205 protein-coding genes, 6 pseudogenes, 1 CRISPR repeat array and 1 riboswitch (1 of these 213 only partly in view) are annotated in these 222,027 nt (G+C 74.4%); of the genes and pseudogenes, 117 read left to right on the forward strand and 94 right to left on the reverse strand.

Annotated features, from left to right (window positions below; translation table 11 throughout):
• Positions 1–124: 124 nt before the first annotated feature.
• The 8 genes from ACIRRS_RS19245 to ACIRRS_RS19280 form a co-directional block, all read right to left on the reverse strand.
• Positions 125–1,054, reverse strand: coding sequence for a DUF4436 family protein (locus ACIRRS_RS19245; protein ID WP_402972090.1), 930 nt, complete (start codon positions 1,052–1,054; stop codon positions 125–127).
• Positions 1,055–1,175: 121 nt separating this feature from the next.
• The gene (locus tag ACIRRS_RS19250) at positions 1,176–1,973 is read right to left on the reverse strand and encodes an ABC transporter ATP-binding protein (RefSeq protein ID WP_402972092.1); all 798 of its coding nucleotides are present in this window, start codon (positions 1,971–1,973) and stop codon (positions 1,176–1,178) included.
• A complete protein-coding gene (locus ACIRRS_RS19255) occupies positions 1,966–2,916 on the reverse strand; it encodes an ABC transporter ATP-binding protein (RefSeq protein WP_402972094.1) in 951 nt (316 codons plus the stop codon). The genes ACIRRS_RS19250 and ACIRRS_RS19255 overlap by 8 nt, the downstream gene beginning before the upstream one ends.
• A gap of 52 nt (positions 2,917–2,968) precedes the next feature.
• Entirely contained in the window at positions 2,969–3,841 is an 873-nt protein-coding gene (locus tag ACIRRS_RS19260; protein WP_402972096.1) for an ABC transporter permease, read from the reverse strand.
• Positions 3,838–4,815: an ABC transporter permease gene (locus ACIRRS_RS19265; protein WP_402972098.1), complete on the reverse strand. Its 978-nt coding sequence runs from the start codon at positions 4,813–4,815 to the stop codon at positions 3,838–3,840. Before ACIRRS_RS19265 ends, ACIRRS_RS19260 begins: the two co-directional genes overlap by 4 nt.
• Complete coding sequence (locus ACIRRS_RS19270) at positions 4,812–6,464, reverse strand: ABC transporter substrate-binding protein (protein ID WP_402972100.1); 1,653 nt, start codon at positions 6,462–6,464, stop codon at positions 4,812–4,814. Before ACIRRS_RS19270 ends, ACIRRS_RS19265 begins: the two co-directional genes overlap by 4 nt.
• Before the next feature lie 44 nt (positions 6,465–6,508).
• On the reverse strand, positions 6,509–7,519 hold the full coding sequence (locus ACIRRS_RS19275) for an agmatine/peptidylarginine deiminase (RefSeq protein WP_402972102.1): 1,011 nt from the start codon (positions 7,517–7,519) through the stop codon (positions 6,509–6,511).
• A gap of 157 nt (positions 7,520–7,676) precedes the next feature.
• On the reverse strand, positions 7,677–8,873 hold the full coding sequence (locus ACIRRS_RS19280) for an agmatine deiminase family protein (RefSeq protein ID WP_402972104.1): 1,197 nt from the start codon (positions 8,871–8,873) through the stop codon (positions 7,677–7,679).
• A gap of 159 nt (positions 8,874–9,032) precedes the next feature.
• Here ACIRRS_RS19280 and ACIRRS_RS19285 point away from each other — a divergent pair, with 159 nt between their 5' ends.
• The 3 genes from ACIRRS_RS19285 to ACIRRS_RS19295 all read left to right on the forward strand — a co-directional run bounded on the left by ACIRRS_RS19285 (position 9,033) and on the right by ACIRRS_RS19295 (position 12,796).
• A complete protein-coding gene (locus tag ACIRRS_RS19285; protein WP_402972106.1) occupies positions 9,033–9,668 on the forward strand; it encodes a TetR/AcrR family transcriptional regulator in 636 nt (211 codons plus the stop codon).
• Positions 9,669–9,747: 79 nt separating this feature from the next.
• On the forward strand, positions 9,748–11,445 hold the full coding sequence (locus ACIRRS_RS19290) for a serine/threonine-protein kinase (RefSeq protein WP_402972107.1): 1,698 nt from the start codon (positions 9,748–9,750) through the stop codon (positions 11,443–11,445).
• 157 nt (positions 11,446–11,602) lie between these two features.
• The gene (locus ACIRRS_RS19295; RefSeq protein ID WP_402972508.1) at positions 11,603–12,796 is read left to right on the forward strand and encodes an agmatine/peptidylarginine deiminase; all 1,194 of its coding nucleotides are present in this window, start codon (positions 11,603–11,605) and stop codon (positions 12,794–12,796) included.
• A 74-nt stretch (positions 12,797–12,870) separates the two neighbouring features.
• Here the strand turns inward: ACIRRS_RS19295 and ACIRRS_RS19300 are convergent, their stop codons facing one another.
• The 3 genes from ACIRRS_RS19300 to ACIRRS_RS19310 form a co-directional block, all read right to left on the reverse strand.
• Positions 12,871–14,385, reverse strand: a complete 1,515-nt coding sequence (locus tag ACIRRS_RS19300; RefSeq protein WP_402972109.1) for an FMN-binding glutamate synthase family protein — start codon at positions 14,383–14,385, stop codon at positions 12,871–12,873.
• A gap of 152 nt (positions 14,386–14,537) precedes the next feature.
• A complete protein-coding gene (locus ACIRRS_RS19305; RefSeq protein WP_402972111.1) occupies positions 14,538–15,965 on the reverse strand; it encodes an ATP-binding protein in 1,428 nt (475 codons plus the stop codon).
• Positions 15,958–16,638, reverse strand: a complete 681-nt coding sequence (locus tag ACIRRS_RS19310; RefSeq protein ID WP_402972113.1) for a response regulator transcription factor — start codon at positions 16,636–16,638, stop codon at positions 15,958–15,960. Before ACIRRS_RS19310 ends, ACIRRS_RS19305 begins: the two co-directional genes overlap by 8 nt.
• Positions 16,639–16,777: 139 nt before the next feature.
• Here ACIRRS_RS19310 and ACIRRS_RS19315 point away from each other — a divergent pair, with 139 nt between their 5' ends.
• Entirely contained in the window at positions 16,778–17,332 is a 555-nt protein-coding gene (locus ACIRRS_RS19315) for a hypothetical protein (protein ID WP_402972114.1), read from the forward strand.
• A gap of 34 nt (positions 17,333–17,366) precedes the next feature.
• Positions 17,367–18,149, forward strand: coding sequence for a hypothetical protein (locus tag ACIRRS_RS19320; RefSeq protein ID WP_402972116.1), 783 nt, complete (start codon positions 17,367–17,369; stop codon positions 18,147–18,149).
• 1 nt (position 18,150) lies between these two features.
• Here the strand turns inward: ACIRRS_RS19320 and ACIRRS_RS19325 are convergent, their stop codons facing one another.
• The 4 genes from ACIRRS_RS19325 to ACIRRS_RS19340 are packed head-to-tail and all read right to left on the reverse strand — an operon-like array spanning position 18,151 to position 21,765.
• Positions 18,151–18,783: a MarC family protein gene (locus tag ACIRRS_RS19325; RefSeq protein ID WP_402972118.1), complete on the reverse strand. Its 633-nt coding sequence runs from the start codon at positions 18,781–18,783 to the stop codon at positions 18,151–18,153.
• 47 nt (positions 18,784–18,830) lie between these two features.
• Positions 18,831–19,676 (reverse strand): ABC transporter ATP-binding protein, encoded by an 846-nt coding sequence (locus ACIRRS_RS19330; protein ID WP_402972120.1) that lies wholly within the window; start codon positions 19,674–19,676, stop codon positions 18,831–18,833.
• On the reverse strand, positions 19,673–20,770 hold the full coding sequence (locus tag ACIRRS_RS19335; RefSeq protein WP_402972121.1) for a FecCD family ABC transporter permease: 1,098 nt from the start codon (positions 20,768–20,770) through the stop codon (positions 19,673–19,675). The genes ACIRRS_RS19330 and ACIRRS_RS19335 overlap by 4 nt, the downstream gene beginning before the upstream one ends.
• On the reverse strand, positions 20,767–21,765 hold the full coding sequence (locus tag ACIRRS_RS19340; RefSeq protein WP_402972123.1) for a FecCD family ABC transporter permease: 999 nt from the start codon (positions 21,763–21,765) through the stop codon (positions 20,767–20,769). The genes ACIRRS_RS19335 and ACIRRS_RS19340 overlap by 4 nt, the downstream gene beginning before the upstream one ends.
• Positions 21,766–21,855: 90 nt before the next feature.
• Here ACIRRS_RS19340 and ACIRRS_RS19345 point away from each other — a divergent pair, with 90 nt between their 5' ends.
• Complete coding sequence (locus tag ACIRRS_RS19345) at positions 21,856–22,812, forward strand: ABC transporter substrate-binding protein (protein ID WP_402972124.1); 957 nt, start codon at positions 21,856–21,858, stop codon at positions 22,810–22,812.
• 277 nt (positions 22,813–23,089) lie between these two features.
• Positions 23,090–23,569 carry a hypothetical protein gene (locus ACIRRS_RS19350; RefSeq protein ID WP_402972126.1) on the forward strand — a complete coding sequence of 160 codons (480 nt, stop codon included), beginning with the start codon at positions 23,090–23,092 and terminating at the stop codon, positions 23,567–23,569.
• Between the two features lie 45 nt (positions 23,570–23,614).
• Here ACIRRS_RS19350 and ACIRRS_RS19355 read toward each other — a convergent pair whose 3' ends face one another.
• Entirely contained in the window at positions 23,615–24,403 is a 789-nt protein-coding gene (locus ACIRRS_RS19355) for a VOC family protein (RefSeq protein WP_402972128.1), read from the reverse strand.
• 90 nt (positions 24,404–24,493) lie between these two features.
• Positions 24,494–24,916, reverse strand: a complete 423-nt coding sequence (locus ACIRRS_RS19360) for a hypothetical protein (protein ID WP_402972130.1) — start codon at positions 24,914–24,916, stop codon at positions 24,494–24,496.
• Positions 24,917–24,994: 78 nt separating this feature from the next.
• Here ACIRRS_RS19360 and ACIRRS_RS19365 point away from each other — a divergent pair.
• The 8 genes and pseudogenes from ACIRRS_RS19365 to ACIRRS_RS19400 all read left to right on the forward strand — a co-directional run.
• Positions 24,995–25,624, forward strand: a pseudogene (locus tag ACIRRS_RS19365) (nucleotidyltransferase domain-containing protein); the annotation flags it as partial.
• Between the two features lie 203 nt (positions 25,625–25,827).
• On the forward strand, positions 25,828–26,352 hold the full coding sequence (locus ACIRRS_RS19370; protein WP_402972131.1) for a hypothetical protein: 525 nt from the start codon (positions 25,828–25,830) through the stop codon (positions 26,350–26,352).
• Positions 26,353–26,828: 476 nt separating this feature from the next.
• A complete protein-coding gene (locus tag ACIRRS_RS19375) occupies positions 26,829–27,704 on the forward strand; it encodes an MHYT domain-containing protein (protein WP_402972132.1) in 876 nt (291 codons plus the stop codon).
• A gap of 120 nt (positions 27,705–27,824) precedes the next feature.
• Positions 27,825–28,565: a response regulator transcription factor gene (locus ACIRRS_RS19380; protein WP_402972134.1), complete on the forward strand. Its 741-nt coding sequence runs from the start codon at positions 27,825–27,827 to the stop codon at positions 28,563–28,565.
• Between the two features lie 50 nt (positions 28,566–28,615).
• Entirely contained in the window at positions 28,616–29,938 is a 1,323-nt protein-coding gene (locus tag ACIRRS_RS19385; RefSeq protein WP_402972136.1) for a GntR family transcriptional regulator, read from the forward strand.
• Between the two features lie 79 nt (positions 29,939–30,017).
• Positions 30,018–30,677 (forward strand): TetR/AcrR family transcriptional regulator, encoded by a 660-nt coding sequence (locus tag ACIRRS_RS19390; RefSeq protein ID WP_402972138.1) that lies wholly within the window; start codon positions 30,018–30,020, stop codon positions 30,675–30,677.
• 93 nt (positions 30,678–30,770) lie between these two features.
• Positions 30,771–30,968 (forward strand): DUF1918 domain-containing protein, encoded by a 198-nt coding sequence (locus ACIRRS_RS19395; RefSeq protein WP_402972140.1) that lies wholly within the window; start codon positions 30,771–30,773, stop codon positions 30,966–30,968.
• A gap of 47 nt (positions 30,969–31,015) precedes the next feature.
• Positions 31,016–31,681 carry a DedA family protein gene (locus ACIRRS_RS19400; RefSeq protein WP_402972142.1) on the forward strand — a complete coding sequence of 222 codons (666 nt, stop codon included), beginning with the start codon at positions 31,016–31,018 and terminating at the stop codon, positions 31,679–31,681.
• 7 nt (positions 31,682–31,688) lie between these two features.
• Here ACIRRS_RS19400 and ACIRRS_RS19405 read toward each other — a convergent pair whose 3' ends face one another.
• Positions 31,689–32,432, reverse strand: coding sequence for a PIG-L deacetylase family protein (locus tag ACIRRS_RS19405; RefSeq protein ID WP_402972144.1), 744 nt, complete (start codon positions 32,430–32,432; stop codon positions 31,689–31,691).
• Between the two features lie 181 nt (positions 32,433–32,613).
• On the opposite strand from ACIRRS_RS19405, the gene ACIRRS_RS19410 reads away from it, so the two are divergent.
• The 4 genes from ACIRRS_RS19410 (at position 32,614) to ACIRRS_RS19425 (ending at position 40,089) form a co-directional block, all read left to right on the forward strand.
• Positions 32,614–36,204, forward strand: a complete 3,591-nt coding sequence (locus ACIRRS_RS19410; protein WP_402972145.1) for a protein kinase — start codon at positions 32,614–32,616, stop codon at positions 36,202–36,204.
• 89 nt (positions 36,205–36,293) lie between these two features.
• Positions 36,294–38,603: an NACHT domain-containing protein gene (locus ACIRRS_RS19415; RefSeq protein ID WP_402972147.1), complete on the forward strand. Its 2,310-nt coding sequence runs from the start codon at positions 36,294–36,296 to the stop codon at positions 38,601–38,603.
• A 57-nt stretch (positions 38,604–38,660) separates the two neighbouring features.
• Positions 38,661–39,680, forward strand: a complete 1,020-nt coding sequence (locus ACIRRS_RS19420) for an MDR family NADP-dependent oxidoreductase (RefSeq protein ID WP_402972148.1) — start codon at positions 38,661–38,663, stop codon at positions 39,678–39,680.
• A gap of 16 nt (positions 39,681–39,696) precedes the next feature.
• The gene (locus ACIRRS_RS19425) at positions 39,697–40,089 is read left to right on the forward strand and encodes a MerR family transcriptional regulator (RefSeq protein ID WP_402972152.1); all 393 of its coding nucleotides are present in this window, start codon (positions 39,697–39,699) and stop codon (positions 40,087–40,089) included.
• Between the two features lie 8 nt (positions 40,090–40,097).
• Here ACIRRS_RS19425 and ACIRRS_RS19430 read toward each other — a convergent pair whose 3' ends face one another.
• Positions 40,098–41,330: a type III PLP-dependent enzyme gene (locus ACIRRS_RS19430; RefSeq protein ID WP_402972510.1), complete on the reverse strand. Its 1,233-nt coding sequence runs from the start codon at positions 41,328–41,330 to the stop codon at positions 40,098–40,100.
• Between the two features lie 613 nt (positions 41,331–41,943).
• On the opposite strand from ACIRRS_RS19430, the gene ACIRRS_RS19435 reads away from it, so the two are divergent.
• A complete protein-coding gene (locus ACIRRS_RS19435; RefSeq protein WP_402972154.1) occupies positions 41,944–43,890 on the forward strand; it encodes an FUSC family protein in 1,947 nt (648 codons plus the stop codon).
• A gap of 24 nt (positions 43,891–43,914) precedes the next feature.
• On the opposite strand, the gene ACIRRS_RS19440 is transcribed toward ACIRRS_RS19435, so the two are convergent.
• Positions 43,915–45,318: an amidase gene (locus tag ACIRRS_RS19440; protein WP_402972156.1), complete on the reverse strand. Its 1,404-nt coding sequence runs from the start codon at positions 45,316–45,318 to the stop codon at positions 43,915–43,917.
• Between the two features lie 303 nt (positions 45,319–45,621).
• On the opposite strand from ACIRRS_RS19440, the gene ACIRRS_RS19445 reads away from it, so the two are divergent.
• On the forward strand, positions 45,622–46,974 hold the full coding sequence (locus ACIRRS_RS19445) for a cytochrome P450 (RefSeq protein WP_402972158.1): 1,353 nt from the start codon (positions 45,622–45,624) through the stop codon (positions 46,972–46,974).
• Between the two features lie 46 nt (positions 46,975–47,020).
• A complete protein-coding gene (locus ACIRRS_RS19450) occupies positions 47,021–47,755 on the forward strand; it encodes a rhomboid-like protein (RefSeq protein WP_402972160.1) in 735 nt (244 codons plus the stop codon).
• Here the strand turns inward: ACIRRS_RS19450 and ACIRRS_RS19455 are convergent.
• Complete coding sequence (locus ACIRRS_RS19455; RefSeq protein WP_402972162.1) at positions 47,752–48,327, reverse strand: DUF421 domain-containing protein; 576 nt, start codon at positions 48,325–48,327, stop codon at positions 47,752–47,754. The two genes, ACIRRS_RS19450 and ACIRRS_RS19455, sit on opposite strands and share 4 nt — an antisense overlap.
• 309 nt (positions 48,328–48,636) lie before the next feature.
• Between ACIRRS_RS19455 and ACIRRS_RS19460 the strand changes: the two genes are divergently transcribed.
• Positions 48,637–48,873, forward strand: a complete 237-nt coding sequence (locus tag ACIRRS_RS19460) for a hypothetical protein (RefSeq protein WP_402972164.1) — start codon at positions 48,637–48,639, stop codon at positions 48,871–48,873.
• A gap of 112 nt (positions 48,874–48,985) precedes the next feature.
• Here the strand turns inward: ACIRRS_RS19460 and ACIRRS_RS19465 are convergent, their stop codons facing one another.
• A complete protein-coding gene (locus ACIRRS_RS19465) occupies positions 48,986–49,792 on the reverse strand; it encodes a LysR substrate-binding domain-containing protein (RefSeq protein WP_402972166.1) in 807 nt (268 codons plus the stop codon).
• Positions 49,793–49,850: 58 nt separating this feature from the next.
• Between ACIRRS_RS19465 and ACIRRS_RS19470 the strand changes: the two genes are divergently transcribed.
• Together ACIRRS_RS19470 and ACIRRS_RS19475 are read left to right on the forward strand one after the other, a co-directional pair.
• On the forward strand, positions 49,851–50,279 hold the full coding sequence (locus tag ACIRRS_RS19470; protein WP_402972168.1) for a DUF5997 family protein: 429 nt from the start codon (positions 49,851–49,853) through the stop codon (positions 50,277–50,279).
• 309 nt (positions 50,280–50,588) lie between these two features.
• Entirely contained in the window at positions 50,589–51,326 is a 738-nt protein-coding gene (locus tag ACIRRS_RS19475; RefSeq protein ID WP_402972170.1) for a hypothetical protein, read from the forward strand.
• A gap of 11 nt (positions 51,327–51,337) precedes the next feature.
• On the opposite strand, the gene ACIRRS_RS19480 is transcribed toward ACIRRS_RS19475, so the two are convergent.
• The 8 genes from ACIRRS_RS19480 to ACIRRS_RS19515 all read right to left on the reverse strand — a co-directional run bounded on the left by ACIRRS_RS19480 (position 51,338) and on the right by ACIRRS_RS19515 (position 60,885).
• On the reverse strand, positions 51,338–52,645 hold the full coding sequence (locus tag ACIRRS_RS19480) for a nucleotide disphospho-sugar-binding domain-containing protein (protein WP_402972172.1): 1,308 nt from the start codon (positions 52,643–52,645) through the stop codon (positions 51,338–51,340).
• 76 nt (positions 52,646–52,721) lie between these two features.
• Positions 52,722–53,483, reverse strand: a complete 762-nt coding sequence (locus tag ACIRRS_RS19485) for an SDR family NAD(P)-dependent oxidoreductase (RefSeq protein ID WP_402972174.1) — start codon at positions 53,481–53,483, stop codon at positions 52,722–52,724.
• A gap of 115 nt (positions 53,484–53,598) precedes the next feature.
• Positions 53,599–54,438 carry an ammonia-dependent NAD(+) synthetase gene (gene nadE, locus ACIRRS_RS19490; protein ID WP_402972176.1) on the reverse strand — a complete coding sequence of 280 codons (840 nt, stop codon included), beginning with the start codon at positions 54,436–54,438 and terminating at the stop codon, positions 53,599–53,601.
• A gap of 63 nt (positions 54,439–54,501) precedes the next feature.
• Positions 54,502–56,460: an ATP-dependent zinc metalloprotease FtsH gene (gene ftsH / locus ACIRRS_RS19495; protein ID WP_402972178.1), complete on the reverse strand. Its 1,959-nt coding sequence runs from the start codon at positions 56,458–56,460 to the stop codon at positions 54,502–54,504.
• Positions 56,461–56,533: 73 nt separating this feature from the next.
• Positions 56,534–57,565: a hypothetical protein gene (locus ACIRRS_RS19500; RefSeq protein ID WP_402972179.1), complete on the reverse strand. Its 1,032-nt coding sequence runs from the start codon at positions 57,563–57,565 to the stop codon at positions 56,534–56,536.
• 116 nt (positions 57,566–57,681) lie between these two features.
• Positions 57,682–58,311: a disulfide bond formation protein DsbA gene (locus ACIRRS_RS19505; protein ID WP_402972181.1), complete on the reverse strand. Its 630-nt coding sequence runs from the start codon at positions 58,309–58,311 to the stop codon at positions 57,682–57,684.
• Between the two features lie 93 nt (positions 58,312–58,404).
• Complete coding sequence (locus tag ACIRRS_RS19510) at positions 58,405–60,030, reverse strand: alpha/beta hydrolase (RefSeq protein WP_402972183.1); 1,626 nt, start codon at positions 60,028–60,030, stop codon at positions 58,405–58,407.
• A gap of 195 nt (positions 60,031–60,225) precedes the next feature.
• Positions 60,226–60,885, reverse strand: a complete 660-nt coding sequence (locus ACIRRS_RS19515) for a DUF6461 domain-containing protein (protein WP_402972185.1) — start codon at positions 60,883–60,885, stop codon at positions 60,226–60,228.
• Between the two features lie 225 nt (positions 60,886–61,110).
• On the opposite strand from ACIRRS_RS19515, the gene ACIRRS_RS19520 reads away from it, so the two are divergent.
• A complete protein-coding gene (locus ACIRRS_RS19520) occupies positions 61,111–61,791 on the forward strand; it encodes a polysaccharide deacetylase family protein (RefSeq protein ID WP_402972187.1) in 681 nt (226 codons plus the stop codon).
• 119 nt (positions 61,792–61,910) lie between these two features.
• Positions 61,911–62,537, forward strand: coding sequence for a hypothetical protein (locus ACIRRS_RS19525; protein ID WP_402972189.1), 627 nt, complete (start codon positions 61,911–61,913; stop codon positions 62,535–62,537).
• Here the strand turns inward: ACIRRS_RS19525 and ACIRRS_RS19530 are convergent.
• Positions 62,528–63,964, reverse strand: a complete 1,437-nt coding sequence (locus ACIRRS_RS19530) for a purine-cytosine permease family protein (protein ID WP_402972191.1) — start codon at positions 63,962–63,964, stop codon at positions 62,528–62,530. The two genes, ACIRRS_RS19525 and ACIRRS_RS19530, sit on opposite strands and share 10 nt — an antisense overlap.
• Positions 63,965–64,035: 71 nt before the next feature.
• Between ACIRRS_RS19530 and ACIRRS_RS19535 the strand changes: the two genes are divergently transcribed.
• The 3 genes from ACIRRS_RS19535 (at position 64,036) to ACIRRS_RS19545 (ending at position 67,193) form a co-directional block, all read left to right on the forward strand.
• Complete coding sequence (locus ACIRRS_RS19535; RefSeq protein ID WP_402972193.1) at positions 64,036–64,716, forward strand: TetR/AcrR family transcriptional regulator; 681 nt, start codon at positions 64,036–64,038, stop codon at positions 64,714–64,716.
• Positions 64,717–64,743: 27 nt separating this feature from the next.
• Positions 64,744–66,369, forward strand: coding sequence for an amidohydrolase (locus tag ACIRRS_RS19540; RefSeq protein WP_402972195.1), 1,626 nt, complete (start codon positions 64,744–64,746; stop codon positions 66,367–66,369).
• Positions 66,370–66,575: 206 nt separating this feature from the next.
• Positions 66,576–67,193, forward strand: coding sequence for a DUF4328 domain-containing protein (locus ACIRRS_RS19545; RefSeq protein WP_402972197.1), 618 nt, complete (start codon positions 66,576–66,578; stop codon positions 67,191–67,193).
• On the opposite strand, the gene ACIRRS_RS19550 is transcribed toward ACIRRS_RS19545, so the two are convergent.
• Positions 67,183–68,400: an amidohydrolase gene (locus ACIRRS_RS19550; protein WP_402972199.1), complete on the reverse strand. Its 1,218-nt coding sequence runs from the start codon at positions 68,398–68,400 to the stop codon at positions 67,183–67,185. The genes ACIRRS_RS19545 and ACIRRS_RS19550 overlap by 11 nt on opposite strands.
• A 115-nt stretch (positions 68,401–68,515) precedes the next feature.
• Between ACIRRS_RS19550 and ACIRRS_RS19555 the strand changes: the two genes are divergently transcribed.
• The 3 genes from ACIRRS_RS19555 to ACIRRS_RS19565 all read left to right on the forward strand — a co-directional run bounded on the left by ACIRRS_RS19555 (position 68,516) and on the right by ACIRRS_RS19565 (position 70,382).
• Positions 68,516–69,007, forward strand: coding sequence for an HPP family protein (locus tag ACIRRS_RS19555; protein WP_402972201.1), 492 nt, complete (start codon positions 68,516–68,518; stop codon positions 69,005–69,007).
• Positions 69,008–69,149: 142 nt separating this feature from the next.
• A complete protein-coding gene (locus tag ACIRRS_RS19560) occupies positions 69,150–69,782 on the forward strand; it encodes an ankyrin repeat domain-containing protein (RefSeq protein WP_402972203.1) in 633 nt (210 codons plus the stop codon).
• Positions 69,783–69,818: 36 nt separating this feature from the next.
• Positions 69,819–70,382 (forward strand): DinB family protein, encoded by a 564-nt coding sequence (locus ACIRRS_RS19565; protein WP_402972205.1) that lies wholly within the window; start codon positions 69,819–69,821, stop codon positions 70,380–70,382.
• A gap of 33 nt (positions 70,383–70,415) precedes the next feature.
• Here the strand turns inward: ACIRRS_RS19565 and ACIRRS_RS19570 are convergent, their stop codons facing one another.
• Positions 70,416–71,177, reverse strand: coding sequence for a crotonase/enoyl-CoA hydratase family protein (locus ACIRRS_RS19570; protein ID WP_402972207.1), 762 nt, complete (start codon positions 71,175–71,177; stop codon positions 70,416–70,418).
• A 142-nt stretch (positions 71,178–71,319) separates the two neighbouring features.
• On the opposite strand from ACIRRS_RS19570, the gene ACIRRS_RS19575 reads away from it, so the two are divergent.
• Both ACIRRS_RS19575 and ACIRRS_RS19580 read left to right on the forward strand, forming a co-directional pair.
• Positions 71,320–72,654, forward strand: coding sequence for a PLP-dependent aminotransferase family protein (locus tag ACIRRS_RS19575; protein ID WP_402972209.1), 1,335 nt, complete (start codon positions 71,320–71,322; stop codon positions 72,652–72,654).
• A 417-nt stretch (positions 72,655–73,071) separates the two neighbouring features.
• The gene (locus tag ACIRRS_RS19580) at positions 73,072–73,197 is read left to right on the forward strand and encodes a hypothetical protein (protein ID WP_402972211.1); all 126 of its coding nucleotides are present in this window, start codon (positions 73,072–73,074) and stop codon (positions 73,195–73,197) included.
• Positions 73,198–73,204: 7 nt separating this feature from the next.
• Here ACIRRS_RS19580 and ACIRRS_RS19585 read toward each other — a convergent pair whose 3' ends face one another.
• The gene (locus tag ACIRRS_RS19585; RefSeq protein WP_402972213.1) at positions 73,205–73,807 is read right to left on the reverse strand and encodes a TetR family transcriptional regulator; all 603 of its coding nucleotides are present in this window, start codon (positions 73,805–73,807) and stop codon (positions 73,205–73,207) included.
• 50 nt (positions 73,808–73,857) lie between these two features.
• On the opposite strand from ACIRRS_RS19585, the gene ACIRRS_RS19590 reads away from it, so the two are divergent.
• Entirely contained in the window at positions 73,858–74,676 is an 819-nt protein-coding gene (locus tag ACIRRS_RS19590; protein ID WP_402972215.1) for a class I SAM-dependent methyltransferase, read from the forward strand.
• A 33-nt stretch (positions 74,677–74,709) separates the two neighbouring features.
• On the opposite strand, the gene ACIRRS_RS19595 is transcribed toward ACIRRS_RS19590, so the two are convergent.
• A complete protein-coding gene (locus ACIRRS_RS19595) occupies positions 74,710–75,678 on the reverse strand; it encodes a helix-turn-helix transcriptional regulator (RefSeq protein WP_402972217.1) in 969 nt (322 codons plus the stop codon).
• 99 nt (positions 75,679–75,777) lie between these two features.
• Here ACIRRS_RS19595 and ACIRRS_RS19600 point away from each other — a divergent pair, with 99 nt between their 5' ends.
• Entirely contained in the window at positions 75,778–76,311 is a 534-nt protein-coding gene (locus ACIRRS_RS19600; RefSeq protein ID WP_402972219.1) for a DinB family protein, read from the forward strand.
• Between the two features lie 26 nt (positions 76,312–76,337).
• Here ACIRRS_RS19600 and ACIRRS_RS19605 read toward each other — a convergent pair whose 3' ends face one another.
• Positions 76,338–76,565, reverse strand: coding sequence for a heavy-metal-associated domain-containing protein (locus ACIRRS_RS19605; RefSeq protein ID WP_402972221.1), 228 nt, complete (start codon positions 76,563–76,565; stop codon positions 76,338–76,340).
• Positions 76,566–76,871: 306 nt separating this feature from the next.
• Here ACIRRS_RS19605 and ACIRRS_RS19610 point away from each other — a divergent pair, with 306 nt between their 5' ends.
• Both ACIRRS_RS19610 and ACIRRS_RS19615 read left to right on the forward strand, forming a co-directional pair.
• On the forward strand, positions 76,872–77,561 hold the full coding sequence (locus tag ACIRRS_RS19610; protein WP_402972223.1) for a DUF3152 domain-containing protein: 690 nt from the start codon (positions 76,872–76,874) through the stop codon (positions 77,559–77,561).
• A 105-nt stretch (positions 77,562–77,666) separates the two neighbouring features.
• Positions 77,667–78,578, forward strand: coding sequence for a glutaminase (locus tag ACIRRS_RS19615; RefSeq protein ID WP_402972512.1), 912 nt, complete (start codon positions 77,667–77,669; stop codon positions 78,576–78,578).
• 38 nt (positions 78,579–78,616) lie between these two features.
• Here the strand turns inward: ACIRRS_RS19615 and glmS are convergent, their stop codons facing one another.
• Both glmS and ACIRRS_RS19625 read right to left on the reverse strand, forming a co-directional pair.
• The gene (glmS, locus tag ACIRRS_RS19620) at positions 78,617–80,443 is read right to left on the reverse strand and encodes a glutamine--fructose-6-phosphate transaminase (isomerizing) (protein WP_402972225.1); all 1,827 of its coding nucleotides are present in this window, start codon (positions 80,441–80,443) and stop codon (positions 78,617–78,619) included.
• 48 nt (positions 80,444–80,491) lie between these two features.
• Positions 80,492–80,767, reverse strand: coding sequence for a hypothetical protein (locus tag ACIRRS_RS19625; protein ID WP_402972227.1), 276 nt, complete (start codon positions 80,765–80,767; stop codon positions 80,492–80,494).
• Between the two features lie 213 nt (positions 80,768–80,980).
• On the opposite strand from ACIRRS_RS19625, the gene asnB reads away from it, so the two are divergent.
• From asnB to ACIRRS_RS19645, 4 genes are all read left to right on the forward strand, one after another.
• Positions 80,981–82,840 (forward strand): asparagine synthase (glutamine-hydrolyzing), encoded by a 1,860-nt coding sequence (gene asnB, locus ACIRRS_RS19630; protein ID WP_402972229.1) that lies wholly within the window; start codon positions 80,981–80,983, stop codon positions 82,838–82,840.
• Positions 82,841–83,055: 215 nt separating this feature from the next.
• Positions 83,056–84,171: a hypothetical protein gene (locus tag ACIRRS_RS19635; protein WP_402972231.1), complete on the forward strand. Its 1,116-nt coding sequence runs from the start codon at positions 83,056–83,058 to the stop codon at positions 84,169–84,171.
• 140 nt (positions 84,172–84,311) lie between these two features.
• On the forward strand, positions 84,312–85,730 hold the full coding sequence (locus ACIRRS_RS19640; RefSeq protein WP_402972233.1) for a pyridoxal phosphate-dependent decarboxylase family protein: 1,419 nt from the start codon (positions 84,312–84,314) through the stop codon (positions 85,728–85,730).
• Between the two features lie 77 nt (positions 85,731–85,807).
• Positions 85,808–86,227 carry a hypothetical protein gene (locus tag ACIRRS_RS19645; protein ID WP_402972234.1) on the forward strand — a complete coding sequence of 140 codons (420 nt, stop codon included), beginning with the start codon at positions 85,808–85,810 and terminating at the stop codon, positions 86,225–86,227.
• Positions 86,228–86,268: 41 nt separating this feature from the next.
• Here the strand turns inward: ACIRRS_RS19645 and ACIRRS_RS19650 are convergent, their stop codons facing one another.
• From ACIRRS_RS19650 to ACIRRS_RS19670, 5 genes are all read right to left on the reverse strand, one after another.
• Complete coding sequence (locus ACIRRS_RS19650) at positions 86,269–86,970, reverse strand: hypothetical protein (RefSeq protein WP_402972236.1); 702 nt, start codon at positions 86,968–86,970, stop codon at positions 86,269–86,271.
• 90 nt (positions 86,971–87,060) lie between these two features.
• Complete coding sequence (locus ACIRRS_RS19655) at positions 87,061–88,074, reverse strand: tyrosinase family protein (protein ID WP_402972238.1); 1,014 nt, start codon at positions 88,072–88,074, stop codon at positions 87,061–87,063.
• A 1-nt stretch (position 88,075) separates the two neighbouring features.
• Positions 88,076–88,435, reverse strand: coding sequence for a hypothetical protein (locus ACIRRS_RS19660; RefSeq protein WP_402972240.1), 360 nt, complete (start codon positions 88,433–88,435; stop codon positions 88,076–88,078).
• Between the two features lie 120 nt (positions 88,436–88,555).
• Positions 88,556–88,777, reverse strand: coding sequence for a hypothetical protein (locus ACIRRS_RS19665; protein WP_402972242.1), 222 nt, complete (start codon positions 88,775–88,777; stop codon positions 88,556–88,558).
• 103 nt (positions 88,778–88,880) lie between these two features.
• Complete coding sequence (locus ACIRRS_RS19670; RefSeq protein ID WP_402972244.1) at positions 88,881–92,735, reverse strand: amino acid adenylation domain-containing protein; 3,855 nt, start codon at positions 92,733–92,735, stop codon at positions 88,881–88,883.
• A 199-nt stretch (positions 92,736–92,934) separates the two neighbouring features.
• Between ACIRRS_RS19670 and ACIRRS_RS19675 the strand changes: the two genes are divergently transcribed.
• The 4 genes from ACIRRS_RS19675 to ACIRRS_RS19690 all read left to right on the forward strand — a co-directional run bounded on the left by ACIRRS_RS19675 (position 92,935) and on the right by ACIRRS_RS19690 (position 97,392).
• Entirely contained in the window at positions 92,935–93,675 is a 741-nt protein-coding gene (locus ACIRRS_RS19675; RefSeq protein WP_402972246.1) for a GNAT family N-acetyltransferase, read from the forward strand.
• 300 nt (positions 93,676–93,975) lie between these two features.
• Positions 93,976–95,238, forward strand: a complete 1,263-nt coding sequence (locus ACIRRS_RS19680; protein ID WP_402972248.1) for a MurT ligase domain-containing protein — start codon at positions 93,976–93,978, stop codon at positions 95,236–95,238.
• 46 nt (positions 95,239–95,284) lie between these two features.
• Complete coding sequence (locus ACIRRS_RS19685) at positions 95,285–96,013, forward strand: type 1 glutamine amidotransferase (protein WP_402972250.1); 729 nt, start codon at positions 95,285–95,287, stop codon at positions 96,011–96,013.
• A gap of 353 nt (positions 96,014–96,366) precedes the next feature.
• Complete coding sequence (locus tag ACIRRS_RS19690; protein ID WP_402972251.1) at positions 96,367–97,392, forward strand: 6-phosphofructokinase; 1,026 nt, start codon at positions 96,367–96,369, stop codon at positions 97,390–97,392.
• Between the two features lie 100 nt (positions 97,393–97,492).
• Here the strand turns inward: ACIRRS_RS19690 and ACIRRS_RS19695 are convergent, their stop codons facing one another.
• Positions 97,493–99,256, reverse strand: a complete 1,764-nt coding sequence (locus ACIRRS_RS19695) for a hypothetical protein (protein ID WP_402972253.1) — start codon at positions 99,254–99,256, stop codon at positions 97,493–97,495.
• Positions 99,257–99,491: 235 nt separating this feature from the next.
• On the opposite strand from ACIRRS_RS19695, the gene ACIRRS_RS19700 reads away from it, so the two are divergent.
• Complete coding sequence (locus ACIRRS_RS19700) at positions 99,492–100,904, forward strand: phospholipase A2 (RefSeq protein WP_402972254.1); 1,413 nt, start codon at positions 99,492–99,494, stop codon at positions 100,902–100,904.
• 190 nt (positions 100,905–101,094) lie between these two features.
• On the opposite strand, the gene ACIRRS_RS19705 is transcribed toward ACIRRS_RS19700, so the two are convergent.
• Positions 101,095–101,931, reverse strand: coding sequence for a helix-turn-helix transcriptional regulator (locus ACIRRS_RS19705; protein WP_402972256.1), 837 nt, complete (start codon positions 101,929–101,931; stop codon positions 101,095–101,097).
• Positions 101,932–102,048: 117 nt separating this feature from the next.
• On the opposite strand from ACIRRS_RS19705, the gene ACIRRS_RS19710 reads away from it, so the two are divergent.
• Positions 102,049–103,113 carry an aldo/keto reductase gene (locus ACIRRS_RS19710; RefSeq protein WP_402972258.1) on the forward strand — a complete coding sequence of 355 codons (1,065 nt, stop codon included), beginning with the start codon at positions 102,049–102,051 and terminating at the stop codon, positions 103,111–103,113.
• Positions 103,114–103,244: 131 nt separating this feature from the next.
• Positions 103,245–104,240 carry a 2-hydroxyacid dehydrogenase gene (locus ACIRRS_RS19715; protein ID WP_402972259.1) on the forward strand — a complete coding sequence of 332 codons (996 nt, stop codon included), beginning with the start codon at positions 103,245–103,247 and terminating at the stop codon, positions 104,238–104,240.
• 85 nt (positions 104,241–104,325) lie between these two features.
• On the opposite strand, the gene ACIRRS_RS19720 is transcribed toward ACIRRS_RS19715, so the two are convergent.
• Both ACIRRS_RS19720 and ACIRRS_RS19725 read right to left on the reverse strand, forming a co-directional pair.
• Entirely contained in the window at positions 104,326–105,624 is a 1,299-nt protein-coding gene (locus ACIRRS_RS19720; protein WP_402972261.1) for a YhgE/Pip domain-containing protein, read from the reverse strand.
• Between the two features lie 175 nt (positions 105,625–105,799).
• Complete coding sequence (locus ACIRRS_RS19725) at positions 105,800–106,645, reverse strand: hypothetical protein (RefSeq protein WP_402972263.1); 846 nt, start codon at positions 106,643–106,645, stop codon at positions 105,800–105,802.
• 330 nt (positions 106,646–106,975) lie between these two features.
• Here ACIRRS_RS19725 and ACIRRS_RS19730 point away from each other — a divergent pair, with 330 nt between their 5' ends.
• Together ACIRRS_RS19730 and ACIRRS_RS19735 are read left to right on the forward strand one after the other, a co-directional pair.
• The gene (locus ACIRRS_RS19730; protein ID WP_402972264.1) at positions 106,976–108,412 is read left to right on the forward strand and encodes an alkaline phosphatase family protein; all 1,437 of its coding nucleotides are present in this window, start codon (positions 106,976–106,978) and stop codon (positions 108,410–108,412) included.
• A 33-nt stretch (positions 108,413–108,445) separates the two neighbouring features.
• Complete coding sequence (locus ACIRRS_RS19735) at positions 108,446–109,096, forward strand: hypothetical protein (protein WP_402972266.1); 651 nt, start codon at positions 108,446–108,448, stop codon at positions 109,094–109,096.
• A 16-nt stretch (positions 109,097–109,112) separates the two neighbouring features.
• Here ACIRRS_RS19735 and ACIRRS_RS19740 read toward each other — a convergent pair whose 3' ends face one another.
• The gene (locus ACIRRS_RS19740; protein WP_402972267.1) at positions 109,113–109,826 is read right to left on the reverse strand and encodes a GNAT family N-acetyltransferase; all 714 of its coding nucleotides are present in this window, start codon (positions 109,824–109,826) and stop codon (positions 109,113–109,115) included.
• 165 nt (positions 109,827–109,991) lie between these two features.
• Between ACIRRS_RS19740 and ACIRRS_RS19745 the strand changes: the two are divergent.
• From ACIRRS_RS19745 to ACIRRS_RS19755, 3 genes and pseudogenes are all read left to right on the forward strand, one after another.
• Positions 109,992–111,134 (forward strand): annotated as a pseudogene (locus ACIRRS_RS19745) (NAD(P)/FAD-dependent oxidoreductase); the annotation flags it as partial.
• Between the two features lie 78 nt (positions 111,135–111,212).
• Positions 111,213–112,151, forward strand: coding sequence for a sigma-70 family RNA polymerase sigma factor (locus tag ACIRRS_RS19750; RefSeq protein ID WP_402972514.1), 939 nt, complete (start codon positions 111,213–111,215; stop codon positions 112,149–112,151).
• A gap of 109 nt (positions 112,152–112,260) precedes the next feature.
• Positions 112,261–112,472: direct repeats of the CRISPR family, unit length 29 nt; unit sequence CTCGGCCCCGCACGCGCGGGGATAGCTCC.
• Positions 112,473–112,490: 18 nt separating this feature from the next.
• Positions 112,491–115,502, forward strand: a complete 3,012-nt coding sequence (locus tag ACIRRS_RS19755; RefSeq protein ID WP_402972515.1) for a BTAD domain-containing putative transcriptional regulator — start codon at positions 112,491–112,493, stop codon at positions 115,500–115,502.
• Between the two features lie 7 nt (positions 115,503–115,509).
• Here the strand turns inward: ACIRRS_RS19755 and ACIRRS_RS19760 are convergent, their stop codons facing one another.
• A complete protein-coding gene (locus ACIRRS_RS19760) occupies positions 115,510–117,243 on the reverse strand; it encodes a serine/threonine protein kinase (RefSeq protein WP_402972268.1) in 1,734 nt (577 codons plus the stop codon).
• Positions 117,244–117,621: 378 nt separating this feature from the next.
• Here ACIRRS_RS19760 and ACIRRS_RS19765 point away from each other — a divergent pair, with 378 nt between their 5' ends.
• From ACIRRS_RS19765 to ACIRRS_RS19775, 3 genes are all read left to right on the forward strand, one after another.
• Positions 117,622–118,581 carry a cytochrome c oxidase assembly protein gene (locus ACIRRS_RS19765; protein ID WP_402972517.1) on the forward strand — a complete coding sequence of 320 codons (960 nt, stop codon included), beginning with the start codon at positions 117,622–117,624 and terminating at the stop codon, positions 118,579–118,581.
• 119 nt (positions 118,582–118,700) lie between these two features.
• Positions 118,701–119,339, forward strand: a complete 639-nt coding sequence (locus ACIRRS_RS19770) for a YdcF family protein (protein WP_402972270.1) — start codon at positions 118,701–118,703, stop codon at positions 119,337–119,339.
• 67 nt (positions 119,340–119,406) lie between these two features.
• Positions 119,407–119,853 (forward strand): hypothetical protein, encoded by a 447-nt coding sequence (locus tag ACIRRS_RS19775; RefSeq protein WP_402972272.1) that lies wholly within the window; start codon positions 119,407–119,409, stop codon positions 119,851–119,853.
• 64 nt (positions 119,854–119,917) lie between these two features.
• Here the strand turns inward: ACIRRS_RS19775 and ACIRRS_RS19780 are convergent, their stop codons facing one another.
• The 3 genes from ACIRRS_RS19780 to ACIRRS_RS19790 form a co-directional block, all read right to left on the reverse strand.
• Positions 119,918–122,140 carry an NADP-dependent isocitrate dehydrogenase gene (locus tag ACIRRS_RS19780; RefSeq protein WP_402972274.1) on the reverse strand — a complete coding sequence of 741 codons (2,223 nt, stop codon included), beginning with the start codon at positions 122,138–122,140 and terminating at the stop codon, positions 119,918–119,920.
• 178 nt (positions 122,141–122,318) lie between these two features.
• Positions 122,319–122,669: a DUF4180 domain-containing protein gene (locus tag ACIRRS_RS19785; protein WP_402972276.1), complete on the reverse strand. Its 351-nt coding sequence runs from the start codon at positions 122,667–122,669 to the stop codon at positions 122,319–122,321.
• Positions 122,670–122,671: 2 nt separating this feature from the next.
• Positions 122,672–123,088: a helix-turn-helix domain-containing protein gene (locus ACIRRS_RS19790; RefSeq protein ID WP_402972278.1), complete on the reverse strand. Its 417-nt coding sequence runs from the start codon at positions 123,086–123,088 to the stop codon at positions 122,672–122,674.
• 255 nt (positions 123,089–123,343) lie between these two features.
• On the opposite strand from ACIRRS_RS19790, the gene ACIRRS_RS19795 reads away from it, so the two are divergent.
• Both ACIRRS_RS19795 and ACIRRS_RS19800 read left to right on the forward strand, forming a co-directional pair.
• Positions 123,344–123,661 carry an SAV_915 family protein gene (locus ACIRRS_RS19795; protein ID WP_402972280.1) on the forward strand — a complete coding sequence of 106 codons (318 nt, stop codon included), beginning with the start codon at positions 123,344–123,346 and terminating at the stop codon, positions 123,659–123,661.
• Complete coding sequence (locus ACIRRS_RS19800) at positions 123,658–124,002, forward strand: hypothetical protein (protein ID WP_402972282.1); 345 nt, start codon at positions 123,658–123,660, stop codon at positions 124,000–124,002. Before ACIRRS_RS19795 ends, ACIRRS_RS19800 begins: the two co-directional genes overlap by 4 nt.
• A gap of 16 nt (positions 124,003–124,018) precedes the next feature.
• Here ACIRRS_RS19800 and ACIRRS_RS19805 read toward each other — a convergent pair whose 3' ends face one another.
• Positions 124,019–124,267, reverse strand: a complete 249-nt coding sequence (locus tag ACIRRS_RS19805) for a hypothetical protein (RefSeq protein ID WP_402972284.1) — start codon at positions 124,265–124,267, stop codon at positions 124,019–124,021.
• A gap of 264 nt (positions 124,268–124,531) precedes the next feature.
• Between ACIRRS_RS19805 and ACIRRS_RS19810 the strand changes: the two genes are divergently transcribed.
• On the forward strand, positions 124,532–126,193 hold the full coding sequence (locus tag ACIRRS_RS19810; protein WP_402972286.1) for an APC family permease: 1,662 nt from the start codon (positions 124,532–124,534) through the stop codon (positions 126,191–126,193).
• A gap of 81 nt (positions 126,194–126,274) precedes the next feature.
• Here the strand turns inward: ACIRRS_RS19810 and ACIRRS_RS19815 are convergent, their stop codons facing one another.
• Entirely contained in the window at positions 126,275–127,900 is a 1,626-nt protein-coding gene (locus ACIRRS_RS19815) for an FAD-dependent oxidoreductase (RefSeq protein ID WP_402972288.1), read from the reverse strand.
• Positions 127,901–128,284: 384 nt separating this feature from the next.
• On the opposite strand from ACIRRS_RS19815, the gene ACIRRS_RS19820 reads away from it, so the two are divergent.
• From ACIRRS_RS19820 to ACIRRS_RS19865, 10 genes are all read left to right on the forward strand, one after another.
• The gene (locus tag ACIRRS_RS19820) at positions 128,285–129,451 is read left to right on the forward strand and encodes a SchA/CurD-like domain-containing protein (RefSeq protein ID WP_402972290.1); all 1,167 of its coding nucleotides are present in this window, start codon (positions 128,285–128,287) and stop codon (positions 129,449–129,451) included.
• 31 nt (positions 129,452–129,482) lie between these two features.
• Complete coding sequence (locus tag ACIRRS_RS19825) at positions 129,483–129,917, forward strand: cupin domain-containing protein (protein ID WP_402972292.1); 435 nt, start codon at positions 129,483–129,485, stop codon at positions 129,915–129,917.
• A complete protein-coding gene (locus ACIRRS_RS19830; RefSeq protein WP_402972293.1) occupies positions 129,914–131,170 on the forward strand; it encodes a beta-ketoacyl-[acyl-carrier-protein] synthase family protein in 1,257 nt (418 codons plus the stop codon). Before ACIRRS_RS19825 ends, ACIRRS_RS19830 begins: the two co-directional genes overlap by 4 nt.
• Before the next feature lie 7 nt (positions 131,171–131,177).
• Positions 131,178–132,416, forward strand: a complete 1,239-nt coding sequence (locus ACIRRS_RS19835; RefSeq protein WP_402972295.1) for a ketosynthase chain-length factor — start codon at positions 131,178–131,180, stop codon at positions 132,414–132,416.
• Positions 132,417–132,444: 28 nt separating this feature from the next.
• Positions 132,445–132,699 carry an acyl carrier protein gene (locus ACIRRS_RS19840; RefSeq protein WP_402972297.1) on the forward strand — a complete coding sequence of 85 codons (255 nt, stop codon included), beginning with the start codon at positions 132,445–132,447 and terminating at the stop codon, positions 132,697–132,699.
• Between the two features lies 1 nt (position 132,700).
• Positions 132,701–133,156 carry an SRPBCC family protein gene (locus tag ACIRRS_RS19845; RefSeq protein WP_402972298.1) on the forward strand — a complete coding sequence of 152 codons (456 nt, stop codon included), beginning with the start codon at positions 132,701–132,703 and terminating at the stop codon, positions 133,154–133,156.
• Positions 133,157–133,176: 20 nt separating this feature from the next.
• The gene (locus tag ACIRRS_RS19850; protein ID WP_402972519.1) at positions 133,177–133,497 is read left to right on the forward strand and encodes a TcmI family type II polyketide cyclase; all 321 of its coding nucleotides are present in this window, start codon (positions 133,177–133,179) and stop codon (positions 133,495–133,497) included.
• 291 nt (positions 133,498–133,788) lie between these two features.
• A complete protein-coding gene (locus tag ACIRRS_RS19855; protein WP_402972300.1) occupies positions 133,789–134,241 on the forward strand; it encodes a hypothetical protein in 453 nt (150 codons plus the stop codon).
• 87 nt (positions 134,242–134,328) lie between these two features.
• On the forward strand, positions 134,329–135,006 hold the full coding sequence (locus ACIRRS_RS19860) for a class F sortase (protein ID WP_402972302.1): 678 nt from the start codon (positions 134,329–134,331) through the stop codon (positions 135,004–135,006).
• 102 nt (positions 135,007–135,108) lie between these two features.
• Entirely contained in the window at positions 135,109–136,062 is a 954-nt protein-coding gene (locus ACIRRS_RS19865; protein WP_402972304.1) for a DMT family transporter, read from the forward strand.
• A 19-nt stretch (positions 136,063–136,081) separates the two neighbouring features.
• Here ACIRRS_RS19865 and ACIRRS_RS19870 read toward each other — a convergent pair whose 3' ends face one another.
• Together ACIRRS_RS19870 and ACIRRS_RS19875 are read right to left on the reverse strand one after the other, a co-directional pair.
• Entirely contained in the window at positions 136,082–137,107 is a 1,026-nt protein-coding gene (locus ACIRRS_RS19870; RefSeq protein ID WP_402972306.1) for a methyltransferase, read from the reverse strand.
• Between the two features lie 23 nt (positions 137,108–137,130).
• On the reverse strand, positions 137,131–138,222 hold the full coding sequence (locus ACIRRS_RS19875; RefSeq protein WP_402972307.1) for a nitrous oxide reductase family maturation protein NosD: 1,092 nt from the start codon (positions 138,220–138,222) through the stop codon (positions 137,131–137,133).
• Between the two features lie 206 nt (positions 138,223–138,428).
• On the opposite strand from ACIRRS_RS19875, the gene ACIRRS_RS19880 reads away from it, so the two are divergent.
• Both ACIRRS_RS19880 and ACIRRS_RS19885 read left to right on the forward strand, forming a co-directional pair.
• On the forward strand, positions 138,429–139,370 hold the full coding sequence (locus ACIRRS_RS19880) for a deoxyribonuclease IV (protein ID WP_402972309.1): 942 nt from the start codon (positions 138,429–138,431) through the stop codon (positions 139,368–139,370).
• 105 nt (positions 139,371–139,475) lie between these two features.
• Positions 139,476–141,608, forward strand: a complete 2,133-nt coding sequence (locus tag ACIRRS_RS19885) for an MMPL family transporter (protein ID WP_402972311.1) — start codon at positions 139,476–139,478, stop codon at positions 141,606–141,608.
• A 27-nt stretch (positions 141,609–141,635) separates the two neighbouring features.
• Here the strand turns inward: ACIRRS_RS19885 and ACIRRS_RS19890 are convergent, their stop codons facing one another.
• Positions 141,636–141,851, reverse strand: coding sequence for a hypothetical protein (locus ACIRRS_RS19890; RefSeq protein WP_402972313.1), 216 nt, complete (start codon positions 141,849–141,851; stop codon positions 141,636–141,638).
• A 424-nt stretch (positions 141,852–142,275) separates the two neighbouring features.
• On the opposite strand from ACIRRS_RS19890, the gene ACIRRS_RS19895 reads away from it, so the two are divergent.
• The gene (locus ACIRRS_RS19895) at positions 142,276–143,673 is read left to right on the forward strand and encodes an amino acid permease (protein ID WP_402972315.1); all 1,398 of its coding nucleotides are present in this window, start codon (positions 142,276–142,278) and stop codon (positions 143,671–143,673) included.
• 20 nt (positions 143,674–143,693) lie between these two features.
• Positions 143,694–143,915 (forward strand): hypothetical protein, encoded by a 222-nt coding sequence (locus tag ACIRRS_RS19900; protein WP_402972316.1) that lies wholly within the window; start codon positions 143,694–143,696, stop codon positions 143,913–143,915.
• 67 nt (positions 143,916–143,982) lie between these two features.
• On the opposite strand, the gene ACIRRS_RS19905 is transcribed toward ACIRRS_RS19900, so the two are convergent.
• On the reverse strand, positions 143,983–145,428 hold the full coding sequence (locus tag ACIRRS_RS19905) for an alpha/beta hydrolase family protein (RefSeq protein WP_402972318.1): 1,446 nt from the start codon (positions 145,426–145,428) through the stop codon (positions 143,983–143,985).
• A gap of 235 nt (positions 145,429–145,663) precedes the next feature.
• Here ACIRRS_RS19905 and ACIRRS_RS19910 point away from each other — a divergent pair, with 235 nt between their 5' ends.
• Both ACIRRS_RS19910 and ACIRRS_RS19915 read left to right on the forward strand, forming a co-directional pair.
• A complete protein-coding gene (locus ACIRRS_RS19910; protein ID WP_402972326.1) occupies positions 145,664–146,821 on the forward strand; it encodes a sensor histidine kinase in 1,158 nt (385 codons plus the stop codon).
• Positions 146,818–147,486, forward strand: a complete 669-nt coding sequence (locus ACIRRS_RS19915; RefSeq protein WP_402972336.1) for a response regulator — start codon at positions 146,818–146,820, stop codon at positions 147,484–147,486. Before ACIRRS_RS19910 ends, ACIRRS_RS19915 begins: the two co-directional genes overlap by 4 nt.
• Positions 147,487–147,588: 102 nt before the next feature.
• Here ACIRRS_RS19915 and ACIRRS_RS19920 read toward each other — a convergent pair whose 3' ends face one another.
• Positions 147,589–148,005, reverse strand: a complete 417-nt coding sequence (locus tag ACIRRS_RS19920) for a hypothetical protein (protein WP_402972337.1) — start codon at positions 148,003–148,005, stop codon at positions 147,589–147,591.
• Between the two features lie 160 nt (positions 148,006–148,165).
• Positions 148,166–148,882 carry a flavodoxin family protein gene (locus ACIRRS_RS19925; RefSeq protein ID WP_402972339.1) on the reverse strand — a complete coding sequence of 239 codons (717 nt, stop codon included), beginning with the start codon at positions 148,880–148,882 and terminating at the stop codon, positions 148,166–148,168.
• A gap of 244 nt (positions 148,883–149,126) precedes the next feature.
• Between ACIRRS_RS19925 and ACIRRS_RS19930 the strand changes: the two genes are divergently transcribed.
• From ACIRRS_RS19930 to ACIRRS_RS19945, 4 genes and pseudogenes are all read left to right on the forward strand, one after another.
• Positions 149,127–149,315, forward strand: coding sequence for a YegP family protein (locus ACIRRS_RS19930; RefSeq protein WP_402972341.1), 189 nt, complete (start codon positions 149,127–149,129; stop codon positions 149,313–149,315).
• A 115-nt stretch (positions 149,316–149,430) separates the two neighbouring features.
• Positions 149,431–150,561, forward strand: a pseudogene (locus ACIRRS_RS19935) (glycosyltransferase family 4 protein); the annotation flags it as partial.
• Between the two features lie 248 nt (positions 150,562–150,809).
• Complete coding sequence (locus tag ACIRRS_RS19940; protein WP_402972343.1) at positions 150,810–152,015, forward strand: glycosyltransferase; 1,206 nt, start codon at positions 150,810–150,812, stop codon at positions 152,013–152,015.
• Positions 151,990–152,874: an SGNH/GDSL hydrolase family protein gene (locus ACIRRS_RS19945; RefSeq protein ID WP_402972345.1), complete on the forward strand. Its 885-nt coding sequence runs from the start codon at positions 151,990–151,992 to the stop codon at positions 152,872–152,874. The genes ACIRRS_RS19940 and ACIRRS_RS19945 overlap by 26 nt, the downstream gene beginning before the upstream one ends.
• A gap of 24 nt (positions 152,875–152,898) precedes the next feature.
• On the opposite strand, the gene ACIRRS_RS19950 is transcribed toward ACIRRS_RS19945, so the two are convergent.
• Positions 152,899–153,489: a TetR/AcrR family transcriptional regulator gene (locus tag ACIRRS_RS19950; protein WP_402972347.1), complete on the reverse strand. Its 591-nt coding sequence runs from the start codon at positions 153,487–153,489 to the stop codon at positions 152,899–152,901.
• 74 nt (positions 153,490–153,563) lie between these two features.
• Between ACIRRS_RS19950 and ACIRRS_RS19955 the strand changes: the two genes are divergently transcribed.
• The 3 genes from ACIRRS_RS19955 to ACIRRS_RS19965 all read left to right on the forward strand — a co-directional run bounded on the left by ACIRRS_RS19955 (position 153,564) and on the right by ACIRRS_RS19965 (position 156,597).
• Positions 153,564–154,670 carry an FAD-dependent oxidoreductase gene (locus ACIRRS_RS19955; RefSeq protein ID WP_402972349.1) on the forward strand — a complete coding sequence of 369 codons (1,107 nt, stop codon included), beginning with the start codon at positions 153,564–153,566 and terminating at the stop codon, positions 154,668–154,670.
• Positions 154,671–155,080: 410 nt separating this feature from the next.
• Positions 155,081–156,181 (forward strand): NUDIX hydrolase, encoded by a 1,101-nt coding sequence (locus ACIRRS_RS19960; RefSeq protein WP_402972351.1) that lies wholly within the window; start codon positions 155,081–155,083, stop codon positions 156,179–156,181.
• 17 nt (positions 156,182–156,198) lie between these two features.
• Entirely contained in the window at positions 156,199–156,597 is a 399-nt protein-coding gene (locus ACIRRS_RS19965; protein WP_402972352.1) for a DUF6188 family protein, read from the forward strand.
• Between the two features lie 91 nt (positions 156,598–156,688).
• Here ACIRRS_RS19965 and ACIRRS_RS19970 read toward each other — a convergent pair whose 3' ends face one another.
• The 6 genes from ACIRRS_RS19970 to ACIRRS_RS19995 all read right to left on the reverse strand — a co-directional run bounded on the left by ACIRRS_RS19970 (position 156,689) and on the right by ACIRRS_RS19995 (position 161,633).
• Positions 156,689–157,063 carry a hypothetical protein gene (locus ACIRRS_RS19970; RefSeq protein ID WP_402972353.1) on the reverse strand — a complete coding sequence of 125 codons (375 nt, stop codon included), beginning with the start codon at positions 157,061–157,063 and terminating at the stop codon, positions 156,689–156,691.
• Between the two features lie 76 nt (positions 157,064–157,139).
• Positions 157,140–157,520, reverse strand: a complete 381-nt coding sequence (locus ACIRRS_RS19975) for a roadblock/LC7 domain-containing protein (RefSeq protein WP_402972355.1) — start codon at positions 157,518–157,520, stop codon at positions 157,140–157,142.
• A gap of 82 nt (positions 157,521–157,602) precedes the next feature.
• Positions 157,603–158,526, reverse strand: coding sequence for a transcriptional regulator (locus ACIRRS_RS19980; protein ID WP_402972357.1), 924 nt, complete (start codon positions 158,524–158,526; stop codon positions 157,603–157,605).
• Between the two features lie 76 nt (positions 158,527–158,602).
• Positions 158,603–158,986 carry a hypothetical protein gene (locus ACIRRS_RS19985; protein WP_402972359.1) on the reverse strand — a complete coding sequence of 128 codons (384 nt, stop codon included), beginning with the start codon at positions 158,984–158,986 and terminating at the stop codon, positions 158,603–158,605.
• Positions 158,987–159,356: 370 nt separating this feature from the next.
• Positions 159,357–160,358 (reverse strand): LLM class flavin-dependent oxidoreductase, encoded by a 1,002-nt coding sequence (locus ACIRRS_RS19990; RefSeq protein ID WP_402972361.1) that lies wholly within the window; start codon positions 160,356–160,358, stop codon positions 159,357–159,359.
• An 87-nt stretch (positions 160,359–160,445) separates the two neighbouring features.
• Positions 160,446–161,633: a peptidoglycan-binding protein gene (locus tag ACIRRS_RS19995; protein WP_402972363.1), complete on the reverse strand. Its 1,188-nt coding sequence runs from the start codon at positions 161,631–161,633 to the stop codon at positions 160,446–160,448.
• Between the two features lie 363 nt (positions 161,634–161,996).
• Here ACIRRS_RS19995 and ACIRRS_RS20000 point away from each other — a divergent pair, with 363 nt between their 5' ends.
• The 3 genes from ACIRRS_RS20000 (at position 161,997) to adhP (ending at position 165,041) form a co-directional block, all read left to right on the forward strand.
• Positions 161,997–163,334, forward strand: coding sequence for a DUF6271 family protein (locus ACIRRS_RS20000; RefSeq protein WP_402972365.1), 1,338 nt, complete (start codon positions 161,997–161,999; stop codon positions 163,332–163,334).
• Positions 163,331–163,870, forward strand: coding sequence for a GNAT family N-acetyltransferase (locus tag ACIRRS_RS20005; protein ID WP_402972367.1), 540 nt, complete (start codon positions 163,331–163,333; stop codon positions 163,868–163,870). The genes ACIRRS_RS20000 and ACIRRS_RS20005 overlap by 4 nt, the downstream gene beginning before the upstream one ends.
• A 157-nt stretch (positions 163,871–164,027) precedes the next feature.
• Positions 164,028–165,041 (forward strand): alcohol dehydrogenase AdhP, encoded by a 1,014-nt coding sequence (gene adhP / locus ACIRRS_RS20010; protein ID WP_402972369.1) that lies wholly within the window; start codon positions 164,028–164,030, stop codon positions 165,039–165,041.
• 158 nt (positions 165,042–165,199) lie between these two features.
• Here adhP and ACIRRS_RS20015 read toward each other — a convergent pair whose 3' ends face one another.
• Positions 165,200–165,841: a maleylpyruvate isomerase N-terminal domain-containing protein gene (locus ACIRRS_RS20015; RefSeq protein WP_402972371.1), complete on the reverse strand. Its 642-nt coding sequence runs from the start codon at positions 165,839–165,841 to the stop codon at positions 165,200–165,202.
• Between the two features lie 17 nt (positions 165,842–165,858).
• On the reverse strand, positions 165,859–166,446 hold the full coding sequence (locus ACIRRS_RS20020) for a TetR/AcrR family transcriptional regulator (protein ID WP_402972373.1): 588 nt from the start codon (positions 166,444–166,446) through the stop codon (positions 165,859–165,861).
• Positions 166,447–166,522: 76 nt separating this feature from the next.
• Here ACIRRS_RS20020 and ACIRRS_RS20025 point away from each other — a divergent pair, with 76 nt between their 5' ends.
• Positions 166,523–166,972 (forward strand): nuclear transport factor 2 family protein, encoded by a 450-nt coding sequence (locus ACIRRS_RS20025; protein WP_402972375.1) that lies wholly within the window; start codon positions 166,523–166,525, stop codon positions 166,970–166,972.
• Between the two features lie 2 nt (positions 166,973–166,974).
• Here the strand turns inward: ACIRRS_RS20025 and ACIRRS_RS20030 are convergent, their stop codons facing one another.
• On the reverse strand, positions 166,975–167,571 hold the full coding sequence (locus ACIRRS_RS20030) for a TetR/AcrR family transcriptional regulator (RefSeq protein WP_402972377.1): 597 nt from the start codon (positions 167,569–167,571) through the stop codon (positions 166,975–166,977).
• A gap of 115 nt (positions 167,572–167,686) precedes the next feature.
• On the opposite strand from ACIRRS_RS20030, the gene ACIRRS_RS20035 reads away from it, so the two are divergent.
• Positions 167,687–168,559 (forward strand): NAD(P)-dependent oxidoreductase, encoded by an 873-nt coding sequence (locus ACIRRS_RS20035; protein WP_402972379.1) that lies wholly within the window; start codon positions 167,687–167,689, stop codon positions 168,557–168,559.
• Between the two features lie 162 nt (positions 168,560–168,721).
• Complete coding sequence (locus ACIRRS_RS20040; protein WP_402972381.1) at positions 168,722–169,522, forward strand: hypothetical protein; 801 nt, start codon at positions 168,722–168,724, stop codon at positions 169,520–169,522.
• 11 nt (positions 169,523–169,533) lie between these two features.
• On the opposite strand, the gene ACIRRS_RS20045 is transcribed toward ACIRRS_RS20040, so the two are convergent.
• Positions 169,534–169,698: a hypothetical protein gene (locus tag ACIRRS_RS20045; RefSeq protein ID WP_402972383.1), complete on the reverse strand. Its 165-nt coding sequence runs from the start codon at positions 169,696–169,698 to the stop codon at positions 169,534–169,536.
• A 311-nt stretch (positions 169,699–170,009) separates the two neighbouring features.
• Between ACIRRS_RS20045 and ACIRRS_RS20050 the strand changes: the two are divergent.
• From ACIRRS_RS20050 to ACIRRS_RS20090, 9 genes and pseudogenes are all read left to right on the forward strand, one after another.
• A pseudogene (locus ACIRRS_RS20050) lies at positions 170,010–171,647 on the forward strand (AMP-binding protein); the annotation flags it as partial.
• 102 nt (positions 171,648–171,749) lie between these two features.
• Positions 171,750–172,073 (forward strand): annotated as a pseudogene (locus tag ACIRRS_RS20055) (acyl-CoA thioesterase); the annotation flags it as partial.
• Entirely contained in the window at positions 172,070–174,415 is a 2,346-nt protein-coding gene (locus ACIRRS_RS20060; RefSeq protein ID WP_402972385.1) for an FAD-dependent monooxygenase, read from the forward strand. The pseudogene ACIRRS_RS20055 and the gene ACIRRS_RS20060, both read left to right, overlap by 4 nt.
• 7 nt (positions 174,416–174,422) lie before the next feature.
• The gene (locus ACIRRS_RS20065) at positions 174,423–175,394 is read left to right on the forward strand and encodes a carbon-nitrogen hydrolase family protein (protein ID WP_402972387.1); all 972 of its coding nucleotides are present in this window, start codon (positions 174,423–174,425) and stop codon (positions 175,392–175,394) included.
• Complete coding sequence (locus ACIRRS_RS20070; RefSeq protein WP_402972389.1) at positions 175,391–176,506, forward strand: cupin domain-containing protein; 1,116 nt, start codon at positions 175,391–175,393, stop codon at positions 176,504–176,506. Before ACIRRS_RS20065 ends, ACIRRS_RS20070 begins: the two co-directional genes overlap by 4 nt.
• A gap of 10 nt (positions 176,507–176,516) precedes the next feature.
• Positions 176,517–177,410, forward strand: a complete 894-nt coding sequence (locus ACIRRS_RS20075; RefSeq protein ID WP_402972391.1) for a fumarylacetoacetate hydrolase family protein — start codon at positions 176,517–176,519, stop codon at positions 177,408–177,410.
• 65 nt (positions 177,411–177,475) lie between these two features.
• A complete protein-coding gene (locus tag ACIRRS_RS20080) occupies positions 177,476–178,231 on the forward strand; it encodes an Asp/Glu racemase (RefSeq protein ID WP_402972393.1) in 756 nt (251 codons plus the stop codon).
• 49 nt (positions 178,232–178,280) lie between these two features.
• Complete coding sequence (locus ACIRRS_RS20085; protein ID WP_402972394.1) at positions 178,281–179,120, forward strand: PaaX family transcriptional regulator C-terminal domain-containing protein; 840 nt, start codon at positions 178,281–178,283, stop codon at positions 179,118–179,120.
• Positions 179,117–180,739 (forward strand): amidohydrolase, encoded by a 1,623-nt coding sequence (locus tag ACIRRS_RS20090; RefSeq protein ID WP_402972396.1) that lies wholly within the window; start codon positions 179,117–179,119, stop codon positions 180,737–180,739. Before ACIRRS_RS20085 ends, ACIRRS_RS20090 begins: the two co-directional genes overlap by 4 nt.
• Before the next feature lie 7 nt (positions 180,740–180,746).
• Here ACIRRS_RS20090 and ACIRRS_RS20095 read toward each other — a convergent pair whose 3' ends face one another.
• Positions 180,747–181,268, reverse strand: coding sequence for a universal stress protein (locus tag ACIRRS_RS20095; protein WP_402972398.1), 522 nt, complete (start codon positions 181,266–181,268; stop codon positions 180,747–180,749).
• Between the two features lie 181 nt (positions 181,269–181,449).
• Between ACIRRS_RS20095 and ACIRRS_RS20100 the strand changes: the two genes are divergently transcribed.
• Positions 181,450–182,118 (forward strand): alpha-ketoglutarate-dependent dioxygenase AlkB, encoded by a 669-nt coding sequence (locus ACIRRS_RS20100; RefSeq protein ID WP_402972399.1) that lies wholly within the window; start codon positions 181,450–181,452, stop codon positions 182,116–182,118.
• A 44-nt stretch (positions 182,119–182,162) separates the two neighbouring features.
• On the opposite strand, the gene ACIRRS_RS20105 is transcribed toward ACIRRS_RS20100, so the two are convergent.
• Genes ACIRRS_RS20105 through ACIRRS_RS20115 form a run of 3 tightly spaced genes read right to left on the reverse strand, consistent with a single transcriptional unit; the run spans position 182,163 to position 185,335 of the window.
• Positions 182,163–183,011 (reverse strand): carbohydrate ABC transporter permease, encoded by an 849-nt coding sequence (locus ACIRRS_RS20105; protein WP_402972401.1) that lies wholly within the window; start codon positions 183,009–183,011, stop codon positions 182,163–182,165.
• Positions 183,008–183,988, reverse strand: a complete 981-nt coding sequence (locus ACIRRS_RS20110; RefSeq protein ID WP_402972403.1) for a carbohydrate ABC transporter permease — start codon at positions 183,986–183,988, stop codon at positions 183,008–183,010. Before ACIRRS_RS20110 ends, ACIRRS_RS20105 begins: the two co-directional genes overlap by 4 nt.
• Positions 183,989–184,024: 36 nt before the next feature.
• Positions 184,025–185,335 (reverse strand): extracellular solute-binding protein, encoded by a 1,311-nt coding sequence (locus ACIRRS_RS20115; RefSeq protein ID WP_402972405.1) that lies wholly within the window; start codon positions 185,333–185,335, stop codon positions 184,025–184,027.
• Between the two features lie 330 nt (positions 185,336–185,665).
• On the opposite strand from ACIRRS_RS20115, the gene ACIRRS_RS20120 reads away from it, so the two are divergent.
• Positions 185,666–186,472, forward strand: a complete 807-nt coding sequence (locus tag ACIRRS_RS20120) for an IclR family transcriptional regulator (RefSeq protein ID WP_402972407.1) — start codon at positions 185,666–185,668, stop codon at positions 186,470–186,472.
• A gap of 232 nt (positions 186,473–186,704) precedes the next feature.
• Here ACIRRS_RS20120 and ACIRRS_RS20125 read toward each other — a convergent pair whose 3' ends face one another.
• Positions 186,705–187,229, reverse strand: a complete 525-nt coding sequence (locus ACIRRS_RS20125) for a universal stress protein (RefSeq protein WP_402972409.1) — start codon at positions 187,227–187,229, stop codon at positions 186,705–186,707.
• Between the two features lie 221 nt (positions 187,230–187,450).
• Positions 187,451–187,843 (reverse strand): ribonuclease, encoded by a 393-nt coding sequence (locus tag ACIRRS_RS20130; RefSeq protein ID WP_402972411.1) that lies wholly within the window; start codon positions 187,841–187,843, stop codon positions 187,451–187,453.
• 313 nt (positions 187,844–188,156) lie between these two features.
• On the opposite strand from ACIRRS_RS20130, the gene ACIRRS_RS20135 reads away from it, so the two are divergent.
• Both ACIRRS_RS20135 and ACIRRS_RS20140 read left to right on the forward strand, forming a co-directional pair.
• Positions 188,157–189,662, forward strand: a complete 1,506-nt coding sequence (locus tag ACIRRS_RS20135) for a carboxyl transferase domain-containing protein (RefSeq protein WP_402972413.1) — start codon at positions 188,157–188,159, stop codon at positions 189,660–189,662.
• A 494-nt stretch (positions 189,663–190,156) separates the two neighbouring features.
• A complete protein-coding gene (locus ACIRRS_RS20140) occupies positions 190,157–190,528 on the forward strand; it encodes a transglycosylase SLT domain-containing protein (RefSeq protein WP_402972415.1) in 372 nt (123 codons plus the stop codon).
• A 188-nt stretch (positions 190,529–190,716) separates the two neighbouring features.
• On the opposite strand, the gene ACIRRS_RS20145 is transcribed toward ACIRRS_RS20140, so the two are convergent.
• Positions 190,717–191,175 carry an HD domain-containing protein gene (locus ACIRRS_RS20145; RefSeq protein ID WP_402972416.1) on the reverse strand — a complete coding sequence of 153 codons (459 nt, stop codon included), beginning with the start codon at positions 191,173–191,175 and terminating at the stop codon, positions 190,717–190,719.
• Between the two features lie 109 nt (positions 191,176–191,284).
• On the opposite strand from ACIRRS_RS20145, the gene ACIRRS_RS20150 reads away from it, so the two are divergent.
• The 4 genes from ACIRRS_RS20150 to ACIRRS_RS20165 all read left to right on the forward strand — a co-directional run bounded on the left by ACIRRS_RS20150 (position 191,285) and on the right by ACIRRS_RS20165 (position 193,866).
• The gene (locus ACIRRS_RS20150) at positions 191,285–192,211 is read left to right on the forward strand and encodes an AEC family transporter (RefSeq protein WP_402972418.1); all 927 of its coding nucleotides are present in this window, start codon (positions 191,285–191,287) and stop codon (positions 192,209–192,211) included.
• Positions 192,212–192,351: 140 nt separating this feature from the next.
• Entirely contained in the window at positions 192,352–192,684 is a 333-nt protein-coding gene (locus ACIRRS_RS20155; RefSeq protein ID WP_402972420.1) for a hypothetical protein, read from the forward strand.
• A gap of 62 nt (positions 192,685–192,746) precedes the next feature.
• Positions 192,747–193,517, forward strand: a complete 771-nt coding sequence (locus tag ACIRRS_RS20160) for a hypothetical protein (RefSeq protein WP_402972422.1) — start codon at positions 192,747–192,749, stop codon at positions 193,515–193,517.
• A 64-nt stretch (positions 193,518–193,581) separates the two neighbouring features.
• Positions 193,582–193,866, forward strand: a complete 285-nt coding sequence (locus tag ACIRRS_RS20165; protein ID WP_402972423.1) for a hypothetical protein — start codon at positions 193,582–193,584, stop codon at positions 193,864–193,866.
• A gap of 48 nt (positions 193,867–193,914) precedes the next feature.
• Here the strand turns inward: ACIRRS_RS20165 and ACIRRS_RS20170 are convergent, their stop codons facing one another.
• Positions 193,915–194,178, reverse strand: coding sequence for a dsRBD fold-containing protein (locus ACIRRS_RS20170; protein WP_402972425.1), 264 nt, complete (start codon positions 194,176–194,178; stop codon positions 193,915–193,917).
• A gap of 236 nt (positions 194,179–194,414) precedes the next feature.
• On the opposite strand from ACIRRS_RS20170, the pseudogene ACIRRS_RS20175 reads away from it, so the two are divergent.
• Together ACIRRS_RS20175 and ACIRRS_RS20180 are read left to right on the forward strand one after the other, a co-directional pair.
• Positions 194,415–195,254 (forward strand): annotated as a pseudogene (locus ACIRRS_RS20175) (DMT family transporter); the annotation flags it as partial.
• 199 nt (positions 195,255–195,453) lie between these two features.
• Positions 195,454–196,104, forward strand: coding sequence for a DUF6629 family protein (locus tag ACIRRS_RS20180; protein WP_402972427.1), 651 nt, complete (start codon positions 195,454–195,456; stop codon positions 196,102–196,104).
• A 25-nt stretch (positions 196,105–196,129) separates the two neighbouring features.
• On the opposite strand, the gene ACIRRS_RS20185 is transcribed toward ACIRRS_RS20180, so the two are convergent.
• The 3 genes from ACIRRS_RS20185 to ACIRRS_RS20195 form a co-directional block, all read right to left on the reverse strand.
• Positions 196,130–197,458 (reverse strand): MFS transporter, encoded by a 1,329-nt coding sequence (locus ACIRRS_RS20185; RefSeq protein ID WP_402972429.1) that lies wholly within the window; start codon positions 197,456–197,458, stop codon positions 196,130–196,132.
• A complete protein-coding gene (locus tag ACIRRS_RS20190; RefSeq protein WP_402972431.1) occupies positions 197,455–198,069 on the reverse strand; it encodes a helix-turn-helix domain-containing protein in 615 nt (204 codons plus the stop codon). The genes ACIRRS_RS20185 and ACIRRS_RS20190 overlap by 4 nt, the downstream gene beginning before the upstream one ends.
• Positions 198,070–198,165: 96 nt before the next feature.
• Positions 198,166–198,915, reverse strand: a complete 750-nt coding sequence (locus ACIRRS_RS20195) for a hypothetical protein (RefSeq protein ID WP_402972432.1) — start codon at positions 198,913–198,915, stop codon at positions 198,166–198,168.
• A 286-nt stretch (positions 198,916–199,201) separates the two neighbouring features.
• On the opposite strand from ACIRRS_RS20195, the gene polX reads away from it, so the two are divergent.
• Entirely contained in the window at positions 199,202–200,926 is a 1,725-nt protein-coding gene (gene polX / locus ACIRRS_RS20200) for a DNA polymerase/3'-5' exonuclease PolX (RefSeq protein WP_402972434.1), read from the forward strand.
• 42 nt (positions 200,927–200,968) lie between these two features.
• On the opposite strand, the gene ACIRRS_RS20205 is transcribed toward polX, so the two are convergent.
• Together ACIRRS_RS20205 and ACIRRS_RS20210 are read right to left on the reverse strand one after the other, a co-directional pair.
• On the reverse strand, positions 200,969–201,832 hold the full coding sequence (locus tag ACIRRS_RS20205) for a carbohydrate kinase family protein (RefSeq protein WP_402972435.1): 864 nt from the start codon (positions 201,830–201,832) through the stop codon (positions 200,969–200,971).
• 11 nt (positions 201,833–201,843) lie between these two features.
• Positions 201,844–202,788 (reverse strand): pseudouridine-5'-phosphate glycosidase, encoded by a 945-nt coding sequence (locus ACIRRS_RS20210; protein WP_402972437.1) that lies wholly within the window; start codon positions 202,786–202,788, stop codon positions 201,844–201,846.
• 137 nt (positions 202,789–202,925) lie between these two features.
• On the opposite strand from ACIRRS_RS20210, the gene ACIRRS_RS20215 reads away from it, so the two are divergent.
• Positions 202,926–203,828 (forward strand): LysR family transcriptional regulator, encoded by a 903-nt coding sequence (locus ACIRRS_RS20215; RefSeq protein ID WP_402972439.1) that lies wholly within the window; start codon positions 202,926–202,928, stop codon positions 203,826–203,828.
• Positions 203,829–204,390: 562 nt separating this feature from the next.
• Here ACIRRS_RS20215 and ACIRRS_RS20220 read toward each other — a convergent pair.
• The 4 genes from ACIRRS_RS20220 to ACIRRS_RS20235 all read right to left on the reverse strand — a co-directional run bounded on the left by ACIRRS_RS20220 (position 204,391) and on the right by ACIRRS_RS20235 (position 209,681).
• A complete protein-coding gene (locus ACIRRS_RS20220; protein ID WP_402972441.1) occupies positions 204,391–205,974 on the reverse strand; it encodes an alpha-amylase family glycosyl hydrolase in 1,584 nt (527 codons plus the stop codon).
• 175 nt (positions 205,975–206,149) lie between these two features.
• Positions 206,150–206,779: a bifunctional 4-hydroxy-2-oxoglutarate aldolase/2-dehydro-3-deoxy-phosphogluconate aldolase gene (locus ACIRRS_RS20225; protein ID WP_402972442.1), complete on the reverse strand. Its 630-nt coding sequence runs from the start codon at positions 206,777–206,779 to the stop codon at positions 206,150–206,152.
• A complete protein-coding gene (locus ACIRRS_RS20230; protein ID WP_402972444.1) occupies positions 206,776–208,380 on the reverse strand; it encodes an amidohydrolase family protein in 1,605 nt (534 codons plus the stop codon). Before ACIRRS_RS20230 ends, ACIRRS_RS20225 begins: the two co-directional genes overlap by 4 nt.
• A complete protein-coding gene (locus ACIRRS_RS20235; protein WP_402972446.1) occupies positions 208,380–209,681 on the reverse strand; it encodes an amino acid deaminase in 1,302 nt (433 codons plus the stop codon). Before ACIRRS_RS20235 ends, ACIRRS_RS20230 begins: the two co-directional genes overlap by 1 nt.
• A gap of 191 nt (positions 209,682–209,872) precedes the next feature.
• On the opposite strand from ACIRRS_RS20235, the gene ACIRRS_RS20240 reads away from it, so the two are divergent.
• From ACIRRS_RS20240 to ACIRRS_RS20255, 4 genes are all read left to right on the forward strand, one after another.
• Positions 209,873–210,958 (forward strand): sugar kinase, encoded by a 1,086-nt coding sequence (locus ACIRRS_RS20240; protein WP_402972448.1) that lies wholly within the window; start codon positions 209,873–209,875, stop codon positions 210,956–210,958.
• Between the two features lie 31 nt (positions 210,959–210,989).
• Positions 210,990–211,739 (forward strand): IclR family transcriptional regulator, encoded by a 750-nt coding sequence (locus ACIRRS_RS20245; protein WP_402972450.1) that lies wholly within the window; start codon positions 210,990–210,992, stop codon positions 211,737–211,739.
• Between the two features lie 27 nt (positions 211,740–211,766).
• Entirely contained in the window at positions 211,767–212,183 is a 417-nt protein-coding gene (locus ACIRRS_RS20250) for a RidA family protein (RefSeq protein WP_402972452.1), read from the forward strand.
• Between the two features lie 112 nt (positions 212,184–212,295).
• A complete protein-coding gene (locus ACIRRS_RS20255) occupies positions 212,296–213,003 on the forward strand; it encodes a DUF2470 domain-containing protein (protein WP_402972454.1) in 708 nt (235 codons plus the stop codon).
• Positions 213,004–213,204: 201 nt separating this feature from the next.
• Here ACIRRS_RS20255 and ACIRRS_RS20260 read toward each other — a convergent pair whose 3' ends face one another.
• A complete protein-coding gene (locus tag ACIRRS_RS20260; RefSeq protein WP_402972456.1) occupies positions 213,205–214,191 on the reverse strand; it encodes a peptidoglycan DD-metalloendopeptidase family protein in 987 nt (328 codons plus the stop codon).
• Positions 214,192–214,193: 2 nt separating this feature from the next.
• Positions 214,194–214,377, reverse strand: a riboswitch (cyclic di-AMP (ydaO/yuaA leader).
• Between the two features lie 312 nt (positions 214,378–214,689).
• On the opposite strand from ACIRRS_RS20260, the gene ACIRRS_RS20265 reads away from it, so the two are divergent.
• Positions 214,690–216,234: an MFS transporter gene (locus ACIRRS_RS20265; protein WP_402972458.1), complete on the forward strand. Its 1,545-nt coding sequence runs from the start codon at positions 214,690–214,692 to the stop codon at positions 216,232–216,234.
• A 25-nt stretch (positions 216,235–216,259) separates the two neighbouring features.
• On the opposite strand, the gene purB is transcribed toward ACIRRS_RS20265, so the two are convergent.
• The 4 genes from purB to ACIRRS_RS20285 all read right to left on the reverse strand — a co-directional run bounded on the left by purB (position 216,260) and on the right by ACIRRS_RS20285 (position 219,467).
• Entirely contained in the window at positions 216,260–217,699 is a 1,440-nt protein-coding gene (gene purB / locus ACIRRS_RS20270) for an adenylosuccinate lyase (protein WP_402972460.1), read from the reverse strand.
• 76 nt (positions 217,700–217,775) lie between these two features.
• Positions 217,776–218,231, reverse strand: a complete 456-nt coding sequence (locus tag ACIRRS_RS20275) for a MarR family winged helix-turn-helix transcriptional regulator (RefSeq protein ID WP_402972461.1) — start codon at positions 218,229–218,231, stop codon at positions 217,776–217,778.
• Between the two features lie 85 nt (positions 218,232–218,316).
• Positions 218,317–218,715, reverse strand: coding sequence for a DUF3037 domain-containing protein (locus ACIRRS_RS20280; RefSeq protein WP_402972463.1), 399 nt, complete (start codon positions 218,713–218,715; stop codon positions 218,317–218,319).
• Positions 218,712–219,467, reverse strand: a complete 756-nt coding sequence (locus ACIRRS_RS20285) for a HipA family kinase (RefSeq protein WP_402972465.1) — start codon at positions 219,465–219,467, stop codon at positions 218,712–218,714. Before ACIRRS_RS20285 ends, ACIRRS_RS20280 begins: the two co-directional genes overlap by 4 nt.
• Positions 219,468–219,620: 153 nt before the next feature.
• Here ACIRRS_RS20285 and ACIRRS_RS20290 point away from each other — a divergent pair, with 153 nt between their 5' ends.
• Complete coding sequence (locus ACIRRS_RS20290; protein ID WP_402972467.1) at positions 219,621–220,979, forward strand: NAD(P)/FAD-dependent oxidoreductase; 1,359 nt, start codon at positions 219,621–219,623, stop codon at positions 220,977–220,979.
• A gap of 100 nt (positions 220,980–221,079) precedes the next feature.
• Here the strand turns inward: ACIRRS_RS20290 and ACIRRS_RS20295 are convergent, their stop codons facing one another.
• A protein-coding gene (locus ACIRRS_RS20295) for a GDSL-type esterase/lipase family protein (protein WP_402972469.1) crosses the window boundary here: on the reverse strand, positions 221,080–222,027 show its 3' portion. 246 nt of this gene lie beyond the right edge of the window; the window shows 948 of its 1,194 coding nt (coding positions 247–1,194); its start codon lies off the right edge, out of view; the stop codon is at positions 221,080–221,082.

Consider the following 222,027-nt stretch of genomic DNA (forward strand, 5'->3'; position numbering starts at 1 on the left):
GTGGTGGTGGCGGCGCGGGCGTTCGTTGATGCGGTAAGGGGACGGGCCGGGGGGGGGGGGGGGCCGGGGGGGGGGGCCCCCCGGGGGGCCCCCCCCCCACCGCCCCCGCTCGGCCCGCCCCCGCTCAGGCCCCCTCCGCCGCCTCCCGCTCGCGCCGCAGCCGGTGCTCCGTCCGGATGCCGGACCAGGCCGTGCAGGCCAGGCTCGCCGCGATGATCCCCTCCGCCCAGAAGAACGCCAGGTAGTCGATCAGCGAGCCGATCGGCGGCGAGCCGGGCGCCGCGTTGCGCATGCCGATCAGCGCGAAGAGGCTCGCGGCCATCCAGCCCAGCGAGGGCCACACCAGGCCCTCCCGCTTGCGCAGGAGCACCTCGGCGGCGCCGAGGACGGCCAGGGCGATGGCCCACATGGCCGCGATCATGAACCAGCCGAGGATGAAGGTGCTGCGCGAGCGGACGATCCCGGCGTCCAGGGTGACGCCGGCGGCGGTGGCCCTGGCCTGCGGGCGCAGCACGAAGAACGGGTCCGCATCGGTGAGGGCGAGGCCGACGGGCACGGCCCGGCCGCCGCTGGTGGCGCCGAAGGCGGCCCCGGCGCGGTAGCGGTCGAAGGGGTAGTCGGTCTTGGTGCCCTCGGTCATGGCGATCTGGACGGCCTGGGCGGTCGGTTCCTCACCCTCGGCGACCTTGACGGTGGCCTTGGGCTGGCCGGCCACGGTGATCTCGACGGGGCGGGCGAAGGCCGGGGAGCCGGGCGCGGCGGCGAAGCTGCCGTGCGGGACGGGGGTGACGTAGAGCGTCAGTTGCTGGCCCGTCGGGTCGACGTCCTGGGCGGTGACGTCCAGCTCGATCCGGTCGGGTGCCGAGGGGGTCGCCAACTCACGTGTCTGTTCACGGGTGTTGCGCTCGTTGAGGTAGAGCCCGATGCCCGATCCGCAGAGGACGGCGACCACCGCCAGGAGGGCGGCGAAGCGCCAGTGGCGGCGGCGTCGGGGCGCCGGGGGCGCCGGGGTAGCGGCGACGGAGGGGGCGTTTTCTTCGATGGTGACCTGCACGGTCGTCCTTTCACGGCGGACGGGCCGGGCGGGCGGGGTCTCCGCCGCCCGGCGCCGTCCGCCGGTGGTGCTCGTATCCCCGGGCCGGCAGGTCCCACCACCTGCCGGGGCCCGGGCCGTCTTACAGTGCGCGGCGCGCGGCGGCGATCCGGTCGGGATGCCAGCCGGGCCGGGGGACGGACTCCAGCAGCAGCCGGGTGTAGGCGTGCTCCGGGGAGTCCAGGACGTGGGCGGTGGGGCCGGATTCGACGATCCGTCCGTTGCGCATCACGACCACCTGGTCGGTGACGCAGCGGACCACGCCGAGGTCGTGGGTGATGAAGAGGTAGCCGATGCCGGTCTCCTCGCGGATGTCGGCGAGCAGGTTGAGCACCTGCGCCTGGACGGAGACGTCCAGGGCGGCGACCGCCTCGTCGAGGACGAGGACGGCCGGGCGCACGGCCAGCGCCCGGGCGATGGCGACGCGTTGGCGCTGACCGCCGGAGAGCTGCCGGGGCAGGGCCTCGGCGGCGCGGGTGCCCAGGCCCACCTGGTCGAGGAGTTCGCGCACCCGGGCGCCGTGGTCGGTGTCGGGGAAGTGCAGCCGCAGGGTCTCGCGGAGCACGGCCTCGACGCTGGTGCGCGGGTCCAGGGAGAGGTACGGGTCCTGGAAGACCATCTGGACCTCGCGGGCGCGGGCCAGCCGTTCGGCCCTCCCCCGCGCCCGGCCGGCGCGGCCGCGGCCGTGGACGAGGACCTCGCCCGCGTCGGCCCGCTCCAGGCCGACGACGATGCGGGCGGTGGTGGTCTTGCCGGAGCCGGACTCGCCGACGATGCCGAGCGAGCCGCCCGCGTCGAGGGCGAAGGAGACGTCGTCCACGGCGCGCACGCCGCCGAAGGCGCGGTGCAGGCCGGTGACCCGCAGGACGGGCTCAGCCATCGGTGCGGCTCCCTTCGAGCGGGTGGTGGCAGGCGGCGCCCCGCCGGATCTCGGGGGCCTCCTCGCGGCAGAGGTCGGTGGCGTAGGCGCAGCGTTCGGCGAAGGCGCAGCCCGTCAACTCCCGCCGCAGGTCGGGCGGTTGCCCGTCGATGGCGGAGAGCCGCCCGGGCGTGGCGTCCAGTGCGGGGGTGGCCGCGAGGAGGGCGGCGGTGTACGGGTGGCGGGGGTGCTCGAACAGGTCGGCGGCGGGGCCGTGTTCGGCGATGCGCCCGGCGTACATCACGTAGACCCGGTCGCTGATCGCGGCGGCGAGGCCGAGGTCGTGGGTGACGAACAGCAGGCCGGTGCCGAAGCGTTCGCGCAGCCGGCCGAGCAGGGCGACGACCTCGGCCTGGCTGGTGACGTCGAGCGCGGTGGTGGGCTCGTCGGCGAGCAGCAGGACCGGGTCCCCCATCAGGGCGGCGGCGATCATGACGCGCTGGAGCATGCCGCCGGAGAGCTGGCCGGGGTAGCGGCGCATCAGCTCGGGGCCGAGGCCGACGGCGTCGAGGAGTTCCGCGGCCCGCCGGTCGGCGTCCGCGGCGCTCGCGCCCCCGGCCAGGCGCACGCTCTCGGTGAGGAAGTCGCCGATGCGCCGCAGCGGGTTGATGGCCGCCCGGGGGTCCTGGAAGATCATCGCGGCCCGGCCGCTGCGCAGGGCGCGCAGCCGCCGGCCGTCCGTGGTCAGGACGTCCTCGCCGTCGACGAGGACGGTTCCCGAGGTCTCGGCGCCCGGTGGCAGCAGGCCGAGGGCGGTGCGGGAGGTGAGGGTCTTCCCGGAGCCGGACTCGCCGACCAGGGCGACGGTCTCGCCGGGGCCGACGGCGAGGTCGACCCCGTCGAGGACGGGCCGGGCGGTGCCGGGCAGGCGCAGCCGCAGGCCCTGGATGTCGAGGGCGTTCATGCGCTCCCTCCCGTACGGGGGCGGTTGTTCACGCGGTTGTTCACGCGGATGTTCACGCGGACCTCCGGGCGACGCGGTCGGCCCAGCGCTCGCCGACCACGTTGAAGGCGACGACGGTGAGCACGATCAGGGCGCAGGGCAGGATCGCGGAGAGCGGGTAGCCGTGCTGGATCGCGGTCTGGCCGTCGAAGACCATCCGCCCCCAGTCGGGGGTGAGGGCCGGCACGCCGAGTCCGAGGAAGGAGAGGCCGGCGAGGTCCATCAGGGCGTAGCCGAAGTTGACGGCGGACTGGGCGAGGACGATCGGCGCGATGTTGGGCAGGACGTGCCGCAGGCAGATCTGCGTGGCGGAGTGGCCCTGGACGAGGTACGCGGAGACGTACGGCCTGGTCCGCTCGGCCAGCACCAGCGAGCGGGTGAGGCGCGAGACGTACGGCAGGTAGGCGATCGCGAGGGCGACGACGGGGGCGAGCAGCCCCTCCCCGTACACCGAGACGATCAGGATGGCGAGCAGCATGCCGGGGAAGGCGAAGACCAGTTCGGTGCTGCGGGAGAGGACGGAGTCGAGCCAGCCGCCGCGCCAGCCGGCCGCGAGGCCGACGGCGATGCCGGCCGCGGTGGAGAAGGCGACGACGCCGAGCGGGCCGAGCAGCGAGGTGCGGGCGCCGGTGAGCAGCCGGGAGAGGGTGTCGCGCCCGGCGGCGTCGACGCCGAGCAGGTGGTCGGGCGAGGGCCCGGCGAGGGCGTTGCCGAGGTCGAGGCCGTTCGGGTCGTACGGCGCCAGCCAGGGCGCGAGCAGCGCGGCGAGCACGACGAGGGCGGCGAAGCCGAGGCAGAGCAGGTGCAGGGGCCCGCCGGCGGTGCGGAGCCGGGCGAGGCCGGGGCGGCGGGTGAGGCCCGGCCGCTGCGTGAGACCGGTACTCATGCGCCGGACCTCCTGGAGCCGAGGGCGACCCGGGGCTCGACGAGCGGGTGGAGCAGGTCGACGACCAGGTTCACCGTCATGAACAGGGCGACGATGATCAGGGAGATGGCCTGGACGGTCGGGAAGTCCTTGGTGGTGGTGGACAGTTCGAGGAGCTGGCCGAGGCCGCCGATACTGAAGGCGGACTCCACGAGGACGGTGCAGACCAGCAGGGTGGAGACGATGAGGCCGCCGGTGGTCAGGACGGTGCCGAGCGCGTTGCGGAACACGTGGCGGCTGATCACCTCGCGCTCGGGGACGCCCCGGCTGCGGGCGACGGTGACGTGCTCGCCCTCCAGCGCCTCCAGCATCGCGGAGCGGGTGACGCGGGCGAGCATGCCGATCAGGTACAGCGCGAGGGCGAGCGCCGGCAGGGTCAGGTGCCAGAGCATGTCGCCGAGGCCCTCGCCCGCGCCGCTGGTGGGGAACCAGCCGAGCTTCACCGCGAAGAGGCCCTGGAGCAGGACGGCCGCGACGAAGGAGGGCGTGCCGAGGGCGAAGGTGGTGGTGACGAGGATGGTGGAGTCGGTCGCTCCGCCGCGCACCGCGCCGAGCCGGCCGAGCAGCAGGCCGACGGCGGCCACGACCACCAGGGCCATGGCGACCAGCAGCAGCGTGGCGGGGAGCCGGTCGGCGAGGAGCTTGGAGACGTCGGTGCGGTAGGTGAGGGAGCGTCCGAAGTCGCCCTGGAGGACCTGGCCCAGCCACCGCAGGTAGCGGACCAGGAACGGGTCGTCCAGGTGGTACTGCGCGTTGATCGCCTGGAGGGCCTCCGGGGAGGCCGACCGGCCGGAGAGCAGGAAGCTCGCCGGGTTGCCCGGCGCGAGGTACATCGCGCCGAACACCACGAAGGACGCGCCGAGCAGGGTGAGCGCCATCTCCAGCAGGCGGCGGGCGGCGAACCTCAGGAAGGCGCCCGCTCCGGGGGAGTTCACCGGGCGGCCCCCACGTCGGCGGCCCACGGGTAGTACATGTACGCGATGGTGGTCGGGGCGCCGGTGATCCGCCGGTTGAGGAAGAGGGCGGTGGGCCACTCGGCGACGGGGAGCCAGAGCAGCTGCTGGGAGGCGGTCCGCTGGAGCTCGGCCTCGATCGCGGCGCGCTTGGCCGGGTCGTACTCGGCGGTGGCCCGGTCGACGAGGGTGTCGTAGGCCGGGTCGCTGTAGCCGCCGAAGTTCTGGTAGGCGCCGGTCTTGAAGTTGGCGAGCAGGTCGAGCGGGTCGGTGATCGAGTCGTAGTACGTCTCGGGGAAGAGGTCGAGGCCCTCGCGCGCCTTGGGGTCGGTGAACAGCGAGGTGAAGGCGTTGGGGGCGATCGTCCTGAGCTGGACGTCGAGGCCGATCTTCGCGCCGGCGGCCTGGACGGCGGTGGCGAGCAGGGAGACGTCCTGGCCGATGGTGCTGGTGGCGACGGTGACGGTCTTCCCCGTCGCGCCGGCCTCCTTGACCAGGGCCTTGGCCCGGTCGAGGTCCTGGGCGGTGGGGGTGAGGTTCTCGAAGGCGCTCTTCCGGACGTCCTCGGGGGCGCCGGCCCAGGCGGCCCTGGTGGTGAGCGAGCCGGTGACCGTCCCCGCTCCGGCCAGGCCGGTCCGGGTGAAGCCGGAGCGGTCGAGGGCCAGGGAGAGCGCCTTGCGGACGCGGACGTCGCCGAGGACGCCCTTGAGGTTGGTGACGTTGAGGTTGACGGTGCTCAGGCCCTCGCCGAAGTACAGCGTGCCGGTGCCGCTCTTCCTGAGGCGGTCGTAGCTCTCGGTGGGGATGAGGTAGCCGCCGTCGACCTCGCCGCTGAGCATCGCGTTGGTGCGGGCGGAGGGGTCGGTGAGGAAGCGGAAGACGGCCTTCTTGGCCTTGGCCTTCGTCCCCCAGTAGTCGTCGAAGCGCTCCAGTTCGACGGACTGGCCCTTGGACCAGGCGCCGAGCTTGAAGGGGCCGGTGCAGTCGAGGCTCCCGGCGGTGCCGTAGTCCTTGCCCGCGGCCTCCACCCCGGCCTTGGCGGCGACGACGCCGGCGGCCGTGGCCATGTACTGGGGGAACTGGGAGTCGGGGCGCTTGAGCTTGACGGTGACCTGGAGCGGGCCGGTGGCGGCGACGGAGTCGACGTTCTGGAAGACCTGGGCCCAGGCGGAGGCGTTGTCCGGGTTGGTCTGGCGGCCGAAGCTGTAGACGACGTCGTCGGCGGTCATCACCGAGCCGTCGTGGAAGTGGACGCCCGCGCGCAGGTCGTAGACCCAGGTGGTCGGGTCCGGGTTGGAGGCCTTCTCGGCCAGTCCGGGGGCCAGGGTGAGCTGGGGCGTCCAGCGCATCAGGCTCTCGCAGACGTTGGCCAGGACGGTGTTCTGCGGGTAGTCGAACGCCTGGAGGTAGTCGAGCGTGGGCGGCTCGGCGTAGACGGCCCAGGTGAAGGAGTCGATGTCGCCCTGGGCGGGCGGGGTGGTGGCGGAGAGCTTGACGCCCGCCTGGTCGCCGTCGGCGCCGTGCGGCGGGCCGGAGCAGGAGGCGACCAGGGCCGTGGCGCACACCAGGGCCGTGGCGGCGAGGGCGAGGCGGCCCGGGGAGGGGGCCCTTCTCGCGGGGGTGAGGGTCATGAGGGTGGGCTTTCGGTCGGAGCGGGAGAGGAGGCGGGCGGGCGTCAGACGCGGGCGGCCGGGACCTGCTGGGTGATGCAGTGGATGCCGCCGCCGCCCCAGGCGATGACCCGGGAGCGGACGCCGACGACCTTGCGGCCCGGGTACGCCCCGGCGAGGACGGCGAGGGCGCCCTCGTCCGCCGGGTGGTCGGCGACCGGGACGACGACCGCGCCGTTGGCCAGGTAGTGGTTGAGGTAGCAGACCTCGACCTCGCGGCCGTCGACCTCGACGAAGGCGGCCTGCGGAACGTCGACGATCTCGAAGGGGCGGCCCTGGGCGTCGGTGGAGTGCTCCAGCACGGCGCGGTTGGCCCGCATCCGGGCGTAGTCGGGGTGCTCCGGGTCGGAGGGGAGCTGGACGACGACCTTGCCGGGGGCGGCGAAGGCGCAGACGCCGTCCACGTGGCCGTCGGTCTCGGTGTCCAGCAGGCCGCCGTAGGGCAGCCAGACGACCTTGGTGACGCCGAGGCGCAGCTTGAGTTCCGCCTCGATCTGCTCGCGGGTCAGGCCGGGGTTGCGGTTGGGGTGGAGCAGGCACTGCTCGGTGGTGATGAGGGTGCCCTCGCCGTCGACGGTGATCGCGCCGCCCTCGAGGACCATCTCGGAGCGGACGGCGGGGACGCCGAGGTGCTCCAGCAGCAGGGCGCCGATCCGGTCGTCGGCCTCCCACGGGTGGTGCTTGCCGCCCCAGGCGTTGAAGCGGAAGTCGACTCCGGCGCGGCGGCCTTCGCCGTCGAGCACGATGAGCGGGGCGGAGTCGCGGAACCAGGAGTCGTCCAGGGGCAGTTCGACGACGGTGACGACGGCGCCGCAGTGCGAGCGCGCGTCCTCGCCGTGGCCGGGCGGGGCGACCATGGTGACGGGCTCGAACTCGGCGATGGCGCGGGCGACTTCGGCGTACTCGCGCTTCACCTCGGCGAGGGTGGCGCCCCAGAGCTCCTCGCGGACGGGCCAGGCCATCAGGCAGCCCTCGTGCTCGGTCCACTCGGCGGGCATGCGGTACGTGTCGGTCACGGGATACCTCTTCGGGTTCGGGGTGTGCGGGTGGAACGGTGCTGCGGTGGAACGGTGTTGCGGTGTTGCGGTGCTGCGGTGTTGCGGTGTTGCGGTGGGCCCGGCGGCCCGCCTCCGTGGGGTCGGTCCTGCGGGCCGCCGGGAGTCCGGGGCCGCCTCAGGAGGCCGGCGGCACGCTGGGCTGGGACTGGGTGGCGCAGTGGATGCCGCCTCCGCCGCTCGCGATGGTGTCGATGTCCAGTTGGACGACGTCCCGGTCGGGGAAGGCGGCCTGGAGGATCGCGTACGCCGTGCCGTCGGCGGCGGTGTCGCCGAACTGCGGCACGAACACGGCGCCGTTGGCGGTGTAGTAGTTGGTGTAGCTGGACAGGAAGTCCTTCCCGCTGCCCCGGATCAACTGCCGGTCCGGGCCGGGGAGTTCGGTGATGACCAGTGGTCGGCCCTGGGCGTCGACGGCACCGGCCAGGATCCGCTTGGACTCCTGGTACACGTCGATCCAGATCTGTTCGGTGCCCGGCCCCGGCTGGTCGAGGATGACCTGGCCGGGGGCGGTGAAGCGGGCCAGGCAGTCGATGTGGTCGTCCGTGATGTCCTGGCCCGCCAGGCCGGGCAGCCAGAGGACCTTGCTCAGGCCCAGGCTGGACTTCAGGGCCTGCTCGACCTGCGCCCGGGACATCCCGGGGTTGCGGTTGGGGTTGACCAGCGAGCTGACGGTGGCCAGCAGGGTGCCCTGGCCGTCGGTCTCCAGCGCGCCGCCCTCGCCGGTGAACGGGGCGCGGACGCGGGTGACGCCGTAGTCGGCCAGGAGGGTGGCCGCGACGGCGGCGTCCTCCGCGTACGGCTGGTAGTACGGGGTGCCGCTCTTGCCCCAGCCGTTGAAGTTGGTGTCGAGCCCGGCGATCGCGCCCGGGGCCGTGAGGAAGGTCGGGCCGAAGTCCCTGATCCACAGGTCGTCGTTGGGGATCGCGAGGACGGTGATGCCGTACGCGCCACCGCGGCCCAGCCAGTAGCGGGCGTCGGCGGCCTGGCTCGGGCGGGCGACCACGACGACGGGCTCGTACCGGGAGATCGCGTAGGCGACCCGGGCGATGTCGTCGCGGACGGCGGAGAGCTGGCGGCCCCAGATGGAGGACAGGGCTGGCCAGGCCATGAAGGTGCGGTCGTGCCGGTCGGTCTCGGCGGGCATCCGCAGCCCGGTGGGGGCGGGTGCGGGTGCCGCGTGGGCGGCGGAGGGCAGGGCGGCGGGCAGGGCCGCGCCGAGCGCCAGCGCCGGGACGGCCGCCGCTCCGTACCGGAGCACGCTGCGGCGCGAGGGGGCGGGAGAAGGGGTGGGGGCAGGCGTGGAGGTGGTCATGAACGCTCCCTGGAGAAGGTGGGAGGTGTGGGGGTTGCCCCGCATCCTGTACCTCACTGAAAATCCAGTCAAGCTTGTGAGCTGGATTACGCATAATCCACTGACAAATCCATCAGGATTTCGTCAGGACCGCATCCAGGACGGGTACAGTGGGCGTCCATGTCAGACCGTCGGACAGGGATACTCCAGGCCGCCACCCGCGTCATCGCCCGACGCGGCGTGCGCGGCCTCCGGATGGGCGAGCTGGCCGCCGAGGCCGGCGTGTCCACCGCGCTGATCTACTACCACTTCACCGACCGGGCGGGCGTCCTGCGGCGGACGCTGGAGTACATCGGCGACCGCGCCGACCACTACACCGCCGAGGACCGCCCCGCCCCCGACCAGGGCGGGCACCAGGCCGAGGACCCGCGCGCCGACCTCGAACAGGTGCTGCTGCTGGAGCTCCAGGACACCGCCGAGGTGCGGGAGAACAGCACCGCCTGGGGCGAGCTGCGGGCCTCCGCCGTGTTCGAGCCGGAGCTGCGCCAGGACCTGGCGCGCAGCACCCACGGCTGGGTGCACGACATCGCCGGGCTGCTCTCCCAGGCCGACCCGGGCAGGACCGCACCCGCGCACGCGGCCGCCGCCGAGCGGCTGACGGCCCTGGTCGAGGGCCTCAGCGTGCGCTGGCTGAGCGGCTCGCTGCCGGTCGAGCAGGCCCGCCGGCTGCTGCGCGGCGCGGTGGCGGCGGAGCTGGGCGGGCCGCCGCCGGGCGGGGACGGGCAGCCCGCCGGGGCCGGATTCGGCGAATCCTGACGAAACCTCTAAACTCTGCGGCGCCAGCGGGCCGCGCCCGCCTTCCCAGTCCCCAGTCCCGCCGAGAGAGGCAGCCCGCATGTCCGCTGACCGGTCCCCCTTCGCCCTCCGGCCGGTCTTCGAGGCGCTGGCCCCGGACGACCCGCGCGAGGTCGGCGGCCACCGGCTGTACGCGCGGCTCGGCGCCGGCGGCATGGGCCGGGTCTACCTCGCATACACCCCGGGCGGCCGCCCGGTGGCGCTCAAGGTGGTGCGCCCCGAGCTGGCCGGGGACCCGGAGTTCCGGGCCCGGTTCGCCCAGGAGGTGGCCAGCGCCCGGCGCATCCACGGCCTGTTCACCGCCCAGCTGGTCGACGCCGGCCCCGACGACGCCACCCCCTGGCTGGCCACCACCTACGTGCCCGGCCCCTCCCTCCATCAGGTGGTGCAGCGGTTCGGGCCGCTCCCGGAGCGCACCGTCCTGCTGCTGGTCGCCGGGATCGCCGAGGCGCTCCAGGCGATCCACGCCAGCGGGGTGGTCCACCGCGACCTCAAGCCCGGCAACGTGCTGATCGCCGCCGACGGCCCCCGGGTGATCGACTTCGGCATCGCCCGCGCGGCCGACGCCGTCGCCCTGACCGGCACCGGGCTGCAGATCGGCTCCCCCGCCTACATGGCCCCCGAGCAGGCCGTGGGCCTGGCCGCCACCCCGGCCACCGACGTCTACGCCCTCGGCGCCCTCGCCGTCCACGTCGCGGGCGGCGCCCCGCCCTTCGGCGACGGCCCGCACCCGGCCACGCTCTACCGGACGGTCCACGAGGAGCCCGACCTCGGCCGGGTGCCGGAGGGCCTGCGCGAGCTGCTCCGGCACTGCCTGGCCAAGCGCCCCGAGGACCGCCCGACCACCGCCCAGGTGATCGCCGCCGCTGCCGGACACGCCGCCGTGGGCGGGCACCTCCGGTTCGGCGAGGACTGGCTGCCGCAGCCCCTGACCAGCCAGATCACCCGCCACGCCGACCTCCCGCAGGTGCCCGCCGAGGCTCCCGAGGCCGTCGACCTGAACGCGGCCCCCACGGCGCTCGCCCCCGCCGCCACCCCGGGACCGACACCGGCACCGGCACCGACACCGACCGTCCTCGCCGCCGTGCCGGACACGCCCCCGGACGTACGGCGCGGGCGCGGGGCCCCGCGCCCCAGGCGAACCCGGGGGCGCACCGCGCTGATCGCCGCCGTCGCCCTGGCCGTCGGCGCCGCCGCCACGGCGTACGTGCTCGACGACTCCGACCCGGTGGAGGCCGCGGCGGTCGAGGCCCCGACCCCGGACACCCCCGCAACCAGCACCGTCGGGACGCCCGCCGCCGCCTCACCGACCCGCTCCCCCACCGCCGCCCCGACCCGCTCCGCACCCCCGGCCCCCGCCGCCGCCTTCACCGCCGACTACCGCGCGGTGGAGCTGACCTCGGCGGACGCCGGGTACGAGTTCGACCTGGCCTCGGGCACGGTGGTGCCCGTGGACAGCGCCGGCTGGTACGTGGGGCGCACCGACGCCGAGTTCCTGATCCCCGAGAACGCCGACTCCTACGTCGGCCGGGACTCCGGCCTCGGCCTCGCCGAGTGCCTCCAGGGCCTCGGCAGCCACCCCACCGCCCGGGTGCCGTTCAGCGCCCTCGGGCCGCGCGGCGCCTTCTGCGTCCGGTCGGCGGACGGCCGCGAGGTGGCCGTCGTCCGGGTGCTGTCGACGGCGGGCGCGGACGGGCCGGTCAAGGTCTCGCTGGACCACTACCGCCGCAAGGGCTGACACCCCAGAGGGAGGGCTGCCCTGCAGCCTCCTCGCGAGCTTGACTGACTTTTCAGTCAATGCGAGAGTTCAGCCCAGGCGATGCCGGGCCACCGTGCCCTCCGCCCCCGCCGGACCCGTCCCACCCTCGGCCCCACCGGAGTCCCCCGTGTCCCCCGTGTCCCAGTCCTCCCCCGCACGCCGCACGGTGCTGCGCTCCCTCGCCGGCCTCGGCCTGATCGCGGCCGGCGCCACCGCCTGCGCCTCGGGCGACGAGGACGTGGCGGAGCCCGCCACCCCCTCGCAGCCCTCCCCCACGAGCACCGGCGCCGGCCGGCCCTCCGCCCCGGCCGCAACGCCCGCCCGGGGCCGTCGGCTCGGCGGCGAATGGGAGCGCCACGAGCGGACGTTCATGGCCTGGCCCGCCTCCGAGAACGTCTGGGGCGAGCAACTCGCCGCCGTCCGCAAGGACATCGCCTCGGTGGCCCGCGCCATCGGCGGGCGCGAGCCGCTGGTGATGCTGGTCCGCCCCGGCCAGGAGGACTCGGCCCGCAACGCCTGCGGCAAGGACGTCGAGCTGCTCACCGCGCCGGTGGACGACCTGTGGGCCCGCGACACCGTGCCGGTGTTCGTCGAGGAGGGCGGAAAGGTCAAGGGCGTCGACCTCAACTTCAGCGGCTGGGGCAGGAAGCAGCAGCACGAGGGGGACGCCAAGGTCGCCCGCGCCGTCCTGGAGAAGTACGGCGTCGAGCGGATCGAGACCCGGCTGGTCGCCGAGGGCGGCTCCTTCGAGAGCGACGGCGAAGGGACCCTGATGGTCACCGAGAGCTCCGTCGTCAACGACAACCGCAACCCGGGCATGAGCCGCGACCAGGTCGAGGCCGAACTCGAGCAGGCCTTCGGCGTCACCAAGGTCGTCTGGCTCGCCGGTGTGAAGGGCAAGGACATCACGGACGCCCACGTCGACTGCCTGGCCCGCTTCGTCGCCCCCGGCGTCGTCCTCCTGGACCGCGCCTTCCCCGGCACCCCGCCCGACGTCTGGTCCCGCGCCGCCGACCAGGCCCGGGCCGCGCTGGCCGAGGCCGTCGACGCCGCCGGCCGCAGGCTCAAGGTGATCGAGGTCCCCCAGCCCGACCCGGACAGGATCACCGGGCGCGGCGAGGCCTTCGTCTCCTCGTACATGAACTTCTACATCGGCGACAAGGGCGTCTACCTGCCGAGGTTCGGCGACGACCGCGCCGACGGGCACGCCCAGGAGGTCTTCAAGGACCACTTCCCCGGCCGCGAGATCGTCCCGCTGCAGATCGACACCATCGCCTCCGGCGGAGGCGGCATCCACTGCTCGACCCACGACCAGCCCGCCGCCGCCTGACAAAACGCCGCTCAGACGAAGGCTCGCCACCCCGGCGGGGGTGGCGGGCCTTCACACCGTCCGACGGCGACCCGTCAGTCCGTCATCAGCGAGGTGACCCCGGCGGCGAGCTCGGGCCCGAGGGCGCCCCAGCCCTCCTTGTAGCCGTAGACGGCGGCGAGGGTGCGGGCCTCGTAGTCGCCGTTGAGGATCTCGATGTCGTCCGCCGTGATCAGCGACGGGTGCGCGACACCGACGGCCGAGGAGACCTTCAGCAGCTCCTTGCGCAGGGTGCGCAGGTAGACGGCGGCGCGGGTGGACTTCGAGGCCGGGTCGAGGCCCCGGGCCAGCCAGGCGTTCTGGGTGGCGATGCCGGTGGGGCACTTGTCGGTGTGGCACTTCTGCGCCTGGATGCAGCCGATCGACAGCATCGCCTCGCGGGCCACGTTGATCATGTCGGCGCCCAGCGCGAAGGCCACCGCCGCGTTCTCGGGCAGGCCGAGCTTGCCGGAGCCGATGAAGGTCAGGTCGTCCGTCAGGCCCAGCTCGGCGAAGGTGCCGTAGACCCGGGAGAAGCCCATCCGGAACGGCAGCGACACCGAGTCGGCGAACATCCGCGGCGCCGCGCCGGTGCCGCCCTCGCCGCCGTCGACGGTCACGAAGTCCACGCCCCGGTCGCCGCGCTCCATCAGGGCGGCCAGCTCCTGCCAGAAGCCCATCTCGCCGACGGCGCTCTTGATCCCGACGGGCAGGCCCGTCTCGGTGGCTATCAGCTCGACGAAGTCGAGCATCGAGTCCACGTCGTGGAAGGCGCTGTGCCGCGAGGGCGAGGCGCAGTCCTGGCCGACCGGGATGCCGCGGATCCGCGCGATCTCGGGCGTCACCTTGGCGCCCGGCAGCATGCCGCCCAGGCCCGGCTTGGCGCCCTGGGAGAGCTTGATCTCGATCGCCCTGACGGGCGCGCCGGCGACGACGTCCTTGAGCTTGTCGAGGTTGAAGGTGCCGTCCTCGTCGCGGCAGCCGAAGTAGGCGGTGCCGAGCTGGAGGACGAGGTCGCCGCCCTGGCGGTGGTACGGGGACAGGCCGCCCTCGCCGGTGTTGTGCATGACCCCGGCCTCGGCGGCGCCCTTGTTGAGGGCGGTGATGGCGGCGCCGGAGAGCGAGCCGAAGCTCATCGCCGAGATGTTGACCACGCTGGCCGGGCGGAACGCCTTGGCGCGCCCGCGCGGACCGCCCAGCACCTTGGCCGAGGGCAGCGGGGCCTTCGGGTCGTGCGCGTCGGGCAGCTTCCCGGCGAAGGTGCGCTGCTTGAGGTAGGCGTGGCCCTGCACGTGCTCGACGTCGACCTCGGTGCCGAACCCGAAGTAGTTGTTCTCCTCCTTCGCCGAGGCGTAGATCCAGGTGCGCTGGTCGCGGCTGAAGGGGCGCTCCTCCTCGTTGGAGGTCACGATGTACTGCCGCAGCTCCGGCCCGATCGTCTCCAGCAGGTACCGGGCGTGCCCGAGCACCGGGAAGTTCCGCAGGAGCGCGTGCTTCTTCTGGACGAGGTCGCGGGCAGCCAGAAGCGCCACCGCAGTCGCGGCGGCCGCGCCGATCTTCCGGGCTTGCATGGACGTTCCTCCTCGGTGGGCGACCCCGTCGCCGTCGGCGGGGTCGTCGTGTCGTGTCGACGACGGACGGGCGCACCGCTCCGGGCGGGCACCGGCGTCCGTCGAAGACCCGATCGTAGGAGGCTTCTCCGGCGCCCCTGCGGGCAGGGGGGTCAGGCGCTGAGCGGCAGCCGGGTGCGGAAGGTGGTCGCGCCGGGGGTGTCCGGGGCGGTGAGGGTGCCGCCGTGGAGGGTGGCGATGTCCCGGGCGATGGGCAGGCCCAGCCCGGCGCCGCCGTCGTCGCGGCTGCGGGCGTCGTCGAGGCGGGTGAAGCGCTCGAAGATCCGCTCGCGGTCCTCCGGGGCGATCGGCGGCCCGTCGTTGGCCACGTCCAGGACGGCGTGGCCGCCCTCGGCGACGAGCCGTACGGACACGCCCTCGCGGGCGTGGCGCTGGGCGTTGTCGAGCAGGTTGGTCAACAGCCGCCGCAGCCACTGGGGATCGCCCGCGACCGGCGCGGCCGCCTCCGCGTGGACGGTGACGGGGTGCGGCCCTGCGGTGCGGGCGGCGACCGTCTGGTGCACCAACTCGGCCAGGTCGACGGCCTGTTCGGGCCGGCCCTGCCCGGTGGCGTCCAGCCGGGCGAGCAGCAGGAGGTCCGCGGCGAGGGCCTGGAGGCGCTCGGTGTCCTCCAGGGCGCCCGCGACCAGGTCGGCGCGGACCTGCGGATCGGGGTGGGCGAGGGCGACCTCCAGCTGGGTGCGCAGCACCGTGAGCGGGCTGCGCAGCTCGTGCGAGGCGTCGGCGATGAAGCGCCGCTGGCGCACCCCGGCGGCCTCCAGGCGGCCGAGCATGGCGTTCATCGTCCCGGCGAGCCGGGCGATCTCGTCGTCGCTGCCGGGCTCGGGCACGCGCCGGTCGAGGTCGCGGTCCCCGATCGCGGCGACCTCGGCGCGGATGGCCTCCACCGGGCGCAGGGCGAGGCCGGTGGTGCGCCAGGTGAGCAGGCCGACGGTGACCAGCAGGAGGGTGCTCACCGCCGTGAGCGCGACCTTCGTCAGGTCTCCGGCGGCGTCGGCGGTGCGCAGCGAGGCGCCGACGTGGACGGTGACGGGGCCGGCGGGGGTGTCGGCGGTGACGGTGGCGACGCGCTGGTGGTGCTCGTCGCCGAGCGCGCCGAGGTCGAAGCTGCGGTGGCCGTCCCGGTGCCCGGCGGGCGCGAGCGCGGGGTGCCCGGCGAGGTTCTGGCTGGCCGCCACCACCCGGCCGTGCGCGTCGACGACCTGGATGAAGTCGGTGCCGTGGTCCAGCGGCGGCTGCGCGGTGAGCCGTCCGTCCTCGGCGAGGCGGGCGACGGCCCGGGCCTGCTCGCGGGCGCCGTTCTCGACGGTCCGTTCGAGGTTGGCGCGCAGCAGGAGGACGACGGCGGCGGAGGCCACGGCCAGCACGAGGGCGACGCTGACGCAGGCGGCGAGGGTGGTGCGGGCCCGGACGGAGCGCGGGGTGAGCCGGTCGGCGAGGGCGGCCAGGCGCGGGTGACGGTCGAGGCGGCGGCGCAGGGCGGCCCGTACGCGTACCCGGCGCGGCGTGCGGTCAGCCACCGTCGGCCGCCAGCCGGTAGCCCGCGCCGCGGACGGTCTGGACGGCGGCGCGCCCGTACGGGGTGTCGATCTTGCGGCGCAGCGCGCTGACGTGGACCTCGACGGTGTTGGGGTCGCCGTCCGCTCCGGCGTCGTCCCAGACGGCGTCGAGGATCTCCCGCTTGGAGACGGCCTCCCCGGCGCGGCGGGCGAGGTGGTCGAGGATGGCGAACTCGCGCGGGGTGAGCGGGACGGCGTCCCCGGCGCGGGTGCAGGTGCGGGCGGCGGAGTCGACGACGAGGTCGCCGAGGACGGTGCGCCGGGGCGCGCGGCTGCCGATGCGGCGGGCGAGGGCGCGCAGGCGGGCGACGAGCACGACGAAGGAGAAGGGCTTGGAGAGGTAGTCGTCGGCGCCGGTGTCCAGGGCCTCGGCCTCGTCCCACTCGCCGTCCTTGGCGGTGAGCATCAGGATGCCGACGTCGCTCCCGGCGGCGCGCAGCCGGGAGCAGACCCGGTAGCCGTTGAGGCCGGGCAGCATGATGTCGAGCACGACGGCGTCGTAGGCGTGGTCCATGGCCCGGGCGAGGCCGGTCAGGCCGTCGTGGGCGATGTCGACCGTGAAACCCTCGGCGCTCAGGCCGTGCTTCAGGGCCTGGGCCAGCCGCCGTTCGTCCTCCACCACCAGTACGCGCATGGGCACCAGGGTGTCAGGTCCGCGTGAGGGCGGGCTGAAGGGGTCTTCAGGTCTTCAGCCCGCCTTCAGCATGGTCGGGCCATCCTTGCGTCCTCGCTCGGGGACGGCCCGGGCCTGGCCGAGGATCGGGGTGGGTGACGTGAGCGACGCGCACGAGGCACAGGAGCAGGCGCCGGAGCCGGGGAAGGCCGGGGCGGTGCGGCTGCGCCGGGTGCGGCGCTGGGTGCGCGGGCGGTCGGCGCGCTGGGTCGTGGCCGGGGCGGCGGTGGTCGTCCTCGGCGGCGGCGCGGCGGCGGTGGCCGTCCACCACGGGGAGGGGCACGGCGACGGGCGGCGCTTCGCGGCGGGCGAGCAGGAGCACGGCGGCCACCAGGGGCGGCACGGCCACCACGGGCAGGACGGGCAGGACGGGCAGCACGGGCAGCACGGGCAGGACCAGCGGAACCGCCAGGAGGAGAACGCCGGTGGCGACAGCGCCGAGGCACCCGCGCCCCTGCCGTCCGCCGACGCCGCCTCGGCCCTCGCCAAGGCCTCCGGCGCGGTGTCCGGCGGCAAGGTGGAGTCGCTGGCCCCCGTCTCCGAGCAGGGCGGCGGCCGGGCCTGGCGCGTCGTGGTCCTCGGCCCGGACGGCGTGCGGCACGCGGTGACCGTCGACGGCGACACCGTGACCGGCAACACCGTCCTCGGCGGCTGACCCGCCCCCGTCCCCGTCTAAGGAGCCCGTCCCCGTGGACGCCGTGACCACCCCCCGCACGACCCCCCGACCCGCGCCCGCCCCGCCCCTGCTGAGCAAGGTGCCGCAGGTGACGGCCGTGTTCTGGGCCGTCAAGGTCCTGACCACGGGGATGGGCGAGACCACCTCCGACTACCTGGCCCGCACGCTGGGGCCCGTCCCGGCGGTGGGCTCGGCCGCGCTGCTGCTCGCCGCGGCGCTGTTCGCCCAGGCCCGGGCCCGCCGGTACGTCCCGGCGGTGTACTGGGCGGCGGTGGTCATGGTGAGCGTCTTCGGCACGATGGCCGCCGACACCGCGCACGTCGCCCTCGGGGTGCCGTACGCGGCCTCGGCGGTGGCGTTCGCCGCCGCCCTCGCCCTGGTCTTCGCGCTGTGGCGCCGGACGGAGGGGACGCTCGCCGTGGAGACGGTCGCGGGCGGGCGCCGCGAGGTCTTCTACTGGTGCGCGGTGATGGCCACCTTCGCCCTCGGCACGGCCGTCGGCGACCTCACCGCCGCCACCCTCGGCTGGGGCTACCTGCCCTCCGGGCTGCTGTTCGCCGCCCTGATCCTCGTGCCCGCGCTCGCGCACCGGCTGCTGCGCCTGTCCCCCGTGCTGACGTTCTGGTGGGCGTACGTGCTGACGCGCCCGCTCGGCGCCTGCTTCGCCGACTGGGCGGGCGTCAGCCATGAGCGCGGCGGACTGGACCTGGGGACGGGGCCGGTCAGCCTGGTGCTCGCGGTGGTCATCCTCGCGGCGGTGGCCGCCCTGGAGGCCGGCGGGCGGCGCCGCCGCTGAGTCAGTGGCCCTCGGGCAGGTGGACGCCGAGGCCGTCGAGGCCCTCCAGGAACAGCTCCACGCCGACGGCGGCGAGCAGCAGGCCGAGCAGCCGGGAGAGCACCTCCAGCGAGGTGCGGTGGGTGCGCCGCATCAGCGGGGCGAGGAGGGCCACGCAGACGTAGTTGATCAGCGCGACGGCGACGTAGGCCCCGGCGACGGTGGCCTTCCAGCTCCAGGCGTCCCGGTTGAGCGAGGCGACCAGGACGGCGGTGATGGCCAGGGGGCTCGCGATGTAGGGGAGCAGCAGGGCGCGGATGCCGTCGACCAGGGGGTTGGGCAGGTGCTCGTCGTCCTCGCCCTCGCCTCCGAGGTGGACGCCGAAGACGAGGGCGACGGCGTAGACGAAGAAGATCGTGCCGCCGGCGAGCTGCAGCGACTGGTCGCTGATGTGGAACAGCTTCGTCACGTACTTCGCGCCGAAGCCGAGCACCAGGCCGATCACCGCCGCGATCCCGGTGCTCCACGCGGCGAGGCGGCGCAGGTCCCGGGTGGTGCGGTCGGCGGCGAGGTGGGCGAAGGTCAGCAGGGTCTTGGGCGGGCCGACCACGGCGAAGAACGTGACGAACGCGCTGCTCAGGTTGAAGACGAACATCCCACCAGCATGCCCTCAGCGCCCGCCTCCGGGGGAACGGCGGGCCGTCAGGCCGGCTGCCGGTCGGCTGCGTCGGCCGTGTCGACTCGCGCGCGGGCCAGGCCGACGGGGCAGACCACCGGGGTGCCGTGGACGGGGTCGGTGAGGATGGCGCTCTCCACCCCGTAGAGGTCGCGCACCAGCTCGGGGGTGACGATCTCGCGCGGCGGGCCCTGGGCGGCGACCCGACCGTCCCGCATGGCGATCATGTGGTCGGCGTAGCGGCAGGCGGTGCTGAGGTCGTGCAGGACGAGGACGACGGTGCGGCCGCGCCCGGTGACGAGGCCGCGGACCATCTCCAGGACCTCCAGGGCGTGGCCCATGTCGAGGGCGGAGGTGGGCTCGTCGAGCATCAGGATGTCGGTGTCCTGGGCGACGGCCATGGCGATCCAGGCGCGCTGGCGCTGGCCGCCGGAGAGGGTGTCGAGGGGGCGGTCGGCGAGGTCGTGGAGGTCGGCGGCGCCCAGGGCGTGCTCGACGGCCTCGGCGTCGGCGGCGGACCACTGGCGCAGCAGGCCCTGGTGCGGCTGGCGGCCGTAGCGGACGAGGTCGCGCACCGTCAGCCCGTCCGGGGCGGTGGCGGACTGCGGGAGCAGGCCGATGATCCGGGCGATCGCGCGGGTGGGCAGCGAGGTGAGCGGGGCGCCGTCGAGCAGGACGGCGCCGGCGCGGGGGGCGAGGGTGCGGGCGAGGCCGCCGAGCAGGGTGGACTTGCCGCAGCCGTTGGGGCCGACGATGGCGGTGACCTGCCCGGCGGGCAGGTCGAGGTCGAGCTCCCGGACGACGATCGCCTTGTCGTGGCCGAGGCTCAGCCCCTTCGTCCCGAGGAGGTGTGCGGCGGTAGGGGTGGTCATGCGGTCCTCCGGGGGCGGGTGGTGAGCAGCAGCCAGAGCAGGTACGGGCCGCCCACGACGGCGGTGACGAGCCCGGCCGGCACCTCCAGCGGGGAGAGGAGGGTGCGGCCGAGCAGGTCGGCGGTCAGGGTGAGGGCGGCGCCGGCGGCGGCCGAGGTGAGGACGGGCACGGTGCGCGGCCCGGCGATGCGGCGGGCGAGTTCGGGGGCGGCGAGCGCGATCATGCCGAGCGGCCCGGCGACGGCCACGGCCAGGCCCGCGCAGACCACGGCGACCACCAGCACGGCGACGCGCAGCCCGCGCACCCGGACGCCGAGGCCGGTGGCGACGGCGTCGGAGAAGCGCAGCAGGGAGAGGCGGCGGCCGAGCAGCATGCCGAGGGGCAGGCAGACCAGCAGCCCGAGTTGCAGGTAGCCGACGGCGTCGGCGTCGCGGCCGTTGAGGGTGCCGACCGTCCAGGCGTAGGCGGCGTTGGCGGAGTCGATGGCGGCGCGGGAGAGCATCAGGTTGGTGACGGCGCCGAAGACCGCGCCGACACCCAGGCCGACGACGAGGAAGCGGTAGCCGTTGCGCCCGGTTCCCCCGCCGAGGGCGAAGGCGAGCGCGGCGGCGGTGGTGGCCCCGGCCAACGCGGCGGCGGAGGGCAGCAGTTGGGCGGCGGTGCCGGTGACGGAGGCGACGGCGAATGCGGTGGCGCCGTTGTTGAAACCGACGGTGTCGGGGGTGGCCAGCCGGTTCTGGGCGAGGGTCTGCATCAGGCAGCCCGCCGCGCCGAGGGCGGCTCCGACGGCGAGCCCGGCCTCGGCGCGGGGCAGCCGCAGCTTCTCCACCAGCAGGACGTCGCGGGGCGTGCCGCTGCCGAAGGCGGCGCGCAGGGCGTCCACCGGGTGGAGGTTGGTCTCGCCGACGGCCAGGCAGACGGCGGTGACGGCCAGGACGGCGACGAGCAGGGCGGCGCAGCCGAGCAGCGGCCGGACGGGCAGCAGTACCGAGCGGTCGCCGAGGGCGATCAGCCGGGTGCCGGGCGGCGCCTCGGACTTCGCGGGCTTCGTGGCACCTGAGGCGTTCGTGGATTTCGTGGCAACGGGGTTCACAGCGCGGGCATTCTGTGCGAGCGGACGACGGCGACGAGGACGGGCGCGCCGCACAGGGCGGTCATCACGCCGAGCGGCATCTCGTACGGGCGGGCGACCAGCCGGGAGGCGACGTCGGCGAGCAGCACGACGGCGGGCCCGAGCAGCGCGGAGACGGCCAGCAGCCGCCGCAGGTCGGGCCCGACGAGCGCCCGGGCGGCGAAGGGCACGACCAGGCCGACGAAGGAGACCGGCCCGGCGATCGCCGTGGCGGCGCCGACCAGCAGGGCGACGGAGGTGACGGCGAGGGCGCGGGCCCGGCGGGGCCTGTGCCCGAGCCCGGTGGCGACGTCGTCGCCGAGGCTGAGCGCGGTGAGCGACGGCCCGGAGGCCAGCGCCAGGGCGAGCCCGATCACCAGCACCGGCAGCACGGCCACGAGTTGGTCGGTGCCGCGCCCGGCCACGGAGCCGATGGTCCAGAAGCGGATCTCGTCGGCGGCGCGGGAGTCGGAGAGCAGCAGCACGGAGGAGCCGGCGTTCATCAGCCCGCTCAGCGCGGCCCCGGCGAGGACCAGCCTCACGGGGTCGTCGCCCGCGCCGCGCAGCCGGGCGGCGCCCAGGGCGAGCAGGCAGCCGACGGCGGCGCCGAGCACCGCGACGTACGGTCCGACGCTCGCGGCGCTGGCGCCGAGCACGATGGCGACCACGACGGCGAAGGAGGCGCCGGTGCTGACGCCCAGCAGTCCGGGTTCGGCCAGCGGGTTGCGGGCGGCGGCCTGGAGCACGGTGCCGGCGACGCCGAGGGCGAGGCCGACGGCGAGGGCGACGGCCGTGCGGGGCGCGCGCAGGTGGAACACGGTGAACCGGGAGTCGGAGTCGCCGTCACCGAGCAGGGTGCCGAGGGCCCGTGACGGCCCCACCTCCCCCGCGCCGAGCAGCAGGCTCGCCAGCACGGCGGCCAGCAGTATCGCGGCGGCGGGCAGAACTCCCCGCAGCAGAAGTGATCGGGACCTCACACCGGGCCTCCCCTTTCCGGGCTTTTCCTATGGTTAGGCTAACCTCAGGAATGAATTCGTCCGTAAACTACCATTGCTCGGAGAAGAGTCATGTTTGGCACCCGCTTTACCAAGGCCGTGCTCGGTGCGGCCGTCGTCGGCACGCTTTCCCTGGGCCTGGCGGCGTGCAGCTCCTCCGGGTCCGACGGGTCGAAGGGTGACGGCGCGTCCTCCTCCGCCGCGAAGGGCGGCAAGCGCAGCATCGAGACCGCCTTCGGCACGGTCGAGGTTCCGGCCGAGGCCAAGCGGGTCGTCGCCCTGGGCGACACCGCGCTGGACACGGCGATCTCCGTCGGCGTCACCCCGGTCGGCACCAGCTCCAGCCGTGGCGGCACCACCGCCCCCGCCTACCTGAAGGCGGACGGCATCCCGCTGGTGGCGACGGTCAAGGAGCCCAACATCGAGGCGATCCTCAAGGCCACCCCGGACCTCATCCTCGCCTCCTCCGGCATCGAGAAGTCCCAGTACGACCAGCTCGCGGCCGTCGCCCCGACCGTCGTGCCCAAGGCCGGCAACTGGCGCGAGGTCGCCACCGCGCACGGCGACGCGCTGGGCCACAAGGACGACGTGACGGGCAAGCTCGACGCCCTGGACAAGCGCGCCGCCAAGGCGGGCGAGGGCAAGACCGGCTCGGCCGTGGTGATGCGCTGGATGCCCAACGGGCCGATCGTGATGAACACCACCAACATGCCGGGCGACCTGCTCAAGAAGGCCGGCGCCGGCACCGTGCCGATCGCGGACGAGCTCGGCAAGCAGCCGCACTCGGACCCGCTGTCGATGGAGAACCTCAACAGGGCGGACGCGGACAGGATCTTCGTCGCCACGCTCAACGCCGAGGGCGAGAAGGCCCTGGAGACGGCCCGCCACCAGCCCGCGTTCATGCGCCTGAAGGCCGCGGTGACGGACCACGCGGTGGGCGTGGACGGCCAGGTCTGGAGCAGCAGCTCGGGCCCGATCGCGGCGGAGAAGGTCGTCGCGGACATCGAGAAGGCGTTCGCGACCCCCTGATTCCTGGCATGAATGCGGCTGGCCGACCGGATCCCACCGGTCGGCCAGTCGCATTCACCCCCCCGCGCCATTTTTGACGGAGGGTCAATTCGCCCCGGAAATCCGGAACCCCGGGAATCCGGGAATCCGGAGGTGATGCCCCAGAAGAAGTGGCGGAGCACCTCGGGCTCGGGGTCATGCACACGGGGACCTGAGTAGCCGTACTCATGCCGGACACCGGCGGCCGCCGCGAGGATCGACTCGCACTCGGCCGCCCGTCCCGGAGGAACCCACCACCATGTCCGCCACCACCGCTCTCCTCGTCCCCGCCACCGCCGTGTCCGCGCGGCAGGTCCTCGCCGTACGGCTGGCGCGCTCCGGCGCCTGGCTGTGGACGGCCGCGGGGGTCTACGGCCTGGCGCTGCGGCCCCGGTTCGCCAGCACCCTGCCGCCCCGGGACCAGTGGGGCTCGGAGGAGTCCACGGCCCACGTGTTCGACCTGGCCGCCAACGGCTTCGTCATCGTCGCGATCGTCGCGACGACGGTGTGGAGCGTCGCCTTCTGGGCCGTGACCGCCCGGCTGCTGCGCCGGGGCTCCGGGGCCGCGCGCGGCCTGGCCGTCGGTACGGCGCTGGTCACCGGCCTGACCGCCGTCCGGGGCGTCGGCATGCTCTTCGGCCCGCTGGACGGTGCGCGGGCCCTCGCCGTCCTGCTGCCGCTGCTGGCGGTGAGCACGGTGGCCCTGCCGGCCTTCCTGCGGCTGCCGCGGCAGCACTGAGCGCCGAAACCGCCCGATCAGGCGGTTTCGGCGCTCAGACGGCCCCTAGGCGGGCGGCGTCACCGAGAGCTTGATCATCGCGAACGGGGCGCCCTGCGGGTCGGCGACCACCGTCATCCGGCCGGCCATCATGTCGAACGGCGGCGCGAGGACCGTCCCGCCCTTCTTGACCAGGGCGTCGACGGTGGAGTCCACGTCGTCCACCGCGAAGTACGTCAGCCAGTGCGGCGGAGTCCCGGGCGGGTCGTTGGCGAGCAGCGAGGCCCCGCCGATCGTCCGGCCGCCGACCTTGAGCTCCCAGTAGTGCTCGGCGCCCGCCATCTGCGTGATCTCGATGCCGAAGGCCTCGCCGTAGAAGGCGGTCGCGCCCTCGATGTCGTTGGTGTGCAGCTCGTTCCAGGTCAGCGCGCCGGGCTCGTTGACCACACCCGCGCCGGGGAACTGCAGCGCCTGCCAGACGCCGAACACCGCGCCCTGCGGGTCCGCGGCGACCAGCATCCGGCCGAGCGGGCCCACGTCCATCGTCGGCACCAGCAGCGTGCCCCCGGCGCGGACGATCGCCTCCTGGGTCGCCTCGGCGTCGGTGGTGGCGAGGTAGCTGGTCCACACGGTGGGCGGCGGCGGGGCGCCCTCGGGGGCCATCGCCGGGCCGATGCCCGCGGCCGGCTTGCCGTTCAGCAGGCAGACCGCGTACCCGCCGAACTCCGCCGGGCCCGGCTCGCCCTGCCAGCCGAACAGGTCGCGGTAGAAGTCCAGCGCGGCCTGCTGGTCCTTCGCCATCAGGTCGACCCAGCACGGGGTGCCGGTCGCGTACGGGGTGGTGACGTCGGACATGCTCGCTCTCCTGAATCCGCTGCGGGTCCCCCGCCCGTCACCCTCCCGCCGTCCGGCGCGTTCCGCCACCGGAGCGGGACGGCCCGGGGCTCAGGTGCGGACCTTCCGGGGAGCGGCCGCGGAGGCGATCCACGGTGAGGCGTAGGCCGCGATCACGGCGATGACCGGGGCACCGATCACCGCCAGCACCCCGAAGACGCCCCCGTCCGTGACCACGCCCAGGACCACGTTCACGGCGACGTACGTCTCCCAGACCGCCAGCGCGGCCCACCACTTCCGGACGACCGGTCGCACGGCGGTCGCCGGACCGGCCAGCATCCACCCCGCCGCCAGTCCCGGCAGCACACCGCTCGGCACGGCGAAGGCCAGGCACTTCCACATCCACGGGAGACACGACGGATCTCGGACCGCCTCCACCGTCGTGTGCCCGAAAGCCATCAGCGCCCACGGCCAGCAGCCCACGAGGCCCACCAGCCACGCGGCCCGGGCCACCACTCTCCCCTTGCCGGTCATCAGGCGTCTCCCCTCGCTCGACCGAACGGTTCGCATGCTAGCGGCACTCACCGACGGCCCTGCCGGTAGGTTGGCCCGATGACCACTCCCCCGCCGCCCGGCGGTCTCGTGCTCGATCCGGCCGAGCTGGACGCACGCTGGGCGCACGCCTGGCACCCCGAGGAGGTCGCGCGGCGGCTGGACGGCGTCCGGGCGCCCTGGTGCGTCGCGGCGGGGTGGGCGCTGGACCTGTTCCGCGGCGGGCCGCCGCGGCCGCACGGGGACCTCGAAATCGCCGTCCCCGCCGGGGAGTTCGCGCAGATCCGGGAGCGCTTCCCGGAGTACGCGTTCGACGCGGCCGGGTCCGGGCGGGTCTGGCGGGAGCCGGGGCCGGAGGTGCTGGCGTACACCCACCAGACCTGGCTGCGCGAGCCCGCGAGCGGCCGCTACCTGCTCGACGTCTTCCGCGAGCCGCACGACGGCGGGACGTGGATCTGCCGCCGCGACGAGCGGCTCCGCCTGCCGTACGAGCGGATCGTCGAGCGGACGGCAGACGGAATCCCCTACCTCGCACCGGAGTTGGTGCTGCTCTTCAAGGCGAAGGCCCGACGCCCCAAGGACCGGGCGGACTTCGACGCCGTCCTCCCCCTGCTCGGCCCCGACCGCCGCGCGTCCCTCGCGGGCTGGCTGGACCTCGTGCACCCCGGGCACGTCTGGCTCGACCGCCTAGGGCCCGTCTTGTCGGTCAGCTCGGATCAGCGTGCGGCGTTGGGGTGCGTGCATCGCAAGGCGGAGGAGGGAGCCACTGCGGTGGGGGCACCTCCCAGCCGCCAGGCTGGGGGACATTGGCGACCGACGACAACGCGGCGAGGTGCGTGCCCCGGCGTCGCACGCCCGGGAGTGATCGGCAAGACGGGCCCTGAGGTGACGCCGTGGACATAGCAGCGGTGGCGATCGCGGTGACCGGCGTGGCGGGGACCCTCGGGGCCTCGCTGCTCACCCAGCGGGGCGCGGAGCGCACCAAGCGGCGGGAGTTGGAGCTCAGCCGGTCGTTCCAGGAGGCCCGCGAGGACCTCGCGCTGCGCCGCGAGTGCTACACCCGGCTGTACCGCGACGCCCGGCAGTTCGCGACGGCGATCACCCGGCACCTGCACGTCCTGCGCGAGCGCACGCCCGGGGAGGAGGACGTCCGGGCGCTGGAGGAGGCCAAGGACGCGCACCGCAACCACTGGTCCGAGGCGCTGATGGTCGCCCCCGACCGCGTGATCGCGCCGGGCGACACCGCGAACCGGGCGCTCACCCGGGTGTACGCGATGGTCAAGCGCCTGGAGCAGGGCGAGGCCCGGCCCGGGGAGACCCTGGAATCCGCCGCCGAGGCGCAGCAGGGCCTCTGGGACCCGATCAAGGCCCTGCGGCACGCGATGCGCCAGGACTTGGGCGTGGGCGGGGAGTTCTGAGCGCCGCAGCCTGAGGCGATGGAAGATCGGGAAGAGCGCGAGGAGTTCGTCGGCGGCGTGAACCGGGTCGTCCGCGTGGGCGGCGTCGCCGGAGTGACGGGCCGAGCCTCCGGAAACCCGATCAGAAGAAAACGTGCCCCCACCCCGGCACACCCCCGCCGAATGGCGGGGAATCCCAGCCCGGAAACCCGGAACACCCGCCGTTCGACGGGGGTCCATCCCGCCGTTCCCCCTCGGGCGACGGCTGTTGAACCATCGGCCAGTAGTATGCTCACTCGGTCCACGAACGGCCTCCTGCACCATCGGGCCCACCGCGGACGAGCACTCGGCGATACCACTCCGACCCACCTCGGAATCCCATCCGGCCCCTCCCGAATGAACGTCGAGAAAATGTCTGGCATCCCAGCAGACGACTCCCGCTGAACCACCATTCGGCAATTCACCCCACAGCACCCGAGCAGGCAGTTCAGATACCCATGCACTCCCATACCGCGCACATCGACGGTTTCCACTACGGCTGGATCAATCCGGTCCTCTCCTACCTCGTCGCCTTCACCGGCGCCGCCCTCGGCCTGCGCTGCACCGTCCGCGCCCTGAGCCTGCCTCCGCGCCGGCGCCTGGGCTGGCTGCTGCTCGCCGCCGTCGAGTTCGGCTGCGGGATCTGGACGATGCACTTCCTCGCGATGATGGGCTTCGCGGTGACGGGCTCCGCGATCGTCTACAGCGTGCCCAAGACCCTGGCCAGCCTGGCGCTGGCGATCGTCGTCGTCGGCGCCGGCATCCTCTACGTCGGCTACCGGCCGCGTGGCTGGACCACCCTGCTGATCGGCGGGACGGCCACCGGCTGCGGCGTCGCGGCGATGCACTACCTCGGCATGGCCGCCATGCAGGTCCAGGGCCAGGTCTCCTACGACACGGTGATCGTGATCGCCTCGATCGGCATCGCGGTGTTCGCCGCGACGGCCGCGCTCTGGATGACCCTGAACGTGACGGGCTTCGTCGCGTCCATGATCGCCTCGCTGATCGCGGGCGTCGCCGTCACCGCGATGCACTACACCGGCATGGCCGCCGTCTCCGTGCGGCTGGACGCCGCGACCCACGGGGACGGCCTGCCCGCCTCGGAGTTCATCATCCCGCTGGCCGTCGCCATCATGGTCGTCATCTCCGTCGGCGGCTTCGTCCTGACGCTCTCCCCCAACGACACCCTCACCCAGGCCGGCGTCTTCGCCCCGGCGAAGGCCCGTACGACCGCCGGTGCGACGGCCGGTGCGACGGCCGCCACGACCGCCGCCCGTGCGGCCTCCCGCACCGGCACGCACACCGGTCCCCGCACTGGCCCCGCCGAGCGATAACCCGGTTTCGGCCCGCCCCCCGCGGCGCCCCGCCTACAGTGCTGACACCTCGGTGCGGCACTCCGGCGCGGCGCCGCCCTTTTTTGTGCCAACGCCTCCCTCAGGCAAGGAAGTTGCAGCATGCTCGGACACCCACCGGCGTACGGACCGGGTGCGGGTGCGGCCCCCGCCCGTCGCCTCACCGTGCTCGTGGTCGAGGACGACCCGTTCGTCCGCACCGCCCTCATCCGCCACCTCACCGACACCGGCCACGCCGTGCGCAGCGTGGGCACCGCCCTGGAGGCGCTGCGCGAGGTCTCCCAGGTCGGCTGCGACCTGGTGATCCTCGACCTGGGCCTGCCCGACCTGGACGGCGGGGAGGCGCTCAAGATGATCCGCGGCCTCACGAACGTGCCGGTGATCATCTCCACGGCCCGCGACGACGAGACGGGGATCGTCCGGCTGCTCAACGACGGCGCCGACGACTACCTGGTCAAGCCCTTCTCGGTCGAGCACCTCGACGCCCGGATCGCCGCCCTGCTGCGCCGCCTCGGCGCGGGCGCGTCCACGGCCTCCCCGGTGCTGCGCGTGGGCGCGCTGGCGGTGGACGTGCAGCGCCGCGAGGCCGCGCTCCGGGACGCGCCGCTGGACCTCACCCGCCGGGAGTTCGACCTGCTCGCCTTCCTGGCGCGCCGCCCCGGGGTGGTGATCACCCGCAAGGAGATCCTCGCCGAGGTGTGGCACCACACCTACGGCAGCGACCAGACCATCGACGTCCACCTGTCCTGGCTGCGCCGCAAGCTCGGCGAGACGGCCTCCAGCCCCCGCTACCTCCACACCGTCCGGGGCGTGGGCTTCCGGCTGGAGGCCCCCCGGCCGTGAGCTCCCCGACCGCTACCCCCCACTCCTCCGACGGGAGGACAATGATCCACATGGAGAACGTCGAAGGGGCCGAGAAGGAGGCCGAGCGGATCGCGCGCGTCCTGCGGGCACAGATCGCCGAGGGCGCCCGCCCGTGCGGCGCCGCGCTCACCGAGCGGGCCGTCGCCGAGGAGCTGGGCGTCAGCCGGATGCCCGTCCAGGAGGCGATCCGCCGGCTGACCCTGGAGGGACTGCTCGCCCCCGGCCCCCGCCGCTGCGCCGTGGTGCAGGGCCTCACCGACGCCGACCTCGCCCACCTCGACGAGGTCCGCCGCAGCTTCTACGGCCTGGCCGTGCGCCTGGCCGCCACCCGCCGCAGCGACGCGGACCTCGCCGAACTCGCGCCGCTGGCCGGGGCCGCCACCCGCGCCCTGGACGCGGGGGACCCGGAGGGCGCCCGGCAGCAGGCCCTCGCCTTCCGGGACGTCGTGGTGCGCGCCGCCGGCAACCCGCTGCTGGGCCAGGTGCTGGAGATCCTGCGCCGCCGCGGGGCCGCCTGGCGGCCCACGCCCGCCGAGATCGCGATCATGGCCGGCTCCAACGTGGAGCTGCTGGCCGCCGTCGAGGCCGGGGACGCCGAGCGCGCCGAAGCCGCCCTGAACGGCATGATGCGCCGCCGCTGGGAGGCCCGCCGCCGCCAGGTGCTCGGCGAGCTGAACCGCCCCGGCACCGCGCCGGCCGCCACCACCCGTACGGAGACGGTCGAGCACCGGGTGCCGCCGCCGCGGGGCGCCACCGAGCTGGCCGAGGTGACGGAGCTGCTGCGCCGCCAGATCGTCGACGGCACCCGGCCCGCCGGGGCGGAGCTGCGCGAGCGGGCGATCGCCGAGGAGTTCGGCACCAGCCGGATGCCGGTGCGCCAGGCCATCGGCGTGCTGGCGGCCGAGGGCCTGGTCTCCCCCGGGCAGGCCCGCGTCCCGGCCACCGTCTCGCTGCTGGAGGCCCGGGACGTCGCCCTGCTCGCCGAGGTCGACCGCGCGCTGGTCACCCTGGCCGTGCGGGCCGCCGCCCAGCGCTGGACGGACCCGGCGCTGGGCGAACTGGCCCGTCTCGTCGACGCCTCCACCGCCGCCGTGGCCGCCGGGCGCACCGCCGAGGCCCGTACCCACGTCCTCGCCTTCCGGGGCGAGGTCATCGCCACGGCGGGCAACCGGCTGCTGAGCCGCCTGGACGGCTTCGTGCGCAGCCGGGTGGAGCGGGTGCTGTTCCACCGGCCGGACTTCGAGGACCTCGTGCGCGAGCAGCGGGCCCTCTACCGGGCGATCGCCGCCCGCGACCCCGAGCTGGCCGAGGAGATCATCGCGCACAACCGCCGCCTCGCCGAGGTCGCCTGACGGCTCGTCAGACGATCCTGAACGGCGACCCTCCGTACGGGATTCGCCGCCGTCGCGGCCGATGGGGCAGAGTTGCGCCATGAGCGCGGACACCAGGACTCACCCCACCGGCAGACGCCGGCCGGTCCAGCAGCGCAGCCAGGAGCGGTACGGCCGGATCCTGGACGCCTGCGCCGGGCTGCTCGACGAGGTCGGGGCGGGTGCGCTCACCACCAAGGAGGTCGCCCTCCGCGCCCAGGTGCCGATCGGCACGCTGTACCAGTTCTTCGCGGGCAAGGAGGACCTGCTCGCCGCGCTCGCGGGCCGCAACCTCGACCTGTACCTCCAGCGCCTGGACGGCCGGCTGGCCACCGCCGCGCCCGTCGGCCCGGCCTCCTTCACCGACCTCGCGGTGGAGGAGTTCGTCGTCATGAAGCGCACCGTGCCGGGGTTCGGCCAGGTCGACTTCGGCCTCGCCGGGACGGCCGTTCCCTCCGGCGTCCGCGACGACCTGCACCTGCTGGACGCGGGGGTGGACAACAACACGGCCGTCGCGCTGCGCCTCCAGGCGCTCGGCGGCGAGCTGTTCACGGACGGGGACCCGGAGGCGCTGACCCTGGCGCTGAGGGTCGCGCTGGAGGCCGCCGACGCGGTGCTCAAGCTCGCCTTCCGGGGCGACCCGGAGGGCGATCCGGCGCTCATCGCCGAGTGCAAGCGGCTGGTGCGCAGCTACCTGGCGCAACGGCTCCCGACCCCCTGAGGGCGAGCCGTTGCGAGGGTGCTCCCGGCGCAGCACAGTGGATAGCGGAACCGCCCCCGTGCGGGCGCCCGTGACGACCTGAGGAGCACGACCATGCACGCAGCGGTAGGTGACCAGCTCCACATCCACAGCAGCCGGGTGGGCATGGTGGACCAGAAGGGCATCATCACCGAGGTGCGCGGCACCGACGGCGAACCGCCCTACGTCGTCCGTTTCGAGGACGGCCACGAGGGCCTGATCTACCCGGGCCCGGACTGCAACGTCGAACACGTCTCGCGAGCGGCCCGCTGACCCACCGCGCCGCCGAGGCCCCGGCCGCCGAAGGGCGGTGAGCCGGGATGTCCGCCCCCGCCACTCCCCTGCCCGGGGCGCTCGCCGGGCTCGCGCCACTGCTGGACCACTACGGGTACCTCGCGGTGGCGCTGCTCGTGCTGCTCGACAACTGCGGCGTCCCGGTGCCGGGTCAGACGATCCTGATCCTCGCCTCGGTCTACGCGGGCACCGGCCACCTGGACTTCGCGGGCGTGGTGCTGATCGCCTTCGGCGCCGCCGCGCTCGGCAACACCCTCGGCTTCGTGATCGGCCGCACCGGCGGGCGGGCCTTCGTCCACCGCTGGGGCCGCTACATGCTGATCACCCCCGAACGCCTGGGCCGCGCCGAGGGGTTCTTCGCCCGGCACGGCGGCAAGGTCGTCACCGTCGCCCGGTTCGTGGACGGGCTGCGCCAGACCAACGGGATCATCGCCGGGACGACGGGGATGTCCTGGGGGCGGTTCCTGCCGTTCAACCTGCTGGGCGCGGCGCTGTGGACGGGCGTGTGGGCGGGCTTCGGGTACGTGGCGGGCGCCAACATCGGCACGGTGTACCGGACGGCGCTGCGCTACCAGCTCTGGTTCGCCGTCGGGCTGGGGGTGCTGGTCGCGGCCTTCCTGCTGCGCCAGGTGCTGCGCTACCGGCGCCGGCGCCGCGAGGGCGGCGCCGACACCCCTGATCAGCAGGACTAGCCGGGGACTAGCCGAGCGGGAACACCTCGAAGGGCACGGCGAAGCGGGTGCCCAGGCGGCTGCCGGCGCCCCGGCCGAAGCCCTCCAGGAACTCGCGCGGCTCGGCCATCTGCCCGCCGAGCCCGGCCAGGTACGCCTTGTGCTCCTCCAGGGAGGCCACGCCGAGGTCGAAGGTGTCGGTGGTGTCCACGGCGTGCCGGGACTCGGGCGAGGCGGCCGCCCAGATCTGGCGCACGCCGTTCCACGGCTCGTGGCCCTCGTCGAGCAGCTCGCGGAACACCCAGCGGTTGCCCGCGTCCCGGACGGCGTCCAGGGTGGCGCGGCCGACGGCGATGTGGTCGGCCTGGTTGAGGAACACCCCGCCGTAGGTCTCGCGGAAGTTGCTGGTGATCACGACGTCCGGGCGGTGGCGGCGCACCGCGCGGGCGATGTCGCGGCGCAGCGGCAGCCCGTACTCGACGACGCCGTCACGGTGGCCGAGGAACTCGACGGTGTCGACGCCGACGACGCGGGCGGAGGCGATCTGCTCGGCCTCGCGCAGCGGGCCGCACTCCTCGGGGGCGAGGGAGTCGATCCCGGCCTCGCCGCTGGTGACCATCACGTAGACGACCTTCTTGCCCTGGGCCGTCCAGCGGGCGACGGCCGAGGCGCCGCCGTACTCCATGTCGTCGGGGTGGGCGACGACGGCCAGGGCGGTCTGCCAGTCCTCGTCGACGTGCTCGTAGGGCTCGGGGGCCTGTTCCGTCGTCATGCTGCTTCGTCCCTCTCGGTGCGGCTCTCACGATGGCGCCTCCAGCCAACCACGTGCGGTGGAACGCCGCTGCGGCCGGGCGGCCAGCGCGACCGGCCACATCTGGCCGGTCCCGTGACCTGGCCGTCCGTGCCCCGCCCGGCGCATCGTGGAGGCCGACAGGCGGGGAGGAGCGGGGCCGGTGGGCGAATCGTTGGTGCCGGGGGATCCGCGGCAGTTGGGGGGCTTCTACCTCGACGGCCGGCTGGGGTCGGGCGGTCAGGGCGTGGTGTACGAGGGCTACGACGCGAACGGGAGACGCGTCGCGGTCAAGGTGCTGCGCGCCGTGGACGAGGAGGACAGGGAGCGGCTGCGCCGGGAGATCACCGCCTGGCGCAAGGTGGAGCCGTACTGCACCACCCGGGTCCTGGACTCCGATCTGGACGGCGCCGTTCCGTACGTCGTCAGCGAGTACGTGGCCGGGCCGGACCTGCGCCGGGCCGTCCACGGCTCCGGCGCGTACGGGCCGGAGGAGCTGCGGCGGCTCGCCGTCAACCTGGCGGCGGCGCTGGTGGCGATCCACCGGGCCGGGGTGGTGCACCGGGACCTCAAGCCGGAGAACATCCTCCTCGGGCCGGACGGCCCCCGGGTGATCGACTTCGGGATCGCCCGCATCCTGGAGGGCACGGCCACCACCGGCCTGCCGATGGGCACCCTGCGCTACATGCCGCCCGAGCGCTACCGGGGCGACCCCGGCGACGGCCGGGTGGACGTGTGGGGCTGGGCGGCGGTCGTCCTGTTCGCCGCGACCGGACAGGACGCCTTCGACGGCCCCAGCCTCGGGGCCGTGGCGCACCAGGTCGCGACGCACGAGCCCGACACCTCCCGCCTGGAGCAGCCGCTGCGCTCGCTTGTGGCGGCCTCCCTGGCCAAGGACCCGCGGCTGCGGCCCAGCGCCGAGCAGCTGCTGCTGTCCCTGGTGGGGCGCGCCGACCTGGCGGCCGTGGTGGAGGGGGCCGGGCCCGCCGGGCCGCCGCGCGACGCGGCGCCCTCGCGGGCCGAGGTCGCGGAGGCGGCGTTCGCAGGCCTGGACGCGCAGGAGCGGCAGGCCGTGCCGTCGCTGCTGCTGCGGCTCGTGGCCCCGGGGGAACGCGCGGAGGACACGCTCCGCTTCGCGCACCGGGCGGAGTTCGGCGACGACCTCGTCCCCGCGCAGGTGGTGGACCGCGTGCTGGAGGTGTTCACCCGGGCGGGCGTGCTGGTCTGGGAGGAGGACAGGGCGACCTTGGCCACGGCCGCGCTGATCCGCGCCTGGCCCCGGCTGCGCGACTGGGCGGCGGGCGAGCGCGCCGGACTCGCCGTCCACCAGCGCCTCGCCGAGGCGGCGCGGACGTGGACGGGCCACGGGCGCAAGCGCAACGACCTGGTGCAGGGCACCCCGCTGGCGCAGGCCCAGGCCTGGGCGGCGACGGGGCGGCGCCACCTGGTGCTCAACGAGGCCGAGCGGGCGTTCCTGGAGGCCTGCGCGGCGCTGAGCCGCCGCCGGGGGCGGCTGCGGGTGGGTCTGAGCGCGCTGCTGGCGCTGCTGCTGGTGGTCGCGACGGGGGCGGCCGTGGTGGCGTTCCAGCAGCGGAACACGCTGGCCTCGCAGCGTGACCGCGCGACCTCGGCGCAGGTCGCCGGGGAGGCCGAGTCGCTGCGGACGAGCGACCCGCAGCTGGCCCGGCGTCTCTCGGTGGCGGCGGCCGGGCTGGCGGACACGCCGGAGTCCTGGTCGGCGCTGATGGCGACGGACCACCAGAGCGAGCAGGACGCCTTCCGGCTGCCCCCGTTCCAGGACAGGATCGCCGCCCTCGACGACTCGGGCCGCGTGTTCGCCGCCGCCGACGACAACCGGGTGAACGTGTGGGATCTGCACACGCACACCCGTACCGGTTCCTGGACGGCCCCGGCCACCGTCCACGAGATCGCCGTGTCCGCGGACGGGACGACCGCGGCCGTCCTGGCGAACGACGGCATCGCCCGTCTGCTCGACCTCTCCCACGGCGCCCCGGCCCTCCGGGCGGAGACCTTCACCGTCCCCGATCCGAGCCGCGAGTGGCAGCACCACCTCGCTCTCAGCCCGCACGGGACCTACCTCCTGACGGAGATCATCACGAAACCCGGTGCGCCGCACACGGACACCCTGGCCCTGTGGAACGCACGCACGGCAGGTCAACTCGGCGGCGTGTCCACGCCGGTCGACTCCTACTTCCTGCGCTTCGCCTCGTTCTCCGCCGACGAGAGGATCGTGTCCTTCCGCGAGCCGGGCGAGAACCAGCCGTTCCGGTGGGCCTCGCTCCCGGACATGAAACCGCTGCCGGTCCCGCAGACCGGGATCGTCGCCGCGGAGGTCCGCGGACCGATGGTGTTCAGCCCGGACGGGAACCTCGCGGCGGTCGTCGGCGGGCCGGACGAGATCGACGTGCTCAACCGCCCGGAGGGCACCGTCCAGAGGTTGAAGGGACGCCCGGGAATCCTCGACGCCCCGCTGTGGTTCAGCGCCGACGGGCACCACCTCACGCAGGCCGGCGCCATCTGGAAGGTCTGCACGACGGGCGCCATGAGGTGCGACCCCCGGACGACCCCCCTCGTGACGAGTCCGTCCACGGACAGCGACTGCGGCCCGAACTTCGCCTACCGCTTCGCCGACGACGACACCGCGCTGGTGTGCATCGGAGACGACCACGTCGTCCGTCTGCTCGGCGTCCGTGCCTACACCAGGCCTCCCGAGGCGACCAAGGCCTTCTACGCCGGCGACCGCGCGCAGACCAGCCAGGACCGCACGACCGTGGCCGTGCGCACCGACACCGGCTTCGACGTCTGGTCCCTGACCAAGCACGTCAAGTCGTTCGGCCTCACCGCGGAGGGGTGCGAGACCTCCGCGGCCTTCGGGCTCAGCGCCGACGGCCACCGGCTGGCCGCTCAGTGCGGTCGGCGGATCAACGTCTGGGACCTGGCCGCGGAGGGCCGTCCCCAGCTCGCCTCCCTCGGCTCGGCGGCCCCGCCCGAGAAGTCCGGCGCCGTCGACGTCGCCCTGGCCTTCTCCCCCGACGGCGCGTCACTGGCCGTCGAGGAGTCGTGGCCGGACGGAACCGAGTACCTCACCGCCCTGAGCTACTGGGACCTCTCCATCCAGCTCCTGCTGCACACGTCCCGGGAGAGGACCCAGTACCTCGGCGGCCACCCGAACATCCTCTTCCACCCCGACGGACGATCGGTCTTCACCGCTCTCGGGTCCGTCGCGTTCCCCTCGGGCGAGGCCATGGTCAAGGGCCCCGCGGACTTCCAACCGGACGCCGTCGGCGACGACGGCACCCTGTACGCCTCCCCCGACGGTGTCGTGCCCTACCTCCGTTCCTGGGACGCCCGCACTCTCCTGCCCAAGGACGGCCTGCACACCGGCACCGTCCTGCACGGGTTCGTCAGCCGCAGCACCGTCTCACCGGACGGCCGCCTCTTCGCCGCCGTCCAGGAGGTCGGCACCGGCCACTACCAGGTCCAGGTCTGGGACACCGTGAGCCGGACCCCGCTGGGCGTCGCGCTCACCGGCCCCACCCTGGAACCGGTGGCGATCGCCTTCTCGGCGGACGGCACGAGCCTCACCGCCATGGATCTGGAAGGTGCGTTCTTCACCTACCCGATCGCCCCCTCCCTCCTCGTCCACGACCTGTGCGACCGGGCGGGCCCCCTCACCCCCGAGGAGTGGAAGCACTACATCCCCGACATCCCCTACCGCCGCTCCTGCCCCTGACCGCCTTCCCCGCCCAGTTGCCACCCCGAACCGGCGGATGGCAGAGTCGGCCCCCGTTCAACCGATCATGTATCGATGCCAGCGGGGGCATGGTGACGGAACAACTGGGGTCTCTCGTACGGCGGTTGCGCCGGCGGGCGAAACTGACGCAGGAGCAGCTCGCCGCCGCCTCCCTGGTCAGTGTGCGCACCATCCGGCGCCTGGAGACGGGGGAGCGCTTCGACCACCGGATGGGCACGATCGGCCTGATCGCCGACGCGCTGGACGCCACCGACGAGGAGCGCGCCCTGCTGGCCGCCCTCGCGGCCGGGGAGCCGGCGCCGCCGAAGGCGGCGGAGCCCGCCGAGCCCGCGCCGCCCGGGGCGAGGCACCGCCCGCTCCCGCTGGAGGGCGCGCTCGCCGAGGCGGCGGGCAGCCTCGCCCGGGAGCTGCGCCACCGCTGGCAGGGCGAGGAGGACCAGCGGCGCATCCACGACCCGTTCCCGCTGCCCGTGCGCTGGCGCGAGGCCGCCGACGGGCTGCGCGACCGGCCGGAGAGCGTGCAGCGCCTCGGGCCCGGCGGCGTGCCCGCGCCGCTGGACCTCAGCGGGGACATCACGGGGATCGCCGCGCTCCACCGCGGCGTCCCCTCGCGCCGGCTGGTCATCGTCGGGCGGGCGGGCTCCGGGAAGTCCGTCCTCGCCGTCCGGCTGGTCCTCGACCTCCTGGCCGACCGCGCCGAGCAGATCCCGGTGGTCTTCCGGCTCAGCTCCTGGGACCCCGCGCACGTCGCGCTGACGGACTGGATGGAGGAGCAACTCCTCGCCGAGCACCCGGACCTGGCGCGGCGGGCGCCGGGGGAATCCCTCACCCTGGCCGCCGCGCTGATCCGCTCGGACGCGCTGCTGCCCGTCCTGGACGGCTTCGACGAGATCGGGGAGGGGCTGCGCGCCCGGGCCCTGGAGGCGCTCAACGACACGCTGCGCCCGCTCGTCCTGACCAGCCGCCGGGGCGAGCTGGCCGAGGCGATCGCCGCCGTCCACGCGCCCGTCCTGGGCGCCGCCGTCGTCGAGCTGGCCGACCTCACCCCGGAGGACCTGCTCGCCTACCTGCCCCGCACCGGGCGCGCCGAGGACTCGGCGGCCTGGGGCCCGCTGCTGAGCCGGGGCACCGGGGCCGCCGAACGGCTCGCCCGGGCGCTGAGCACGCCCCTGATGACCGCCCTCGCCCGGACGCTGTACGGCGACTCCCCCGGCCAGGACCCGGCCGAACTGCTCGACGAGGAGCGCTTCCCGACCGTGGAGGCCGTCGAGGAGCACCTGCTCGCCGGGTTCGTCCCGGCCCTCTACCGGCGCCGGGCCCCGGGCGCCGGGGAGCCGGCCGCGGGCTGGGACGCCGCCCGCACGCGGCGGTGGCTGGGCCTGCTGGCCCGTCACCTCGACCGCCCCGGCCGGGAGCGGACGGAGCTGGCCTGGTGGCGGCTGCCGGACCTGCTGCCGCGCTCGGCCCGGACCCTCGCCGTCGGCCTGGCCGCCTTCCTCTTCGTCACCGTCCCCGCCTGCACCCTCGGCCTGCTGTTCGACATGACCGCCACCGAGGTCCTCGTCCAGGGCCTGCTGGTCGGGCTGGCCGCCGGGGTCGCCTTCGCCGCCGCCTACGCCCTGACCCTGGCCGTCAACCACGGCGAGAGCTGGAAGCCGACGTACGCGCGCCTGCGCTGGCCCCGGGGCGGGCGGGGCGCGCGCGCCCGCTCGCCCCGCGCCGTCGCCGTCCACCTGGGCTCGCTGTTCCTGGGCTCCTTCGTGCTGGGCGCCGGGTGCGCCGTGGCCAGCTCGACCCAGTGGTTCCTCTTCGACCACCTCTCCCTCGCCAACCCCCGCATCCGGGACACGGCCGTCGCCAACATGACGCTGTTCGGCCTGACCTTCGCCACCGCCACCACGGCCGTGTTCGGGCTGCTGGCCGTGCTCGAATCCCCCATGGACACGGCCTCCGCCGCCTCCCCCGGCCGTCTGCTGGCCGCCAACCGCTCCACCGTCAGCCGCCAGGCCGCCCTGCTGTTCCCCCTGTTCGGCCTCGCCGTCACCGCCGGGGGCACCTGCTGGGTGCGGCTGCTCCAGGGCACCTTCGGCGCCTACGACTGGGGGCTGCAGCGGGCGCTGACCATCGGGGCCATCGGCAGCATCAGCGCCGTCCCCGCGTACGTCCTCGGGTTCACGGCCTGGGGGCAGTGGGTGCTGCTGGTGCGGATCTGGCTGCCGCTCACCGGCCGGCTGCCCTGGGACACCGCCGCCTTCCTGGACGACGCCTACCGGCGCGGCGCGCTGCGCCAGGCCGGGGCCGTCCACCAGTTCCGGCACCTGCGCCTCCAGCGGCACCTGGGCCGCGGGCTTGCCCCTGACGCACGGGTCAGGGGTTAGCGTCCGGGCACCGCGCGGCGGACAGCCCGCCGCCGGCCGCCCCGAAGGAGCACGCTCATGGCCCTGCCCCGCACCTCCCGTGTCGTCCGGCTGACCTCCCTGCCCGAGGGGCTGCCCGCCGCCTCGGACTTCACCGTCGCCGAGGAGCCGCTGGCGGCGCCCGGGCCCGGGGAGGTGCTGGTGCGCAACCGGGCGTTCCTGCTCTTCCCCGGCCTGCGGACGCTGATCGGCGGCGGGGGCCCGGGCGTGCCGCTGGCGCCGCTCGGGGTCGGGGACGCGCTGTTCGGCCCGGCGCTCGGCGAGGTGCTGGCCGCGCCGGAGGACGGGCCGCTGCGGCCGGGGGATCTGGTGACCCACCTGGGCGGCTTCCGGGAGGCCGTCGTCGGGGAGGCCGCGCAGTTCACCCCGGTGCCGGCCGGGTTCCCGCAGCCGCTCGCCCTGGTCTCGACCGCCTCCGCCGGGTACGGCGCGCTGACCCGCACCGCCGGGGTCCGCGAAGGGGACGTGGTGCTGGTGACGGCCGCCTCGGGCGCGGTCGGCTCGCTCGCCGGGCAGATCGCCCGGCTGCTGGGCGCCGGCCGGGTCATCGGCACCACCCGCTCGGAGGGGAAGGCGAAGCGCCTGGTCGAGGAACTCGGGTACGACGCCGTGCTGGTGGGCGGCGGGCGGCCCTTCGCCGAGCAGCTGGCCGAGGCGGCGCCCGAGGGCCTGGACGTGGTGCTGGACCTCGTCGGCGGCGAGCAGCTGGGCGCCGCCGTGGACGCCGCCCGCCGGGGCGCCCGCTTCGCGCTGGTCGGGGCGATCGCCGGGCAGCTCGACCCCGGGCTCCCGGGCGGCGGGGCGCCGGCCGTGCTGGACACCTTCCGGATCGGCACCCTGGGCCTGAGCCTGCGCGGGTTCACGATCCTGGACCACCCCGATCTGGAGGCCGAGTGGCGCGAGCGCCTGGCCGGCTGGCTGCGCGAGGGGCGGATCGTCTTCCCGTACACCTCCGTCGCGGGCATCGATCGGGCGCCCGAGGCGTTGAACACCCTGTTCACCGAGGGAGGGTTCGGGGCGACCGTCGTGGAGCTCTGACCGGGAGGGGGAGTCGATGCGGATCGGCGACGCGGCAGCGGCGGCGGGCACCACGCCCAGGGCGCTGCGCTTCTACGAACAGCGGGGGCTGCTGCCGCCACCGGTGCGCACCGCCTCGGGGCAGCGCGAGTACGGTCTCTCGGAGGTCGCCCGGGTGCGGGTGATCCGCGAACTGCTGGCCGTGGGGCTGACGGTGGACGACCTGGCCAGCCGGGTGCACCGGCTGGAAGGGCTGCTGGAGGACCCTCCGCGGCGCTGCTCGGGCGGCGCCGGGCCGGAGACCTTCGCCCCGGTGATCACCGCCCGCCTCGCCGCGCTGGACGGCGAGATCGCCCGGCTGACGGCCCTGAGGGAGCGGCTCGCCCGGCACGCCGCGACGGGGGGAGCGGCGGTGCCGGGCGAGGTCTGAGGGGGCGGTCAGCCGCCGTCGCGCGGCCCCGGGACGTGCGGGAGGCTCCCGCCGACGACGCTGTGGGGCAGCGGCTCGAAGCCGTTGAAGCCCCGGGTGGTGTAGGCGGTGGCGTACGCGCCGCAGGAGTGGATCCACACCGGGTCGCCGGAGGCGAGGGCGCGGGGCACCCGTACCCGGCCCTCCTCCTCGTCGAAGGCGTCGTCGCTGTCGCAGGTCGGGCCGGCGACGACGGCGTTGACGAACTGGCCGCCGGGGTGGGTCGGGAACTCCAGGCGGTACTGCAACTGGTCCATCTCGTACAGGCCGTTGAACTTGCCGCAGCTGAGGTAGAGCCAGTCCTCGCGGGTGCCGTCCAGCTGGTGGCGGGAGGTGAGCCGGGCGACGTGGGCGCGGATGGCGCCGTGGTCGGCGACGAGGTGACGGCCGGGCTCGACGAGGAACTCCAGCGGGACGGCGCTCACCGCGCTCAGCCGGGCCATGCCCTCGCGCAGCACGGCGAACATCTTGTCCAGCGGCGGCTCCAGGGCGCGGCCGTGCCGGTCGAGGACTCCGAGGGCGGGCAGGCCGCCGCCGAGGTTGATCCGGTCCGGGGTGATGCCGCGCCAGTTGAGGGCCTCCAGCACCTCCTCCAGGGAGTCGACGGCGGCCGTCCAGGCCTCGGCGGTCAGCTGCTGGGAGCCGACGTGCACGCTCAGGCCGGTGGGCTCCAGGCCCGCCGTGCGGGCGGCGTCCATGACGCGCAGCGCGTCCTCGGGCGAGCAGCCGAACTTGCGGCTCAGGCCCCACAGGGCGCCGTCCCCGGTGGTGGCGATGCGGCAGAACACCCGGGCGCCGGGCGCGTGTCGGGCGATCGCGGCGACGTCCTCCAGGCTGTCGGTGGCGAAGTCGCGCACCCCCAGCCGGTAGGCCTCGGCGATGTTCACGTCCGACTTGACGGTGTTGCCGTAGTGGATCAGCTCGGGCGGCACGCCGGTGCGCAGCGCCTGGTCGATCTCCTGCGGCCCGGCGGCGTCGAACCCGGCGCCGAGGGCGGCGAGGTGGGCGAGCACCTCGTCCAGCGGGCAGGCCTTCATGGCGAACCGGACGGCCACGCCCGGCAGTTCGGCGAGCAGGTCGGTGTACTGGCGGGCGATGCCGTCGAGGTCGTAGACGATCCGGTCCTCGGTGCTGGCGGTCAGCGCGGCGCGCAGGGCCGTGCGGTCGTGCCGCTCGGCGTCGGGCGCGACGGTGGTGTGCACGGCGACGTGGGCGGTCGGGGCCCGGTGGGTGGTCGTGGTGCTCAGATGGTTCAGAGGGTTCAGAGGGTTCTGGCGCGGCACGTGGTTGCTCCCTCCTCGGGGAGCACCCGCGGCGGGCGCTCCTTTCGCGGTGAGCCCTGGGCTCGGCATGGCCTGCACTCCATGGTTCGTAGTCGATGCAGCGCTTTCCTGGAACGCTGCCGCGGGTACGGCGAGCCCTCGGTGACCGCTCGGCGGCGCCGCCGGAATGGGGACCGCTCGCTGAAAGCCCGGTCCGCACACATTCCTTCTCGCCGTCGGCCCCGAGCGTCGACTGCCGACGCCTCAGGTGGCCAACTCGCCCGTCCGACAGGGCCTCTCACCTTGCCTCAGCACTCGCCGGACCACGCGCCTCCTACGTTGGACTAGACCAACTTATGGTGTCAACCCTTTCCCGCGGGTTACCGATTGGGAAATCTCCGCAGTTCCCGGGAGCCCTCATGGACCCTTTATGTTTCGGCGTCTGACATAACCAGGAATATGTTTCAACAATTGACATACGCGCGAGAAAACTGAACCGTAACCACACGTTCCGCCGTTGGCGCACCCGCCCTCCAGGGCGCACCGTGGATCTGTGCCACCGCCCCGAGCCCGCGCCCTCGCCCCGCCCAGCTGGCTGACCGCGGGCCTGCGGCCGCGCGCCGCGCCGATCCCCTGGGCGGCCGTCGCCCGGGCCTCCGTCGCCCTCTCCGTGCCACTGGCCGTGGGCACCGCCACCGGGCGGCCCGGCTACGGCGCGCTGGTGTCGATGGGCGCGCTGTCCGCCGTCATCGGGGACACCGCCGACGCGTACCGGATGCGGGTCTTCAACATCGCCGTCCCCCAACTGGTCGGCGCCGGCGGCCTGCTGCTCGGCACTCTGGTCCACGGCAGCGGCTGGACGGCCGTGGCCGCGCTGACCGGCGTCGCCCTCGTCTCCGGGATGATCTCCTCCATCGGCGCCGTCGCCTCCGTCTCCGGGCTGCTCCTGCTGCTCAACGCCGTCGTCGGCGCCGGGCTGCCGATGCCCCCGCCCTGGTGGCTGCCGCCCGCCCTGCTGCTGCTCGGCGGCCTCGGGGTCCTCGCCCTCACCCTGCTCGCCTGGCCGCTGCGCGGCGGGGTGCCCGAACGGGCGGAGGTGGCCGACACCTACCGGGCCGTCGCCGAGCTGCTGGAGGCCACCGGCACCGAGGAGTACGAGCCCCGGCGGCGGGCCCTCACCCAGTCCCTCGACCAGTCCTACGACCTGCTGCTGGCCCGCCGCGCCCGCCGCCACGGGCGCTCCCCCACCCTGGTGCGGCTGCTCGCGCAGCTCAACGCGCTGATCCCGGTGGTCGAGGCGGCCGCGGCCGTCCAGTACCGGCCGCCGGAGCTCGGCCGGCTGCCCGCCGCCTACCCGCAGGCCGTACGGCGGCTGGCCGAGGCCGTCGCGCGGGGGCGCGCCGGTCCGACGCCCGGGCCGGGCCTGCCCGAGGCCGTCGGGCCGTCCACGCTGGCGCTGGAGGAGGCGATCGGGCACGCGGCCTCCGTCGTCCGCGAGCCCGAGCCGGACCCGTACGCCACCGCCGACCGGCTCGGCCGGCCCGCCGCCGTCGAGGTCCGGGCCCGCCGGGCCGTGCGGGCGCTGCTGCTGTCCGGCGCGTCCTGGCGGTACGGGCTGCGGCTGGCGCTGTGCATCGGGATCGCGCAGGTCCTGGTGTCGGTGATCGCGGTGCCCCGCTCGTACTGGGTCTCGCTGACGGTGACCTTCGTGCTGAAGCCGGACTTCGGCTCGGTGTTCTCCCGCGCGGTGCTGCGCGCCCTCGGCACGGCGGCCGGGCTGCTGATCGCCGCGCCCGTCCTCGCGGAGGTGCCGCACGGCTGGTGGGACGTGCCGGTGATGGCCGTCCTCGCCACGCTGATCCCGGCGCTGTCCGCGAAGGGGTACGCGTTCCAGACCGCCGCCATCACCCCGGTGATCCTGCTGCTGTCCGACCTGCTCAACCACCAGGGCTTCCACCTGGTGCTGCCCCGGCTGTACGACTCGCTGATCGGCTGCGGGATCGCGCTGGTCGCCGGGTACCTGCTGTGGCCGGAGTCCTGGCACACCCGCATCGGGGACCGGCTCGCCGACGCCGTCCAGGACACCGCCGCGTACGTCGCGCTGGCCTTCACCGACGGGCCGGGCCGCGACGGGCCCGCCCGGGCCCGCTACCGGCGCCGCCTCTACCGGGACCTCGCCACCGTGCGCAGCGAGTTCCAGCGGGCGCTGACCGAGCCGCCGCCGGTGGGGGCCCGCGCGGAGGCCTGGTGGCCGCTGGTGATCGCGGTGGAGCGGATCGTGGACACCACCACGGCCACCCGCGTCCGGGTGGAGCACGGCGCCCCCGTCCCGACCCCGGCCGAGGTCGCGGCCGTCACCGCCGACCTGACGGCCCTCGCCACCGCCCTGCGCACCGGCGCGCCCCCGCCCGCCGGCCCGCCCACCCCGCTCCCGCCGGCCTGCGCCCTCGCGCCGCTCCACCACGAGGTGCACTCCGCCCACGCCATCGCGGCCGGCTGAGGGGCGGGGGCGGCCGGGGGCTCGTCAGTCCTGGATGCGGCGCCAGGGGCGGTCGGCCTCCAGCGCGTAGGCCAGCTCCAGCAGCAGGCGCTCCTGCCCGTGGGCGGCCGAGAGGTGGACGCCGACGGGCAGGCCCGCCGGGGTGGCGGCGGTGGGCAGGGCGATGGCGGGGCCGCCGGTGACGTTGTTGACCGGGGTGAAGGCCACGTACCGGAGCAGGCGCTCGATCAGCTCCTCGTACGGCACGTTGGGGCTCAGGTGGCCCAGCGGCGGGGCCGTGTGGGCGAGCACCGGGGACAGGACGGCGTCGTGCTCCCGGAAGATCCCCGCGTACACCTCCTCGGCCCGCCGCAGCCGCCGCAGCACGCCCGGGAGGCGGCGGTACTCGGACCGGAAGTGGCGCCGCAGGCCCGTGGTGAGCCCGTCGAGGCGGCCGACCCGGAAGCCCGGGTCGAGCATCAGCGGGCCGCTGACGGCGATGGCCCAGGCGATGTAGCCCCAGTACGAGATGAAGTCCCGCGAGAACTCCTCCCCGAAGGGCAGCGTCATGGGCTCCACCCGGTGCCCCATCGCCTCCAGCCGTCCCGCCGTCTCCTCGACCGCCCGGCGGGTCTGCTCGTCGGTCTCGGCGATCGGCGAGTCCACCACCAGCCCGATCCGCAGCCGCCGCTCCCCCGGCCCCTCGACGTGCCCGATCGGCGGCAACTTCGGGTTGCGGTGGTGGAGTTCGGCGGCGGCGTAGAACGCGGCGGTGTCCCGCACGCTGCGGGTGAGCACGCCGTCCGTCACCAGGTCGATCGGCAGCTTGCCGCCCTGCGCGTTGCCGACCAGCCGCCCCCGGGTGGGCTTGAGCCCGACGAGCCCGCAGCAGGCGGCGGGGATGCGGATGGACCCGCCGCCGTCGTTGGCGTGCGCGATCGGCACGACCCCGGCCGCGACCAGCGCGGCCGACCCGCCGGAGGAGGCGCCCGCCGAGTGCCCGGGCTCCCAGGGGTTGCGTACGGGCTCGGCGGCCGCGAACTCGGTGGAGGCGTTGAGCCCGAACTCGGGCAGCCGGGTCTTGCCGAGCACGGCGAGGCCGGTGGAGAGGAACTGGTCGGCGAAGCGGGCGTTGCGGCGGGCCGGGCGGGCGCGGAACGCGGCGCTGCCCATGCCGGTCGGCACCCCGCGCAGGTCGACGTTGTCCTTGAGGTACGTCGGCACGCCCCACAGCGGGCCGCCGATCCCCTCCCGGCTGATCCGCGGCCGGTCGTGGTGGTCGTGGGCGACGGGGGCGAGCGCGGCGTCGATCCGGGCGGCGCGCGCGACGGCGGCCGCGACCAGCTCCCGGGGCCCGGCCCCACCCGTGCGCACCAGGTCCGCCAGGGCGACGGCGTCGTGCTCGCCGAGGGCGTCGTCCGCGAAGGCGTGGACGCGCTGCTCGCTCATCCCCACTCCTGTTCCCGCCGGTCCCGGGCCGCGCGGCGCGCGGGGCCGACGATCGTTACTGACGGGTAGTCCCGCGCGGCTTGGCAGTCTAGGCCGCCGCCCGCACGGCCGGAAGGCCCCGTCCGCCACCGCCCCGCCACCACCCCGGGAGCGCACGGGCGTTCGGCACACGCCCCCGCGCTCGCTCCGGCCGCCGGTCCTCCCCCGCCCCACCGGCGAGCACCGGGGCGTTTCGCCGGAGGCCAGCGGGATACACCCGGACACGAACCGTTCCACCGGCCCTCCCGCACCAAGGTGACGCCCGTGCCCCTCCCGTACCCGACCACCGCACCGCACTTCACCGCCGTCGACGCGCCCGGCGCCCTCCCCCTGCTCGGGCACGCCCCCGCGTTCGTCCGCCGCCCGTACGCCTTCGTCGCGGGCCTCGCCGCCCACGGGGACCTCGTCCGGCTGCGGCTCGGCCCGCTGGAGGCGTACGTGGTCTGCCACCCCGAGCTGGTGCGCACGCTCCTCACCGACGACCGCACCTTCGACAAGGGCGGCGTCATCCTCGACAAGGCCCGCGAGGTCATGGGCCACGGCCTCGCCACCTGCCCGGCCGCCGCCCACCGCCGCCAGCGCCGGATGCTCCAGCCCGCCTTCCAGCGCGGCCGCCTGCCCGGCTACGCGGCGCTGATGTCCGAGGAGATCGACGCCACCACCGCCCCCTGGAGCGAGGGCGACGTCATCGACGTGCCCGCCGCCATGTACCGCCTCGCCACCGCCGTCACCGCCCGCTGCCTCTTCGCCGCCCACGACCGCGCCGGCGAACTGCCCGTCCACCGCTGCATGGACGAGGTCTCCCGCGGCGTCGCCCGCCGGATGATGCTGCCCCTGCCCGGCGTCGACCGGCTGCCCACCCCCGGCAACCTGCGCTTCCGCCACGCCCGCCGCGACATGCTGGAGATCACCCGCCGCCTCATCGCCGACTACCGCGCCGACGGCACCGACCACCACGACCTGCTCTCCATGCTGCTCGGCGCCCTCGACGAGGACGGGCGCGGCCTCACCGACCCCGAGATCCACGACCAGGTCGTCACCTTCCTGCTCGCCGGCATGGAGACCACCGCCGCCACCCTCTCCTGGGCCTGGACGCTGCTCGCCGCCAACCCCGCCGTCCGCGACCGCATGCACAGCGAGCTCGACACCGTCCTCGACGGCCGCCGCGCCCGCCACGAGGACCTCCCCCACCTGCCGCTCACGGCCAGGATCGTCTCCGAGACGCTGCGCCTCTACCCCGTCGCCTGGCTGCTCAGCCGCACCACCTCCACCGAGACGGAACTCGCCGGCCGCCGCCTGCCCGCCGGCACCACCCTGCTGTTCAGCCCGCACCTGCTGCACCGCCGCGCCGACCTCTACCCCTGCCCGGACCGCTTCGACCCGGACCGCTGGCTCACCACCACCCGCCCCGCCCCCGGCACCTACCTGCCCTTCGGCCTCGGCGCCCGCCGCTGCATCGGCGACGCGTTCGGCACCGCCGAGGCCTGCCTCGCCCTCGCCACCATCGCCTCCCGCTGGACGCTCACCCCCACCCCCGGCCGCCCCGTCCGCCCCGCCCGCCGGGCCTCGATGACCCCGCGCCCCTTCACCGCCACCCTCGCCCGCCGGGCCCGGTGACGCACGCGGCACACAACGGTGATCATCACCCGGTACCGTGCCGGACATGACCCCACCCGATCGGCGGCGCCGGCCCCTGCACCGGCTGCTCCGCTTCCTGCGGACGTACCCGCGCCGCTCGCCGCTGACCCTGTGCTACGTCGTGCTGCTCGTCATCAGCCACTACTGGTTCGAGGACTTCCTCACGCCCGAACGGGCCGACGAGCTGCGCGCGTACGTCAGCACCAACCTGGACAACCTGCCCGACCACCCCGTCCGGGCCATGGTCGGCAGCGCCCTGCTCTACGACGGCACCCTCACCGACGTCACCTCCCCCGGCTTCGGCGGCACCCTGATCACCCTGGGCATCGGCGTCTGCGGCTGCCTGGCCTGGATCGAGCGCCGCTGGGGCTCCCTGCGGGCGCTGGGCGTCTTCCTCGGCGGGCACGTGCTCGCCACGCTGATCACCGCCGTGGTCATCCTGCTCGCGCTGGGCCAGGGCTGGTACCCGGAGGATGTCCGTTCCTCCTACGACTACGGGATCAGCTACGGCGCCCAGACCGTCCTCGCCGTCGCCGTCCTCGCCGTCCCCCGCTGGGCCCGCCTGCCCTGGGCCGCCTTCGTGGTGGCCTGGCCGCTCGGCGGCGACGGCGACTGGCCGGGCCCCCTGCCGGAGTTCACCACCGTCGGCCACCTGGTGGCGGCCACCCTCGGCTTCGCCCTGGCCGCCGCCACCGCCCCGGCCCGCACCGCCCGGCGGGCGGCCCTGGCCCCCAACCCCCGTACGGTGGACAGGGGTTAGGACTTGGGCTTCTCCGCGAGGGTGGTGAGCAGCCGCTCGATGACGTCCAGCCGCTGCCGCAGCTCCTCCACGTCCCCCCGGGTCGCGGACTGCTCGGCCGCCTTGAGCGTCACCAGCAGCTGCCCGTCCGGCTCCAGCCGGGCGCGGGCCACGTCGCTCACGTTGTCGCCGTTCTGCACCCGGATCGCGTGCTCCAGCTCCGACGGGCGCAGCGACAGCCCGCGCAGCGCCCCGGGCACCAGCTTCCCGTCGCGCACGACGGTGGTCGGCGTGCCCTCCAGCCAGCGGGCGGCGCGCGGGCTCCGCGCCAGCCGGCGGGTGACGCCGGAGTTCACGGCGATCAGCGTGGCGGCCCCGATCGCGCCGCCCACCAGGCTGTTGTCGTTGCCGATGATCGCGTTCTGCACCACGTTGGAGAGCAGGAACACGACCACCATGTCGAAGGTGTTCAGCCCGGCCAGCCCGCGCTTCCCCGCCAGCCGGAACAGGATGAGGATCAACGCGTAGACCGCGATCGTGCGGAGGATCTTCTCCGCGATCGGGATCTGGACGATCACCAGGTCGTTCCACACAGCCGCACCCCTTCCGAGGGTCCTTCGGGAATCGGGCTGAATGTACCGCTGTCGCGCCGTACCGGTCGGCGGCCTTCCGGAACCGGCGTGGGTTGACGAACTGTCAGGGCCGCAACATTGCAAGAACTGTCCGGAAGGTGATCGTCAGCCCGCCGGGCGAGCCCGTGACCTGCACCGTCACGGGAACACCACACTGCTTCCGGTCGGAATTGGTCTCGACCATTGCCCTTCCTTCACATTCGGAGGAGGCTCCTCGACGAAGTGCGGGGGCGCAGGCCCCGGCGCTCGTCTATGGGAGGAAGACCACACATGTCCCTTCGCAAGGCATTCTCCGCCCTGGCCGTGACCGGAATCGTGGCGGGCGGCGCCCTGATCGCCGCCCCGGCCGCCCAGGCTTCCACCTACACCTACATCGGCATCTACCCGACCGCCGCCGCCTGCCGGACGGCCGGCGAGGCGTACGTGAGCAGCCACCGGGCCGTCGTCTACTTCTGCGACACCACCACCGAGACGGGCCCGGCGCGGCTCTCCGTGGTCCTCTACTGAGCCGGCCGGCACCGGGGGCAGCACCGGAGCAGCACCGGAGCCCGGCGGCCGGACAGGAACGGCCGCGGCCGGTCTCCCCGGGGGAGGCCGGCCGCGGCTGTCGCGGACAGGTCTAGCCCCGCCGCTTCGGCTTGCCCCGGCCCTTCGGGGCCGCCGCGCCGCCGCGGGCCCTCTGGGGCGCGCCACCCTTCTTCGCCGGGCTCTTGGCCTGGCCCTTCGCCTGCCCGCCGCCCGGATGCGGCTTGCGCGGCGCGGAGGCCTTCCCGGCCCGTTCCCCGGCGGACGGCTGCTGCTGCCCGGCGCCGCGCCCGCGCGAGCTGTTGACCGTACGGCCCCGGACGATCCCGATGAACTCCTCCACCAGGTCCGTGGTCCGCTCCTCCAGCCAGGACAGCGCCACCTTCGACTGCGCCGCCGCCGGAGCGGGCCGGTACGTGAGGTCCTTGCGGTGGTGCAGCCGCGCCAGCGACTGCGGCACCAGCAGCACGCCCACATTGGCCGCCACCAGCTCGATCGCGTCCGCCGTCGTCTGCGGCCGCTCGACGGCCGCCCGCCCGGGCAGGGTCTCGGCGGTGTACCCGAGCGTGTCGTCCAGCGGGTGGAAGACCACCTCCTCCGCCAGGTCCTCCAGCGCGACCTCCTCGGCGGCGGCCAGCCAGTGGTCCTTCGGGAAGACGACGACGGTCGCCTCCTCGTACAGCGGGATCGCGCTCAGCACGTCCTTGTCCACGGGCAGCCGGATCAGCCCGGCGTCCACCCCGCCCTCCCGCACCGTCCGCTCGCCCTCCGTCGACGCGACCGCCACCAGCTCCAGCCGCACGTCCGGAATCCGCTCCGCCCACACTCCGACCCACTTCCCGGGGGTCACCCCGGGCACGTACGCGAGCTTGAACGACGGGTTCACCTGCATCTCAGTCACAGGGCAAGGCTACCGACCGTGACCGGGAGCGCCCGCCGGCTCCCTTACCCTTGTTCGTATGACATCGCTCAAGCAGAAGACCAGCCAGACCATGAAGCCGGCCACGGCGGCCAAGAAGCTGGGGATCTACCTCGACGCGGCGCCGACCGACTTCCAGGAGGGCGTGGTCTCCCGCGAGGAGCTCAGCGCGCTGCAGGCCGAGCCGCCGCAGTGGCTCCAGGAGCTGCGGGAGAACGGGCCGCACCCGCGTCCGGTCGTGGCGGCGAAGCTCGGCATCACCATCTCGGGCCTGGCCCGGGGCGGGGTGAAGGAGGCGCTCACCACGGAGGAGATCGAGGCGATCAAGGCCGAGAACCCGCTGTGGCTCCAGCACGAGCGCGCCAACCAGGTGGACGTGCGCAAGGAGACCGTGCGCGTCAAGGAGAAGCACGCCAAGGAGGCCGCCGAGAAGGCCGCCAAGGAGGCCGGGGCCGCGAAGGGCCGCTGAGCCCGGGTCCCGTAGCAGTAGCGGTACCAGCGCCGACGCCCGTCCCCGGACGGGCGTCGGCGCTTTCGTGTGCCCGGGAGGGGCCGACACGCGGGGGTGGGGGGAGGCGGTGGGGCGAAGGGTCGGACACGAAGGGGCGGCGAAACGATTCCGCGCGCCCGCCCCGGGCCTCTCGCGCCGTCCCGTCAGCGGACGCGACGTCACTCCTTCGGCCCCGTCGACACGGTAGTGTCCGCTGGCGCGGCCCGCGTCCGGAACCCCTTCCGGCCAGGTCGTGCAGCCCCACCGCATCGACCTGGAGGAACCCCCGTGCCGGCTCCCGCCCGCGCCGCCCTGGCCATAGCCGCGGCCGCACTGCTCGCCGCAGCCACCGCAGGCTGCTCGTCCGGCGGCGGCCACAGCGCCAAGCCGGCCGAGGGCAAGTCCGGCGCCCACAGCGCCGCCGCCACCGGTGAGGCCGCCGCCCCGCCCGCGCAGGCCGCGATCGTCACCGGGCCCGGCCCGAAGAGCTCGTACGACGTCCAGCCGCAGCCCGCGGCCGGCAGCTGCCACTACCGGTACACCGCCGACAAGCAGCCGCTGCCCGACCCGAACTGCACCCCCGGCGCGATCAGCCCGGCCGTCACCCAGGCCACCGTCAACGACACCATCTGCAAGCCGGGCGGCTACACCTCCACCATCCGCCCGCCGGCGAACATCACCGGCAAGGAGAAGGCGGAGAACGCCAAGTCCTACGGCTACACCGGGCCGATGAACGACGCCGAGTACGACCACCTGATCAGCCTGCAGCTCGGCGGCGACCCCAACGACCCGCGCAACCTCTGGGTGCAGCCGCCCTCCCCCGACCACGTGCCGGGCAAGGGCCCCAACAACCCGAAGGACTCGGTGGAGACCCACCTCCACACGGCGATCTGCAAGGGCCAGACCACCCTGGCCGCCGCCCAGCAGGCGATCGCCACCGACTGGACGACGGCCGAGGCCAAGCTCGGCATCGCCAAGGCCGGTGCCCCGGCGCCGAGTTCGGCCCCGGACGGGGACGGCGAGTAGCGCCCGAGCGCCTAGAGGGACTCGACCAGCTCGGCGATCGCGTCGAACGGCCGGTACCGCTCCAGCTCCTCGCGCAGCGCGAGGGCGCGCTCGCGGTAGCGGCCGTCGCCGAGCACCTCGCCGACCGCCCGGCCGACCTGCTCGGGCTCCGGGCGGCCGGTGCGCAGGTCGATGCCCACGCCCGTCCAGCGCACCCGGGCCGCGACCTCCGGCTTGTCCTCGCTCGCCCCGGCGACCACCAGCGGGACGCCGTGGCGCAGCGCGTTCTGCACCCCGCCGTAGCCGCCGTTGCTGACCAGCACGTCGGTGAGCGGCAGCAGCCGCTCGAACGGGACGTACCCGGCGGCCCGGGCGTTGTCGGGCAGCCGCCCGCCCAGCAGCTCCGTCAACTCCCGTGGCCCGTCCGGGCGTCCGGTGGCGGCGACCACCAGCACGTCCTGCCCGGCGAGGGCGGTGACGGCCGGGGCGACCAGCGCGCCGAGGTCGTCGTTGGCGAGGGTGCCCTGGGTCACCACGACCACCGGGCGGCCCTGGGAGAGCTGCGGCCACCAGTCGGGCAGCGGCTGCTCCTCGCCGAGGTGGCCGACGATGCCGGGCAGCGCGCCGATCATCCGGAAGGTCGCGGGGGCGTCGCCGCGCGGGTACTCGAAGCCGGGCACGGTCAGCTGGAGGAAGTGGTCCGGGACGACGACCGGCGCCAGCCCGCGCGGACCCTCGGGCAGGCGCACGCCCAGCCCGGCGTACACCTCCTCCGTGTACCGCCGCAGCGGCTCGCCCCGGCGCTCCGCCTCCTCCCGCAGCGCCCGGTTGCGCTCCCGGCCCTCCTCGCCGGGCAGCGGGGTCAGCGCCAGGCCGAAGGGCGCGGTGTCCGCGCTCGGCAGCAGCGGCGGCGTCACGCCGATGCCGATCAGCGCCGGGCGCTCGGCCCTCGGGCGGCTCAGCGCCAGCGGCAGCACGCCCTGCACGAAGGCGTCCGCGAGGACGGCGTCCGCCGGGAACTCCTCCAGCAGGGCGAGCAGCGCGCGGTACTGGTGCGGGATCGGGTCGGTGAAGACGCGCCGGGCGTCGAAGGCCAGCCGCTCGGGCCCGGGGGCGAGGGCCGCCCGACCGGGGAAGCTCGCGTCGAGGTCGCGGTCGTCGAAGTCCGCCTCCGGGGGCAGGGCGACGAAGCGCACCCCGGCCCGCCCGGCCGCCCCGGCGAAGCGGGCGCCGCCGAGGAAGACCACCTCGTGGCCCCGGGCGGCGAGGTCGGCGGAGACGGCGAGCAGCGGGCCGGTGTGGCCGTGGGCGGGGATCGCGGTGGTGATGATCCTGGACACGTCGTGGCTCCTGTGGTGGTCGGTTGACGGGCTCGTCCGCGCGGGGCTCACCGGTCCGGGCTCATCTGTCCGGGGCTCACCGGCCCAGGACGGCGCCGCCGTTGAGGCCGATCACCTGGCCGGTGAGGTACCCGGCCGCCGGGGAGGCGAGGTAGGCGACGGCCTCCGCGACGTCCTCCGGGGTGCCGGCGCGGCCGACCAGGGTGTCGGCGACCTTGCGCGCGTGGAAGTCCTCGCTCCAGCCCTCGCCGAAGATCTCGGTGTCCTGGACGTAGCCGGGCGCGAGGACGTTCACGGTGACGCCGTCCGGGCCCAACTGCCGTGCCAGGCCGAAGGCCCAGCCGTGCAGGGCGGCCTTCGCCGCCGCGTACGAACCGGCCGAGTGCGGGCCGGAGCCGCCGCGCTGGGCGGCGGCTGAGCTGATCACCACGAGCCGGCCGCCCGGGCGGGCGAGGTGGGGCTGCAGGGCGGTGGTCAGGAGGACGGCGGTGAGCAGGTTGGCGTCCAGGTCGCGGCGCCAGGCTCCGGCCAGGGCGGCGAGGGAGTCGTCCTCGGGCGGGGTGACGGTGGCTCCGGCGTTGTTCACCAGCACGTCCACCGGGCCGAGTTCGGCGATCCGGGCGGCCAGGTGCTCGACGGCGGCGGGGTCGGTCAGGTCGCCGGGCAGGGGCGTCACCGGGCCGCCGATCTCCTGCGCCGCGCGCTCCAGCACGGCCGCCCGGCGGCCGAGGACCACCACCCGGTGCCCGTCGGCCACGAGCCGGGCGGCGATCGCCCGCCCGATCCCGCTGCCGCCCCCGGACACCACCGCGAGCCGACGCCCCGTCACCCCCGCCATGCGCACGCCCCCTCCGCTTCGCACACGTCTGCCCGCCACCGTAACCGGCGCGCCCCGGGGGCAGTACGTGATCTTCCCCACCCGCCTCCGGGACCCGTGTGGGGGCCGGAGGGACTCAGGCCTGGTCGGGGCCGATGGGGAGGACGCGCTTGTGGGCGGTGCGGCGGTAGTGGGCGACGACGGTGGCGGCGGCCTCGGGGCTGACCGGGCGGCCCTCCAGGTAGTCGTCGAGCTGCTCGTACGTCACGCCGAGGGCCCGCTCGTCGGGCTTGCCCGGGTCGAGGTCCTCCAGGTCGGCGGTGGGCACCTTCCAGACCAGCTCCTCCGGTGCGCCCAACGCCCCGGCCACGGCGCGGACCTGACGCTTCGTCAGGCCGGAGAGCGGCACCACGTCCGCCGCGCCGTCGCCGAACTTGGTGAAGAAGCCGACCGCCGCCTCCGCCGCATGGTCGGTGCCGACCACGAGCCCGCCCTTGGCCCCGGCGGCGGCGTACTGCACGACCATCCGCTGGCGCGCCTTGACGTTGCCGCGCACGAAGTCCTGGTGCGCGTGGTCCCCGTAGGTGAGCCCGGCCACGGCCAGGGCGTCCAGGGCGGCGTCCGTCGCGGGCTTGATGTCGACGGTGAGCACCTCGTCCGCGCGGATGAAGTCCAGCGCCCGCTGCGCGTCCGCCTCGTCGGCCTGGACGCCGTACGGCAGCCGCATCGCGCAGAACGCGGCCTCGTACCCCTCCTCGCGCAGCCGCTCGACGGCGAGCTGGCACAGCCGGCCGGCGGTGGTGGAGTCCACCCCGCCGCTGATGCCGAGGACGAGGCTGCGGGCGCCCGCGCCCCGGAGCTGGGCGGCGAGGAAGGCGACGCGGCGCTCGGCCTCCTTGGCCGGGTCCTCGACGGCGGCCACGCCGAGGGCGCGGGCGATCTCCCGCTGGACGTCGAGCTCAGTGGTTCCGGACACCATCCACCCCGGTCGTTTCGGTCGTGCGTGCTGCTGACCTCCGCGAGTATGCCACCCGGGTGCTCAGTCGCCCTCCGCCCCCTTCCGCAGGATGTCGAGCACCACGCTGCCGTCCACCGTCTCCCGCTCCTCCAGCAGCGCCGCCAGCTCGTCCAGCCGCGCCCGGTGCTCGCGCAGCAGGTCGACGGCCCGGCGCTCCGCGCGGCGCAGCAGCCGGGCGACGGCCTCGTCCACGGTGCGCTGGGTCTGCTCGCTGTAGGGGCGGCGCAGCAGGTCCTCGGGGCTCTCGCCGAGGTAGCCGGGGGTGCCGGAGGCGTAGCCGACCGGGCCGAGCTCCGGGGAGAGGCCGAACTCGCGGACCATCCGGGTGGCGACGGAGGTGGCGCCCGCGAGGTCGTTCGCGGCGCCCGTGGAGCCCTCGCCGAAGACGACCAACTCGGCTGCCCGTCCGCCGAGTCGGACGGTGATGAGGTCGGTCAGGTACCCCTCGCTGTAGAGGTGCCGCTCGGCCTCGGGCAGTTGCTCGGTGGCGCCGAGGGCGACGCCGGCGGGCAGGATGGTGACCTTGGCGACGGGGTCGGCGTGCTCGCACAGCGCGGCGACGAGGGCGTGCCCGGACTCGTGGACGGCGACGGCGTGCCGCTCGTCGGGCAGCAGCGCGTTGGAGGGTTCGCGGCGGCCGAGGAGGACGCGGTCGCGGGCGGCGTCGAGGTCCTCGGCGGTGATGGTGGCGCGTTCGGCGCGGACGGCGTTGATGGCGGCCTCGTTGACGAGGTTGGCGAGGTCGGCGCCGGAGAATCCGGGGGTGCCGCGGGCGGTGCGGTCGAGGTCGACGCCGGGGGCGAGGGTCTTGCCGCGGGTGTGGACGGCGAGGATGGCGGCGCGTTCGGCCTGGTTGGGCAGCGGCACGGTGACCTGCCGGTCGAAGCGGCCGGGGCGCAGCAGGGCGGGGTCGAGGGCGTCGGGGCGGTTGGTGGCGGCGATGACGACGATGCCGGTGCTCTGGTCGAAGCCGTCCATCTCGGAGAGCAGCTGGTTGAGGGTCTGCTCGCGTTCGTCGTTGCCGCCGAGGCGGGAGCCGCCGAAGCGCCGGCCGCCGACGGCGTCGATCTCGTCGATGAAGACGATGGACGGGGCGCGTTTGCGGGCGTCGTCGAAGAGGTCGCGGACCCGGGAGGCGCCGACGCCGACGAACATCTCGACGAAGCCGGAGCCGGTGACGGAGAGGAAGGGCACCTCGGCCTCTCCGGCGACGGCCCGGGCGAGCAGGGTCTTTCCGGTGCCGGGCGGGCCGACCATGATCACCCCGCGCGGGCCCTTGGCGCCGGCGGCGGCGTACCGCTCGGGGCTGCGCAGGAAGTCGACGACCTCGCTGACCTCCTGCTTCACCCCTTCGTACCCGGCCACGTCGGCGAAGCGGGTGGCGGGCCGCTCGGCCTCGATGATCTTGGCGCGGGAGCGGCCGATGGCGCTGAGGCCGCCGCCGAGCGAGCGGGCGGCCATCCGGCCGGACCAGAGGAAGAGGCCGCCGAAGAGCAGCAGCGGCAGGAACAGCAGCAGGAGGGACCAGAAGGAGCTGCCGCCGCTGCTGCGGCTGCCGGTGATGGTGACGTGCTGGTCGTTGAGGGCCTTGCTGAGCTGGGAGGTGTCGAGGGCGGTGGGGATCTGGCTGGTGAAGCGGGTGCCGTTCTTGAGGGTGCCGCTGACGCCGCCGGTGTCGGTGACGTTGACGGTCTGGACCTGGCCGGCGTCGACCTTGCCGAGGAGGTCGGTGTAGCCGTAGGTGGTGCCGCTCTTGCCGGGGGTGGAGAAGAGGACCAGCAGGAGCAGGGTGGCCAGGACGGCGACGGGGAGCAGCCAGCGGCGCAGGGTGGGCGAGGGCGGCTTCGGGGTGCCGGGGCCGCCGGGGCCGCCGGGGGTCCTGGGGGTCCTGGGGGTCCTGGGCGGGCCGCCTCCCGGGGGCCGGGTCGGCGGGGGCGTCGCGGGGTGGCGGGCGTCGCGCCACCTTATCCGTACGATCATCCACGCTCACCGCCTCTCGGGCTCTCGGGCTCCGTCTCCATGGTCGGCCTCCCGGGGCCCGGCCGCTAACGGCTCAGTGGCCCGCTCCGCCCGCCGGGGGCGCCGACCGCGCCGTGCCCACCCCCGTCGCCAGGGTGGCCGCGCCCGCGAGCAGCGCCGCGACGGCGACCAGCGCCAGCAGTCTGCCCGCCGTGTCCACCCTGCCCGGCAGCCCGGCCAGCGTCCACACGGGGTCGCGCAGCCCGCCGACGACGGGGACGGCCAGGGCGGCGGCGAAGGCGGCGGCCCGGGCGGGGCTCCAGCGCCCGCCGTCCACGGTGATCCTCAGGGCGGCGTCGCCGAGCAGGCAGAACGCGAAGAACCCGCTGAAGAACACCGTCAGCTCCAGCAGGGCGAGCAGCGGCGCGGGCCGTCCCTCGCCGACCGCCTGCCCGGTGACGAGCAGGCCTCCGGCGAGCAGGCTCAGCCCGGCCGCGGCGGCGACGAGGTGGCGGCGCAGCACCCGGACGGCGGCGGTGAGGTCGAGCAGCGGGGCGGCGAGGAGGGCGAGGTCGTCGAGCCAGTCGCCGCCGGGCCTGCGCCGCTCCTCCGGGGGCAGCTCGCGCACGGCGGGCCGCAGCAGCCGCAGGCAGTGGGCGGTGCCGATCGCGAGCGGCAGCAGGGCGAGGATCAGCCAGGGGGTGCGGCCGTCCCAGCGTTCGTGCTCCGCCCGCAGGGCCGCCGCGGCGGCGTCGGTGGCGACGGTGAGGGCGACGAGCAGGGTGGCGAGCCGGGCGGCCCGCAGCAGCTGGTCCACCCGGTAGCCGGGCTGCGGGGCGCCTCCCCGGCAGAGCCAGGCGCGGGCGGTGGAGAGCCCGGCGAGGGCGGGGACGAGGAACAGGGTGAAGGTGACCACGGCGTCGTACGGGTCGCCCTGCCAGGGGCTGCCCGAGCGCAGGGCCCGGAGCTGGGTGGTGGTGTAGGCGAAGGCGGTGAAGGCGAGGGCCAGGGCGAGGCAGGCGCCGAGGGCGCGGCGCTGGGCGCGGGTGAGGGGCCGGGCCGTACGGCCCGTCAACTCCCTCTCGGTTGACGGGTGTTCGGTGCCGTCCGGCAGGTCTTGGGCCATGGCGGCATAGTACACGCCACGTAGTACGCATCGCGTAGCAATGGGCAAACGAAAGGGCGACCCGGCGCTGCTCGCCGGGCCGCCCTGGGCGTGCCCCTACCTGCCGTGGAGCGGGGTCAGGAGAAGTCCAGCTCCCCCGTGCGGGTCCGCTTGAGCTCGAAGAAGTTCGGGTAGCCGGCGAGCAGCCGCACGCCGTCGAAGACGCGCACGGCGTCCTCGCCGCGCGGGATGGCCGTCAGGACGGGGCCGAAGAAGGCGACGCCGTCGACGTGGATGGTCGGGGTGCCGACCTCCTCGCCCACCGGGTCCATGCCCTCGTGGTGGCTCTTGCGCAGCGCGATGTCGTACGCGGTGCTGTTGGCCGCCTCCGCCAGCTCCTCCGGCAGCCCGGCGGCGACGAGCGCCTCGCGGATCACGGTGTCGTCGGCGGGGCGGTCCTGGTTGTGGAACCGGGTGCCGAGCTCGGTGTAGAGCGCGCCCAGCACGCCCTCGCCGTGCTGCTCGGCGGCGGCGATGCACACCCGCACGGGGCCCCAGCCCCGGTCCAGCAGCTCCCGGTAGCGCTCGGGAAGGTCCTCGCGGCCCTCGTTGAGGACGGACAGGCTCATCACCCGGAAGGTGAGGTCGAGGTCGCGCTGCTTCGCGACCTCCAGGATCCAGCGGGAGGTGATCCAGGCGAAGGGGCAGATCGGGTCGAAGTAGAAGTCGACCTTGGTGGGCTTGGCGTTCTGATCGGCGTTGGTCACGGGAGCGAGCCTAGCGGGGCGAGTGGTCCGCTCGACAGAGCCAATCGCCCTGCAGTCCGGTGGGCCACTTCTCGGCCACGCGCTGGACAGGCCCTAGCTGCCGCACGTGGTGCCGTCCGCCGGGACGGTCCCGTCGAGGAGGTAGGCGTCCACGGCCTGCTTGAGGCAGGGGTTGCCGGTGTTGTAGCCGCCGTGGCCCTCGCCCTGGAGGGTGACGGTGACGCCGACGCCCGCGCCGAGCCGGGTCGCCATCGCCTTGGCCCCCTCCACCGGGGTGGCCGGGTCCCCCGTGGTGCCGACCACCAGGACGGGGGCGGCGCCCGTGGCGGAGACCTCCGGGTGGTCGGTCTTCCCGGCCACCGGCCAGCCGGTGCAGCCGGTCAGGCCCCAGGCGGTGTACTCGCCGAACACCGGGGAGGCCTGGCGGAACTCGGGCAGCTGCTTCTCGACGTCCTGGTCGGAGTAGCGCTGCCGGGCGTCCACGCAGCTGATCGCCCGGTTGGCGGCGCTCAGGTTGGTGTAGCGCCCCTGCGCGTCCCGGCCGGAGAGCGCGTCGGCGAGCTGGAGCAGGGTGTCCCCGGAGCCGCGCTGCATCGCCTCGGTGAGGCCGACGGCCAGCGCGGGCCAGGTCTCCTGGCTGTACAGCGAGCCCGCGATGCCGGTGACGGCGAGGCTCTCGGTCAGCTGCCGACCGCCGGAGGTGGGCAGCGGGGACTTCCGGAGCTGCTGCAGCAGGTCGGTGACCTTCGCGGTGCCCTCGGCGCCGCCCGCTCCCGTCGGGCAGACGGGCGCGTTCTGGCCGGTGGCGCAGGCCTTCATGAAGTCGTCCAGGGCGAGCTGGAAGCCCTGGGCCTGGCCGAGCGCGGACTGCTGCGGGTCCTTGGTCGGGTCGACCACCGAGTCCAGCACCATCCGGCCGACCTGCTCCGGGAACAGGTGCGCGTAGACGCCGCCGAGCTGGGTGCCGTAGCTGATCCCGAAGTAGGACAGCTTCGCGTCGCCGAGGGCCTGGCGCATCAGGTCCATGTCGCGGGCGGCGCTCTCGGTGTCGACGTACGGGAGCACGGCGGCGGAGTTGCTCTGGCAGGCGGCGGTGAAGGCGGCGTTGGCGTCGTCCAGCGCCTTGACCCCGGCCGGGGTGTCGGGCGTCGCGTCGACCGCCGCGTTGGCGTCCATCGCCTTGTCGTCCAGGCAGGTGACCCCGGCGCTCTCGCCGACCCCGCGCGGGTCGAAACCCACCAGGTCGTAGCGGGAGTTGAGGGAGGCGTACGTCCCGGCCAGGGCGGGCAGGGTGGCGACGCCGGAGGCGCCGGGGCCGCCGAAGTTGAACAGCAGCGAGCCGAGGCGGTGCTGCTCGTCCTTGGCGCGGCTGCGGATCAGCGCGAGGTCGATGGTGCGGCCGTCGGGCTCGGCGTGGTCCAGCGGGGCCTTGAGGGTGGCGCACTGCCAGTCGGAGGCGGGCGGGGTGCCGCCGCCCTGGGCGGCGCTGGGGGCGGGGCAGGCGTGCCAGTCCAGGGGCTGCTGCCGGGCGAGGGTGCCGCTCGGGCCGCCGGAGGCGGTGAGCGTCGGCGCGGGCTCGGCGGAGGAGGAGGCGCCGCCCTGGCAGGCGGTGGCGCAGGCGAGCAGCAGGGCGGTGAGGCCGAGGGCGCCGGCTTCCCCGACGCGACGGGACCGGCGGGTTCGGTGGGCTCCACGGACTCCACGGACGGCGGTGAGCATGGGGCGGGTCCACCTCTCGGGCTGCGGTCGCTCACGCGTGATCCGCTCCCGGACCCGGCGTGTGAAGGGGGCGCGCACGCCCCTGACACCGGGCGGTCGACGCACGAACGACCCTAGGGGCGGCAGCGCGCCCACGCCCGCCGGTGGCGCCCGACCGGGGGCGTGCGCCGCGACCCGTACTACCCGCCGAAAGGGTTAGAGGCGCATCCCGGGGGTTCCGCGCACCGCGTACGCGGGCAGGCGCAGCTCGCCCAGCACCGCCCTCGGCAGGTCCAGGCCGAACCGCCGCTCCACCACGCCGAGACTGCGGGCGCGCATCGCCTCGTGGTCCCCGTCCGGCGCGGCGGAGGTGATGCCGTCCGCCTCCAGGACGCGGGCCTCGACCAGCTCCGGGAGCAGCAGGTCGGGCTCCTGGCCCCAGCGCCAGCGCTCCTCGCACAGGCCGAAGCCGCAGACGGCGGCGCCGTCGCGGGCGTAGTCGAACATCGCCGGCGGGTGCTCGGGCATCGGGCGGAGGTGCACCACCTCCACGCCGTCGCGCGCTATCTCGGTGAGCCGGTCGGCGCCCGTGGAGTCCCCGTACTCGATCGCGAAGGACCATCCGCCGCACTCGCCGATCCGGACCACGCCGTCCCCGTCCTCGCCCGGGCGGTAGGACTCGATCTCCAGCTCCCACACCTCGTCGCCGCTGATCGGCGCCGCCCCGACGGAAGGGTCCGCGCCCATGCGGCGGGCCAGCTCCAGCGGCGGTATGCCCCGGGCGAAGACCACGCCGTCCAGCTCCCAGCGGATCCCGGCGAGCCAGCGGATGCCCTCCCGCTCCCCCGTACCGTCGCCCTGCGCGCCCTCGCCCATCGCCGCCGCCTCCCCTGGCCCGTGCTCACCCGCCCCGCACCCTAGCCGACACCCCCGACACCGGGTGGGCGCTCGACCGACATGCGGCCCCGGTACGGCCGACGGAGGATGGTGGGGAGACGAACTCCCCTGGGGCGCAGCACCGTTCACCCGGCACCACCGCCCGGGTCGACGGCTGCCCGGGGTGACGGGGCCGCGCCCGGCCGCCCACCCCCGGAGGCCCCGATGCCCCCCACGCCTCCCCGCTCCCGCCGTCCGCTGCGCTCGGCCGCCTGTGTGCTGACCGCGCTGACCTCCGCCGCCCTCGGCCTCGCCGCCCCTGCCGTGGCCGCCGCTCCCCCTGCGCCGCCCAAGGTCGTCTACCTGACCTTCGACGACGGGCCGGGCCCGAACACCCCGCAGGTGCTCGCCGTCCTCGCGAAGTACGGGGTGCCCGCGACCTTCTTCGAGGTCGGCCAGAACGTCGCGGCCTCCCCGGCCACCACCCGCCAGGTCGCCCGCCAGGGCGAGAGCGTCCAGAACCACACCTGGTCCCACCCCGACCTGCGCACCCTCTCGCTCGCCGACTTCAACGCCCAGATCCTCGACACCGACCACGCCGTCAAGGCCCGAACCGGTGTCAACCCGACCTGCCTGCGGCCCCCGTACGGCTTCACCGACCCCACCGTCAAGGCCCGCGCCGCCGCCCTCGGGAAGACCATCGTCCTGTGGACGGTCGACCCCCAGGACTGGTCCCGCCCCGGCACCCCCGCCATCGAGCAGCGCGTCCTCACCGCTGTCCACCCCGGCTCGGTGATCCTCCTCCACGACGGCGGCGGCGACCGCAGCGAGACGGTCGCGGCCCTCCCGACGATCATCACCACCCTCCAGCACGAGGGCTACACCTTCCACGCCCTCTGCCGCTGACCCCGGCCTGGACGGCAAGGCCCTCGCCGCCCGGCACGAGAAGGCCCGCCACTGAGGCCGTAGTGGTTGCGGCGTGAAAGGGGTGGACGGCGGGGCGGCGGGCGAGCAGGGTGGTCGCCATGTCGACTCCTCGCAGTGCCGGCGACGCGCCTCCGCGTGATGCGGCCGAGCACGACCACCTCGTCGAGCGGTTCAACGCCGCCGTGCGCCACCCGGGCGAGCACGGCGGGGTCGGGCAGCTGGCGCGCCTGCTCGACGCGCTCGCGCAGAGCGAGGGCGAGCGGTGGATCGTGGACGGGAACGCGCGCCTGAGCATGACCGCGCTGGTGCGGTACTGCTATCCCCAGCCCGAGATCCACGTGGTGGCCGCCGAGTACGGGGACGCGGCGCACCGGCGCGGCTGGCTGCGCCTCGACCGGGCCCTGGGGGCCGACGACTACGGGAGCCTGCTCGGGAGCGTCGACGACTGGGCGAAGAGGAACCGCACCCTCGACCAGGTGCTGGACGCCTACGGCCCGCCGTCCGTGGTCTTCGGCGACCCCGGCCCCCGCACCGCCAAGACCCTCGGCTACGGCTCCGAGGACCGGGAGGCCCCGCTTCTCGCCTTCCACTTCGGCGACGGGAAGGGGGCCGCCCAGGCGCGCCTGCTCGCCTTCCGCAGCGGTGACGACCTGTTCGAGGCGTACATGGGCTTCACCCCGCACGGGGAGACCGTCGCCGACGAGAAGGAGGGGCGTCAGCTCTGAGGGGCGGCCCGGAGCCCGCGCATCAGCACCCCGTAGACCGCCGCCGCGACCAGGATGCCCGCCGGGAGCGCGAGGTCCACGCCGGTGAGCGCGGCCACCGGCCCGGTGTAGAGGGTGTCGACGCACAGGGCGGAGGCCGTCACCCCGGCCGCGAGGGCCGCCGCGCCCGCCGGGTTGACGCCCGCGCGGTACCAGAAGGGGCTGCCCGGGCTCTCGTCCGTCAGCGCGCGCCCGTCGTAGCGGTTGCGGCGCAGCAGGATGTCGGTGGCGTAGATCGCCGTGCTGGGCCCGAGGAGGACCACCGTCAGTTGGAGCACGTTGCTGACGGTGTCGAGGAAGTTGGATACCAGCAGCGCGTACAGCGTCAGCGCCACCGCGACCGTCCCGTCCGCGAGCACGCTGAGCGTGCGCCGGATGCGGATGCCGACGGCCTGGAGCGCCAGGCCCGCGCTGTACGCGGTGAGGGCGTTGACGGCGATCGTCCCGACGACGAGGGCGAGCAGGAACACCGGGACGAACCACCCGGGCAGGATCTGCTGGAGCGAGGCCTGCGGGTCGGTCATGTCGACGGCGGTGGCGCCGAGCACCCCGAGGCCGCCGACGACGACGCTGGGCAGGAAGCCGCCGAGCGCCGTCCACCCGAGGACGGCGCCGGGGCGGGTGGTGCGCGGCAGGTAGCGGGAGAAGTCGGCGCTGGTGGTGTAGGAGAGCGGCCCGGAGGCGATCAGGGTGACGCCCGCGAAGACCGCCGCCCACAGCTGCCCGCCGCCGAGCGGTTGGGGCTGGTGCCAGCCGAAGTCGGCGTGGCGGACGATCGCGTAGCCGACGACGGCGAAGGCGGCGGCGAGGGCGAGGGTGATCGGCAGGTAGACCCGGACGATGACCGCGTGCCCGTAGACGCTGATGGTGAGGGTGACGACCACGATCGCGATCACGATGGCGATCTTGGTCGGGGTGGTCGGGGTGATCCCGGCGCGCTCGGCGAGGGAGAAGGCGGCGACGGCCGCGGCGGCGAGGTTGAGCGCGAAGTAGCAGACGGAGATCATCCAGCCGGTGACGGCGTTGTTCGCGCGGTTGCCGCGGACGCCGTACAGGGCGCGGGTGATCACCTCGCTGGGGGCGCCGGCGGCGGGGCCGGAGACGGCGAGCAGGCCGGTGCCGAGCCAGCACAGGTTGCCGACGACCACGACGGCGAAGGCCTGCCAGAGGCCCAGCCCGGACAGGACGAGGGCGCCGCCGACCACCAGGTTCAGGTAGTTGACGCTGGCCGCGGCCCAGACGGGGAAGAGTTCGCGGGCTCGGCCGCGCCGTTCGGTCTCGGGGATGTGGTCGATGCCGTGGACCTCGACCCGGCCGCCGCGTTCCGCCTGGTGAAGGGCTTCGGGCTGCGGGGTCGTGTGGGGGTGGTCCGGGAGCGTGGACGCCATTGGGGGCCCTCCGTGGGGGTGTCGTGCCCACCTGCTTGCTTATTGGTCGCACACTCAATAGCATCCGCCACATGACGTCAAGCGTTCAGCGCACAAGGGTTCGCAAAGCCCCGGGCGACCGGCGGGCGGAGATCGTCGGGGCCGCCGCCGCGGTCGCCCTCACCGAGGGGCTGGAGTGCATCACCCTGCGGCGCATCGCCGACCAGCTCGACGTCCGACCGGGCCTGATCAGCCACTACTTCCCGGCCGTCGAGGACCTCGTCGCCGAGGCCTTCGGCAGCGCCGCCACCACCGAACTCGAGACCCTGCTGCCCGCCGACCCGGCGGACGGCTCACCCCTGGCCCACCTCGCCCGCTTCTTCGCCCGCGCCACCGGCCCGGGCTTCGACGACATGAGCCGCCTCTGGCTCAACGCCCGCCACCTCAGCCGCTACCGGCCCGTCCTGTGCGAGCGGGTGCTGGCCCAGGAGGCGCGGTGGCACGGGCGGCTCAGCGGCGTCATCGCGAGCGGCGTCGAACGGGGCGAGTTCCGCACGGGGGACGCGGAGGTGACGGCCGACCACATCCTGGTCGTGATCGACGGCCTGGCCGTCCACGCCAACACCGGCCTGAGCCGCCACTCCGCCGCCTCCGCCCGGTTCGCCGTCGCCACCGCCGAGCGTGAACTCGGCCTGGAGGAGGGCACGTTGGGCCCCCTCGTCGCATCCCTGAACCCCACCGACCGGTCCCCCACCGACCAGGCCCCCCGCTAGCCAGGTCCCCCATCGCTGGAGCCGCACGTGCGCACCACCCTCGTCCTCCTCTCCGCCCGCCTGCTCGACCCGGCGAGCGGCGGCCTCCTTCCCCAGACCGCCCTGGCCGTCGTCGACGGACGCGTCGCCGCGCTCGGCGACGACCGGACGATCCGCCAACTCGCCGACCCCGCAACCACGGTGATCGACCTCAAGGGCGCCGTCCTCACCCCCGGCCTGGTCGACGGCCACCTCCACCCCGTCACCGGCGCCGAACTCACCCACGGCCTCGACCTCTCCGGCTGCGCCGACCTCGACGCCGTCCGCGCCGCCCTGGCCGCCGCCGTGCGCGAACTCGCCCCCGGCGCCTGGCTGCACGCCTGGGGCCTGGACCCGAACGTCTTCGGCGACCGCCCCGTGGCCTCCGCCGCGCTCGCCCCCGTCCTGGACGGCGTGCCCGCACTGCTCCAGCTCTTCGACGCCCACTCCATGCTCGCCAGCCCCCGCGCCCTCGAACTCGCCGGCGTGGACGGCCCGCGCCGCTTCGACCAGGCCGCCGAGGTCGTCTGCGACGCCGCCGGCCGCCCCACCGGCCTGCTGCTGGAGGACGCCGCCTGCGAACTCGTCGAACGCGCCGCCCCGCAGCCCACCCGCGCCGAGCGCCGCGAGCGCCTGGCCACCGCGCTGCGCGCCATGGCCGCCACCGGCCTCACCGGCGGCCACGCGATGGACGCCAACGGCGACAGCCTCGACCTCTACGCCGAGCTGGACGCCGCCGGGGACCTGCCGCTGCGGCTGCGCGTCGCCCCCTGGTGCCAGCCCGGCGTGGACGAGGACGGGCTGCGCGGGCTGATCGGGCGCCAGGGCCTCGGCGGGCGGCTGTGGAAGGTCGACGGCGTCAAGCTGTTCATGGACGGCACGATCGACAACGGCACCGCCTGGCTCGAACGCCCGGACTGCCACGGGGAGTCCACCCACGCCTTCTGGCCGGACCCGGCGCACTACACCCGCGTCATCGGGGAGCTGCACCGCGCCGGCGTGCCGACGGCCACCCACGCCATCGGCGACGCCGCCGTGCGGCACGCGCTCGATGCGATCGCGTCCGCCTCCTCCACCTCGTCGTCCGTGGTGCGGCACCGGATCGAGCACATCGAGACCGTCCCGGACGACACCGTCCGCCGCTTCGCCGAACTGGGCGTGACCGCCTCCATGCAGCCCACCCACTGCTGCGACTTCACCCGCGCCGACCACACCGACAACTGGTCGCGCCGCCTCGGCGAGGAGCGGGCCGACCGCGCCTGGCGCTGCCGCGACCTGTGGGACGCGGGCGCCTCCGTCGTCCTCGGCTCCGACTGGCCGATCGCCCCCTACCCGCCGCTCGGCGTGATGGCCGGCGCCCGCCACCGCCGCCCCACCCGGGACCTCGCCGAACCGCCGCACAACCCCGGCCAGGCGCTCACCGCCCTGGAGGCGCTGCGGGCGATGACCGTCAACGCCGCCTTCGCCGCCGGGGAGGAGGACCTCGCCGGGCGCCTCGCCGTCGGGCACCGCGCCGACCTCACGGTGCTCGCCGCCGACCCGCTCACCACGGCGGCCGAGGAGCTGGCGGGCGTGCCCGTCCTGCTCACCGTGCTGGACGGCCGGGTGACGCACCGCGCCGAGGCGCTGGGCTGACCCGCCGCGCCGGACCCGCGCCGAACCCGCACTGAACACCGGGCGGCCCCGCCGCGCACCCCTGGACGGGGGCGCGGGGGCGGCCCTGCCCCGCCGCCGGGCCGCCGTGCTCGCGGAGTTCACCGGGCTCGGTGCGGAGTTGTCAGTGGCGCCTGCTAGCGTCCGTTCCGCATCAGCAGGATCGAACAGGTCAACGGGGGTCTTCCATGGTCGAACTGACGCAGCGGCAGGCCGCGCCGCCGCCGTCGGATCCGCGCGAGGTGGCGCGCGGGGTGCAGTTCCTCGCGGTCCTGAGCGGGGTGTGCTTCGCCGTGGGCCGGGTGGCCTCCCTCGATCCCGACCGCGCGGCGCTGACGGGCGTGTCGGGCCTGCTCTACGCGGTCCTCCTGCTCATGGGCTTGCCCGTCCTCGGCGTCTGGCTGCGCCGGGTGCGGGCGAACGCGGAGCTGCTCTCCCCCGGCGTGCAGCCGTTCACGCCGGGGTGGGCGATGGCGGGCTGGCTGGTCCCCGGGCTGAGCCTGGTCATGCGCTGGCCCATCACGCTCGGGCTCTGGCGGGCGAGCGGAGTGCCGGGCCGGCCGGTGCTGGTGCACACCTGGCTCGGCACGACCGTCGCCGGCATGGTCGCGTACGCCCTGGCGGCGGGCCCGCACCCGAGCGTGCCCGCCGTCTGGGCGGCCTCGGCGATCATGCTGGCCGGCTGCGTGCAGACGGCCCTCGTCGTCCAGCGGATCACCCGCCGTCAGGCCGAGGCGCTGGGCCTGCCCGCGGAGTGGCCGGCCCGCCCGGGCGAGGAGATACCGCGGGAGCGCGTCAGCCCGTGAAGCGCCCCTCGCGGGCGACCACGCGGCCGGCGCGGACGACGAGGTCGCGCGGCGGCAGGTCGACCACGATCTGGGGCAGGCACTCGCCGGCCAGCAGCATGAAGTCGGCCGGCGAGCCGGGCTCCAGGGTCGCCCGGGGCAGGTCCAGCAGGTCGGCGCCGCCGTGTGCCGCCAGGGCGAAGCACTCGGCGAGCTGCTCGTCGGTGCGGGCGTCGGTGGTCCAGCCGAGCAGGTGGGCGCGGTGCAGCATGTCCGCGTTGCCGAAGGGGCTCCAGGAGTCGCGCACGCCGTCCGAGCCGAGGCCGACGCGGACGCCGTGGGCCTGCAACTCGCGGAACGGCAGCACCTGGTGGGCCGAGGGCGCCACCGTGGTGAGGCCGACGCCCGCTTCGCCCAGCAGAGCGGCGAGTTCGGCCAGCGGGGCGCCGCTCAGCTCGGGCACGCAGAAGGCGTGGCTGACGACGACGCGACCGGCCAGCCCGGAGGCCCGGGTGCGCGCGGCGATCTCGCGCAGCGGGCCGAGGCCGCGCTCACCCCGGTCGTGCAGGTGGACGTCCAGCTGCAGGCCGTGACGCGCGGCGAGGTCGAAGACCTGGTCGAGCTGGGCCGCGCCCTCGCCGTCCGCCCCGCGCCCGGCGTCGAAACCCTCGGGGTCGATGCCGCCGACGGCGTCGATCAGCCCGCCGGCCGCCGCCTCGGCGAGCAGCTCGCCCGCGCCGGGGGTGCGGCGCACGCCGTGCTGCGGGAAGGCGACGATCTGCACGTCCAGCACCCCGGCCAGCCGCTCGCGGACCTCGGCGAGGCCGGTCACCCCGGCCAGGCCGTAGGCGGGCGCGACGTCCACGTGGGCCCGTACGGCACGGGCGCCCCGGGTGACGGCGTGGGCCAGCAGGCGGTGGGCCCGCTCGGCGAGCGGCGTGCCCTGGTGCCGGTACAGGTCGACGTCGCCCTGGACGTAGTCGGGCAGCGAGCCGGCCGGGCGGCGGCTGTACCAGGGCTCGCCCCAGGCCGTCTTGTCGGGGTGGATGTGCGCGTCCACCAGGGTGGGCAGGGCGATCCGCCCGCCGCCGTCGACGACCTCCGGCACGGCCCCGTCCGGCACCCGGTCGGCCAGCAGGCCGCCGACGGCGATCAGGTCGACGGGCTGCGCGGCGCCGTGGGGGCGCACGTCGCGGAAAACGGTCACGCGGGGGTCGTCGATGCTCATGCGGTGCTCCCTCTCCTCCGGGCCGGTTTGCCCCTGAGGCAAATCATCCGACCAATTGCTCAACAATTTGTCTATCATCTCCGAGTCCCCGTCCCCCACCCGGAGCCGCTCACCCATGCCCTCCCCGCAGCCCGCCGCCACCCGCCGACCCCACCCCCTGCACGCACTGCGGGAGACGCTCTTCGCCATCGGCGCCCTGCTCATCCTGGTCGGCGTGGGCTTCCTGCTCCACCAGCCACTGCTGATCCCGCCGCTGGCCGCCAGCGCGGCGCTGGTGCACGGCGCGCCTGGGCTGCCGATCTCCCAGCCGCGCAACCTGGTCGGCGGGCAGCTCCTCTCGGCGGTGATCGGCTTTGCCACCCTGGCCGTCACCGGCAGCACCGCCTGGGGCGCGGCCGTAGCCGCCGGCCTGGCACTGGGGGCGATGATGCTCACCCGCCTGCCGCACTCCCCGGCCGCCGCGACCGCTGTCATCGTCGTGCTCCAGGCCCCGCACCCCGTCCCCTTCCTGCCGCTGCTCCTGCTCGCGACCTCCCTGCTGGTCGCCATCGGCCTGCTGCCCGGCCGGATCGGCGGGCACCACGTCCGCTACCCACTGTCCTGGTGAGCGTGGAGGGCCGGGTCAACCGATCGGTTGACCCGGCCCTCCGCCGTTGCGCTCGACCACTGCGGCCGCCCCGCCGATCCCCCCGCCGCCCCCACGACGGCAGGCTGGACCGCGTCCGTTCTCTCGTGCCAAGGAGCCCGCCATGACCGACCGCACCCCCTCCCCGGCCGACCGCGCACTGCTCGCCGCCGCCCACTCCGGGGACGTGGCCGCCGCCCGCGAGGCCCTCACGGCGGGCGCCTCCGTCGAGGCCCGCGACGCCGAGGGCCGCACCCCGCTGCTGCGCGCCGCCTTCGCCGACCGCGTCGCCGTGGCCCGGCTGCTGGTCGGGGCCGGCGCGGACGTCAACGCCCAGGACGGGCAGCTGAACAGCCCCTGGCTGGTCACCGGCATCACCGGCAGCGTCCCGATGATGCGCGCCCTGCTGCCCGGCGGCCCCGAACTGACCCGCCGCAACCGCTACGGCGGGGTCTGCGTCATCCCCGCCGCCGAGCGCGGCCACGTCGCGTACGTCCGGGCGGTGCTGGAGGAGACCGCGATCGACGTGAACCACGTCAACGACCTCCGCTGGACGGCCCTGCTGGAGGCCGTCATCCTCGGCGACGGCGGCCCCGCCCACCGCGAGATCGTCGACGTGCTGCTCGCCCACGGCGCCGACCCGCTGCTCGCGGACGGCGACGGCGTCACCGCCCGCGCCCACGCCGAGCGCCGGGGCTTCGCCGACCTCGCCGCCGTCCTGCGCGCAGCGGAGGACCGTGCTCGTACGGAAAACTGATGGCGCCGCCCCCGTCCGCCGACGACCATGTCCGGAATGAGCGAACAAGCACTCACCCGCTGGACCGAGGCGACCGTCCACCCCGACATGTGGCTCGACCCGGCCGACGACCCCCGCGACTGCGAGAGCCCCACGCCGGAGGGCGAACTCCCCACGCTGCTCGACTACGTCCAGCACTTCCGGCTCACCCTGCGCCTCAAGTGCCAGGGCCTGAGCCCGGAGCAGCTGGCCCGCCGCTCGGTGCCGCCGTCGACGATGTCCCTGCTGGGCCTCGTCCGCCACCTGGCCTCGGTCGAGCGGGACTGGCGCAACTGGGTCACCGAGGGCGAGCCGCTGCCCAGGCTCTACGGCCGGCGCGACGCGGACTTCGAGGAGGCCGTGGGCGAACAGGCCTGCGTGGACGGGGCGTTCGCCGACCTGGAGCGCGAGCAGGCCGCCACCGACGCGGTGCTGGCCGCCCACACGGACCTCGGCGCGCACATCGGCCGCAAGGGGATCGCCGTCCGCGAGATGCTGGTGCACCGGATCGACGAGTACGCCCGCCACTGCGGCCACGCCGACCTGCTGCGCGAGTGCGTCGACGGCCGCGTCGGGCAGTAGCCTTCCGGGGCCGGACCGGGGACGGACCGGCGCCTACCGGTCCAGGAACCGCTGGATCCCCGCCCGCACGCCCTCGGTGGGGACGGTGGCCGCGAAGGCCGCCGCCTCCACCGCCAGGCCCTCGTCGATCGGCAGGTTGATCCCCCGGGTCACCGCCCGCAGGCAGGCCGCCACGGCGGTGGGCGCGTGGCGGATGACACGATCGGCCAACTCCCTCGCCGCGTACAGGAGTTCGTCCGCCGGGACGACGGAGTTGACCAGCCCGATCTCGGCGGCCCGGGCGGCCGGGATCGGATCCCCGGTGAGGATCATCTCCAGGGCCCGCTTGCGGCCGACGTGGCGCGGAAGCCGCTGCGAGCCGCCGAACGGCGGCGGGAAGCCGAGCGAGATCTCCGGCTTCGCGAACCGCGCGTGCTCGGCCGCGACCGCCAGCGGCGCGGCCTCCGTGATCTCGCAACCCCCGCCGTACGCCAGCCCGTTGACGGCCACGACGATCGGCTTGGGGAACTCCTCGATCCGCCGGGTCAGGGCGTGCCCGCGCCGCACGAACTCGCGCAGCGCCCGCTCAGGGCCGCCCGCGACGCTCTGCGCCAGCGAGGGGATGTCGGCGCCGGCGCTGAACGCCCGCCGCCCGGCGCCGGTCAGGACGACGGCGCGGACGCCGTCCTCGGCCTCGATCCGGTCGAGCTCGGCGAGCAGCGCGTCGATCGTCGGATAGTCGAGGGCGTTGAGCTTCTTCTCCCGGTCGATGGTGAGGGTGACGACCTGCTGGTCCCGCTCGCTGCGGACGGTCATTCCGGCGCTCCCTGGCTGTTCGCACTGTCGCACTGTCGGACGCCTCCGACACTAGGAACAGCGGGCCAGGACAATCCACTCATTGTCCTGGATACACTCCTGCTCCGTGCCCACCCCGAACGGATCGGCAGGTGCCGCGCCCGTGCGACCGCCCTCCTACAAGGCCATCGTCGACGAGTACGCCGAGGCCATCCGCAGCGGCGCCCTCCCCGCCGGCACCCGGCTGCCCACCCACCGAGCCCTCGCCCGCGAGCGCCGGATCGCCCTGGCCACCGCCACCCGCGTCTACGCCGAACTCGCCGCCGCCGGGCTGGTCGCCGGGGAGCAGGGGCGCGGCACGTTCGTGAAGGTCCGCTCCGGCTACGACGGCCTCGAACCCTCCCGCACCCTGCCCGTCCCCCGCGTCGCCGACCTCTCCTTCAACCAGCCGCTCTCCCCCGACCAGGGTGACCAACTGCGCCGGGCCCTGCGCGCCCTCGCCACCGCCGGAGACGCCGAGGCCCTGCTCCTCCAGCAGCCGCCGGGCGGCCACCGGCACGACCGGGCGGCGGTCGCCCGGTACCTGCTCGACCGGGGCGTCGACACCGCGCCCGAGCACGTCCTGCTGACCAACGGCACCCAGCAGGCCCTCGACTGCGTGCTGCGCGCCCTCACCCGCCCCGGCGACGTCCTCGCCGTCGACGCGCTCACCTACCCCGGCATCAGGCTCCTCGCCGCCGCCCACGGCCTCGACCTCGCCCCCGTCCCCGTCACCCCGGCGGGCCCCGACCTCGACGCGCTCGAACGCCTCTGCCGCGCCCGGCCCGTCCGGGCGGTGTACACCGTCCCGACTCTCCACAACCCGCTCGGCTGGGTCCTCGGCCTCCCGCAGCGCGAACGCCTCGCGGCGATCGCCGCCGCCCACGACTGCGCGCTGATCGAGGACGGCACCTACGCCTTCCTCGCCACCGCCGCCCCGCCCCCGCTGCACGCCCTCGCCCCCGAGCGGACCTGCTACGTGGCCGGGCTCTCCAAGAACGTCGCCACCGGGCTGCGGTTCGGCTTCGCCGTCGTCCCCGACCGCCACCTCCGCGCCGTCACCAGCGCCCTGCGCACCGCCTCCTGGGGCGCGCCCTCCCTGATCACCGCGCTCGCCAGCGGCTGGCTCGCGGACGGCACGGTGACCCGCCTGGAGGCCGAGCGGCGCGCCGACGCCGCCGAACGCCAGCGCATCGCCCGCACCGCCCTCGCCGGCCTCGACCTCACCGCGCACCCCACCTCGTACACGGTCTGGCTCACCCTCGAACCCCACCAGCGCCCCGACCACGCGGCCGCCCTCCTCGCCGCCCGGGGCATCCTCGTCTCCACCGCCGACGCCTTCGCCACCACCCCGCACCCCCCGGCAGCCCTCCGCCTCGCCCTCGCCACACCCCCACTCGCGGCCCTCGCCCCCGCCCTCACCCTCCTCCACACCACCCTCGCCACCATCGCCCCCTGATCAGCCGCCGCACAGCGACCTCGCCGGCAGGGGCGCGGGCGGAGACGGAGGTGGGCGGGGCCTCACCCACCTGGCCACCAAGCGGCAACCGAGGCCCGGCCGCCTGCAACCGAGGCGCAGTGGCGACAGGCGGTGAAGCGCCCCGCCACCACCACCTGACCAACCGCTACGCGACGGCCCCGGGCAGAACCCCGCAACCCACCAACACGCTTGCGGGCGCTGGGGTCGGCGCTCCGAGGCGCCGACCCCAGCAGGCGAGGACCGAGGTGCGGAGGCGGTGTTGGCGAGCACCCCCGCCGACACCGCCGCCCCGAACGCGCCCCCGCCCCAGAACCCGACCCAGAATCCGGCCCAGCCGCCCGCTCAGACCGCCGCCCCGGCGACGGTGGACGTGTTCAACGCCTCCCCGCCGCCGAGGTGTCCTCCTCCAACGAGGCCAAGGTCCTCGCGGGCACGGGCGTCAAGGAGAGCCGGACGGGGCCGGCCTCCGCCAAACCGAAGACCACCACCGCCGCCGACTCCTCTGCCCGGCCCAACAGTTGAACAGCACTCAGCGCGGGCGGCGCTGCAGGACGTCGGCGAGGACGGTGCCCACCAGCCGGTGGACGGCCTCCGCGTCGGGCGGCCCGGGCTCGCGGTCCGCGAAGAGCAGGTGGCCGCCGCCGACCAGGGACAGGGTCAGCGAGTCCACGTCCGCGTCCGCCGCGATGCGCCCGGCGGCGCACTCGCCCGTCAGGTAGGCGGAGACGGCGGCGGCGACCTGGGCGAGGATCGCGATGCCGCCGCCGGGCATGGCCTCGCGCAGCCGGGCGCGCAGCCCGTCGCGGAAGGTGATGAGCGGGATGATCGCCACGGGCACCGGCCCGAACAGGGCGGTGAGCGCCTCGGCGAGGTTGCCGGTCACCTCGCCGGCGCCGACGCGCGAGCCCAACTCCCTTGCCTGCACATCCAGTTGGCCGGATCGGTCGAGCACGAGTCCGACGAGGAAGTCGTCGAAGTCGGTGAAGTGCCGGTGCAGGACGCCCTTGGCGCACTCGGCCTCGTCGGTGACGGCCCGGCTGGTCAGGCCGCCCGGCCCCTCCCGCAGCAGGACGCGTTCGGCGGCGTCGAACAGATGCCGCCGCGCATCGCGAAGGTGCACTCCGGTCGGCAAGTCGCGGTCCCTCCGTTGACAAGTGGGCGCTTGCCCACCAGTGTGGGCGCATGCCCACTTTAGAGCCCCGCCGCCCTGCGGCGCACCGGGCCCGGCAGACGGCCGAGTCCTTCGGCACGAACGCCCGGCGCTACGACCAGGCCCGCCCCGCCTACCCCGACGCACTCGTGGCGCGCATCGCCGGGGGCAGCCCCGGCCCCGACCTGCTCGACGTCGGCTGCGGCACCGGCATCGCGGCCCGCCAGTTCCGGGCCGCCGGCTGCACCGTCCTCGGCGTCGACCCGGACGCGCGGATGGCCGAGGCGGCCCGGGCCCACGGCCTCCGGGTGGAGGTGGCGACCTTCGAGGCCTGGGAACCGGCCGGACGGACCTTCGACACCGTGGTCTCCGCGCAGGCCTGGCACTGGGTCGACCCGGCCCTCGGCGCCGCGAAGGCCGCCGACCTCCTGCGGCCGAACGGCCGCCTGGCCCTCTTCGGGCACGTCTTCGAACCCCCCGCCGAGATCGCCGACCCCTTCGCGGTGGCCCTGCGCCGCACGGCCCCCGACTCCCCCTTCGTCGACCAGCCCGCCCGCCGCCCCCTGGCGCTGTACGAGGCGGCCTACGCCGGGATCGCCGACCAGCTCCGCGCCACCCGCCGCTTCCGGGAACCCGAGCAGTGGCGCTTCGACTGGGAGCGGCCCTACACCCGCGCCCAGTGGCTCGACCTCCTCGCCACCACCGGCAACCTCACCCTCCTCCGCCCCGACCAGAGCGCCGAGGTCCTGCGCGCGGTGGGCGACGCCATCGACGCCCTGGGCGGCGGCTTCACCATGCGGTACACCACCCTGGCCACCACCGCCGTCCGCGCCGAGGAGGCCGAGGAGTAGGCCCCGTCACCCGCCCCCCGTCACCCGCCCCCGTCACCCGCCCTCCCCCACCGCCCGGGCGAAGCGCGCGCTCCACTCCGCCAGCAGCGCCCGCAGCTCCGGCGGCCGGACGACCTCGAAGTCCGCCCCCAGCGCCCCCAGCGCCATGGCCGGCCAGTCGAGCGAGTCGGCCGCCATCAGCAGACGGCACCGGTCCGGGGCCAGGGCCTCGACGGTGCCCCAGCGGTCGATGCTCGCGCGCACCCGCTCCGCCGGGGCCTCGACGATCGCCTCCACCTCGTACGGCCGGGGCATCCCGCTGCGCCCCGCACGGACGAACTCCGCGGCGTCGGCGGCCAGCAGGGGCCGCGGCGAGAACCGGGCCCCGGTGCGCTCGGGCGCGGCGAGCCGGTCGAGGCGGAAGCTGCGCCAGTCGGAGCGCCCGAGGTCGTACGCGACGAGGTACCAGCGGCGGTCGAGGCAGACCAGCCGGTGCGGCTCGACGTGCCGCTCGCTGCGCCGCCCGCCCGCCGCCACGTACCCGAAGGTCAGCCGCTCGTCGTCCCGACAGGCCAGCGCGACGACGGTCAGCACGTCCGGGTCGACGCGGGTGCTCGCCGTGCGGCTCCAGTCGATCGGGACGGTCATCGCGCGCAGCGCCTCGACCCGCAGGCGCAGCCGGCCCGGCATGACCTGGACGACCTTGGCGAGCACCCGCACGGAGGCCTCGGCGATGCCCTCGACCGGGCTCTCCGCCGCCGCCTGGAGCCCGACGGCGAGGGCGACGGCCTCCTCGTCGTCGATCACCAGCGGCGGCAGCGCCGCGCCGGCGGCGAGCTGGTAGCCGCCGTCCACGCCCCGGTGCGCCTCGACGGGGTAGCCGAGCTCGCGCAGCCGGTCGATGTCGCGGCGCAGGGTGCGCACGGAGACGCCGAGCCGGGCGGCGAGCTCCTCGCCGGGCCAGTAGCGGTGGGACTGGAGCAGCGAGAGCAGTCGCAGGGTCCTGGTGCTGGTGTTCGCCATGTCCCTGATTCTCGCCGGAATTCAGGTCAGGAAGTGACCGCTTCGCCCCATAGCGTGGAGCACGTACCAAGGAGTCCCACCCGTACGAAAGGCACCACCATGACCACCGTCACCACCGCCCCCGTCACCGGCGAGCGCGCCGACCTCCTCGTCGCGCTGGGCAAGCAGCGGCACTTCCTGCGCTTCACCACCCAGGGCCTCACCGACGAGCAGGCCGGCCTGCGGACCACCGCCAGCGCGCTCTGCCTGGGCGGCCTGATCAAGCACGTGACCTCGGTCGAGCGGGCGTGGGCGAACTTCATCCTCGAGGGCCCGTCCGCGATGCCGGACTTCGCCAGCTGGACGGAGGAGGACCTCACCCGCCACACCGAGGACTTCCGGATGATGCCGGGTGACACCCTGGCCGACGTGCTCGACGCGTACGCCGAGGTGGCCGCCCGCACCGACGAGCTGGTGGCCTCGCTGCCGGACCTCGACGCCACCCAGCCGCTGCCGCAGGCGCCCTGGTTCGAGCCCGGCGCCCACTGGTCGGCGCGCCGGGTGCTGATCCACATCGTCGGCGAGACGGCCCAGCACGCCGGCCACGCGGACATCATCCGGGAGTCCCTGGACGGCCAGCGGTCCATGGGCTGACCGGCCGGCCCTGCCGGGCGCGGCGCTCAGAGCCGCCCGACGAAGGTGAACCCGGCCCCGTCCACCACCTCCCGCAGCGCCTCGTCCTCCAGCGGGCGCGCCGACGCGACGGTCACCCGTCCGCTCGGCGCGTCCGCCGTGACGCCGGTGACGCCCGGGAGGGCGGCCAGGCCGGTGCTGACGGTCCGCTCGCAGTGGCCGCAGCTCATGCCCTCCACGGCGAGGACGGTGGTGACGGTGGTGGTGACGGACATGGCGGTGCCTCCAGCGGCAGCGGTGTGACGGGAAGGGCCGGGAGCGGGCCCGGCAGGCACCAGGACACCGGATCCCGCCGCCCGAACCCAGGGACACGCCGCCCGGGTGGCACCATCGAGTGGTTCCGGGAACCACCGGCGCCCGCCGCCCGACACCCTCCCTCCGCGAGCCCGGAAACCGTCCGCGATCCGTCCGGAACCCATCGGTACGGACGCCCCGAATGAACGCCCCGTTCGGCCTGCCCGTTGTGTCCGTTGTCGGACGGACACCGCACGGACAGGAGCACCGAGAATGGCCCACCCCCGATGAAGGGCGTCATACGCCGGCGCCCCCGCCGCGCCCTCGCCGCCCTCCTCCTCGTCACGGCCCTCACCGCCGGCCTCCTGTGGTGGCAGCCCTGGACGCCGGAGAAGCCCGCCGCCCTCGCCTTCACCACCGCCCCGGGCGGCACCGCCCGCGTGGGCAGCGGCGAGCACCTGTACCGCTACAAGGTCCGGGTGGAGGACGGCCTCGCCGAGCGCCCCGAGCAGTTCGCCGCCGAGGTGGACGCCGTCCTCGACGACGTCCACCGGGGCTGGGCGGCCGGGGGCACCGCCTCCTTCCAGCGGGTGGCCGCCGACCCGGTGGACTTCACCGTCTACCTGGCGACCCCGCGCTCCACCGACCGGATCTGCGGCCAGTACGGCCTGGACACCGGCGGCTGGGTGAACTGCGGGGCCAACAAGCAGGTGGTGATCAACCTCAAGCGCTGGACGGAGCTGTCCGAGTTCTACGCCGGTCAGCCCGCGCTCTACCACGCGCTGGCGATCAACCACGAGGTCGGCCACATCCTCGGCAACGGCCACGTGGACTGCCCGGGCCCGGGCGCCCCCGCGCCGGTGATGATGCAGCAGATCAAGGGCCTGCACGGCTGCGTCCCCAACGGCTGGCCCTACTCCGAGGCCGGCGACCTGCTCACCGGCCCGCCCGTCCAGGCGCCGACCAACGCGCCGTAGCGGCCCCCGTACCCGCCCTGACCAGCGCGGACGGCATAATCCTCCGGGGTCGGAACGGCCGCCCCGCCCACCGAGGAGGACGAAGCGTTGGACGCCGCAGAGACCCTGGACTTCCCGCGGCTGCTGGAGGCCGCCGAGGCGGCCGCCCGGGCCACCGCCGGCCGGGGCCGCGTCGCCGACTACATCCCGGCCCTGGCCGAGGCCGACCCGGAGTCCTTCGGCATGGCCGTCGCCACGGTGGACGGCGAGCTGTACGGCGTCGGCGACTGGGAGCGCCCGTTCTCCGTCCAGAGCATCTCCAAGCTGTTCACCCTCGCGCTCGCCCTCTCCTACGGCGGCGACGCGCTCTGGCAGGGCGTGGGCCGCGAGCCCTCCGGCAACCCGTTCAACTCCCTGGTGCAGCTGGAGAGCGAGCACGGCATCCCCCGCAACCCGTTCATCAACGCGGGCGCCCTGGTGGTGACGGACCGCCTGCTGAGCCTGACGGGCGACGCGGCCGGCGCCGTACGGGAGTTCCTGCGCCAGGAGTCCGGCAACGCGCTGCTGGACACCGATCCGGTGGTCGCCGCCTCCGAGGCCGCGCACGGCCACCGCAACGCGGCGCTGGCGCACTTCATCGCCAGCCACGACAACCTGCGCAACCCGGTCGAGTCCGTCCTGGAGCACTACTACGCGCACTGCGCGATCGCCACCAGCTGCCGGGACCTCGTCCTGGCGGGCTCGTTCCTGGCCCGCTACGGCGTCCGGGCGGACGACACCCGGCTGATGACGCGCAGCGAGGCCAAGCGCGTCAACTCCGTCCTGCTGACCTGCGGGACGTACGACGCGGCGGGCGAGTTCGCCTTCCGCGTCGGCCTGCCGGGCAAGAGCGGCGTGGGCGGCGGCATCCTGGCCATAATCCCGGGCCGCGCGGCGGTCTGCGCCTGGGGCCCCCGCCTGGACCGGGCCGGCAACTCGGTGGCCGCGGTCGCCGCCCTGGACTCGCTGACCACCCTCTCGGGCTGCTCGGTCTTCTGACCCCCGCTTTACAAGGGCGGGGGTCAGAAGGGGAGTCACTACTCCACCGTCACGCTCTTGGCCAGGTTGCGCGGCTTGTCCACGTCCCGGCCGAGCGCCACCGCCGCGTGGTAGGCGAGCAGTTGCAGCGGGATGTTGAGCAGCAACGGGTCCAGCTCGGGCTCGCTCTTGGGGACCAGGATGCAGTGGTCGGCGAGCTTCTCCTCCGGTCGGCGGTGGGCGACGGCGATCACCGGGCCGGAGCGGGCCTTGATCTCGCCGAGGGTGGTGAGGTTCTTGTCGAGCAGCTCGTCGTCCGGAACCAGGGCCACGGTGGGCAGTTCGGGGCTGATCAGCGCGAGCGGGCCGTGCTTGAGCTCGCTCGCCGGGTACGCCTCGGCGTGGACGTACGAGATCTCCTTGAGCTTCTGCGCGCCCTCGCGGGCGACGGGGTAGCCGCGCACCCGGCCGATGAACATCATCCCGGCCGATCCGGCGTACTCGGCGGCGAGTTCGGCGATCGCGTCGCTCTGGTCGAGCACCTCGCGGATCTGGTCCGGCAGCCGCTTGAGCGCGCCGACGATGCGGCGCCCGTCGGCGGGCGAGAGGTCGTGGATGCGCCCGAAGTGCAGGGCGAGCAGCGCGAAGGCGACGACGGTGGAGGTGAACGCCTTGGTGGAGGCGACGGAGATCTCCGGGCCGGCGTGCAGGTAGATCCCGCCGTCGCACTCGCGGGCGATGGCGCTGCCCACGGTGTTGACGACGCCGAGCACCCGGCCGCCCTTGCGCTTGATCTCCTGGACGGCGGCCAGGGTGTCGTAGGTCTCGCCGGACTGGCTGACCGCCACGTAGAGGGTGTCCGCCTCGATAACGGGGTTGCGGTAGCGGAACTCGGAGGCGGGCTCGCTGTGGGCGGGGATGCGGGCCAGCTCCTCGATGAGCTGGGCGCCCATCTCGCCCGCGTAGTAGGCCGATCCACAGCCGAGGATCTTCACCCGGCGGATCTCGCGCAGCTCGCGGGCGTCCAGGTTGAGGCCGCCGAGGTGGGCGGTGTTGAAGCGCTCGTCGAGCCGGCCGCTGAGGGTGCGCTCGACGGAGCCGGGCTGCTCGTGGATCTCCTTGAGCAGGAAGTGCTCGTAGCCGCCGGAGTCGTAGGAGTCGACCTCCCAGTCCACGGTGGAGGGCAGGCGGTGGGTGGTGCGGGCGTCCTCGGTGAAGGTGGTGAAGCCCTCGGCGCGGACGGTGGCCAGCTCGCCGTCCTCCAGGTGGACGACCTGGCGGGTGTAGCGCACCAGCGCGGAGACGTCGGAGGCGACGAACATCTCCTTCTCGCCGATGCCGAGCACGATCGGGCTGCCGTTGCGGGCGACGACGATCCGGTCGGGCCGCTCGGCGTCCAGCACCGCGATGCCGTAGGTGCCGATGACCCGGGCCAGCGCGGCCCGGACGGCCTCCTCCAGCTCGACGCCCTCGGTGGCGTGGGCGGCGATCAGGTGGGCGAGGACCTCGGTGTCGGTCTCGGAGCGGAAGACGGCGCCGTCGGCGGCGAGCTTGGCGCGCAGCTCGTCGGCGTTCTCGACGATGCCGTTGTGGACGACGGCGATCCGGTCGGCGTTGTCCAGGTGCGGGTGGGCGTTGACGTCGCTCGGGACGCCGTGGGTGGCCCAGCGGGTGTGGCCGATGCCGGTGGCGCCCTTGAAGCGGGCCGGCACGTCGGCGGCGAGGTCGGCGACCCGGCCCTTGACCTTGCGGACCTTGATCCCGCCGGTGCGGCCCATGACGGCGAGGCCGGCCGAGTCGTAACCCCGGTACTCCAGCCGGGCCAGGCCCTCCAGCAGGAAGGGCGTCGCGTCCTTGGGGCCGATGTAGGCCACGATTCCGCACATGCGGGGGCTCCTCTTCGAAAAGGTCCGGGTAGGCAGGGTCCGGGAGGCTCAGCCGTAGACGATGCGGCGCAGCTGGCGCGCCGAGAGCTCCGGCGCCGCGACACGGCGGGCGGGCAGCTCCTCGGCGAGCCGGGCGAAGATCCGCTCGTTCGTCAGGCCGCGTGCCTGCAGCTCGCCGTGGCGGCGGCGCACGTACTCCTCGGTGTTCTCGGAGAAGTAGGCGACGACCTCCGCCACGACCCGCGCCGCCTCCCGGGGCCCGAGGGGGCTGGTCCGGGTCAGGTGGGCGAGGAGGTCTTCGTGGAGATGGGGCGAGCTGGACACGAGTGTGGACTCTAGGCGGCGATCGGCCGGAAACACAAAGATCCTGCCCGAAATCGGGCAGCCATCGCCCTTTTCGCCCCGTCAAGACCCTTCGCCGAGTTCGCGCCACTCCCCTACCGCCCGGTAATCGCCGCCCTGGGGGCCTTGTAGCGGCGCGGGTGCGAAACGTAGCGTGATGGTCTGACCACGAAGCGGAAGACCGGAGGCTTGCTGATGTGCGGGATCACCGGATGGGTCGCCTTCGAACGCGACCTCACCGCCGACCTGAGGGACCGGGCCGTCCTGGAGGCGATGACGGCCACCCAGATCTGCCGGGGCCCGGACGCCGGCGGCGTCCACCTGGAGCCCCACGCCGCGCTCGGCCACCGCCGTCTGGCGGTGATCGACATCGAGGGCGGCGTCCAGCCCATGACGATCGAGCACGACGGCCGCACCCTGGCCGCGCTCACCTACAGCGGCGAGGTGTACAACCACAACGCACTGCGCGAGGAACTGGAGGCGGCCGGGCACCGATTCCGCACCCGCAGCGACACCGAGGTCGTGCTGCGCTCCTACCTGGAGTGGGGCGAGGGCATGGCCGAGCGGCTGAACGGCATGTTCGCCTTCGCGATCTGGGACTCCCGGCGCGAGGAGCTGCTGCTGATCCGCGACCGGATGGGCGTCAAACCGCTGTACTACCACCCGACCCCGGACGGCGTGCTGTTCGGCTCCGAGATCAAGGCGATCCTGGCGCACCCCGCCGTGCGCCCGGTCGTCGACCTGGACGGGCTGCGCGAAATGCTCGCCCACACCCGCACGCCCGGCCTCACCCCGTACCGGGGCGTCCACGAGGTCCGGCCCGGGCACGTGGTGCGGGTGCGCCGCGCGGGCGTGTCGGTGCGCCGCTACTGGGCGCTGGAGGCCCGCGAGCACACCGACTCGCTGGAGAACACCATCGCCACCGTCCGGGCGCTGCTGGAGGACATCGTCCACCGCCAGCTGGACGCGGACGTACCGCTGTGCTCCCTGCTCTCCGGCGGGCTGGACTCCAGCGCCGTCACCGCCCTGGCCGCCCGCGCGCTGGACTCCGCCGGGGCGGGGCCGGTGCGCTCCTTCTCCGTGGACTTCGCCGGCCAGGCCGGCAACTTCCACGCGGACGCGGTGCGCCAGACCCCGGACGGCCCGTACGCGCGGCTGCTCGCCCGGCACGTCGGCGCCGACCACCACGTGGTGGAGCTCGACGCCGCCGACCTGTCCGACCAGGCCCGGCGCGGCGACGTGCTCCGCGCCCGGGACCTGCCCGCGGGCGTCGGCGACATGGACGTGTCGCTGCTGCTGCTCTTCAAGGGCGTGCGCGAGCGCTCCACCGTCGCCCTGTCCGGGGAGTCCGCCGACGAGCTGTTCGGCGGCTACCGCTGGTTCCACGACCCCGAGGCGATCGCCGCCGAGACCTTCCCCTGGACCCTCGGCCTCACCACCATCGCCGGCCCCGGCTCGGCGCCGCGCGAGCGCCTCCTGGACGACGGCCTCCTCGCCAAGCTCGACCTCGACGGCTACCGCCGCACCCGCTACCGCGAGGCGCTCGCCGAAGTCCCGCACCTGGAGCACGCGGACCCGCTGGAGCGGCGGATGCGCGAGATCTCGTACCTCAACCTGACCCGGTTCGTCTGCATCCTGCTCGACCGCAAGGACCGGATGAGCATGGCCAACGGCCTGGAGGTGCGGGTGCCCTTCTGCGACCACCGGCTGGTGCAGTACGTGTTCAACACGCCGTGGGCGATGAAGTCCTTCGACGGGCGGGAGAAGAGCCTGCTGCGCGCCGCCGTGCGCGACGTGCTGCCCGACGAGATCGCCGACCGGGTGAAGAGCCCGTACCCGGTCACCGCCGACCCCCGGTACCCGGAGGTGCTGCGCGCCGAGCTCGCCGGGCTCGTCGCCCGGCACGACTCCCCCGCGCTCGACCTGCTCGACCGGCGCCGCCTGGCCGACGCGCTCGCCCCCGAGACCGACGCGCACTCCGTGCGCCTGGCCGTGGACATGGCGCTGGACCTGGACGCCTGGCTGACGGAGTACCAGGTGACGCTCGAACTCTGAGCGTTCGCCCCCGCGACGACGCGGCCTCCCGGCCCTCGGGAGGCTGCGCCGTCCGGGTGATCATCGGGAACCGCCCCGCTCCCGGAGGGCGTCGCAGGGTGCGGTAGCGTCGCCGACACCTCCCGAATGGCGGGCGAAAACGCGGGTTCCCGCCACCGCGCCCGTCAGGATGGGGGCTGAACCGTCCGTTCTCGATCCCCCGGGGGATTCCCGCCATGCAGCCGCGATTCTTCGCGATCGTCACCGCCCTGCTCCTGGGCGTCCTGGGCCTCGGCTCGGTGGCCGTCACCGACTGGTCGCCCGCCGCGACCGCCGCGACGACCGCCGCCCCGGCCGCGACGGGCTCGCAGGCGGGCACCCGACCGGCCGCGGCGACGGCCTCCGCCACCCCCACCGGGGACCCGGCGGTGTGGACCCGCTCCACGCTGCGCAACAAGCTGATGGCCGAGATGGACGCCACCGACCCCGGCATCGCCCTGGCCGACCTCGACAAGATCACCAAGGAGAAGCCGTACACCGTGCGCTTCTGCCACCCGATCGCGCACGAGCTGGGCCACGCGGCGGTCAAGCGGTTCAACGCCGACTTCCAGAAGGTCATCTCCTTCCCTCACGAGACCTGCGCGGCCGGCTACCTGCACGGCGCCGTCGAGGAGATGCTCAACGCCTCCGCCTCGCCCGAGACGGACCTGCTCAAGCTCTGCGCCCCCAAGAACAGCGGCCCCTGCATCCACGGCGTCGGCCACGGCACGATGTTCGTCGTCAAGCAGGACGTGGCCAAGGCCCGGGACCTGTGCAACAAGTTCCCGACCGACCAGAACAAGATCCGCTGCTCCGAGGGCCTGTTCATGCAGCTCTTCGGCCCGGACGAGGAGGACGAGCAGGCCAAGGCCAACCTGCCCGCCGACAAGCTCGCCCAGGACCCGCTGTACCCGTGCAAGGACCAGCCCTCGCTGTTCCAGTCGGCCTGCTTCTTCTACGCGCCGACCTTCTACCTCTCCTCGCACGACTACCCGAACCACCCCGAGGTCTACGCCGAGGCCCTCAAGTGGTGCCTGGGCGGCAAGGCGAGCGGCGGGGCCGTGGACTGCAGCCGGGGCGTCGGCTCGCGCACCATGAAGTACAACCTGGACCGCGAGGACTGGGCCTCCCAGCAGTGCGCCACGGCGGCGGACGGCTGGCAGCGCAAGGCCTGCGCCGAGGGCCTGGTGAGCTACTACACCGTCAACTACACCGACGGCGGCGCGGCCGGCCGGCTCTGCGCCAAGATCACCAACAAGGAGATGCAGGGCTACTGCCGCTCCGCGAGCGGGCTCTCCGCCTCCCTCGACTGAGCCCCTTCAAGCCTCTGCACGTCTCTGATCTCAGGCTTCGGGCCCGCGCCGCACGGCGCGGGCCCGTCTCGTAGGATCACCCGGACCGGGTGCGCCGAGGACGCCGCGCCTCCCCCACGGTCCGCCCAGGAGCACCACCCGTGAACGACTTCCGCGCCGCCGCCCACACCGCCGCCGACCTCGTCTCCGACTACCTCGCCGAGCTGCCCGGGCGCCCCGTCTGGCAGCCGATGGACGAGGCCGCCCGCGCCGCCCTCCTGGACGCCCCGCTGCCCGCCGAGGGGCGCCCCCTCGCCGCGCTGCTGGAGGCCATCGGGCGCGACGTGCTCCCGTACCCCATGGGCAACGGCAACCCCCGCTTCTTCGGCTGGGTCAACTCCGCCCCCGCCCCCGCCGGTGTCCTCGCCACCCTCGCCGCCTCCGCGATGAACCCCAGCTCCGCCGGCGGCGACCACGCCGACGTCCACCTGGAGCGGGCCGTGGTGCGCTGGATCGCCGAGCTGGTCGGCTTCCCGCACCCGGCCGGCGGCGGGCTGCTGACCTCCGGCACCTCGATGGCGACCATCGTCTGCCTGGCCGCCGCCCGCAACCGCGCCGCCCGCCGGGCCGGGGTCGACGTCCGCGAGGAGGGCCTCGCCGCGCTGCCCCCGCTGGTCGGCTACGTCACCGGCGAGACCCACTCCTGCGTCCGCAAGGCCGCCGAACTCCTCGGCCTCGGCAGCCGCCACCTGCGCACCGTCGCCACGGCGGCGGACGGACGGATCGACCCCGCCGCGCTGCGCGCCGCCGTCGAGCGCGACCGCGCGGACGGGCTGCTGCCCTTCCTCGTCGTCGCCTCCGCCGGCACGGTCGGCACCGGCGCCGTCGACGCCTTCGGCCCGATCGCCGACCTCTGCGCCGAGCAGGGCCTGTGGCTCCACGTCGACGGCGCGTACGGCGCCTTCGGCCGGCTCGACCCGGCCGTCGCCCACCGCTACGAGGGCCTGGAGCGCGCCGACTCCCTCGCCCTCGACCCGCACAAGTGGCTCGGCGTGCCCGTGGACTGCGGCTGCGCGCTGGTCCGCGACACCGAGGAGCTGCGCGGCACGTTCAGCCTCGTCCCCTCCTACCTGCGCGACGAGGCGGCCGGCGCGCTCGGCTGGTTCTCCGAGTACGGCACCGAGCAGACCCGGCCCTTCCGCGCCCTCAAGGTCTGGGCCACCATCGCCCACAAGGGCCGCGCCGGCCTCTCCCGGGACATCGCCCGCTGCACCGAACTGGCCCGTCACCTGGGCGCACTCGTCGAGGCGGACGAGGAGTCGGAGCTGCTCGCCGAGGTCCAGACCTCCATCGTCGCCTTCCGGCACCGCCCCGCCGGGCTGGACGAGGACGCCCTGAACGCCCTCAACCGCGAGCTGCCCGCCGCCGTCCAGCGGCGCGGCCGGGTCTTCGTCACCGGCGCCCGCCTCGGGGAGAAGGAGATGCTCCGCGCCTGCCTCCTCAACGCCGACACCACGGAGGCGGACCTGCGGCTGCTGCTCTCCGAGGTCGAGGCGGCGGCCCGCGAGCTGATCCCGTAACACTCCCGGACGGACCGTAACCGCAAGGTCACAGGCGTTTCGTGGCCGGGAAACACCGAGCGGGCACGGTGGAGGCCATGGAGCAGACGAAGCCTTCCACCCACCGTGCCCGCCGCTGGCGCCGCGAGACCGTCGAACTCGCCGCCGCCTTCCTCTCGGTGACCGCCGCCGACCTGATCGCCAAGGTCGTCCTGCACGGCACCGACGGCCCGATCGTCCTCACCGGCTCGGCCCTCGTCCTGGTCACCGCGGCCCTCCTGCACGCCTGGTGGTCCCCCCACGCGCCTCCCCCGACCACCCTGTGGCGCGTGCGCACCACGCCGCTCGCCCACACCCCCGCCGCCCTGGCCGACCACCAGATCACCCTGCTGTCGCTGCACCCCGGCACGGAGGAGCTGTTCCTGCGCACCCCCCGCTCGCTCGACCCCGGCGCCCTGGCCGCCCTGCTCACCACCACCGGCCACACCCTGCGGGACTCCCCCACCCGGATCGCCTGAGCCCCGGGCAGCCCCGCCTCCCGGCCGGGCCGGCCTGGCGGTCAGCGCCCGGGTTCGGCGGCGGCGCGGATGTCCACCGTGCGTGCCGCCAGGGCCTCCGGGGTGCTCTTGCCGGTCTTGTCGACCACGATGCCGACGACGTCGGCGCCCGACCAGACGCAGGCCGTCTCCGAGCCGACGGAGTACGTCAGCTGCGCGCACTGGAGGTCGCCGCCGAGCGGACCGGCCGGGTAGTCCTCCAGGTCGGTGACGGTCTGCTGCATCACCGAGCCCCGGTCGGCGCGCGCGAAGAAGCGGGCGGCCTCGCCCTTCGGGTCGGCGGCCCCGCTCAGCCCGATCACGATCAGCTCGGTGTTCGTCGAGCCCGCGGCGCCGTAGCGGGCGACCGCCGACTCCTTGAAGCGGGGGCGCAGCGTCCGCACCGGGTAGTCGGCGCGGGTGGACTCCACCAGGGGATCGTCCGGCAGCCGGACGCTCGTGCCCAGGGTGTCCGGCAGCGTCAGCGCCTTCCGCGGGGCGGGGCCGCCGTCGATGCTCGCCATCCCGACGGCCAGGACGGTGAGCAGTCCGACCGCGACCGCGCCGGTCACGAGGGCCCTGCGCGACACCCGGCGGTACCAGGGCAGCGGGGCGACCGGCTGCGCGGTGTTCGCCCAGATCGCCTGCAGCCCGCTCGGCGCCGGGGCGGCGGGGGCGGGGATCTGGTCGGGCGTGGCGTCGGCGGGTCTGGCGCTGTCGGTCATGTCGTCGTACTCCGGTCGTGAGCTGGTCGAACGCCGGTGCGATCGACGACGCACAGAGTACGTCAGGGCGCGAACGATCCGTCACCCCCCTCAGGGGAGAACGTCGTAGGAGTACAGCGCGGACACGTCCAGCACCGAGCGCGGGGTCGCGGAGGCGCCGAGCGGGGAGACGATCGGGTCGTCGATCCGCTCGCCCTGGAGGGTGGCCGCCGGGGCGGTCGTGTCGGGGGCGTAGAGCGGGCCGTAGCGGGCCAGCCAGCTCTGCCAGATCCGGTCGACGTTGCAGTGGTGGAGGAAGAACACCGGGTCGTTGGGCGAGGTGGAGGGGCCCATGTCGCCGCCGACCCACAGGTGCACCTGGTTGTGCAGGTGGACGGGCTGCGCCGGGTCCTTCGGGACCCAGCCCTCCAGCCGGTCCCGGAAGCCCTCCGAGGAGACGTCGAAGTCCGGGGTGTCGTACCGGTCGGCCGGCGAACTCCCGGCCGGCGGCGCGTAGTCGAGGGCGTCCTTGACGTCCGCGCCGGTCGGCAGGGTCGGCCAGCCGAAGGGCGCCGCCTGGGCGAGGGAGCGGGACAGGCCCCTGTGGACCTGGCGGAAGCCCATGCCGCTGGGGCCGGAGGCCTCGATCCGGACGGTGAAGGTCTTGGGGTCGGCCTGGTCGAAGGCGAACGGGCCGTCGGCGACCGGGCTCCCGTCGCCGCCCAGGTAGGCGGCGGTGAAGACGGTGGCGGTGACGGGCGAGCCCGCGTCCCCGTCGGCCGACCAGTCCCAGTACGGGAGCGCGAAGTCCGGCTTGGCGAGCACCCGTTGGAGGTTCTGCTCCAGGAAGCCGAGCATCACCCGGTGCCACGGCAGGAAGATCGGGCCGCGGTGCGCGGCGTTGCGGGTCTGCGGGTCCCCGCCGGGCGGGACCGGGGTGTTCATCGTCCGGCCGTGCCAGACGACGAACAGGTCGTAGGTGCTGACCGGGGCCGTCGGGCCGGGGACGCCGAACTGCTTGGTGGTGGTGCCGCTGTTCTCCTGCTTGAGCAGGCCGACGCCGCGCACGTAGTCGTCGCGGGCGGTGGTGTCGCTCAGGATGTTGCGGCGGGTGACGGCGGCCATCTCAACCACCCGCCGGGGAGACACCCGCCGGGGAGGCACCCGCCGGGAAGGCGTCGGGGTAGGCGTTGATCAGCACCCTCACGGCGTCCACCGCCGAGAGGAACTGGTAGGCGGGCAGGCCGCAGCAGGACAGCATGCCGCTGTTGTCCACGACCAGCCCGGTGTCGACGTGCTTGCCGTCCACCGTGATGTCGTAGCTGGTGGTGACGCTGATCCGGTGCCCCCGGAAGTCCGCGGTGCGGACGGTCTTCACGGGGCCGTGGCCCATCGTCATCGGGGGCTGGGGCAGGGCGGCCAGGTAGGCGCCCAGGGTCTGGGGTACGGCGGCGGTCCGGAGTGTCGCGGGGTCGATGGCGGTCATGTCGGCTCCCCTGCCGGTGGCGGCTCCGGCCGGTCCGGAGCCCGGGAGGCCCCTCCTCCATCCTCGTGCCCGGGCCGCCCGCCCGCAGCCCGGGCGGGCGGGCGGCGAAGCGGAACGCGCTCAGCCCTGGTCGGCGGGCTGCACCACGCAGGCGGCGTTGCCGAGGGCGGAGCCGAAGCCGCCGAGGAGGGAGGAGACCACCGTCCGGCAGGCGGCGGCCTCCTGCGCGTTCTTCGGGCCGTTGCTGCCGCCGTCGGCGGCGGCCGGGGAGGCGAGGGCGAGCGGGGCGGCGAGCAGCAGGGCGCAACAGGCGGTGACGAGGGCGGATCTCTTGACTGGCATGGCGGGAACCCCTTCGGAGGGAGTCGGTGGTCGGCGGTGAGCCGAGCCATCCCTATCCGAAGGGGCTCCGCGCGGCGCGGATTCTGCGCCGTCCGTGGGCGTGTCACTCACCGGCGGCGCGTTCCACCGCCCGGATCGCGGCGGCGAGTTCGAGCACTCCGGGCTCCCGCAGCACCCCGTAGTGGTCCCCGGCCAGGTCGACGACGGCGGGCGGGGCGGCGCTCCAGCCGGTGCGGCCCTCGATGAAGGAGTAGTCGTCCCCGGCGGCCTTGAGGACGGTCACCGGCGCGTCGAGGCGGCGTTCGGCGAGTTCGCCGAAGCTGTACTCGAACTCGTAGGTCTCGCCGACGATCCGGGCGATCCGCCGGATCAACTCCTCGTCCAGCTCCGGCAGCAGCCGGTGGACGAAGGCGGTGAAGCCGTCCTCGTCGCCCGCCTCGGCGAGGCAGCGCTCCAGGTCGGGCCCGCTGATCGCGCCGGCGAACACCGAGTAGAGGATGGTCAGGTACGCGGGGTTGGCGTAGGAGGCCTCGCGGCCCCAGCGCTTCCCGTCGCGCCGGCGCACCTCCGGGTTGCCGGGGCAGATCAGCAGCAGGTTCTCGACCCGCTCGCCGGCCTGCTCCAACTGCCAGGCCGCCTCGAAGGCGACGCGGGCGCCGAAGGAGTAGCCCCACAGGGTGTAGGGGCCTTCGGGCTGTATCCGCCGCAGTTCGGCGAGGTCGGTGGCGGCCATCTCGCGGATGGTGGCGTACGGCGTCTCGCCCGCGTTGATCCCGTGCGACTGGATGCCGTAGAAGGCGCGGCCGTCGCCGGCCTCCCGGCCGAGCGTGCGCAGGTTCATCGGGTACCCGCCCAGGCCCGGCCAGCAGAACACGGGCCGCCGGGCGTCACCCTGCGCGAGCGGCACGAACCGGGACGAGGAGTCCGCCGGGCCGGCCCGGTCGATCCGCGCGGCGAGGTCGCCCAGGCGGGGGCATTCGAAGAGCACCTGGAGCGGCAGGGTGACGCCGCACTCGCGGTTGATCCGGTGGACGAGGGCGACGGCGATCAGGGAGTTGCCGCCGACGGCGAAGAACTCGTCCGCCACCGACACCTCCTCGTAGCCGAGCGCCTCGCCCCACACCCCGGCCAGCCAGCGCTCGCGCCCGGTGGCCGGGGCGACGAACTCCCCGCGCGTCCCGGCGGTGCGCACGGCCTCGGAGGCGGCCAGCGCCTTGAGGTCGACCTTGCCGTTGGCCGTCAGCGGCAGCTCGTCGAGGACGAGCACCCGGTTGGGGAGCATGTAGTCCGGCAGCAGGGTGGCGAGTTCGTCCTTGACGATCTCGGCCGGGCCCTTCATGTGGACGGCGTCCTCGCGCATGCCCTCGCTGCGGATCTGCTCCTCGCTGACCCTGCCGCCGAGGAAGAAGTAGGACGGGCCGCCGGCCAGCCCGGCCGCCTCCAGGACGGCGTCGATGCGGCGCGAGGCGGGCAGCGGGTGGCCGGACTTGGAGCTGTAGCCGGAGGACATGAAGCCCAGGCCCAGGCCGTTGCGCTGGAGGCGGTGCAGCTCGGTGCCGAGCGCGATGTACTCCAGCCACTCCTGGCCCGCCCCGGCGCGGGCGACGGCGGTGATGCCGAAGGCGGCCCTGGCGTACACCGACTGGTTGATCGCGATCACGTGCCGGGCCTCGACGACCTCGTCCGAGACGCGGGCCAACTCGCCCTCGCCGTACCGGTAGAGGCCGGCGGGCAGGCCCTCCACCCGGCCCTCGTGCGCCTGGACGTACAGCTCCACGGGCACGGCCGAGCGCTCGCCGGCCCGGCCGACCTCGAAGGCGCCCAGGTACTCGTCCTCCTCGGCGACGTCCAGGCGGGCCCCGGCCGCCGGGTCGGCGCCGAGCGGGCGGACGGTGAGGCCGTACTCGGGCAGGACCTCCTCCAGGACGCCCAGCAGGTGGCCGGTCTCGAACTCCATCACCTCGCGGATGTTGTTCTTGTAGACGGGCTCGATCGCCCCCGTCCTCCCCGAGAAGTGCAGGGTGAGGTAGGCCTGTTCGCGCGGCTCGGCGGCGCCGACGCGGATCAGGGCGTGCTCGACGGGGTGGTAGTAGTACAGCCCGGCCGCGAGGCCGTCCAGCCCGCCGGTCTCCAGGTACGTCTGGACGGCGTACAGGGCGCCGGGCGAGGCGTAGGCGTACTTGGGCAGCAGCCGCTCCTCGCTGTGGAACTGGCCCAACCACCGCAGCACACGGCCGAGTTCGGGGAAGCTGAGCAGCTCGGGGCCGCGCGCGAACGTACTCGCGGGGCGGGGTGCGAGCAGGGCGAGCAGGTCCTCGCGGGTGACGGGGCCGCCGTCGTAGAAGCGGTAGGTCTTGCGGGCGAAGACGGCCCGGCGCTGGGCCTCGGTCCCGCGGCGGCCGGGCAGGGCGATCCGCTCGCGGCCCGCCAGCGCGGCCGGGTCGCGCACGCCGGGGTCGGAGAGCTGGGCGCGGACCTGGAGGCGGCTGGCCTTGGACTGGTGGTGGCCGCCGCTGTGGCTGTCCTGGTCCATCAGGGCGGCCTCGCGCGGGTTCAGCTCCACGCAGGCGACGAGGTCCTGGCGCCCGGTCCGCTCGTCCTCGGTGACGACGGCGGCGGAGCGGCGCACCCAGGTGTGCTCCTCGACCGCGCGGGCGATCTCGTCCAACTCGACGCGGTGGCCGCGCAGTTTGACCTGGTTGTCGGCGCGCCCGGCGAACTGCAGGGTGCCGTCCGGGTTCCAGCGGGCGAGGTCGCCGGTGCGGTAGAGGCGTTCGGCGGGGGCGAACGGGGAGGGGACGAAGCGCTCGGCGGTCAGCTCCGGGCGGTTGAGGTAGCCCCGGGCCAGCTGGACGCCGCCGATGTACAGCTCGCCGGTGCCGCCGAGGCCGACGGGCGCCAGGTGCTCGTCCAGGACGTAGCACTGGGTGTTGTCCACGGGCCGGCCGATCGGGACGGAGTCGGCGCCGTCGCCGGGCGCGGCCGGGTCGACCAGGTGCGCGGTGGCGTTGATGGTGCACTCGGTCGGGCCGTACAGGTTGACCAGCGAGGCGCCGGGCAGGGCCTCGGCCAGCTCGTGGGCCAGGCGGCGCGAGAGCGCCTCCCCGCCGGAGAAGAGCCCGGTCAGACCGGTGCAGCCGGCGAAGCCCTCGGTCTCCAGCAGCGCCCGCAGCAGGGTCGGCACGCACTGCAGGGCGGTGACGCCGTACCGGCGCACGGCGGCCACCAGTGCCTGCGGGTCCCGGTGGAGGCCCGGGGTCCCGGCCACGACCCGGGCGCCGACGGCCGGGGCGAGGATCTCCCACTGGGCGGCGTCGAAGCTCATCGGCGTCTTCTGCAGCACGGTGACCTCGGGGTCCAGGTGCCCGGCCCCGAGCAGCCAGCGCAACTGGGCGACCACGGCGCGGTGCTCGACCAGCACGCCCTTGGGGCGGCCGGTGCTGCCGGAGGTGTAGATGACGTACGCGGCGTCCCCGGGGCCCGGGCCCTCCCCCTCGACCCGCTCGGGCCGGTGCTGCGCCTCCTCGACGGTGACCACCTCGGTGCCCGGGGGCACGAGGGCGGCCAGGCGCTCGCGCAGGTGCTCCTGGGTGAGGACGATGCGCGTGCCGCTGTCCTCCAGCATGTAGCGCAGCCGGTCCTCGGGGTACTCGGGCGACAGCGGCAGGTACCCGGCCCCGGCGTACAGGACGCCCCAGACGCCGGCGACCAGCGCCGTCGAGGGCTCGGCGAACAGGCCGACGCAGCCGTCCGGCCCGGCGCCGAGGGCGCGCAGCCGGGCGGCGGTGCGGCGGGCGCGCTCGGACAGGTCGAGGAAGGTGAGCTCGCCGTCCTCCCCGATGACGGCCGGGGAGGCGGGGCGCACCCGCACCTGCCCGTCGAGCAGGTCGGTGAGCGCGCTGCCGGCCGGGGCGCGGCGGGCGTGGGGAAGGGCGGTGACGGCGGTGGTGGTGTGCATGGGGAACCTTCGGTGCGTGGACGGACGGGGCCCGGCGGGGGCCGTCCGTGGACGGCACCGGGCCGGTCTCCACCGTCGGCCGCCCGGCGTCCCGGTCACATGAGGCACCGGTCCAGACCTCTGACGGTCCCGTCCCGGGTGCTCGTGCGTTCACGATCACGTAACCGGCCGGAAGCGCGGCGTGGGTAGCGTCGCCCCCATGACGGCTTCACGCACTCGCCTCGAACGGCTCTGGCACCGGCCCTTCCGCAGGTCCGACCGCAGGTGCGCGGCGCCCGAGGGCCAGGCCACCCGGCTGCCCGCGCTCACCGGCGGCCCGTACCGGCTCGCCCGCCCGCACCAGGCCCCGGCCCGTACGGAGTCCCGGCCGCCGCTGCTCTCTCCGCCGTCCGATCCGTCTCTTCCGCCCCTGCCGTTCCTGCCGTTCCTGCCGTCCCTGCCGGACGGGACGCGCCTGCTGGTGCGCCCGGCCGGGCCCGCCGACAAGGCGGAGGCGCTGGCGATGCACGGCCGCTGCTCCCCCGCCTCGCTGCGGCTGCGCTACCACGGGCCGGTCCGCGACGCCGACCGCTACCTGGACCACCTGCTCGACGCCCGGCACGGCCGCACCCTCGCGGTGACGGCCCCGGACGGGCGGATCGTCGCCCTCGGGCACCTGATGTGGGACGACGGGGAGGCGGAGCTGGCCGTGCTGGTCGAGGACGCCTGGCAGCGGCACGGGCTGGGCACGGCGCTGCTGCGCCGGCTGGCCTCGGAGGCCCGGGCGGCGGGGATCGGGACGGTGTACGCGGTGACGTACGCGGCCAACACCGCGCTGATCGCCGCGATGCGGCGGCTGGCGGCGCCGCTGGACTTCCGGCCGGAGGACGGCACCCTGGTGATCACCGCCACCCTGGCCGCGCACGAGCAGGCCGCGCCCGCGCACCGTCCGGGCAGCTGACGTCCTCACGGTTCCTCACCGGTCCTCACCGCTGCTTCCGGGCCGCTGATCATCTCTTCACCAGATCCTCACGCGGGAACCCTGCGGCGCCCCGGCGCGTCCTCAGGCGGTGAACGGCCCGTCCGTACACCGCCCTCCTCGACGGCCCGTCAGGCGCCCCGCGGACCGCGTCCGAGCTGGCCGTACGGGGTCCGGATCGTCGAGCCCGGCGGCGGAGTCGGTAGGCTGACCCCGTCCCCGCCGCCCGCCGGCCCGTAGTCCGGCCACGGGTGGTGCCGCAGCAAGGAGGAACCACTGAGCATGGCAGGCACCGAATCGGAGCCCACAGGCGCACGCGACGCCTCGCTGCCGGCCCGCGCCAAGATCGCGGTCACGGCGGGGAAGGTCGCCGCCGCCGTGTCCCGCAAGGCCGGGCGAGGTAGCGGCTCGGTGATCGGCGGCAAGGTCGCCCTCAGGCTCGACCCCGATCTGCTCGGCACCCTCGCCGACCACCTCGACGTGGTCCTGGTCAGCGCGACCAACGGCAAGACCACCACCACCCGCCTGATCGCCGAGGCGCTGCGCGCCGCCGGCCCGGTGGTCTCCAACGCGCTCGGCGCCAACATGCCGGCCGGCATCACCTCCGCCCTCGCCGGCGGCAGCGACGCCCGCTTCGGCGTGATCGAGGTCGACGAGAAGTACCTGGCGATGGTCGCCCGCGACACCCGCCCCAAGGCGATCGCCCTGCTCAACCTCTCCCGCGACCAGCTCGACCGCGCCGCCGAGACCCGCATGATGGCGGAGAAGTGGCGCGAGGGCCTCCAGGACACCGAGGCCGTGGTCATCGCCAACGCCGACGACCCGCTGGTGACCTGGGCCGCCTCCTCCTGCAAGAAGGTGGTCTGGGTGGCCGCCGGCCAGGCGTGGAAGGAGGACGCCTGGTCCTGCCCCGCCTGCGGCGGCGTGATGCAGCGCCCCGGCGACGACTGGTTCTGCCAGGAGTGCGGCTTCCGGCGCCCCAACCCGCACTGGGCGCTCCAGGGCACCCACGTGATCGACCCGCAGCGCGGCGCCTGGCCGATCCAGCTCCAGCTGCCGGGCCGGGCCAACCTCGCCAACGCCACCAGCTCCGCCGCCGTCGCCGCCGTCTTCGGCGTCGCCCCGCAGGTCGCCCTGGAGCGGATGCGCTCGGTGACCGCCGTCGCCGGCCGCTACGACGTCGTCCAGTACCAGGGCCGGGACATAAGGCTGCTGCTCGCGAAGAACCCGGCCGGCTGGCTGGAGACCTTCTCGCTGATCGACGGCCCGCCGGCCCCGGTCATCCTCTCCGTCAACGCCCTCGACGCCGACGGCACCGACACCTCCTGGCTCTGGGACGTCGACTACGAGCGCCTCGCGGGCCACCCGGTGTTCGTGATGGGCCAGCGCAAGCTGGACCTCGCGGTGCGCCTGGAGGTCGCCGGGCTGCAGTTCCACGTCGTGGACTCGCTGGAGCAGGCCGTCCGGATGGCCCCGCCCGGCCGGATCGAGGCCATCGCCAACTACACCGCCTTCCAGCAGCTGCGGAAGGTCGTGGCCGGCTGATGCCGGGCCCGCACCACCCTGTTCACGTATCGGAAGGTCTTCGAGGATGAGTGAGAGCAGCCTGCGCGTGGTCTGGGTCTACCCGGACCTGCTCAGCACCTACGGCGACCGGGGCAACGCCCTGGTCGTGGAGCGCCGGGCCCGCCAGCGCCACCTCAACGTGACCCGGATCGACGTCCGCTCCGACCAGGCGATCCCCACCAGCGGGGACATCTACCTGATCGGCGGCGGCGAGGACCGCCCGCAGCGCCTGGCCGCCGAGCGGCTGCGCGCCGACAGCGGCCTCGTCCGGGCCTCCGAGAACGGCGCGATCATCTTCGGCGTCTGCGCCGGGTTCCAGATCATGGGCCACGAGTTCATCAACGACCTCGGCGAGCGCGAGCCGGGCCTGGGCCTGCTCGACGTCTGGACCTCGCGCGGCGAGGGCGCCCGCTGCGTCGGCGACGTCCTCGCCGACGTCGACCCGCAGCTCGGCCTGCCGCAGCTGACCGGCTTCGAGAACCACCAGGGCGTCACCCAGCTCGGCCAGGGCGTGCGGCCCTTCGCCACCGTCACCGTCGGCCGGGGCAACGGCACCGGCGACGGCACCGAGGGCGCCTGGCGGGACACCGTCTTCGGCACCTACCTGCACGGCCCCGTGCTGGCCCGCAACCCCGCCGTGGCCGACATGCTGATCAAGCTGGCGCTGGACGTCAACGCCCTGCCGCCGGCCGACACGACCTGGTACGACGCGCTGCGCACCGAGCGCATCGCGGCCGCGACGCGCCCCGCGTAGTACCTCCGGCGGACCCGGCGCCGGGTGCCCGCGATGCGGTCACCCGGCCCACGGGCCGCCCCGGACGTACGACAATGGGGACGCCTACTGCACACCCTCCTCGGCAGCAGGCCGCACTTCCGCGCGGGGGCGCCGACGGCGCCGCTCCCGCGTCGGCTCCTGCCCGGCCGGACCAGGGGCCGTATGCTCGACTTCACGGCCGTTTTCGGGCGTTTCGCCCGGATCGGCCGGTCCTTCACCCCGCGGCCACCTCCCCGCCATCCCGGTGTGGGAGCGCCCCGCTACGGTGGCGGCTCGTCGTCCCAGCCTGTAGTCCGGCCGTTCCTCGGTTCTGCTCGGGAGTTGCAAAGCTAATGCGTATCGGAGTGCTGACCAGCGGCGGTGACTGCCCCGGACTCAACGCGGTGATCCGCTCCGTGGTCCACCGGGGGGTGGTCGACCACGGCGACGAGATCATCGGTTTCCAGGACGGCTGGCGCGGACTTCTCGAAGGCGTCCACCGCCCGCTGACCCTCGACTCGGTGAGCGGCATCCTGGCCCAGGGCGGCACGATCCTCGGCTCCTCCCGGGTCCAGCCGAGCCACCTGCGCGACGGTGTGGAGCGGGCCAAGAAGTACTGCTCCGACCTCGGCATCGACGCCGTCATCCCGATCGGCGGCGAGGGCACCCTCAAGGCCGCCAAGCTGATGAGCGACGCGGGCCTGCCCGTCGTCGGCGTGCCGAAGACCATCGACAACGACATCGCGGCCACCGACGTCACCTTCGGGTTCGACACCGCCGTCTCCGTTGCCACCGACGCCCTCGACCGGCTCAAGACCACCGCCGAGTCCCACCAGCGCGTCATGGTCGTCGAGGTCATGGGCCGCCACACCGGCTGGATCGCGCTCAACGCGGGCATGGCGGCCGGCGCGCACGCCATCGTCGTGCCGGAGCGCCCCTTCCACATCGACAAGCTGACCGAGGTCGTGCGCGAGCGCTTCGACCGGCAGAAGAAGTTCGCGATCGTGGTCTGCGCCGAGGGCGCCAAGCCCGAACCCGGCACCATGCACTGGGAGGAGGGCACCAAGGACATCTACGGGCACGAGCGGTTCACCGGCATCGCCACCCAGCTCTCCCGCGAACTGGAGCACCGCCTCGGCAAGGAGGCCCGCCCGGTCATCCTCGGCCACACCCAGCGCGGCGGCACCCCGACGGCGTACGACCGCGTCCTGGCCACCCGCTTCGGCTGGCACGCCGTGGAGGCCGTCCACAAGGGCGCCTTCGGGCACATCACCGCACTGCAGGGCACCGCCATCAACCTGGTGCCGATCGCGGAGGCCGTCGCCGAGCTCAAGACCGTCCCGCAGGAGCGCTACCAGGAGGCCGAGACGGTCATCTGACCGCCTCCCCTCCCGGCGCCCCCTCGACCCTCGCGGTCCCGGGGGCGCCGTTCCGTTTCCCCGCCGGGATCCGGTCGAAGTGCCGCAGGCCCGAGCAGACCTAGCGGGTGGCGGTGATGGCGGCGGCGGGGGTGCCGATGGGGGTCCAGCCGGTGCCGGGGCCGTCCCACCGGGAGACGGCGCTGTGGTCGGCCGAGAGCCGGTAGACGGTGTGGTCGCCGACGGCGAGGTCGGCGCCGGCGTCACCGATCGGTGTCCAGGCCATGGGGGTGCCGTCGTACTTGAGGATCCGGCCGGTGGCGGTGTCGACGGCGAAGAGCCCGGCGCCGCCGGCGTGGAGCCCGGTGGCGGGGCCTCCGATGCGCTGCCACCGGCCGGGGGTGCCGCTCCACTGGCGGATCTCGCCACGGTCGGGGGCGAGGGCGTAGAGGTGGTCGTTGTCGACGGCGTAGTCGGCGCCCGGGCCGCCGACCGGGGTCCAGTCGGCGGGGGTGGTGCCGGTGCCGTTGTAGCGGTTGACGCCGCCGGTGGCGGGGTCGACGGCGAACAGGCCGGCTCCTCCGGCGTAGAGCCTGACGGCGGCGCTGCCGATGACCGTCCAGGCGGTGCCGGAATCCCAGCGCAGGACGGCGGTGCCGTCCTCCTTGATGGCGTAGAGGTGGTCGCCGCCGACGGCGAACTGGCGGCCGGGGGTGCCGATCTTCGACCAGTGCCCGGGGACGCCGTCGTAGCGGTACAGGTCGCCGGTGGCGGGGTCGGTGAGGAACAGGCCGGCCGGTCCGGCGAGGAGGTCGCGGGCGGACGGGCCGATGTCGGTCCAGGTGGTGCCCGTGCCGCTCCAGGCGCGTACGTGCTGGTGGTCGGTGCTGACGGCGAACAGGCCGGTGGGGGCGCTGTCGTTCGGGGGGAGGGCGGCGGGGCGCGGGCCGGGGTGCGGGTCGCGGGCGAGGTAGGCGCCGGCCGCCAGGAGCGCCAGGGCGACGCCCAGGGCCAGGGCCAGGTTGCGGACACGGGCGGGGCCCGGCCGGGGGGCCGCGGCGGCGTCCCCCGCCGGGGGCCGGTCCGTGCGTTCGAGGATGACGCCCCGCACGATCCGGTGCCCGACGCCCTCCCGTCCTTCGGCGGACGGGAGGGCGTCGGTCAGCAGGGCGACCGAGGCCCGGCGGACGTCCAGTTCGGTGTGGAGGCGCGCCAGTACCTCGGCCGAGGGATCGCGGGGCACGGGAAGCGCCGGATCGGCCGCGGAGCCCGGCCGGTCGTGGGCGTGGCCGGGCGGGGCGAGCGGCTCGGTCAGCGCCCGCCGGGCCTCGGCCTGGTGGCGCTGGAGCAGGCCCAACTCCCCGTACGCGGCGCTCAGGAGGCGGTCGGGGCCCGGCGCCTCCTCGGCGGGACCGTGCCCGGGCGGCGCGCCGCCGTCGGCGGGGGTCGCGCCGGACGTGCCGAGCCCGTCCACGAGTTGGGCGATGAGCCGCTCCAGGGTCTCGATCAGGTCCGCGACCTCGGCGAGGTCCTTCCTGCCCTGCTTCCTGGCCGCGGCGTCCGGCCGCGGGGCGGCGGCGGCCGCAGCGGCGGCCGCCGTGTGGAGCGTGCGCGCCTTCGCGGACATCGCTTCCCGGGCGGTGGCGTCGCGCGGGAAGCGGTCCCGTACGACCCTCAGCAGCAGGGCCAGCGGGATGAGCTTCTCGCCGGACCGGTACTGGCCCCACACGCTCTTGCTGGACTTGTAGTCACCGGACCTGTAGCGGTCCTGGAGCTCCCTGAGCGTGACGCCCTCGGTCAGGACCGTCAGGAACCGCGCGAGGGCCTTCGCCTCGCCGCCGCCGTGGTCCTTCGGCGGTTCGGCCTGCCCGACCGGCTGTGGCATCGCTCCCCCTCGGCGTCCGTGCCTGTCCGTTCCCGTCCGCGCCTGTCCGTGCCTGTCCGTGCCTGTCCGTGGCGCTTCGCACCGCTGACCTGCTGAAACACCCCGACACGCCTCACGGACCATCAGATCAGGTTCCACCGTGGTGTTCCACCGCTTCCGGCAACTCGCCGCAGCGGACCGCACACCCCCGTACGGACGACAGGCCGGGACGGGACACCGACCAGGAGGACCCGCCGTGAACCACCACCCGAGCGACCCCGCCCGCCCCCGGCCCGGCCGACGGCCGCTGAAGGCGCTGCTGCGCGTCGGCAGCCTCGCCGCGGCCGCCGTGCTCCTCCTCGGCGTCCCCGCCGAGGCCGCTCCGCCCGCCGTCCCGAAGGCGGCGGCCGCCGCCGTGCCCGCGCCCGTCCCCGTGTCCATGGGCTCCATCGTGTCCGCCGAGCGGGACGCCTACGCCCTGGCCGCCGACCGCTCCGCCGTCTACCGCTGGTCGGACGGCTCGCAGAAGTGGACCAGGATCGGCGGCCCGGCCGAGAAGCTGTTCGCCGGCGGCGCGGGCCTGTTCGCCGTCGACCCGAAGACGGGCAACCTCAACAAGTACACCGGAACACCGGGGAGTTGGACGAAGGTCGGCGGCCCCGGCCGCACCTTCGCCGTCACCAACGACCACCTGTACGGCCTGGCCCCCGACGGCAGCTCCGTCCGCGAGTGGACCGGGCGCGGCACCGACTGGCGCACCATCGGCACCACCCCCGCCACCCAGCTCTACGCCGGCGGCGCGGGCCTGTTCGCCACCGACCCCAAGACCGGCAACCTCAACAAGTACACCGGCACCCCGGGGAGTTGGACGAAGGTCGGCGACCCCGGCCGCACCTTCGCCGTCACCAACGACCACCTGTACGGCCTGGCCCCCGACGGCAGCTCCGTGCACGAGTGGACCGGGCGCGGCACCGACTGGCGCACCATCGGCACCACCCCCGCCGCCCAGCTCTACGCCGGCGGCGCGGGCCTGTTCGCCACCGACCCCAAGACCGGCAACCTCAACAAGTACACCGGGAAGTCGACCAGGTGGGTCGCGGTCGGCGGCCCCGGCGCGGACTTCACCGCCACCGGGGCGCTGCTGTACGGCCTCGCGCCCAACCACACGTCCGTGGCCCGCTACACCGGTGCGGCGAAGGACTGGGACCTCGGCGTCAGCGCCCCGGTGGCCAACCCCGCCACGGACGAGCAGAAGCTCCAGCGCCTCGGCGCACTGACCGCGTCCGGCGGGGACGCCACCGCCGCCTGGTACGCGGCGCGCCGCGACCACATGAAGGGCAAGCCCGACGTGTTCGAGTTCAACTGGTCGACGGACTACTGCACCCACTCGCCCGACAAGCCGGTCGGCTTCGACTTCACGGCGGCCTGCGCCCGCCACGACTTCGGCTACCGCAACTACAAGGAGCTGATCGGCGACCAGGCGTTCAGGAGCAACATCGACGGAAGGGCGCCCAAGGTCCAGGTCGACAGCGTCCTCCTGCAGGACCTGAGGAGCGTGTGCGAGCCCCACCTCATCAGCCGCTACGAGGTCTACCCGACCGGGCCCGCCCGCCTGCTCTGCCTGAAGACGGCCCAGAGCTACTACGCCGGCGTCACCATCGGTGGCTGACCCGCCGGTTCCGGGTGTGGGGGCGGCGCCCGCGGCCCGGGGGGCCCCCCCCCCCCGCCGCCGCGCCCCCCGGGGGGGGGGCCCCCGGGGGGGGGGGGGGGCCCCCCGGGCGGGGGGCGGGCCCCCACACCCGTGAGCACGGGCCGGGCCCGTACGCCGACGACCACTTCGCCGGCGCCTCCCGAGGCCGTCACCGCGCGCACAGCCGGTCCAGGGACGCGCGGCTCTCCTCGTCCGTACCGCGGTAGACCAGCAGGCGCAGTTCCGGGTCCTGGAGGGGCAGCAGGACTTCGAAGTCGACGGTGATCGCTCCGGCGACCGGGTGCCTCAGCAGCTTGCGGCCTCGCCCGTTGACGCGGACCTCCCGCTCGGCCCACAGGCGGGCGAAGTCCTCGTCCTGCGCGCTGAACTCGGCGATCAGCTCGGCCAGCGCCCGGTCCTCCGGGTGAGCGGCCCACGCGGCGCGCAGGTGGGCGACCCCGTCCCGCAGCGTGCCCTCGCGGTCGGCGTAGAAGCCGCGCATCGCCGGGTCCAGCAGGCACAGCCGCATCGCGTTGCGCCGCGACGGCGCAACGGCGTCGAAGCCCGGTAGCAGCCGGGCCATTTCGGGATTCCGGGCGAGGATGTCGAAGCGGTGGTCCAGCAGCATGGCCGGCAGCGGCGAGAGGTCGCCGACCAGCCGGGTCAGCGACGGCGCCGCACCGGCGGCCGGCCCGCCGGTGCTGTCCGGACGGCGGTGTCCGGCCAGGTCGAACAGGTAGTCGCGTTCGCCCGGATCCAGGCACAGGGCCCCGGCCAGCGCCGTCAGCACCTCCGGCGAGGGCCGCAGCCCGCGGCTCTGCTCCAGCCGGACCACGTAGTCGGTGCTGACCCCGGCCAGTTCGGCGACCTCCTCCCGGCGCAACCCCGGCGTCCGCCGGGGCCGCCGGGGCGACGGCAGGCCCAGCCGGTCGGGGTCGAGGCGTTCGCGCCTGCTCCGCAGGAAGGCGGCCAACTCGTTGGCGGCGTCGACGGTTCGGGTCGTCATGTCCGGTCCAACGGCGAGGGTGGGAGCGGTCTTCCCAGGAAGCGCCCTCCCTTATCCGGGAGCCGCGGCTGCCACAGACTCGGTCCCGGCAACGCACCACGAACACAGGAGCACCTGATGGCACTGACCCTCGACGCCTACCGGCTACTGGGCCGCTCGGGACTGCGGGTCTCCCCGCTGGCCCTGGGCGCGGCGACCTTCGGCACCGAGTGGGGCTGGGGCGCCGAACGGGCCGAGGCCCGCAAGCTGTTCGACCACTACGTCGGGAGCGGCGGCAATCTCATCGACACCGCCGACACCTACACCGACGGCAGCTCCGAGCGCCTGCTGGGCGAGTTCGCCCACGAGGAGCGCGAACGCCTGGTGCTGGCGACCAAGTACTCGACGCTGCGCCGCCCCGGCGACCCCAACTCCGGAGGCGGCCACCGCAAGGCCCTGTTCGGCTCGGTGGAGGGGAGCCTGCGGCGGCTGGACACCGACTACCTCGACCTGCTGTACCTGCACGTCTGGGACGTCCGGACGTCGGCCGAGGAGGTCCTGCGCGGCCTGGACGACCTGGTCCGGCAGGGCAAGGTGCTGTACGTGGCGATCGCCAACACCCCGGCCTGGCAGGTGTCCCGGATGCAGGCGATCGCCGATCTGCGCGGCTGGTCGCCGCTGGTCGCGCTGCAGCTGGAGTACAGCCTGATCGAACGCACCGCGGAGCGCGACCTGATCCCGATGGCCCGGGAACTGGGCCTGGGCGTGGTCCCGTACTCGCCGCTGGGCGGCGGGGTGCTCAGCGGCAAGTACGGGCCGGGCGACCTGACCGCGCCGGGCCCCGCCACCGGCGACGGCACCCGCAGGAGCCACAACCTCGCCCTGGGCACCCTCACCGAACGCAACCTGGCCGTGGCCGAGGCCGCCCGGAAGGTCGCCGCCGAGCTCGGCCGCACCCCCGCGCAGGTCGCGCTGGCCTGGACCCTGCGGAACCCGGGCGTGACGACCACACTGATCGGGGCCCGCACCGCCGCCCAACTGGAGGAGAACCTGGGCGCCCTGGACGTCGAGTTCACGCCCGCCCACCTGGCCCTCCTGGACACGGCGAGCGCGATCGACCTCGGCCGGCCCCACGACCTGCTGACGAGCGACCACATCCGCCAGGTGACCACCGGCGGCCTGCGGATCGAGACCCGCCACTGACGTCCGGCGGCCGGCTGCGGAAGGCGAGGCCGGCTGCGATCCGCGTCACCGGCATGCCCCGGGCGGACAGCAGCAGCATCCTCCGCGAGCCATACCCGGCTTCCCGGCGGTCCTCTGGGTAGCGTGATGGCATGGAGATCCTCGCGTACGGAGTGCAGGCCGACGAACGGCCGCTGCTGGAACGGGCCTTCGCGGGCCGGCACGGGCTGCGCTGCCTGGACGTGTTCCTCAACCGGGACACCGCCCCGCTGGCCGCCGGGTACCCGGTGGTCAGCAGCAGCGTCAACGCCGTCCTCGACGCGCAGACGCTCACCGCCCTCGCCGCCGGCGGCACCAAGCTCATCGCCCAGCGCTCCACCGGCTTCAACAACATCGACCTCGACGCCGCCGCCGGCCTCGGCCTCACCGTCGCCCGGGTCTCCCACTACAGCCCGTACGCCGTGGCCGAGCACGCCTGGACGCTGGCGATGGCCGTCAACCGGCGGCTGGTGCGCGCCGCGAACCGCTCGCGGGAGTTCGACTTCCGCCTCGACGGGCTGCTCGGGCGCGACGTCCACGGCATGACCGTCGGCGTCATCGGCACCGGCAAGATCGGCGAGTGCTTCGCCCGGATCGCCAACGGATTCGGCACCGAACTCCTCGGCTGGGACATCGCCCCCAACCCCGAGTGCCTCCAACTCGGCATGCACTACACCGAGTTGCCCGAGCTGCTCTCCCGCGCCGACCTCATCAGCCTCCACGTCCCCCTCGTCCCCGCCACCCACCACCTCATCGACACCGCCGCCCTCGCCCGCATGAAGCACGACGCCATCCTCGTCAACTCCAGCCGCGGCGGCCTCATCGACAGCGCCGCCCTCGTCGAAGCCCTGCGCGCCGGGCGGCTCTCCGGCGTCGGCCTCGACGTCTACGAGGAGGAGACCGGCGTCTTCTTCACCGACCAGTCCATCCAGGGCATCACCGACGACACCCTCGCCCGCCTCGTCACCTTCCCCCAGGTCGTCGTCACCAGCCACCAGGCCTACTTCACCCACACCGCCGTCGGCCAGATCATCGACGCCACCGTCCGCAACATCGACGACTACGCCGCGGGCCGCACCAACGAGAACACCCTCGTCCCCAAGTCGTGACCCCGCGAGCCCGAGCCTCCGAACGGTTGCGATCCTCGGTCGCCCCGAAGGGCGACCTCCACCAGCGGCCGACGCGAACCGGACACTAGTCGGTCGGCTGCGGCGTCCAGCGGTGCAGGCCCTTGCGGTCGTAGTACCGGGTCATCGCGAAACCGAAGGCGAGGGCGAGCACCAGGCCGACCGCGATCATGATCCAGCCCCGGAGCAGTCCGGCGTCGCCCCGGGCGTCGAAGAACAGGATCGCCCGGATGCCGTCGCTCAGCTGGCGCATCGGTTCGAACGTGCCGAGAAAGCGGTAGAAGCCGGGCACCGCCTGGAGCGGCACGGTCGCACCCGAGGAGGGCAGGGCGAGCGCGATGAAGACGAACATCGACACCAGCTGCCCGATCCCGCCGAAGGCCGCGTTGATCGCCTGCACTCCGAGGCCCACGGCCAGGCTCGCGCAGTACGCGAAGAGCCACAGCATCGCCGGGTGCGGGGCGTCCATGCCGAGGACCCCGGCCGTGCAGAGCAGCACCAGGGTGGTGGTGAGCAGCATGATCCCGGCCGTCATGACCATCTTGAGCAGCAGGGTCTGGGTGCGGCTGATCGGGACGGTCGGGCGGCGGGTGTGCCAGGGGCCGATCTCGCTGTCGGCGTAGCCGAGCGCGCCGTCGACGCCGCTGTGGATGATGTTGCCGCCGATGAAGGCGGTCAGCACGGCCAGGAGCGTGTAGTAGAAGGCGCTCAGGCCCAGGCCGCTGTGGCTGCCGATCGGGTGGCCGATCCGGGTGGTGACGGCGAACGGGTCGGCGAGCAGCAGCCGGGCGGTGGCACCGGTGTCCGGGGCGGCGGTGGCGGGCGGGAGGACGGCGAGCAGTTCCTTGCCGGTGGCGAGCGAGGCCTGGTGGGCGGCGTTCTGGGCGATCTGGGCGGCGATCGAGGAGCCGAGGCTGCCGAGGCCGGGGTTGGTGAGGACCGTCAGGGCGGGCCGGTCGGTGGCCCGGCCGGTCGCCAGTGCGGCGACGGCGGCGGTGAAGTCCTTCGGGACGAGCAGGGCGCCGTAGACCTTGCCGGAGGCGAGCTGCTCGTCGAGTCCGGCGCCGTCGACCTGCTTCCAGTCGACGCTCTCGCCGGGGCTGCCGGCCACCACGGCCCTGGTCAGCAGGGTGCCGACCGTCTCGGCGCGGCCGGGCGGAGGCGGGCCCTGGTCCTCGTTCACCAGGGCGATCGGAAGCCGGTGAAGGTGCCCGGCCGGGTTGACGATGCCGCCCATGTAGAGCAGCGAGAGGACGACGGCCAGCAGGCCGCACAGGATGCTCGGGAAGAGCCACAGTTTGGGCCGGCGTGCGAGCTGGAACGCCCGCGCCTGCCGGACGGGCCCCTGGGAGTCCGCGGTCGCCATGCCACCCCTCGGGTTCGGGCACGCCTGGACGCCGTGCCGCTGCGAGTACGGCGGGAAGCCGTTCCATGGCCGCCGACCCGCCAAACCCTCCGTCACCCAGGCGGGTGCAACGCCCTCCCAGGGCCTTTCCTGCGGACCACCGGACGGCCCGGATGATCCACGGGGAGCGTTCTCACTAGCCGCAGCTGTAGCCGTCGTACGAGTCGATCTCCTCCTGTCTCCTGGCCTCCTGGCTCCGTCTGCGGGAGCCGGCGTCGCAGGTCCGCAGGTCGTGGTCGGCGGGCAGGGCGCTCAGTCCCCGCAGGGCCACGGCCGCCGTCCCCTTCCTGAGGGGTTCGGCCGCCCGGGCGGCCTTCAGGACCCGTTCCCCCGGCCCGGTGGTCGTACGTGGCGGCGGAGTCGACGCGCCGGTGGCCCAGAAGACGGCCGCGAAGGACAGCAGGAGGACCGGCAGCGGGACGGGCCACACACCGGGGAACGCGCGAGGCCACCCCAGGGTGGCCAGGAACATGACGACCAGGGAGCCGCCCAGTCTCGCCTTTCGCTGGTCCACCCACCGCACGCGTTCGACGAGTTCCTCGTCGTAGGCCAGGCCCTGCGCCGCGAGCCGTGCGCGCAGGGCCTTCGCCTCCGGGGACGTGTCCACCGACATGAGCAGATAGTTGAGATCGTCGGCGTGCGCGGACGTGTACAAGCGCACGGCCACCGCTTCGAACTCGTTTCCGGTACGGTCCCCGGCTTCCGCGCCCGCCCCGGTACCGGCCGCGGCGGGTGTGGTCAGCGTGACGTCACCGGAGCGGGCGGCGACCAGCCGGCCGCCCTCGTGCATCTTCGCCACGGTCATCGCCCCCAGGTTTCCGGCCAGGTGGGCGAGTTCGGTCCGCGTCAGGTCGAACTCCCGCCCGGCCGCGAGCCGTTCGGCCCGGTACAGCCTGCGCACCGCGCGGTGGCAGCGCACGGTGGCCACGGTGATCACCGTCCCCGCCCCCAGCAGGAGCACGAGGATCAGGAGCATCCGCATGACGTCCCCCTCACTGTCGGGCCCGCCCAAGTCTGTCGTCCGCGAGGGGTGCCAGGCAAGCAGCAACTACACGACACAGAAGGCGAGTTGACGCGTTCGGATACCCGTTCGCCCCGTCCGGCGAGCAGGGGCGGGCGAGGCTGCTCCCCGGTCTTGACCCCGCGATGCCCGTTCCTTGGGCGGACTTTGACTTATCGTAGGCGTCCCATTCCCTCCTGTTCATCTCACCGACACCCCGCGTTCGGTTTACTCGCCAGTACGCGCTGTCTACGCGGTGAACAGTGTCCCGTCGGCGGGGAAGGCCCCCGCCGATCACACTGAGGGAGCGTCATGGCACGTCTCACGATCGGCCGCTGGGGACGGCGGCTGATTTCCGGGGTGGCGGTGATGACGGCAGCCGCCACGCTGGCGCCCGCACCCGCCTCGGCCCACGACGCCAGCCAGCCCACGGCCCACAAGATCGGCCACGTGTGGACGATCATCCTGGAGAACAAGTCCTACGAGGCGACGTTCACCGGCCTCAACCAGAACAGCTACCTGTGGAAGACCCTCCCCCAGTACGGCGAGCTGCTGCGCCAGTACTACGGGACCGGCCACTACAGCCTCGACAACTACGTCAGCCTCGTCTCCGGCCAGGCCCCGACCCCGGACAACCAGGCCGACTGCGCGCAGTACAAGGACGTCAGCCCCGGCACCCCGGCCGCCGACGGCCAGGTCAACGCCTCCTCGGGCTGCGTCTACCCCAGCTCCGTGTACACCCTCTTCAACCAGCTGGACGACAAGAACCTCAGCTGGAAGGCGTACATGCAGCAGATGGGCAACACGCCCGGCCGCGAGGACGTCTACCGCTGCGGCATCCCCGGCGACCCGTCCGGCGCCGGCGTCCCGGACCCGGGCGGCGCGACCGCCGAGGACCAGTACGTCGCCAAGCACAACCCGACGGCCTGGTTCCACTCCCTGATCGACGACCCGCAGGAGTGCGCCAACGTCGTCCCCCTGGACGGCCGCCCCGCCACCGCGGACCACCCGGCCCTCACCGGCCTGGCCGAGGACCTCAAGAGCGAGGACACCACCCCGGCGTTCTCCTGGATCACGCCCGACAACTGCTCGGACGCCCACGACGCCGTCTGCAAGGGCGACAACTCCTCCGGCGACCCGAACGACCACCAGGGCGGCCTCTACGCCTCGGACCGGTTCCTGGAGAAGATCGTCCCGCAGATCATGGCCTCCCCGGCGTTCCAGCACGACGGCATGATCCAGATCATCTTCGACGAGGCCTTCCCGCCCTACAAGATGTACGGCAACTCGGTCGCCGACTACACCGGCAACAAGGACCCCAAGCTCAACACCCCCACCGACACGGCCCAGTCCGTCGTCGCCTGCTGCAACGAGCTGCCCGGCCCGAACACCACCCAGCCCGGCTTCCAGGCCTTCGGCCAGGACACCACCCCCGGTGGCGGCATCACCGGTGCGCTGCTCATCTCCCGCTACATCAAGCCGGGTTCGGTCAGCGACCAGCCGTACAACCATTACTCCTGGCTTCGAAGCATGGAGGATCTCTACGGCATCGAGCAGGGCGGCACCGACAACCACGGCCACCTCGGCTACGCCGCCGCGGACGGGCTGCGCCCGTTCGGCGCCGACGTCTACAACAACCCCTCGGGCCACGCCCTGCCGCCGGCGCCGTCGGGCAGCCTCGTCTACCCGGCCACCGGCCGCGCCGACGAGCCGCAGACGCCGGTCACGGCCGCGCCGACCGGACAGTGACCTCCCGGAACCCGTGAAGGACCCCCAACACCGATGAACGCTGCGAGCACCGCAGCGCCGCGCCGGGCCGACGACCGTCGGCCCGGCCCCCGGCGCACCCGATCCCTCCTCCGCCCGGCGGCGCTCGCCTGCGCCGCCCTCGCCCTGCTGCTGTCCGGCTGCACCGGGGAGTCCTCCTCCACCTCCTCCGCCTCTTCCGACGGCCGGCGCAACGCGACCGACACGGTGAAGGACCTCGGGGCCGTCCCGATCCCCACCGCGCCCACGGCCCGCGCGACGCCCGTCGCCGACGAGCAGCACCTGCAGCTCGTCGCCATGGGCGACACCGTCCAGGCCAAGCTGCCCGAGGGCGGCGCGCTGGTGCGGGCCGTCGGGCCCGCCCAGGACGCCACCGGGCCGGCCACGGGCGGCAAGCCGCCCGAGCACACCACCGGCACCTTCACCGTCACCTTCGGGCAGGCCACGGCCGCCGTCACCGTCGCGGCCGCCGACTTCTCCTCGCGCGACGAGCAGGGCACCGACGTCCCGCTCACCGCCACCGGCCCGGCCACCGTCACCGCCGCGCCCGGCACGACGGCCACCCTGACCCTCGTCGGCACCTACCGGCCCGGCTCCGCGCAGCTCACCTGGCGGCACGACGGCAAGCCGGTGGCGGTGTGGGACTTCACCGTCGAGCTGGACTGAGCGGCCCGCGCAACGGTCAGTTCGTCGTTGTGCCCCGCTCGGCAGACAGGACGTCCCAGGTGCCGAAGCGGGTCAGGCCCGCCGAGGCGGCCGCGGCGATCGAGGCGTGGTTGTCCAACTGGCAGCGGTACTGCAGCTCGTGGCCCCGGGCGAGGGCGTGCCGGGCCATCGCCCGGACGAGGCGGCGGGCGTGGCCCCTGCCCCGGTGGAGCGGGAGGGTGAGGACGCCGAGGTCGGCCAGCGGGGCGTCGTTCCACGGGTAGGCGCTGGCCGCGCCCGCCAACTCGCCGTCCACGAAGGCGCCGTAGACCGCCCAGTGGTCGAGTTCGACGTACGAGTCCTCGAGGTCCTGCTCGGAGGCCTGCGCCTGGAAGCGCTCGAACGCCTGCGCGTCGGCGGCGGTGAGCGGGCGGACGGAGGGGTCGTCCGGCTCCGCGAGCAGCGCCTCGCGGTCCTGCTCGGCGAGGTAGAAGAGGTGGTCGGCGCCGTGCAGCCGCAGGCCGGCCGATTCCAGGCGGTCTCTGAACTCCCCTTCCTCGACCGGCTGTTCGGGCTCCAGGCCGAGGGTGGCGGCGAGGGCCGGAGTCAGGCGCACGCGAGTCCGTCCGTCGGTGACGGTGGTGAGGACGGTGAGCCTGTCCGTGAGGTCGGGGTCGGCGGTGACGCTGAACCCGCCGTCGTCGAAGAGGAGCCGACCCGTCGGGGAGGGGGTGAGCCAGAGGTCCGTCATGGTGGAAGGGAACACGTCGTCGCTACTCCTGCTCGTCGCCGACGCCCATCGTCGCACCCGGCCCTCCGTCCGGCCCGGTAATTTTTTCGCCACTCCTGTCAGCAATCGCCGCGCCGCCCCGTTCAAGGGACACGCGAACGAGACAAGCGAGACAGGAGCACCGCCATGAAGCACCGCATCGTCGTCCTGGGCGCCGGATACGCCGGGGCCTTCGCCGCCGGGAGCCTCGCCCGCAGGCTCTCCCCCGCCGACGCCGAGATCACCGTCGTCAACGCCGCACCCGAGTTCGTCGAGCGGATGCGCCTCCACCAGCTCGCCGGCGGCCGGGAGGTCCCGCGCCGCCCGCTCGCCGACCTCTTCGCGGGCACCGGCATCCGGGTGCGCGTCGCCCGGGTCACCGGGCTCGACGTGGAGCGCGGCGTCGTCGCGACCGGCGAGGGCCAGCCGGACCACGACGAGCTGCGCTACGACACCCTCCTGTACGCCCTCGGCAGCTCCGTCGACCACCGCGACGTCCCCGGCGTCGCCGAGCACGCCTTCGACGTGACCGGCCTGCCCTCGGCGCTGCGCCTGCGCGAACGCCTGGCGGGGCTGGACGCGGGCGGACGCGTCCTCGTCGTCGGGGAGGGGCTGACGGGCATCGAGGCCGCCACCGAGATCGCCGAGGCCCGGCCCGACCTCTCCGTCACCCTCGCCGCACGCGGCGAACTCGGCGCCCGGCTCGCGCCGAAGGCCCGCCTCCACCTGCGCCGGGCCTTCGACCGGCTGGGGGTCCGCGTCCACGAGCACGCCGGGGTCGAGGCCGTCGAGCCGGGCGGGGCGCTCACCGCCGGGACGCTCCTGCCCGCCGACGTGACGGTGTGGGCGGCGGGGTTCGCCGTGGACCCGATCGCGGCGGCCGGCGGGCTGGAGGTCACCGAGACCGGCCGGATCGTCGTCGACCGCACCATGCGGTCGGTGACGCGGCCGGAGGTGTACGCCGTCGGCGACAGCGCTTACGCGATCGGGGACAACGGCCTGCCGATGCCCATGTCCTGCGCCTCGGCGGGCTACACCGCGATGCAGGCGGCCGGGGCGATCGTCGCGCGGCTGACGGGCGGTGCGGTGCCGAAGGTCGGGCTGAAGTACTACGCCAACCACGTCAGCCTCGGGCGGCACGACGCCATCGTCCAGGCGGTGGACGGCGAGGCCCGCTCGCGCTCCTGGTACCTGGGCGGCCGGGCCGCCGCGCTCGTCAAGGAGGGCGTACTCAAGGGCGCCGGGTGGAGCATCGCCCACCCGACCTACGGCCTGCCCCAGCGCAAGCGGGCCGCGGCCCAGGGCGTGTCTTTCGGCTCACGTCGACCGCCCGGCGTGAGCCGAAAGACACGCCCTAGGATGCTCGCCATGGAGAGCACGGCCGTCGACCGCTTCGAGGCCGGGCGCGGCCGCCTCGCCTCGCTCGCGTACCGCCTGCTCGGCTCGGCGGCCGACGCCGAGGACGCCGTCCAGGACGCCTACCTGCGCTGGCAGGCCGCCGACCGGGGCCGCATCGAGGTGCCGGAGGCGTGGCTGACCAAGGTCGTCACCAACCTCTGCCTCGACCGCCTGCGCTCCGCCCACGCCCGGCACGAACGCGCCGCCGGGGACTGGCTGCCCGAACCGCTCCTCGACGGCGACCCGATGCTCGGGCCCGCCGAGACCTTCGAGCAGCGGGAGTCGGTGTCGCTGGCCGTGTTGATGGTGATGGAGCGCCTGTCGCCGGTGGAGCGCGCCGCGTACGTGCTGCGCGAGGCGTTCGCGTACCCGCACGCGGAGATCGCCGAGATCCTCGGCATCACGGAATCGGCGAGCCAGCAGCACGTCCACCGCGCCCGACGCCGCGTCGCCGCCGAACGGCGCGGCGGGGAGTCCGTGGACGCGGCGGCGGCGCGCCGGATCGTCGAGGAGTTCCTGGCGGCGGCGGTGTCGGGGCGGACGGAGCGGCTGGTCGCGATGCTGACCGCCGACGCGACGGCCGTCTCCGACGGCGCGGGGCTCGCCCGCCGGCTGCTGCGGTACTCGACGCGCGAACGCATCGCGGTGTTCGTCCGGGCCGGGTTCAAACCGACGGAGGCGAAGCGCCGCTTCGCGGGCGGTACGCCCGCGCTGCACATCGCCCAGGTCAACGGCGGGCCGGCGGTGGTCGCGGTGGTCGGCGACCGGGTGGTGGGCACGGTGGCGTTCACCGTCGCCGAGGGCAAGGTGACCGCGCTCCACGGCATCGCCAGCGCGGCGCGCCTCGGGCGCCTGAACGCGGCCTGGCGGCGGCGGGAGCCGGAGGCTCCGGTGGTTGCGGCCTGGTGACGCCGCCGCAGCCACCGAGCATGGGAAGATGAGGAAAGGCGTCAACTCTCCCCCGATCGAACTGAATCAACCAACGCCTCCCGACCCCAAGCCCCGCAGGTCAGGAAGCCTCGGCCCCGCACGCGCGGGGATAGCTCGGCAGGCACGGGGCGCAGCCCGGGGCGGGAGGTCTCGGCCCCGCACGCGCGGGGATAGCTCCTCGGCGTTGTACGCCAGGATGACCCGGTCCCGCTCGGCCCCGCACGCGCGGGGATAGCTCCCGGCAGATGTGCCCGGCGACCGCGAGGGCGATCTCGGCCCCGCACGCGCGGGGATTGATCCATGCTGATGACTCGGTTCATGAAGCCGACGCGGCCAGCCCCGCATTGGCGGGGATTGCCCGGGGCGTTTGTGCAGGTGGCCAGGTTCTATCGCCGCTCTGAACTGCGGGGATGCCGTCATCGGTATCATGCCGCGGGGGTTCGTGTGCGGCGGAGGGGGCGGCTGGTGGGTGGGTTGCGGTTCGTGGTGTTGGGGGCCGTGCGGGGGTGGCGCGGGGACGGGGAGCTCGCGTTGGGGTCGCCGCAGCAGCGGAGTCTGCTGGTGTCCCTCCTGCTCCGGGCCGGGCATCCGGTGTCGGCCGGGCAGTTGATCGACGACCTCTGGGGCGAGGAGCCGCCGGCGAAGGCGACCGGGGTGATCCGGACGTATGTGCACCGGTTGCGGCGGGTGTTGGGGCCCGAGGCCCTGACCTCGCTCGCTGGAGGCTACCTGCTCGCGGTCGAGCCGGAGGCGCTGGACATCGCCCGGTGCGAGCAACTGACCGCGAAGGCCCGGGAGTTCGGCGAGCCCGCCCCCGCGGCCCGGGAACTCCGCGCCGCCCTCGCCCTCTGGCAGGGCGAGCCCATGGCCGGGCTCCCCGGCCCGTACGTGGAGCGGCAGCGCGGCGAGTGGGCCGAGCGACGGGTGGCCGTGCTGGAGGCGTGCCTGGAGGCGGAGGTCGAGGCGGGCGCGAACCCGGAGGCCGTCGCCGAGTTGACGGCCCTCGTGGCCGAGCACCCGCTCCGCGAGCGGTTCTGCGAGCTGCTGATGCTCGCCCTCTACCGTACGGGCCGGCAGGCCGAGGCCCTGAGCGTGTACCGGGCGGCGGACCGCCGCCTGCGCGAGCAGCTCGGAGTCGCCGCCGGCCCCGGCCTCGGCGAGCTGCAACGGCGGATCCTCGCGGCGGACGCCGACCTCGTCACTCCCACCGCCCCCAAGCCCACCCCCGCCTGCGCGCCCTACCGGATCAAGCCGACCCAAGTCCCCGCCGACCTCGCCGACTTCACCGGCCGCGAACCCCATACCCTCGCCCTGCGCACCGCCCTCCTCGCCCCCCACACCGTCCCCGTCGCCACCGTCTCGGGCCTCGGCGGCGTCGGCAAGACCGCCCTCGCCGTGCACGTGGCCCACGGCCTCGCTCCCGAGTTCCCCGACGGGCAGCTCTACCTCGACCTGCACGGCGCCGACGGCCGCCCCACCCGCCCGGAGGACGCGCTCGCCGCGTTCCTGCGCGCGCTCGGCCTGCCGCCGGACGCCCTCGCGCCCGGGCCCGCCGAACGGGCGGCGCAGTTCCGGTCGTTGCTGTCCGGGCGCCGGATCCTCGTCGTTCTCGACAACGCCCGCGACGCCGAGCAGATCCGCCCGCTCCTCCCCGGCGGCCCCGGCTGCGCGGTGCTCGTCACCAGCCGTGCCCGGCTCGCCTCCCTCCCGAACGCGCAGGTGGTCGAACTGCCCGCCTTCGCCCCGCAGGAGGCCCTGGACCTGCTCGGACGCGTCGTCGGGCAGGAGCGCCTCGCCGCCGAGCAGGCGGAGGCCGAGGAGCTCGTCCGCCTCTGCGGCCATCTCCCCCTCGCCGTGCGCATCCTCGCCGCCCGCCTCGCCTGCCGGCCGGGCTGGACGGTGGCCCGGCTGCTGGAGAAGCTGTCGGAGGACCACCGCCGCCTGGACGTGCTGCGCACGGGGGACCTCGCCGTGGAGTCGGCGTTCCGCTTCGGCTACGACCAGCTGACGCCCGAACAGGCCCGCGCCTTCCGGCTGTTGGCGGTGCCGGAGGTGCCCGACCTGTCGCCGGGCGCGGTCGCGGCGGTGCTTGACCTGCCGGAGGAGGAGGCGGAGGAGCTCGCCGAGTCCCTGGTGGACTGCTCGATGCTGGAGACCACTCCCCCGGACCGCTACCGCTACCACGACCTCCTGCACGCCTTCGCCCAACGGCTGTCCACGAACAGTCCGCAGGAGGTCCTGGCCCGCCTCGTCGCCTTCCACCACACCGAGACCCAGACCGACCCCCAGGGCGAGACGCACGCCGAGACCCGCGCCGAGACCGCCGCCGCCCGCACCCGGGGCGAGTACGCCGCCGTCGGCGCGCTGGTCGGCCAGTGCGCCGCCCTCCCCGAGCCACCCGACCTCGGCATGATCTCCGAACTCCTCCTCGCCACCAGCCTGTTGTGCGAGACCGGCCAGGCCACCCGCCCCCTCGGCCACGCCGCCAAGGTGCTGCTGCAGGCCGCCGTCCGCCTCGGCGACCGTACGGCGGAGGTCCGCGCCCGGCTGGTGCTCGGGCGGCTGCTGACGGTGGTCGGCTCCGAACCCTCGGCCCTCGCCGAGCTGTTGAGGGCCCGCGACCTGTGCACGGCCCACGGGCTGCCCGGCCCGCTGCTCGCCCTCGCCCACGCCTCCCTCGCCGCCCTGTTCGTCCAGGTGGGCCGCCCGGGCGATGCGATCGAGGGGTTCACGGCGGCGATCACGGCCTGGGAGCGGCTCGGCGACCGCCGCGCGGTGGCGGGCGAACTCCTCAACCTGGCAGGGGCGTTCACCGAACTCGGCCGGTTCGAGGCGGCCGTACGCGTCGTGGACCAGTCGTTGCTGATCTGCCACCGCCTCGACGACCGCGGCCTCCAGGCCCTCGCCCTGGACTCCCTCGGCACGATCGCCCACGACCGCGGCGAGTTCGAGCAGGCCCTCAGCCACCACCGCGCCGCCCTCGCCCTGCTGCGCCCGGACGACCGCCGCCGTACGGGCCGTACGCTGCTGCGGCTCACGGAGTCGCTGCGCGCCCTCGGCCGCGACGGCGAGGCCGTGCGCACGGCGGGCCAGGCCGTCGAGGCGCTGACCCTCGACGGCGACCGGCGGGGCCGGGGGCTGGCCCTGGCGGCGCTCGGCGACGCGCTGGCCGGGAGCGGCGCCGCCGAGGCGAGGGCGTGCCGACAGGAGGCCTACGAGATCCTGGCCGCCATCGGCTCCCCCGAGGCCGAGCGGCTGCACGCGCTGATCGGCCCGGGCCTGCCCGCCGACCGGCCGCGCAGGCAGTGGCCCTCCTGGCTGCCGGGGTGAGAGGCCCCTACGACACCGTCCACACCTGGTTGTCGCCGTTCGAGCAGGCCGCCACCCGCGCCCAGCGGGCGACGCCGTCCGAGGTCAGGCACTGCTTGGTGCCGTAGTTCATGATCTGGTAGCCGCCCTCGACCGGGGTGAAGACCCACATCTGGTTCTCCCCGGCGGGCGGATTCGTCCAGATCTGGACGTTCCCGGTCTTCACGTCCAGGTCGAGCACCTTGGTGTAGTTGGTCGAGCCGTTGCGCAGGTAGTAGCGCGACTCGTCGATCCGCTCCAGGCGCCAGTTCTGCGCCGAGGAGTTGTTGACGGTGTACATGTCGACGAGGTTGCCGTCCTTGTCGGCGGAGTAGGAGTTGTCCAGCGCGACGAACCGGTTGACGATCATGCCGGTGGCGGGCAGCGAGGGCTTGGGCTTCTGCGTGGGCTCCGCGGGCTGGGTCGTCGCCGCCGGGGCCGAGGGGGTGGCGGACTCCCGGAGGGTGGGCTGAGCCGGCGCCGTGGCGGCCGGCGCAGGCGCGGGCGAGGCCCCGGTGGCGGCGGGCACGGGCGGCGACGGGGCGGGGAGGACGGGAGCAGGCTCGGCCGCGGGGCTCCCGGAGCCGCTGGGCGACGCGGCGGACGGCTGCGGGGTCTCCGTCGGAGATGTCGGAGAGGCCGGAGAGGCCGGAGACAGGCGCGTGCGGTCGGCCACGGGCGCGCCGGGTACCGGCCCCGGGGGCGCCGCCGGTACTTCCGCGACAGCACCCTCGCGGGCGGCCTCCAGGTTCGGCCGGATCACCGTCGCCCCGGCGGCCCCGGCCACGCAGAGCAGCGTCAGCACCGTCACCCCGACCAGGGCGCGCACCCGCCGCCCGTGCCTCGGCGCCCGACGGGCGGCCGGCCGGCGCCGCGGGGGCGCGGGCGGCACCTCCTCGCCGAGCTGCGCGAGCGCCTCCCGGACGGCGGCGGCCATCGAGGCAGCGTCCGGCCAGCGCTCCCCCGGCTCCTTGGCCATCGCCCGCCCGACGATCGCCCCGACCGGCGCGGGCACGCCCTCGGGCAGGGGCGGCACGGGCGCCGTGAGGTGCTGGAGGATCACCTCCAGGGCCGTCTCCCCGTCGAAGGGCAGCCGCCCGGTGAGGCACTCGTGGAGCAGGACGCCGAGCGCGTACAGGTCCGCCGAGGCGGTGACCGTACCGGAGGAGGCCTGCTCGGGCGCCTGGTAGGCGGCGGTGCCGAGCACCATCCCGGGGACGGTCAGCCGGGCGTCGCAGCCGGGCCGGGCGATGCCGAAGTCGGCGATCACCGTCCGGTCCTCGCGGACCATGAGGTTGGCCGGCTTGATGTCCCGGTGGACGATCCCGGCCTCGTGCGCGGCCTCCAGCGCCTCCAGCACCTGGAGCGCCGTGCGCAGCGTCTCGGCGACGGGCAGGGCGCCTCGCCGCTCCAGGACGGCGCTCAGCGGCTCGCCCTCGATCAGCTCCATGACCAGGTAGGCGACCGGGCGCCGCCCGTCCGACCCGTCGTGCCCGTAGTCGTGGACGCCGACGATGCCGGGGTGGCGCAGCTGCGCCATCACGCGGGCCTCGGCGTGGAAGCGCTCGGCGAAGCCGTCCTCCTCCAGCAGCGCGGGCTTCACCACCTTGACGGCCACCCGGCGACCGAGGACCTCGTCCTCGGCGGCCCACACGTCGCCCATCGACCCGCCGCCGAGCCAGTCCACCAACCGGTAGCGGTCGGCGAGCACGGTGCCCTGCATGGTTCTCCCTGATTCGCGTCCTCGGGCCGGTGCACCACGGGGCCGGCCCCGCCCCCCGGGCGCGCCGGGGGTCCGGAGCGTCCTGCGAAGATCATGTCACCGATCGATAACCGCTGACTTACCGTCAGATGAATCACACCGGGTTCCGGCCACGGGTCGCGCGGGCCCGCCCGGGGACGTACAAGGTTGGACGCACAAGGTTGGACGCACAAGGTCGGACGTACAAGGTTGTACGAGAGGGGGGCGGTGACACGGCCCGAGGTAAGGCCGACCTAGGCTGTAGGCCAAGCAAAACGGGCGAACCGGACCCACCACTGGGCCCACGAGGACGGAAAGCAGGACTCGCCGATGGGCGACGGGATGTCAGGCATGCAGGGCATGCACCACCACGGCGGGATGACCCCACTAGGCCCCTTCACGCTCTCCAACGTGTGGACGTGGTCCCCGGACTGGGTGTTCCTCCTCGCCGGGCTGGCGGCCCTCGGGCTGTACCTGGCGGGCGCCGTCCGGCTCTACCGGCGCGGCGACAAGTGGCCCGTCGGCCGGGTCGTCGCCTGGGCGGCGGGCGTCGGCACCATGCTGCTGGTCACCTGCACCGGGCTGAACGACTACGGCATGGTGCTGTTCAGCGCGCACATGATCCAGCACATGGTGCTCTCCATGCTGACGCCGATCCTGCTGCTGCTCGGCGCCCCGATCACCCTGGCCCTGCGCGCCCTGCGCCCGGCCGGCAAGGGGCGCCCGCGCGGTCCGCGCGAGCTGCTGGTGGCGCTGCTGCACAGCACGTACGTGAAGGTGATCTCGCACCCGGCGTTCACCATCCCGCTGTTCATCGCCAGCCTGTACGGGGTCTACTTCACCCCGCTGTTCGACTTCCTCATGCAGTACCGGGCCGGGCACATCTTCATGATGGTGCACTTCCTGGCCACCGGTCTGGTGTTCTTCTGGCCGATCATGGGCGTGGACCCGGGCCCGAACCGCCCCGGCCATGTGATGCGGATCATCGAGCTGTTCATGGGCATGCCCTTCCACGCCTTCTTCGGTGTGGCGGTGATGATGGCCGGCCACCCGCTGGTGACCACCTTCACGGTGGAGTCGGCACCACCGGGGACGGACCTCCTGGAGGACCAGAAGCTGGCGGGAGGCATCACCTGGGCCTTCGGCGAGATCCCGACGGCGATCGTGCTGATCGCCCTGGTCTTCCAGTGGATGCGCTCCGAGCAACGCCAGGCCCGCCGGGTCGACCGCGCCGAGGAGCGCTCGGGCGACGCGGAGCTGGAGGCGTACAACGCCTACCTGGCCTCGCTCAACCGGGGCGGCCGCCCGGCGGCCCGCTAGCCCGGCAGCCCGGCAGCCCGACGCAGCCCGGCAGTGGCTCCCGTTTCGGCGCGAGATACCTCACAGAGCCCCCGTTCCGGCCCCGGAACGGGGGTTCCGCCGTAGGCGTTCGAACGGATATGCACGTCCTGCTCCTCCCCGTCGCGTTCCTCGCCGGGTACGTCCTGCTCTGGCTGCTCGGCTTCCTCGGCTTCGCCCTGCGCGGGCGCCGCCGTCCGGTGCCCACGGGCGCGGACTACCTGGTGGTGCTGGGCGCCGCCCTGGACGGCTGCGGGCCCGGCCCGGCCCTGGCGGCCCGGCTGGACGCGGCGCTGGAGCGGTTCGCCGCCGAGGAGGCCGCCGGGTACGCGCCGCTGGTGCTGGTCACCGGCGGCAAGGGGCGGCACGAGGACTGCACGGAGGCCGCCGCGATGGCGCGCTACCTGATCGCCCGGGGCGTGCCGGCGGAGCGCGTGCGGCGCGAGGAGCGGGCCGTCAACACCGTCGAGAACCTGCGCTTCGCCGCCGCGCTGATGGCGGCCGAGCGCCCGGGCTACCGCTGCACGGTGATCACCAGCGGCTTCCACACCGTCCGCTCCGCCCTCGCCGCCCACCGCGCGGGCGCCCCGGCCCGCACCCTCGCCGCGGACCCTCTGCTCGCCCACGGCCCGTACGCCCTGCTGCGCGAGGCCGTCGGCACCGCCCTCGGCTGGCCCCGCACCAACGGCGCGGCGCTGCTCCTGCTGGCCGTCGGCGGGGTGCTGACCACGATCGTCTGAACCCTGGTCCGCCCGGGCCCCCGTCCGTCACGATGGTCAAAGGACCGAACGGGGGAGGGGACGTCCGATGGGACGGTCGCGGGGGAAGTCGCAGGGGAAGCCGAAGGGGCAGTGGGGCGCCGGGGTGGCGTTGGCGGCGCTGGTGCTGGCCCTGGTGGTGTCGTACGTCGCGGGCAAGGAGTACCTCCTGGAGTGGGTGCACACGCCGAAGGCCGTGACGGCGACGCTGACCGACTGCCGGTGGTCGGACGAGGAGGACCACTACAGCTGCGTCTACACCTGGACGCTCGACGGCCGGGAGCGCAGCCACCGGTGGGTCAGCGACGACTACCGCGAGGACGGGTACCGGGAGGGCCTGTGGGCGAGCCCGCGCACCGACCAGCTGTCGCACCACAACCCGCTGTTCCTCGGCGTGCTGGCCCTCGTCTTCGTCCCCTGCGCACTCGTCTTCCTGTACCTCGGCTGGTTCCAGCGCCCGAATCCGCGGAGCGGGGACGCCCCCGCCCGGGCGTGAACGCCGCAGGCCCCGGGTCCAGTTCGGACCCGGGGCCTGCGGTGTCAGCTCAACTCGGCCGGATTCAGCCGAGGTTGGCGAGCGCCTCGTTGAAGGTCTTCGACGGGCGCATCACGGCCGCGGCCTTGGCCGGGTCGGGCTGGTAGTAGCCGCCGAGGTCCACGGGCGAGCCCTGGACGGCGATCAGCTCGTCCACGATGGCCTGCTCCTGCGAGGTCAGCGCCTCGGCCAGGCCGGCGAAGGCCTGGGCCAGCTCGGCGTCCTCGGTCTGCTTCGCCAGCTCCTGGGCCCAGTAGGTGGCCAGGTAGAAGTGGCTGCCGCGGTTGTCGATGCCGCCGAGGCGGCGGCTCGGCGACTTGTCCTCGTTGAGGAAGGTGCCGGTGGCGCGGTCCAGGGTGTCGGCCAGCACCTTGGCGCGGGCGTTGCCGGTGGTGGTGGCCAGGTGCTCGAAGCTGGCGGCCAGGGCGAAGAACTCGCCCAGGCTGTCCCAGCGCAGGTAGTTCTCCTTGACGAGCTGCTGGACGTGCTTCGGGGCGGAGCCGCCGGCGCCGGTCTCGAACAGGCCGCCGCCCGCCATCAGCGGGACGACCGAGAGCATCTTGGCGCTGGTGCCCAGCTCCAGGATCGGGAAGAGGTCGGTCAGGTAGTCGCGCAGCACGTTGCCGGTGACGGAGATGGTGTTCTCGCCGCGGCGGATGCGCTCCAGCGAGAACCTGGTGGCCTCGACCGGGGTCATGATCTCGATCTGCAGGCCGGTGGTGTCGTGCTCCGGCAGGTACTGCTTGACCTTCTCGATGAGCACGGCGTCGTGGGCGCGCTCGGCGTCCAGCCAGAACACCGCCGGGTCGCCGGTGGCGCGGGCGCGGGTGACGGCCAGCTTGACCCAGTCCTGGATCGGCGCGTCCTTGGTCTGGCAGGCGCGGAAGATGTCGCCGGGCTGGACGGCCTGCTCCAGGACGGTGTCGCCCTGGGCGTCGACCAGGCGGACGGTGCCGGCGGCCGGGATCTCGAAGGTCTTGTCGTGGGAGCCGTACTCCTCGGCCGCCTGGGCCATCAGGCCGACGTTCGGGACGGAGCCGATGGTGGCCGGGTCCAGGGCGCCGTTGGCGCGGCAGTCGTCGATGGTGGCCTGGTAGACACCCGCGTAGCTGTGGTCCGGGAGGACGGCGAGGGTGTCGGCCTCCTGGCCGTCCGGGCCCCACATGTGGCCGGAGGTGCGGATCATGGCCGGCATCGAGGCGTCGACGATGACGTCGGACGGCACGTGCAGGTTGGTGATGCCCTTGTCGGAGTCGACCATGGCCAGGGCCGGGCCCTCGGCCAGCTCGGCCTCGAAGGAGGCCTTGATCTCGGCGCCCAGGTGCGGCACGCCGTCGAGCCCGGCGAGGATGCCGCCGAGGCCGTTGTTCGGGTTGAGGCCGGCGGCGACGAGCACCTCGCCGTACTTGGCGAAGGTCTTCGGGAAGAAGGCGCGCACGACGTGGCCGAAGATGATCGGGTCGGAGACCTTCATCATGGTGGCCTTCAGGTGCACCGAGAACAGCACGCCCTCGGCCTTGGCGCGGGCGACCTGCGCGGCCAGGAAGGTGTTCAGGGCGGCGGCGCGCATGACGGAGGCGTCGACGACCTCGCCGGCCAGGACCGGGACGTTCGGGCGCAGCACGGTGACGGTGCCGTCCTCGCCGACCAGCTCGATGCGCAGGGCGCCGTCGGCGGCGATGACGGCGGACTTCTCGGTGCTCGCGAAGTCGTCGGCGTCCATGGTGGCGACGTTGGTCTTGGAGTCGGCCGTCCACTTGCCCATGCGGTGCGGGTGGGTCTTGGCGTAGTTCTTGACCGACTGCGGGGCGCGGCGGTCCGAGTTGCCCTCGCGCAGGACGGGGTTGACGGCGCTGCCCTTGACCTTGTCGTAGCGGGCGCGGACATCCTTGTCCTCGTCGGTCTGCGGGTCCTCCGGGTAGTCCGGCAGGGCGTAGCCCTGGGCCTGCAGCTCGGCGACGGCGGCCTTGAGCTGCGGCACGGAGGCCGAGACGTTCGGCAGCTTGATGATGTTGGCGCCCGGGGTCTTGGCGAGCTCGCCGAGCTCGGCGAGGGCGTCGCCGATCCGCTGGGCCTCGGTCAGACGCTCCGGAAAGCTGGCGATGATCCGCCCGGCCAGGGAGATGTCACGGGTCTCCACCTGGACGCCGGCCGTCCTGGCGTAGGCCTGGACCACGGGCAGGAACGAGTAGGTCGCCAGGGCCGGAGCCTCGTCGGTGTGCGTATAGATGATGGTCGAGTCAGTCATCGGTACTCCGCTTCACGTCTCCAACGTCTTGACGTCAAGATATCTCGTCCCGGGCCCCTCGCTCCACCTCCCCCCGCCCCGGAGCGTGCGCCGGTCCCGTCGAAAGGCGCGGGCGCGGCCCGATCCACCGTGCTCCCGGGGCGGGCGCACGGCAACCGGGGCGCGCCCCCGGAGTGCGTCAGGCGGCGTTGAAGCGGGCCTCCAGCTCGGCCTCGTCGGCGAGGAACCACAGCTGGAGGCCGCGGTTGCTCTCCCGGACGAAGTCGCGCAGCGGGACGCTCGCGGCGACGTGCTCGGAGATGTCGCCGAGCACGACGAGGCCGACCCGGTAGTTGACGAACTTCTGGACGATCCCGCCGGCGACGCGGGTGCGCAGCGTGAAGAAGTCCGGGTGCAGCCGCTCGACGGGGGCGACGACCCAGGTGGCCTCGTGGCCGAAGGCGTCGCCGATGACGTCCAGGGCGTCCTGCTCGGTGCGGACGAGGGGGCCCTCGGCGGGCAGGCGCAGGATCGTCGGCCGGTCGGACATGGTCAGTTCTCCCTGGTCAGCGCATGGACGATGGCGAGCAGCCCGGCGGTGTCGGCCGGGTCCCCGAGGACGATCAGCCGCAGGGTGCCCCGTTCGGGGTCGTGGACGGACTCCACGTGCAGCGGGCGCCCGCCGTCGCGGGGTGCGCTCACGGAGGCGAGGACGGCCGTGGTGATCCGGTCGACGGCCGTGCGGTCGACGTCCTCGATGCGGACGACGGCGGACACCTCGGCGCGGTGCCGGGCGGGCTCGGGGGCCGCCGGGGCACCGGTGAGCGCCTCCAGGTCGGCCCGGGTGATCCGGTACTGCTTGCCGATCCTGGTGGCCGCGAGGCGCCCCTCGCGGATGTAGCCGCGGACGGTGCGCACGTGCAGGCCGAGCAGGTCGGCCACCTGTTCCACCGAGTAGTACTGCGTCACCTGCGGCCACCCTCTCAACATTCCCTATCGCTACGCAACCTATCAGCCTGAAGGGTTGTTTAGGGAAGGATGAGGAGTGGTGTAGTCCAATCGGGTGACGGGAACGTCAGGGCTGCGTCAACACGTCACCCCATTCGGTCAACACCGCGTCAGGAGCGGCGACGTGCGCCCTCCGTCGGCCTAGCGTCGATTCGGCAGCAGGTTCCGGCAGCAGGTCCCGACCGGCACCCCACCCACTTTTCCGGGAGCACCCGCATGGCCCGCGTCGTCTGGCACGTTCCGCTCACCGTCTCCGGCAACGGCGGCACGACCGCGCTCCGCCTCTTCCGCCTGCGCGACGGCCGCCGCTGCGCCGTCGGCTTCTCCAGCCCCGAGGCCCTGGCCGCCCTGCTCGGGCCGGGGCAGGCGCACACCGAGCTCGCCGAGACCGCGCTGCGCGAGATGATCGCGCCGCTCGGCGTCGACACCCTGGTGGTGGACCCGCGCCTGGTCGCCCCGTCCGTCTCCACCCCCGCCGCCCCCTCGACCCCGCCCTCCCCGGCCGCCGCGACCGCACAGCTCCAGCACCGGTGACCGCCCTCCACCTGCTCCCGGGCGGCTTCGAGCCGGAGCCGCGCGTACCGGGCCAGGGGCAGGCCCGGGAGCTCCAGGCGATCGCCCGGATCAGCTACGGGCCCGTCCCCCTGGACTTCGACCGCCTGGCGGCGGAGTTCCCGGCCGTCCGCAGCGGGCTGGCGCTGGCCGGCGACGCGGACCTGGAGCTGCACCTGGTCTGCACGGGCCCGGAGGAGCTGCGGGCGGTGGCGGCGGCCCTGCACCGGGCCGGGGCCGCGAAGGTGCGCATCGATCTGGTGCTGCGGACGCTGACGCCGGCCCAGGCTCCGGCGCCGGTGACGCTGCGGCCCGTGCCGTAGCGGCGATGAGGGCCCGTCAGTCCTCGAAGCCCGGGTTCGGGTGGGGGTTGACGGCCTGGCCGTCGATCGGCTGCCCCCAGGCGTCCTCGCCGTCGCCGCCCACGCAGTAGCCGCTGCCCTGCACCTCGCCGCCGGCGCCCCGGCACTGCTCGGCGGTGACGTCGCGCGGACGCCCCGGGGCCGCCGAGGCGGCGGGCGCGGCGGCGCAGAGCAGGGCGGCGGCGAGGGCGGGGGCGGCGAGCAGGACGGTTCTCGGTGTGATCATGCGCCCAACGACAGCACGGGCGTTCGACGGCGGCGACCACAGCGCGCCACCCGGGCGAATTCCCGGGAAATCTCACATGCTGGAATTACTGATCGGTCACGTAACAAGCCGAAAGGGATACCGCCCCCTACCAGGGAGAATGTCCGGAAAAGAAAGTAAACATTCAGTAATAAGGTCTGTGCATAGCTCTATGAAGAGACCTACCGTGTGGCAACTCTCCGCGCTCCGCCCACCCCGGAGCCCCCACCCACAGAGAGATCGCCCATGGCTTCCCTCAACCAGATCTCGCCGCCGGGTCAGCGTTCCGGCTCCACGCCGGGGACCACCCACCGCTCCCTCAAGCGCCACGTCGGCCTCATCGGCCTCATGTGGGCGTCCGTCGGCTCGATCATCGGCTCCGGCTGGCTCTTCGGCGCCAAGAGCGCCGTCATGGCCGCCGGCCCGGCCGCCGTCGTCTCCTGGGGCATCGGCGCGGTGGCCATCGTGCTGCTCGCCCTGGTGCACGCCGAACTCGGCGGGATGTTCCCGGTCTCCGGCGGCACCGCGCGCTACCCGCACTACGCCTTCGGCGGCCTGGCAGGCATGTCCTTCGGCTGGTTCTCCTGGCTCCAGGCCGCGACCGTCGCCCCCATCGAGGTCGAGGCCATGATCGGCTACGCCCGGCACTGGTCCTGGGCGGACGGCCTGCTGAACGACAACAACACCCTCACCGCCAGCGGGTTCGTCGTCGCCACCGTGCTGATGGCGGTGTTCGTCGCCGTCAACTTCCTCGGTGTGAAGGTGCTCGCCCGGACGAACTCCATCGCCACCTGGCTGAAGATCTTCGTCCCCCTGTTCACGATCTTCGTGCTGGCCGCCACCAACTTCCACGGCTCGAACTTCACCTCGCACGGCTTCGCGCCCTTCGGCTCCAAGGGCGTGCTCGCCGCGATCAGCACCAGCGGCATCATCTTCGCCCTGCTGGGCTTCGAACAGGCCATCCAGATCGCCGGCGAGAGCCGCAACCCCAAGCGCGACATCCCCCGGGCCGTCCTCGGCTCCGTCGCCATCGGCACCCTGGTCTACACCCTGCTCCAGGTCGTCTTCATCGGCGCCCTGCCCGTCAGCTCCTTCGCCAACGGCTGGGACAAGCTCGACTTCCCCGGCATCGACGGCCCCTTCGCGGGCCTGGCCACCGTGGTCGGCCTCGGCTGGCTGGCCTGGGTGCTGTACATGGACGCGGTGATATCCCCCGGCGGCACCGGCCTGATCTACACCACCTCGACCTCGCGGATCTCCTACGGCCTGAGCAAGAACGGCTACGCCCCGCAGAAGTTCGAGGAGCTGGACAGGAACGGCGTGCCGTGGTTCGGCCTGATCGTCTCCTTCGTCACCGGCGTCATCTGCTTCCTGCCCTTCCCCAGCTGGCAGGAGCTGGTCGGCTTCATCACCTCCGCCAGCGTGCTGATGTACGCGGGCGCCCCGCTGGCCTTCGGCGCGATGCGCCGGCGCCTGCCCGATCGCGAGCGCTCCTACCGGCTGCCGCTGGGCGGCCTGGTCTCCCCCGCCGCCTTCGTGGTCGCGAGCCTGATCATCTACTGGTCCGGCTGGCACACCCTGTCCCGCCTGGGCATCGCGATCGTGCTCGGCTACGCCCTGCTCGGCGGCTACGCGGCGTACGCCATCCGCAAGGGCCTGCCCAACGCGCCGCGCCTCAACTGGAAGGCCGCCCAGTGGCTGCCCGTCTACCTGCTGGGCCTCGGCCTGGTCTCCTGGCAGGGCGGCTTCGGGGAGGGCACCGGCCGCATCCCGATGTGGTGGGACATGGGGATCGTGGCGCTGTTCTCGCTGGCGATCTACGCCTGGGCGATCCGGGTGGCGCTGCCCGCCGAGGAGATCGAGCGGGAGGTCTCCGACGTCGAGGTGATCGACGCGGGCGGCCACTGACCCGCTGAATCCGCCGGGGAATTCCCCCCCCGACGAGAATCGGGCCCGCCGGTCGGTCGACCGGCGGGCCCGACGCCTTTCTCAGAGGCTCAGGACACTTCGCAGCACGGCCGTCAGCTCCGCCTCCGCGTCCTGCCCCGGCCCCTCCGAGCGCCAGGCGACGAAGCCGTCCGGCCGCACCAGCACGGCGCCGCGCGGGCCGATCCCGTGCAGCGCGGCGAAGTCGGCGCCCGGCTCCGGCGCCAGGTCGTCCTCGGCGCCCTCGCCGATCCGGTAGCCGTCCAGCGGCACGGCCAGCCTGTCGGCCGCCCGCCGGGCGCCCTCCTGCCAGGCGGCGCCCTCGGGCCCGGTGAGCAGCACCATCGCCTGCTCGTACAGGTCCAGCGTGGACAGCCGCACGCCCGCGCGCAGCAGCCACTGGTGCGGGGCGCGGCCGCCGGGCTCGCCCGCCGACTCGAACCGCTCCGGGACGACGGGCCCGGCCGGGTCTGTGCCGACCACCGCGCCGCGCGGGTAGCGGTAGCCGAGCGCCACCGCCAGCACCCCGGCCTGCCGGCCGACGCCCGGCACCACCGCGTACCCGGGGTGGCTGTGCTCCGCGGAGCGGGCCGACGCCCGCTCGCTCGTCACCCTCGCCACCGGCCGGCGCTCCTGCTCGTACGTCTCCAGCAGCTCGGGCCCGGCCCAGCCGCACAGCACGGCGGCGAGCTTCCAGGCGAGGTTGTGGGCGTCCTGGATGCCGGTGTTGGAGCCGAAGGCGCCGGTCGGGGACATCTCGTGGGCGGAGTCCCCCGCGAGGAAGGCCCGGCCGGCGCCGTAGCGGTCGGCGACCCGCTCGGCGGCGTGCCAGGGCGCCCGGCCCGTCACCTCCACGTCCAGCTCCGGCAGGCCGACGGCCGTACGGATGTGCCGCTCGCAGCGCTCGTCCGTGAAGGCCTCCAGGGGCTCGCCCTGCTCGGGGTGCCAGGGCGCGTGGAAGACCCACTCCTCCTGGTTGTCCACGGGCAGCAGCGCGCCGTCCGCCTCCGGGTTGGTCAGGTAGCAGGCGATGAAGTGGCGCTCGCCCACGACCTCGGCCAGCCGCTTGGCGCGGAAGGTGACGCTGACGTTGTGGAACAGCTCGCCCTTGCCGCTCTGCCCGATGCCCAGCCGCTCGCGGGCCGGGCTGCGCGGGCCGTCCGCCGCGACCAGGTAGTCCGAGCGGACGGTGCGCTCCTCGCCGCTCTCGCGGCTGCGCAGCACCGAGGTGACGCCGTCCTCGTCCTGCTCGAAGGAGACCAGCTCGGTGGCGAAGCGGACGTCCGCGCCCAGCTCGCGGGTGGCGCGCAGCAGCACCGGCTCCAGGTCGTTCTGGCTGCACAGGCACCAGGCGGTCGGGCTGAACCGGGCCAGGCGCCCGCCCGGGTCGATCTCCCGGAACAGCCACTCCTGCTCCTCGCCGGTCAGCGAGGGCGCCTGGAGGATGCCGTGGTTGGGGGCGAGCACCGAGGCCGCCGCGCGGACGGCCGGCTCGATCCCGGCCGTGCGGTAGAGCTCCATCGTGCGGACGTTGTTGCCGCGGCCGCGCGGGTGGCGCGAGGTGTCGGCGTGCTTCTCGACCAGCAGGTGCCTGACACCCAGTCGACCGAGGAACAGCGAGGCCGACAGCCCGACCAGCGAGCCGCCCACGATCAGGACCGGCACCCGGTCGTCAACCTTCGGATTCATCAATTGCTCCACCCTGTACGGGATTCCGCGGCCCGGCGACGGAGCTCGGCACCGCTCTCGGCGGGCCCGCTCCCCCGGCGGCCCCGCTCTTGCATCCCCCGCCCGGGGGGCCTTGCGCCGCCCCTTCGCCCGGATGGCCCGCAAATCTCGCGGGCCACTGTGCGCGCCGATGACGATCGACCCCAGGGCCCGTCGTCACACTCCCGTCGTCGCCCGGAGGGCGGCGGGGCGGCGTTGGGGTGCGTGCATCGCAAGGCGGAGGAGGGAGCCACTGCGGAGCATTGGCGACCGACGACAACGCGGCGAGGTGCGTGCCCCGGCGTCGCCCCGCAGACGCGAGTTTGACGACGGGCCCTAGGCCGCGCCCAGAGCAGAAAGTGGATCATGACAACCCTCTCCGAACCCCAGCGCCAGCAGACCGCCGAGACCGACAACCGGCTGAGGGTGGTGCTGATGCTGGAGATCCAGGACGGCGCCCAGCAGCGCTTCCTCGACGTGTACGAGCAGCTGCGCCACCAGGTGGCCGCGGTGCCCGGGCACGTCAGCGACCAGCTGTGCCAGTCGATCAACGACCCGCGCCAGTGGCTGATCACCAGCGAGTGGGAGGATCAGGACACCTTCCTGAAGTGGGTGGACAGCCCGGCCCACCGCGAGATGGTCAAGCCGATGCACGGCTGCGTCACCGACGACTTCCGCTCGCTGCGCTACGCCGTGCTGCGCCAGACCTCGGCGGCCGGCTCCACGGGCAGCCGCGCCCCGATGGAGGTCCCGCCCGGCCTGCCCCGCGCCGAGCGCGCCGCGCCCATGGGCCCGCCGAAGGCCGACCCGGGCCCGGACGGCGTGGTGCGCCACGCGCTGACCTTCACCGTCAAGCCCGGCAGCGAGCCCGAGGTGGCCCGCATCCTGTCGGACTACGCCTCCCCCGAGGCCGTCGTGGACGAGAACACCCGGCTGCGCCGCACCTCGCTGTACCTGCACGGCAACCGGGTGGTGCGCGCCGTCGAGGTGACCGGCAGCCTGGGCGACGCGCTGCGGCACGTGGCCATGCAGCCCGAGGTGCGGGCCGTCGAGGAGGCGATCAACCCGTACCTGGAGGAGCACCGGCAGCTGGGGGACCCGCAGTCCGCCCGCGCCTTCTTCGCCAAGGCCGCGCTGCCCGCGAAGCACCAGGCGATCGCCAGCGCCCCCGCCTCCGGGCGGCTGCACCGCCACGCCGTGCTCTACCCCGTGCGCCAGGGCCTCGGGCAGGCCGTCGCCGAACTGCTGGCCACGTACGACAACCTGGCCACCGCCGACCCGACCGGCCCGGTCGCGGCGAGCACCGTCTTCCAGCGCGAGGACGTGGTGGTGCGCCTGGTCGACCTGCGGGTCCCCGCCGAGGCCGACCCGGCCGCGGCGCTGGGCGTCGCCGGCGAGCGGGAGGCCACCGCCCTCGCCGCCCTGCTCGACCTGGGCCCGGCGGGCGACCTGCGCACCGTCGCGGGCCTGAGCGCCTTCCTCGCCGCCCGCGCCATGAACCCGCTCACCGACCGCAGTTCGCAGGACTCCTGACGGTCTCCGCCCCCACCGAAGGAAGCAGACCATGACCACGCAGTACCCACGGATCGTCAACCTCGACGAGGCCCCGGAGAACCGCCGCCACGGCGCCGAGCTGCGCACCATGCTCACCCCGCCCAGCTGCGGGGCGACCAGCGGCTTCATGGGCCTGGCCATCATCAGGCCCGGGGAGCGGATCAGGGAGCACTACCACCCGTACTCCGAGGAGTTCGTGTTCGTCGTCAGCGGCGACCTGGAGGTGGACCTCGACGGGGTGACCAGCAGGCTCGGGCCCGACCAGGCGCTGATGATCCCGATCAACATGCGCCACCGCTTCCGCAACGTCGGGCGCACCGAGGCCCGGATGGTCTTCCACTGCGGGCCGCTGGCCCCGCGCCCCGACCTCGGCCACGTCAGCACCGAGACCGCCGAGGACTCCGCCGCCTCCGGCCCGCCGGAACCGGCCAAGGTGGCCAAGTGACCCGGCGGGTCGCCGTCACCGGGATCGGCGTGGTCGCGCCCGGCGGGGTCGGCGTCCCGGCGTTCTGGGACCTCCTCACCTCCGGCCGCACCGCCACCCGGGGCATCACGCTCTTCGACCCCACCGGGTTCCGCTCCCGGATCGCCGCCGAGGTCGACTTCGACCCGGCGGCACACGGCCTGGGCACGCGCGAGGTCCAACGGGCCGACCGGTACGTGCAGTTCGCGATGGTCGCGGCCGACGAGGCGATCGCCGACTCCGGCCTGGACCTCGCCACCGAGGACCCGTGGCGGGTCGGTGTCTCCCTCGGCACGGCCGTCGGCGGCACCACCCGGCTGGAGCACGACTACGCGCTGGTCAGCGCGCACGGCGCCCGCTGGGACGTGGACCACACCCGGGCCGAGCCCCAGCTCCACCGGGCCTTCGCCCCCAGCACCCTGGCCTCCGCCGTCGCCGAACGCGTCGGCGCCCAGGGCCCGGTGCAGACCGTCTCCACCGGCTGCACCTCGGGCCTGGACGCGATCGGCTACGCCTTCCAGGCCGTCGAGGAGGGGCGCGCCGACGTCTGCGTGGCCGGCGCCTCCGACTCCCCGATCTCGCCGATCACCGTCGCCTGCTTCGACGCCATCAAGGCCACCAGCGAGCGCAACGACGACCCGGAGCACGCCTCCCGCCCCTTCGACGCCCACCGCGACGGCTTCGTCCTCGGCGAGGGCGGCGCCGTCCTGGTGCTGGAGGAGCTGGAGCACGCCCGCCGGCGCGGCGCCCGGATCTACGGCGAGATCGGCGGCTTCGCCACCTTCGGCAACGCCTACCACATGACCGGCCTCACCACCGAGGGCCTGGAGATGTCCCGGGCCATCGACCACGCCCTCGCCCACGCCCGCACCGACCGCGCGGACGTGGACTACGTCAACGCGCACGGCTCGGGCACCAAGCAGAACGACCGGCACGAGACCGCCGCCGTCAAGCGCTCGCTCGGCGACCACGCCTACGGAACGCCGATGAGCTCGATCAAGTCGATGGTCGGGCACTCCCTCGGCGCCATCGGCGCCCTGGAGGTCGTCGCCTGCACCCTGGCGCTCGCGCACGGCGTGGTGCCGCCGACCGCCAACTACGAGACTCCGGACCCGGAGTGCGACCTCGACTACGTGCCGCGCACCGCGCGCGAGCTGCCGCTGAGAAACATCCTCTCCGTCGGCAGCGGATTCGGCGGCTTCCAGTCCGCCGTCGTGCTCAACAGAACGGGGTGATCTCCACATGACGTCACGTCGACAGGGCCGCCGGGCCGTGGTCACCGGCCTGGGCGTGGTGGCGCCGAACGGTGTCGGGGCCGACGCCTTCTGGAAGGCCACCAGGCAGGGCGTGAGCGTCCTCGACCGGATATCGCGGGACGGCTGCACCGACATGCCGCTCCGGATCGCCGGCCAGGTACGGGACTTCGACCCCCAGGCCGTCATCGACAGCCGCTACCTGGTGCAGACCGACCGGTTCACGCACTACGCGATGGCCGCCGCCGACCTGGCCGTCTCCGACGCCCGCTTCACGCCCGACGCCCAGGACCCGTACGCCGTCGGCGTGGTGACGGCGGCGGGCTCCGGCGGCGGCGAGTTCGGCCAGCGCGAGCTGCAGCAGCTCTGGGGCCAGGGGCCGAGGTTCGTCGGCCCGTACCAGTCCATCGCCTGGTTCTACGCGGCCAGCACCGGCCAGATCTCCATCCGCGGCGGCTACAAGGGCCCCTGCGCCGTCGTCGCCAGCGACGAGGCGGGCGGCCTGGACGCGCTCGCGCACGCCGCCCGCACCGTCGAGCGCGGTGCGGACGCGGTGGTCGCCGGAGCCGCCGAGGCCCCGCTGGCGCCGTACTCGATGGTCTGCCAGCTCGGCTACCCCGAACTCAGCCTGGCCGAGCGGCCGGAGAGCGCCTACCTGCCCTTCACCGCGCAGGCCTGCGGCTTCGCCCCCGCCGAGGGCGGGGCGATGCTGCTGCTGGAGGACGAGCAGGCGGCCCGCCGGCGCGGCGCGCTCGTCCGGGCGCATCTCGCCGGGCACGGCACCACCTTCACCGGGGCCTCCCGCTGGGAGCGCTCGCGCGAGGGCCTCGCGGCCGCGATCCGCATCGCGCTGGACGAGGCCCGGCTCGCGCCCGAGGAGATCGACGTGGTCTTCGCGGACGCGATGGGCGTGCCGGACGCCGACCGGGCGGAGGTGCTCGCCCTGGCGGACGCGCTCGGCCCGGCCGCCGACCGGGTGCCCGTCACCGCGCCCAAGTCCGGTACGGGGCGCGCCTACTGCGGCGCGCCGGTGCTGGACGTCGTGGCGGCCGTGCTGGCCATGGAGGACGGCGTGCTGCCGCCCACCCCGAACGTCACCGAGGTCTGCCACGACCTCGCCCTGGTCACCGACCGGGCCCGGCCGGCCGAGCTGCGCACCGCGCTGGTGCTCAGCCGCGGCCTGATGGGCTCCAACTCCGCGCTGGTGCTCCGGCGCGGCGACCGGTGACCCCACCACCTCCCCGAAGGGACACCCCGTGAGCAACACCATCGGCTACCCCGAGCTGGCGGCCCTGATCCAGGCCCGGGCCGGCGTCACCGTCGCCCCCGCCGACCTCGAACAACCCGGCGCCCAGTTCGACGACTTCGGCGTCGACTCGCTCGGACTGCTCGGCGTGGTCGGCGAGTTGGAGAACAGCAAGGGCTTCAAGGTCATCGCCGGCGCCGAGTCCGCCAAGACCCCCTCCGAGTTCCTCCAGCTCGTCAACTCCTCCGTGAAGGCAGGCGCCTGAGATGCCCGGACACACCGACAACGAGATCGTCATCAACGCCCCCGTCGACCTGGTCTGGGAGATCACCAACGACCTGGAGAACTGGCCGGACCTCTTCAGCGAGTACGCCTCGGTGGAGGTGCTGGAGCGCGAGGGCGACAGCGTGCGCTTCCGGCTCACCATGCACCCGGACGAGAACGGCAAGGTGTGGAGCTGGGTCTCCGAGCGCACCACCGACCGGGCCTCGCTGGCCGTGCGCGCCCGCCGGGTCGAGCCGGGCCCGTTCGAGTTCATGGAGATCCGCTGGGAGTACGCCGAGGTCCCGGCCGGGACGCGGATGCGCTGGATCCAGGACTTCGCGATGAAGCCCACCGCGCCGGTGGACGACGAGGGCATGGTCAACCACATCAACCGCAACTCCCGCATCCAGATGCAGCTGATCCGCGAGAAGGTCGAGAAGAAGGCGGTCGAACTGTGAGCACCTCCCAGATGAGCAGGGTGCACCGGGCCCTGATCGTCGCCCGGATGAAGCCGGAGGCGGCGCCGGACATCGCCGAGGTGTTCGCCGACTCCGACCGCGGCGAACTGCCGCACCTGATCGGCGTCACCGGGCGCAGCCTCTTCCAGTTCGGCGACGTCTACCTGCACCTGATCGAGGCCGACCGCCCGCCGGGCCCGGCCGTCGCCCAGGTCGCCGGGCACCCGGAGTTCCGCTCGGTCAGCGACCGGCTCACCGCGTACGTCCAGGCGTACGACCCGGCGACCTGGCGGGAGCCGAAGGACGCGATGGCGCGCGAGTTCTACCGCTGGGACCGCTGAGACCGCTGGGACCGCTGAGCGCCGTCTCCCCCATGGGCCCGCCCCCGGCCGACGCCGGGGGCGGGCCCATGTCCGCGTCCGCCACACGCCGTTCACCCGGATCGCCGGGGCACCCGGGTGAACACGCCCGGGACTCCACCCGAAGGGACCACGCACCGTACACGGACTGCCACGCTCCGGTGGCAGCGGGCCGCACGGTGGATGACGGTGGATCAGGCGCCCTCTCCCGCGAGTCCCCTTGCCCGGCACCAAGCCGGCGGTCGCGGCCATCGCGCCGGAAGGATCATCCTCATGCGTTCTGCACGCACGCTGCTCGCCGGAGCGGCCGTCGCCGCCGTCCTGACCGTCGGCACTCCCCTGGCCTTCGCCGACGGCTCCTCGGACCAGGGCAAGAACCTCACCTGGCAGGAGAAGCAGGACAAGCCCGACGCCGCCAAGGGCGCCGACGACAAGAAGGCCGGCGGCGCGTCCACCACCGACGAGCACAAGGGCGCCTCCGAGCACAAGGCCGAGTCCAAGGGCTCCGAGTCCAAGGGCACGGAGTCCAAGGGCTACGAGTCGAAGGGCTCCGAGGGCCGCGAGGAGGAGCACAAGGCCCCGCACGGCGGCGTGCACACCGGCGGCGGCGGCCTGGTGCTGTCCGGCGGCGGCCTCGCCTCCGGCGCGGTGCTGCTGCTCGGCGGCCTCGGGGCCGGCGCGTTCGCGCTGCGCCGCGGCCGCCGTACCTCCGGCGCCGTGGCCTGAGACCCCCACACCTCCGCCGCCTCCGGGCGCCCCGGCCTCGGGGCGCGACGGGGGCGGCGGGCCTCCCCCCGCCGGAAAGGGTGAACGATGGCCGGTCCCGGCCCCGGAACGCCCCGGCTGCTGCGCGCCGGGATGGGCGCGGCAGCGGTCGGGCTGCTGCTGATCTACAACTCGGTGGACACCTCCCAGGACACCGACCCGACGGCGGCCCCCGCCGCTCCCCCGGCGGCCGTCTCCACGGCCACCCTTGCCACCCCCGCGGCACCCGCCGCCCCGGCAGCCCCCGCCGCACCCGCGCTCAAGCGCGCCGTGCCGACGCGGCTGCGCATCCCGCAGATCGCGGTGGACGCGCCGTTCACCGAACTGACCCTCGACGCGACCGGGCAGCTGAACGCCCCGCCGCCGGAGGACAAGAACCTCGTCGGCTGGTACCGCGACGGCGTCACCCCGGGCGAGCGCGGCAGCGCCGTGGTCGCCGGCCACGTGGACACCACCAAGGGCCCGGCCGTCTTCCTGCTGCTGAGCCTCCTCGTCCCCGGCTCCCTCGTCGAGGTGGGCCGCGCGGACGGCACCGTCGCGGTCTTCGCCGTGGACGCGGTGGAGACGTACGCCAAGAACGCCTTCCCCGACCAGAAGGTGTACGGAAAGACCCCGGACGCCCAGCTGCGGCTGATCACCTGCGGCGGCGCGTACGACAAGAAGAAGCGGGACTACCTGGACAACGTGGTGGTCTTCGCCCACCTCCAGTCCTCCCGCCGGTCCTGAGTGGTGGAGTTCACATCAACTCCCTGACGCCCGCTCCGCTTGACGGATGATCACCGGTGGCAGACTGTCGGGGCTCGAACAGTCGGATCTCAGGGGGCTGGTGTGGACGGCGGTCGAGGCGGGCGGGCGCCCGCGGCGGGGCGGAGGGGGAACCTCAGGGTCACGCTGATCGCGCTGGCCTTCGTCGCCGTCTACGGGTCGGGCTTCGTCGGCGGCCGGTACGGCCTTCCGTACGCGGAGCCCTTCACCTATCTGACCATCCGCTTCGGCGGCACGGCGCTCGTGCTGCTCGCCCTCGTCCTGTGCCTGCGAATCCCGTGGCCGCGCACCCGCTCGGCGTACGTGCACCTCGCGCTCAGCGGGGTGCTGCTCCAGGGGGTGTTCTCCACCGGGGTGTTCTACGCGCTGTACTACGGGATGACGCCCGCGGTCTCGGCGCTGATCATCGCGCTCCAGCCGATCCTGGTCTGGCTGATGGTCTCCGTGGCCACCGCCCGCAAGGTCCGGCCGCTGTCGGTGGTGGCGCTGGTCGGCGGGCTGCTCGGGGTCGCCCTCACCGTCTACCAGGGGCTGGCCTCCGCCTCCGGGCTGACCGCGACCAACGTGGCCTTCGGGTTCCTCGGGCTGGCGGGGCTCTCCACCGGGCAGTTCTACTACCAGCTGAAGAACCCCGGCACGCATCCGCTGCTCAACGGCGTCCTGCAGTCCGGCTCCTCGGCCGTCGTCATGCTCGCCGGCGCGCTGGCCTTCGAGACCGGGGTCGTGCACTGGACCAGGCAGTTCGTCCTGTCGGAGCTGTGGATGGCGGTCGGCGTCTCGATGGGCGCGCTCAGCCTGCTGTTCGTGCTGATGCGCTCGGAGAGCGCGGACCGGGTCGCCTCGTACTTCTACGGGGTGCCGATCGTGGCGGCGCTGATCGCCTGGCCGATGCTGGGCCAGCGGCCGACCCTCGCGGAGGCGGGCGGGTTCGCCGTCATCGTCGTCTCGATCGTCCTGTTCAACCGGAGCAGCCGGGCGCCCGAACGCACGGTACGGCCGCCGCTCCCACGCGGGTGAGCGGCGGCCGTACCGGACGTCAGCGGACGACGGCCTCGAAGGCGTGCAGGTAGGGGTTGACCGGGCGGACGGCGGAGACGGCGAGGCCGGCCTCGTCCATCAGGCCGACCATGCTCTCCTCGGAGTGCTTGGCGCCGCCGACGTTGAGCATCAGCATGAGGTCCATCGCGGTGGTGAACCGCATGGAGGGGCTGTTGTCGACGAGGTTCTCCACGACCACCACCCGGGCGCCGGGCCGGGCGGCGCGGACGACGTTGGCGAGGGTGCGGCGGGTGCTGCCGTCGTCCCACTCCAGGATGTTCTTGATGATGTAGAGGTCGGCGTCCACCGGGATGTCCACCCGGCAGTCGCCGGGCACCAGGCGGGCGCGGTCCGCGAAGGCGCCGCCCTGCTGGAGCCTGGCGTCGGCCCCGGCGACGACCTTGGGCAGGTCGAGCAGGGTGCCGTGCAGCGCGGGGTGCTTCTCCAGCAGGCTGGCCAGCACGTGGCCCTGGCCGCCGCCGATGTCCACCACCGAGTCGACGCCGGTGAGGTCGAGGTAGTCGGCGAAGTCGCGGGCGGACTGGCGGCTGGAGGTGGTCATCGCCTTGTCGAAGACCTTCGCGGAGTCGCCGCCGTCGCTGTGCAGGTAGTCGAAGAACTCCTTGCCGAACAGCTCGGGGAAGACGTTGCGGCCGGAGCGGACGGCCTCGTCCAGCATCGGCCAGGCCTCCCACGTCCAGGGCTCGGTGCACCAGAGGGAGATGTAGCGCAGGGAGTTGGGGGCGTCCTCGCGCAGCAGGCGGGACATCTCGGTGTGCTCGAAGCGCTCGCCGGAGGTCTCGGCGAAGATGCCGTAGCAGGTGAGGGCGCGCAGCAGGCGGCGCAGGGCGCGGGGTTCGGTGTCGAGGGCGGCGGCGAGGTCCTCGACGGTGGTCGGGGTGTCGCCGAGGGCGTCGGCGACACCGAGGCGGGCGGCGGCGCGGACGGCCGCGGCGCAGGCGGCGCCGAAGACGATCTCGCGCAGCCGCATCGCGGCCTGCGGGGTGGCGGGGGCGGTGGTCATAGCGGGTCCTTGGGTCCGTGGTGTCAGCAGTGGCCGGACGGCTCGGAGACCGAGCACTCGTTGCGGAGGAAGGAGTTGTCGGTGCCGGTGTCGCGGTCGGCGAGGTCGGCCGGGGCGTTGCCGCTCAGGCGGTTGCCGGTGATCGCGTTGTTGGTGTTGGGCATGCCGACGACGCTCTTGAAGAGGACGATGCCGCCGGAGAAGTCCGAGGAGCCGACGTTGTCGCGGATCTCGTTGTCGGTCACCCGGGCCGCGTCCACGCCGGTGAGGACGACGCCGGCGCCCTGGATCGCACCGAGCCGCGGATTGGGCGCGCAGTACTTGTTGTTGGCGACGACCGTGTTGCGGGTGACGTCGAGGTCGCCGGCCCTCGGGACGTCCTCGTCGCCGACGACGAACACGCCGCCGCAGTTGGCCCGGATGTCGTTGCCCTCGATGCTCAGGCCGCGCAGCCGGCGCACGGTGACGCCGACCCGGTTGTCGGAGAGCTTGTTGCCCGCCACCACCGTGCCGATGACCGGGGCGCCCGCCTTGCGGTTGACGTAGTTGGCGAGGAAGACGCCGGACTGGCCGTTGCCGTGGACGTCGTTGCCGACGATGGAGGCCTTGGTCGAGACCTCCTGGCTGATGCCCTGCTCGCCGTTGCCCTGAACGGAGTTGGCGCGCACGGCCATGCCGGTGGTTCCGGTGATGTCGATGCCGTTCTTGCGGAACCCGCGCACGCCGATCGACTCGACGGTGAGCCCTTCGAGCGGGGCCGCCTCGGTGCCGACCACGCAGAGGCCGTGCCCGGCGGCGGCGCAGGCGTTCTCCGTGCCGTCGCCGGGGACGATCTCGCTGGCCGGGCCCGAGCCGCGCAGGGTGAGGCCGGGCGTGGTGATGCGCACGCTGCCGGGGTACGTGCCGGGCAGGACCTGGACGGTGTCGCCGGGGGCGGCCGCGTCGACGGCCCGCTGGATCGACTCGCCGGGGTGGACGAGGTGGTGGACGAGGTGCACGGGGCCGCTGTCGGCGGCCGGGGCGGGGGCCGCTGCGGCGAGGGTGGCGAGGACGGTGGTCAGGGCGGTGGCGGCGGCGGTGGCCGCGGCGAGGTGGTGGACCCGGCGCGTGGGCATGAGTGGTGACCTGTTCTTTCCGGCGAGGCTCGTCGTGGACGCCGTGTGATCGAGTGGTGACGGCCGGTGGGTGCGGCCGAGTCGACGCTATGGGCGGCCGGGTGGGGCCGCCACCAGGCTTGGGCTGCGGGACTGACGGGGCGTCGGCGATTCGCGTCGTCCGGGTGGTTGAGGGGCACCGCCGGGGCCGTGACATGCTCGGAGGCATGAGCACCGCGTCCGTACCGCCCGCCGCCGCCCTCCGCAACCCGATCGGGGCGCACGTCCCGGTGGCCGCCAAGGGCCTCGCCGGTACCGGGCTGGCGTACGCGAGCGCCGTCGGCGCCGAGACGGTGCAGGTGTTCGTGGCCAACCCGCGCGGCTGGGCGACGCCCCCGGGGAACCCGGCGCAGGACGAGGAGTTCCGCCGGCTCTGCGCCGAGCGGGCCGTACCGGCCTGGGTGCACGCGCCGTACCTGATCAACTTCGGCTCGGACAACCCCGCCACCCGCGAGCGCTCCGCCGACTCCCTGCGCCACTCGCTGCACCGGGGGCACAGGATCGGCGCGCTGGGCGTGGTGCTGCACACCGGCTCGGCCGTCGGCACCGCCCCCGGCGGCGGCTCGCGCCGGGCCGAGGCGATGGCCCAGGTGCGCGCGGACGTCCGCCCGCTGCTGGACGAGCTGGACGCGCTCGGGGACGACGCGCCCTGGCTGCTGCTGGAGCCGACCGCCGGTCAGGGCAGCTCGCTGTGCTCGCGGATGGAGGAGCTCGCCGAGTACGTCGAGGCGCTGGACGGGCACCCGAAGGTGGGCGTCTGCCTGGACACCTGCCACGCCTTCGCCGCCGGGCACGACCTGGCCGTCCCCGGCGGGGTGACGGCGGCGCTGGACGCCCTCGCCTCGGCGGCCGGGACCGGACGGCTGCGGCTGATCCACGCCAACGACTCGGAGGACGCCGTCGGCGCCCGCAAGGACCGGCACGCCAACATCGGCGCCGGGATGATCGGCGCCGAGCCGTTCCGGGAGCTGTTCGAGCACCCGGAGACGGCCGGGGTGCCGCTGCTCGTCGAGACGCCCGACCGCAAGCACGGCGGGGACGGCACCGGGCACGCGATGGACATCACCGTGCTCAAGGAGCTGCGGGAGCGGGCCGCCGTCCTGGTCTGACGTCCTGGTCTGACGTCCTGGTCCGGCCCGCGTTCTCTGCGGCTGCCGATCGCGCCCGGCGGTGGGAGGGTGGAACGAGTCACTGCCTCTCTGGGGGTGTCCTCTGTGTCCCCGACCCGGAAACTCGCCTCGCTGCCCTGCGGGCGCCGCAGCAAGTGGGTGGTGCTCGCCCTGTGGCTGGTGCTGCTCCTCGCCCTCGGCCCGCTGGCCGGGAAGCTGACGGGCGCCGAGGACAACCAGGCCTCCAGCTGGCTGCCGGGCAACGCCGAGTCCACCCAGGTGCTCAACGAACAGCGCGCCTTCCAGCCGGTGGACACCGCCCAGGCCGTCGTCGTCTACCAGCGCACCTCCGGCATCACCCCCGCCGACCGGGCGGAGGCCGCCCGGGAGGCCGTCACCTTCGCCTCCGTCCCGCGCGTGGCCGGCCCGGTGGTCGGGCCCGTCGTCTCCGCCGACGGGCAGGCGATGCAGACCGTCGTGCCGATCGACGTCGGCAGCAACGGCTGGAACGACCTCAAGCCCGCCGTCGAGTCCATCCGCGGCACCGCCACCGCGAACGGCCTCGGCCTGACCACGCACGTCACCGGCCCCGGCGGGGTCGCCGCCGACCAGGCCAAGGCCTTCGCGGGCATCGACGGCTCGCTGCTCGCCGCCACCGTCAGCGTGGTCATCGTCCTGCTGCTGCTCACCTACCGCAGCCCCGTGCTGTGGCTGCTGCCGCTGCTCTCCGCCGCCGGGGCGCTCACCGTCGCCGAGGCGTTCATCTACCTGCTGGCCGAGCACGCCGGGCTGACCGTCAACGCGCAGAGCGCCGGCATCCTCATCGTCCTGGTGCTCGGCGCGGGGACGGACTACGCCCTGCTGCTCACCGCCCGCTACCGGGAGGAGCTGAGACGGCACGAGGACCGGCACGAGGCGATGGCCTTCGCCCTGCACCGGGCCGGGCCCGCCGTCCTCGCCTCCTCCGCGACGGTCGTCGCCTCGATGCTCTGCCTGCTCGTCGCCGAGATGAACTCCACCCGGGGCCTCGGCCCGGTGCTGGCGATCGGCGTGGTCGTCGCCCTGCTGGCCATGCTGACCCTGCTGCCCGCGCTGCTGGTGATCGTCGGGCGCTGGGTGTTCTGGCCGGTCAGGCCCGCGTACGGCACGCCGGAGCCGACCCGCAGCGGGCGGTGGGCGCACGTCGGGGCGTGGATCGCCCGGCGGCCGCGCAAGGTGTGGGTCGGGACGGCGCTGGCGCTGGCGGCCTGCTGCGCCGGTCTGGTCTCGCTGAACGCCGGTGGGATCAGCACCGCCGGGTCGTTCACCGGCAAGCCGGACTCGGTGGTCGGCCAGCAGGTGCTGGAGCAGCACTTCCCCGGCGGGACGGGCTCGCCGCTCACCGTCGTCTCCTCGGCGGCCGGGGCGCCCGCCGTCCAGGCCGCCACGCAGTCCACCGCCGGGGTGGCGGCCGCCTCGCCCCCGGTCGTACGGGACGGCCGGGCGCTGTTCCACGCCACGCTCACCGACCCGCCGGACAGCAGCGCCGCCAAGGCCACCGTCGACCGGCTGCGCACCGCCGTGCACGCCGTGCCGGGCGCGGAGGCGAAGGTGGGCGGCGACACGGCCGTCATCCTGGACGCCGGGCGGGCGGCGGCCAACGACAACCGGGCGATCATCCCGTTGGTGCTGGGTGTGGTGCTGCTGATCCTCGCGGTGCTGCTGCGGGCCGTCACCGCCCCGCTGGTGCTGATCGCGACGGTGCTGCTCTCGTACGCGGCGGCGCTGGGGATCAGCGCGTTCTTCTTCGCGCACGTCTTCCACTTCCAGGGGCAGGACCAGGCGTTCCCGCTGTTCGTCTTCGTGTTCCTGGTCGCGCTGGGGATCGACTACAACATCTTCCTGATGACGCGCGTACGGGAGGAGTCCGCCCAGCACGGCACCCGGCAGGGCGCGCTGACCGGGCTGTCGGCGACCGGGGGCGTGATCACCTCGGCCGGGCTGATCCTCGCCAGCACCTTCGCCGTGCTGGGGACGCTGCCGCTGGTGGCCTTCGCCGAGATCGGGTTCGCGGTGGCGCTGGGGGTGCTGCTGGACACGCTGGTGGTGCGGTCGGTGCTGGTCACGGCGCTGACCATGGACCTGGACCGGCACATGTGGTGGCCTGGGCGGCTCTCGCGCGCCGACGCCGAGGCCGACGCCGACGCCCGGACGGCGGCGAGCCCGGCGGCCGGTGAACGGCCCCCGGGCTCGGGGTGACACGGGTGTTCCAGGGGTGTGGCGAGGTCAGCAGCCGCAGTCGCTCTCGCTGTGCTCGGCGGCGTTGAGCCACTGGGCGTGCGGGCCGAAGAGGCCGACGCCCGCGGAGCCGGACTCCAGGCTCGCGCCCGACGACTGGTGCGGCCCGAAGCCACCGGCCATGGCCGAGGTCGGAACCGAGACGACGGCGCCGGCCACGGCGACGATGACGGCGAGCTTGCGGATGTTCCCACGAAGCGACATCTGTGGTCCTCTGCTTGGTCACTAGGTCTCAACCACCGTCCGCAACAGGCCTGTTGGCCCCGGCTACGGACAGCGCGACGCCCCCACCGGGGGGCGCCGCGCCAAGGTTGGCACACGAACCCGCGCGGGCGGGGTGCCGCCGCAACCGGGACGGCCCATTCGGGTGAGGCATCTCCCCCGCTCGGCGCAACGGCCTCGTACGTTCGGGGGCATGCGTCATGGGGTGCCGCACGTGTGCCCGTCCGACGCGGGTGCGGCCGTAAGTCTTACGGTCACAGGGCGGGCGAACCGAACGAATCCCGGCGATTTGGTGCGCAAAGGCGACACATCCGAGCATGAGCGGTCGCTCCACCGAGCGCGCACGACCCGGCCGCCCCCGCGAGCACCCTCGCGGGGGCGGCACCACGAAAGGCGCAGCACCCTCATGCAGACCAGCCCGGCCGCACCCCGGCAGGCGACCGCGCCGCCTGTGATCGCCCCCGCACCGGAACAGTCCGGCCGCTCCGGCGGGTCGGGCGGGTCGGGCCGGTTCGGGCTGGCGACGGCGACCGCGCTGGTCATGGGCAACATCATCGGCGGCGGCATCTTCATGATCCCCGCCGCCGTGGCGCCCTTCGGCACGCTCAGCCTGGTCGCCTTCGCCGTCCTCACCGTCGGCGCGATCGCGCTCGCCCTGGTCTTCGGGCAGCTGGCCCGGCGCAACCCGCGCACCGGCGGCCCGTACGTCTACGCCCGCGAGGCCTTCGGCGACTTCGCCGGGTTCCTCTCCGCCTGGTCGTACTGGATCACCACCTGGGTCAGCAACGCGGCGCTCGCGGTCGCCGCCGTCGGCTACCTGGGGGTGCTGGTGCCGATCGGCGACCACCCGGTCACCGAGATCGCCGTCGCCCTGGCCTTCCAGTGGCTGCCCGCCCTGGCCAACCTGGCCGGCACCCGATACGTCGGGGCCGTCCAACTCGTCTCCACCGTCCTGAAGTTCATCCCGCTGGCGCTGGTCGCGGTGGGCGGGCTGTTCTTCTTCGACCCGAAGAACCTCGGCCCCTTCGACGCCAGCGGCCAGGGCCTGGCGGGCGGCATGAGCGCCGCCGCCGCGATCCTGCTGTTCAGCTACCTGGGCGTCGAGTCGGCCGCGATGAGCGCCGGGCAGGTCCGCGACCCGGAGCGCAACGTCGGCCGGGCCAGCGTGCTGGGCACCGTCGGCGCGGCCGTGGTCTACCTGCTGGGCACCGTCGCGGTGTTCGGGACCGTCGCGCACGACACGCTCGTCCACTCCACCGCGCCGTTCTCGGACGCCGTGAACGCCGTCTTCGGCGGCACCTGGGGCGGCACGGTGATCGCCGTCGCCGCGCTCGTCTCGATGCTCGGCGCGCTCAACGGCTGGACGCTGCTGGCCGCGCAGGCCCCGTACGCCGCCGCGAAGGACGGGTTGTTCCCCGCCTCCTTCACCAGGGAGCGGCGCGGGGTGCCGACCTTCGGCGTGGTGGTCTCCGTGGCGCTGGCCTCGCTGCTGACGGTGCTGAACTTCGCCAGCGGGGCCAAGGGCGCCTTCGACATGCTGGTCCTGGTCACCACCTTCACCGCGACCGTCCCCTATCTGCTGTCCACCGCCGCCCAGTTGTTCTGGCTGGTGCGCGGCTCGCGGGAGAAGGTCGACGGCGGGCGGCTGGTGCGCGACGCCGTCCTCGGGCTCGGGGCGTTCGCGTTCTCGCTGTGGCTCCTGGCGGGCGCGGGCTACGCGGCCGTGTACCAGGGCGTGCTGTTCCTGTTCGCCGGGATCCTCGTCTACGTGTGGATGGCCGGGCGGCGGCGCGACGAGGGCTGAGGGCCGGGTAGCCTCCCGGCATGACCGATCAGACCGATCAGACCGTTCAACACGAGAACGAGGCCGAGAGCGAGTTCGGGGACGAGAGCGGTTCCGAGGCGCCGGCGAGCCCGGCGCAGACCGTCGGCCGCTACGCGCTCGGCGGCGTCGGGGCGCTGCTCGCCTTCGGGGTGATCGCCACCCTGCTGCTGTCGGTGCTGGGGGTCGCGGCCGCGTACGTCATCGTGTTCGCCACGAAGTAGGGCCGGCACCGATTACGCCTGTGCGCGGGAAGTCGGCGGGGCCGACTTCCCGCGCACACGTGCTTGATCAGTGGGCGCCGTCCGTCGGGTGGTGGACGGTGAGGGTGCCGTAGGCCGCGAGCGCGGCGGCCGGGTCGGCGGGGGCGCCGCGCAGGACGGAGTCCAGGAAGGCGAGGGAGGCCCCGGCGACCACGCGCGGGCTCCGGGTGCGGCCCAGGGTGCCGACGATCGAGGGCACCGGCGGCAGGTACAGGGGCCCGTCCATGAAGGTCAGATGGGCGGCGCCGGGGACGGTCAGCCGGTAGCTCGTCGCCGTGTCCGCCCCGAGCACCTCGGTGAGGCGGGGGAGGTAGCGCGGGTCGGTGGCCGGGGTGATGGCCTGGGTCATCGCCAGCACCGGCCGGCCGAGGGCGGGCGAGACGGGCCCGTGGGGGAAGCCGTCCAGGTCGATGACGGCGGCGAACCGCCCGTCCTGCCGGGCCGCCTGGAGGGCGGCGGCCCCGCCCATCGAGTGGCCGGCCACCGCAGCGCGGCCGGTGTCCAGGCGCCCGGCCAGCGGGTCGGCGTTCTCGCCCCGGTCGAGGGCCTCCAGCCGTCCGAGGACGAAGCCGAGGTCGGCCGCCCGGACGGCCGTCCAGCCGGCCGCCAGCTCCTCGTCCTTGGCCGCGTCGCCGCTGGAGGTCGTCTCGGTGGTGACCGTCCGGCCGTCGGCGAGGACCACGGCGGCCGAGTCGTACGGGTGGTCGAGGGCGGCGACCACGTAGCCGTGGCTGGCCAACTCCTCGGCCCAGGCGGTGTTCTGGGTCCGCACCCCACCCGAGCCCGGCGAGAACAGCACCACCGGGAAGCGCTCGCCGCCCGCCGCGACGGGAGCGTCGAAGACCGATCGGCTGCGGGCGCGCGGGACGCCGTCGACCAGGAAGTCCGGCAGGCCCACTCCCCCGGCCATGGCCGCCGAGACGGTGCGCGCCTCCGCCTCCGTACGCCCGAGGTACTGGGCCCGCGGCGTGCCGTCCGGGCTCCTCCGCGCCGGGTACCAGAGCTGGACCACGACCGTGCGCAGGTCGCTCGGGTCGGGGGTGAAGGTCTCGGGGCGCTGCGGGTCCGTCCACTGCAGCACGCGGGTGCCGACCGCGAACGCCCCCGTCGGCTCGGGGAACACGGGCACGGGGAAGGCCCAGGCCGCCACCGGCCCCGAGGCGATCAGCCCGGCGCAGGCCAGCGACCCCGGCAGCGCCAGCCACCAGCGGGCCCGCCGGGCACGGCTGCGCAGGAGGCTGCACGCCGCGAACGGCAGGGCGAGGGCGGCGGCCGCGAGGACCGGCAGCACCTGCCAGCGCAGGCCCGTCACCGCCAGCACGATCAGGGAGAGGAGGAGCACCGCCCCCGCCGCGATCGTGGTGCGCGGGCGGGCGGCCGGGGGGAGCCAGCGCGCCACCACCAGGGCGAGGGCGCTCAGCAGGACAAGGATCTCCAGGGGGGACATGGGCAGTCCCGCGATGTTCTCGGTCACTCCGCCATGCTCGGCGCCGGGCCCGCGCCGCCGCATCGGTCACCGGTCGGCGGCGGGTGCGACCGGGGTGGCAGGGCTTCGCGTCGCGGCGGCGGGTTCTTTGCGACCGGGGGAGGTGGTGGGGGTCCTCCTGCGGTCGTAGGGCCGGTCGGTTCGCTCCGACGGTGGGCTCATGTGCGGGGCGGGCCCGCGGCATAGCGTGGCGGCAGTCGACGGGAACGGGCAGGGGCGCGTGATGGGCGAGGCGGGCAGGCCGCGGTGGCGGATGCGGTGGGACTGGACGGCGCTGCTGCTGGCGCTGCTGCTCGCGAACGTCCTCACCAGCCGCGCGCCGCACGAGCTCCCGGCGGCCCTGGCCCTCACCACCGCCCTCGCGCTGCCCCTGCCGTGGCGGCGCCGGGCCCCCGTCGCCGTGTTCGGCGCGGTGGCGGGCGCGGCCCTCGCCCAGTGGCTGGTGGGCGTCCAACTCCCGGCCGACGTCGCCCTGTTGGTCGCCCTCCATGCGGTCGCCGCGCACACGGGGCGGCGTGGCGCGCTCCTCGCCGGGGCCGTGGTGGAGGCGGGGGTGGTCGTGGCCTGCCTGCGGTGGGCGACGGAGGGCGCGTTCCTGCCCCCGTTCGTCGCACTCACCGCGACGACGGTGGCCGCCGCCGTCCTCGGTGTCAACCAGCGCACCACGCGCGCCTACCTGGCCGCGCTGGAGGAGCGGGCCACGCGGCTGGAGGACGAACGGGAGCAGCGGGCGCGGCTGGCCGTCGCGGAGGAACGGGCGCGGATCACCCGGGAGATGCACGACATCGTCACCCACAACCTGTCCGTCATGGTCGCGCTCACCGATGCCGCCGTGTACGCGCAGCACCGCTCCCCCGAAAAGGCCACCGCCGCGATGGTCCAGATATCGGAGACGGGGCGGCAGGCCCTGACGGACATGCGGCGCTCGTTGGGCGTCCTGCGGGCCGAGGAGCCGGACGCACGGCGCCACCCGCTGCCCGGGATCGGCCAACTGGCTTTGCTGGCCGAGCAGATGGGCGCCGCAGGGCTGCCGACGTCCGTGGAGGTCGAGGGGGGCTACGGGCATGTGCCCGCCACGGCGCAGCTGACGGTGTACCGGCTGGTGCAGGAGTCGCTGACGAACGCGCTCAAGCACACGCCGGCGGGGACGCGCGCCGCGGTTCGCGTCCGGTGCGGGGGTGGGGCGGTGAGCGTGGACGTCGTCGACGACGGGCCCCAGCCGTCCGTTCCCGTCACCCCCGGCCACGTCACCCCCGGCCACGGCATCCCCGGCATGCGCGAACGCTCGGCCGCGTACGGGGGGACACTGCGGGCCGGGCCGCTCCCGGACGGCGGGTGGGGGGTCCGGACGCGGCTGGTGCTGGACGGGGCCGCCGTATGACCATTCGCATCCTGATCGCCGACGACGAGGCGCTGCTGCGGCTGGCCTTCGGCACCGTCCTGGAGGCGCAGCCCGACATGGCGCCCGTCGGCGAGGCCTCCGACGGGGCCGAAGCGGTGCGCCTCGGGCGGGAGTTGAGGCCCGACGTCGTCCTCATGGACATCCGGATGCCCGGAACGGACGGGATCGAGGCGACGCGGCAGCTCGTCAAGGCCTGCCCGGAGAGCCGGGTCCTGATCCTGACCACCTTCGACCTGGACGAACTCGCCTTCGCCGCGCTCCAGGCGGGGGCCTCAGGGTTCCTGCTGAAGAACACCAGGCCGGAGGAGCTGCTCACGGCGATCCGCAACGTCGCCGCGGGCGACGCGGTGCTGTCCCCCCGCATCACCCGCCGCCTCCTGGAGGACCTCCGCCCCCACATCCCCGGCGTGCGAGGGGGCGGGCACGCGGAGCTGCTGGCCCGGCTCAGCGCGCGGGAGCGGGAGGTGCTCGTGCAGGTGGGGGGCGGGCTGTCGAACGCGGAGGTCGCCGCGGCGCTGTACATGGCGGAGGCGACGGTGAAGTCGCACCTGGGGCGGATCCTGCAGAAGCTCGGATTGAGGGACAGGGTGCAGGTGGTGGTGTTCGCGTACGAGAGCGGAGTGGTGCGGGTGGGGTTGGGGTGATCAGGGGCGACGTCGCCGTGGAAGCCGATGACGAGGTCGCCGCCCCGACCCGACCTGCCCCGACCCGGCCCGGCACCGAGGGCCGTGCCGGGGCGGCGCGGGTCACGTGACGTTGACGGTGGCCTTCCACGGGAGGAGGACCGCGGGGCAGGACCAGCCCGGATCCGACCGGCACACCGAGTAGGACGTGATGTCGCTGGTGCCGGTGGCGACGGCGGTGAAGGTCGCGTAGGCGTCACCGGTCGGGGAGGTGGCACCGGCGGTCCGGTAGAGGACGCCCGGCACCGAGGCGGTCGGCACCTCGACCCACAGCCAGGAGGCATGGGTCTCGCGGACGGCGCTCAGGTCGACCTGGATCACGTCGCCGGCGGCTGCGGCGACGGTTCCGTTGTTGTCGGCGTTGGTGAGGTAGATGGTGCTGCTGATCGCGGGTGCTTCGGCAGCAGCGGCAGTGGTGACGGTGGCCGCCGTCAGGGCGAGGGCGGCGGCGGAGACGGTCAGGGCTCGCAAGGTCTTCATGCATCCACCGTCGCGACCCAACTCACGTTCGGTTAAGGCGAGTTCGAGCCAACGGGGGAACTTCCCCGGCTGGTCGGCCGCCGGTTCCCGCGCCGTCGCGTCCCGGACATTCCGTGCTTGGCCGGCCGCCCGTCCGCCGATTCCCGAGGACCGGGAGGTGTCAGCGGTGCTCGGGGTTCTCGAAGTCGAAGCGGCAGCCCGCGTCCCAGGCGGAGCGCTGGTTGCCGTGGGCGGGGATGCCGCCGGCGTCCTTGAGGAGGCGGGCGAGGTGGAGCTGGTTCCAGGTCATAAAAGTGGTGTTGCGGTTCGTGAAATCGTTCGAGGGGCCGCCGGAGCCGGGGTCGAGGTAGGAGGGGCCGGGGCCGGCCTCGCCGACCCAGCCGGCGTCGGCCTGGGGCGGGACGGTGTAGCCGAGGTGCTGGAGGCTGTAGAGGACGTTCATGGCGCAGTGCTTGGCGCCGTCCTCGTTGCCGGTGATCAGGCAGCCGCCGACGCGGCCGTAGTAGGCATACTGGCCCTCGGAGTTGAGGATGGACGAGCAGGCGTACAGCCGCTCGATCACCTTCTTCATCACGGAGGAGTTGTCCCCCAGCCAGATGGGGCCGGCGAGGGTGAGGATGTCGGCGGCCATGACCTGGGAGTAGAGGACGGGCCATTCGTCGGTCTCCCAGCCGTGTTCGGTCATGTCCGGCCAGACGCCCGTGGCGATGTCGAGGTCCACGGCGCGCAGGACGTCGACGGCGACGCCCTGGCGTTGGAGGATGCCGGTGCTGACGTCGATGAGGCCCTGGGTGTGGCTGCGTTCCGGGGAGCGCTTGAGGGTGCAGTTGATCACCAGGGCGCGCAGGTCGGCGTACGAGGTGGGGGTGTCCGCCACGGGGGCCTCCGTCGGTCATGGGCTTCCGGCACAGCTCAGCAGGGCGGCGGGCCGGGCGCGTGCCGGGATGGGCCGGTCGGGCGAACGGGGGTGCGGGGCGTCGGCAGGTCTGTGGCCGTCGCGGCCCCCGGCGGAGCAACTCCGGCCCCGCGTGCGCTGGATGGCCCACTCGGCGGGCAGCCACCGGGGCGCGCGCCTACGGTGCGGTGCGAGGGGGTCACCCGAGGGAAAGGCTGTCAGCGGCATGGCTGGGAAGTTCGAGCTGTACACGGACGAGAGCGGGATGCACCGGTTCCGGCTGAAGGCGAGCAACGGGACGATCGTGGTGACCGGCGATCCGCAGGAGAGCAAGGACGACTGCCTCCGGAGCATCGAGTCGATCCGCAGGCTCGCCCCGTACGCGGAGCTCAAGGAGGCGGCCGGGTCGCTCTGACCGGTGGGGCCGTGGAGGCCCGGCGCGGGTCGGCGGTGCAAATCGCCGACCCGCGTTCGCTTGCGCGACAGATCCCTTTGGCCGGGTGCACGCCGGGCGTGGACAGAAATTCGGCATGCGCGTCGTCATCGTCACCGAATCCTTTCCGCCCGAGGTCAACGGAGTCGCCCACAGCGTGCTGCGGACGGCCGAGCACCTGGTGCGCCGGGGCCACCGGCCCCTCGTCGTCACCCCGGCTCCCGCGCGGAGCGCCCACTGCCCGCCGCAGAGCTTCGGGGGCGGGGCCGAGGCCGCCGAGATCCCCGTGGTGCGCATCCCGTCGATGCCGCTGCCGGGGTACCCGCAGGTGCGGATCGCGCTGCCGAGCCGGCAGCTGGCGGCCGCGATCGCGGGGCACCGGCCGGACATCGTCCACCTGGCCAGCCCGTTCGTGCTCGGCGCGCGCGGGATGCAGGTCGCGGCGCGGCTCGGGGTGCCCGCCGTGGCCGTCTACCAGACCGACCTGGCCGGGTACGCGCACGCCTACCGGGCCGGGCGGGGGCTCGGCGAGGCCGCCGCGTGGCGGCGCATCCGCAGCGTGCACCGGGCGGCCGCCCGGACGCTGGCGCCGTCCACCCCGGCGGCGCAGGACCTGACCGCGCACGGGGTACCCCGGGTGCAGCTGTGGCCGCGCGGGGTGGACTCGGCGCGCTTCCACCCCGAGCACCGGGACGAGGCGCTGCACCGGGCGCTCGCCCCGGGCGGGGAGGTGCTGGTCGGGTACGTCGGGCGGCTGGCGCCGGAGAAGCGGGTCGACCTGCTGGCGGCGGCCTCGGCGCTGCCCGGGGTGCGGGTGGTGGTCATCGGGGACGGACCCTCCGCGCCCGGGCTGAAGGCGGCCATGCCGGGGGCGGTGTTCCTGGGGCGGCGCACCGGGGACGAGCTGGCGCGATGTTTCGCCACCCTGGACGTGTTCGTGCACACCGGGCCGCTGGAGACGTTCTGCCAGACCATCCAGGAGGCGATGGCCAGCGGGGTCGCGGTGGTCGGCCCGGCGGCGGGCGGTCCGCTGGACCTGGTGGGCCACCACCGGACGGGGCTGCTGGTGCCGCCGAGGGACGGCGCGGCGATCGCCCGGGCGGTGGCCGAGCTGGCCGCCGATCCGGCGCGCCGGGCCCGGTACGGGCTGGCGGGGCGGGCCGAGGTGACGGCGCGGACCTGGGAGGCGGTCGGGGACCTGCTGCTGGGGCACTACGCGGAGGTGCTGGAGGAGAGCGGGAGGGCATCGGGCGTCGCGAGCGAGGTGGTCGCGGCGGAAACGATCGTTGGCGAAACGATCGATGCGGGGTCGAACGGTCATCGCGCCGCCGGTTCGCTCACTGTGGATTCGATCACTGCGGATTCGATCGCCCCTGATTCGATCGCCGCGGATTCGCTCACCGCCGCAGCGATCCTCGCCGAAACGAGCGATCGGCCGGCGAACGGTCAGGTCACCACGGCGGAGGAGCTGCCCGCATGAACCCGGAGCCGTCCGGTGCGCCGCTGACCATCGTGCGGCTCGCCAACTTCGTCACCCCCGTCTCCGGGGGCCTGCGCACCGCGCTGCGCCACCTCGGCGCCGGCTACCTGGCGGCGGGGCACCGCCCGGTGCTGATCGTGCCCGGCGAGCGGCGCGGCGAGGAGGAGACCGACCAGGGGCTGGTGGTCACCCTGCCCGGGCCGGTGCTGCCCGCCAGCGGCGGCTACCGGCTGCTCGTCGACCGGGCCGCCGTCGCCGCCGAGCTCACCCGCCTCTCCCCCGACCGGCTGGAGGTCTCCGACCGCACCACGCTGCGCTGGACGGGCGCCTGGGCCCGTCGGCACGGCGTGCGCTCGGTGATGGTCTCGCACGAGAGCGCCGCCGGGGTCCTGCGCACCTGGGGCCTGCCGCGCCCGCTGGCCGCCCTCGCCGCCGACCGGCTGAACGCGGCGACGGCCCGGGAGTACGACGCGGTGCTGTGCACCACCGACTGGGCGGCGGCGGAGTTCCGCCGCCTCGGGACGCCGAACCTCGTCCGGGCCCCGCTCGGCGTGGACCTGGACGCGATGCGGCCGCCGGCCCCGGACGTACGGGCCGAGGAGCGGGCCCGGTACGCCGCGCCCGAGGAGACGCTGCTGGTGCTCTGCTCCCGACTGTCGGCGGAGAAGCGGCCCGAGCGCGCGCTGGAGGCGCTGGCCGCCCTGCGGGCCCGGAACCGGCGGGCCGTGCTGGTGGTGGCGGGCACCGGTCCGCTGCGGGCGCGGCTGGAGCAGCGCGCCGCCCGGCTGCGGCTGCCGGTGCGCTTCCTCGGCCACCTGTCCGAACGGGCGGCGCTGGCACGGCTGTTGGGCTGCGCGGACGTGGTGCTGGCGCCGGGCCCGGTGGAGACCTTCGGGCTGGCGGCGATGGAGGCGCTGGCCTGCGGGACGCCCGTCGTGGTGAGCCGCTCCTCCGCCCTGCCGGGGCTGATCGGCCTCGCCGGGCTGGCGGCCCCCGACACGGGCGGCGGATTCGCCACGGCCGTACGGGAGTTGCTGGCGCGGCCCGAGTCGGCGCGGCGGGCGGGCGCGCGAGCACAGGCGGAGCGGTACGGCTGGCCGGCGGCGGTGGCGGCCTTCCTGGCGGCGCACCGGGTGCCGGTCGAGGACAACTGCGAGGTCCCGGACGGGAGTTGGGATGAGCCTGCTCGACAGCGGGTGTGACCTGGCGGCGGACGAGGACCGGCGGGCGCCGGGCTTCTCACGCTTCGTCGCCCTCGGGGACTCCCTGACGGAGGGCGTCGGGGACCCTGCGGGCGAGGGCTGGCGCGGCTGGGCCGCCGTCCTGGCCTCCGCACTGACCGGCGACGGGACGAACGTCGAGTTCACCAACCTGGCGCGCAGCGGCGCCCTGACCAGTGATCTGACGCAACGTCAACTCCCTGCCGCCCTGGCCCTGCGGCCGCAGCTGGCGGCCGTGGTCGTCGGCGGCAACGACACCCTGCGCACCGGGTTCGACATACGACGCAGCACCCTGGAGCTGGACGAGGTCCTCGGCGAACTCTCCGCGCACGGCGCCGTGGTGCTCACCGCCTGCCTGCCGGACCCGGGCACCCTGCTCGGCCTCCCGACGCCGCTCACCCGCCCGCTCGCCCGGCGGATGCGGGCCGTGAACACGGTGGTGCACGCGCTCACCGAGCGCCACCGGACCGTCCACCTGCACATCGCCGACCTGCCCTGGCTCGCGGAGCGCCGCCTGCTCAGCGTGGACCGCCTCCACCCCAGCACCGAGGGCCACCACCTGATCGCCCGGCGGTTCCACACCCTGCTCGCCGATGCCGGCCACCCGCTCGGCCCGCCACCGACCGCCACCCCCACCGAGGCGCCGCCGACCAGGGCCGCCGACCTGTGGTGGATGGCCACCCAGGGCACCCGCTGGCTCGCCGCCCGCAGCACCGACCTCCTCCCGGGCCTGCTCGCCCTGGCCGCCGCCGAGGGCTGCGCCCGCCTGCGCGGCGCGAGCCGGCGCCACGACGAGCGGATGGCGCGGGCGGCGGCGCAGGCGCTGGCCTCCCTGGAGTAGCCCGAACCCTGGAGCAGCCCGAACCTACTGTGCCCGCCAGGGCGCGAGGGCGAGGTCGGTGGCGGCGCGCAGCGCGGCGCCCAGGGCCTTCGGGTCGGTGACGGGCTCGGCAAGCAGCACCTGGAGCGCGCCGGTGACGGCGCCGACGAAGGCGCCGGTGAGGGCGGCGGCGGCCACCGGGTCGAGCTGCTCGGGGAAGGCCTCGGCGAGCTGCCGGGCGATCACCTGCTGGGCGTCCATCTGGATCTGCAGCGCGCGGCCCCGGACGGCGGGGACGGTGCGGATCAGCTCCAGCCGCCGCGCGCCGAGCGGGCTGACCAGGTCCGTCCCGTCGCTGACCGCGCCGAGCGCGCGGAGCAGCACGTCGGCGGGGCCGTCCTGCGGCGAGCGGGCGGCGATCGCCTCGGCCACCGCCTGGACGCGGGCGTCGGCGTCCGGGAAGAGCAGTTCCTCCTTGCTGGCGAAGTAGCTGAAGAAGGTGCGGGTGCCGATCTCGGCGGCGGCGGCGATGTCGGCGACCGTGGTGCCGTCGTAGCCCCGCTGGTCGAACAGCTCGACGGCGGCGTCGATCAGGGCCTGGCGGGTGCGGGCCCGCTTGCGGTCGCGTAGGGACATGCCCGTACCGTATCGCACCCCGTGCATATCTGCACTCATTGCAAAACTGCACCGAGTGCATTTATGGTCGGGGCATGACCTCACGAAGCGTCCTCGTGGTCGGAGCCGGCGTCGCCGGGCCGACCCTCGCGTACTGGCTGGCCCGGCACGACGTACGGGTCACCGTGGTGGAGCGGTCCCGGGGGCCGCGCTCCAGCGGCAACCCCGTGGACGTCCGCGGGCCCGCGCTGCCCGTGGTGGAGGCGATGGGCGCGCTGCCCCGGCTGCGCGAACTCGCCACGGGCGTACGGACGATGCGGCTGCTCGGCCCGTCCGGCCGGGAGACCGCCCGGCTGCCGATGTCCCTCCAGCCCGGCGCGGTGGAACTGCCGCGCGCCGACCTCGCCGCCGCACTCCAGGAACTGGCGCGCGACAGCGCCGAGTTCGTCTTCGACGACACCGTGACCGACCTGCACGCCGACGACGGCGGCGTGGACGTCGCCTTCGAGCGGTCCGCGCCACGACGGTTCGACCTGGTGGTCGGCGCCGACGGGCTGCACTCCACGGTGCGCAGGCTCGCCTTCGGCCCGGAACGGGAGTTCGTCCGCCCGACCGGCCTGCTCGTCGCCACCGTCCCGCTCGGCGGGCCCGCCGAGGACCCGACGGCGGCGGTGCTCCACAACACGCCGGGCCGGCTGGTCTCCCTGCACCCCGCGCGCGGCGAGGCGATGGCCGCGTTCATCTTCCGGCGGGCGGACGGCGCCGCGATCGACCACCGCGACACCGCCGCGCACCGCCGGATCGTGATCGAGTCCCACCAGGGGCTCGGCTGGAGAGTCCCGGAGTTCCTCGACCGGGTGCGGGAGGCGGAGGACCTCTACTTCGACTCGGTCAGCCGGGTCGACCTCCCCTCCTGGTCGCGGGGCCGGATCTGTCTGCTCGGCGACGCCGCCTCCTGCCTCTCCCTCCTCGGCGAGGGCTCCAGCCTCGCCATCGCCGGCGCCCACACCCTCGCGGAGGCCGTGGCGAGCCGACTCGGCGACCCAGCGCAGGCGTTGCGCCGCTACGAGCAGACCCACCGCGCCCGCGTCACCCCCAAACAGCGCGCCCTGCGGCTCTCGGCCGCCCTCCTCGTCCCCTCCACCCGCTTCGGCCTCGCCACCCGCAACCTGGCGGCCCGCCTGGTCCCCGCGAGGGGATGAGGCACCCCACCCCCTGCGTGTGGCCGCAACGAAACCCACCGCACCCGAACGGCAAGCCCTACGCCATTCGACCACCCGCCGGACGACGAGACGGCGCCCCTCCAGCGGCCACCGGGCGCGACACCGGGCCCACGCACGGCCCGACCGCCCCGCCCGAAGACGAGTCAGGGGCCCGGCAGGTGATCGGGGGGGGCGCCCGGGGGAAGGATCGGCGGGTGAACTCGATCGCGCGGACGGGGAGGCCGACGTGGACGGGCGGAGGCGAGTGAGGGCGGAGGCGAGTGAGGACGGAGCAGCCGCCGCGCGGCCAGGCGTCGGGGCGCGGGGCAGCACCAGGGGGAGCCGGGATGGAAGGGTGGAGGCCGACGAGGGCGGAGCAGCCGCCGGGCGTCCGGCGGGAGCATCGGCACGTGAGCGCGAAGGGGACCGACGTGGACGGGCGAGGGTTGTTGGCAGCCGCAGGGGTGCTGTTTCCCGACGGGCGCGGGCGGGTGATGGTGACGCGGTTGCCGTACGACCGGCGGCATCCGGTGGCGATCCCCGGGGGCGGGTGGGAGCCGCAGGACGGGTCGCCGCGGGAGACGGCGCTGCGGGAGATCCGGGAGGAGCTCGGGTTCACGCCGCGGCTGGCGGGGCTGGCCTGTGTGGACTGGGTGGTGCTCGGCGGCGGGCAGCCGATCGTGGCGTACGTCTACTGGGGCGAGCCGCTCACCGACGCGCAGGTGGCGGCGCTGCGGCCGGACGCGGCGGAGGTGGGCGGCTGGGCCTGGCTGGACGCCGAGGACGCGGGCCGGGCGCTGCCGCCCGGGCTCTCCCGGCGGGTGCTGGCCTGTCTGCGGGCGCCGCGCGCGGCCGGGCCGCTGGAGCTGGAGCTCAGCCTGCCCGCCGGGCACACCCGGGAGCTGCCGGAGGTCTCCGGGCCGGCCGCCCCGTACCTCGGGCTGGCCGCCGCGCCCGGCCTCGGGAGCCCCGCCGCCGAGGAACCGCCGCCACCACCGCCCCCGCTCGACCGCGAGACCTTCTACGCGACCAGGCCGCGCATCCGCGCCAAGGCCCGCGCCCTGTTCACCGACGCGGCCGGGCGCGTCCTGCTCGTACGGCTGAAGCCGTGGGAGGGCCCGCGCGGCGAGGTGCCGCACTGGACGCTGCCCGGCGGCAGCGTGGAGGCGGACCGGGAGACGCCCCGGGAGGCGGCGCGGCGGGAGGTCCGGGAGGAGTTGGGCTGGCGGGTCGAGCCCGGGAAGCTGCTCGCGCTGGACTGGCAGCCCCTGGACACCAACGGCGAGACGCCCGTACTCGTGTACGTCTACGACGGCGGCCCGGTGACGGCGGAGCAGCTGGACGCGATCGTGCTGCCGGAGGAGGAGCTGGTGGAGTGGCGCCTGTGCGCCCCCGCCGAGGCCCGCGAGCTGCTGACCGGCCCCTCCTGGGACCGTACGGAGGCGGTGCTCGCGGCCCGGGAGCGGGCGGGCGGTCCGGCCGAGCTGCTGCGCGGGCGGGAGGAGCGGTGAGCCGTCACACTGGCGGCGTGGACGAGAGGATCAGGCGGGTGCTGGCCGGGCGGCGGGTGGAGTCCGTCGGCGGCGGCGCCCGGCTGGAGCTGGGGCTCGGCGGGGCGGTGAGCGTCCGGGTGGCGCACGAATTCCGGTACGCGGAGCCCTCGTTCGCCGCACCGGAGGAGGTGGAGCACTTCTTCCCGGCGCTGACCTTCCGCCCCTCCCCCGCCCTGCTGGCCCTGGTCGGCCGCACCGTCGGCTCCGCCCGGATCACCCTGGCGGGCGGCCTGGAGCTGGGCTTCGCGGAGGGCGGCGCGCTGTCCGTGCCGCCGCACGCGATGCTGGCGCCGTGGAGCGTGCTGACGGCCGAGGGCGAGGTGTGCGGGCTGCCGGGCGGCGAGGTGAGCTGGCCCGGGCCCGGCGGAGCCTGAGCTCTCCGCCGGGGGTCAGGAGGTCCGGGGTTCAGGGGGCCGGGGTTCAGGAGGCCGGGGTTCCAGGGCGTCAGGGGGCCGACCGGCGGGCTCAGACCTCCAGGTCGGCCTCGATGCGGGTCAGCTGGTGGCGGGCCATCGCGAGGTTGGCGCGGGCGCGGTCCAGGGCGAGGTAGAGGAACAGGCCCTTGCCGCCGCGGCCGCTGAGCGGGCGGATCAGGTGGTACTGACTGCTGAGGGTGATGAGGATGTCCTCGATCCCGTCCTGAAGGCCGAGCATGTCCATGGTGCGCATCTTGGCGCGCACCACGTCGGTGTTCCCGGCGGCGGCGACGTTGAGGTCCAGGCCGCCGGGGCCGTCGAGGGTGGCGAGCGCCATGCCGCTGTTGTAGTCGACGAGGGCCCCGCCGAGGGCGCCCTCGATGCTGGTCATGGCCTGCTTGAGCGCGCCGGCTGCGTCGGTCATGTCGTGTCTCCCGTTCGTTCGGTGGACCTGTTCGGTGGACCTGTTCGGTGGAACTGGCTGTCGGTGCGGTGGATGGTCAGGTGCCGGGCAGCAGGCTGTCGTTGAGCAGCCCGGCGATCCGCTGGGCGCAGCGGCGGGCCTCCAGGTGGAGCCGTCCGACGTTGACGTCCGGATGGGCCAGGAGGGTCAGCACGCAACTGCCGCCGGAGGCGTACGTGGCGACGTAGCCGTGCTCGCCGCGCACCAGCGACTCGCGGAACTCGCCCTGGCCGGTGGTGTCGGCGAGGCGCTGGGCCAGCGAGAGCGAGGCGGCCGTCATGGCGGCCAGTCCGGAGGGTTCCGTCCCGTGGGTGTCGTGCGCGACCAGCAGGCCGTCGACGCTGGCCACCAGGCCGCCCGCGAGGTGCGGGACGCGCTGCTTGACGGCGCGCAGTTCGGCGAGCAACTCGGTTTCCAAGGCGATCAGTTGTCTCCTTCCGACTCGCTGCTTGAGGGCCCGCCTCATGGCCGGGACGGCGGGGTCGCGGGCGGGGAGTGGGTCAAAGTCGGGCCTCCAGTAGGTCTCGGACCCTCGTCAGCAGCGCGACGTCCGGGTCGGGGACGGTCAGCGGGTGGGCCGCTGCCGTGGCGGGCGGGTGGTCGGAGCGGGCGGGGGCGGGGGCGGCGCGCAGGGTCGCGCCGGGGACCCTGCGGTGCAGGCCGGCGAGGCCCCGCCGGACGGTCGGCACCCCCTCGGCGGCCACCTCGGCGAGCCCCTCGGCGGTCTCCAGCAGCCCGGCGGCGGCGAGGCGGCGCACGTCGGCCGTGACGCCGAAGCCGGAGCGGCCGAGGAGCCTGGCCAGGTCGGCGGGGGTTCTTCGGCCGTCGGCGCGGTCGAGGAGTTCGCGGCGCCGGCGGCCGGCCGTACGGTGTTCGGGGTGGCGTCCGCGTTCGCTGGGGCGGACGGGCTCGGTGTCGAGCCGGGCGGAGGGCCAGAGGCCGTCGAGGAGCCGCCGGCGGCGTTCGACCTCGCGGTGCAGGCGGTCCGGGTCGACGGCGGCGACCTCGCCGAGCCAGTGGCGGGTGTCGGCCTCGTAGCGCCAGGTGCCGCCGGCCGGGTCGGCGAGGACGAAGAAGGCGGCGTCGAACAGGGTTCCCAGGTGGCCGAGTTCGAGTTCGCCCCGGGTGAGGAGGCGGCGTTCGACGAGTGCGGCCGCGACGCGGGAGTGCGGGCCGTGGGCGCCGAGCAGGTCGGCCCATTCCCCGGGGGTGATGCGGCCGCTGCCGGTGAGCAGGTCGGCCAGGCCGGGGGCGCGGGGGGACTCGGCGGCGGTGACGAGGCCGCCGACCAGGTGCAGGGTGCCGAGCGGGCCGTGCAGGGCGCCGGTGGCGCGGCGGGCGGCGAGCAGGTCGAGCGCCTCGCCGGGGGTGCGGGGCTCGCCCGGCGGGGGCGGCGCGGCGGGTGCGGTGGCGGTCGCGGTCACGGGCGGCGCCCCGCTCCCGCGCCCGGTGTCCGGAAGGCGACGGACGCCGCCTCGGGTATCGCGCCGGGCATCACGGTCACCCCAGCACCAGGTCCTCGGCGAGCGCCTGGAGCCGGAAGCGGGCGGCGGCGAGGTTCCCCTCGGAGCGGTCGAGCCAGAGGTGCAGCACGAGCCGGTTGTCGAAGACGGTGTCGACGAAGCGGATGAGGTGGTAGCTGCGGCCGGCGGTGACGATGATGTCCTCCAGCGGGGCGCCGGCGTCCTCCGCCGCGGTGAAGGTCCGGCTCTCGACGGCCGCCCGCACCAGGTCGGTCGCCTCGGCGGCGGAGGTCTCGTGCTCGCCGGTCGGGCTCTGCCCGAGGCTTCCGAGCGCCAGCCCGCTGCCCCAGTCGACCAGGCTCGCGGCGCGGGCCCCGGCGATCGTCATCGCCCCGGAGAGGCATTCGTCGATACCCGGCACACCGGCTCCTTCGCAGGGGTCAGGGCGGCCGGAGCGCAGCGCGGCTCCGGGCCGAACCGCCACCAGCAGTGGCAGGTTCGACACGGAAGGCTACTGCCGGATCCCGTTGACCGAACATTCCGATGGCATATTCACACCGGATGCGATGGTTTCCGGCCAAGGTCTGACGGTCTGTCAATCATGCCACGGGGACAAACCCGCTGGCCTGCCGATCGCGCCGGAACGCCGTCAACCGGCCACCTGGCGACGGACCTTGACCGATATCGGGCCACTGGAGTCGGCCAGACCCATGAAAGTGCGATAAAGCGATGAGCTGCCGCCAGCCCGGAGCCGCCCGCCGCCCCACGCCCGACGCCTTACACCGGACGCCCTACACCTGGCCGAGCGCCTCCGCCAGCAGCCGGTGGGAGTCGAGCAGTTCGGCCCGGTCGTAGGTACTGGTCGCGAGCAGGAACTCGTCCGCGCCCGTCCGCTCCACCAGGGCGCGCAGCTGCTCGGCGGCCTGCCGCGGGGTGCCCGCGATGTGGCCCTTCATCGACTGGTCGAAGGCGGCCCGCTCGCGGGCGGTCATCCCCAGGGCCCGGACCTCGGCCGCCGGGACCAGCGGCGGGAACTCGCCGTGGGTGCGCGAGTACGCGCCGGACCAGGCCTCGGGCACCAGCAGGTCCAGCGCCCGCTCGGCCGTCCCGGCGACGGCCACCGTGCCGGAGACGATGACGTACGGTTCGGCGGACTGCCCGGAGGGGCGGAAGTCGGCGCGGTAGCGCTCGATCGCCGTGAGCATCCGCTCCTCCCCGCGCGGGGCGGCGATCACCAGCGGCAGCCCGGCCTCGGCGGCGAGGCCGGCGCCCTCGCCGGTGGCCAGGACGTACGCGGGCACCCGCAGGCCCTCCGCCGGGCGGGCGTGGACGCCCCGGTGGGCCTGCTGGGTGCCGTCGAACCAGCCGATCAGCTCGGCGAGTTGGGCGCCGAAGTCGTCCGCGGCGTCCTTCTCCCGGCCGAGCGCCCGCCGGACGCCGTCGGTGAAGCCGACCGACCGGCCGAGGCCCATGTCGATCCGCCCGGGGAACAGCGCGGCGAGCACGCCGAACTGCTCGGCGACCACCATCGGCTGGTGGTTGGGCAGCATCACCCCGCCCGTGCCGACCCGGATGCGGGAGGTGGCGGAGGCGATCGCGGCGGCGAGCACCGTCGGCGCGGAGCCGGCCACGCCGGGGACGCCGTGGTGCTCGGAGACCCAGAAGCGGTGGTAGCCGAGCCGCTCGACCTCGCGGGCGAGGGCCACCGTGGCGCGCAGCGCCTCGGCGGGCTCCTCGCCGCGCCTGGTCCGGGAGCGGTCGAGGACGGAGAGCCGCAACGGTTGCCTTCGCACGCTGGTCACGTCCGGGCCAACGTGCCGGCGCGGGGGCGGATTCCCGGTTCGTACGCATGACCTCGCCCGGGCTGCGGGGCGCCGGGCCTACCCGGTGACGGCGAAGCCCCGCGCCGCGCCGAGGCGCTGGAGCGAGTCCCGCCCCGGGAGGCCGTCCGCCGCTCCCCCGCTGTAGCCGCAGCGGCGCTGCCACCCGGCGTAGGCGGCGACCGTCAGGGTGCCGTACGAGCCCCGCACCCAGCGCTGTTCGAGCAGCCCCTCGTCCACGAGCGCCTGCTGCACGATCGCGACCTCGGAGCCGTACGTGCGGTGGTCCTGCTCGGCGGGCGGGTCGGCGTGGGCGGCGGCGAGCAGGTGGGCCAGGGAGACGGTGCGCGGGCCGGGCAGGTAGCCGAGCAGCCGCAGCAGGGAGTCCTCGCCGGGGACGCCGTCGGCGGCGCCGCCGGTGTAGCCGAGGCTGCGCTGGTAGTCGGCGTAGCACTCGGTGTCCGCGTCCGTCCAGGTCGGGCCGGGGCCCGACCGGTAGTGCCCGCCGAATCCTTTCGCCACCAGGGCGCGGCCGACCGCCGTGACCTGGTAGCCCTGGGCGCCGTAGCCGTAGGCGAGGCCGTTGATCGTCACCTGGTAGCGCGCCGGGGAGCCGCCGCCCGAGCCCGGCGGCGGGGCCGGGTGGGACTGCGAGGGGGCGCCGGTGAACTCGGGCCAGGAGCCGGGGTCGGTGTGGTCGTTGTACGGGACGTGGGCGTGCGCGAACCAGCCGCCGCCGCTCTCCCAGACCTGTTCGTCGCGGTGGGAGGAGAAGTCCACGGGCCGACCCATCGGCCAGGTGTCGGGCACGCCCCAGGAGGCGATCCAGGCGTGGATGCGGTCCCAGCCCGCGCAGGGGGTGTCGACCAGGCGGGGGTAGACGGCACCCTGGTGGCGGCAGTAGGGGAAGAAGACGGCCTCGATCTGGATGACGACCCGGCCGGCCCGGTTGGTGCGGGTGGGGCTCTGGCCGGGGCTGAGCAGGCTCTTGGAGCGGGAGTCGGCGGGGAAGAGCTGGGTGGTGCGGCCGCTGAACGGGTCCCAGACCAGGTGGGGGGCGTCCCCGGCGCCGCCCCCGGTGAAGTAGCCGACCAGGTCCTCGTAGGAGCACCAGTCCTGCGGCGCGGCGGCCGTGGCGTTGCGGTCCCAGGTGATGTGGGCGATGGCCTTCGGCGGGTACTGCTGGTCGGTCGGCGCGTGGTCGCCGAGGTCGTGGATCTCGGCTCCGGGCAGCCACAGCTCGGGCATCGGATCTCCTCCTCCGAACGGCGTAAGGACGTCGTCCGGGGTATCGGCAGATCCGTGGTCCGGATTGACCTCGTTCCGGGGGTTTCCTGGTGTTCCGTGCCGCTGAACCTCCGCGACCCGTCCGGCCGTTCGGTTACGGGAGGGGGTTTCGCGCGCCCGTGCGAGGCGGGGGCGCGTCCACCTCGGGGCAGGGCGCGCGCATTGCACCCCGCCCGGGGCCCGCTGTCAATCGTTGACTTCGGAAATGGTCTAGTCCACGGTGGTGCGACGGACCGGTCCCAGCCCGCGTCCGGGACGCGCGCCGTTGCGCCCAACCACCCGCTGCGGAACCGCATCTGACGACCCGACGGAGAACCCCGCACCATGCAAAGAGTCTGCCTCGCCCTGCCCACCATGCGCCCCTGTCCCGAGACCATCGTGGAGCTCGCCGAGGAGGCGGCCTACGCCGTCGCGAACTTCGAGGTCGAGGTGCACCTGCTGATCCTCGACACCACCGAGGGCGAGGAGTTCGCGCGCAACGCGGACGCCGTGGCCACGCTCGCCCCCGTCGCGGGCGTCACCGTCCACCACCTCGGCAACGAGGAGCAGCGCGCGTTCTTCCGCAAGGTCGCCGAGGACTCCGGCGCCGCCGACCCCGCGCTGCTGCTGGAGCTGATGCTCCCCGAGAACGCCGTCGCGTACGGGTCCTGCGTCAACCGGCTCTTCCTGGGCGCGGCCGCCCTCGGCTGCACCTCCACCCACCTGCGCAACGACGACGCCGACTTCCAGGTCGTCGGCGGCGAGAAGATGTTCTCGATCCACCACGAGCTGCTCTCGATCGGCAAGCCGGCCGGCGAGGCGGTGGCCGGCGTGACCCGCTCCGAGCTGGACCCGGCCGACGCGGACGCCCCCGTGATGCTGGTCAGCGGCGCCTTCATCGGCGAACTCTGCGTGGACATCAGCGAGATCCGCGAGCTGGACCCGGACATCTACCGCGAGGTCGTCCGCCTGTGGGCGCCGCCGGTGTGGTCGGACGAGGAGAAGGACGCGATGGTCGAACTCTCCTTCAAGGGCGGCGGCGACACCGCGTTCACCACCGACGAGTCCGTCCTCGGCGTCCCCGACATCTGGGACGTCTACATGTGCAACGTCGCCCTGGACCACCGGGGTTACGAGGTGCTGCCGCTGCTGCCCGCCACCGAGACCATCGGCAGCGACTACGCCCTGCACCACGCCATGGTGCACGCGAAGATGCCCGGCGTCGTCCACAACCGCCACATCGTCAACTACTACACGCCCGAGCGCCGCACCGACGCGGGCTTCGTCGCATACCAGATGCGGTTCGTCAAGTTCCTGCTGTCGATGCTGTACCTGTACCCGGTCTACGGCCAGATGATCGACCTCGGGCGCGGCATGATGGACGAGCGCAACGTGCTGCGGGTCGAGCCGATCCTGGAGCTGGTGCGCGGCACCTTCGACTGGGACCGCTCCGGGAACGAGCACTGCCTGGACGTCCTGGACGGCTGCTACCGCAAGCTCGGCGGCAAGTACGCCGGGATCGCCGACCTCGTCGCCGAGCGGCGGCAGGAACTGCTGGACGAGGCGCAGGCGGACGCGGAGCTCTGGGCGCTGCTGATCGAGAACTGGGCGCCGATGGTGGCCGCCGCGCGTGCGAACGGGCTCGGGACCGTCGCGTCCGCTTCCCAGGTGCCGTCCGCGTGAGCGAGGACTTCCGCATCCGCCTGCTCGCCGACGGCGACTGGGACGCCGTGATCGCCCTGGAGCACGACGCCTACGCCGCCGACGGCCTCTCCGAGGGCGGGGAGGCGCTGCGCTCGCGCGGGAGCGCCTCGCCGGGGACGTGCTTCGTCCTGGAGCGGGACGGCGTCGTGCACGGCTACCTGCTGAGCCTGCCGTACCCGCCGCTGCGCTGCCCGGACCTGACGCGGCCGGAGGCGGAGGCCTTCGCCTCCGAGAACCTGCACGTGCACGACCTGGTGATCGCCGAGGAACTGCGCGGGCGGGAGGTGGCGCTGGGCTTCATGCGGCACTTCCAGCGGGAGGCGGACGCCCAGGGGTACCGGACCATCTCGATGGTCGCGGTGCGCGGCGCGGACATCCTGCTGCGGCTGCTCGGCTACCGGGGCCACCGGGAGGTGGCGGTGCCGGAGTGCTACGGGCGGCGGGCGGTGTACATGTCGAGGCCCGTCGCTCCGGCTGTGCCTACGGGCCGACCTGCGGGCCGACCTGCGGGCTGACCTGCGGGCTGACCTGCGGTGCCTCCCGGGCATCCTTCACTCGTTCGGCCCAGCTCGAACGGTGGTTCGCACTCCAACGGGTGATCCTGGTGGCGGGCTGCGTCCGTACGCGGCCCGCCCGCAGGAGCAGCACCCGGACACGCCCGAGGGAGAGCGCATGAAGGCCGCCGTCGTCCACGACTTCACCGCACCGCTGACCATCGAGGACCGGCCCGTCCCCGAGCCCGCCGGCCACCAGGTCCGCGTCCGGCTGGAGGCCTCCGGGCTCTGCCACACCGACATCCACGCCGCCCACGGCGACTGGCCGGTCAAGCCCAGCCCGCCGTTCGTCCCCGGCCACGAGGGCGTCGGCATCGTCGAGGCCGTCGGCCCGCAGGCGCGCCACGTCCGGATCGGCGAACGCGTCGCCATCCCCTGGCTCGCCGACGCCTGCGGGCGCTGCGACCAGTGCGTCTCCGGCTGGGAGACCCTCTGCCTCCAGCAGCACAACAGCGGCTACTCCGTGGACGGCGCCTACGCCGAGTACGCGCTGGCGCACGGCGACTACGTCGTCCCCGTCCCCGACGGCCTCGACCCGCTCGACGCCGCCCCGCTCTCCTGCGCCGGCGTCACCACCTACAAGGCGCTCAAGGTCTCCGGCGCCCGCCCCGGCACCCGGGTCCTCGTCTCCGGCATCGGCGGCCTCGGCCACCTCGCCCTCCAGTACGCCCGGATCAGCGGCGCCGAGACCATCGCCGTCGACGTGACGGACGACAAGCTCGCCCTCGCCCGCGAACTCGGCGCCGACCACGTCCTCGACGCCCGCACCCAGGACGTCGCCGCCGAGGTCCAGGCCCTCGGCGGCGCCCACGCGGCGATCGCCCTCGCCGTCAGCAACGCCTCCTTCCAGGCCGCGTACGGCGCCCTGCGGCGCGGCGGCACCCTCGTCCTTGTCGCGCTCCCGGCCGGCGGCAAGCTCGAACTGCCCGTGTTCGAGACGGTGTTGAACGGCACCAAGGTGATCGGCTCGATCGTCGGCACCCGGGAGGACCTCGCCGAGGTGTTCCGGCTGCACGCGCTCGGCCGGACGCGGGTGATCCGCGAGACCCGGCGGCTGGAGGAGGTCAACGCCTGCTTCGACGAGGTGCTCTCCGGCAAGGTCTCGGCCCGGCTGGTGTTCGACCTGCGGTAGGCGGTCGAAAACCGGAGGCGGCGACGGTGTGCGGGCGGGCATGATGCCCGCTCGCCCTGCTCGACCTCGGTCGGGGCCGCCCTGAGTGGGCGCTCGCGCTGCCGGTGGCGGTGATGGCCGCCCTGATCCGCCAACCCTGATCCGAAAGCACACGGCCGTCAGATCGCGGCGATGCTCCCCGGTGCCCGCTCGGCGCGGCTGAGGGCGCGCAGCACGTCCACCGGGCCGTGGCGCCACACGGCGAGGCGGGCGAGCAGGCCGACCACGGACTCGGTGGCCTCCGGCGGGAACTCCGGGGTCTCGATGCCGACGCTGACGGCCAAGTCGTCGCTGTGGACGGCCAGTTCCATCGTCCGGGTGATCAGCAGGTCGTCGATGGTGAGCGTGTAGGCGCTCCAGAACGGCAGCCGGACCGGCCGGGCCCCGTCCTCCTTCGCCAGCGCCACCGTCAGCTCCGCGAGCGCGGCGGCGACCTGCTCGGCCAGCGCGGCGGGCCCCGGGGCCGCGATCCGCTCGCCGCCCTCGCGGAGTTGGACGTTGATCTCCGCGTCGAGGTCGGCGCCGACCCACTTCGCCCGCTGGTAGTGCCCGAGCAGGGGCACCGTCTCCTCCACCGGCAGCGGCCCGACCAGGGTCGGGGGCACGCACAGGATCTGGTACGCGAGGTGGCCCGCGAGGCCGCCGACGGTGAACTCGGCGAGCGCACTGGGCTGTTGCCAGGCAGCCGCGACCTCCGGGCGGTGCAGCAGCTGTTCGGCCGTACGGGCCATGGCGAGGAAGTCGTCCTGGGCAGCGGTCATGCGCAGCACGCTACCGGTCAGCGCGCCGCCGCGGCGATGAGTGTCGCGGCCGCCGCGCGGGCGTGCCGGGCGGCGGACGGGTCACCGCTGATGGCGGCGGTGGCGATGGCGCCGTCGACCAGGAGGAGCAGCTGGTCGGCCAGCGCCGACGGGTCGTCGACGCGCGGCAGGTCGCTCACGAGGTCGGCGACGTAGGCGCGGACGGCGCTCTTGTGGTCGCGGGCGGCGGCGGCCACGCCGTCCGAGGTGGCGCCGAGTTCGCCGAAGGAGTTGATGAAGGCGCAGCCCCGGTAGCCGGGGGCGGAGAACCAGGCGTGCAGCCAGTCGAACACGGCGAGCGGCGCGGCCTCCGCCGTTCCGGCGCGCCGGGCGACGTGGTCGGCGAGGTCGGCGCGCCAGCGCTCGTCGCGGCGGCGCAGGTAGCCCTCGACCAGTTCGCCCTTGGAGGGGAAGCACTGGTAGAGCCGCTTGAGCGAGACCCCGGAGGCGGCGCGGATCTCGTCCATGCCCACGGCCTGGACCCCGCGTTCGTAGAACAGCCGCTCGGCGGCGTCCAGCAGCCGCACCCGGGCTTCCTTCTGCTCCACAGCGCCTCCCACTGGCATCGAGAACGGTCGTTCTCTAGAGTATCGGACAGCGGGAGAACGCTCGTTCTCCCAACCGTCCGCGAAGGAGCCCGCCATGGCACCGCACCCGCCGTTCGACGAGGAGACCGCCCGCCGGAAGGTCCAGGCCGCCGAGGACGCCTGGAACAGCCGCGACCCCGAACGCGTCGCCCTCGCCTACACCGAGGACTCCGTCTGGCGGAACCGGGACCGGTTCGTCACCGGCCGGGAGGAGATCACGGCCTTCCTCCACGAGAAGTGGGCCCGGGAGCGCGACTACGCCCTCCGCAAGGAGCTCTGGGGCTTCCGGGGCCACCGCATGGCGGTGCGCTTCCAGTACGAGTACCGCGACGCGGACGGCCAGTGGTGGCGGGCCTACGGCAACGAGCTGTGGGAGTTCGACGAGGAGGGCCTGATGCGCCGCCGGGAGGCGAGCATCAACGAGCGCGCCATCGCCCCCGAGCAGCGCCGCATCTTCGGCCCGCGCCCGGAGAGCGAGCAGGGGGCGCCCCTGCCGATCGAATAGCGCTACGCGGCGTAGGTGGAGATCAGGCGCGCCAGGTGGCGCCCGGCGAGGTGGAGGGGCTCCTCACTGCGCGCCACCTGGGCGGAGAGTTCCGCACCCTCGAGGGCGTTGATGACGGTGGCGGCGAGGTCCGCGGCGTCCTCGGGGGCGATGCCGGAGGCGTGCAGGTGCTCCGCCACGATGGCGCGCCAGTGGGCGAAGGCCTCGGCGACGGCCTCCTCGATCACTGGGGCGCGGCCCACCGTCTCCAGGGCCGTGGTGATGACCGGGCAGCCGTCCTGCCAGTCGGAGGCGCGCAGTTCGCGCGCGAGCAGGGCCGTGCAGGCGGCGACGGCCTCGGCCGGGCCCTCGGCGGAGGCGAGCCCGGCGCGCAGGATCACGGCGAACTCCTCGTCGCCGTGGCGGATGGCCTCGGCGGCCAACTCCTGCTTGCCGCCCGGGAAGAAGTGGTAGACGGAGCCGAGCGTGGCGCCGGCCTCGCGGGAGATCTGCTTGATCCCGGTGCCCTCGTACCCCTGGCGCTGCAGCAGCCGGGAGGTGGCCCGGACGATCCGCTCGCGGGTTCCGGCGACGGCCTCGGTCTTCTCGGGGGTGCTCACGGCCCCGATCCTAGCGGGAATTGAGTAGAGCGTTCGTTCCAGAGCTGTGCTAGCTTCGCTCCCGGCGCTGAATAGAGCGTTCGTTCTAGTCAATTCCCGGGGAGGGGTTTCTCGCATGCAGCAGTCGAAGGCGTCCGTGACGGTGATCGGGCTCGGCCCGATGGGGCAGGCCATGGCCGGGGCGTTCCTGGACGCCGGGCACGCCGTCACGGTGTGGAACCGCACCGCCGCGAGGGCGGACGAACTGGTGGCCAGGGGTGCGGAGTTGGCGGCCGACGCGGAGGCGGCGGTGGCGGCCAACGAGCTGGTGGTGCTCAGCCTCACCGACTACGACGCGGTGTTCGCCGTGCTGGAGTCGGTGGAGGCCGCGGTGGCCGGCCGGGTGTTCGCCAACCTCAGCTCGGACACCCCCGAGCGGGCCCGCCGGGCCGCCCGCTGGCTCGCCGAGCGCGGGGCGGCGCAGCTGACGGGCGGGGTGCAGGTGCCGCCCTCGGGGATCGGTAGCCCGGAGTCGTCGACCTTCTACAGCGGCCCGGTGGAGGCGTTCCAGCGGCACCGGGCCGCGCTGGAGGTGCTGACCGGCGCCGACTACCGGGGGGACGACCCGGGGCTGGCGCAGCTGTACTACCAGATCCAGATGGACCTGTTCTGGTCCTCGATGAGCGGCTACCTGCACGCCACGGCCGTCGCCGAGGCCAACGGGATCTCGGCGGAGCAGTTCCGGCCGTACGCCGTCTCCACGGCCTCGCTGGTGCCGGGGATGATCGAGTTCTACGCGCCCCGGATCGCGGCCGGGAACCACGCGGGCGACGTGGACCGGATGGCGATGGTGCTCGCGAGCATCGACCACGTCCGGCACACGGCCGAGGCCTCCGGCGTGGACGGCGCGATCCCGGCCGTGCTCGCCGAGACGGTCCGCCGGGCCGTCGAGGCGGGGGACGGCGCGTCGAGCCTGACCAGCCTGGTGGGGCGCTTCCGCAAGGCGTAGCCGGGCCAGGGGCGGGGCGGCCCGTACGGCCCACGGCCCACGGGCCACTCCCGCCCCGCCGCCTGTTTCAGTTCCGTCTCCATCGAGGCCGGGCTGCGTACGAACCGGGCGGTCGTCCGGGATCGTGGACGGCAACGGCTGGTGCGGCAAGGGGGAGCTGCCATGGGGGACGATCAGAGTCTGGCGCCGGAGGCGAAGGGCGGGCCGGCCGAACCAACCGATCCTCCGACCGTCCACCTCAGAACCGCCGATCAGTCCACGGTCCACCTGCGGATCGCCGGGGCGGCCGTCGCCCAGCGCGGCGCCAACCTCCCGATCCTCACGGCCCTGGCCCTCGTCCTCGTCGCCGCCCTGATCGCGATCGGCGTCCGCCTCAGCTCACACCCGGTGCTGGACCCCGGTCTCGCCCGCGACAACCACTCCCTGCGCGAGCCCGCGCGGCTCCGTGCCCTCCTCCCGGGCATCTCCACGTTCCCGAACGACCTCTGGCAGGTGGAGTCCGGACCGGTCACCGGCGTGGCCGGCGACGGGAGGCCCTGCCTCCTGCCGGAGGCCACGAACGGCTGCACGGGCCAACTGTCCTACGCCACCGAGACGTTCCGCTCGGGGGGAGGGCGGAGCCTGCAGTTCTCCGTGATCGCCTACGACTCCCCGCAGACCGCCGGCCGCGCCTTCGCCACTCTCCGCGACCACCCCGGCGCGACCATCGTGCCGAGCAGAGAGCCGTCCAGCGGCGCGAACGCCGGGGCGTCCACCGCCGCCGTCCCGCACCTCGGCGACGAGAGCGCCCTCGTGTCCTTCGGCATGGACGGCGCGGACGGCGCGGAAGCCCTCCTCCGCATGGCCGACCTCCTGATCGACGTCCGCTCCCCCAACAGGTCCTTGTCCGGCCCCCTGCTGGCCGCCTTCGCCCTGAGCATCGCCCAGGGCGTCGGCCAGGGCCAGACGGGTGACCACACGTAACGGACGGGCCGTCAGCCCTTCTCCGGGCACGCCGGCACCGCCCGCACCCGCCGGTTGCCGTTGTCGTCGTCGGTGAGCCCGAGCTCGCCGAACATCGAGGTGGTGTACTCGCCGATCGCGCTGTCGCCGAGGAACAGCTGAGCGGCGATGGCCTGGCCGGAGAGCCCCTCCGCCATCAGCCCGAGCACCTCCAACCCGCGCCCGGTGGCGCCGCCGTGCAGGCGCGCAGGAATCCGGCGCCGGTCCTGCCGGCCATCCGTCGGGCTGCCGCATGCGTCCCCGCCTCCGTTCGTCCGTCGGTCCCCCTGTGCACCGCCCGGGGGCGGGCCGTCACGACGATCATCCCGGACCTGTGGCCAGGCCCACCGGATCGTGCGCCCAGGCCCCGACCTGCGGCCTCCCCCGAATGCGTGTATCGCTCTCTTGACTGTCGTCACGAGCGCGCCATACTGGCCTCACTCCCGCTCGCACGATGAGGTGCCCGCCCATGGAGCTGTCGCCCTCCGCACATGTGGACACGTTCTGCCGAGACCATCTGCCGCCCTTCGACCAGTGGCCCGAACTCCTGCTGGACCAGCCAGAGCTGGACCGACCGGAGCCGGCCTACCCGGAGCGCCTCAACTGCGCCCGGGCCCTGCTGGACGACACCATCGAGCGCCTCGGCCCCGACCGCCGCTGCCTGCTCACCCCCACCACCGCCTGGACGTACGGCGAACTGCGCGACCACGCCGACCGGATCGCCCGCGTCCTGACCGGCCGCCTGGGCCTCGTCCCCGGCAACCGGGTGCTACTGCGCGGCCCCAATACCCCCTACCTGGCGGCCTGTTGGCTCGCCGTGCTGAAGGCCGGCGGCGTGGTGGTCACCACCGTCCCGCTGCTGCGCTCCGCCGAGCTCACCGAGCTGCACGCCGTCGCCCGGCCCTCCGTCGCCCTGTGCGACCACCGCTTCCTGGAGGAGTTGCGGCGCGCCGACACCCCCGGGCTGCGCGTCCTGCCGTACGGCGGCCCGGGCCCCGAGGACCTCACCGCCCTCGCCGCCGCCGAACCCCCCGGCTTCGAGGCCGTCGCCACCGCCGCCGACGACGTGGCCCTGATCGCCTTCACCTCCGGCACCACCGGCCGCCCCAAGGCCACCCTGCACTTCCACCGGGACGTGCTGGCCATCGCCGACACCTTCTCCCGCCACCTGCTGCGCCCCACCCCCGAGGACCTGTTCGCCGGCACCCCGCCGCTCGGCTTCACCTTCGGCCTCGGCGGCCTGCTCGTCTTCCCGCTGCGGGCCGGAGCCGCCGGCCTGCTGCTGGAGCAGGCCACCCCCGAGCAGCTCACCGAGCAGGTGCGACTCCAGGGCGTCAGCGTCCTGTTCACCGCACCCACCGCCTACCGGGCGATCCTCGCCGCCGGGCTCGCCGACCGCCTCGCCGGGGTCCGCTGCTGCGTCTCGGCCGGGGAGCCGCTGCCCGCCGCCGTCCAGGAGGCCTTCCACGCGGCCACCGGCAAGCGGCTGATCGACGGCATCGGCGCCACCGAGCTGCTGCACGTGTTCATCTCGGCTGCCGGGGAGGACATCCGCCCCGGCGCCACCGGCCGCCCCGTCCCCGGCTTCCGGGCGGCGATCCTGGACGAGCGCGGCGAGCCCGTGCCGGACGGCACGCCCGGTCTGCTCGCCGTCAAGGGCCCGACCGGCTGCCGCTACCTGGACGACGACCGGCAACTCGCGTACGTGCGCCACGGCTGGAACCTCACCGGGGACACCTACGTCCGGGACGCCGACGGCTACTTCTGGTACCGGGCCCGCAACGACGACATGATCGTCTCCGCCGGGTACAACATCGCCGGCCCCGAGGTCGAGCAGGCCCTCGCCGCCCACCCCGACGTCGCCGACTGCGCGGTGGTCGGCGCCCCGGACGAGCTGCGCGGCGCCGTGGTCAAGGCGTACGTGGTGCTGCGCCCGGGCGCGGCCGCCGGGCCGGAGGCCGTCCGGGCGCTGCAGGAGCACGTGAAGGCCGTCATCGCGCCCTACAAGTACCCGCGCGCGGTGGAGTTCGTCGAGGAGCTGCCGCGCACGGCCACCGGCAAGCTGCACCGCGCCGAACTGCGCCGCCGGGCCGCCGCGGGACCGCCCGGCCCGCGCCCCGGCCCGGCCGGCGTGGCGATCGAGCGCCGGGTCGAGTGGTCCGACACCGACGCCGCCGGGCACTACCACTTCTCCGCCGTCCAGCGCTGGGCCGAGGCCGCCGAGGCCACGCTGCTGCGCCGCCTGGGCCTGGCGGAGCTGTTCGGCCGCATCCCCCGGGTGCACTTCGAGGCGGACTACCGCGAGCGCCTCTGGTTCGGGGACGTCGTGCGCACCGAGCTGCGGGTGGTCCGGGTCGGCGGTGCCTCGCTGCACTACGCCTTCGAGGTGCACGGCCCGAACGGCCTGGCCGCCGCCGGGCGGATGTCGGTGGTGCACGCCTCCCCGCACGGCAAGGGCGCCGAGCCCTGGCCCGAGCCCGTGCGCCGGGCCCTGTCCGAGGCCGGGCCGCAGGCCGAGGAGGTGCTGCGGTGACGCGCGTCGCGGTGATCGGCGCGGGCCCCGGCGGGCTCTACTTCGCCGCGCTGGCCCGCCAGTTGGACCCGTCCCGGGAGGTCGTCGTCTTCGAACGGGAGGCCCGGGAGGCCGAGTCCGGCTTCGGCGTGGTGTTCTCCGACGAGACGCTGGACGGCATCGCCCGGGCCGATCCCCGCGTCTTCGCCGCCATCGGCGCCGAGTTCGCGCGCTGGAGCGACATCGACGTCCGCTACGCGGGCACGGTGCGCACCAGCGGCGGGCACGGCTTCGCCGCCCTGGACCGCAACCGGCTGCGCGCCATCCTCCAGGACCGCTGCGCGGAGCTGGCCGTCGACGTCCGCTACCGCACGCCCGCCCCGCCCGTCGCCGAACTCGCCGCCGCCTACGACCTGGTGGTGGCCGCCGACGGCATCCACTCCGCGACCCGGGCCGCCCTCGCCGAGGCCTTCCGCCCCGAGCTGGACGAGCGGCGCAGCCGCTACATCTGGCTGGCCACCGACCTCCCGCTGGAGGCCTTCACCTTCATCGTGGAGCGCTTCGACTTCGGCACCGTCCAGGTCCACGCCTACCCGTACAGCGCCGACCGCTCGACCTTCATCGTCGAACTCGCCGAGGAGGACTGGCGCCGCGCGGGCTTCGAGGCCCTGGCCACACGGGAGTTGGCGCGCGGCGAGAGCGACACGGCGAGCGTGGCGCGCTGCGCCGAGCTGCTCGCCCCGCACCTCGACGGCCACCGGCTGATCCCCAGCGCCTCCCGCTGGATCCGCTTCACCACCGTGCGCAACGCCCGCTGGCACCACCGCAACGTGGTGCTGCTCGGCGACGCCGCGCACTCCGCGCACTTCTCGATCGGATCCGGCACCAAGCTCGCCCTGGAGGACGCCCTCGCCCTGGCCGCCTCCCTCGCCGAACAGGCCGACCTGGAGCGGGCGTTGGAGGCGTACGAGGCGGAGCGCCGGCCCGTCGTGGAGTCCACCCAGCGCGCCGCGCAGGCCAGCCTGGAGTGGTTCGAGACGGTCGGGCGGCGCACCGGCCAGGGCGCCGACCAGTTCGCCTTCAACCTGCTGACCCGCAGCCGCCGCGTCACCCACGCCAACCTGCGCGAGCGCGACCGGGCCTTCGTCGACGCGGTGGAGGCCGCCGTCGGCGGCACGCCCGGGGTGCCGCCGATGTTCCGGCCGCTGAAACTGGGCGCTCTGGAGCTGCGCAATCGCGTGGTCGTGCCGCCGCTGGCCACCTTCACCTCGCCGGACGCGCTGCCCAGCGCCTTCGACCGGGCCCAGCTGACCGGGCTCGCCCTCGGCGGCGCCGCCCTGGTGATCGCCGGGCTCACGGCCGTCACCCCCGCAGGCCGGGCCACCGACCACTGCCCCGGCCTCTGGAACGACCACCAGGAGGCCGCCTGGCGCGAACTCCTCACCGCCGTACGGGAGGTGAGCGACACCCCGCTCGGCCTCCAGCTCACCCACGCGGGCCGCCGCGGCGCCACCGCCCCTCCCGGCCCGGACGGCATCGGCCTCCCCCTGCCCGGGGGATGGCCGCTGCTCGCCCCCTCCCCCCTGCCCTGGGCCGACGGGTACGCCACCCCGCAGGCCGCCACCTCCGACCAACTCGCCGCCGTCACAGCGGACTTCGCGGCCTCCGCCGAACGCGCCGCCCGCTCCGGATTCGACGTGCTGGAGCTCCAGTTCGGCCACGGCCACCTGCTCTCCTCCTTCCTCTCCCCGCTCACCAACCGCCGCACCGACCGCTACGGCGGCCCCCTCGCCCACCGCCTGCGGCTGCCGCTGGAGGTCCTCGCCGCCGTCCGCGCCGCCTGGCCCGCCGGGCGGCCCCTGCTGGTGCGGGTCTCCGCGAGCGACTGGGCCCCCGGCGGCACCACCGAGGCCGAGGCCGTGGCGATCTGCCGCGCCCTCGGCGAGGCCGGGGCGGACGCGGTGGACGTCTCCACCGGCGAGGTCGTCGCACACCAGCGGCCCCCGTACGGGCGCGGCTACCAGACGCCCTTCGCCGAGCTGGTCCGCGCCGCCACCGGCCTGCCGACCGTCGCCGTCGGCGCGATCTCCAGTCACGAGGACGCCAACTCCGTCCTGCTGGCCGGGCGCGCCGACCTCGTCGCCGTCGGCCGCGCCCACCTGTACGACCCGCTGTGGACGCTGCACGCCGCCGCCGAGCAGGGCTACCGCGGCCCGGCCGCGCCCTGGCCCCGCCCCTGGGCGGCGGGCAGCCGCAAGCCGCCCGGCCCGGGCGCCGACCGCGTCCCCCCGCGCCTGCACCTGCTGCGCGAGCCCGCCCCGCCCGTCCACCGCCGCTGGCACCCGACCGCACCCGAGGAGTGAGCGCACCGTGCTGGACCTCCCCCGCTTCACCGCCGCCGCCGTCCAGGCCTGCCCCGTCTACCTCGACCCGGCGGCCACCGTCGACAAGGCCGTCTCCCTCGTCCACGAGGCCGCCCGGGGCGGCGCCTCCCTCGTCGTCCTCCCCGAGGTCTTCGTCCCCGGGTACCCGTACTGGAACTGGACGATGAACCCCGTCCAGGGCTCGCCCTGGTACGAGCGCCTCTACCGCGCCTCCGTGGACGTGCCGGGCCCGTACACCGACGCCCTGTGCGCCGCCGCCCGCCGGGCCGGGGTGGTCGTGGTGATCGGCGTCAACGAGCGCGGCCGGAACAGCCTCGGGGTGCTCTACAACACCCTGCTGATCATCGGCGACGACGGCCGGCTCCTCGCCGCCCACCGCAAACTCGTCCCGACCTGGGCCGAAAAGCTCACCTGGACCCAGGGCGACGGCAGCACCCTGCGCGTCCACCGCACGAGCGTCGGCCCGCTCGGCGCCCTGGCCTGCGGCGAGAACACCAACCCGCTGGCCCGCTTCACCCTGATGGCGCAGGGCGAACTCGTCCACGCCGCCTGCTACATCGCCCTGCCGGTGGGCCCCGAGGACTACGACATGGCGGAGGCCATCACCCTGCGCACGGCGGCCCACTGCTTCGAGGGCAAGCTGTTCACGGTGGTCTCCTGCTCCAGGATCTCCCCCGAGATCGCCGACCTGATCGCCGGTGACGACCCGCAGCTGCGCAAGCAACTCGCCCGCCCCCGCTCCGCGTTGTCCGGAGTCTTCGGCCCGGACGGCCGCCCGGTCACGGAGCCGCTGGTGGACGAGGAGGGCATCGTCTACGCCGAGATCGACCTCGGCCGCTGCGTCCAGCCCAAGCAGATGCACGACATCGTCGGCCACTACAACCGCTTCGACGTCTTCCGGCTGCACGTGGACGACCGCCCGCTGCGGCCCCTGGTGTTCCCCGAGGAGCAGTCATGAGCAGCACGTCACCGTTCGACGACGACCGGATCGGCCGGGCCCGCGTCGGCGAGAGCCCCGAACTCCTCGCCTACTACGAGGAGTTGGCCGAGCACCAGGCCGGCGCCCTGTGGACGGTCGCCAACGAGATCGAGCCCTGGTACCCACAGCCGAAGTCCGTCCCCGTGCTCTGGCGCTACACCGACCTGCGCCCCCTGGTCCGCAAGGCCCTGCCCCTGGTGAAGGCCGACGACGCCGGGCGCCGGGTGGTGATGCTCGTCAACCCCGGCCGCCGCGAACTCAGCGCCGCCGTCGGCCTGTTGTACACCGGCCTGCAGATCATGGGCCCCGGCGAGGCGATGACGGCGCACCGCCACCAGGCCGCCGCCCTGCGCTTCGTCCACGAGGGCGTCGGCGCCTGGACGGTCGTGGACGGCCAGAAGCTCAAGGTCGGCCCGCGCGACTTCGCCATCACCCCCAACGGCACCTGGCACGAGCACGGCAACGAGTCCGAGGACGAGCCGGTCATCTGGCAGGACGGCCTGGACATCCCGCTGGTCAACACCCTGGACGCCAACTTCTACGAGGTCCACCCCGACCTCTACCAGCGCCCCGGGCCGGTGGTGAACTCCTCGCTGCTCAGCCACGGCGGCAACCTGCTCCCGTACGGCGTCGAGAAGTGGACCCGCCCCTACTCGCCGCTGCTCGGCTGGCCCTGGGAGCCCAGCTACGAGGCGCTGCGCAGCCTCGCCCGCGCGAGCGAGGGCTCGCCCTACGACGGCGTGATCATGGAGTACACCAACCCCGTCACCGGCGGCCCGGTGATGCCGACCATGGGCGCCCACCTGCAACTGCTGCGCCCCGGCCAGGCCACCCTCGCCCACCGGCACACCGGCTCGGTGGCCTACACGGCCGCCCAGGGGCACGGCGTCTCGGTGATCGCCGGGCAGCGCTTCGAGTGGACCCGCGGGGACGTCTTCGTCGTCCCCGCCTGGGCCTGGCACGAGCACGAGAACCTCGACCGGGGCGAGGACGCCTGCCTGTTCTCCTTCCACGACTTCCCGGTGATGCACTCCCTCGGCCTGTACCGCGAGGAGGCCCACCCCGACGGCCGCCAGACCACGACCGGTTAGGAACCCCCCGATGGACCTGCTCACCTTCCTCGCCGACGGCGACGACACCCCGCGCCTCGGTGCCCGGACCGGCACCGACCGCCTCGCCGACCTGACCGCCCTCGCCCGGGCCGCCGGGGCCGAACTCCCGCCCGACCTCCTCGGGTTGATCCGCGCCGGACGGCCCGCCCTGGCCACCGCCCGGGAGCTGCTCGCCGCCTCCCCGCCGACCCGTCCGCTCGCCGAGGTGTCGCTCCTCGCCCCGCTGCGCCCCGGAAAGATCGTCGGCGTCGGCCTCAACTACGTGGAGCACGTGGCCGAATCGCACCGCACCCTGGACACCGGACGCGAACTCCCCGACCGCCCCGTCCTGTTCGGCAAGCCCTCCACCGCCGTCACCGGCCCCGGCGGCCCGATCCCCCACAACGCCGACCTCACCGAGCAGCTCGACTGGGAGTGCGAACTCGCCGTGGTGATCGGCGAACCCGCCCACCGGGTCACCGAGGCCGACGCCCTGCGGCACGTCTTCGGCTACAGCATCGTCAACGACATCAGCGCCCGCGACCAGCGCCGCTCCGGCCAGTGGTTCTTCTCCAAGGGCCAGGACGGCTACGCCCCCTTCGGCCCCGTCGTGGTCACCGCCGACGAGATCCCCGACCCGCAGGGCCTCGACCTCTCGCTCACCGTCAACGGCGAGACGCGCCAGAGCTCCAACACCCGCCACATGCTCTTCCCCGTCGCCCGGCTGATCGCCGACATCTCCTCCGGGATGACCCTGGAGCCCGGCGACGTGATCGCCACCGGCTCCCCCTCCGGCGTCGGTGCGGGCATGGTCCCGCAGCAGTTCCTCCAGCCGGGGGACGTGGTCGCGGCGACGATCGAGCGCATCGGCACCCTCGCCAACCCCGTGATCGACGCCCGCTGAGACCGACCGCCGAGACCGACCGCCGAGACCGCCCGGTCCGCACCCAGCCGAAGGGAAGCCCCGCCATGCCGCCCGCCTACCGCATCGGCCAGATCGTCCCCAGCTCCAACGTCACCATGGAGACCGAGGTCCCCGCCCTGCTGCGCGCCCGCGAGGCCGTCGCCCCCGAGCGCTTCACCTTCCACTCCAGCCGGATGCGGATGACCAGGGTCACCCCCGAGCAACTGCGCGCCATGGACGCCGAGTCGGACCGCTGCGCCGTCGAGCTCTCCGACGCCAGGGTGGACGTGCTCGGCTACGCCTGCCTCGTCGCCGTGATGGCCACCGGCCCCGGCTACCACCGCGAGGCCGAACGGCGGCTGCACCGGCGCACCGTCGACAACGGCGCCGCCGCACCCGTGGTCACCAGCGCGGGAGCCCTCGTCGCCGGACTGCACACCCTCGGCGCCCGCAGGGTCGCCATGGTCACCCCCTACCTGCGCCCGCTCGCCCGTACGGTCGTCGGCTACCTCGCCGAGGAGGGCATCGAGGTGATCGACCACGCCGCCCTGGAGATCGCCGACAACCTGGACGTGGCCGCGCACGACCCCGCCAAGCTGCCCGGCATCGCCCAGGGCCTCGCCCACACCGGCGCCGACGCCGTGGTGCTCTCCGCCTGCGTCCAACTCCCCTCCCTGTCCGCCGTGGAGGAGGCCGAACAGCTCCTCGGCAAACCGGTCGTCTCGGCCTCGATCTGCACCGCCCACCAACTGCTGCGCGCCCTCGGCCTGCCCGCCTTCGCCCCCGGCGCGGGCCGGCTGCTCTCCGGCGCGTACGCCTGATTCACGTTCGGTTTATGATCACCGGGACCACGGGGAGGAGGGCCCACGCATGCCGCAGGACGCGCCGCAGCCCCGCCCCAGCTCGCTGATCCACACCGTCTACGGCGAGTTCGTGCGCCGCCTGGGCGGCTGGATCTCGATCGCCGACCTCATCGCCCTGATGGCCGAGCTGGACGTCGACGGCCCCGCCGTCCGCTCGGCCATGTCCCGGCTGAAGAAGGCCGGCACCCTCCTCCAGGAGCGCCGCGAGGCCACCGGCTACCGCCTCGCCCCGGCGATGGAGCCGGTCTTCGAAGAGGGCGACCGCCGGATCTTCCGCAGCCTGGAGCCCGCCGACCCGGCCGACGGCTGGGTGGTCGCCGTCTTCTCCGTCCCCGAGTCCGCCCGCGCCCAGCGCCACCAGCTGCGCTCCCGCCTGAGCTGGCTCGGCTTCGGCAACGCCGCCCCCGGTGTCTGGCTGGCGCCCGCCCGGCTGCTGCCGGACGCCCGGCGCCTGCTGGAGCGCCTCGGCCTCAGCCCGTACGTCCATCTGTTCCTCTCCGCCGAGTACGCCGGATTCGCCGATCTCCGTACGGCGGTGGCGAGTTGGTGGGACCTCCCGGCCATCGAGGCCCAGTACGCCGCCTTCGCCGACGCCTGGCGGCCGGTCGCCCGGGCGCTGCCCGGCCGGAGTGAGGCCGAGGCGTTCCGCGCCTACGTGCCGATGCTCACCCAGTGGCGCCGGCTCCCCTACCTGGACCCGGGACTGCCCGAACCGCTGCTGCCCGAGGGCTGGAACGCCGGCGCCGCCCGCGCCGTCTTCACCGAGCTGCACGACGGGCTGGCCGAGCCGAGCCTCCGGTACGTCCAGAAGGTCACCGGACCGCCCCACCCTCAGGAGTCTCCATGACCGACCGGCCCGAGCAGGCCGACCTGCTGATCCGCGCCGCCGCCGTGCACACCCTCACCCCCGGCGAGCCCCCGCGGCGGGCGGTCGCCGTCACCGGCGGCCGGATCACCGCCCTCGCCGCCGACCCCGACGGCCTGGACGCCCTGATCGGGCCCGGCACCGAGGTGGTGGACGCCCCGGAGGCCACCGTCCTGCCCGCCTTCGACGACACCCACACCCATCTGATCCTGGCCGGCCACAGCGTCCACGGCGTCCCCGTCCACCGGGCGCGCGACCTCGCCGGGTTCCTCGACCTGATCCGCGAGCGCGCCGCCCGCACCCCCGCCGGGGAGTGGATCTTCACCACGGTGAACTGGCAGGAGGTGCTGCTGGCCGAGCAACGGATGCCCACCACCGAGGAGTTGGACGCCGTCACCACCGACCACCCGGTGCTGGTGCGCCGGGGCGGCTACAACATGGTGCTCAACTCGCCCGCGCTGCGCCTGGCCGGGATCACCGAGGAGTCGGAGCAGCCGGAGGGCGGCGTGATCGAGCGCGACGCCCGGGGCCGGCTGACCGGCCGCCTGATCAACCGGGCGATCGAGCCGGTCGAGCGGGTACTGCCGCGCCCCGGCCTCGCCGAGCGGATCGAGGGCCTGCGGGCGGCCTCCGCCGCGTACGCCTCCACGGGCGTCGGCACCGTCCGCGACTGCATGGTCCCGGTCGAGGACCTGGACGTCCTGGACGCGGCCCGCGCCGAGGGCGCCCTCTCCGTACGGGTCCGCGCCCTGGTCTCCGGCTTCGCCACCCGGACGCCCGAGGAGGTCGACGCCCTGCTCGACCGGATGGACGCCTGGCGCGCGGCGGGCAAGGACGACGGTCAACTGGCCCTGTGGGGCGTCAAGTTCGGCATCGACGGCGGCTTCGAGGCGGGCGCCCTGGAGGAGCACTACGAGGGGCAGCCCTGCTACCACGGCCGCCTCCTGTGGGAGCCGGACGACCTGGTCACCGCCGTGGACCGGGTGGTCGCCCGCGGCTGGCGGGTCGGCGTGCACGCCTGGGGCGACCGGGGGCTGCGCGTCCTGCTGGACGTCTTCGAGGAGGTCCTCAAGCGCCGCCCGAACCTCGCACCCGGCACCCTGGTGGTCGAGCACGGCGGCCTCGCCCGCGCCGACCAGCGCGCCCGGGCCGTCGCCCTCGGCATCCCGGTGACGGTCCAGCACCCGCTGCTGCACGACGGCGCGCTCACCCTCCAGCGCGCCTGGGGCGAGGAGCGCACCACCGCCGTGTTCCCGCTGCGCGAGTGGCTGGACGAGGGCGCCGACCTCTCCGCCGGCTCGGACTTCCCGATCGGCCCCTACGGCGCGATGCTCTCGGTCTGGGGCATGACCACCCGCGGCACCACGGCCGGGGTCCTCGGCGCCGGGCACGCGATCTCCCGCGAGGAGGCGATCGCCCTGCACACCGTCAACGCCGCCCGCCTGACCGGGGAGAGCGGCCTGCGCGGCTGCCTTCGGCCGGGCGCCCTGGCGGACCTCACGCTCTGGCCGGCCGACCCCCTGGACCTCCCGGCCGAGGAGCTGCACGACCTCAGGCCGCTGCGGACGATCGTGAACGGCCGGACGGTACACACCGCCTGACGGATCGTCAGGCCGCGACCAGTTCCCGCAGGTCGACGCCGTCCCGGTGCAGCGCCCGCAGATCGGCGTGCAGCGTGGACGGCGGCACGACCAGCACGCCGCAGCGCGCCCGGTTCAGGCAGCGCCGCCGCACCGAGCCGCGCAGCAGCCGGTGCGCCGTGCCGCGCACCAGGCCCTGCCGCCCGGTGCTGATCACCAAGAGGTCCCCGGGCCGGTCCGCCAGGGCGGTCAGCACCTCGGCGGGCTCGCCGCGCATCACCATCGGCTCCATCGGCACGCCGATCGGCAGCCCGCCGAACGCCTCCTCCAGCGCGCCGCCGAGCCGGGCGCCGGCCGCCTGCTGCCAGGCGCGCAGCAGCGACGGGCAGGGCCGCGCCCGGTAGTTGCGCTCGCCGCCCACCGGCGTCCAGGCCAGCACCGGCACCAGCACGGCTCCCCGGGCCCGCGCCTCCTCGGCCGCCCGGTGCAGGGCGGTGAGGCTGTGCAGCGAGCCGCTGACTCCGACGATGACGCGCGCGACGTCCGACATGATCCTTCGCTTCCCGGGCCTTCCGATGCCCAACCGATCCAGTCTCTGCGATAACACTCCCATACTCGCAACAGGCCTTCAAATCAAAGTCTCAATCCAAGATTCAGCCTTGCATCACAATGCCCGAGTGCGCCGTCGCCATGTTCGAGCACCTGTTCGATTACAGGCGTACGCTGGCCCCATGCACGGCACCGTCCACCTCCAGCCCTCGCTGTTCGACGACTCCCCGAGCGCCACCGGCATCCACCTGGGCCCGCTCAGCGGCCCACTCACCGGCCCGCTCGCCGGCCCGCGCCGGACGCACCTCGGCGACGGCGCCTGGCTGGACGTCCTGCCCGGCTGGCTCCACGGCGCCGACCAGCTGTTCGAGCAGCTGGCCGCCGAGGTCCCCTGGCGCGCCGAAAGGCGCGAGATGTACGACCGAACGGTCGACGTCCCGCGCCTGCTGGCCTCCTACCCGGCCGACGCCGAGCCCCCGCACCCCGTCCTCGGCGAGGCCCGGCTCGCCCTGAGCCGCCACTACGCCCCCGAACTGCGCGAACCCTTCCGCACCCTCGGCCTCTGCTACTACCGCGACGGCCGCGACAGCGTCGCCTGGCACGGCGACCGGATCGGCCGCGGCGCCCGCGTGGACACCATGGTGGCGATCCTCTCCGTCGGCGAGCCCCGCGTCCTCGCCCTGCGCCCGAGGTCCGGCGGCGCGGCGGTCGTCCGCCGCCCGCTCGGCCACGGGGACCTGGTGGTGATGGGCGGCTCCTGCCAGCGCACCTGGGACCACGCCGTCCCCAAGACCGCACGGCCGGTGGGCCCCCGGATCAGCATCCAGTTCCGCCCGCAGGGGGTGGCCTGAACCTGTCCGAGGGCCCGAAGCCCGTCCGTCAGTCCATCAGTCCGTCAGTCCTTCACCGCTCCCGCCAGCCCCGACACGAGCTTGCGCTGCACCGCGATGAAGAAGATCAGCACCGGCACCGTCATCAGCGTGGACGCCGCCATGATGCCGCCCCAGTCGTTCTCGTCCGGCTTGAAGAACACCAGCAGCGCCGAGGGCAGCGTCTGGTTCTGGGTCGCGCTGATGATGAACGTCTTCGCGAAGACGAAGTCGTTCCAGGCCGCGATGAAGGAGAACACACTGGTCGCCGCCAGCCCGGGCGCCACCAGCGGCAGCAGGATGCGCCACAGGATGCGCGTACGGCTGGCCCCGTCGATCTGCGCCGCCTCCTCGATGGAGACCGGCACGGCGGCGACGAACCCGCGCATCATCCAGATGCCGAACGGCAGCGAGAACGCCAGCTGCACCAGCACCAGCGAGGCCAGGGTGTTCAGCCCGATGCCCGGGGCGAACTGCCCGGCGTCGCGGAACATGAAGAACAGCGGGATGGTCATCGCCTCGACCGGGATCATCTGGGCGATCAGGAACATCACCATGATCGTGGTCCGGAACCGGAACCTGAACCTGGTCACGGCCACCGCCGCCAGGAAGACGACCACCGCCGAGAGCACGACCACCGACAGCGCGACGACCACGCTGTTGAGGAAGTACCGGCCGAAGCCGTCCACGCTGAGCACCTGCCGGAAGCTCTCCAGCGTCGGGTGCGAGGTCCACGGCTTCGGGTCCAGCGACTGCACCTCGCCCTTGGGCTTGAAGGCCGAGAGCACCATCCAGAAGATCGGGAAGGCGGTGACCAGGGCCACGACGATCGCGGAGGAGTTGGCGGCGAGGCGCCACCGGCTACGGGAGTTCACAGCTCGTTCCCCGTCCGTCGCAGGGTGCGGATGTACAAGGCGGTCGGGATCACCAGGATCAGCAGCATGATCACGCCGATCGCCGCGCCCAGCCCGTACTGCGAGGAGGCGAACGCCTTCTGGTACGCGTACACGTTGAGCACGAGGTTCTGGCCGGCGATGCCGCCGCCCGAGGTCATCACGTAGATCTGGGTGAAGACCTTGAAGTCCCAGATCACGGACTGGATCACCACGATGGTCAGGATCGGCCGCAGCATCGGCGCGATGATCCGGCGGAAGGTGGTCCAGGTGCCGGCGCCGTCCAGGGCGGCGGCCTCCAGGACCTCCTCCGGGATGGCCCGGATGCCCGCGTAGAGGGTGACCATCACGAACGGGAAGGAGTGCCAGACCACCACGGCGCCGACGATCAGGAACGCCGTCCACTTGTCGTAGAACCAGTTGAACTCGTGGAAGCCGCTGAGGCCGATCCGCTCCAGCGTGTGGTTGACCAGGCCCAGGTTGGTGTCGAACAGGAAGCTCCACACCGTCGAGCCGGTCATCGCCGGCGCCGCCCAGGCGGCCATCGCCGCCGTGGTCAGCAGCAGCCGGGGCCAGCGGCCGACCTTGGTGAGCAGCACCGCGAGGGTGGCGCCGACGGCCAGGGTGGCGACCACGCAGAACGCGGCGAAACCGATGGTCTGGACGAGGACCGTCCAGAACTGGTCGTCCTCCAGGATCCTGCTGTAGTTCCCGAAGCCGACGAAGGAGGTCGGCGCACCCCCGGAGGCCTGCGCCTGCCCGAAGTCCAGGACGGACAGCAGTCCGAGCTGGTAGATCGGGTAGGCGACCAGCGGGATCAGGATGACCGCGGCCGGCAGGAGCAGCAGCAGCGGTGGCCGGCGGCGCCGGCCGCCCGGGGGAGCGGCCGGCGCCTCACCCCCACGGCGCCCGCGGGAGGAAGGCGGCGCCGTCGGGGCGGTCGTGGTGGGTACGGACACGTGCGGGACCTGCTCTCTTCTCGCGTCGTTCCCCGATCAGTGGGCGGCGAAGGCCGAGTTGATCTGCGTCGCCGCGTCGCCCGAGGCCTTGGCGACGTCGGCCTTGCCGGTGACGACCTGCTGGAGCATGGTCGGGATCACCGACTGCGCGTCGATCTGCGCCCAGGCCTGGTCCAGCGGCACGAACCTCGTCCCGGCCGCGATGGTGTCGGTGAACGGCTTGAGGAACGCGTCCTTGGCCGCGACCTGCCCGCTGACGGACTTGAGCGTCGGCAGGTTGCCCATCGCGTCGTACATCTGGCCCTGGTACGAGGGGCTCGCCAGCAGTTCGGCGAACTCGACGGCCAGCGTGCGGTGCTTGGCCGCCTTCATCACGCCGAGGTTGTTGCCGCCGGCGAAGGCGGGCGCGATCGAGCCGGCCTTCTCGCCGGGCAGCGGCACCACGCCGTACTTGCCCTTGACGGGCCCCGCGTCCACCTTGCTGCGGCTGGAGTTGGGCAGGATCGCCATCGCCGACTTGCCGGCCGCGAACAGGTCGACGGTCTTGCCGCCGGTGAGGTCCGCGCACTGCTGGGCGGGGCAGCCGTCCGCGCCGAACAGGTCGGTGTAGCGCTTGACGCCGGCCTGGGAGGCGGGCGAGTCGATGGCGGCCTTGAACGTGGCGCCGTCCTTGGTGGCAATGTCGCCGCCCGCGTCCCAGACGAACGGGAGCGCGCCGAAGGTGTACTTGCCGCCGACGGCGATGCCGAAGGTGTCCTGGTGCGCGCCGTGGATCTTCTGGGTGGCGGCGACCAGCTCGGCGTACGAGGTGGGCGGGTTGAGCCCGGCCTCGGTGAACAGGTCGGTGCGGTAGTACAGCGCCCGGACGGCGACCCACCAGGGCAGGCCGTACGTCTTCCCGTCGACCACGGCGGTCTTGGCGATCACCGGGTCGAGGTCGGCCTTGTCCTTCCACGTGTCGAGCTGGGCGCCGATCTCGGCCAGGCCGCCGGCGGCGACGTAGCCGGGCAAGTCGGTGTTGCCGAACTCGACCAGGTCGGGGGCGCTGTTGGGGTCGTTGAACGCGCCCTTCATCTTGGCGGCGCGGGCGGCGGCGTCGGTGTCGATGTAGCTGACGTTGACGGTGACGCCCTGGTGGGAGGACTGGAACTCGGTGACGGCCTTGGCGATCACGGCCTCCTTGGCCGCGTTGCCCGCCTCGTTGAAGAGCCAGACCTGCAGCGTGCCGGTCCGGTCGTCGCCGGCCTTGTCGGCGGCCGGTGCGGCGGTGCCGGGGGCGCAGGCGGTGGCGGCCAGGCAGCCGGCGGCGAGCAGGGCGGCGATCGCGGTCCGTCCGGTGAGTCGCATGGGTGGAGACCTCCCCTCCCGACAGTTGCCGCCGAGACGCGCGCCGCAGGGGCCGGGCACGTCGAAGCAGGCCCTGACCGGGGCCGATGGTGGGTGAGTGGTGGGGGTACGACAGGGCGAAGCACGTCGGGTGGGCGGCGTCGCCAGCTCGTGGCAGGGACGTTAAGCGCGCACGATCGACCCCAACAAGAGGGGGTTCGCGAAGTTTTGCACTGCACAACGTTGTATCGAAGATGCGGCGCCGAGACCGCGAAGGGGTACGTTCTGCCGTACCCCCGCACCCTCGCCGCCCGCTCTGCGCGATCTCGAGACAACGGAACGGACCGACCCATGACGGACACGGCGCCCAGGAAGCCCGCGACCGAACGCAACCAGTCCTCCTCGCTGCGCCGCGCGCTCGCCGTCCTCGGCTACGTCCGCGACCACAGCGACGGCCGGGGCGTCCCGCTCGCCCAGCTCGCCGAGGCCCTCGACCTCAACAAGAGCACCGTGCTGAGACTCACCGGCCCGATGCTCGACGAGCACCTGCTCGACCGCGACCGGGAGACCGGCTGGTTCCGCCTCGGCCACGGCTCCCTGCGGCTCGGCCAGGCCTACCTGTCCACCCTCGACCTGCGCAGCGTCGCCGCCGAGCACCTGCGCCGCCTCCAGCGCGAGGCGGGCGAGACCGTTCACCTGACCGTCTGGCAGGCGCCCGGCATCGTCTACCTCGACAAGGTCGAGGACGAGACCAACGTCCGGATGGCCTCCCGGGTCGGCAGCCGCGCCCCCGCGTACTGCACGGCGACGGGCAAGGCGATCCTGGCCTGGCTGCCGGACGAGGCCGTCACCGAGGTGGTCGCGGCCGGCCTGCGCCCGGTCACCGCCTGGACGATCGCGGACGAGCCCCGGCTGCGCGCCGACCTCGCCCGCATCCGCGCCCGGGGGTACTCGATCGACGACCGCGAGAACGAGCCCGAGGTGCGCTGCGTCGCCGCCCCGATCTTCGACCACGCCGGCGAGGTGACGGCGGCGCTCTCCGTCTCCGGCCTGACCTCGCGGATGACGGCCGCCCGGGTCCGTGCCCTCGGCCCGGTGGTCGCCCAGGTCGGCCTGCGGATCTCCCGGGAACTGGGCTCGGACCGCCAGTCGTCCTGATGCCTCACGGGGGAACGCGAACGAGGCCCGGCACCCGCAAGGGCACCGGACCTCGTTCACTTCTTGGAGCGCCAGGCCCGGGTCGCACGGACTCTCCCCACTGAAAGTGGGACGTACTCTGGTAGTACCACTGACGCCTGACCAGGAATGTTCTCCCTGGCGACGGATGAAACACTACCAGCTCCCCCGCCGACTCCTGAAATCAGCCCACGGAGGCGCTCTCCCGTTCCCTTCAGGAGCCGGTACTCAACTCCCGCAGCCCGTGGCCGCGTTCGAGGGCCTCCAGGTCCCGCTGGAGCGCCGGGCGCGGCACCGTCAGGACCGGGCACGTGGCGCGGCGTACGCAGTACGCGGTGACGGACGGACGCAGCAGCCGCGACAGCGCGCCCCGGTCGCGGCCCGCGCCCAGGACGAGGACGTCACCGGGACGGTCCGCGCAGCGGATCAGCGTGTGCCCGGCGTCGCCGCGCACCGCCTGGCAGCGCAGCCGCACGCCCGCGTACCGCCCGGCGAAGGCCTCGTCGAGGGCGCGGCGCAGGCGGGCGACGGCGGCGTCCCGCCCGGCGGTGAGGACGGGCGGGCAGGGGGTGCGGCGGTAGCCGATCTCCTCGGTGGGCGGCGTCCAGCACAGGACGGCGAGCACCTCGACGTCCTCCCGGCGGGCCTGCGCGACGGCGTGGTGGAGCGCCGCGAGGCTGCCGAGCGAGCCGCTGACGCCGACCACGAACCGGCCCTGAGCCGCGTCCACCTCGTCCATGCCGCCCGCCCCGCCTCTCCGCCGCGCCGACCCCACCGGCCCCGACGACCGGCGTGATCCCCCAGCAAAGCGGCCGCCCTCCGCCCCCGCCACGCCCGTTGACACCGCCCTGACGCCGCGCCCGGCGTTCCGTACGGCTCCCTGACACCGGGCGCGACGCCGTACGGCCCCGGCGCCGAGGCACGCCGGGGCCGTACGGGCTCACGGGGTCGACCCGCGGGTCAGCAGGTCTGGTCGACGAGCGAGAACGTGGCGTAGTGGTCGCCGGTGTAGTAGTCCTCCTGGCTGGCCTGCCCGGTGACGATGCGGCGGGCGCCACGGGTCGGGGAGCCCGGGGTGATGACGGTGTACTCGTGGTAGTAGCCGTAGGACTGGCTCGGCAGGACGTGCTCGCGGTTCTGGAAGACCACGCCGTCCTGGGAGTACGGGAACGGCCCGTCGGTGGCGATCAGGTTGAGGGTGTCGTTGGCCTCGGGCGGGAGGGTCGACAGACAGACGGTTCCGCTCACGTCGGCGTGCGCGTCGGTCGCGACGGCGACGGGCGCGAGGGTCATCAGGGTGACGGCGGCGACGGCGGCAGCGCGGGTCTTCCACGCGCGTAGAGTGCGAGTCATGTCCACCAGTGTGGCGAGCCACGGACAACTCCGGAAGCCTCGCGACAACAATTAACCGGCGGGTAACTCGCCTGCCTGACCAGCGACTTGACCAGTATCCCGACCCTCCGGACACCTCCGCCGGAGCCGTCCACGAACCGTCCGCACGCCCCTTGGGTCGACCGTCATCGAACAAGCACTTCTGCCGGTTCCCGTCCCTCGACGCCCTTCTGTCGGCCTGCTCACACCTTCACCGCCCTCCAGGCCACCGCCACCCGCGCCGCATAGAGTTGCGGATCGTCTCGGGACCGGAACGATCACCGACGGGGTGGACATGAGCACGGGCGCAGCAGCGAGCACGTCCCTGACCGCGCACCAGCTGATCGGCCTGCTGGTCGATCCGGGCGCCTTCGAGAGCTGGGACGAACCGCCCGCCGCCCCACCCGCCGACCCCGCGTACGCCGCCTCCCTCGCCCGGGCCCGCGAGCGCACCGGCCTGGACGAGGCCGTCCTCACCGGCCTCGGCCGGATCGACGGCCGCCCGATCGCCCTGGTCGCCTCCGAGTTCGGCTTCCTCGGCGGCTCGATCGGCGTGGCCACGGCCGAGCGGATCACCCGGGCCGTGGAGCGCGCCACCGCCGAGCGCCTGCCGCTGCTCGCCCTGCCCGTCTCCGGCGGCACCCGCATGCAGGAGGGGTCGGCGGCCTTCCTCTGCATGCTGCGCATCACCGCCGCCGTCCAGGCCCACCGGGCGGCCGGCCTCCCCTACCTCACCTATCTGCGCAACCCCACCATGGGCGGCGTCTTCGCCTCCTGGGGCACGCTCGGCCAGCTCGTCCTCGCCGAGCCGGGCGCCCGCCTCGGCTTCCTCGGCCCCCGGGTGTACGAGGAGCTGCGCGGCGTGGAGCTGCCGCCGGACGTGCAGCGGGCGGAGACCCTGGCCGGGCGCGGCCTGGTGGACGCCGTCGTCCCGCCGCAGGAGCTGCGCGAGCTGCTGCGCCGCACCCTCGCCGTCCTCTCCGCCACGCCGCCGCCCTCCCCCACCCGCGTGCCCGCCGTCGAGGCCCAGGGCACCCCCGACGCCTGGGACTCCGTCCGGCGCACCCGCCGCCCCGACCGCCCCGGCACCCGCGAGCTGCTGCGCCGCACCGCCACCGAGCTGGTGCTGCTGGACGCCCCCGGCGGCCGCGCGGGCGCGCTGGTGCGGGCGCTCGCCGTGCTGGGCGGCCGCCCCGTGCTGGTCGTCGGCCAGCAGCGCGGCACCCCGGAGCACGAGCGCCCGTTCACCGCCGCCGACCTGCGGGCCGTGCGCCGTACCGCGCGCCTGGCCGAGCAGCTGGGCCTGCCGCTGGTCACCGTCGTGGACACCTCCGGGGCGGAGCTGTCCGCCGGGGCCGAGCTGGAGGGCATCGCGGTGGAGATCGCGCACTGCCTGACCACCCTGCTCGCCCTGCGCACCCCCGTCCTGGCCGTGCTCCTCGGCCAGGGCTCGGGCGGCGGCGCCCTGGCCCTGCTCCCGGCGGACCGGGTGATCGCCGCCGAGCACGCCTGGCTGGCGCCGCTGCCGCCCGAGGGCGCCTCGGCGATCGTCCACCGGGACGGCGCGCACGCGGCGGAGCTGGCCCGCTCCCAGGGCATCGGGGCGCGGCACCTGGCCGAGGTGGGGCTGGTGGACGAGGTGGTCCCGGAGCCGGCGGACCCGGCCGGGGAGCCGGAGGAGTTCTGCGCCAGGCTGGGCGCGGCCGTCGGCGCCGCCCTCGCCGAGCTCGCGGGCGCCTCCGAGGCCGACCGGCTCACGGCCCGGGCCGCCCGCCACCGCCGCCTCGGCGACCCTCGCTGACTCCCAGTGACGACCGGCGCCCCTGTGGCGCCGGTCTCACCGGACACCCCACGCACAGTTCCGCCCGCCGACCCCCGCGTGACGGAGCCGCGCCGCAAACCGTGAGTGCGCTCACACGCCGATCGCGTCCACGACGCCCGGTAGTGGAACCCCGCCCCGCCGCACCCGCCCGCCCCCGCGCACCCGAAAACGGCCCGTCCGCTCAGCGCCGACAAGGCCGACGCGCTCCGCGATCACCGGGCCTTCGAATCCACGGCGGCCACCGCGCGTACGACGGTGCGTCGTAACGAGGGGGTCTTGGCGGGCGCCGATCCCCTCTGGCAACAATGGCTCCGTCGTCAGCCGCACCGGCACCTGTCCCGCCGGTGAACGGCTTGCTGCCGAGTCACTCCCCGCGACCGTCATGGCCCCTGTCCGGCCACGGTCCAGGGCGGGGCGTGACCCGGCCCAACCCGATTGAGGTCCTGTTCTACATGCCCAGTTTCAAGCTCCGTATGCGTACCTCCGCCGCGATTCTCGCCGGCACCGCCGCCCTGACCGCCCTCGGCGCCGGCGTCCTGCCCGCCACGGCCGCCAGCGCCGCCACCCCGCAGAGCGTCGCCGCGCAGATCGTCCCGGCGGACCAGCTGGCCTCGTTCAGCCAGATCATCACGCACGAGTCCGGCTGGAACGTGACCGCGACCAACCCCAGCTCGGGCGCGTACGGCCTGGCCCAGGCGCTGCCGGGCTCCAAGATGGCCTCGGCCGGCTCGGACTGGCAGACCAACCCGTCCACCCAGATCAAGTGGGCGCTGGACTACATGAACTCCCGCTACGGCAGCCCGAACGCCGCCTGGTCCTTCTGGCAGAACAACCACTGGTACTAAGCCGGCCCACCACCGGCTCACCTGACCACTCCCCGCTCATCCCGGGGGTCGGACAGGGGCCTCCGAGGTGACCCGAGAGGGCCCGGACCGCATCGGTCCGGGCCCTCTCGTGGTCGTGTCACAGCTCCTCGGTCACAGCTCCTCGGTCACAACGTCCAGGTCACAGCGTCCCGTTCACAGCGTCCCGTTCACAGCGCCCCGGTCAGCCCCAGCAGCTCCCGCATCCGCGCGTACTTGGCCGCCAGCCGCTCGGCCGTCGCCGGGGGCAACGCCGCCAGGCGGACGGGGTCGGAGTTGTGCGCCAGGTCGGCGCGCTTGACCAGCAGCGCGCCCGGCGTGGCCAGGATGCGCGCGGTGTACTCCTCGACCGGCTCCTCCGGGCGCCGGGTGAGCGCGTCCACGATCGCCTTGGTCTCCTCCGGCAGGGCGGCGCCGGCCAGCCACTCCCGGCTCAGCCGGTCGTCCTCGACGCTGTCGTGCAGCCAGCCCGCCGCGATCTGCGCCTCGCTGCCGCCGCGCGCCGCCGTCCCGCCCGCCACGGCCGCGATGTGCTCGGCGTACGGGTGGCCGTTCTTGTCCACCTGGCCCTCGTGGGCCCGGCGGGCGAGGGCCTCCACCTCGGTCAGGTTCAGGTAGCGGTCGTCCATCGCCCCATCGTAGGGCCCGTGTCGGACCGTCAGCGGGCGCTTGATTGACTGCCCCGGGCGGGCGATCCCCGCCACCACAGGCGGTCCGTCCGAGCGATCCGAGGATTCCATGCCCACCCTGCATCCCCTGCTGTCCGGCTTCGCCCCGATCTGGGCGCTCACCGGGGTCGGGTACCTGGTCGGGCGCTCCGGGCTGCTGGGGCCGCAGGCGGAGACGGTGCTCAACCGGTTCGTCTTCCACGTGGCGATGCCGGCCGCGCTGTTCCTGATGATCGCCCGCACCCCGCTGGACCGCTTCGCCAACGCCTCCATGTTGGCCTTCGCCGCCGGCACCGCCGTCGCCACGGGCCTCGGGCTCCTCGCCGGGCGCCTGCTGTTCCACCGCAAGTCCGGCGAGCTCGCGATCGGCTCGATGGCCTCCGGGTACGTCAACTCGGCGAACCTCGGCATACCCGTCACGATGCAGGTCCTCGGCGACGCCTCCTTCGTGGCACCGGTGGTGCTGTTCCAGATCCTGCTGGTCACCCCCGCCGTGCTCGCCGTCCTCGACAGCGGCGCGGCCGGCCGCCGCGCCCTGCTCACCCTGCCGGTGCGCAACCCGATCCTGCTGGCCACCGCCCTCGGCGCCGTCGTCTCGGCCGCCGGACTGCACCTGCCCGCCGAGCTCCACCGCTCCGCCGAGCTGCTCGGCGGGGCCGGGGTGCCGACGGCGCTGATCGCGCTGGGCATGTCGCTGCACAACCGCCCGCCCGCGGAAGGCCTTTCGCACCGGGCCGAGACGGCCGTCGTCGTCGCGCTCAAGACCCTCGTCCAGCCGCTGGCCGCCCTCGCCGTCGCCGGGCCCGTCCTGCACCTGCCCCCGCACCAGCTCCTCACGGTGGTGCTGTTCTCCGCGCTCCCCACCGCGCAGAACGTGTACACCTACGCCCGCGAGTACGGGCAGAACCCCGGCCTCGCCCGGGACGCGGTGCTCTGGTCGACGCTGGTCTCGATGGCGACGCTCTCGGTGATCAGCTGGTCCCTCGGGCCCGCGTGAGTGCCGCGCCGTGAGCGCCGTCCGCACAGACCCGTACACGCCCGCACACGCCCGTGCAGACCCGTACAGGCTTCCGCACGACCCGTACAGAAGGCGCGAACCGGCCTGCCGGGCGCGGGGCCGCTGCCATGCTGACGGCCATGAGCCAATCCGACCAGCTCTCCGGCACCCGCCAGTGCGCCTCCTTCGTCGCGCTGCCGAGCGAGGACGTCGACCACTTCAACACCGTCCCGCGCGGCGCGTTCCTGCTCGGCCCCCGGCTGCGCTGCGACCTCGCCCGCGACCACGGGGGCCGGCACTCCGCGCTCCTCCAGGGCGTCGGCTACGACCTGTACTGGGCCTCCTGGCCGGAGTACCTCGTCGAGCTGGGCCCCCGCTGCCCCGTCCTCGGGCCGCACCCGGGCCCCGACCCGGACTTCTGCCTGCTCCACGAGGGCCACCCGGGGCCGCACGCGGGCGAGGACTGGTTCTGACCGGCCGGTCGCGCAGCGGTGTCGTGACGGTGGGTCGCCGACCGCGCCCGTAGCGTGGCCGGATGAGCTCATCCACGGCGGAATCCGGGCCCTCGACCAACGCGGCGCACCTGATGACCTCGGCGGTGGTGTTCACGATCCCCGTCCTCAAGCTCGCCTGGACCCTCGGCGGGGGCGACGCCGCCCGCGACGCTCTGCTGGCGATGGGCCCGGCCAACTGGCTCGACGTCGTCATCGGGATGTTCTTCGCCGAACCGGTGCTCGCCTTCGTCCTGGCCGCCGTCGCCTGCCACTTCACCTACGCCTACCAGGCCGCCCACGGCGGAGCCGCCCGCCACCGGGACCGCGCCCCGGCGGCCACGGCCGCCGCCGCGGCGATCCTCCCGGCAGCGGCGGGCATCGTGGTCGGGGCCTTCAACGGCCTCGGGTGGGGCCTGGCGACGGGCGTCCTCGGGTACGCGATGCGCCTCGGCGTGGTGACGGAGTACCGGACGGGCGGCCGCTCGGCCGAGACCGGGCACCGCACCGGGCGGCCCGCGACCACGCTCCCGACCCGGGCCGCCGCGGCGATCCGGATTGTGGCCGTGGTGCTGGCGACAACCGTCCTGCCCGTCCTCGCCGTCTCGGCCGCGCTCAACGGCCGGTCCTGGACGAGCGTGCTGCACTGCGACGTCAACACCGGCTCGGGGCCGCAGCGAGCCCGGGTGGTCGAACTCGACCGCTCCGCACCGGGCGTGGTCGGCTGGGACGTCCCGGCCCACGAGGTGGTCAGCGGCACCAACTGCGCCGTCGACCCGGACGACGTCATCCGCCCGCCGTGGTGGCGCGGCTGAACTCGTTGTCGACGTACGGCCGAAAACGGTCTCTGGGCGCCAACTGTCGCTACCCGGAGGGTACTTGTCCCTGGCAGACTCTCGCCCGCCGCCGCCCCGCTCCTCCTCGACCGACCACCACGGAGGCTGGGCGGGCGGCGAGGTCGCGGCCACCGACCCGGTCGCGGGCACGGACCTCACCAGCCGGGCGGCCGCCGACGGCCTCTGCGCGGCGGCCTTCGGCACCGGCTGGCGGATCGCCGAGTTCCACGACGGCGTGGGCTGGTCGCTCTGGGCCTCCGGGACGCTCCCGGCCGACACCCGCTTCTGGACGGCCATCAACGACCAGCCGGCCAACCCCTGGAGCTGATCGTTCGGTAGACCTCGGCAGCTCAGGTCGTTCAGCGGGCCGGGCCGCTCAGTAGATCAGGTAGTCGGGTCGGCGGCCCTCGTCGTCGATCTCCCCGGTGGCCTGGGCCGCCAGCTTGCGGGACAGCTCCTCCAGTGCGCGGGAGGCCGCCATCTCCTCGCCGATCCTGGCGAGAGGGCGGTCCTCCGCGCTCTTCACGGACTCCCCGTGCGCGCTCAGCCCCGGCGCCCGCGCGCCGACCAGCCGGGCGTCGCACGCCGTGTGCACGCCGTCCTCCTCGAAGCTCAGCTCCACATCCCATTGGTTGTGCATGCCACACCTCCTGGCGCCGCCTGTACGGGCGGCGGCCCGCGACGGCCGCTCCCACCAGCGTGCGCCCGGCGCCCCCGCACCGGCAAGCGCTGCCCGGCGGGGCCGCCGACCGTCACCCTCGGTCGCGTCCGCCCGGCCCCGGCGGCGCCCCGGCGGTACGCTGACGGAGGCACGCCGCGACCCCCGACCGGCTCCCCGACCGGCCGACGCGGCAGCGACAACCTGGCGGTCCCTCCGTGGCGGTCTTCCTCCTCGCCCTCGGCGCGGCCTGCTGCCTGGGCATCGGCTTCGTCCTCCAGCAGCACGCGGCGCAGCGGGCCCCCCGTGCCGATCTGCTGCGGTGGCGGCTGCTGCTCGACCTGATGCGGATGCCCGAGTGGCTGCTCGGCACCGGGTTCATGGTCAGCGGACTGATCCTCTCCGCCCTCGCCCTCAACCAGGGCGAGGTGTCCCTCGTCGAGCCGCTGCTCACCACCAACCTGCTCTTCGCCATGGCGCTGTCCCGGGTGCTGACCCGTCAGACCCTCGGCCGCTCCGGCTGGGCCGGGGTGCTGCTGCTCGGGCTCGGGGTGACGGCCTTCATCGTGGCCGGGCGGCCCACCGGCGGCGGCGCGCCCGCCGGGGAGCTGCGGCACTGGCTGGTCGTCGGGATCGTGGTCGGCCTGACGGTGCTGCTGGTCTCCTTCGCCCGCCGGATGCCGCTGTTCGAAGAGGCCACCCTGCTCGCCCTCGCCGCCGGACTCCTCTACGGACTCCAGGACGCCCTCACCCGCACCACCACCCAGCGCCTCGACCACCAGGGGCTGGACGCGGTGCTGCGCAGCTGGCAGCCGTACGCGGTGGTGGCGGCGGGCGTGGTCGGGCTGCTGCTCGTGCAGAGCGCCTTCGAGGCGGCGCCGCTGCGGATGTCCCTGCCCGCGCTCACGGCCGCCCAGCCGCTCTCCGGCATCGCCTGCGCCGTCGGCTTCCTCGGCGACCGCCTCCGCGTCACCCCCGGCGCACTGGCCTGGCAGGTCGTCGGGCTGATCGCGATCGTGATCGGCGTCATCGTCCTCGGCCGCCACCCGGCCATGCCGGGGACCGTCCGCGACACCCTCGAATCCATCGGCGCCCCACCGGAGGACCCACCACCGCCCGGCACCGCATCAATGCCCCCTCCCACGGCCGACCGCCCCGGCGAGCCCGACCCCGCGTGCCGCCCCGACCGCTCCTCGGACGGCAGTAACGGCAGTGACGGCAGCGACCGCAGCGGCGGCCGCGGCGCGTAGGCCTCCCATGTGCTGGAGCGCGCAGGCGGACCTGGTGGCCGGCGGGGTGGTGGCCGGGATCGGGGTGCTCTGCCTGGCCCGCGCCCACCGCAGCGGGCAGCCGCGCCGCCTCCCACTCGCCGCGCTACCGCTCGTCCTCGGCGTGCACCAGCTGATCGAGGCGCTGGTCTGGCTGGGCACGGACGGTCAACTCCCGGACGCCCTCGGCGGCGCGGCCCGCACCACCTGGGCCGTGATCGCCCTCCCGCTGCTCCCCGTCCTGGTCCCCGCCGGGGTCTGGTGCGCGGCCGACCCCGCCCACCGCCGGGCCCCGGCGGCCCTCACCCTGCTCGGCCTCGCCGTGGCCGCCCCGCTCGCGGTGGCCGTCGCCGCCCACCCCGTCCGCGCCTCCGCCCACGGCCACACTCTCGCCTACGGCGTCGGCGTCCCGCACGCCGCGCTCCTGCTCGCCGGGTACCTCCTCGCCACCGTCGGTTCCCTCCTCCTCAGCGGCGATCGCCTGCTCCGCCGCCTCGGCCTGCTCACCGGGATCGGCGCCCTCGTCTGCGCCCTGCTCTGGCACCTCGCCTTCCTCTCCACCTGGTGCGCCCTCGCGGCCCTCGCCAGCCTCGCCCTCCTCCACTGGTCCGGCAGCCCACGCCCGCAGGGCACCGCCTGAGACCTTCGCGCCAACCACCGCCTGCTCACGACCCCGCCGTCGCTCCCGCCGCCGCCTCCCGCTCCGCCCGTCCGGCGCTCGCCGCGCCCTTGCCCCTCAGCCGGTCCATCTCCCGCCACTCCGGGCGCAGGCCCGCGAGGGTGGTGGTCGCGAAGTAGAGCACGCCGCCCGCGACCAGCGCGGGTATCAGGCCCGTGCCGGCGACGGCCGCGCCGGCGAGGAGGCCGCCGAGGGGGATGCCCGCCCAGGCGAGGGAGTCGCTCAACGCATGGACACGGCCCAGGAGGTGGCGCGGCACGCGCTCGAAGAAGATCGCGCCGAGGATCGGGTTGAGGAACCCGGAGCCGAAGCCCGCCACCGCGAAGACCGCGAGCACCACCCACATCGGCGCGCCCGAGGCCAGCACGAGGAAGCGCGGGGCTCCGCAGACCAGGAAGCCGAGGAGGAACACCGTCCGCCGGGGCATCCGGTGGGCGACGGCCGCCGCGATCAGGCTGCCGACCACCGCCGTGACGCCCATGACCGCCCCGGTCAGGCCGATGGCGGCCGGGCCCTGGCCCGACTCCTGCGCCCAGACCGGCAGGAGGACGGTGATGAATCCGATGTCGAGCAGGTTGGTGATGCCGACCATCACGATCACCGCGAGCATCAGCGGCTCGGAGCGCAGGAAGCCGAACCCCGCGCGGAGCATCGGCCAGTAGCCCTCGCTCCCGCCGCCCTCGCCCGCCCGCTCCGGGACGGCCGCGCGCCCCGTGCCGCCGGGCAGCAGGACGGCGACGACCAGCGAACCCAGCGCGAACGTCGCCGCGTTGAGCACCAGCCCGGCCATCGGGCCGACCAGGGCGACCAGCCCGCCGCCGACCGCCGGGCCGATGGTGCCGGCCAGCCGCTCGGTGACGCCCGCGAGCCCGGTGGCGCGCTCCAGCGGGACCTCGGCGTGGTCGGCGGCCTCCGGGACCATCACCGACTTCGCCAAGTCCCCCGGCCCGCGCATCAGCCCGATCACCGCGACGAGCACCATCAGCGCCCAGAACGGCAGCAGCCCCTGCCCGTGCAGCACCGGGATCAGCAGCGCGGCCGCCGCGCTGACCGCGTCCGTCGTCCAGGACACCACCCGGGGCCCTAGCCGGTCGACCAGGGGCCCGGTCAGCGCCATGGACACCACGTACGGCGTCATCTCGACGAAGGCGGCCAGGCCCGTCATCGTGGCGCTGCCGGTGGTGGCCAGCACGAACCAGGGCAGGGCGACGGCCGAGACCTTCGTCCCGGTCTGGGACACGGCCATCGCGCCCAGCACACCGACCATCGGCCGCAGACTGCGGGCCGGCCGGCCCGCTACGGCGCTCGTCGTCATAGCTCCCCCTCCCCGGCATCGGCGGCCACGTCGGGCAGGATCTGGACGATGGTGTGGACGTGCTCGGCCCCCTCCGGCACGTGTCCCTCGGCATCGTGCGAGCGGTACCGCTCGATCACGGCGTCGAGGTCCAGGGCCAACTGCTCCGCCTCCGCCGGGGTCAGCCGCAGCATCCTGTCGCTGAAGCCCGTGACCTTGCGCCACTCGCGCGGCATGGTCTCGAACGCGTCCACCGTCCGCTGACCGGCCAGCGCGTACGAGGCCAGGATCGAGCGCAGGAAGCCGACCGCCGTGTCCGTGTCCCCGTCCGCCAGGTCGTCCCCCGTCCAGACCGTGAGCACCGCCACCGACCGCCACCACCGCTCACGGGCGTTGCCGCGCTCGGTGTCCTCCTCCACGAAACCCGCGGCGGCGAGCTGGCGCAGGTGGTAGCTGGTGGCCCCCGAATTGAGCCCCAGCTGGCCCGCGAGCCTGGTCGCCGTGGAGGGGCCGTTCTGGCGCAGCAGGCCGACCAGCTGCATGCGCACCGGGTGCGCCATCACCTTCATGCCCTTGGCGGTGATGGCGAGCTGCTGATCGTCGCTGTGCTTCCAGCCCTGGTTCTCGGTCATGGCAGGAGCGTAGGACCGCAGAGACTTCTTCGCAAAGGGTTTTTTGCAAAGAAGTTTCTGCGGTTCAACGTTTCCGCGGCCCCGGCGCCGAGCCCCTCAGTCCCGGGCCACCACCAGCAGCAGCACCACCGTCAGCCCGCCGCCCGGCGTGGGCTCCACCGCCAGCCGCGCCCCCGCCGCCAGCACCAGGCTGTGCAGCGCAGGGCCGACCGGCGCCCCGTGCCGCACCCCGGCGAGCAGCCACTCCCCGGCCTGCGGCGCGTCGTACCAGCCCCGGTCCGCTATCCGGATCTCCACCCGCCCGCGCGCGCCCTCCCGAGCGGAGCTGCCGGAGGGACCGGAGAGGCCGGCGAGTTCCGCCGCGCCACCCTGCACCCCGCCCCGCACCCCGCCCGCGACCTCCGCCCGGACCGACACCCGCGCGCCCAGCGGGCTGCGCCGGATCGCGTGGTCCACCAGCCCCGCCACCGCGGCCTCCAGCCGCCGCGCGTCCCCCGCGACCACCGGCAGCCCGGGCGCCACCCGCACCGTCACCCCGGCCGCCCGCCCGCCGCCGCGCACCACCCGGCGCAGCACCTCGGCCACCTGGACGTGCCGCGCCAGCGGCCCGCAGCCCGCCTGCCGCCCGGACCAACGCAGCCGGTCGAGCTCCGCCCCGGTCAGCGCCCGGGGCCCGGCCACCACGCCCGGACGGACGGCGCCCAGGCCCTCGGCCGCCGCTCCTACCGTCGTCTCGCGCAGATGACCGGCCTCGCCCTTGCGGCCCGGTCCGGCGAACGCGCCGCCGAACGCACCGAGCGCCCGGGCCCCCGAAGCGACGTAGCCCCAGAGTTTCCCGCGTGCCATCGACCTGCCCTGCCCCTCGTGCTTCGTCACCGGCCGCATCACCGGCCGAACCGGGCCTCGTCCCGGCCCTCCAGCCAGCCTGCGCCTCACCCGCCCGGGTGACAATCCGGCTCCCGGCCGCAGCCCTCGGGCCCACCCCCGCCAAGCGGCCGGACCGGCACCCGCCGGTCGGGGGGTACGGGTCCGGCCGCGAGCACCGCTCCCACTCCCTCCCACGGCCGGCCGGCGCCGGCCGGTTCACCCGCTCCCCCGGGCGCCCCACCGGCCCCACTCCTAGACTGACCCCATGCCCCGGCTCAACGACCAGGTCAGGGAGCTGCTCCAGGAGTACGCCGACCTGATCAACATCACCGGCGGCGACGCCTTCCGCGCCCGCGCCTCCGAGAAGGCCGCCCGGGCCGTCGGCGAGCACACCGCCGACATCGCGGGCCTGGACGTCAAGGCCCTGCAGAAGATCCCGGGCGTCGGGAAGTCCACCGCCGAGAAGATCGCCGAGTACCTCGCCACGGGGAGCATCCCCGCCCTGGAAGCCCTGCGCGGGCAGATCCCGCCCGGTGTCCGGGAGATGACCGCCGTCCCCGGGGTCGGCCCCAAGCGCGCCCTGGCCCTGCACCGCGACCTCGGCCTCTCCTCCGTCGACGACCTCGCCGCCGCGATCCGCGAGGACAGGCTCTCCGGGCTGGCCGGCTTCGGCGAGCGCAGCGCCGAGAAGATCCTCCACGGCATCGAGTTGATGCGGCAGTCCGGCGGCCGCACCCTGCTGGACGCCGCCACCGAACTGGCCGAGCAGCTCGTCGAGGCCCTCTCCCGGGTGCCCGGCTGCACCCGCTGCGCGTACGCGGGCTCGCTGCGCCGGATGCGCGAGACGGTCGGCGACGTGGACGTCCTGGCCACCGCCGCCGACTCCGCCCCGCTGATGGCCGCGCTCACCGAACTCCCGTACGTGGCCGAGGTGATCGGCAGCGGCCCGACCAAGACCTCGGTGCGCACCGACCGGGGCGTGCAGGTGGACCTGCGGGTGGTGCCGGAGGAGGACTGGGGCGCGGCGCTGGTCTACTTCACCGGCTCGAAGGCGCACAACATCAGGCTCCGCACGATGGCCGTCAAGGCCGGTCTCAAGCTCTCCGAGTACGGCCTGTTCGAGGTCGAGGGCGGCGCCAAGGTGGTCTCCGCGACGGAGGAGGAGGTGTACGCGGCGCTCGGCCTGCCCTGGATCGCGCCGCCGCTGCGCGAGGACCGGGGCGAGATCGAGGCCGCGCTGCGCGGCGAACTCCCTGACCTCGTCCAGGAGTCGGACCTGCGCGGTGACCTGCACACCCACACCGACCTGACGGACGGCCTGGCCACCCTCACCGAGATGGTCGACACGGCCGCCGCCCGCGGCTACTCCTACTACGCCGTCACCGACCACGCCCCCGACCTGGTGATGCAGCGGATGACGGACGAGAAGATGCTCGCCCAGCGCGAGGAGCTGCGCCAACTGGCGAGCCGTCACCGGACGTTGCGCCTGCTCCACGGCACCGAGCTGAACATCGGCCCCAACGGCGACGTGGACTGGCCCGCCGAGTTCCTGGCCGGCTTCGACGTCTGCGTGGCGTCCGTCCACTCCCACTTCGCCCTCGACCGCGCCGCCCAGACCCGCCGCCTGATCCGCGCCTGCGAGAACCCGTACGTGAACGTGATCGGCCACCTCACCACCCGCCGCCTGGGCAGGCGCGGCCCGATCGACGTCGACCTGGACGCGGTGTTCGCGGCCGCCGCCCGCACGGGCACCGCGATCGAGATCAACAGCTCCCCGCAGCGCCTCGACCTGCGCGACGAGGACGTGCTGCGCGCCCGGGGCCACGGCGTCCGCTTCTCCGTCGACAGCGACGCCCACGCCACCGGCCAACTCGCCTACCCCCGGTACGGGATCGGCACGGCGCAGCGCGGCTGGCTCACCGCCGAGGACGTGATCAACACCTGGCCGTGGCAGCGCCTCAAGCGCTTCCTCCACAAGGAGGGACGCTGACGGGCGGCCCCTGGACCGGGAACCGCCCGTCGTCGAGAAGGCTCACCCCACGGACGCCCCCGGCGAGGCCAGCACCCGGGCGGCGCTGCGGTGCCCCGCCTCCGCCGCCCGCCGCAGGTCGGCGCCCTCCAGGTACTCCGCGAGGAACCCGGCCGCGAAGGCGTCCCCGGCCCCGGTGAGGTCGCGCACCTCGGCGACCGGCGGCACGGCCACGGCGAAGGACGCCCGCCCCGGCACGTCGACGGTGGTCGGCTCGGCGCCCGCCTTGGTGACCACCGTGGTGGCCGCGAGCCGGGCCCGCGCCGGCCCCGGCAGGCCGTCCACGAGCAGCCCGAGGCACTCCGCCTCGGAGCGGTTGGCGAAGACGAAGGTGGGCGCCAACTCGGCGAGCAGGGCGAGGAACCGCTCCCGCCCGTACTGTTCGAGCATGCCGGTGGAGGAGGCGTCCACCGAGGTGGTGCCGCCCGCCCGGCGGACCCGGTCGAGGGCGTCCACGGCGGCGGCGCCGACCGGCTCGCCGTCGAAGGAGTAGCCGGGCACGTGCAGGTGGGTCAGGCCGTCCAGCCACTCCTCGGGGACGGGTTCGAGCATCGTGGCGGCGCCCCGGTCGGGCAGCATGGTCCGCTCGCCGTCCTGGTCGATCAGCACCACGATGCTGCCGGTGCGTCCGCGCCGCTGGACCCGTACGTCGACTCCGTGGCCCCCGAGTTCGGCGACGACGGAGTCCCCGACCGGGTCCGGCCCGACGCAGCCGAGGAAGCGCACCGGGTGGCTCCCCGAGGCGAACGCGGCGACGTTGGCGGCGCTGCCGCCCCGGCGGCGGAAGACCCGCGCGGCGGAGTCGGTGCCGTGGCGCAGCGGCCCGTCGACCCAGACGACGACGTCCTCGACGAGGTCGCCGAGCACCCCGAGCACGGTCAGGCCCCGGTGGTGGCGGTGGCGGCCAGGGCGGTCGCGATCTCGCCGCCGAGGCGGACGTTGCCCCGGTAGACCTCGACGTTGACCTCCAGGCTGCGCCCGCCGGTGTCGCGCTGGATGTGGTCGAGCAGGAACGGCGTGGAGGCGTTGCCGGTGACGCCCTGGCGCTCGGCCTCGGCCCAGGCGCGGGTGAGGATGCCGTCGAGCTCCTCCGGCGGCAGCTGCTTGGCCGGGTCGACGGGGTTGGCGATCAGGACGGCCTGCGGCAGGTCGAGCCGGTCGCGGGCGTCGATGAGCCTGGCGGCCTCCTCGGGGGACTCGACGGCGAAGTTGATCGAGTGGCCGGAGTCGGTGACGTAGAAGCCGGGGTACTGGAGGGTGCGGTAGCCGATGACCGGGATGTTGAGGGTCTCGAAGCGCTCCAGGGTGGCCCGGATGTCGAGGATCGACTTCACGCCGGCGCTGATCACGGTGACGGGCGTGGCGGCGAGGGTGGTCATGTCGGCGGACTCGTCGAAGCTCTCGGAGGCGCCGAAGTGGACGCCGCCGAGGCCGCCGGTGGAGAAGACCCGCACGCCCGCGCGGTGCGCGAGGAAGGCGGTGGCGGCGACGGTGGTGCCGCCGTGGCGGCCGAGCGCGGCGACCACGGGCAGGTCGCGCAGGCTGACCTTGTCCAGGCCGTCGGTGGCGGCGAGTTCGGTGATCTGCTCGGTGCTCAGGCCGACGGTGGGCACGCCGGCGTGCACGCCGATGGTCGCGGGGACGACGCCGGCCGCGCGCAGCTGCTGCTCCGCCTCCAGCGCGACGGCGAGGTTGCGGGGCCGCGGCAGGCCGTGGGTGAAGATCGTCGATTCGAGCGCGACGACGGGCCGGCCCTCGGCGACGGCCTGCGCGACCTCCTCGGCGACGTGGACGGCCTGCGGCTGGCTGGACTCTGCGCTCATGATGCGTGCTCTCTCTGGGATGCCACTGCGGCGGGGCAACGTGGTTGTCAGCGTAGGGACGGTTCGCATCGGAATCCAGAATGAGTCCTGGACCTTCCGATAGGCATTCCCCTATCGGTCTGGCCTACTCTTCGGGCATGGGATTCACCTTGCGCCAGCTCCGGGTCTTCCTGACCGTGGCCGAGACGCTGCACTTCGGACGGGCCGCCGAGCGGCTGCACATCTCCCAGCCGACGGTCAGCCAGGAGGTCGCCCGGCTGGAGCGGACGGTCGGGGTCGAGCTGTTCGACCGCAGCCGCCGCTCGGTGGCGCTGACGGAGGCGGGCGAGGTGATGGCCGCCGAGAGCGCGCGGCTGCTCGGGCAGGCCGAGTCGCTGCTGGCGAAGGTGCGGCTGCACGAGGAGTCCCGGCTGCGGACGGCCCGGATCGTCGCCTCGCCGAGCGTGGTGAACCGGCTGCTGCCGGCCGTGGTCAGCCGGGCCGAGCAGGAACTGCCGGGCCTGGACACCACCGAGGTCGCCGTCGACACCGGGCAGGTCTCCACGACCCTGGCCGCCGAGCTGGCGGACATCGGCCTGGGCCGCTTCCTCGCCGAGGTGGACGGCTACCGGCTGGAGCGCATCGCCGACGAGCCGGTGCACGTCGCCCTCGGCCGGGACCACCCGCTCGCCGGCCGCTCCGCCCTGCGGCTGGCCGAACTCCGGGACCTGCCACTGCTGTTGTGGCCGCGCGAGCAGCACCCGCGCTACTACGACCACGTGCTGGGCCTGTGCGCGGAGCACGGCATCGACCCGCCGGTGCTGGTCAGCCCGCCCCGGATCGTCGGCTCCCGGCTCTACCTGCTCGCCCGCAACCGGGCCTTCTCCCTCGTCCCCGGCTCGCTGACCGGCCACCTCACCGAGGACGTCGCGACGGTGCGACTGGAGGGCCGGGCCACGCTCCCGCTGGAGATGCAGTGGCGGCTGGACGACCGCCGGCCCCGGCTGGCCGCCCTGCGGGACCTGATCCGGCAGGAGGCGGCGGCCCTGGAGCGGCGGTAGCGCCTCGATGCGGGAATTCGTCCGGATTCCTGGGGAATTGCCCCTGGTGCGGCGGCCGGACGAGGCGCATGATGGGAAGTGGACCTGTGAGACAGCTGAAGGAGTTCGACCGCAGGAGGCAGGGGCGACGGATCGAGACGGATCAGGGTCCGCCGCTGAGCGACTACCTCGGTCGACGATCGAACTACCGGCCGGAGGGCGCCGAGCCCGGAGGCCACCCCCGCCTCACAGGTTCCCGGCGTCCACGGAGCATCCCCTCCGCTCCGTGGACGCGGCCGTGGCCACGGCCGACCCCGGGGTCGGACGGCCGGGGCCGGACTGTCCGAGTTGCCCTTGGCGACGAGCGGTTCGGGGCTCTTCGCGTCCGGCACGAAGGCACCGACCGGCTCGCGGTCGCGCAACTGCTGCTCGGCGGCGGCGCGGTCGGGGACGGTACGGACGTCGAGCGCCTCGCCCGCCTTGGCGCGGATCGTCTGCGCGAGCCCGTCCGCCTGCGGCGTGGTGCCGACGCCCACCGGAAGCCCGAGGAGGCCCAGCCGGGCCCAGCCCACCTCAGCCCACCTCAGTCCAGCTCGAACACCCCGTACGAGAACCCGCCCGCCCGCAGCTCCCCGTCCGCCGCCCGCACCCCCTGCGCGTCCAGCGGCCGTACGGACCGCCCCCGCGGCAGCGGCGCGGTGACCGGCTCGCGGCCCGGGTTGACGGCGACCAGGTAGCGCCCGTCCCGCAGGTACACCAGCGGGTACCCGGCGTTCAGCACCTCCACCGAGCCCGCCGTGCCCAGCCCCGGGTGCGCCCGACGCAGCACGATCAGCCGGCGGACGGTGTGCAGCAGCGAGGTCGGGTCGGCGCGCTGGGAGAGGACGTCCGGCCGGTGCGGGTCCGGGTCGACGGGCAGGTAGAGCCGCTCGGGCGCGGCGGTGGAGAACCCGGCCGCGGGGCCCGGCTCCCACTGCATCGGGGTGCGCGAGCCGGCGCGGTTGAAACGCGGGCCGAGCACACTGCCCTCGACGTCCGGCAGGCCGGGCACGTAGCGCATGCCGATCTCGTCGCCGTAGTAGATCGCGGGCAGGGTGGGCCAGGTGAGCAACAGGGCGAAGGCCGGGGCGAGTTGGTCGGCGGTGCGCGGGGCGGTGGCGAGGCGGGAGAAGTCGTGGTTGGCGCTGGGCAGGACGATCTGGCCGCTGCCCCGGGTGAGGTCGGCGGCGGAGCGGTAGGCGTCGAGGAAGGGCTGCGGGGTGCCGCGCCCCTCGGCCTCGAAGTAGCAGGCCTCCTGGTGCCAGGACTCCTCGACCGTCCCGCCGTTGTTGTTCCAGAGGCTGCGCAGGGGCAGGCCGTCGTCGGCGCCGCCGAAGTGCAGGAAGAAGTCGGCGTGGAAGCCGGCGGCGACGGCGGCGGCCGGGTCGCCCCACTCGGCGAAGAGGGCGGCCTCGGGGTGGGAGCGGTCGAGCCGGTCGCGCAGCTCCGTCCAGAGCTTGGAGGTCTCGGCCTTGTCCGGGTCGTCCTTGACCAGTGAGTACGCCATGTCGACGCGGAACCCGGCGACGCCGAGGCCGAGCCAGTGCTCCATGATCTCCCACAGGGCCGCCCGGTTGGCGCGGGGGCCCTCGGCGTCCACCGGCTGGCGCCAGGGCTCCTCGGAACTGCCGCGCGCGTAGCCGAAGTTGAGGGCGGGCTGAAAGTCGAAGAAGTTCGGCCTGTACCAGCCGGGGCGGCTGCCGGGCGAGGCGACGAAGCCGTCCACCGGGCGGTCGGACCAGATGTAGCGGTGGTCGGACGGGTCCTCGGCGGCGGCCAGGAACCAGGGGTGCCGGTCGGAGGTGTGCCCGGCGACGAGGTCCAGGAGGATGCGCACGCCCCGGCGGCGGGCGGCCTCGACGAGCGCGGCCAGGTCCTCGGCGCGGCCGTAGCGGGGCGCGGGGGCGAGGTAGTCGGTGATGTCGTAGCCCGCGTCGCGGAAGGGCGAGGCGAAGCAGGGGTTGAGCCAGACGGTGTCCACGCCGAGCCAGGCGAGGTGGTCGAGGTGCTCGGTGATCCCGGCGAAGTCGCCGATGCCGTCGCCGTCGGAGTCCGCGAAGCTCTGCGGGTAGATCTGGTAGAGCACGGCGTCGGCGAGCCACTGGGGGCCGGGGCGGGTCGAGGTCATGGCGGTGGGTCCTCCTGCCGGATCCGGGGCCGGGACGGGCGAGCGGCCGGGGCGGGCCCCGGGTGCCACCGATTCTCGTCCAATCCCGGCCGCCCCGACAGCCCGCCGCGACCTGCCCGTATCCCCGGCCACGGGCGCCCGGCCGGCTCCGCACCGTCCCGGTACGGGCCTTCGATCAGCCCCGCACGGCGGCGCAGGCCTCGGTGAAGGCCCGGGCCCGGCGGGTGATCTCCGCCCAGTCCCCCGCCGCGACGGTCTCGGGCGGCACCACGTCCGTCCCCGCGCAGACCGCCAGCGCGCCCTGGGCGAGGAACTCGGCGGCGTTGCCCGCGTTCACCCCGCCGGAGGCGACCAGCGGCACGTCCGGGTACGGGCCGCGCAGGTCCTTGAAGTAGCCGGGGCCGAACGCCCGGGCCGGGAAGATCTTGACGGCGGCGGCCCCGAGGTCCACCGCCCGGGCGACCTCGGTCGGGGTGAGCGCGCCGAGCACCACCGGCACCCCGGCGGCCCGCGCGGCCTGCGCGACCTCGGGCCGGCAGCCGGGGGTGACGAGGAAGGAGGCCCCCGCCGCGATCCCGCGCTCGGCCTGCTCGGCGGTGAGCACCGTCCCGACGCCGACCTTCCAGCCGGCTCCGGCAGCGCGTTCCAGATGGTCCGTCACATCCGGTGTGGTGTACGTGAATTCGGTGAATCCGATGCCGCCCTCGGCGAGTGCGGCGCAGAGCGCGGCGGCGTCGGGTATCCGGGGGGCGCGGACGACGGCGATGACCGGGTCCTCGCGCAGGTCGGCGGTCAGGGTGTTCACAGGGCCATGGTCCCTCGATCGGTGCGGCGCAGGGCGCGCCCGGGCCTGGCGCCCGTGGTGCGGCCCTGCCGGACGACGGCGGTGCCGTTGACGTAGACGTGCTCGATGCCCTCGGCGGGCAGCCGGGGGTGCTCGAAGGTGGCGGCGTCCCGGACGCGTTCGGGGTCGAGGAGCACCAGGTCTGCGTGGTGGCCGGGGGCGATCCGCCCGCGCCGGTCCAGCCCGAGGCGGGCGGCCGGGCGGCCGGTCATCCGGGCCACCGTCTCCTCCAGGGTGAGCACGCCCAACTCCCGGCTGTAGTGGCCGAGGTAGCGGGGGAAGGTGCCCCAGGCGCGCGGGTGCGGGCGGGCGCCGACGAGCAGGCCGTCGCTGCCCACGGTGTGGGCGCGGTGGCGCATGATCGCCCGGACGTTCTCCTCGTGGCCGACGTGCTGGAGGATCGTCGTCGCCAACTCGTCGCGGACGAGCAGGTCGAGGAAGACGTCGGTGCCGCTGCGCCCCTGTTCGGCGCCGAGGTCGGCGACCGTCCGTCCGACGGCGTCCGCCAGGTCGGGCGAACGCACGCCGGAGACCTGGATGGTGGCCCAGTCGGTGACGACGCCGTGGCAGCCGTCGCTGCCCCTGACCTCCACCTCGTACCTGATCCGCTCCCGCGCCTGCGGGTCGGCGAGGCGCCGCAGCGCCGCGTCGGGGCCGCCCTCGGTGGCCCAACTGGGCAGCAGGGCGGCCAGGGTGGTGGAGCCGGGCAGGTAGGGGTAGCTGTCCAGGGTGAGGTCGACGCCGTCCACGAGGGCCTCGTCGAGGAGGTCCAGCAGCTCGCCGGCCCGGCCCTCGTTGACGCCGAAGTTCATGGTGGCGTGGGTGAGGTGCAGGGCGCAGCCGGAGCGGCGAGCGATCTCCACCATCTCCTCGTACCCCTCCAACGCACCGCGCCCGTACGAGCGTTGGTGCGGCGCGTGGAAGCCCCCGTAGGCCGCGACCACGGTGCACAGGTCGACGAGTTCGGCGGTGTCGGCGTACATCCCGGGGGTGTAGCTGAGGCCGCTGGACATGCCGACCGCGCCGTCCAGCAGCCCCTGCGCCAACTGCTGGCGCATCCGGTCGAGTTCGGCCGGGGTGGGGGCGCGGTCGGCCCAGCCCATGGCGAGCATCCGCAGGGAGCCGTGCGGGACGAGGTAGCAGGCGTTGACGGCGACGCCGGTGCGGTCGATCCGGTCGAGGTAGCCGGCGACGCCGCGCCAGTCCCAGTCGAAGCCGTCCGGATCGCCGTTCCAGCCCGCGAGTTGGCGGCGCAGCGCGGCCAGGGTGGTGTCGTCGACCGGGGCGTAGGAGAGGCCGTCCTGGCCGAGGACCTCGCAGGTGACGCCCTGGGTGACCTTGGCCGGGTGCTCGGGTTCGAGCAGGAGGGCGAGGTCGGAGTGGGCGTGCATGTCGATGAAGCCGGGGGTGAGGACGAGACCGTCCGCGTCCACCGTCTCGGGGGCGTCGAGGCCGGGGCCGACGTCGGTGACGATGCCGCCCTCGATCCGTACGTCCGCGCGGTACCGCTCGGCGCCGGTGCCGTCCACGACGGTGGCGCCCCGGAAGACCGTGGCTCTCATCAGAAGAAGGTCCTCACGAGTCCGGTGACCTTCGGCTCCGCCGCGTCCGCCGAGTCCAGCACCGGGATGGCCGTCCACTTGTCGAAGGCCGTGCACGGGTGGGAGACACCCAGCCGCAGTACGGCACCGATCGGGGCGAGGTCGCCCGCGTCGCGCAGGAAGGCGTGCTGGTCGTTGAGCGCGGTGATCCGGGCGGCCGTGCCCGTCAACTCGGCGCCGCCGCGCACCCGGTGGGGTTCGGGCAGGCCCTCGTCGAAGGGCAGGTCGCGCTTGCCCGCGTCCAGCAGGGCGAGTTGGGGCTCGGGGCGGGAGACGACCCGCGCCCAGCCGTGCAGCGCGCTGCGCAGCGGTGTCGCGCCCGTGCCCCGGGCGAAGGGCGAGATGCCCCGGTAGAAGCCGTCGTCGTGGGCGAGGTAGGCGCCGGAGCGCAGCACCACCAAGGCGTCGGGCAGGCCGGCGAGCTCCTCGACGACCAGGTCGAAGTAGGCGCTGCCCCCGGCGGTGACCACCGGCCGGGCGTCGTCGGGGTAGGCGCGGGCGAGCCGGCCGTGGAGCGCGGCGAGGTCCTTGAGGTAGGTGCGGACGACGCCCAGTCCCTCGGGCCCGGCGTCGTGGGCGAGCGCGCCCTCGTACCCTCCGACCCCGGCCAGGCGCAGGGTCGGGGCGCGCAGCACGGCGGCGGCGATCTCGACGGCGGCGTCCACGCCCCGGGCGCCGGTGCGCCCGCCGGGGCCGCCGAGTTCGACGAGCACCTCGACGGGCCGTTCGGCCCCGGCGGCGGTCAGCGCCTCGTCCATCAGCCGCACGCTCTCCACGGAGTCGACCCAGGAGGTGAAGGCGAAGGCCGGGTCGTCGGCGAGTTCGGCGGCCAGCCAGCCGAGCCCGGCCGGGTCGAGCAGGCTGTTGGCGAGCAGGATGCGCCGTACGCCGAAGGCGCGGGCGACGCGGACCTGGGGGAGGTTGGCGAGGGTGATGGCGTGGCTGCCGGCCGCGAGCTGCGCCTGCCAGAGGGCGGGGGCCATGGTGGTCTTGCCGTGCGGGGCGAGGGCGACTCCGGCCTCGGCGCACCAGTGGGCCATGGTGCGCAGGTTGTGGTCGAGGGCGCCGGCGTCGAGGGTGAGCAGCGGGGTGCCGAGGTCGGAGAGGGTCGGCCCGGTGGCGAGCCAGTCGCGGACGCTGCGGCCCCAGGAGGACGGCGGGGCCGCCTTGAACCGCCAGTCCAGCGTCTCGTCGGCCAGGGCCGCCACCGCGCCCTCGGCGATGCCGGGCCCGGGGACGCTGCTTGCGAAGGTCTGCTCCACCGTCGTTCCTCCATCAGGGATGTTGCAACATGTGCAACGGGGGTTGCACATGCTGGCATCACGGTTCTAGCATCGGCGCCGGATCACGGTCAACGGAACCGGCGCCACCGCTCCTCGACCGGCCCCGACGCGACGACCCCCACGTCGTTCCAGGCACAGCGCGAACGGCCGCAGACGAGGAGCCCCAGCAGATGCCGCGACAGGACACACCCGCCCCGCCCCGACCCGGTCCCACCCCGGCCGCCGTGTGCGTGGGCGAGTCGATGGCCGTCCTGCTCCCGGACCGCCCGGGCCCGCTGGAGGCCGTCGAGAACTTCCGCCTCTCCGTGGGCGGCGCCGAGTCCAACGTGGCGGGCGCGCTGGCCGCGCTCGGCGTGCCGACCGCCTGGATCAGCCGGGTCGGCGACGACGGCTTCGGCCGCCGCCTGCTCGCCGAGGTCGCCGCGCGCGGCGTGGACGTCTCCGCCGTCGCCGTCGACCCGCACCGCCCGACCGGCCTCTACCTCAAGGAGGTCGGCGGCGCCTCCGGCCACCACCACGACCTCGGGCCCGGCCGCAGCCGGCTGCACTACCACCGGCGCGGCTCGGCCGCCTCCGCCCTCTCCCCCGCCCTGCTCGACGACCCGGCCGCCGCCGAACTCCTCACCGGCGCCCGCCTGTTGCACCTGTCCGGCATCACCGCCGCACTCTCCGACGACTGCCTGGCCCTGCTGCGCGCCCTGCTCGCCGAACGCCGACCGGGCCGGCTGGTCAGCTTCGACCTCAACTGGCGCCCGGCCCTGTGGCGCGAACGCGACCCGTCCGTCCTGCCGCCGCTGCTGGACGCCGCGGACGTGCTGCTGCTCGGCGCCGACGAGGCCGAGGACGCCTTCGGCACCGGCGACCCCGCCGCACTGCGCCGCCGCTTCCCCGGCCCGGCGACCGTCGTGGTCAAGGACGCCGCCCGCGCCGTCACCGCGCTGGAGCGCGACGGATCGGCCGTCACCGAGCCCGCGCTCAGCGTCGAGGTCGTCGAGGCCACCGGCGCGGGCGACGCCTTCGCCGCCGGGTACCTCGCCGGGACGATCCACGGCCTGGACCAGCGCGGGCGGCTGCGCCTGGGCCACCTCAGCGCCGCCTGCGCGCTCACCGCCCACGGCGACCAGGCCGAACTGCCGCCCCCCGCCGTGGTCACCGCACTGCTCGACGCCTCCGCCGCCGACTGGGCCGCCACCCGCGTCAGCGCGGCGGGCATCACCTGCCCCGCCCTCCCCTCCGACCGGGCCCGGGCACAATGAGCGGGACCCCCGACCCCCGGAGCCGACCCCGATGAGCCAGACCGTCACCCGCGCCCTGCGCATCCTCGCCCAGCTCGGGGAGGGCGAACGCTCCCTCGACCAGCTCGCCGAGGTCCTCGGCGTGCACAAGACCACCGTGCTGCGCCTGCTCCAGAGCCTGGAGGAGGAACGGTTCGTCTACCGGGACGCGGGCTACCGCTACCACCTCGGCGCCGGGCTCTTCGCCCTCTCCGGCCTCGCCCTGGAGCAGCGCGGCATCCGCCGCATCGCCGCCCCGCACCTGGCCGAGCTGAACGCCGCCACCGGCCAGACGGTGCACCTGGCCGCGTACGAGGGCGGTGAGGTCGTCTACATCGACAAGTTCGACTCCCGCCACCCGGTCAGGATGTACTCCCGGATCGGCCTGCGCGCCGCCCTGCACAGCGCCGCCGTCTCCAAGGTGCTGCTGGCGGACCTCCCGCTGCCCGAGCGCCGCCGGGTGGTGGCCGGGATCGAGTTCACCCCGCACACCGCGCACACGATCACCTCCCCCGAGGCGCTGCTCGCCGAGCTGGACAAGGTCGCCGCCCAGGGCTGGGCGCAGGACCACGCCGAGCACGAGTCGTTCATCAACTGCGTGGCCGCGCCCATCCGGGACGTCGGCGGCCGGGTGGTCGCCGCCGCCTCGATCTCGGTGCCCGACGTCGTCCTCCCGTACGAGCAGGTGCTGGACCTGCTGCCCCAGCTGCTCGCGACCACGCGCGCGGTCTCGGCCGACTGCGGCCGCCCCGACCACTTCTGACGAACCGTCACCAACGCAAGGAGCCCCATGTCCGCCGACTCCGACAAGACCGAGATCCGCACCGACGGCGCCCCCGCCCCCGCGTGGATGTTCTCCCAGGGCGTCCGCAAGGGCCCGATCCTCCAGGTCTCCGGCCAGGGCCCGCAGGACCCGGCCACCGGCGAGTACCTGTTCCACGGCGACGTGAAGGCGCAGACCCGCCGCACGCTGGAGAACGTCAAGGCCATCGTCGAGGCCGGCGGCGCGACCATCGAGGACGTGGTCATGTTCCGCGTCTACCTCACCAAGCGGGCGGACTTCCCGCTGATGAACGAGGTCTACGCCGAGTTCATCGACGAGAACATCACGCCGGGCGGCGTGAAGCCCTGCCGCACCACCATCTTCGTCGAACTCCCACAGGAGCCCATGCTGGTGGAGATCGACGCCCAGGCCGTCGTCGCCTGACCGCACCGCGCACCCCCGAGGGCCCGGACGTCCCGCACGTCCGGGCCCTCGCGCTTGCCATGCCCCGACCCGATGATTAGGTTAGGCTCACCTAACTCACTGGAGGTCTGTCATGAGCGACGCCGGGGCGCCCGAGCCCACCTACGCCGAACGCGCCCTGAGCCTGCTCGACGCCACCTCCTCGCTCACCGTCCGCGCCCTCGGCGAGCACCACGAACTCGACACCCCCGTCTCCGTCCACGGCTCCCGGCTGCGCCTGTGCGCCCCGCTCGACTCCCCGCTCACCGGCGAGGCCGCCCGCTCGAACGACGGCCTCGCCGTCGTCGTGGACGTCACCGACGTCTCCCCCGTCGCCGTCCGCGACCGCGTCCGCTCCCGCCTCACCCTCGCCGGGCGGCTGCACCTCGCCCACCTCACCGAGGACGGCCTCGGCGTCCACCTCCGGATCGACGTCGCCCACGCCGTCCTCGCCACCCCGTACGGCACCGGCGCGCTCACCGCCGCCGACCTCGCCCTCGCCGCCCCCGACCCGCTGGCCCGCCACGAGGCCGCGCTGCTCACCCACCTGGCGGACGACCACGCCGACGCCCTGCACGTCCTCACCCGGCTGCTCGACCAGGACCTGCTCGCCCGCCGCCCGGACGTCCGCCCGCTCGCCCTGGACCGCTTCGGCCTCGTCCTGCGCCTCGACCACCCGGACGGCCACCGCGACGTGCGCCTGGTCTTCCCCCAACCGGCCCGCGACGCCGACGACTTCGGCCACCGCGTCCACGACCTCATCACCGCCGCCCACCAGGGCCTCCCCGCCCACCGCGCCTGACGCCGGACAGCGCAAACGGCCGGCCCGGCCTCGTGGGGAGAGGTCCCACGAAGCCGGGCCAGCCTGGGCGTGTCCCGCGCCCATGTCCGCCGGTGCGGCGGTCACCCGGTCGAGCGGTCACCCGACATGACCATCCCGGGGGCCCGATTCGCCCCGCACCAGCGGTGGTTCAAGCAGCCCGACGCATCAGGGCCCGACGCGTCAGAGCGCGACGCCGTGCGCCCGCAGGTACGCGACCGGGTCGATGTCCGAGCCGTACTCCGGACCGGTACGGATCTCGAAGTGCAGGTGCGGGCCGGTCACGTTGCCGGTCGCACCGGAGAGGCCGATCTGCTGGCCGGCGGTCACGTTCTGACCGATCTTCACGCCGATCGACGAGAGGTGCGCGTACTGCGCGTACTTGCCGTCGGCGAGCTTGATCTCGACCTCGTTGCCGTAGGCGCCGCCGTTGCCGGCCTTCACCACGACACCGCCCGCGACCGCGCGCAGCGGGGTGCCGGTGGAGGCGACGAAGTCCTGGCCGGTGTGGTGGCCGGAGGCCCACATCGAGCCCGCAACGCCGTACGCCTCGCCGAGCTTCGGGTTGGCCAGCGGCGCGACGTAGCCCGAGGTGGCGGCGACCGGCACGGCGGTGACGGCCTGCGCCGGGGCGGCGGTGGCGACCTGAACCTGGGTCTGGACCTGGGCGGACGGCTTGGCGACCTCGGTGGTCACCTGGAGGTCGCCCTGCTGGGCGGCCTGCGGCGCGGCGGCCGGCTTCTGGGCGGGCGCAACAGGCGCAGCCGGCTTCTCGGCAGGAGCAGCCTGAGCGGCCACGTGCCCGCCCAGCGTCAGCTGCTGACCCGGGAAGATCAGGTTCGGGTCGGCGCCGACGACCGAGCGGTTCCGCTCGTACAGCGCGTGCCACCCGCCCTCGACGTGCTTCGCGTCGGCGATCTTCGACAGGGTGTCACCCCCGACGACCCGGTAGCCCTCCGCCGAAGCGGAAGCCGAGGCGGAGCCGGCAGCCGGAGCCGAAGCAGCGGGAGCGGGAGCGGAGGCGGAGGCCGGAGCGGCGTGCCCGCCGGTGTGGGCCTGGGCGTTCACCGCCGTCACCAGCGGGAGGACGAAGGAGACCCCGGTCACCGCGGTGGCGATGCCGATCCGGGCGGCGCGGGGCAGGGTGATACGACGAGCCTGTGCAGGCATGGAAGTTTCCTCTCCGACGCCTGCGAGGTGAGCTGTCGGGTTCGGGCTGGAGTTGCCCGGCCGCATGATGCGGCTTCACCCCAAGCCGGTCCTGGCCGTACGCACCCGAATGGGCACGGACACCGGTCCGGCGACTTACCTGTGGGTCCCCCGCTCCTGCCGTACAGAGTTCGTTGCGAGCCACCGGGCAGCGGCAGGACTCGGCGTTCCACCCGGTGGGTCCAACCGGGCTGGCCGGTCGGTCGCTGAACTAAAACTCATCCGTCCGGGTGAAGCAATGTCGATCTCTTGAACCCGCAACGATCCCCGCCGAAACGGTCACCCTCCGAACCCCCGGAAGCACCGTACGTGCACCATCCATTCACTCGGCGCCACTGATCCACGACCCTGCGCCGAACTCCGCGACGCCCCGCAGCCACCCGCTCACCCACCGCCCACCTCCGACACACCACCCGGTGACCCTTGTCACGCACACCCCAGCGGGCAGAGGATCTGCCCGTGGCCACCTCCGAGGCCGGCACCCTGCGCCTGGGCACCGCGCAGGGTCGCTGGGTACTACTGGCGACGGTGCTCGGCTCCAGCATGGCGATGCTCGACGGCACGGTCGTCAACGTCGCCCTGCCCCGCATCGGCGCCGATCTCGGCGCCTCCCTCGCGTCCCTGCAGTGGACGCTCAACGCCTACCTGCTCACGCTCGCCGGGCTGATCCTGCTCGGCGGCGCGCTCGGCGACCGCTACGGCCGGCGCCGGGTGTTCCTGCTCGGCGTGGTCTGGTTCGCGATCGCCTCCGCGGCCTGCGCCGCCGCGCCGAACATCCACGTGCTGATCGCCGCCCGCGCCGTCCAGGGCATCGGCGGAGCCCTGCTCACCCCCGGCTCCCTCGCCATGCTCCAGGCCGTCTTCCACCCGGACGACCGCTCGCCCGCGGTGGGCCTGTGGTCCGGCCTCGGCGGGGTGTCCGCCGCGATCGGCCCCTTCCTCGGCGGCTGGCTGGTGGACGGGCCCGGCTGGCGCTGGATCTTCCTGCTGAACCTGCCACTGGCCGCCGCCGTGATCGCCGTCACCTCCCGCTTCGTCCCCGAGAGCCGGGACGAGGGCGCGGCCGGAAAGTTCGACGTGCTCGGCGCCCTGCTCGGCGCGCTCTCCCTCGGCGCGATCACCTACGCCCTGACGGCCGCCGGCGAGGGCGTCTCCCCCGCCGTCTGGGTCTCCGGCGCGCTCGGCGTCCTGCTCGGCGCGGCCTTCCTGGTCGTCGAGCGCCGCACCCCGGAGCCGATGCTGCCTCTGGGCCTCTTCTCCTCCCGGCTGTTCACGGCCGTGAACCTCGTCACCCTCTGCGTCTACGCCGCCTTCAGCGGGGTGTTCTTCCTGCTGGTGGTGCAGCTGCAGATCGTCGCGGGGTTCTCCCCGCTGGTCTCCGGCTTCGCCCTGGTGCCGATCACCGTGCTGATGCTGCTCTTCTCGGCCCGCTCCGGGCGCCTCGGCAAGCGCATCGGCCCTCGCCTGCCGCTCACCGTCGGCCCGCTGCTGTGCGCCGCCGGGGTGCTGCTGATGCTGCGCACGGGCCCGCACTCCTCCTACTGGCTGGACGTCCTGCCCGCCGTGGCCGTCATGGGCAGCGGCATGACCCTGCTGGTCGCCCCGCTGACGGCGACAGTGCTGGCCGCCGTGGAGGTGCGGCACGCGGGCATCGCCAGCGGCGTCAACAACGCCGCCGCCCGCGCGGCCGGCCTGCTCGCCGTCGCCGCCCTCCCCTCCCTGGCCGGGCTCAGCGGGGACGCCTACCGCGTCCCGTCCTCGGTGGACTCCGCCTTCCACACCGCGATGCTGATCTGCGCGGGCCTGCTCACCGCGGGCGGCCTGACCGCCTTCGCGACCATCCGCGGCAACGTCCTGGCCCCGGACGACGAGGCGCAGCCGGTGGCCGAGCCGAACTGCGACTGGCCCTGCGGCACCACCACCCCGCCGCTGGACCCGGGCCGCACCCGGACGCCCGAGGGCCCCGCCACCGGAACGGCGACGGGGCCCTCGAAGAAGACCTGACGAATGGTCAGAGAATGTCGCCCTATTAGAGGATGTCGGCCGGAGCGTACTTCGCCGCCTCCGGGTACGCGGCCGCGACGGCCTCGACCCGGCGGACGACCTCGGCGACCTGCGCCCCGGCCGCGCCCGTGAAGGACAGCCTGTCGGCCAGCAGTGCGTCCAGCGCGGCCCGGTCCAGCGGAATCCGCTCGTCGGCGGCGAGGCGGTCCAGCAGCTCGTTCTCCCGGGCGCCCGCGCGCATCGCCAGCGCCGAGGCGACGGCGTGCTCCTTGATGACCTCGTGCGCGGTCTCGCGGCCCACGCCCGCGCGCACCGCGCCCATCAGCACCTTGGTGGTGGCGAGGAACGGCAGGTAGCGGTCGAGCTCGGCCTCGATCACGGCGGGGAAGGCCCCGAACTCGTCCAGGACGGTGAGGAAGGTCTCCAGCAGGCCGTCGAAGGCGAAGAACGCGTCCGGCAGCGCGACCCGGCGCACCACCGAGCAGGAGACGTCGCCCTCGTTCCACTGGTCGCCGGCCAGCTCGCCGGTCATCGACGCGTAGCCGCGCAGGATGACGGCCAGGCCGTTGACGCGCTCGCAGGAGCGGGTGTTCATCTTGTGCGGCATCGCGGAGGAGCCGACCTGGCCCTCCTTGAAGCCCTCCGTGACCAGCTCGTGCCCGGCCATCAGGCGGATGGTCTTGGCCAGGCTGGACGGCGCGGCGGCCAGCTGGACGAGGGCGGTGAGCACCTCGAAGTCCAGCGAGCGCGGGTAGACCTGGCCGACGCTGGTCAGCACGTTGTCGAACCCGAGGTGGGAGGCCACGCGGCGCTCCAGCTCGGCCAGCTTGTCCGTGTCGCCGCCCAGCAGGTCCAGCATGTCCTGGGCCGTACCGACGGGGCCCTTGATCCCGCGCAGCGGGTAGCGGGCGATCAGCTCCTCCAGGCGGCGGAAGGCGACCAGCAGCTCGTCCGCGATCGACGCGAAGCGCTTGCCCAGGGTGGTGGCCTGCGCGGCCACGTTGTGCGAGCGGCCGGCCATGACCAGCTCGGAGTGCTGCGCGGCCAGGCTCGACAGGCGCACCAGCACGGCGACCGTACGGTCCCGCACGTGCTCCAGGGACTGGCGGATCTGCAGCTGCTCGACGTTCTCGGTCAGGTCCCGGGAGGTCATCCCCTTGTGGATCTGCTCGTGCCCGGCGAGGTCGCTGAACTCCTCGATGCGGGCCTTCACGTCATGGCGGGTGACCCGCTCACGGGCGGCGATCGAGCCGAGGTCGACCTGGTCGATCACCCGCTCGTAGTCGGCGACGGCCGTCGCGGGCACCTCGACGCCGAGGTCCTGCTGGGCCTTCAGGACGGCGAGCCACAGGTGGCGCTCGAGGACCACCTTGTGCTCGGGGGACCACAGCTGGGCCAGGGTCGCCGAGGCGTACCGGGAGGCCAGGACATTGGGGATCTGGGGCTTCGCGCTCACGCTTCGCAAGCCTAACAGCCGAGGTCACGACCCCTGCAGCCGCCGACGCGCTACGCCCGTAGAGCCATGGGGCCAGCGGCCTCGGCTACTGCGGCGCGCCCGTCCGACCGGCCAGGACGGGCAGCACCTGCCCGCAGATCGAGTGCAGGGCGACGCGCTGCTCGTCGGTCATCGCCTCGAAGGCCCGGTGGGTGCGGGCCATCTCGCCGCGGATGCGGTTGAGGATCTCGCGGCCCTCGTCGGTGATGACCACGATCTTCACCCGGCGGTCCCCGGCGGCGGCCTCGCGGTGGGCCAGGCCCAGGGACTCCAGCCGGTCCACGATCCCGGTGACGTTCGACGCGTCGCAGCCCAGCCTCCCGGCCAGCGCACGCATCGGCACCGGCTCCTGCACCGCACCCAGCGCCTTCGCCTGGGAGGAGGAGAGGCCGTGCCGCGCGGCGGCACCCGCGAAGTCCTGGAAGTAGGCGGCGCCGACGGCGGCCAACGCCTCCATCAGCTCGGCGTTGGTCGGGACGGTCGTCGTCGAGGTCGAACCCATGGGGCCAGCGTACGGCGGACTGCTTCACCAACTCAAGCTTTGACCACGGCAACCGTCCGCGCGCCGCCCGGAAGGCCCCGGAGGATCAGAGCACCAGCTGCTCGAAGAGCCGCCGCAGCTCCACCTCGGGGTCGGCCGTCAGCCCGGTGTGCACGGGCCCCGGCTGGACGATCGCGCTGCGCGGAGCCGTCAGCCAGCGGAACCGCTGCCCGGGGCTGTCCCCGGCCGCCGGCCCGGCCTGCGGGCCGCCCTCGCAGACGGCCTCGATGCCCTGCAGCGCCCGCCGCACGCCCTGCACGTCCGCCACCGGGTCCAGCGCCAGCAGCCGGCCCTGGTCCAGGTGGGTGCGCGCCGCCAGGTGGGTGCTCTGCCGGCAGTAGAGCAGCACGCCGACGTTGACGCACTCCCCGCGCTCGACCCTCGGCACGGCGCGGACCACGGCGTACTCGTAGTCGTACAGCTCGACCACGGCAAGCTCGCTCATGCGGGCACCTCCGGCAGCCAGTCGCGCGGACCGGCCAGTCGTTCGGTCAGCTGGGCGCGGTACGCGGCGCGCACCGCCTCGGGCGAGTCGAAGCCCGGCTCGTCCGCCAGCCAGACCTCGGGGATCTGCGCCACCGCGTCCACGATCGCCGCCTCCGCGAGCGGCGCCAACTCCTTGTCGGCGGCGGCGAGATCGGGCCGGTGGCGGATCAGCGCGTGGTCGGGGGCCACGTACGGGCGGCGCGCCCAGGCGGCGGCGCCCGCCCAGTTGTGGTGGAAGATCAGGCTCGCGCCGTGGTCGATCAGCCGCAGCCCGCCGGTGGCGACCAGCAGGTTGGGGTTGCGCCAGGAGCGGTCGACGTTGCCGATCAGCGCGTCGAACCAGAGCACCCGGCCGGCGAGTTCCGGGTCGACCTCGAAGCAGAGCGGGTCGAAGTTCAGCGCCCCGGAGACGAAGGACATCCCCAGGTTGGCACCGCCGCTGGCCCGCATCTGGTCCTGGATCTGGTGGTCCGGCTCGCTGCGGGCGAGCACCGGGTCGAGGTCGACCGTCACCAGCTCCGGCACCGGCAGCCCCAGCCGCCGGCCCAACTCCCCGGCCAGCACCTCCGCCACCAGCGCCTTGCGGCCCTGCGCGGCGCCGACCCACTTCAGCGCGTAGAGCCGCCGGTCGTCGGCCTCGACCAGGCCCGGCATCGAGCCGCCTTCTCGCAGTGGCGTCACGTACCGGATCGCCGTCACCTCGGGGAGCACGCCCCGAGCTTATCCGTACGGGGCCCCCGCCCGCCCGCCCCGGCCGCACCCCCGCCTGCCCCGCCCCGGTGGCAGCCCCCGCTGCTCCGTGCGAGTGTGGCGGTCATCGATGGGGACCTTCACGGAACAACCCGCACGGCAAAGGGATGAGCGATGGAACGACCTCGAATCCTGATCGTGGGCGGCGGCTTCGCCGGCCTCGAGTGCGCCCGCCGCCTCGAACGCAAACTCTCGCCCTCCGAGGCGGAGATCTCGCTCGTCACCCCGTTCAGCTACCAGCTCTACCTCCCCCTGCTCCCCCACGTCGCCGCCGGCGTCCTCACCCCCCAGTCGGTCGCGATCTCGCTGCGCCGCAGCCTGCGCCGCACCCACATCGTCCCGGGCGGCGCGATCGGCGTGGACCCGGAGTCCAAGGTCTGCGTGGTGCGCAAGATCACCGACGAGGTGATCGCCCAGAAGTACGACATCCTCGTGCTCGCCCCCGGCAGCGTCACCCGCACCTTCGACATCCCCGGCCTGACCGACTACGCCCGGGGCATGAAGACCCTCGCCGAGGCCGCGTACGTCCGCGACCACGTGATCGCCCAACTCGACCTCGCCTCCGCCACCCTGGACCAGCGCGAGCGCGAGTCCCGGCTGCAGTTCGTCGTGGTCGGCGGCGGCTACGCGGGCACCGAGACGGCCGCCTGCCTCCAGCGCCTCACCACCGCCGCGACCCACCGCTACCCGCGCCTGGACGCCCGGCAGATCAAGTGGCACCTGATCGACATCGCCCCGAAGCTGATGCCCGAACTCGGCGACGCCCTCGGCACCGCCGCCCTGGAGGTGCTGCGCGCCCGGGGCATCGAGGTGTCGCTCGGCGTCTCGGTGGCCGAAGTCGGCGCCGAGAGCGTCAAGTTCACCGACGGCCGGGTCCTCCCCTGCCGCACCCTGATCTGGACGGCCGGCGTGGCCGCGAGCCCGCTGATCGGCACCCTGGACGCGGAGACCGTCCGCGGGCGCCTCGCGGTGACGGCCGAGATGCGGGTGCCGCAGTTCGAGGGCGTGTTCGCGCTCGGCGACGCGGCCGCCGTCCCCGACCTCGCCAAGGGCGACGGCGCGGTCTGCCCGCCCACCGCCCAGCACTCCGCCCGGCAGGGCCGCGCGGTGGCGAACAACGTGATCGCCTCGCTGCGCAACCAGCCCCTGGAGCCGTACTTCCACAAGGACCTGGGCCTGGTCGTCGACCTCGGCGGCAAGGACGCGGTGTCCAAGCCGCTGGGCATCGAACTGCGCGGCGTCCCCGCCCAGCTGGTGGCCCGCGGCTACCACCTGATGGCGATGCGCACCAACGTCGCCAAGTTCCGGGTGGGCGCGAACTGGACGCTCAACGCCACTGCCGGGGACGACTTCGTCCGCACCGGCTTCCTGGCCCGCCAGCCCGCCCGGCTGCGCGACTTCGAGTACACCGACGCGTATCTGACGAGTGATCAGGTCAGGTCCCACGCCCAGTCCTTGCTCGCCAAGGGCTGACGAGCGCCGACGAGGGCCGACAAGGGCCGACAAGGGCTGATCCGGCCAGATACGACGGACCGGCCGCCCCTCTCCGGTGAGGGGCGGCCGGTCCGGGCCGTCAGCGCGCGTTCAGGTACATCCCGCTCGCGTCCTGCCCGGCCGTGTTGCGGCAGGCCCAGTCACCGCTGGTGCGCCCCCACAGCAGGGTCAGGCAGCGCCCGAGCGCGGCCTGCCCGTAGTAGTTGGGGTGCATGGACTCCTGCAGCACGCCCTGGCTGCTGTTCAGCCCGCCGTCCAGGAAGCGCGCCCACTCGCTGGTGGTCGCGGACGGCCCGGTGGTGGCGGTGGGCTGCTGGGTGGCCGTGGAGCAGACCTCGCGGCCCTGGAGCATGTCCGACAGGTCCAGGAACTGCGCGCCCTTGGCGGCGGCGACGCCCGCCAGCCCCTTGGAGATCTGCGGCACCAGCGAGTCGCGCGCCCAGTCGGCGTCCGTGTTCCAGAACGGGCAGCCGCCGGTGTCGGAGCGGCTCCAGTCGCTCTCGGGGTAGCGCATCTCGGCGCTGCGCGGGATCGGCGACGGGTAGGACTGGAGCACCAGCCGGTAGTCGCCCTGGGCGTAGCCGGCGTCGGACATGACGGCCCGGATCTCGTCGATCGCCTTGCCGACGCTCGCCATCGCGGTGGGCATCTTGGAGTCGATCGTGGACTGCTCCGAGTCGTGGCAGTACGAACCCCAGATCAGGAAGTCCTGCACGCAGTCGGAGATGACGCCGCTGAAGCCGAGGTCGTTGCCGCCGATCGACAGGGTGATCAGCTTGACGTTGTTCTGCCGCGCGACGGTGGCGAGCTGGTCGGCCTGCGGGGCCTCGCCCTTGAGCGACTGGCCGCCGTTGGAGGCGCGGAAGACGTTCGCGGAGACGGCCCCGGAGCAGGCCAGGTTGATCCGGTTCTGCGCGACGCCCGCCGCGCCGATCACCTCGGCGACGTCCGAGCGGTCGCAGCCGCTCGCGGCGGTGGCGCCGTAGACCGTCGACGCGTCGGCCGAACTGCCGTTCCAGGCACGGTC

Source organism: Kitasatospora sp. NPDC101183 (assembly GCF_044767945.1).
Classification (GTDB): Bacteria; Actinomycetota; Actinomycetes; order Streptomycetales; family Streptomycetaceae; genus Kitasatospora.

Bases quoted from the DNA above. Each gene is read 5' to 3' on its own strand.
- ACIRRS_RS19250 (WP_402972092.1), bottom strand. From the start codon at position 1,973: ATGGCTGAGCCCGTCCTGCGGGTCACCGGCCTGCACCGCGCCTTCGGC.
- ACIRRS_RS19255 (WP_402972094.1), bottom strand. From the start codon at position 2,916: ATGAACGCCCTCGACATCCAGGGCCTGCGGCTGCGCCTGCCCGGCACC.
- ACIRRS_RS19260 (WP_402972096.1), bottom strand. From the start codon at position 3,841: ATGAGTACCGGTCTCACGCAGCGGCCGGGCCTCACCCGCCGCCCCGGC.
- ACIRRS_RS19270 (WP_402972100.1), bottom strand. From the start codon at position 6,464: ATGACCCTCACCCCCGCGAGAAGGGCCCCCTCCCCGGGCCGCCTCGCC.
- ACIRRS_RS19280 (WP_402972104.1), bottom strand. From the start codon at position 8,873: ATGACCACCTCCACGCCTGCCCCCACCCCTTCTCCCGCCCCCTCGCGC.
- ACIRRS_RS19285 (WP_402972106.1), top strand. From the start codon at position 9,033: ATGTCAGACCGTCGGACAGGGATACTCCAGGCCGCCACCCGCGTCATC.
- ACIRRS_RS19290 (WP_402972107.1), top strand. From the start codon at position 9,748: ATGTCCGCTGACCGGTCCCCCTTCGCCCTCCGGCCGGTCTTCGAGGCG.
- ACIRRS_RS19300 (WP_402972109.1), bottom strand. From the start codon at position 14,385: ATGCAAGCCCGGAAGATCGGCGCGGCCGCCGCGACTGCGGTGGCGCTT.
- ACIRRS_RS19310 (WP_402972113.1), bottom strand. From the start codon at position 16,638: ATGCGCGTACTGGTGGTGGAGGACGAACGGCGGCTGGCCCAGGCCCTG.
- ACIRRS_RS19325 (WP_402972118.1), bottom strand. From the start codon at position 18,783: ATGTTCGTCTTCAACCTGAGCAGCGCGTTCGTCACGTTCTTCGCCGTG.
- ACIRRS_RS19330 (WP_402972120.1), bottom strand. From the start codon at position 19,676: ATGACCACCCCTACCGCCGCACACCTCCTCGGGACGAAGGGGCTGAGC.
- ACIRRS_RS19345 (WP_402972124.1), top strand. From the start codon at position 21,856: ATGTTTGGCACCCGCTTTACCAAGGCCGTGCTCGGTGCGGCCGTCGTC.
- ACIRRS_RS19350 (WP_402972126.1), top strand. From the start codon at position 23,090: ATGTCCGCCACCACCGCTCTCCTCGTCCCCGCCACCGCCGTGTCCGCG.
- ACIRRS_RS19355 (WP_402972128.1), bottom strand. From the start codon at position 24,403: ATGTCCGACGTCACCACCCCGTACGCGACCGGCACCCCGTGCTGGGTC.
- ACIRRS_RS19360 (WP_402972130.1), bottom strand. From the start codon at position 24,916: ATGACCGGCAAGGGGAGAGTGGTGGCCCGGGCCGCGTGGCTGGTGGGC.
- ACIRRS_RS19375 (WP_402972132.1), top strand. From the start codon at position 26,829: ATGCACTCCCATACCGCGCACATCGACGGTTTCCACTACGGCTGGATC.
- ACIRRS_RS19380 (WP_402972134.1), top strand. From the start codon at position 27,825: ATGCTCGGACACCCACCGGCGTACGGACCGGGTGCGGGTGCGGCCCCC.
- ACIRRS_RS19385 (WP_402972136.1), top strand. From the start codon at position 28,616: ATGGAGAACGTCGAAGGGGCCGAGAAGGAGGCCGAGCGGATCGCGCGC.
- ACIRRS_RS19390 (WP_402972138.1), top strand. From the start codon at position 30,018: ATGAGCGCGGACACCAGGACTCACCCCACCGGCAGACGCCGGCCGGTC.
- ACIRRS_RS19395 (WP_402972140.1), top strand. From the start codon at position 30,771: ATGCACGCAGCGGTAGGTGACCAGCTCCACATCCACAGCAGCCGGGTG.
- ACIRRS_RS19400 (WP_402972142.1), top strand. From the start codon at position 31,016: ATGTCCGCCCCCGCCACTCCCCTGCCCGGGGCGCTCGCCGGGCTCGCG.
- ACIRRS_RS19405 (WP_402972144.1), bottom strand. From the start codon at position 32,432: ATGACGACGGAACAGGCCCCCGAGCCCTACGAGCACGTCGACGAGGAC.
- ACIRRS_RS19415 (WP_402972147.1), top strand. From the start codon at position 36,294: ATGGTGACGGAACAACTGGGGTCTCTCGTACGGCGGTTGCGCCGGCGG.
- ACIRRS_RS19420 (WP_402972148.1), top strand. From the start codon at position 38,661: ATGGCCCTGCCCCGCACCTCCCGTGTCGTCCGGCTGACCTCCCTGCCC.
- ACIRRS_RS19425 (WP_402972152.1), top strand. From the start codon at position 39,697: ATGCGGATCGGCGACGCGGCAGCGGCGGCGGGCACCACGCCCAGGGCG.
- ACIRRS_RS19440 (WP_402972156.1), bottom strand. From the start codon at position 45,318: ATGAGCGAGCAGCGCGTCCACGCCTTCGCGGACGACGCCCTCGGCGAG.
- ACIRRS_RS19450 (WP_402972160.1), top strand. From the start codon at position 47,021: ATGACCCCACCCGATCGGCGGCGCCGGCCCCTGCACCGGCTGCTCCGC.
- ACIRRS_RS19460 (WP_402972164.1), top strand. From the start codon at position 48,637: ATGTCCCTTCGCAAGGCATTCTCCGCCCTGGCCGTGACCGGAATCGTG.
- ACIRRS_RS19470 (WP_402972168.1), top strand. From the start codon at position 49,851: ATGACATCGCTCAAGCAGAAGACCAGCCAGACCATGAAGCCGGCCACG.
- ACIRRS_RS19485 (WP_402972174.1), bottom strand. From the start codon at position 53,483: ATGGCGGGGGTGACGGGGCGTCGGCTCGCGGTGGTGTCCGGGGGCGGC.
- ftsH (WP_402972178.1), bottom strand. From the start codon at position 56,460: ATGATCGTACGGATAAGGTGGCGCGACGCCCGCCACCCCGCGACGCCC.
- ACIRRS_RS19500 (WP_402972179.1), bottom strand. From the start codon at position 57,565: ATGGCCCAAGACCTGCCGGACGGCACCGAACACCCGTCAACCGAGAGG.
- ACIRRS_RS19510 (WP_402972183.1), bottom strand. From the start codon at position 60,030: ATGCTCACCGCCGTCCGTGGAGTCCGTGGAGCCCACCGAACCCGCCGG.
- ACIRRS_RS19515 (WP_402972185.1), bottom strand. From the start codon at position 60,885: ATGGGCGAGGGCGCGCAGGGCGACGGTACGGGGGAGCGGGAGGGCATC.
- ACIRRS_RS19520 (WP_402972187.1), top strand. From the start codon at position 61,111: ATGCCCCCCACGCCTCCCCGCTCCCGCCGTCCGCTGCGCTCGGCCGCC.
- ACIRRS_RS19525 (WP_402972189.1), top strand. From the start codon at position 61,911: ATGTCGACTCCTCGCAGTGCCGGCGACGCGCCTCCGCGTGATGCGGCC.
- ACIRRS_RS19530 (WP_402972191.1), bottom strand. From the start codon at position 63,964: ATGGCGTCCACGCTCCCGGACCACCCCCACACGACCCCGCAGCCCGAA.
- ACIRRS_RS19535 (WP_402972193.1), top strand. From the start codon at position 64,036: ATGACGTCAAGCGTTCAGCGCACAAGGGTTCGCAAAGCCCCGGGCGAC.
- ACIRRS_RS19545 (WP_402972197.1), top strand. From the start codon at position 66,576: ATGGTCGAACTGACGCAGCGGCAGGCCGCGCCGCCGCCGTCGGATCCG.
- ACIRRS_RS19550 (WP_402972199.1), bottom strand. From the start codon at position 68,400: ATGAGCATCGACGACCCCCGCGTGACCGTTTTCCGCGACGTGCGCCCC.
- ACIRRS_RS19555 (WP_402972201.1), top strand. From the start codon at position 68,516: ATGCCCTCCCCGCAGCCCGCCGCCACCCGCCGACCCCACCCCCTGCAC.
- ACIRRS_RS19560 (WP_402972203.1), top strand. From the start codon at position 69,150: ATGACCGACCGCACCCCCTCCCCGGCCGACCGCGCACTGCTCGCCGCC.
- ACIRRS_RS19565 (WP_402972205.1), top strand. From the start codon at position 69,819: ATGAGCGAACAAGCACTCACCCGCTGGACCGAGGCGACCGTCCACCCC.
- ACIRRS_RS19570 (WP_402972207.1), bottom strand. From the start codon at position 71,177: ATGACCGTCCGCAGCGAGCGGGACCAGCAGGTCGTCACCCTCACCATC.
- ACIRRS_RS19590 (WP_402972215.1), top strand. From the start codon at position 73,858: ATGCCCACTTTAGAGCCCCGCCGCCCTGCGGCGCACCGGGCCCGGCAG.
- ACIRRS_RS19595 (WP_402972217.1), bottom strand. From the start codon at position 75,678: ATGGCGAACACCAGCACCAGGACCCTGCGACTGCTCTCGCTGCTCCAG.
- ACIRRS_RS19600 (WP_402972219.1), top strand. From the start codon at position 75,778: ATGACCACCGTCACCACCGCCCCCGTCACCGGCGAGCGCGCCGACCTC.
- ACIRRS_RS19605 (WP_402972221.1), bottom strand. From the start codon at position 76,565: ATGTCCGTCACCACCACCGTCACCACCGTCCTCGCCGTGGAGGGCATG.
- ACIRRS_RS19610 (WP_402972223.1), top strand. From the start codon at position 76,872: ATGAAGGGCGTCATACGCCGGCGCCCCCGCCGCGCCCTCGCCGCCCTC.
- glmS (WP_402972225.1), bottom strand. From the start codon at position 80,443: ATGTGCGGAATCGTGGCCTACATCGGCCCCAAGGACGCGACGCCCTTC.
- asnB (WP_402972229.1), top strand. From the start codon at position 80,981: ATGTGCGGGATCACCGGATGGGTCGCCTTCGAACGCGACCTCACCGCC.
- ACIRRS_RS19635 (WP_402972231.1), top strand. From the start codon at position 83,056: ATGCAGCCGCGATTCTTCGCGATCGTCACCGCCCTGCTCCTGGGCGTC.
- ACIRRS_RS19645 (WP_402972234.1), top strand. From the start codon at position 85,808: ATGGAGCAGACGAAGCCTTCCACCCACCGTGCCCGCCGCTGGCGCCGC.
- ACIRRS_RS19650 (WP_402972236.1), bottom strand. From the start codon at position 86,970: ATGACCGACAGCGCCAGACCCGCCGACGCCACGCCCGACCAGATCCCC.
- ACIRRS_RS19655 (WP_402972238.1), bottom strand. From the start codon at position 88,074: ATGGCCGCCGTCACCCGCCGCAACATCCTGAGCGACACCACCGCCCGC.
- ACIRRS_RS19660 (WP_402972240.1), bottom strand. From the start codon at position 88,435: ATGACCGCCATCGACCCCGCGACACTCCGGACCGCCGCCGTACCCCAG.
- ACIRRS_RS19665 (WP_402972242.1), bottom strand. From the start codon at position 88,777: ATGCCAGTCAAGAGATCCGCCCTCGTCACCGCCTGTTGCGCCCTGCTG.
- ACIRRS_RS19670 (WP_402972244.1), bottom strand. From the start codon at position 92,735: ATGCACACCACCACCGCCGTCACCGCCCTTCCCCACGCCCGCCGCGCC.
- ACIRRS_RS19675 (WP_402972246.1), top strand. From the start codon at position 92,935: ATGACGGCTTCACGCACTCGCCTCGAACGGCTCTGGCACCGGCCCTTC.
- ACIRRS_RS19680 (WP_402972248.1), top strand. From the start codon at position 93,976: ATGGCAGGCACCGAATCGGAGCCCACAGGCGCACGCGACGCCTCGCTG.
- ACIRRS_RS19685 (WP_402972250.1), top strand. From the start codon at position 95,285: ATGAGTGAGAGCAGCCTGCGCGTGGTCTGGGTCTACCCGGACCTGCTC.
- ACIRRS_RS19690 (WP_402972251.1), top strand. From the start codon at position 96,367: ATGCGTATCGGAGTGCTGACCAGCGGCGGTGACTGCCCCGGACTCAAC.
- ACIRRS_RS19695 (WP_402972253.1), bottom strand. From the start codon at position 99,256: ATGCCACAGCCGGTCGGGCAGGCCGAACCGCCGAAGGACCACGGCGGC.
- ACIRRS_RS19705 (WP_402972256.1), bottom strand. From the start codon at position 101,931: ATGACGACCCGAACCGTCGACGCCGCCAACGAGTTGGCCGCCTTCCTG.
- ACIRRS_RS19710 (WP_402972258.1), top strand. From the start codon at position 102,049: ATGGCACTGACCCTCGACGCCTACCGGCTACTGGGCCGCTCGGGACTG.
- ACIRRS_RS19715 (WP_402972259.1), top strand. From the start codon at position 103,245: ATGGAGATCCTCGCGTACGGAGTGCAGGCCGACGAACGGCCGCTGCTG.
- ACIRRS_RS19720 (WP_402972261.1), bottom strand. From the start codon at position 105,624: ATGGCGACCGCGGACTCCCAGGGGCCCGTCCGGCAGGCGCGGGCGTTC.
- ACIRRS_RS19725 (WP_402972263.1), bottom strand. From the start codon at position 106,645: ATGCGGATGCTCCTGATCCTCGTGCTCCTGCTGGGGGCGGGGACGGTG.
- ACIRRS_RS19730 (WP_402972264.1), top strand. From the start codon at position 106,976: ATGGCACGTCTCACGATCGGCCGCTGGGGACGGCGGCTGATTTCCGGG.
- ACIRRS_RS19735 (WP_402972266.1), top strand. From the start codon at position 108,446: ATGAACGCTGCGAGCACCGCAGCGCCGCGCCGGGCCGACGACCGTCGG.
- ACIRRS_RS19740 (WP_402972267.1), bottom strand. From the start codon at position 109,826: ATGACGGACCTCTGGCTCACCCCCTCCCCGACGGGTCGGCTCCTCTTC.
- ACIRRS_RS19750 (WP_402972514.1), top strand. From the start codon at position 111,213: ATGGAGAGCACGGCCGTCGACCGCTTCGAGGCCGGGCGCGGCCGCCTC.
- ACIRRS_RS19755 (WP_402972515.1), top strand. From the start codon at position 112,491: ATGAAGCCGACGCGGCCAGCCCCGCATTGGCGGGGATTGCCCGGGGCG.
- ACIRRS_RS19760 (WP_402972268.1), bottom strand. From the start codon at position 117,243: ATGCAGGGCACCGTGCTCGCCGACCGCTACCGGTTGGTGGACTGGCTC.
- ACIRRS_RS19765 (WP_402972517.1), top strand. From the start codon at position 117,622: ATGCACCACCACGGCGGGATGACCCCACTAGGCCCCTTCACGCTCTCC.
- ACIRRS_RS19770 (WP_402972270.1), top strand. From the start codon at position 118,701: ATGCACGTCCTGCTCCTCCCCGTCGCGTTCCTCGCCGGGTACGTCCTG.
- ACIRRS_RS19775 (WP_402972272.1), top strand. From the start codon at position 119,407: ATGGGACGGTCGCGGGGGAAGTCGCAGGGGAAGCCGAAGGGGCAGTGG.
- ACIRRS_RS19780 (WP_402972274.1), bottom strand. From the start codon at position 122,140: ATGACTGACTCGACCATCATCTATACGCACACCGACGAGGCTCCGGCC.
- ACIRRS_RS19785 (WP_402972276.1), bottom strand. From the start codon at position 122,669: ATGTCCGACCGGCCGACGATCCTGCGCCTGCCCGCCGAGGGCCCCCTC.
- ACIRRS_RS19795 (WP_402972280.1), top strand. From the start codon at position 123,344: ATGGCCCGCGTCGTCTGGCACGTTCCGCTCACCGTCTCCGGCAACGGC.
- ACIRRS_RS19805 (WP_402972284.1), bottom strand. From the start codon at position 124,267: ATGATCACACCGAGAACCGTCCTGCTCGCCGCCCCCGCCCTCGCCGCC.
- ACIRRS_RS19810 (WP_402972286.1), top strand. From the start codon at position 124,532: ATGGCTTCCCTCAACCAGATCTCGCCGCCGGGTCAGCGTTCCGGCTCC.
- ACIRRS_RS19815 (WP_402972288.1), bottom strand. From the start codon at position 127,900: ATGAATCCGAAGGTTGACGACCGGGTGCCGGTCCTGATCGTGGGCGGC.
- ACIRRS_RS19820 (WP_402972290.1), top strand. From the start codon at position 128,285: ATGACAACCCTCTCCGAACCCCAGCGCCAGCAGACCGCCGAGACCGAC.
- ACIRRS_RS19825 (WP_402972292.1), top strand. From the start codon at position 129,483: ATGACCACGCAGTACCCACGGATCGTCAACCTCGACGAGGCCCCGGAG.
- ACIRRS_RS19835 (WP_402972295.1), top strand. From the start codon at position 131,178: ATGACGTCACGTCGACAGGGCCGCCGGGCCGTGGTCACCGGCCTGGGC.
- ACIRRS_RS19845 (WP_402972298.1), top strand. From the start codon at position 132,701: ATGCCCGGACACACCGACAACGAGATCGTCATCAACGCCCCCGTCGAC.
- ACIRRS_RS19855 (WP_402972300.1), top strand. From the start codon at position 133,789: ATGCGTTCTGCACGCACGCTGCTCGCCGGAGCGGCCGTCGCCGCCGTC.
- ACIRRS_RS19860 (WP_402972302.1), top strand. From the start codon at position 134,329: ATGGCCGGTCCCGGCCCCGGAACGCCCCGGCTGCTGCGCGCCGGGATG.
- ACIRRS_RS19870 (WP_402972306.1), bottom strand. From the start codon at position 137,107: ATGACCACCGCCCCCGCCACCCCGCAGGCCGCGATGCGGCTGCGCGAG.
- ACIRRS_RS19875 (WP_402972307.1), bottom strand. From the start codon at position 138,222: ATGCCCACGCGCCGGGTCCACCACCTCGCCGCGGCCACCGCCGCCGCC.
- ACIRRS_RS19880 (WP_402972309.1), top strand. From the start codon at position 138,429: ATGAGCACCGCGTCCGTACCGCCCGCCGCCGCCCTCCGCAACCCGATC.
- ACIRRS_RS19890 (WP_402972313.1), bottom strand. From the start codon at position 141,851: ATGTCGCTTCGTGGGAACATCCGCAAGCTCGCCGTCATCGTCGCCGTG.
- ACIRRS_RS19895 (WP_402972315.1), top strand. From the start codon at position 142,276: ATGCAGACCAGCCCGGCCGCACCCCGGCAGGCGACCGCGCCGCCTGTG.
- ACIRRS_RS19900 (WP_402972316.1), top strand. From the start codon at position 143,694: ATGACCGATCAGACCGATCAGACCGTTCAACACGAGAACGAGGCCGAG.
- ACIRRS_RS19910 (WP_402972326.1), top strand. From the start codon at position 145,664: ATGGGCGAGGCGGGCAGGCCGCGGTGGCGGATGCGGTGGGACTGGACG.
- ACIRRS_RS19915 (WP_402972336.1), top strand. From the start codon at position 146,818: ATGACCATTCGCATCCTGATCGCCGACGACGAGGCGCTGCTGCGGCTG.
- ACIRRS_RS19920 (WP_402972337.1), bottom strand. From the start codon at position 148,005: ATGAAGACCTTGCGAGCCCTGACCGTCTCCGCCGCCGCCCTCGCCCTG.
- ACIRRS_RS19930 (WP_402972341.1), top strand. From the start codon at position 149,127: ATGGCTGGGAAGTTCGAGCTGTACACGGACGAGAGCGGGATGCACCGG.
- ACIRRS_RS19940 (WP_402972343.1), top strand. From the start codon at position 150,810: ATGAACCCGGAGCCGTCCGGTGCGCCGCTGACCATCGTGCGGCTCGCC.
- ACIRRS_RS19945 (WP_402972345.1), top strand. From the start codon at position 151,990: ATGAGCCTGCTCGACAGCGGGTGTGACCTGGCGGCGGACGAGGACCGG.
- ACIRRS_RS19950 (WP_402972347.1), bottom strand. From the start codon at position 153,489: ATGTCCCTACGCGACCGCAAGCGGGCCCGCACCCGCCAGGCCCTGATC.
- ACIRRS_RS19955 (WP_402972349.1), top strand. From the start codon at position 153,564: ATGACCTCACGAAGCGTCCTCGTGGTCGGAGCCGGCGTCGCCGGGCCG.
- ACIRRS_RS19970 (WP_402972353.1), bottom strand. From the start codon at position 157,063: ATGACCGACGCAGCCGGCGCGCTCAAGCAGGCCATGACCAGCATCGAG.
- ACIRRS_RS19995 (WP_402972363.1), bottom strand. From the start codon at position 161,633: ATGCCCGAGCTGTGGCTGCCCGGAGCCGAGATCCACGACCTCGGCGAC.
- ACIRRS_RS20000 (WP_402972365.1), top strand. From the start codon at position 161,997: ATGCAAAGAGTCTGCCTCGCCCTGCCCACCATGCGCCCCTGTCCCGAG.
- adhP (WP_402972369.1), top strand. From the start codon at position 164,028: ATGAAGGCCGCCGTCGTCCACGACTTCACCGCACCGCTGACCATCGAG.
- ACIRRS_RS20015 (WP_402972371.1), bottom strand. From the start codon at position 165,841: ATGACCGCTGCCCAGGACGACTTCCTCGCCATGGCCCGTACGGCCGAA.
- ACIRRS_RS20020 (WP_402972373.1), bottom strand. From the start codon at position 166,446: ATGCCAGTGGGAGGCGCTGTGGAGCAGAAGGAAGCCCGGGTGCGGCTG.
- ACIRRS_RS20025 (WP_402972375.1), top strand. From the start codon at position 166,523: ATGGCACCGCACCCGCCGTTCGACGAGGAGACCGCCCGCCGGAAGGTC.
- ACIRRS_RS20035 (WP_402972379.1), top strand. From the start codon at position 167,687: ATGCAGCAGTCGAAGGCGTCCGTGACGGTGATCGGGCTCGGCCCGATG.
- ACIRRS_RS20040 (WP_402972381.1), top strand. From the start codon at position 168,722: ATGGGGGACGATCAGAGTCTGGCGCCGGAGGCGAAGGGCGGGCCGGCC.
- ACIRRS_RS20045 (WP_402972383.1), bottom strand. From the start codon at position 169,698: ATGGCGGAGGGGCTCTCCGGCCAGGCCATCGCCGCTCAGCTGTTCCTC.
- ACIRRS_RS20070 (WP_402972389.1), top strand. From the start codon at position 175,391: ATGAGCAGCACGTCACCGTTCGACGACGACCGGATCGGCCGGGCCCGC.
- ACIRRS_RS20075 (WP_402972391.1), top strand. From the start codon at position 176,517: ATGGACCTGCTCACCTTCCTCGCCGACGGCGACGACACCCCGCGCCTC.
- ACIRRS_RS20080 (WP_402972393.1), top strand. From the start codon at position 177,476: ATGCCGCCCGCCTACCGCATCGGCCAGATCGTCCCCAGCTCCAACGTC.
- ACIRRS_RS20085 (WP_402972394.1), top strand. From the start codon at position 178,281: ATGCCGCAGGACGCGCCGCAGCCCCGCCCCAGCTCGCTGATCCACACC.
- ACIRRS_RS20090 (WP_402972396.1), top strand. From the start codon at position 179,117: ATGACCGACCGGCCCGAGCAGGCCGACCTGCTGATCCGCGCCGCCGCC.
- ACIRRS_RS20095 (WP_402972398.1), bottom strand. From the start codon at position 181,268: ATGTCGGACGTCGCGCGCGTCATCGTCGGAGTCAGCGGCTCGCTGCAC.
- ACIRRS_RS20100 (WP_402972399.1), top strand. From the start codon at position 181,450: ATGCACGGCACCGTCCACCTCCAGCCCTCGCTGTTCGACGACTCCCCG.
- ACIRRS_RS20115 (WP_402972405.1), bottom strand. From the start codon at position 185,335: ATGCGACTCACCGGACGGACCGCGATCGCCGCCCTGCTCGCCGCCGGC.
- ACIRRS_RS20120 (WP_402972407.1), top strand. From the start codon at position 185,666: ATGACGGACACGGCGCCCAGGAAGCCCGCGACCGAACGCAACCAGTCC.
- ACIRRS_RS20125 (WP_402972409.1), bottom strand. From the start codon at position 187,229: ATGGACGAGGTGGACGCGGCTCAGGGCCGGTTCGTGGTCGGCGTCAGC.
- ACIRRS_RS20130 (WP_402972411.1), bottom strand. From the start codon at position 187,843: ATGACTCGCACTCTACGCGCGTGGAAGACCCGCGCTGCCGCCGTCGCC.
- ACIRRS_RS20135 (WP_402972413.1), top strand. From the start codon at position 188,157: ATGAGCACGGGCGCAGCAGCGAGCACGTCCCTGACCGCGCACCAGCTG.
- ACIRRS_RS20140 (WP_402972415.1), top strand. From the start codon at position 190,157: ATGCGTACCTCCGCCGCGATTCTCGCCGGCACCGCCGCCCTGACCGCC.
- ACIRRS_RS20145 (WP_402972416.1), bottom strand. From the start codon at position 191,175: ATGGACGACCGCTACCTGAACCTGACCGAGGTGGAGGCCCTCGCCCGC.
- ACIRRS_RS20150 (WP_402972418.1), top strand. From the start codon at position 191,285: ATGCCCACCCTGCATCCCCTGCTGTCCGGCTTCGCCCCGATCTGGGCG.
- ACIRRS_RS20155 (WP_402972420.1), top strand. From the start codon at position 192,352: ATGAGCCAATCCGACCAGCTCTCCGGCACCCGCCAGTGCGCCTCCTTC.
- ACIRRS_RS20160 (WP_402972422.1), top strand. From the start codon at position 192,747: ATGAGCTCATCCACGGCGGAATCCGGGCCCTCGACCAACGCGGCGCAC.
- ACIRRS_RS20170 (WP_402972425.1), bottom strand. From the start codon at position 194,178: ATGCACAACCAATGGGATGTGGAGCTGAGCTTCGAGGAGGACGGCGTG.
- ACIRRS_RS20180 (WP_402972427.1), top strand. From the start codon at position 195,454: ATGTGCTGGAGCGCGCAGGCGGACCTGGTGGCCGGCGGGGTGGTGGCC.
- ACIRRS_RS20185 (WP_402972429.1), bottom strand. From the start codon at position 197,458: ATGACGACGAGCGCCGTAGCGGGCCGGCCGGCCCGCAGTCTGCGGCCG.
- ACIRRS_RS20190 (WP_402972431.1), bottom strand. From the start codon at position 198,069: ATGACCGAGAACCAGGGCTGGAAGCACAGCGACGATCAGCAGCTCGCC.
- ACIRRS_RS20195 (WP_402972432.1), bottom strand. From the start codon at position 198,915: ATGGCACGCGGGAAACTCTGGGGCTACGTCGCTTCGGGGGCCCGGGCG.
- polX (WP_402972434.1), top strand. From the start codon at position 199,202: ATGCCCCGGCTCAACGACCAGGTCAGGGAGCTGCTCCAGGAGTACGCC.
- ACIRRS_RS20210 (WP_402972437.1), bottom strand. From the start codon at position 202,788: ATGAGCGCAGAGTCCAGCCAGCCGCAGGCCGTCCACGTCGCCGAGGAG.
- ACIRRS_RS20215 (WP_402972439.1), top strand. From the start codon at position 202,926: ATGGGATTCACCTTGCGCCAGCTCCGGGTCTTCCTGACCGTGGCCGAG.
- ACIRRS_RS20220 (WP_402972441.1), bottom strand. From the start codon at position 205,974: ATGACCTCGACCCGCCCCGGCCCCCAGTGGCTCGCCGACGCCGTGCTC.
- ACIRRS_RS20230 (WP_402972444.1), bottom strand. From the start codon at position 208,380: ATGAGAGCCACGGTCTTCCGGGGCGCCACCGTCGTGGACGGCACCGGC.
- ACIRRS_RS20240 (WP_402972448.1), top strand. From the start codon at position 209,873: ATGCCGCGACAGGACACACCCGCCCCGCCCCGACCCGGTCCCACCCCG.
- ACIRRS_RS20245 (WP_402972450.1), top strand. From the start codon at position 210,990: ATGAGCCAGACCGTCACCCGCGCCCTGCGCATCCTCGCCCAGCTCGGG.
- ACIRRS_RS20250 (WP_402972452.1), top strand. From the start codon at position 211,767: ATGTCCGCCGACTCCGACAAGACCGAGATCCGCACCGACGGCGCCCCC.
- ACIRRS_RS20255 (WP_402972454.1), top strand. From the start codon at position 212,296: ATGAGCGACGCCGGGGCGCCCGAGCCCACCTACGCCGAACGCGCCCTG.
- ACIRRS_RS20260 (WP_402972456.1), bottom strand. From the start codon at position 214,191: ATGCCTGCACAGGCTCGTCGTATCACCCTGCCCCGCGCCGCCCGGATC.
- ACIRRS_RS20275 (WP_402972461.1), bottom strand. From the start codon at position 218,231: ATGGGTTCGACCTCGACGACGACCGTCCCGACCAACGCCGAGCTGATG.
- ACIRRS_RS20280 (WP_402972463.1), bottom strand. From the start codon at position 218,715: ATGAGCGAGCTTGCCGTGGTCGAGCTGTACGACTACGAGTACGCCGTG.
- ACIRRS_RS20290 (WP_402972467.1), top strand. From the start codon at position 219,621: ATGGAACGACCTCGAATCCTGATCGTGGGCGGCGGCTTCGCCGGCCTC.